The sequence below is a fragment of the Streptomyces antibioticus genome (assembly GCF_002019855.1).
Lineage (GTDB): Bacteria > Actinomycetota > Actinomycetes > Streptomycetales > Streptomycetaceae > Streptomyces > Streptomyces antibioticus_B.
In genome coordinates this window covers 2160860-2389064 of the sequence record NZ_CM007717.1, presented here as the reverse complement: position 1 = coordinate 2389064, position 228205 = coordinate 2160860, and the positions used below count along the sequence as shown (strand labels likewise).

General features: G+C 72.2%; 200 protein-coding genes, 1 tRNA gene, 1 pseudogene and 1 riboswitch. Of the genes and pseudogenes, 114 read left to right on the top strand and 88 right to left on the bottom strand.

Translation table 11 applies throughout. The annotated features are described in order from the left end of the window. Positions 1-67 precede the first annotated feature (67 nt). The 3 genes from gltB to AFM16_RS10625 all read left to right on the top strand — a co-directional run bounded on the left by gltB (position 68) and on the right by AFM16_RS10625 (position 9984). Entirely contained in the window at positions 68-4663 is a 4596-nt protein-coding gene (gene gltB / locus AFM16_RS10635; protein WP_078633152.1) for a glutamate synthase large subunit, read from the top strand. Then, on the top strand, positions 4656-6116 hold the full coding sequence (locus AFM16_RS10630) for a glutamate synthase subunit beta (protein WP_078633151.1): 1461 nt from the start codon (positions 4656-4658) through the stop codon (positions 6114-6116). Before gltB ends, AFM16_RS10630 begins: the two co-directional genes overlap by 8 nt. Positions 6117-6309: 193 nt before the next feature. Further along, positions 6310-9984, top strand: coding sequence for a CHAT domain-containing protein (locus tag AFM16_RS10625; protein WP_078633150.1), 3675 nt, complete (start codon positions 6310-6312; stop codon positions 9982-9984). A 17-nt stretch (positions 9985-10001) separates the two neighbouring features. On the opposite strand, the gene AFM16_RS10620 is transcribed toward AFM16_RS10625, so the two are convergent. Together AFM16_RS10620 and AFM16_RS10615 are read right to left on the bottom strand one after the other, a co-directional pair. Next, positions 10002-10907, bottom strand: coding sequence for a chitosanase (locus tag AFM16_RS10620; RefSeq protein ID WP_078633149.1), 906 nt, complete (start codon positions 10905-10907; stop codon positions 10002-10004). Next, on the bottom strand, positions 10904-11830 hold the full coding sequence (locus tag AFM16_RS10615) for a rhomboid family intramembrane serine protease (protein ID WP_030793963.1): 927 nt from the start codon (positions 11828-11830) through the stop codon (positions 10904-10906). The genes AFM16_RS10620 and AFM16_RS10615 overlap by 4 nt, the downstream gene beginning before the upstream one ends. Before the next feature lie 88 nt (positions 11831-11918). Here AFM16_RS10615 and AFM16_RS10610 point away from each other — a divergent pair, with 88 nt between their 5' ends. Together AFM16_RS10610 and qcrB are read left to right on the top strand one after the other, a co-directional pair. After that, entirely contained in the window at positions 11919-12641 is a 723-nt protein-coding gene (locus tag AFM16_RS10610) for a vWA domain-containing protein (protein ID WP_078633148.1), read from the top strand. Between the two features lie 73 nt (positions 12642-12714). After that, positions 12715-14373, top strand: a complete 1659-nt coding sequence (gene qcrB, locus AFM16_RS10605; protein ID WP_078633147.1) for a cytochrome bc1 complex cytochrome b subunit — start codon at positions 12715-12717, stop codon at positions 14371-14373. 6 nt (positions 14374-14379) lie between these two features. Here qcrB and AFM16_RS10600 read toward each other — a convergent pair whose 3' ends face one another. Continuing rightward, positions 14380-14949 carry a TetR/AcrR family transcriptional regulator gene (locus tag AFM16_RS10600; protein WP_078633146.1) on the bottom strand — a complete coding sequence of 190 codons (570 nt, stop codon included), beginning with the start codon at positions 14947-14949 and terminating at the stop codon, positions 14380-14382. A 74-nt stretch (positions 14950-15023) separates the two neighbouring features. On the opposite strand from AFM16_RS10600, the gene AFM16_RS10595 reads away from it, so the two are divergent. After that, positions 15024-15515, top strand: a complete 492-nt coding sequence (locus AFM16_RS10595; protein WP_078633145.1) for an FBP domain-containing protein — start codon at positions 15024-15026, stop codon at positions 15513-15515. On the opposite strand, the gene AFM16_RS10590 is transcribed toward AFM16_RS10595, so the two are convergent. Both AFM16_RS10590 and AFM16_RS10585 read right to left on the bottom strand, forming a co-directional pair. After that, on the bottom strand, positions 15505-16488 hold the full coding sequence (locus AFM16_RS10590; protein ID WP_078633144.1) for an acyl-CoA dehydrogenase family protein: 984 nt from the start codon (positions 16486-16488) through the stop codon (positions 15505-15507). The genes AFM16_RS10595 and AFM16_RS10590 overlap by 11 nt on opposite strands. Next, positions 16488-17627: an acyl-CoA dehydrogenase family protein gene (locus AFM16_RS10585; protein WP_078633143.1), complete on the bottom strand. Its 1140-nt coding sequence runs from the start codon at positions 17625-17627 to the stop codon at positions 16488-16490. The genes AFM16_RS10590 and AFM16_RS10585 overlap by 1 nt, the downstream gene beginning before the upstream one ends. Before the next feature lie 48 nt (positions 17628-17675). On the opposite strand from AFM16_RS10585, the gene AFM16_RS10580 reads away from it, so the two are divergent. Genes AFM16_RS10580 through AFM16_RS10570 form a run of 3 tightly spaced genes read left to right on the top strand, consistent with a single transcriptional unit; the run spans position 17676 to position 20306 of the window. Further along, positions 17676-18464 carry an SDR family oxidoreductase gene (locus AFM16_RS10580; protein ID WP_078633142.1) on the top strand — a complete coding sequence of 263 codons (789 nt, stop codon included), beginning with the start codon at positions 17676-17678 and terminating at the stop codon, positions 18462-18464. 36 nt (positions 18465-18500) lie between these two features. Next, positions 18501-19112, top strand: coding sequence for a TetR/AcrR family transcriptional regulator (locus tag AFM16_RS10575; RefSeq protein WP_030793942.1), 612 nt, complete (start codon positions 18501-18503; stop codon positions 19110-19112). A 36-nt stretch (positions 19113-19148) separates the two neighbouring features. Then, positions 19149-20306 (top strand): acetyl-CoA C-acetyltransferase, encoded by a 1158-nt coding sequence (locus AFM16_RS10570; RefSeq protein ID WP_078633141.1) that lies wholly within the window; start codon positions 19149-19151, stop codon positions 20304-20306. Positions 20307-20329: 23 nt separating this feature from the next. Here the strand turns inward: AFM16_RS10570 and AFM16_RS10565 are convergent, their stop codons facing one another. Genes AFM16_RS10565 through AFM16_RS10550 form a run of 4 tightly spaced genes read right to left on the bottom strand, consistent with a single transcriptional unit; the run spans position 20330 to position 23742 of the window. Next, on the bottom strand, positions 20330-21379 hold the full coding sequence (locus AFM16_RS10565) for an NAD(P)H-dependent flavin oxidoreductase (protein WP_078633140.1): 1050 nt from the start codon (positions 21377-21379) through the stop codon (positions 20330-20332). Next, positions 21379-22134: a CoA-transferase subunit beta gene (locus tag AFM16_RS10560; protein WP_078633139.1), complete on the bottom strand. Its 756-nt coding sequence runs from the start codon at positions 22132-22134 to the stop codon at positions 21379-21381. Before AFM16_RS10560 ends, AFM16_RS10565 begins: the two co-directional genes overlap by 1 nt. Next, a complete protein-coding gene (locus AFM16_RS10555; protein WP_030793933.1) occupies positions 22131-22967 on the bottom strand; it encodes a CoA transferase subunit A in 837 nt (278 codons plus the stop codon). Before AFM16_RS10555 ends, AFM16_RS10560 begins: the two co-directional genes overlap by 4 nt. Further along, on the bottom strand, positions 22960-23742 hold the full coding sequence (locus AFM16_RS10550; protein WP_078633138.1) for an enoyl-CoA hydratase family protein: 783 nt from the start codon (positions 23740-23742) through the stop codon (positions 22960-22962). The genes AFM16_RS10555 and AFM16_RS10550 overlap by 8 nt, the downstream gene beginning before the upstream one ends. A gap of 54 nt (positions 23743-23796) precedes the next feature. Between AFM16_RS10550 and AFM16_RS10545 the strand changes: the two genes are divergently transcribed. Together AFM16_RS10545 and AFM16_RS10540 are read left to right on the top strand one after the other, a co-directional pair. Continuing rightward, positions 23797-24546, top strand: coding sequence for an SDR family oxidoreductase (locus AFM16_RS10545; protein ID WP_078633137.1), 750 nt, complete (start codon positions 23797-23799; stop codon positions 24544-24546). Position 24547: 1 nt separating this feature from the next. Beyond that, positions 24548-25474 carry an SDR family oxidoreductase gene (locus tag AFM16_RS10540; RefSeq protein WP_078633136.1) on the top strand — a complete coding sequence of 309 codons (927 nt, stop codon included), beginning with the start codon at positions 24548-24550 and terminating at the stop codon, positions 25472-25474. 9 nt (positions 25475-25483) lie between these two features. Here the strand turns inward: AFM16_RS10540 and AFM16_RS10535 are convergent, their stop codons facing one another. Continuing rightward, complete coding sequence (locus tag AFM16_RS10535) at positions 25484-26401, bottom strand: hypothetical protein (protein WP_078633135.1); 918 nt, start codon at positions 26399-26401, stop codon at positions 25484-25486. A 111-nt stretch (positions 26402-26512) separates the two neighbouring features. Here AFM16_RS10535 and AFM16_RS10530 point away from each other — a divergent pair, with 111 nt between their 5' ends. From AFM16_RS10530 to AFM16_RS10515, 4 genes are all read left to right on the top strand, one after another. Beyond that, on the top strand, positions 26513-26866 hold the full coding sequence (locus AFM16_RS10530) for a chorismate mutase (RefSeq protein ID WP_030793920.1): 354 nt from the start codon (positions 26513-26515) through the stop codon (positions 26864-26866). 106 nt (positions 26867-26972) lie between these two features. Then, positions 26973-29462 (top strand): aminopeptidase N, encoded by a 2490-nt coding sequence (gene pepN, locus AFM16_RS10525; protein WP_078636901.1) that lies wholly within the window; start codon positions 26973-26975, stop codon positions 29460-29462. Between the two features lie 137 nt (positions 29463-29599). Further along, positions 29600-31003 (top strand): pyridoxal phosphate-dependent decarboxylase family protein, encoded by a 1404-nt coding sequence (locus AFM16_RS10520; RefSeq protein ID WP_078633134.1) that lies wholly within the window; start codon positions 29600-29602, stop codon positions 31001-31003. After that, entirely contained in the window at positions 31000-32475 is a 1476-nt protein-coding gene (locus tag AFM16_RS10515) for a lysine N(6)-hydroxylase/L-ornithine N(5)-oxygenase family protein (RefSeq protein ID WP_078633133.1), read from the top strand. The genes AFM16_RS10520 and AFM16_RS10515 overlap by 4 nt, the downstream gene beginning before the upstream one ends. A gap of 22 nt (positions 32476-32497) precedes the next feature. Here the strand turns inward: AFM16_RS10515 and AFM16_RS10510 are convergent, their stop codons facing one another. Further along, positions 32498-34303 (bottom strand): bifunctional metallophosphatase/5'-nucleotidase, encoded by a 1806-nt coding sequence (locus AFM16_RS10510; RefSeq protein ID WP_078633132.1) that lies wholly within the window; start codon positions 34301-34303, stop codon positions 32498-32500. A gap of 264 nt (positions 34304-34567) precedes the next feature. Here AFM16_RS10510 and pyk point away from each other — a divergent pair, with 264 nt between their 5' ends. Further along, entirely contained in the window at positions 34568-36004 is a 1437-nt protein-coding gene (gene pyk / locus AFM16_RS10505; RefSeq protein WP_078633131.1) for a pyruvate kinase, read from the top strand. A 5-nt stretch (positions 36005-36009) separates the two neighbouring features. Here pyk and AFM16_RS10500 read toward each other — a convergent pair whose 3' ends face one another. The 3 genes from AFM16_RS10500 to AFM16_RS39320 form a co-directional block, all read right to left on the bottom strand. Then, entirely contained in the window at positions 36010-36795 is a 786-nt protein-coding gene (locus AFM16_RS10500; protein ID WP_078633130.1) for a helix-turn-helix domain-containing protein, read from the bottom strand. A 24-nt stretch (positions 36796-36819) separates the two neighbouring features. Continuing rightward, the gene (locus AFM16_RS10495; protein WP_078633129.1) at positions 36820-37575 is read right to left on the bottom strand and encodes a helix-turn-helix domain-containing protein; all 756 of its coding nucleotides are present in this window, start codon (positions 37573-37575) and stop codon (positions 36820-36822) included. Between the two features lie 82 nt (positions 37576-37657). Next, positions 37658-37741: transfer RNA gene (locus AFM16_RS39320), tRNA-Leu, on the bottom strand. A 102-nt stretch (positions 37742-37843) separates the two neighbouring features. On the opposite strand from AFM16_RS39320, the gene AFM16_RS10490 reads away from it, so the two are divergent. Continuing rightward, complete coding sequence (locus AFM16_RS10490; RefSeq protein ID WP_030791532.1) at positions 37844-38500, top strand: ANTAR domain-containing response regulator; 657 nt, start codon at positions 37844-37846, stop codon at positions 38498-38500. A gap of 73 nt (positions 38501-38573) precedes the next feature. Here the strand turns inward: AFM16_RS10490 and AFM16_RS10485 are convergent, their stop codons facing one another. The 9 genes from AFM16_RS10485 to AFM16_RS10445 all read right to left on the bottom strand — a co-directional run bounded on the left by AFM16_RS10485 (position 38574) and on the right by AFM16_RS10445 (position 48514). After that, complete coding sequence (locus AFM16_RS10485) at positions 38574-39290, bottom strand: ABC transporter ATP-binding protein (RefSeq protein WP_030791529.1); 717 nt, start codon at positions 39288-39290, stop codon at positions 38574-38576. After that, positions 39287-40189: an ABC transporter ATP-binding protein gene (locus AFM16_RS10480; RefSeq protein WP_030791527.1), complete on the bottom strand. Its 903-nt coding sequence runs from the start codon at positions 40187-40189 to the stop codon at positions 39287-39289. The genes AFM16_RS10485 and AFM16_RS10480 overlap by 4 nt, the downstream gene beginning before the upstream one ends. 5 nt (positions 40190-40194) lie before the next feature. After that, positions 40195-42021, bottom strand: coding sequence for a branched-chain amino acid ABC transporter permease (locus AFM16_RS10475; protein WP_030791524.1), 1827 nt, complete (start codon positions 42019-42021; stop codon positions 40195-40197). A gap of 5 nt (positions 42022-42026) precedes the next feature. Further along, the gene (locus AFM16_RS10470; protein ID WP_030791521.1) at positions 42027-42959 is read right to left on the bottom strand and encodes a branched-chain amino acid ABC transporter permease; all 933 of its coding nucleotides are present in this window, start codon (positions 42957-42959) and stop codon (positions 42027-42029) included. Between the two features lie 107 nt (positions 42960-43066). Continuing rightward, entirely contained in the window at positions 43067-44296 is a 1230-nt protein-coding gene (locus AFM16_RS10465; protein ID WP_078633128.1) for a branched-chain amino acid ABC transporter substrate-binding protein, read from the bottom strand. A gap of 288 nt (positions 44297-44584) precedes the next feature. After that, positions 44585-45196: a Tat pathway signal sequence domain protein gene (locus AFM16_RS10460; protein ID WP_078633127.1), complete on the bottom strand. Its 612-nt coding sequence runs from the start codon at positions 45194-45196 to the stop codon at positions 44585-44587. Further along, a complete protein-coding gene (locus AFM16_RS39315; RefSeq protein ID WP_256861270.1) occupies positions 45193-45633 on the bottom strand; it encodes a hypothetical protein in 441 nt (146 codons plus the stop codon). The genes AFM16_RS10460 and AFM16_RS39315 overlap by 4 nt, the downstream gene beginning before the upstream one ends. Positions 45634-45692: 59 nt before the next feature. Beyond that, the gene (locus tag AFM16_RS10450; protein ID WP_078633125.1) at positions 45693-46184 is read right to left on the bottom strand and encodes a PaaI family thioesterase; all 492 of its coding nucleotides are present in this window, start codon (positions 46182-46184) and stop codon (positions 45693-45695) included. A gap of 50 nt (positions 46185-46234) precedes the next feature. Next, entirely contained in the window at positions 46235-48514 is a 2280-nt protein-coding gene (locus AFM16_RS10445) for an FdhF/YdeP family oxidoreductase (protein WP_078633124.1), read from the bottom strand. Positions 48515-48683: 169 nt separating this feature from the next. Between AFM16_RS10445 and polA the strand changes: the two genes are divergently transcribed. Then, positions 48684-51410, top strand: a complete 2727-nt coding sequence (gene polA / locus AFM16_RS10440; RefSeq protein WP_030791503.1) for a DNA polymerase I — start codon at positions 48684-48686, stop codon at positions 51408-51410. A gap of 799 nt (positions 51411-52209) precedes the next feature. On the opposite strand, the gene AFM16_RS10435 is transcribed toward polA, so the two are convergent. Continuing rightward, positions 52210-53073: a DUF4184 family protein gene (locus AFM16_RS10435; RefSeq protein WP_078636900.1), complete on the bottom strand. Its 864-nt coding sequence runs from the start codon at positions 53071-53073 to the stop codon at positions 52210-52212. 244 nt (positions 53074-53317) lie between these two features. Here AFM16_RS10435 and AFM16_RS10430 point away from each other — a divergent pair, with 244 nt between their 5' ends. The 3 genes from AFM16_RS10430 (at position 53318) to pgfA (ending at position 56362) form a co-directional block, all read left to right on the top strand. Beyond that, positions 53318-55066 (top strand): lytic transglycosylase domain-containing protein, encoded by a 1749-nt coding sequence (locus AFM16_RS10430; protein ID WP_030791497.1) that lies wholly within the window; start codon positions 53318-53320, stop codon positions 55064-55066. A 147-nt stretch (positions 55067-55213) separates the two neighbouring features. Then, on the top strand, positions 55214-55348 hold the full coding sequence (locus AFM16_RS38480; RefSeq protein WP_107419060.1) for an SPW_0924 family protein: 135 nt from the start codon (positions 55214-55216) through the stop codon (positions 55346-55348). Between the two features lie 21 nt (positions 55349-55369). Further along, the gene (gene pgfA / locus AFM16_RS10425; protein ID WP_078633123.1) at positions 55370-56362 is read left to right on the top strand and encodes a cell envelope lipid trafficking protein PgfA; all 993 of its coding nucleotides are present in this window, start codon (positions 55370-55372) and stop codon (positions 56360-56362) included. On the opposite strand, the gene hrpB is transcribed toward pgfA, so the two are convergent. Together hrpB and AFM16_RS10415 are read right to left on the bottom strand one after the other, a co-directional pair. Further along, positions 56352-58877: an ATP-dependent helicase HrpB gene (hrpB, locus tag AFM16_RS10420; protein ID WP_078633122.1), complete on the bottom strand. Its 2526-nt coding sequence runs from the start codon at positions 58875-58877 to the stop codon at positions 56352-56354. The genes pgfA and hrpB overlap by 11 nt on opposite strands. 105 nt (positions 58878-58982) lie before the next feature. Beyond that, positions 58983-59843: a class I SAM-dependent methyltransferase gene (locus tag AFM16_RS10415; protein WP_078633121.1), complete on the bottom strand. Its 861-nt coding sequence runs from the start codon at positions 59841-59843 to the stop codon at positions 58983-58985. 377 nt (positions 59844-60220) lie between these two features. Between AFM16_RS10415 and rpsA the strand changes: the two genes are divergently transcribed. The 4 genes from rpsA to AFM16_RS10395 all read left to right on the top strand — a co-directional run bounded on the left by rpsA (position 60221) and on the right by AFM16_RS10395 (position 63916). Next, positions 60221-61714, top strand: coding sequence for a 30S ribosomal protein S1 (rpsA, locus tag AFM16_RS10410; protein ID WP_030791486.1), 1494 nt, complete (start codon positions 60221-60223; stop codon positions 61712-61714). 162 nt (positions 61715-61876) lie between these two features. Then, complete coding sequence (locus tag AFM16_RS10405) at positions 61877-62815, top strand: PAC2 family protein (protein WP_030791483.1); 939 nt, start codon at positions 61877-61879, stop codon at positions 62813-62815. Between the two features lie 67 nt (positions 62816-62882). Continuing rightward, entirely contained in the window at positions 62883-63485 is a 603-nt protein-coding gene (gene coaE / locus AFM16_RS10400; RefSeq protein ID WP_078633120.1) for a dephospho-CoA kinase, read from the top strand. Positions 63486-63535: 50 nt separating this feature from the next. Continuing rightward, complete coding sequence (locus tag AFM16_RS10395; RefSeq protein WP_030791477.1) at positions 63536-63916, top strand: tetratricopeptide repeat protein; 381 nt, start codon at positions 63536-63538, stop codon at positions 63914-63916. Positions 63917-63931: 15 nt separating this feature from the next. Here AFM16_RS10395 and AFM16_RS10390 read toward each other — a convergent pair whose 3' ends face one another. Then, entirely contained in the window at positions 63932-64198 is a 267-nt protein-coding gene (locus AFM16_RS10390) for a DUF6343 family protein (RefSeq protein ID WP_030791475.1), read from the bottom strand. Between the two features lie 86 nt (positions 64199-64284). Here AFM16_RS10390 and AFM16_RS10385 point away from each other — a divergent pair, with 86 nt between their 5' ends. The 5 genes from AFM16_RS10385 to AFM16_RS39310 all read left to right on the top strand — a co-directional run bounded on the left by AFM16_RS10385 (position 64285) and on the right by AFM16_RS39310 (position 69274). Then, positions 64285-65187, top strand: a complete 903-nt coding sequence (locus AFM16_RS10385; RefSeq protein WP_030791472.1) for an acyltransferase domain-containing protein — start codon at positions 64285-64287, stop codon at positions 65185-65187. Between the two features lie 34 nt (positions 65188-65221). Then, the gene (locus tag AFM16_RS10380) at positions 65222-65965 is read left to right on the top strand and encodes a uracil-DNA glycosylase (protein ID WP_051780723.1); all 744 of its coding nucleotides are present in this window, start codon (positions 65222-65224) and stop codon (positions 65963-65965) included. Between the two features lie 86 nt (positions 65966-66051). Further along, a complete protein-coding gene (locus AFM16_RS10375; protein ID WP_078633119.1) occupies positions 66052-66837 on the top strand; it encodes a nucleotidyltransferase domain-containing protein in 786 nt (261 codons plus the stop codon). A 167-nt stretch (positions 66838-67004) separates the two neighbouring features. Further along, positions 67005-68927, top strand: coding sequence for an FUSC family protein (locus tag AFM16_RS10370; RefSeq protein WP_078633118.1), 1923 nt, complete (start codon positions 67005-67007; stop codon positions 68925-68927). A gap of 173 nt (positions 68928-69100) precedes the next feature. Further along, positions 69101-69274, top strand: coding sequence for a DUF8839 family protein (locus AFM16_RS39310; RefSeq protein ID WP_167797174.1), 174 nt, complete (start codon positions 69101-69103; stop codon positions 69272-69274). Positions 69275-69278: 4 nt separating this feature from the next. Here the strand turns inward: AFM16_RS39310 and AFM16_RS10365 are convergent, their stop codons facing one another. The 3 genes from AFM16_RS10365 to AFM16_RS40625 form a co-directional block, all read right to left on the bottom strand. Further along, the gene (locus AFM16_RS10365) at positions 69279-71141 is read right to left on the bottom strand and encodes an ABC transporter ATP-binding protein (RefSeq protein ID WP_245177961.1); all 1863 of its coding nucleotides are present in this window, start codon (positions 71139-71141) and stop codon (positions 69279-69281) included. Between the two features lie 228 nt (positions 71142-71369). Further along, positions 71370-71807: a hypothetical protein gene (locus AFM16_RS10360; RefSeq protein ID WP_030791460.1), complete on the bottom strand. Its 438-nt coding sequence runs from the start codon at positions 71805-71807 to the stop codon at positions 71370-71372. Further along, positions 71804-72865 carry an ATP-binding protein gene (locus AFM16_RS40625; RefSeq protein WP_370628028.1) on the bottom strand — a complete coding sequence of 354 codons (1062 nt, stop codon included), beginning with the start codon at positions 72863-72865 and terminating at the stop codon, positions 71804-71806. Before AFM16_RS40625 ends, AFM16_RS10360 begins: the two co-directional genes overlap by 4 nt. Before the next feature lie 219 nt (positions 72866-73084). Here AFM16_RS40625 and AFM16_RS10350 point away from each other — a divergent pair, with 219 nt between their 5' ends. The 3 genes from AFM16_RS10350 (at position 73085) to AFM16_RS10340 (ending at position 75110) form a co-directional block, all read left to right on the top strand. Then, entirely contained in the window at positions 73085-73945 is an 861-nt protein-coding gene (locus AFM16_RS10350; RefSeq protein WP_030791456.1) for a Sco1979 family transcriptional regulator, read from the top strand. Continuing rightward, complete coding sequence (locus tag AFM16_RS10345) at positions 73946-74200, top strand: DUF397 domain-containing protein (RefSeq protein WP_030791453.1); 255 nt, start codon at positions 73946-73948, stop codon at positions 74198-74200. Between the two features lie 97 nt (positions 74201-74297). Beyond that, positions 74298-75110: an SAM-dependent methyltransferase gene (locus tag AFM16_RS10340; protein ID WP_030791450.1), complete on the top strand. Its 813-nt coding sequence runs from the start codon at positions 74298-74300 to the stop codon at positions 75108-75110. Between the two features lie 51 nt (positions 75111-75161). Here AFM16_RS10340 and AFM16_RS10335 read toward each other — a convergent pair whose 3' ends face one another. From AFM16_RS10335 to pdxR, 4 genes are all read right to left on the bottom strand, one after another. Further along, positions 75162-75878: a protein-tyrosine phosphatase family protein gene (locus tag AFM16_RS10335; protein ID WP_078633116.1), complete on the bottom strand. Its 717-nt coding sequence runs from the start codon at positions 75876-75878 to the stop codon at positions 75162-75164. Positions 75879-76018: 140 nt separating this feature from the next. Then, positions 76019-76954, bottom strand: coding sequence for a hypothetical protein (locus AFM16_RS10330; protein WP_078633115.1), 936 nt, complete (start codon positions 76952-76954; stop codon positions 76019-76021). Beyond that, entirely contained in the window at positions 76951-79158 is a 2208-nt protein-coding gene (locus tag AFM16_RS10325; RefSeq protein ID WP_078633114.1) for a PEP/pyruvate-binding domain-containing protein, read from the bottom strand. The genes AFM16_RS10330 and AFM16_RS10325 overlap by 4 nt, the downstream gene beginning before the upstream one ends. Positions 79159-79484: 326 nt before the next feature. Beyond that, complete coding sequence (pdxR, locus tag AFM16_RS10320; protein ID WP_078633113.1) at positions 79485-80933, bottom strand: MocR-like pyridoxine biosynthesis transcription factor PdxR; 1449 nt, start codon at positions 80931-80933, stop codon at positions 79485-79487. A 47-nt stretch (positions 80934-80980) separates the two neighbouring features. On the opposite strand from pdxR, the gene AFM16_RS10315 reads away from it, so the two are divergent. Next, positions 80981-81523 carry a carboxymuconolactone decarboxylase family protein gene (locus AFM16_RS10315; RefSeq protein ID WP_030791434.1) on the top strand — a complete coding sequence of 181 codons (543 nt, stop codon included), beginning with the start codon at positions 80981-80983 and terminating at the stop codon, positions 81521-81523. 28 nt (positions 81524-81551) lie between these two features. On the opposite strand, the gene AFM16_RS10310 is transcribed toward AFM16_RS10315, so the two are convergent. The 3 genes from AFM16_RS10310 to AFM16_RS10300 form a co-directional block, all read right to left on the bottom strand. Beyond that, positions 81552-83039 carry a glutamate synthase subunit beta gene (locus AFM16_RS10310; RefSeq protein ID WP_078633112.1) on the bottom strand — a complete coding sequence of 496 codons (1488 nt, stop codon included), beginning with the start codon at positions 83037-83039 and terminating at the stop codon, positions 81552-81554. A 162-nt stretch (positions 83040-83201) separates the two neighbouring features. Beyond that, complete coding sequence (locus AFM16_RS10305) at positions 83202-83681, bottom strand: anthrone oxygenase family protein (protein WP_078636898.1); 480 nt, start codon at positions 83679-83681, stop codon at positions 83202-83204. Between the two features lie 126 nt (positions 83682-83807). After that, positions 83808-84527 (bottom strand): DUF2293 domain-containing protein, encoded by a 720-nt coding sequence (locus AFM16_RS10300; protein WP_078633111.1) that lies wholly within the window; start codon positions 84525-84527, stop codon positions 83808-83810. A 74-nt stretch (positions 84528-84601) separates the two neighbouring features. Between AFM16_RS10300 and AFM16_RS10295 the strand changes: the two genes are divergently transcribed. After that, positions 84602-85243 (top strand): nucleoside/nucleotide kinase family protein, encoded by a 642-nt coding sequence (locus AFM16_RS10295; protein WP_030791422.1) that lies wholly within the window; start codon positions 84602-84604, stop codon positions 85241-85243. Between the two features lie 155 nt (positions 85244-85398). After that, entirely contained in the window at positions 85399-85833 is a 435-nt protein-coding gene (locus AFM16_RS10290) for a CBS domain-containing protein (protein ID WP_030791419.1), read from the top strand. A gap of 25 nt (positions 85834-85858) precedes the next feature. Here the strand turns inward: AFM16_RS10290 and AFM16_RS10285 are convergent, their stop codons facing one another. Next, the gene (locus AFM16_RS10285) at positions 85859-86986 is read right to left on the bottom strand and encodes a magnesium and cobalt transport protein CorA (RefSeq protein ID WP_078633110.1); all 1128 of its coding nucleotides are present in this window, start codon (positions 86984-86986) and stop codon (positions 85859-85861) included. Between the two features lie 233 nt (positions 86987-87219). Here AFM16_RS10285 and AFM16_RS10280 point away from each other — a divergent pair, with 233 nt between their 5' ends. Further along, positions 87220-88014: a methyltransferase gene (locus AFM16_RS10280; RefSeq protein ID WP_030791412.1), complete on the top strand. Its 795-nt coding sequence runs from the start codon at positions 87220-87222 to the stop codon at positions 88012-88014. A gap of 30 nt (positions 88015-88044) precedes the next feature. Here the strand turns inward: AFM16_RS10280 and AFM16_RS10275 are convergent, their stop codons facing one another. From AFM16_RS10275 to AFM16_RS10255, 5 genes are all read right to left on the bottom strand, one after another. Further along, on the bottom strand, positions 88045-89151 hold the full coding sequence (locus tag AFM16_RS10275; protein WP_179123263.1) for a carbohydrate kinase family protein: 1107 nt from the start codon (positions 89149-89151) through the stop codon (positions 88045-88047). Next, positions 89148-90056: a pseudouridine-5'-phosphate glycosidase gene (locus tag AFM16_RS10270; protein ID WP_078633109.1), complete on the bottom strand. Its 909-nt coding sequence runs from the start codon at positions 90054-90056 to the stop codon at positions 89148-89150. The genes AFM16_RS10275 and AFM16_RS10270 overlap by 4 nt, the downstream gene beginning before the upstream one ends. 27 nt (positions 90057-90083) lie before the next feature. Beyond that, a complete protein-coding gene (locus AFM16_RS10265; RefSeq protein ID WP_078633108.1) occupies positions 90084-91376 on the bottom strand; it encodes an MFS transporter in 1293 nt (430 codons plus the stop codon). Between the two features lie 54 nt (positions 91377-91430). After that, on the bottom strand, positions 91431-91985 hold the full coding sequence (locus tag AFM16_RS10260; protein WP_078633107.1) for a methylated-DNA--[protein]-cysteine S-methyltransferase: 555 nt from the start codon (positions 91983-91985) through the stop codon (positions 91431-91433). Positions 91986-92069: 84 nt separating this feature from the next. Further along, on the bottom strand, positions 92070-92942 hold the full coding sequence (locus AFM16_RS10255; protein ID WP_078633106.1) for a glycerophosphodiester phosphodiesterase: 873 nt from the start codon (positions 92940-92942) through the stop codon (positions 92070-92072). Positions 92943-93234: 292 nt separating this feature from the next. On the opposite strand from AFM16_RS10255, the gene AFM16_RS10250 reads away from it, so the two are divergent. The 6 genes from AFM16_RS10250 to AFM16_RS10225 all read left to right on the top strand — a co-directional run bounded on the left by AFM16_RS10250 (position 93235) and on the right by AFM16_RS10225 (position 101629). Further along, a complete protein-coding gene (locus AFM16_RS10250) occupies positions 93235-94107 on the top strand; it encodes an MHYT domain-containing protein (RefSeq protein ID WP_078633105.1) in 873 nt (290 codons plus the stop codon). A 40-nt stretch (positions 94108-94147) separates the two neighbouring features. After that, on the top strand, positions 94148-96310 hold the full coding sequence (gene uvrB, locus AFM16_RS10245) for an excinuclease ABC subunit UvrB (RefSeq protein WP_078633104.1): 2163 nt from the start codon (positions 94148-94150) through the stop codon (positions 96308-96310). A 164-nt stretch (positions 96311-96474) separates the two neighbouring features. Then, positions 96475-97053 carry a TerD family protein gene (locus tag AFM16_RS10240; RefSeq protein WP_030791391.1) on the top strand — a complete coding sequence of 193 codons (579 nt, stop codon included), beginning with the start codon at positions 96475-96477 and terminating at the stop codon, positions 97051-97053. An 88-nt stretch (positions 97054-97141) separates the two neighbouring features. Beyond that, positions 97142-99160: a TerD family protein gene (locus AFM16_RS10235; RefSeq protein WP_078633103.1), complete on the top strand. Its 2019-nt coding sequence runs from the start codon at positions 97142-97144 to the stop codon at positions 99158-99160. Between the two features lie 224 nt (positions 99161-99384). Then, positions 99385-100386, top strand: a complete 1002-nt coding sequence (locus tag AFM16_RS10230; protein ID WP_107419059.1) for a TerC/Alx family metal homeostasis membrane protein — start codon at positions 99385-99387, stop codon at positions 100384-100386. Positions 100387-100528: 142 nt separating this feature from the next. Further along, positions 100529-101629, top strand: a complete 1101-nt coding sequence (locus tag AFM16_RS10225) for a calcium:cation antiporter (protein ID WP_030791382.1) — start codon at positions 100529-100531, stop codon at positions 101627-101629. On the opposite strand, the gene AFM16_RS10220 is transcribed toward AFM16_RS10225, so the two are convergent. Both AFM16_RS10220 and AFM16_RS10215 read right to left on the bottom strand, forming a co-directional pair. Next, positions 101619-102944, bottom strand: coding sequence for an MFS transporter (locus tag AFM16_RS10220; RefSeq protein WP_245177669.1), 1326 nt, complete (start codon positions 102942-102944; stop codon positions 101619-101621). The genes AFM16_RS10225 and AFM16_RS10220 overlap by 11 nt on opposite strands. Positions 102945-103024: 80 nt before the next feature. Next, complete coding sequence (locus tag AFM16_RS10215; RefSeq protein WP_078633101.1) at positions 103025-104071, bottom strand: S66 family peptidase; 1047 nt, start codon at positions 104069-104071, stop codon at positions 103025-103027. A gap of 97 nt (positions 104072-104168) precedes the next feature. Between AFM16_RS10215 and aroQ the strand changes: the two genes are divergently transcribed. Further along, on the top strand, positions 104169-104642 hold the full coding sequence (aroQ, locus tag AFM16_RS10210) for a type II 3-dehydroquinate dehydratase (protein ID WP_030791373.1): 474 nt from the start codon (positions 104169-104171) through the stop codon (positions 104640-104642). Positions 104643-104749: 107 nt separating this feature from the next. On the opposite strand, the gene AFM16_RS10205 is transcribed toward aroQ, so the two are convergent. The 5 genes from AFM16_RS10205 to AFM16_RS10185 form a co-directional block, all read right to left on the bottom strand. Beyond that, positions 104750-105502, bottom strand: a complete 753-nt coding sequence (locus tag AFM16_RS10205; RefSeq protein WP_030791370.1) for an amino acid ABC transporter ATP-binding protein — start codon at positions 105500-105502, stop codon at positions 104750-104752. Next, positions 105499-106398, bottom strand: coding sequence for an amino acid ABC transporter permease (locus tag AFM16_RS10200; RefSeq protein WP_030791367.1), 900 nt, complete (start codon positions 106396-106398; stop codon positions 105499-105501). The genes AFM16_RS10205 and AFM16_RS10200 overlap by 4 nt, the downstream gene beginning before the upstream one ends. Continuing rightward, positions 106395-107279 carry an ABC transporter substrate-binding protein gene (locus tag AFM16_RS10195; protein ID WP_030791364.1) on the bottom strand — a complete coding sequence of 295 codons (885 nt, stop codon included), beginning with the start codon at positions 107277-107279 and terminating at the stop codon, positions 106395-106397. The genes AFM16_RS10200 and AFM16_RS10195 overlap by 4 nt, the downstream gene beginning before the upstream one ends. Positions 107280-107629: 350 nt before the next feature. Continuing rightward, positions 107630-108286, bottom strand: a complete 657-nt coding sequence (locus AFM16_RS10190; RefSeq protein WP_030791361.1) for an MBL fold metallo-hydrolase — start codon at positions 108284-108286, stop codon at positions 107630-107632. Between the two features lie 10 nt (positions 108287-108296). Further along, positions 108297-108983: a maleylpyruvate isomerase family mycothiol-dependent enzyme gene (locus AFM16_RS10185; protein WP_030791358.1), complete on the bottom strand. Its 687-nt coding sequence runs from the start codon at positions 108981-108983 to the stop codon at positions 108297-108299. Between the two features lie 222 nt (positions 108984-109205). On the opposite strand from AFM16_RS10185, the gene uvrA reads away from it, so the two are divergent. Continuing rightward, the gene (gene uvrA / locus AFM16_RS10180; protein WP_078633100.1) at positions 109206-112256 is read left to right on the top strand and encodes an excinuclease ABC subunit UvrA; all 3051 of its coding nucleotides are present in this window, start codon (positions 109206-109208) and stop codon (positions 112254-112256) included. A 57-nt stretch (positions 112257-112313) separates the two neighbouring features. On the opposite strand, the gene AFM16_RS10175 is transcribed toward uvrA, so the two are convergent. Beyond that, positions 112314-113225: a carbohydrate kinase family protein gene (locus tag AFM16_RS10175; protein ID WP_078633099.1), complete on the bottom strand. Its 912-nt coding sequence runs from the start codon at positions 113223-113225 to the stop codon at positions 112314-112316. A gap of 72 nt (positions 113226-113297) precedes the next feature. Continuing rightward, entirely contained in the window at positions 113298-114362 is a 1065-nt protein-coding gene (locus tag AFM16_RS10170; protein ID WP_245177668.1) for a hypothetical protein, read from the bottom strand. Between the two features lie 278 nt (positions 114363-114640). Between AFM16_RS10170 and uvrC the strand changes: the two genes are divergently transcribed. The 12 genes from uvrC to AFM16_RS10110 all read left to right on the top strand — a co-directional run bounded on the left by uvrC (position 114641) and on the right by AFM16_RS10110 (position 130026). Then, positions 114641-116752, top strand: a complete 2112-nt coding sequence (gene uvrC / locus AFM16_RS10165; RefSeq protein WP_078633098.1) for an excinuclease ABC subunit UvrC — start codon at positions 114641-114643, stop codon at positions 116750-116752. Continuing rightward, positions 116749-117756: an RNase adapter RapZ gene (gene rapZ, locus AFM16_RS10160; protein WP_030791343.1), complete on the top strand. Its 1008-nt coding sequence runs from the start codon at positions 116749-116751 to the stop codon at positions 117754-117756. Before uvrC ends, rapZ begins: the two co-directional genes overlap by 4 nt. Beyond that, the gene (locus AFM16_RS10155; protein WP_030791340.1) at positions 117753-118820 is read left to right on the top strand and encodes a gluconeogenesis factor YvcK family protein; all 1068 of its coding nucleotides are present in this window, start codon (positions 117753-117755) and stop codon (positions 118818-118820) included. Before rapZ ends, AFM16_RS10155 begins: the two co-directional genes overlap by 4 nt. Continuing rightward, positions 118811-119800 (top strand): DNA-binding protein WhiA, encoded by a 990-nt coding sequence (gene whiA / locus AFM16_RS10150; RefSeq protein ID WP_030791337.1) that lies wholly within the window; start codon positions 118811-118813, stop codon positions 119798-119800. Before AFM16_RS10155 ends, whiA begins: the two co-directional genes overlap by 10 nt. 205 nt (positions 119801-120005) lie before the next feature. Then, positions 120006-122963 (top strand): M14 family metallopeptidase, encoded by a 2958-nt coding sequence (locus tag AFM16_RS10145; RefSeq protein WP_078633097.1) that lies wholly within the window; start codon positions 120006-120008, stop codon positions 122961-122963. 227 nt (positions 122964-123190) lie between these two features. After that, entirely contained in the window at positions 123191-124201 is a 1011-nt protein-coding gene (gene gap, locus AFM16_RS10140) for a type I glyceraldehyde-3-phosphate dehydrogenase (RefSeq protein WP_030791331.1), read from the top strand. Between the two features lie 133 nt (positions 124202-124334). Beyond that, a complete protein-coding gene (locus AFM16_RS10135) occupies positions 124335-125546 on the top strand; it encodes a phosphoglycerate kinase (RefSeq protein WP_030791328.1) in 1212 nt (403 codons plus the stop codon). Between the two features lie 6 nt (positions 125547-125552). Then, positions 125553-126329 (top strand): triose-phosphate isomerase, encoded by a 777-nt coding sequence (gene tpiA, locus AFM16_RS10130; RefSeq protein ID WP_078633096.1) that lies wholly within the window; start codon positions 125553-125555, stop codon positions 126327-126329. 107 nt (positions 126330-126436) lie between these two features. Continuing rightward, complete coding sequence (gene secG / locus AFM16_RS10125) at positions 126437-126673, top strand: preprotein translocase subunit SecG (RefSeq protein ID WP_107419058.1); 237 nt, start codon at positions 126437-126439, stop codon at positions 126671-126673. Positions 126674-126883: 210 nt separating this feature from the next. Next, positions 126884-127219 (top strand): RNA polymerase-binding protein RbpA, encoded by a 336-nt coding sequence (locus AFM16_RS10120; protein WP_003957010.1) that lies wholly within the window; start codon positions 126884-126886, stop codon positions 127217-127219. Positions 127220-127485: 266 nt separating this feature from the next. Further along, positions 127486-129138, top strand: a complete 1653-nt coding sequence (gene pgi, locus AFM16_RS10115; RefSeq protein ID WP_078633094.1) for a glucose-6-phosphate isomerase — start codon at positions 127486-127488, stop codon at positions 129136-129138. Positions 129139-129195: 57 nt separating this feature from the next. Beyond that, positions 129196-130026, top strand: a complete 831-nt coding sequence (locus AFM16_RS10110; protein WP_078633093.1) for a hypothetical protein — start codon at positions 129196-129198, stop codon at positions 130024-130026. A 350-nt stretch (positions 130027-130376) separates the two neighbouring features. Here the strand turns inward: AFM16_RS10110 and AFM16_RS10105 are convergent, their stop codons facing one another. From AFM16_RS10105 to AFM16_RS10090, 4 genes are read right to left on the bottom strand one after another with little or no spacing between them, the layout of a single operon-like run. Further along, on the bottom strand, positions 130377-132680 hold the full coding sequence (locus AFM16_RS10105) for an ABC transporter permease (protein ID WP_078633092.1): 2304 nt from the start codon (positions 132678-132680) through the stop codon (positions 130377-130379). A gap of 5 nt (positions 132681-132685) precedes the next feature. Further along, positions 132686-132898 (bottom strand): hypothetical protein, encoded by a 213-nt coding sequence (locus tag AFM16_RS10100; RefSeq protein WP_030791310.1) that lies wholly within the window; start codon positions 132896-132898, stop codon positions 132686-132688. A 1-nt stretch (position 132899) separates the two neighbouring features. Next, on the bottom strand, positions 132900-133697 hold the full coding sequence (locus tag AFM16_RS10095; protein ID WP_078633091.1) for an ABC transporter ATP-binding protein: 798 nt from the start codon (positions 133695-133697) through the stop codon (positions 132900-132902). Then, on the bottom strand, positions 133694-134209 hold the full coding sequence (locus AFM16_RS10090) for a PadR family transcriptional regulator (RefSeq protein WP_030791304.1): 516 nt from the start codon (positions 134207-134209) through the stop codon (positions 133694-133696). Before AFM16_RS10090 ends, AFM16_RS10095 begins: the two co-directional genes overlap by 4 nt. 125 nt (positions 134210-134334) lie before the next feature. Here AFM16_RS10090 and AFM16_RS10085 point away from each other — a divergent pair, with 125 nt between their 5' ends. From AFM16_RS10085 to AFM16_RS10065, 5 genes are all read left to right on the top strand, one after another. Further along, positions 134335-135612 (top strand): ABC transporter substrate-binding protein, encoded by a 1278-nt coding sequence (locus AFM16_RS10085; RefSeq protein ID WP_030791301.1) that lies wholly within the window; start codon positions 134335-134337, stop codon positions 135610-135612. Between the two features lie 156 nt (positions 135613-135768). Further along, a complete protein-coding gene (locus AFM16_RS10080; RefSeq protein ID WP_175523774.1) occupies positions 135769-137433 on the top strand; it encodes a glycoside hydrolase family 13 protein in 1665 nt (554 codons plus the stop codon). A 38-nt stretch (positions 137434-137471) separates the two neighbouring features. Then, positions 137472-138800, top strand: a complete 1329-nt coding sequence (locus AFM16_RS10075) for an ABC transporter substrate-binding protein (protein WP_078633089.1) — start codon at positions 137472-137474, stop codon at positions 138798-138800. 6 nt (positions 138801-138806) lie between these two features. Then, positions 138807-140168 carry a carbohydrate ABC transporter permease gene (locus AFM16_RS10070; protein ID WP_078633088.1) on the top strand — a complete coding sequence of 454 codons (1362 nt, stop codon included), beginning with the start codon at positions 138807-138809 and terminating at the stop codon, positions 140166-140168. Further along, positions 140165-141004 (top strand): carbohydrate ABC transporter permease, encoded by an 840-nt coding sequence (locus tag AFM16_RS10065; protein ID WP_030791292.1) that lies wholly within the window; start codon positions 140165-140167, stop codon positions 141002-141004. Before AFM16_RS10070 ends, AFM16_RS10065 begins: the two co-directional genes overlap by 4 nt. Positions 141005-141080: 76 nt before the next feature. On the opposite strand, the gene pgl is transcribed toward AFM16_RS10065, so the two are convergent. The 5 genes from pgl to tkt are packed head-to-tail and all read right to left on the bottom strand — an operon-like array spanning position 141081 to position 147755. Then, positions 141081-141863 carry a 6-phosphogluconolactonase gene (gene pgl / locus AFM16_RS10060; RefSeq protein ID WP_078633087.1) on the bottom strand — a complete coding sequence of 261 codons (783 nt, stop codon included), beginning with the start codon at positions 141861-141863 and terminating at the stop codon, positions 141081-141083. Further along, a complete protein-coding gene (gene opcA, locus AFM16_RS10055) occupies positions 141860-142990 on the bottom strand; it encodes a glucose-6-phosphate dehydrogenase assembly protein OpcA (RefSeq protein ID WP_078633086.1) in 1131 nt (376 codons plus the stop codon). The genes pgl and opcA overlap by 4 nt, the downstream gene beginning before the upstream one ends. Next, on the bottom strand, positions 142987-144513 hold the full coding sequence (zwf, locus tag AFM16_RS10050) for a glucose-6-phosphate dehydrogenase (RefSeq protein ID WP_370628136.1): 1527 nt from the start codon (positions 144511-144513) through the stop codon (positions 142987-142989). The genes opcA and zwf overlap by 4 nt, the downstream gene beginning before the upstream one ends. A 1-nt stretch (position 144514) precedes the next feature. Further along, positions 144515-145633 (bottom strand): transaldolase, encoded by a 1119-nt coding sequence (tal, locus tag AFM16_RS10045; protein ID WP_078633084.1) that lies wholly within the window; start codon positions 145631-145633, stop codon positions 144515-144517. 34 nt (positions 145634-145667) lie between these two features. Next, a complete protein-coding gene (gene tkt / locus AFM16_RS10040) occupies positions 145668-147755 on the bottom strand; it encodes a transketolase (protein WP_030791282.1) in 2088 nt (695 codons plus the stop codon). Positions 147756-148238: 483 nt separating this feature from the next. Between tkt and AFM16_RS10030 the strand changes: the two genes are divergently transcribed. The 4 genes from AFM16_RS10030 to AFM16_RS10015 all read left to right on the top strand — a co-directional run bounded on the left by AFM16_RS10030 (position 148239) and on the right by AFM16_RS10015 (position 151593). Then, positions 148239-149156, top strand: coding sequence for a heme o synthase (locus tag AFM16_RS10030; RefSeq protein WP_179123262.1), 918 nt, complete (start codon positions 148239-148241; stop codon positions 149154-149156). A gap of 94 nt (positions 149157-149250) precedes the next feature. Continuing rightward, complete coding sequence (locus tag AFM16_RS10025; RefSeq protein ID WP_078633083.1) at positions 149251-149595, top strand: hypothetical protein; 345 nt, start codon at positions 149251-149253, stop codon at positions 149593-149595. A 69-nt stretch (positions 149596-149664) separates the two neighbouring features. Further along, entirely contained in the window at positions 149665-150771 is a 1107-nt protein-coding gene (locus tag AFM16_RS10020; protein WP_078633082.1) for an amidohydrolase family protein, read from the top strand. An 18-nt stretch (positions 150772-150789) separates the two neighbouring features. Beyond that, positions 150790-151593 (top strand): nucleotidyltransferase domain-containing protein, encoded by an 804-nt coding sequence (locus AFM16_RS10015; protein ID WP_078633081.1) that lies wholly within the window; start codon positions 150790-150792, stop codon positions 151591-151593. A gap of 85 nt (positions 151594-151678) precedes the next feature. Here AFM16_RS10015 and AFM16_RS10010 read toward each other — a convergent pair whose 3' ends face one another. Genes AFM16_RS10010 through AFM16_RS10000 form a run of 3 tightly spaced genes read right to left on the bottom strand, consistent with a single transcriptional unit; the run spans position 151679 to position 154435 of the window. After that, positions 151679-152689 (bottom strand): COX15/CtaA family protein, encoded by a 1011-nt coding sequence (locus tag AFM16_RS10010; protein WP_078633080.1) that lies wholly within the window; start codon positions 152687-152689, stop codon positions 151679-151681. A 55-nt stretch (positions 152690-152744) separates the two neighbouring features. Next, entirely contained in the window at positions 152745-153515 is a 771-nt protein-coding gene (locus AFM16_RS10005) for an ABC transporter permease (protein WP_078633079.1), read from the bottom strand. Beyond that, positions 153512-154435, bottom strand: a complete 924-nt coding sequence (locus tag AFM16_RS10000; RefSeq protein ID WP_030791252.1) for an ABC transporter ATP-binding protein — start codon at positions 154433-154435, stop codon at positions 153512-153514. Before AFM16_RS10000 ends, AFM16_RS10005 begins: the two co-directional genes overlap by 4 nt. Before the next feature lie 303 nt (positions 154436-154738). Between AFM16_RS10000 and AFM16_RS09995 the strand changes: the two genes are divergently transcribed. The 8 genes from AFM16_RS09995 to AFM16_RS09960 are packed head-to-tail and all read left to right on the top strand — an operon-like array spanning position 154739 to position 161304. Beyond that, complete coding sequence (locus tag AFM16_RS09995; protein WP_030791249.1) at positions 154739-155491, top strand: helix-turn-helix transcriptional regulator; 753 nt, start codon at positions 154739-154741, stop codon at positions 155489-155491. After that, a complete protein-coding gene (gene sufB, locus AFM16_RS09990; RefSeq protein ID WP_030791245.1) occupies positions 155488-156909 on the top strand; it encodes a Fe-S cluster assembly protein SufB in 1422 nt (473 codons plus the stop codon). Before AFM16_RS09995 ends, sufB begins: the two co-directional genes overlap by 4 nt. A gap of 59 nt (positions 156910-156968) precedes the next feature. Further along, positions 156969-158147, top strand: coding sequence for a Fe-S cluster assembly protein SufD (gene sufD / locus AFM16_RS09985; RefSeq protein WP_030791241.1), 1179 nt, complete (start codon positions 156969-156971; stop codon positions 158145-158147). Then, positions 158147-158467 carry a non-heme iron oxygenase ferredoxin subunit gene (locus AFM16_RS09980; protein ID WP_030791239.1) on the top strand — a complete coding sequence of 107 codons (321 nt, stop codon included), beginning with the start codon at positions 158147-158149 and terminating at the stop codon, positions 158465-158467. The genes sufD and AFM16_RS09980 overlap by 1 nt, the downstream gene beginning before the upstream one ends. 7 nt (positions 158468-158474) lie before the next feature. Next, positions 158475-159239, top strand: coding sequence for a Fe-S cluster assembly ATPase SufC (sufC, locus tag AFM16_RS09975; protein WP_030791234.1), 765 nt, complete (start codon positions 158475-158477; stop codon positions 159237-159239). Continuing rightward, positions 159236-160492, top strand: coding sequence for a cysteine desulfurase (locus AFM16_RS09970; protein WP_030791230.1), 1257 nt, complete (start codon positions 159236-159238; stop codon positions 160490-160492). Before sufC ends, AFM16_RS09970 begins: the two co-directional genes overlap by 4 nt. Positions 160493-160507: 15 nt before the next feature. Then, on the top strand, positions 160508-160975 hold the full coding sequence (gene sufU, locus AFM16_RS09965) for a Fe-S cluster assembly sulfur transfer protein SufU (protein WP_030791224.1): 468 nt from the start codon (positions 160508-160510) through the stop codon (positions 160973-160975). After that, positions 160972-161304, top strand: a complete 333-nt coding sequence (locus AFM16_RS09960) for a metal-sulfur cluster assembly factor (RefSeq protein ID WP_030745090.1) — start codon at positions 160972-160974, stop codon at positions 161302-161304. The genes sufU and AFM16_RS09960 overlap by 4 nt, the downstream gene beginning before the upstream one ends. A gap of 98 nt (positions 161305-161402) precedes the next feature. Here AFM16_RS09960 and AFM16_RS09955 read toward each other — a convergent pair whose 3' ends face one another. Beyond that, entirely contained in the window at positions 161403-162242 is an 840-nt protein-coding gene (locus tag AFM16_RS09955) for an AbfB domain-containing protein (RefSeq protein ID WP_078633078.1), read from the bottom strand. A 195-nt stretch (positions 162243-162437) separates the two neighbouring features. On the opposite strand from AFM16_RS09955, the gene AFM16_RS09950 reads away from it, so the two are divergent. From AFM16_RS09950 to AFM16_RS09930, 5 genes are all read left to right on the top strand, one after another. Next, positions 162438-162758 (top strand): DMT family transporter, encoded by a 321-nt coding sequence (locus tag AFM16_RS09950; RefSeq protein WP_078633077.1) that lies wholly within the window; start codon positions 162438-162440, stop codon positions 162756-162758. Further along, positions 162758-163306: a TetR/AcrR family transcriptional regulator gene (locus tag AFM16_RS09945; protein ID WP_030791220.1), complete on the top strand. Its 549-nt coding sequence runs from the start codon at positions 162758-162760 to the stop codon at positions 163304-163306. Before AFM16_RS09950 ends, AFM16_RS09945 begins: the two co-directional genes overlap by 1 nt. A 225-nt stretch (positions 163307-163531) precedes the next feature. Then, entirely contained in the window at positions 163532-164521 is a 990-nt protein-coding gene (dapD, locus tag AFM16_RS09940) for a 2,3,4,5-tetrahydropyridine-2,6-dicarboxylate N-succinyltransferase (protein WP_030791219.1), read from the top strand. A gap of 167 nt (positions 164522-164688) precedes the next feature. Further along, on the top strand, positions 164689-165246 hold the full coding sequence (locus tag AFM16_RS09935; protein ID WP_078633076.1) for a SigE family RNA polymerase sigma factor: 558 nt from the start codon (positions 164689-164691) through the stop codon (positions 165244-165246). After that, positions 165243-166454, top strand: a complete 1212-nt coding sequence (locus AFM16_RS09930) for a WD40 repeat domain-containing protein (protein ID WP_030791216.1) — start codon at positions 165243-165245, stop codon at positions 166452-166454. Before AFM16_RS09935 ends, AFM16_RS09930 begins: the two co-directional genes overlap by 4 nt. Positions 166455-166459: 5 nt before the next feature. On the opposite strand, the gene dapA is transcribed toward AFM16_RS09930, so the two are convergent. After that, the gene (gene dapA, locus AFM16_RS09925) at positions 166460-167377 is read right to left on the bottom strand and encodes a 4-hydroxy-tetrahydrodipicolinate synthase (RefSeq protein ID WP_030791214.1); all 918 of its coding nucleotides are present in this window, start codon (positions 167375-167377) and stop codon (positions 166460-166462) included. Positions 167378-167523: 146 nt separating this feature from the next. Here dapA and AFM16_RS09920 point away from each other — a divergent pair, with 146 nt between their 5' ends. Both AFM16_RS09920 and AFM16_RS09915 read left to right on the top strand, forming a co-directional pair. Continuing rightward, on the top strand, positions 167524-168120 hold the full coding sequence (locus AFM16_RS09920) for an ArsR/SmtB family transcription factor (RefSeq protein WP_030791207.1): 597 nt from the start codon (positions 167524-167526) through the stop codon (positions 168118-168120). A 3-nt stretch (positions 168121-168123) separates the two neighbouring features. Continuing rightward, positions 168124-168855 (top strand): SRPBCC family protein, encoded by a 732-nt coding sequence (locus AFM16_RS09915; protein ID WP_078633075.1) that lies wholly within the window; start codon positions 168124-168126, stop codon positions 168853-168855. Positions 168856-168910: 55 nt separating this feature from the next. Here AFM16_RS09915 and AFM16_RS09910 read toward each other — a convergent pair whose 3' ends face one another. Beyond that, a complete protein-coding gene (locus tag AFM16_RS09910) occupies positions 168911-170737 on the bottom strand; it encodes a DUF8508 domain-containing protein (RefSeq protein WP_078633074.1) in 1827 nt (608 codons plus the stop codon). Between the two features lie 303 nt (positions 170738-171040). On the opposite strand from AFM16_RS09910, the gene AFM16_RS09905 reads away from it, so the two are divergent. The 5 genes from AFM16_RS09905 to AFM16_RS09885 all read left to right on the top strand — a co-directional run bounded on the left by AFM16_RS09905 (position 171041) and on the right by AFM16_RS09885 (position 176813). Then, positions 171041-172477, top strand: a complete 1437-nt coding sequence (locus AFM16_RS09905) for a hypothetical protein (protein ID WP_078633073.1) — start codon at positions 171041-171043, stop codon at positions 172475-172477. Positions 172478-172646: 169 nt separating this feature from the next. Beyond that, positions 172647-174104, top strand: a complete 1458-nt coding sequence (locus AFM16_RS09900) for an alkaline phosphatase PhoX (RefSeq protein ID WP_078633072.1) — start codon at positions 172647-172649, stop codon at positions 174102-174104. A gap of 310 nt (positions 174105-174414) precedes the next feature. Continuing rightward, the gene (locus tag AFM16_RS09895) at positions 174415-175071 is read left to right on the top strand and encodes a GntR family transcriptional regulator (RefSeq protein WP_078633071.1); all 657 of its coding nucleotides are present in this window, start codon (positions 174415-174417) and stop codon (positions 175069-175071) included. A 16-nt stretch (positions 175072-175087) separates the two neighbouring features. Further along, on the top strand, positions 175088-176113 hold the full coding sequence (locus AFM16_RS09890; RefSeq protein WP_078633070.1) for a 1-aminocyclopropane-1-carboxylate deaminase: 1026 nt from the start codon (positions 175088-175090) through the stop codon (positions 176111-176113). Between the two features lie 133 nt (positions 176114-176246). Next, a complete protein-coding gene (locus AFM16_RS09885) occupies positions 176247-176813 on the top strand; it encodes a TetR/AcrR family transcriptional regulator (RefSeq protein ID WP_030791187.1) in 567 nt (188 codons plus the stop codon). Between the two features lie 102 nt (positions 176814-176915). Here the strand turns inward: AFM16_RS09885 and AFM16_RS09880 are convergent, their stop codons facing one another. The 3 genes from AFM16_RS09880 to AFM16_RS09870 all read right to left on the bottom strand — a co-directional run bounded on the left by AFM16_RS09880 (position 176916) and on the right by AFM16_RS09870 (position 179933). Further along, the gene (locus AFM16_RS09880; protein WP_107419055.1) at positions 176916-178112 is read right to left on the bottom strand and encodes a TerD family protein; all 1197 of its coding nucleotides are present in this window, start codon (positions 178110-178112) and stop codon (positions 176916-176918) included. Between the two features lie 128 nt (positions 178113-178240). After that, positions 178241-179011 carry a DeoR/GlpR family DNA-binding transcription regulator gene (locus AFM16_RS09875; protein WP_030791182.1) on the bottom strand — a complete coding sequence of 257 codons (771 nt, stop codon included), beginning with the start codon at positions 179009-179011 and terminating at the stop codon, positions 178241-178243. Positions 179012-179123: 112 nt separating this feature from the next. Beyond that, positions 179124-179933 (bottom strand): NAD-dependent epimerase/dehydratase family protein, encoded by an 810-nt coding sequence (locus tag AFM16_RS09870; protein WP_078633068.1) that lies wholly within the window; start codon positions 179931-179933, stop codon positions 179124-179126. A 159-nt stretch (positions 179934-180092) separates the two neighbouring features. On the opposite strand from AFM16_RS09870, the gene AFM16_RS09865 reads away from it, so the two are divergent. From AFM16_RS09865 to AFM16_RS09785, 17 genes are all read left to right on the top strand, one after another. Next, positions 180093-181034, top strand: coding sequence for a 5-dehydro-4-deoxyglucarate dehydratase (locus AFM16_RS09865; protein ID WP_078633067.1), 942 nt, complete (start codon positions 180093-180095; stop codon positions 181032-181034). Further along, complete coding sequence (locus tag AFM16_RS09860) at positions 181031-182194, top strand: hypothetical protein (RefSeq protein ID WP_078633066.1); 1164 nt, start codon at positions 181031-181033, stop codon at positions 182192-182194. The genes AFM16_RS09865 and AFM16_RS09860 overlap by 4 nt, the downstream gene beginning before the upstream one ends. 58 nt (positions 182195-182252) lie before the next feature. After that, positions 182253-182894, top strand: a complete 642-nt coding sequence (locus tag AFM16_RS09855; RefSeq protein WP_078633065.1) for a TIGR03086 family metal-binding protein — start codon at positions 182253-182255, stop codon at positions 182892-182894. Between the two features lie 74 nt (positions 182895-182968). Then, complete coding sequence (locus AFM16_RS09850) at positions 182969-183730, top strand: MBL fold metallo-hydrolase (RefSeq protein ID WP_030791157.1); 762 nt, start codon at positions 182969-182971, stop codon at positions 183728-183730. Positions 183731-183901: 171 nt separating this feature from the next. Continuing rightward, complete coding sequence (locus tag AFM16_RS09845; RefSeq protein ID WP_030791154.1) at positions 183902-184558, top strand: GntR family transcriptional regulator; 657 nt, start codon at positions 183902-183904, stop codon at positions 184556-184558. Continuing rightward, on the top strand, positions 184555-185466 hold the full coding sequence (locus AFM16_RS09840; protein WP_078633064.1) for a dihydrodipicolinate synthase family protein: 912 nt from the start codon (positions 184555-184557) through the stop codon (positions 185464-185466). The genes AFM16_RS09845 and AFM16_RS09840 overlap by 4 nt, the downstream gene beginning before the upstream one ends. After that, positions 185463-187226 carry an L-arabinonate dehydratase gene (gene araD / locus AFM16_RS09835; protein WP_078633063.1) on the top strand — a complete coding sequence of 588 codons (1764 nt, stop codon included), beginning with the start codon at positions 185463-185465 and terminating at the stop codon, positions 187224-187226. Before AFM16_RS09840 ends, araD begins: the two co-directional genes overlap by 4 nt. Positions 187227-187332: 106 nt before the next feature. Next, positions 187333-188268 (top strand): carbohydrate ABC transporter permease, encoded by a 936-nt coding sequence (locus tag AFM16_RS09830; RefSeq protein WP_078633062.1) that lies wholly within the window; start codon positions 187333-187335, stop codon positions 188266-188268. Next, a complete protein-coding gene (locus tag AFM16_RS09825) occupies positions 188265-189164 on the top strand; it encodes a carbohydrate ABC transporter permease (RefSeq protein WP_030791144.1) in 900 nt (299 codons plus the stop codon). The genes AFM16_RS09830 and AFM16_RS09825 overlap by 4 nt, the downstream gene beginning before the upstream one ends. Next, on the top strand, positions 189161-190339 hold the full coding sequence (locus tag AFM16_RS09820) for a Gfo/Idh/MocA family protein (RefSeq protein WP_078633061.1): 1179 nt from the start codon (positions 189161-189163) through the stop codon (positions 190337-190339). Before AFM16_RS09825 ends, AFM16_RS09820 begins: the two co-directional genes overlap by 4 nt. Beyond that, entirely contained in the window at positions 190336-191184 is an 849-nt protein-coding gene (locus tag AFM16_RS09815) for a DUF6807 domain-containing protein (protein WP_078633060.1), read from the top strand. The genes AFM16_RS09820 and AFM16_RS09815 overlap by 4 nt, the downstream gene beginning before the upstream one ends. Further along, the gene (locus AFM16_RS09810) at positions 191181-192758 is read left to right on the top strand and encodes a glycoside hydrolase family 43 protein (RefSeq protein ID WP_245177667.1); all 1578 of its coding nucleotides are present in this window, start codon (positions 191181-191183) and stop codon (positions 192756-192758) included. The genes AFM16_RS09815 and AFM16_RS09810 overlap by 4 nt, the downstream gene beginning before the upstream one ends. Before the next feature lie 80 nt (positions 192759-192838). Then, positions 192839-194182: an ABC transporter substrate-binding protein gene (locus tag AFM16_RS09805; protein WP_030791133.1), complete on the top strand. Its 1344-nt coding sequence runs from the start codon at positions 192839-192841 to the stop codon at positions 194180-194182. Positions 194183-194211: 29 nt separating this feature from the next. Beyond that, the gene (locus AFM16_RS09800) at positions 194212-195543 is read left to right on the top strand and encodes a pectate lyase family protein (protein ID WP_078633059.1); all 1332 of its coding nucleotides are present in this window, start codon (positions 194212-194214) and stop codon (positions 195541-195543) included. A gap of 74 nt (positions 195544-195617) precedes the next feature. Continuing rightward, on the top strand, positions 195618-196763 hold the full coding sequence (locus AFM16_RS09795; protein WP_078633058.1) for a pectinesterase family protein: 1146 nt from the start codon (positions 195618-195620) through the stop codon (positions 196761-196763). Between the two features lie 60 nt (positions 196764-196823). Then, positions 196824-197621: an HAD family acid phosphatase gene (locus AFM16_RS09790; RefSeq protein ID WP_030791124.1), complete on the top strand. Its 798-nt coding sequence runs from the start codon at positions 196824-196826 to the stop codon at positions 197619-197621. 145 nt (positions 197622-197766) lie between these two features. Continuing rightward, the gene (locus AFM16_RS09785; protein ID WP_078633057.1) at positions 197767-199224 is read left to right on the top strand and encodes an NCS2 family permease; all 1458 of its coding nucleotides are present in this window, start codon (positions 197767-197769) and stop codon (positions 199222-199224) included. Positions 199225-199249: 25 nt separating this feature from the next. Here AFM16_RS09785 and AFM16_RS09780 read toward each other — a convergent pair whose 3' ends face one another. The 4 genes from AFM16_RS09780 to AFM16_RS09765 all read right to left on the bottom strand — a co-directional run bounded on the left by AFM16_RS09780 (position 199250) and on the right by AFM16_RS09765 (position 202698). Continuing rightward, the gene (locus AFM16_RS09780; protein WP_030791119.1) at positions 199250-199804 is read right to left on the bottom strand and encodes a GNAT family N-acetyltransferase; all 555 of its coding nucleotides are present in this window, start codon (positions 199802-199804) and stop codon (positions 199250-199252) included. 82 nt (positions 199805-199886) lie between these two features. Continuing rightward, a complete protein-coding gene (locus AFM16_RS09775) occupies positions 199887-201332 on the bottom strand; it encodes a peptidoglycan D,D-transpeptidase FtsI family protein (protein ID WP_078636894.1) in 1446 nt (481 codons plus the stop codon). Between the two features lie 98 nt (positions 201333-201430). Beyond that, positions 201431-201901, bottom strand: a complete 471-nt coding sequence (locus tag AFM16_RS09770) for a GNAT family N-acetyltransferase (RefSeq protein WP_078633056.1) — start codon at positions 201899-201901, stop codon at positions 201431-201433. Positions 201902-201924: 23 nt separating this feature from the next. After that, a complete protein-coding gene (locus tag AFM16_RS09765; protein WP_030791113.1) occupies positions 201925-202698 on the bottom strand; it encodes an IclR family transcriptional regulator in 774 nt (257 codons plus the stop codon). 141 nt (positions 202699-202839) lie between these two features. Here AFM16_RS09765 and AFM16_RS09760 point away from each other — a divergent pair, with 141 nt between their 5' ends. The 5 genes from AFM16_RS09760 (at position 202840) to AFM16_RS09740 (ending at position 207555) form a co-directional block, all read left to right on the top strand. Further along, a complete protein-coding gene (locus tag AFM16_RS09760) occupies positions 202840-204369 on the top strand; it encodes an aldehyde dehydrogenase (NADP(+)) (protein WP_078633055.1) in 1530 nt (509 codons plus the stop codon). A gap of 43 nt (positions 204370-204412) precedes the next feature. Beyond that, positions 204413-205021 carry a DUF1349 domain-containing protein gene (locus tag AFM16_RS09755; RefSeq protein ID WP_030791109.1) on the top strand — a complete coding sequence of 203 codons (609 nt, stop codon included), beginning with the start codon at positions 204413-204415 and terminating at the stop codon, positions 205019-205021. A 68-nt stretch (positions 205022-205089) separates the two neighbouring features. Beyond that, complete coding sequence (locus AFM16_RS09750; RefSeq protein ID WP_030791107.1) at positions 205090-205593, top strand: GNAT family N-acetyltransferase; 504 nt, start codon at positions 205090-205092, stop codon at positions 205591-205593. Positions 205594-205667: 74 nt separating this feature from the next. Next, entirely contained in the window at positions 205668-206384 is a 717-nt protein-coding gene (locus AFM16_RS09745) for a DsbA family oxidoreductase (protein ID WP_030791104.1), read from the top strand. Between the two features lie 97 nt (positions 206385-206481). Beyond that, positions 206482-207555: an aminotransferase class V-fold PLP-dependent enzyme gene (locus tag AFM16_RS09740; RefSeq protein ID WP_078633054.1), complete on the top strand. Its 1074-nt coding sequence runs from the start codon at positions 206482-206484 to the stop codon at positions 207553-207555. On the opposite strand, the gene thpD is transcribed toward AFM16_RS09740, so the two are convergent. From thpD to AFM16_RS09715, 5 genes are all read right to left on the bottom strand, one after another. After that, the gene (gene thpD / locus AFM16_RS09735; protein WP_078636893.1) at positions 207539-208429 is read right to left on the bottom strand and encodes an ectoine hydroxylase; all 891 of its coding nucleotides are present in this window, start codon (positions 208427-208429) and stop codon (positions 207539-207541) included. The genes AFM16_RS09740 and thpD overlap by 17 nt on opposite strands. A 5-nt stretch (positions 208430-208434) precedes the next feature. Beyond that, the gene (locus AFM16_RS09730; protein WP_030791097.1) at positions 208435-208839 is read right to left on the bottom strand and encodes an ectoine synthase; all 405 of its coding nucleotides are present in this window, start codon (positions 208837-208839) and stop codon (positions 208435-208437) included. Between the two features lie 55 nt (positions 208840-208894). Then, on the bottom strand, positions 208895-210166 hold the full coding sequence (gene ectB, locus AFM16_RS09725) for a diaminobutyrate--2-oxoglutarate transaminase (RefSeq protein ID WP_078633053.1): 1272 nt from the start codon (positions 210164-210166) through the stop codon (positions 208895-208897). An 11-nt stretch (positions 210167-210177) separates the two neighbouring features. After that, the gene (ectA, locus tag AFM16_RS09720) at positions 210178-210696 is read right to left on the bottom strand and encodes a diaminobutyrate acetyltransferase (RefSeq protein WP_078633052.1); all 519 of its coding nucleotides are present in this window, start codon (positions 210694-210696) and stop codon (positions 210178-210180) included. Positions 210697-210964: 268 nt separating this feature from the next. Next, positions 210965-212065, bottom strand: coding sequence for a pyridoxal-phosphate-dependent aminotransferase family protein (locus AFM16_RS09715; RefSeq protein WP_030791091.1), 1101 nt, complete (start codon positions 212063-212065; stop codon positions 210965-210967). 211 nt (positions 212066-212276) lie between these two features. Here AFM16_RS09715 and AFM16_RS09710 point away from each other — a divergent pair, with 211 nt between their 5' ends. From AFM16_RS09710 to AFM16_RS09690, 5 genes are all read left to right on the top strand, one after another. Further along, positions 212277-213140, top strand: a complete 864-nt coding sequence (locus tag AFM16_RS09710; RefSeq protein WP_078633051.1) for a transporter substrate-binding domain-containing protein — start codon at positions 212277-212279, stop codon at positions 213138-213140. Positions 213141-213144: 4 nt separating this feature from the next. Beyond that, complete coding sequence (locus AFM16_RS09705; RefSeq protein ID WP_030791087.1) at positions 213145-213993, top strand: amino acid ABC transporter permease; 849 nt, start codon at positions 213145-213147, stop codon at positions 213991-213993. After that, on the top strand, positions 213990-214787 hold the full coding sequence (locus AFM16_RS09700) for an amino acid ABC transporter ATP-binding protein (protein WP_078633050.1): 798 nt from the start codon (positions 213990-213992) through the stop codon (positions 214785-214787). Before AFM16_RS09705 ends, AFM16_RS09700 begins: the two co-directional genes overlap by 4 nt. Positions 214788-214801: 14 nt before the next feature. Further along, positions 214802-215893 carry an amidohydrolase family protein gene (locus AFM16_RS09695; RefSeq protein ID WP_030791083.1) on the top strand — a complete coding sequence of 364 codons (1092 nt, stop codon included), beginning with the start codon at positions 214802-214804 and terminating at the stop codon, positions 215891-215893. Between the two features lie 280 nt (positions 215894-216173). Next, positions 216174-217160 (top strand): SCO1860 family LAETG-anchored protein, encoded by a 987-nt coding sequence (locus tag AFM16_RS09690; protein ID WP_107419054.1) that lies wholly within the window; start codon positions 216174-216176, stop codon positions 217158-217160. 67 nt (positions 217161-217227) lie between these two features. Here the strand turns inward: AFM16_RS09690 and cobC are convergent, their stop codons facing one another. Beyond that, positions 217228-218292, bottom strand: coding sequence for an Rv2231c family histidinol phosphate aminotransferase CobC (cobC, locus tag AFM16_RS09685; RefSeq protein ID WP_078633048.1), 1065 nt, complete (start codon positions 218290-218292; stop codon positions 217228-217230). Positions 218293-218317: 25 nt separating this feature from the next. After that, positions 218318-218860, bottom strand: a pseudogene (locus tag AFM16_RS09680) (cobalamin biosynthesis protein); the annotation flags it as partial. On the opposite strand from AFM16_RS09680, the gene AFM16_RS09675 reads away from it, so the two are divergent. Continuing rightward, the gene (locus AFM16_RS09675) at positions 218777-219505 is read left to right on the top strand and encodes a ZIP family metal transporter (protein ID WP_030791075.1); all 729 of its coding nucleotides are present in this window, start codon (positions 218777-218779) and stop codon (positions 219503-219505) included. The pseudogene AFM16_RS09680 and the gene AFM16_RS09675 sit on opposite strands and share 84 nt — an antisense overlap. 29 nt (positions 219506-219534) lie before the next feature. On the opposite strand, the gene AFM16_RS09670 is transcribed toward AFM16_RS09675, so the two are convergent. The 7 genes from AFM16_RS09670 to AFM16_RS09640 form a co-directional block, all read right to left on the bottom strand. Next, positions 219535-220917 carry a cobyrinic acid a,c-diamide synthase CobB gene (locus AFM16_RS09670; RefSeq protein WP_051780715.1) on the bottom strand — a complete coding sequence of 461 codons (1383 nt, stop codon included), beginning with the start codon at positions 220915-220917 and terminating at the stop codon, positions 219535-219537. 4 nt (positions 220918-220921) lie between these two features. Further along, positions 220922-221521, bottom strand: a complete 600-nt coding sequence (cobO, locus tag AFM16_RS09665) for a cob(I)yrinic acid a,c-diamide adenosyltransferase (protein ID WP_078633047.1) — start codon at positions 221519-221521, stop codon at positions 220922-220924. Continuing rightward, positions 221521-223596 (bottom strand): putative cobaltochelatase, encoded by a 2076-nt coding sequence (locus tag AFM16_RS09660; protein WP_078633046.1) that lies wholly within the window; start codon positions 223594-223596, stop codon positions 221521-221523. The genes cobO and AFM16_RS09660 overlap by 1 nt, the downstream gene beginning before the upstream one ends. Positions 223597-223694: 98 nt before the next feature. Further along, on the bottom strand, positions 223695-225206 hold the full coding sequence (locus AFM16_RS09655; RefSeq protein ID WP_078633045.1) for a cobyric acid synthase: 1512 nt from the start codon (positions 225204-225206) through the stop codon (positions 223695-223697). Then, on the bottom strand, positions 225203-226153 hold the full coding sequence (locus AFM16_RS09650) for a cobalamin biosynthesis protein (RefSeq protein WP_078633044.1): 951 nt from the start codon (positions 226151-226153) through the stop codon (positions 225203-225205). The genes AFM16_RS09655 and AFM16_RS09650 overlap by 4 nt, the downstream gene beginning before the upstream one ends. A gap of 101 nt (positions 226154-226254) precedes the next feature. Continuing rightward, positions 226255-226394: riboswitch (cobalamin riboswitch) on the bottom strand. A gap of 147 nt (positions 226395-226541) precedes the next feature. Then, positions 226542-226763 carry a hypothetical protein gene (locus AFM16_RS09645; RefSeq protein WP_030791062.1) on the bottom strand — a complete coding sequence of 74 codons (222 nt, stop codon included), beginning with the start codon at positions 226761-226763 and terminating at the stop codon, positions 226542-226544. 46 nt (positions 226764-226809) lie between these two features. Next, entirely contained in the window at positions 226810-228072 is a 1263-nt protein-coding gene (locus AFM16_RS09640) for an inorganic phosphate transporter (protein WP_078633043.1), read from the bottom strand. Between the last annotated feature and the right edge of the window lie 133 nt (positions 228073-228205).

Below are 228205 nucleotides of genomic sequence, written 5' to 3'. Positions count from 1 at the left end.
ACGCAGAGGGCCAACGTCGTCCCTCGGCACGCATGACATGCCACTTGAGACGACGACGGGAGAGCCGATGCGTACGCCGCGCCAGCCGTCCCAGCATTCCGCGAATGGCCAGAACTGGTCCTTCATGGATGCTCGCCCTGCTGCGCAGGGTATGTACGACCCCCGCAACGAGCACGACGCGTGCGGCGTCGGATTCGTAGCCACCCTCACCGGCGAGGCGAGCCACACGCTGGTGGAGCAGGCGCTGACCGTGCTGCGCAACCTCGAACACCGCGGCGCCACCGGCTCCGAGCCGGACTCCGGCGACGGCGCGGGCATCCTCACCCAGGTCCCCGACGCGTTCCTGCGCGAGGTGGCCGGGTTCGAGCTGCCCGAGGCCGGCTCCTACGCCGTCGGCATCGCCTTCCTGCCCGAGGGCGCGGACGGCGAGGACGCCGTCTCACGGATCGAGACGATCGCCGGCGAGGAGAACCTCACCGTCCTCGGCTGGCGCGAGGTCCCCGTCGCCCCCGAGCTGCTCGGCGCCACCGCCCGCTCCACGATGCCGGCCTTCCGCCAGATCTTCGTCAGCGACGGCGAGAGCAGCGGCATCGCCCTGGACCGCAAGGCGTTCGTGCTGCGCAAGCGCGCCGAGCGCGAAGTCGGCGTGTACTTCCCCTCGCTGTCCGCGCGGACCGTCGTCTACAAGGGCATGCTGACCACCGGCCAGCTCGAACCCTTCTTCCCGGACCTGTCCGACCGCCGCTTCGCCTCGGCCGTGTCGCTCGTCCACTCCCGGTTCTCCACGAACACCTTCCCGTCGTGGCCGCTCGCCCACCCGTACCGCTTCGTCGCGCACAACGGTGAGATCAACACCGTCAAGGGCAACCGCAACTGGATGCGCGCCCGCGAGTCGCAGCTCACCTCCGGCCTCTTCGGCGCCGACGGCCTCGAGCGCGTCTTCCCGGTGTGTACGCCGGACGCCTCCGACTCGGCGTCCTTCGACGAGGTGCTCGAACTGCTCCACCTCGGCGGCCGCTCCCTGCCGCACTCCGTGCTGATGATGATCCCGGAGGCGTGGGAGAACCACGACTCCATGGACCCCGCCCGGCGCGCCTTCTACCAGTACCACTCCACGATGATGGAGCCCTGGGACGGCCCGGCCTGCGTCACCTTCACCGACGGCGTCCAGGTCGGCGCCGTGCTCGACCGCAACGGCCTGCGTCCCGGCCGCTACTGGGTCACCGACGAGGGCCTCGTCGTCCTCGGCTCCGAGGTCGGCGTCCTCGACATCGACCCCGCCAAGGTCGTCCGCAAGGGCCGCCTCCAGCCCGGCAGGATGTTCCTCGTCGACACCGCCGAGCACCGCATCATCGAGGACGACGAGATCAAGGCGCAGCTCGCCGCCGAGGCCCCCTACGCCGAATGGCTGGAGGCCGGCGAGATCGAGCTGGGCGACCTGCCCGAGCGTGAGCACATCGTGCACACCCACGCCTCGGTCACCCGCCGCCAGCAGACCTTCGGCTACACCGAGGAGGAGCTGCGCGTCATCCTGGCGCCGATGGCCAAGTCGGCCGCCGAGCCGATCGGTTCGATGGGCACCGACTCGCCGATCGCCGCGCTGTCCTCCCGCCCGCGCCTGCTCTTCGACTACTTCACCCAGCTCTTCGCGCAGGTCACCAACCCGCCGCTGGACGCGATCCGCGAGGAGCTGGTCACCTCCCTGCGCTCGTCCCTGGGCCCCGAGGGCAACCTCCTGGAGCCGACGGCCGCCGCCTGCCGCAGCGTCACCCTGCCCTTCCCGGTGATCGACAACGACGAGCTGGCCAAGCTCATCCACATCAACGCCGACGGCGACATGCCCGGCTTCAAGGCCGCCACCCTCTCCGGTCTCTACCGGGTGCACGGCGGCGGCGACACGCTGGCCGCGCGCATCGAGGAGATCTGCGCCGAGGCCGACGCCGCCATAGAGAACGGCGCCCGTCTCATCGTCCTGTCGGACCGCCACTCGGACGCCGAGCACGCGCCGATCCCGTCGCTGCTGCTCACCGCGGCCGTCCACCACCACCTCATCCGCACCAAGCAGCGCACCCAGGTGGGGCTGCTGGTCGAGGCCGGTGACGTCCGCGAGGTCCACCACGTCGCCCTGCTGATCGGCTTCGGCGCCGCCGCCGTCAACCCCTACCTGGCGATGGAGTCCGTCGAGGACCTGCTGCGCGCGGGCACCTTCATCAGCGGCCTGGAGCCCGAGCAGGCGATCCGCAACCTGATCTACGCGCTCGGCAAGGGCGTCCTGAAGGTCATGTCCAAGATGGGCATCTCGACCGTCGCCTCCTACCGCGGCGCCCAGGTCTTCGAGGCCGTCGGTCTCGAAGACGCCTTCGTCGAGAAGTACTTCAACGGCACCGCCACCAAGATCGGCGGCGTCGGCATCGACGTGATCGCCAAGGAGGTCGCCGCCCGGCACGCCAAGGCGTACCCCGCCTCCGGCATCGCGCCGGCGCACCGCGCCCTGGAGATCGGCGGCGAGTACCAGTGGCGCCGCGAGGGCGAGCCGCACCTGTTCGACCCGGACACGGTCTTCCGCCTCCAGCACTCCACGCGCGCCGGCCGCTACGACATCTTCAAGCAGTACACCGAGCGCGTGAACGAGCAGTCCGAGCGGCTGATGACCCTGCGCGGGCTCTTCGGCTTCACCTCGGACCGCCCCTCGATCCCCGTGGACGAGGTCGAGCCGGTCTCCGAGATCGTCAAGCGCTTCTCCACCGGCGCCATGTCGTACGGCTCCATCTCCAAGGAGGCGCACGAGACCCTCGCCATCGCCATGAACCAGCTCGGCGGCAAGTCGAACACCGGTGAGGGCGGCGAGGACCCGGACCGTCTGTACGACCCGGCGCGCCGCTCGGCGATCAAGCAGGTCGCCTCCGGCCGCTTCGGCGTCACCTCGGAGTACCTGGTCAACGCGGACGACATCCAGATCAAGATGGCCCAGGGCGCCAAGCCCGGCGAGGGCGGCCAGCTCCCCGGCCACAAGGTCTACCCGTGGGTCGCCAGGACCCGGCACTCCACCCCGGGCGTCGGCCTGATCTCCCCGCCGCCGCACCACGACATCTACTCCATCGAGGACCTCGCCCAGCTCATCCACGACCTGAAGAACGCCAACCCGAAGGCGCGCATTCACGTCAAGCTGGTCTCCGAGGTCGGCGTCGGCACCGTCGCCGCCGGTGTCTCCAAGGCGCACGCGGACGTCGTCCTGATCTCCGGCCACGACGGCGGCACCGGCGCCTCCCCGCTGACCTCGCTCAAGCACGCGGGCGGCCCCTGGGAGCTGGGCCTCGCCGAGACCCAGCAGACCCTGCTGCTCAACGGCCTGCGCGACCGGATCGTCGTCCAGACCGACGGCCAGCTCAAGACCGGCCGCGACGTCGTCATCGCCGCGCTGCTCGGCGCCGAGGAGTTCGGTTTCGCGACCGCGCCGCTCGTCGTCTCCGGCTGCGTCATGATGCGGGTCTGCCACCTGGACACCTGCCCGGTCGGCATCGCCACCCAGAACCCGGTGCTGCGCGACCGCTTCGCCGGCAAGGCCGAATACGTCGTGAACTTCTTCAAGTTCATCGCGGAGGAGGTCCGCGAACTCCTCGCCGAGCTGGGCTTCCGCTCGATCGAGGAGGCCGTCGGCCACGCCGAGGTCCTCGACGTGGCGCGCGCCGTCGACCACTGGAAGGCCCAGGGCCTCGACCTGGCCCCGCTGTTCCACGTGCCCGAGCTGCCCGAGGGCGCGGTCCTGCACCACGCCGTCGCCCAGGACCACGGTCTGGAGAAGGCGCTCGACAACGAGCTGATCAAGCTCGCCGCCGACGCGCTGGCCGCGGACTCCCAGGCCGACGCCCAGCCGGTGCGCGCCCAGGTCAAGGTCCGCAACATCAACCGCACGGTCGGCACCATGCTCGGCCACGAGGTGACGAAGAAGTTCGGCGGCGCGGGCCTGCCCGACGACACCATCGACATCACCTTCACGGGCTCCGCCGGCCAGTCCTTCGGCGCCTTCCTGCCGCGCGGTGTCACGCTGCGCCTGGAGGGCGACGCCAACGACTACGTCGGCAAGGGCCTCTCCGGCGGCCGCGTGATCGTCCGCCCCGACCGGGGCGCCGAGCACCTCGCCGAGTTCTCCACGATCGCCGGCAACACCATCGCCTACGGCGCCACCGGCGGCGAGCTGTTCCTGCGCGGCCGCACCGGTGAGCGGTTCTGCGTGCGCAACTCCGGCGCGCTGGTGGTCTCCGAGGGCGTGGGCGACCACGGCTGCGAGTACATGACCGGCGGCCACGCGGTCGTCCTCGGCGAGACGGGCCGCAACTTCGCGGCCGGCATGTCCGGCGGTGTCGCCTACGTGATCGACCTCGACCGCGACAACGTCAACGCCGGCAACCTCGGCGCCGTCGAGGCGCTGGACGACGCCGACAAGCGGTGGCTGCACGACGTGGTGCGCCGCCACGCCGAGGAGACCGGCTCCACGGTCGCCGAGAAGCTGCTCGCGGACTGGGACGCGTCCGCCGACCGCTTCAGCAAGATCATCCCCAGCACGTACAAGGCAGTGCTCGCCGCCAAGGACGCCGCCGAGCGAGCGGGACTCTCCGAGTCCGAGATCACCGAGAAGATGATGGAGGCGGCGAGCCATGGCTGACCCGAAGGGCTTTCTGAACCACGGCCGCGAGGTCGCCAAGTCCCGCCCCGTCGACGTCCGCCTCAAGGACTGGAACGAGGTCTACGTCCCCGGCTCCCTGCTGCCGATCATCGGCAAGCAGGCCAGCCGCTGCATGGACTGCGGCATCCCGTTCTGTCACAACGGCTGTCCGCTCGGGAACCTCATCCCCGAGTGGAACGACTACGCCTACCGCGAGAACTGGGGCGCCGCCTCCGAGCGGCTGCACGCGACCAACAACTTCCCGGAGTTCACCGGCCGCCTGTGCCCCGCCCCCTGCGAGTCGGCGTGCGTGCTGGGCATCAACCAGCCGGCCGTCACCATCAAGAACGTCGAGGTCTCGATCATCGACAAGGCGTGGGACGCGGGCACCGTCGCCCCGCAGATCCCCGAGCGCCTGTCCGGCAAGACCGTCGCCGTGATCGGCTCGGGCCCCGCGGGCCTGGCCGCCGCCCAGCAGCTCACCCGGGCCGGCCACACCGTCGCCGTCTACGAGCGCGCCGACCGCGTCGGCGGCCTGCTGCGGTACGGCATCCCCGAGTTCAAGATGGAGAAGCGGCACATCAACCGCCGTATCGAGCAGATGCGCGCGGAGGGCACCCGCTTCCGTACCGGTATCGAGATCGGCCGCGACCTCAAGGCGACCGACCTCAAGAAGCGCTACGACGCCGTCGTCATCGCCGCCGGTGCCACGACCGCCCGCGACCTCCCGGTCCCCGGCCGTGAGCTGAAGGGCGTCTACCAGGCGATGGAGTACCTGCCCCTGGCGAACAAGGTGCAGGAGGGCGACTACGTGACGTCCCCCGTCTCCGCCGAGGGCAAGCACGTCGTCGTCATCGGCGGCGGCGACACCGGTGCCGACTGCGTGGGCACCGCCCACCGCCAGGGCGCGGCCTCCGTCACCCAGTTGGAGATCATGCCCCGCCCGGGCGAGGAGCGCGCCCCGCACCAGCCGTGGCCGACCTTCCCGATGCTCTACAAGGTCACCTCCGCGCACGAGGAGGGCGGCGAGCGGGTCTACTCCGTCTCCACCACCCACTTCGAGGGCGACGAGGACGGCAACGTCCAGTGGCTGCACCTGACCGAGGTCGAGTTCGTCGAGGGCCGGCTGACCCCGAAGCCGGGCACGGAGCGCAAGATCCCCGCCCAGCTCGTCACCCTCGCCATGGGCTTCACCGGCACCGACCGCGAGAACGGCCTGGTCGAGCAGTTCGGCCTGGACCTCGACGAGCGCGGCAACATCGCCCGCGACGCCGACTTCCAGACCAATGTGCCGGGCGTCTTCGTCGCCGGTGACGCGGGCCGCGGCCAGTCGCTCATCGTCTGGGCGATCGCGGAGGGCCGCTCGGCCGCCCGCGGCTGCGACCGCTTCCTCACCGGCGCCAGCGACCTCCCGGCCCCGATCCGCCCGACGGACCGCTCCCTGACCGTCTGACCCGACGGCCGCCGGACGGCCCCCCGAGAAACGTCCCGTACAAAGGCGTACGGAACACAGACGGCGCCTGCCCCAGTCCCCGACCGGACCTTAGGGCAGGCGCCGCCGCCTTTGTCAAAGACGCCTGCGGCGCGGGCCGTTCGTGCTTGGCTGGCTGTCGGCCATGGGCGGGGGCCGAGGGGACGGGGGCGACGTGGACTGGGAAGCGATCGGCGCCGGCGGATGGCCGGACAACGCGGCCTTCGCGGCACTGCCGGCCGACCGACGTGCCGAGGTCGTCGAATCCGCCCTGGACTGGGCCTCGCCCCGCGTGGAGTCGGCACCGGCCGCGGCCCGACGGGTCGCCGAGACCGCCCTGCACCTCCTGGACAGCCACGGACTGGACGAACCGCTCCTGCGCGCCCGGTCGGGCCTGCTCGTCGGGGTCGCGGCGACACGGACGGGCGACAGCCACGAGGCCGTGCTGCACTTCGAGGAGATCCTGCACGCCCCACGCACCCCGGGAACCGAGTGGGTCCGGCTCGCCGCCCTGGTCAACTGCGGCGCGCAGCTCTCCGACTCCGATCCGGACCGCGCCTTCGCCCTCCTGGACGAGGCGTTCGACGAAGCCCTGTCGTCCGGCGCGGCCGCGGACGCCGCCAATGTCGCCGTCACCCTCGGCAGTCTCCACCGCCGCGAAGGACGCGTGGAGAAGGCCCGCCAGGTCTACGAGACCGGTCTGCGCATCCTCGCCGACGGGACCTGGACCGCGCCCGAGACCGGAACGCCGGACAACATGTCCGTCCTGGCCTGTCTGCACGGCAACCTCGGCAACCTCCTCACCGACGACCTGGAACAGCATCGCGAGGCGGCCCGGCACTACGCCCGGGCCGTGGTGTGCTTCCAGGCGGCCGGGGACACCGAGAAGGCCGACCAGCGGTACTTCCATCTGATCTGCGCGCTCCTGTGCGCGGAGGACTTCGACCGGGCGCTGACCCTGTTCGTCCAGGGGCACGGCCGCTCCGGGGACGACGCCTTTCGCCGGGTGCTGGACGAGGGCCGGTGGGCCCAGGCCCCCGCCGGCCAACTCCCTTCCTGGGAAGCAGCTTTCACCGCGACACCGGAGAGGAAGGACACGGCGGTCACCCCCGAGGGCCGGGCCCTGCTCCTCGCCGCCCGTGTCCACATCCGCGCCCGGTTGGACGATCCCGTCGCGGCCCTCGCCCTCCTGCGCGACGGTGACTTCACCGCGCTGCCGGACGGTGTGCTGCGCCGGCTCTTCCAGACGACGGTGATCGAGCTGGCGGAGTCCTCCGGCTGCGGAGGTGCCCAATGGGCCCTGTCCTGGCTGCACGACACGACCGACCTCGTCAACTGGGGCGGCGTCAAGGCCGCGTTCCTCGCCGAACGGGCGACCGCCGCGCTGCTGGAGCGGGCCCGGGACGCGGCGGCCGGCACACCCGGCGCGCCGGAACTCCCCGTGCCGCCGGGCGTGGGCGCGGCACCCGAGGACGTCCCCGCCTGGCTCGGTCCCGTCGAGCCCGGGGTGCGCGCACACTACCGCCGGCTGCGCCGCCGGCATCCCTCCCGCGAGGAGTTGAAGAAGGAGATCCGCGCGTCCTTCGGCCTGGGCCTGACCGCGACGGAGAGCGAGGCGCGCTCCTCGCAGGTCCGGCTGCGGACCGCGCTGCGCGCCGCCGACCTCCTGGGTGATCCGTGGTGGGCCGTCAGATGCCGGACCAACCTGGCGATCGTGGTGAGTGTGCAGGGAGGGAGCACTCCGGAAGACCGGCTGCGGGAGGCCCGGACCCTCCTCGACGAGGCCCGCGAGTGGGCCGACGGCCTTCCCAGGGAACAGCAGCGGGTGAGCCTCACGCTCGCGACCGTCCTGAAGGAGAACAGCGCCGGGAACGAGAGCGCGCTGATCGAGGAGGCGATCACCGTGGGCCGCGAGGCGATGGACCTGGCGGAGCGCCACGGCTTCCGGGACACGCTTCCCGACGCGGCCCTGACCCTGGGCAACGCCCTGTCGGAGTACACCGAAGCCGGTGTCGGGCAACTCCACGAGGCGCGCCGGGTCCTGGAGAGAGGGCTGGAGGTGATCGCCGAGGGGCCGGACGAGAGTGCCGAGGGGCCGGGAGCGCAGGAGGCATCCCTGCTCAACTCGCTGGGCAAGACTCTCGTCACCCTGGCCCGGCGGGAGCGACGGCCCGAGCGGGCCACCGAGGCGGCCGGGTGCTTCCGCCGTGCCCTCACGATCCGGGAACGGCTGGACGACCGGCGGCGCGAGCTGCTCACGGCCACCAATCTCCTGGGGACCGTCATCGGCTTCGCGAAGCGCCCCCTCGGCGAGGCGCCGGCCGCCGAGGTCCGTGCCCTGGTCGGCCGCGTTCGCCTGCTCGCCCCGCAGGTCGACGGCCCCGCGCTGGTGGGCGGCGCGCTCACCAACGCGGCGACGGCACTCGACGTCCTGGGCCTCGGCGAACAGGCCCTGCGCACCTCGCTGGAGGCCGTGGACATCCTCCGGGGCGCGGGGCAGCCACGCTGGCTGACGGACAGCCTGTTCAACGCGGCCGAGCGGTACGTCGGCCGTGAAGACCTGGCGGCCGCTCTGGAACTCCTGGACGAAGCCCTGGACGAGGTGGAGGCACTGCGCGTGAGACAGGCCCCCGCCCGGTACAAGGCCGAGGTGACGCGCGGCTCCCTGGAGATCCGCAGCCTGCACGCCACCGTGCTGCGCCGCCTTGGCAGAAGCCCGGAGGAACGCTGGTGGGCGTCCGACCGGCACACGGGCCGCGCCCTGACCGCGGCCCGTACGACCGCACCGCCGCCGCGCGCGGACCTGGTGCGCGAACTCGGCGCCCGCCTGCCCCACGACGTCCTGCTCCTCCACATCCACATCGACGACACCCGCCACCTGGCCTGCTTCGTCCTGCGCAACGGCCCCGACGGCGTCCGCGTCGAGGACGGCGCCCGGCGGATCCCCCTGGCCGAGGTCGCCCGCGCCACCGGGGGATCCGCGAGCGCCACCGAGATCCGGCTGCACCGGCTCACCTCCCACAGCCCGGACGAACTCCGCGCCCTGCTCACCTGGCTCGGCGACCGCTTCCTGGGGCCCGTCCTCGACGCCACGGACTCCCGCGGCCTCACCCGGATCGCCGTCACCGCCGCGGACCTGAACTGGGTGCCCTGGCACGCCGTTCCGCTGCCCGCCACCGGCATCCCCCTGGGCCGGACCTGGGAGGTGCTCCAGATCCCCAACGCCGAGTTCCTCGCGAGAGCGCTGCGCTCGGCCGACCCGCCGCTGCGCAAGGCCGCCTTCGTCGCCTGCGACCCGAGCCGCACCCTGCGCCGGCACATCGACGAGTGCCGCCGCGGTTTCGCCGCGCTGTCCGGGCCGGAGCGTCTCGTCCTGACGGACTCCTCCCGGCCGGTGACCAGGGACGCCGTGACCCGGCTGCTCGCCGAGGCGGACCTCTTCCACTTCGCGGGACACAGCGTCCTGGACGCCGACCGTCCCGACCGCTCCGGGCTGATCCTCTCCGACGGGCTGCTCACGCTGTCGGACCTGGAACGGGCCTGCGCGGGCGGGCGGGCCCCGTCCGTCGTCTTCCTCTCCTCGTGCGAGTCGGCCGCCGCCGATCCCCGGCTCGCCGACGCGCCCTCCCTGTCGACGGCGTTCCTGGGCGCCGGGGGCCGTGTGGCGATCGGCTCCCTGTGGGAGGTCCCCGACGGCGTGGCGGCCCGCACGGCCCGCGCGTTCTACGAGAACCTCCCCGGCCGCACCCCCGTCGAGGCCCTGAGCGCAGCCCGCACCCGCCTCCCCGAGAACCACTGGCCGGCCTTCACTCTCCACGGCTGGTCGACGGGACGACCACCACCGGCCTGAGCCCGCCCGCGCGGCGCTCAGGGCACCCGGTACGTCTCCCCGTACATCTGCCAGCGCAGCGGTGTGCTCAGGTCGAGGTTTCCGTCGTTCAGGAACCGTCGCTGGGCCGTGTCGACGCGGCTGGTGTCGGTGCCGGGGTTTTTCTCGCGCATGGCCTCGCGGCGGACGTCGAGGAAGATGTCCAGGTACGGCTTCTCGGAGCCGCCCTGGGCGGGGGAGTCCGCCTCGCGCTGGGCGCGCTCGCGCAGGACGTAGAAGCCGTCGGCGTCGACGCCGGGGCCGTGGAAGACCATCGCGTCGAAGTAGATGAACTGGCCCAGCGTGCCGAGGCCGTCGAGCTTGGCGAGGCGGACCGCCGGTTCGAAGTAGGCGCGGTCGCGCTCAGCGAGCTGGGCCCGCTGGAAGGCCGGCTGTTCGGCCTCCGCCTTCCAGGCGGCCGTGAAGCCGGGGTCGAGGCCCTCGTGCGAGTCGGTGCCGTCGACCGCGCGCAGGGCGGGCAGGTACGGGGCGAGCCCGTTGTCCGGGTGGTCGGCGGTGTAGTGCTCGACCAGGGTGAGCAGGTCGTTCGTGCCGGTACAGAAGCCGATGACGCCCGCCGTGTAGCCCTGCCCGTCGCCGAGGTCCTCGATACGGCCGAAGGTGTCGCGCCAGTCCAGGGTCGAGTTCTCGGCGCTGGACACGAGCTGCTGGGCCAGCGTCTTCTTCGCCGGGGCGGCCAGGCCGGGCGGCAGGCTCGCGATCACCTTGTCGTCGGCCGCCCGCTCCTGCTCGGCGCGGCTCTTGGCCTCCTCGCGGGGGTGCTGCGTGGTGCTGACGGAGGCCCCGGCCGGGCCGACGGCGGAGTCGGTGGGGCCGAGGAAGCAGGCGGTCGTGCCGAGGACGACGGGGACGACCGTGAACAGCAGGATGCGGGTACGTCTCACTGGGTCACGCCTCCACCGGTCAGCTCGGACACCTTGGCGAACGCGACCGCCGCCAGCAGCACCAGCATGCTCGCACAGGCGGCCGTCTGGATCAGGGCCTGCCGCGGACCGCGCGGGGCGTACGCGTAGGCCAGGGATATCGCTCCGCCGGTGAGGAGGCCGCCCAGGTGGCCCTGCCAGGAGGTGAAGGCCGCGGAGATCACGAGCCAGAGGACGAGGCCCGCCATGAAGCGGTTGACGGTGTTCATGTCGTCGCCGAGGCGGCGGGCGAGGACGTAGTAGGCGGCGCCGACGCCGAAGATCGCGCCGGACGCGCCGACCGTGGCGGCGGTGGGCGCGATCAGCAGGACCAGGACCGAGCCGCCGAGCGCGGAGAGCAGATAGAGGGCGAGGTAGCGGACCCGGCCGAGGCGGTACTCGACGAGCCGGCCGAGGTTCCACAGCGACACCATGTTCATCACGATGTGCAGGATCCCGAACGTGCCCTCGGTGGCCGGCAGATGGAGGAACGCGCCGGTCAGCAGGCGGTACCACTCGCCGTCCGCCACCCCCGTGGGGTGGTAGCCGTCGGGGTGGGCGGCGTCCCAGACGTACAGGCCGCCGTCCGGACCGGTGAGCGCGGCGCCGAGCATCTGGAAGCGGTCGACGAGCGCCGGGCGGATCAGCTCGCCCAGGTAGGCGAGGACGTTCAGCGCGATGAGGACGTAGGTCACCACCGGCACCGTCGAGACCCGGCCGCCGACGACGGTCCGGGGCCGGCGGATCGACCGCGCGCCCTCGCGCACGCACGCGGGGCACTGGTGGCCGACGGCGGCCTCGCGCATGCAGTCGGGGCAGATGAACCGCTCGCAGCGGGTGCAGCGGACGTACGACTCCACCTTGGGATGGCGGTAGCAGGTGGTGACGGCGGACTCGGGTTCCACGGCCGGTTCCTCGGGCTTTCTCGGCGAGGGCGAAACATGCGCGAGCGAACAAAATAGCGAACGCCGTCGATATGGGAAGGTGGGGGCCATGGTCGCGATCAGTCTCAGCAAGGTCCAGGAGACCGCACCCGCGCTGGTCGGTCTCTACCAGCGCGCCGGGGTCTCCCTCACGAAGCACGGGCTCGACGGTCAGCGGGCCGCCGTCTACCTGGTGGTCGACTACTCGGGGTCGATGAAGCCGTACTACCAGGACGGCAGTGTGCAGGCGCTCGCCGACCGGGTGCTGGGGCTGTCCGCGCACCTCGACGACGACGGCCGGGTGCCGGTGGTCTTCTTCTCCACCGACGTCGACGCCGTCACCGACATCGCGCTCGCCGACCACCAGGGCAAGGTGGAGCGGATCGTGGCCGGGCTCGGGCACATGGGGAAGACCAGCTACCACCTGGCGATGGACGCGGTCATCGACCACTACCTCGACAGCGGTACGCGGGAACCGGCGCTGGTCGTCTTCCAGACCGACGGCGGTCCGATCAACAAGCTCGCCGCCGAACGCTACCTGTGCAAGGCGTCACGGCTGCCGCTGTTCTGGCAGTTCGTCGGCTTCGGCGACCGCGGCAGCAGGCAGTTCGACTTCCTGCGCAAGCTCGACGACCTGCCCGTGCCGGCCAAGCGGGCCGTCGACAACGCCGGTTTCTTCCACGCCGGTTCCGATCCCCGCAAGATGTCGGACGCCGAGCTGTACGACCGGCTGGTGGGCGAGTTCCCCACGTGGCTGGTGGCGGCCCGGGCGGCGGGGATCGTCCGGCCCTGACCGCCGTACGCCCCATTGGCCCCGCCGGGCCGCCGTGCCACCCTGGGACGATCCGACGGGGAGGCGGCGGCGTATGGAAGACGGCGCGCGACCGGGGCACGAGGGGCGGCACGACGGACGGGGCGCGGAGCCCGCGCGGGGCGAGCGGATCGCCGACTGGGCCGACGGCCGGCTGGGCCTGTACGGGCTGGCCCGCGCGAACCTGCGCAAGGTGTTCCCCGACCACTGGTCCTTCATGCTGGGCGAGGTCTGCCTCTACAGCTTCCTCGTCCTGATCCTCACCGGCGTCTATCTGACCCTGTTCTTCGAGCCCAGCAGCGCCGAGGTCGTCTACGACGGCTCGTACGTCCCGCTCAACGGCATCCCGATGACCAAGGCGTACGAGTCGACGCTCGACATCAGCTTCGACGTGCGCGGCGGGCTGCTGATCCGGCAGATCCACCACTGGGCGGCGCTGGTCTTCGTCACCGGCATGCTGGTCCACATGATGCGGGTGTTCTTCACCGGCGCCTTCCGCAAGCCCCGCGAGGTCAACTGGCTGTTCGGCTGGACCCTGTTGATGCTCGGCATCCTCACCGGTCTGACCGGCTACTCGCTCCCCGACGACCTGCTGTCCGGCACCGGGATCCGCTTCGCCGACGGGGCGATCCTGTCGATCCCGGTCGTCGGCACGTATCTGTCGTTCTTCCTGTTCGGCGGGGAGTTCCCGGGCCACGACATCATCTCGCGGCTGTACCCGATCCATGTCCTGCTGCTGCCCGGCATCATGCTGGCGCTCGTGGTGGCCCATCTGATCCTGGTGTTCTTCCACAAGCACACCCAGTATCCGGGCCCAGGACGCGACCAGAAGTCGGTGACCGGCATGCCGTTCATGCCGGTCTACATGGCGAAGGCCGGCGGTTTCTTCTTCCTGGTCTTCGGTGTGCTGACCCTGATGGCCGGGATCGCCACCATCAACCCGGTGTGGGCCTTCGGCCCCTACCGGCCCGACCTGGTGACCACGGGCGCGCAGCCCGACTGGTATCTCGGGTTCTCCGAGGGGCTGATCCGGGTGATGCCGGGCTGGGAGATCAGCGCCTTCGGGCACACCCTGATCCCGGGCGTCCTCATCCCCTTCTCCCTCTTCCCGCTGATCCTGCTCGCCCTCGGGCTGTATCCGTTCGTCGAGGCGTGGATCACCGGGGACAAGCGGGAGCACCATGTCCTGGATCGGCCGCGGAACGTGCCGGTGCGCACCGGGCTCGGCGTGGCCTGGCTGACCCTGTACGGGGTGCTGCTGATCGGCGGCGGCAACGACATCGTCGCCACCCATCTGCATCTGTCCATCAACGCGATCACCTGGTTCGTGCGGATCGCCGTCTTCGTGGCGCCGGTCGTCGCCTTCATGGTGACCAAGCGGATCTGTCTGGGACTGCAACTCCGGGACCGGGACAAGGTGCTGCACGGCCGGGAGACCGGCACGATCAAGCGGCTGCCGCACGGGGAGTACGTCGAGGTCCACGAACCCCTGGGCCCGGCGGAGTTGTTCACCCTCACCCAGCACGAGCAGCCCCCGCCCTACGAGATCGGCCCCCGCGTCGACGCCAACGGTGTGCGCAGACCGGTCACCGTCTCGCAGCGGGTGCGGGCGCGGCTGGCGCGCGCCATGTTCGGGCCGGGCACCCGGATTCCGAAGCCGACCCCGCGGGAGTACCGCGAACTCACCGGCAGGCACGGGCCCGGCGGTCACTGAGCGGCGTCAGGCGGCCGGCCAGTTGCGCAGCAGCGCGTCGAGGGCGTCCAGGATCCGGCCCCAGGTCTCGTCGGAGTCCGGGGCGCTGTGGTCGAAGCCGCCGCCCAGCTCCAGGCCGACATAGCCGGAGAAGACGCTGCCGAGCAGCCGGACGGCGTGGGTGCTGTCGGGTTCCGCCAGGTCGTAGCCGCGCAGCAGCGCCCGGGTCATCCGGGCGTGCCGGACGCCCGCGCTCGCGGCCGCCGTCTCCGGGTCCAGGCGGAGCTGGGCTGCGGCGTAGCGGCCGGGGTGTTCACGGGCGTAGTCGCGGTAGACGTTCGCCAGCGCGGTCAGGGCGTCCTTGCCGGACCGCCCGGCCAGCGCGTCGGCGGCCCGGTCGGCCATCTCCTCCAGGGCGAGCAGGGCGATCCGGGTCCTGAGGTCCTGGGAGTTGCGCACATGCGAGTACAGGCTCGCGACCTTGACGTCGAAGCGGCGGGCCAGGGCCGAGACGGTCACCTCGTCGAAGCCCGCCTCGTCGGCCAGCTCCGCGCCCGCCCGCACCAGGCGTTCCGTGGTCAGTCCGACGCGCGCCATGCGATCCACCCTCTCCTCGGCCTTAAGCGATTATGCGTTTGCCTAAAAGGTTTAGGCAAATTAGCCTCGCTGTCATGAAGCCCGTGACCGAACAAGAGATCCGCGCCGCCTTCGTGAACTGCACCAAGGGCGAGGCCAAGCGCCTGTCCGTGCCCCGCGACCTGGCCGACCGGCCCTGGGCGCACCTGGACTACCTCGGCTGGCGCGACCCCCAGGCGCCCGACCGGGCCTATCTCGCCGTCGAGCTGGAGGGCCGTCTGACGGCGCTCGCCCTGCGGGCCGGCGCGGGTGCCGTCGGGCAGGCCCGGCGCAGCATGTGCTCGATGTGCCTGACCACCCACTCCGGCGGGGTCGCGCTGATGGTCGCGCCCAGGGCGGGCCGGGCCGGGCAGCAGGGCAACTCGGTGGGCGCCTACCTCTGCGCCGACCTCGCCTGCTCGCTGTACGTGCGCGGGCTGCGCGACGCGGGCGTCGGCGCCCGGCTGCACGAGACGATCAGCCTGGAGGAGAAGATCCGGCGGACCGTGACCAACCTGGCCGCCTTCATCGCCAAGGTCACCGGCTGACCGGCCGGGCACGGGCCGCGAGCACGGCCGCCCGGCACTCGTCCGGCGTGCCCCACGCCGTGCGCAGGGCGCGGGCCTTGGTCAGCCACAGCGACAGGTCGTACTCCGCCGTGTACCCGATCGCGCCGTGCGCCTGGAGCGCGGTGCGCGCCGCCCCGTACGCCGCCTCGCAGGCGCTCGCCTTCGCCGCCGCCACGTCCGCCGGCGCCATCGTCACGGCGGCGCCCAGCACCAGCGGCCGGGCGAACTCCAGCGCGATCCGCGTGTCCGCCAGCCGGTGCTTCACCGCCTGGAACGACCCCACCGGCACCCCGAACTGCGTGCGCCGTCCGACGTACGCCACCGTCCGCTCCAGCAGCGCCAGCCCGACGCCGAGCGCCTGCGCGGCCGTGGCCAGCCGTGCGGTCAGCAGGGCCCGCGGCGCGGGCGGACCGACGGAGAGCAGCTCACCGCCCGCCGAGAGCCGCGCCAGCCGCCGCGCCGGGTCCAGGGAGGGCCGTACGCCGTCGTACCCCGGGGCGAGCCGCAGACCGGCGGGCGTCACGGACAGCCGTACGTCCGCCGCGTCACCGTCCAGCGCGAACGCCCCCTCCTCGGACGACGCGTCCTCGTAGGCCACCGTCGCCATCGACGCGCCCGACGCCAGCGCGGGCAGCAGCCGCTTCGCCGGGCCCGGTTCGCGGAGCAGGGCCGCCGCCGTCACCGTCTCCACCAGCGGCCCCGGCACCGCGTGCCGGCCCAGCTCGACGAAGGCCACGGCGAGGTCCACCGGACGCGGCCCCAGCCCCTCGTACGCCTCCGGCACCGCCAGCGCGAACACCCCGGCGTCGGCGATCCGGGCCCACAGCGCGCGCCCGCGCGCGTGCTCGCCGCGGCCCCACTCCCGGGCCGTCCCCGGGGTGTCGGCGGCCGTCAGCATCGCGTCCAGGGAGGCGGCGAACGCCCGGTGCTCGGGGTCGAGGAGAAAACGCATCAGCGGCGCCCCTTCGGCAGGCCGAGCAGCCGCTCGGCGACGATGTCGCGCTGGATCTCGTTCGTCCCCGCGTAGATCGGACCGGCCAGCGCGAACACGTACCGCCGCGCCCACGCGGTGTCCGCCGCCTCGCCCCGCGCGCCCAGCAGGTCGAGCGCCGTCTCGTGCAGCGCGATGTCCAGCTCCGACCAGAAGACCTTGTTCATGCTCGACTCCGGGCCGAGCCGCTCGCCCGCGCGGGTGCGGGCCGCCGCCGCGTAGGTGAACAACTGGTAGGCGCGGGCGCCGATCAGGGCGTCGGCGACCCGGCCCGCCGTCTCCGGCGGACCGCCCTTCGCCCGCCACAGGGCGTGCAGCCGGTCGGCGGCGGCCAGGAAACGGCCGGGGGAGCGCAGGGTGAGCCCGCGTTCGTCGGCGGCCGTGGACATCGCGATCCGCCAGCCGTCGCCCGGTTCCCCGATCACGTCCTCGTCCGGCACGAACACCTCGTCCAGGAACAGTTCGGCGAACGTCGGCTCGCCGTCCAGACGGCCGACCGGGCGGACCGTGACCCCCGGGGCGCGCAGGCCGAACATGACGTACAGGAGCCCCTGATGGGGTTTCGGGGCCGTCGGGTCGCTGCGGAACAGGCCGAAGGCGCGGTCGGCGAAGGCCGCGCGCGAGGACCAGGTCTTCTGCCCGCTCAGCAGCCAGCCGCCTTCCGCGCGCACCGCGCGCGAGCGCAGCGACGCCAGGTCGGAGCCGGCCTCGGGCTCCGACCACGCCTGCGCCCAGACCACCTCGCCCGTCGCCATCGGCGGCAGCACCCGCGCGCGCTGCTCCTCCGTGCCGTGCGCGAGCAGGGTGGGTGCGAGCAGGCCGATGCCGTTCTGGCCGACGCGGCCGGGCGCGTCCGCCGCCCAGTACTCCTCCTCGAAGAGCAGCCAGCGCACCAGACCCGCGTCCCGGCCGCCGTAGCGCGCGGGCCAGTTCACCACCGACCAGCGGTCGGCGGCCAGTTCGGCCTCCCACGCGCGGTGCGCGGCGAAGCCCTCCGCCGTCTCCAGGGACGGCAGCGCGGTGCGCGGCACATGCGCGGCGAGCCAGGCGCGGGCCTCCTCGCGGAACGCCTCCTCTTCCCGGGTGAGGGTGAGATCCATGGGCTGCCGTCCTTCCCTAACAAGTGTTTGGTAGGTTAGCGTGGGCCCATGACAGACGTCGAGAGCCCGGCCTATGTGCCCGGGCACGGGCTGCTGAAGGGCCGCACCGCCGTCGTCACCGCCGCGGCCGGCGCGGGCATCGGCGGGGCGACCGCCCGCCGCCTCCTGGAGGAGGGCGCCCGCGTGTTGATCAGCGACGCCCACACCCGCCGCCTCAAGGCGTACGAGGCCGCCCTCGCCGAGGAGTTCGGCGCCGAGGCGGTCTCCGCGCACCCCTGCGACGTCACCGACGACACCCAGGTGCGCGCCCTGTTCGACGCCGCCGAGCACACCCACGGCCGCCTCGACGTCGTCGTCAACAACGCGGGCCTGGGCGGCACCGCGCCCCTCGTCGACATGACCGACGACCAGTGGTCCCGGGTGCTCGACGTGACCCTCGGCGGCACCTTCCGCTGCACCCGCGCCGCCCTGCGCCGGATGCGCGCGACCGGCGGCGGGGTCGTCGTCAACAACGCCTCCGTCGTCGGCTGGCGCGCCCAGGCCGGACAGGCGCACTACGCCGCCGCGAAGGCCGGCGTCATGGCCCTGACCCGCTGCGCGGCGATCGAGGCCGCCCCCTACGGCGTGCGGGTCAACGCGGTCGCGCCGAGCCTCGCCCTGCACCCCCACCTCGCCAAGGTCACCACGCCCGGACTGCTGGAGGAACTGACCGCGCGCGAGGCGTTCGGCCGCCCCGCCGAACCCTGGGAGGTCGCCAACGTCATCGTGTTTTTGGCGTCCGGCTACTCCTCCTACATGACGGGCGAGGTCGTCCCCGTCAGCAGCCAGCACGCGTAGCGCGACGGACGACGGCGGACGACGACAATGGACCCCGTGCCGACCAAGAAGAAGCCCCAGGTGACCGCCGCCCCCGCCCGTCGGCGCGAACTCCTCGGCACCGCCGCCGAGGTCTTCGCCGAACAGGGCTACAACGCCACCACCGTCCGCAAGATCGCCGACCACGCGGGCATGCTCGCGGGCAGCCTCTACTACCACTTCGACTCCAAGGAATCGATGCTGGAGGAGATCCTGCGCACCTTCCTCGACGAGCTGTGGGACGGCTACGACACCGTCCTCGCCGCCGGGAAGGGCCCCCGCGAGACCCTCGAAGCGCTGGTCACCGAGTCGTTCCGGGAGATCGACCGGCACCGCGCCGCCGTCGCGATCTACCAGAAGGAGAGCAAGCAGCTCGTCGCGCAGGAGCGGTTCGCGTTCCTCGCCGAGTCGCAGCGCCGCTTCGAGGAGGCGTGGCTGTCCACGCTGGAGCGCGGGGTCGCCGACCGGGTCTTCCGCGCCGACCTCGACGTCCGCCTCACCTACCGGTTCGTCCGCGACACCGTCTGGGTCGCCGCTTCCTGGTACCGGCCCGGCGGACAGCACAGCCCGGAGGAGATCGCCCGCCAGTACCTGTCGATGGTGCTCGACGGCATCGCCGTACGGGAGTAGTCACCCGAACAGTCCTTGACGCGCAGGGGAGTCGCCATGGCCGAGGCATTCATCGTCGAAGCGGTCCGTACGCCCGTCGGGCGGCGCGGGGGAGGGCTCGCCGGGGTGCATCCGGCGGACCTCGGCGCCCATGTGCTGCGGGCGCTGGTCGCGCGCGCGGGCATCGACCCGGCGGCCGTGGAGGACGTCGTGTTCGGCTGTCTGGACACGGTCGGACCCCAGGCCGGTGACATCGCCCGCACCTGCTGGCTGGCCGCCGGACTGCCCGAGGAGGTGCCCGGCGTGACCGTCGACCGGCAGTGCGGATCCTCCCAGCAGGCCGTGCACTTCGCCGCGCAGGCCGTGCTCTCCGGCACCCAGGACCTCGTCGTCGCCGGCGGCGTGCAGAACATGTCGCAGATCCCCATCGCCTACGCCACCCGCCAGGCCGCCGCACCGCTCGGTTTCACCGAGGGCCCCTTCGCGGGCAGCGAGGGCTGGCGCGCCCGCTACGGCGACCGGCCCGTCAACCAGTTCGCCGGCGCCGAGACGATCGCCGCCAGGTGGGGCATCGGCCGCGAGGACCAGGAGGAGTTCGCGCTGCGCTCGCACCGGCGGGCGGTGCGCGCCCTCGACGAGGGCCGGTTCACCCGCGAGACCGTCCCCTACGGCGAGGTGAGCGCGGACGAGGGGCCGCGCCGGGACACCTCCCTGGAGAAGATGGCCGCGCTGAAACCCGTCCTCGACGGCGGGACCGTCACCGCCGCCTGCTCCTCGCAGGTCTCCGACGGGGCCGCCGCGCTGCTCCTCGCCTCCGAGCGGGCGGTCCGCGACCACGGGCTGACACCCCGTGCGCGCGTGCACCACCTCTCCGTGCGCGGCGAGGACCCCATCCGCATGCTGACCGCGCCCATCCCGGCCACCGCCCACGCCCTGAAGAAGACCGGACTGACCCTCGACGACATCGACCTCGTCGAGATCAACGAAGCCTTCGCGCCCGTCGTCCTCGCCTGGCTGAAGGAGACCGGCGCCGACCCCGCGAAGGTCAACGTCAACGGCGGCGCGATCGCCCTCGGCCACCCCCTGGGCGCCACCGGCGCCAAGCTGATGACGACCCTGCTGCACGAACTGGAGCGCACGGGCGGGCGCTACGGTCTCCAGACGATGTGCGAGGGCGGCGGGCAGGCGAACGTGACGGTGATCGAGCGGCTGTGACGACCGAGCGGTTGTGACGGCGGTCAGCGCGGCGCCGTCAGACGGTCCCTGGTCGCCTCCGCCTCCCGCATGATCCGCTCCACCAGCTCCGCGCAGGACGGCAGGTCGTCGATCACCCCGGCGACCTGCCCGGCGGCCATCACCCCGAGGTCCGTGCGGCCGTCCACCATCGCCGAGCGCAGCAGCATCGGTGTGTTCGCGGCGAGCAGGACCTGACTCCAGGACAGCTCCTTGCCGTGCCGCAGCGCGAGGCCGTCGTGCACCAACTGCCGCCAGGTGAGCCCGGACAGCCTCCGGAAGCCCGCCGCCCTGCGCACCGCGTGCAGCAGCGCCCGCGCGCGGCCCGCGTCCTCCAGCGCCGCCACCAGGTCCGTGCGCAGCATCCGGTGCGGCAGCCCGTCCACCGCGCGCGTGACCGTGACGTCCCGGACCGTCGCCGCCAGATAGCGCGCCTTCACCGCGTCCGGCACGGTCGAGTCCGAGGTCAGCAGGAACCGGGTGCCCATCGCCACCCCCGCCGCCCCATAAGCCAGCGCCGCGACCAGGCCCCGCCCGTCGAAGAAGCCGCCCGCCGCCACCACCGGGACGTCCACCGCGTCCACCACCTGCGGCAGCAGCACGGTCGTCGCCACCTCCCCGGTGTGCCCGCCGCCCTCCCCGCCCTGCACGACGACCGCGTCCGCGCCCCACGCGGCGACCTTCTCGGCATGCCGCCGCGCCCCCACCGAGGGAATGACGACGACCCCCGCCTCCTTCAGCACGGCGATCAGCTCCCGGGACGGCGCGAGCGCGAACGACGCCACCCGCACCCCCTCGTCGATCAGGATCCGCACCCGGTCCCCGGCGTCCGCCGCGTCGGCCCGCAGATTCACCCCGAACGGCGCGTCCGTACGGGAGCGCACCTCGCGGACCGCCTCCCGCAGCCCGTCCACCGTCATGGTCGCCGAGCCGAGCACGCCCAGCGCCCCCGCGTTCGCCGCCGCCGACACCAGCCGGGGGCCCGCCACCCAGCCCATGCCGCTCTGCACGATCGGACAGCGCACCCCGACCAGCCGGGTCAGTGCGGTCTCCATCAGCCGGCGACCTCCCGCGCGCGGATCCCGTCCGGGTCGATCACCTCGCGGATCAACCGCAGCTCGGCCGCGGTCGGTTCACGGGTGTACGGCACCCGGTCGGGCACCACCAGGTCGAACCCGGTCGCCTCCCGCACCTGTTCCACACTCACCCCCGGATGCACCGAGACCAGCCGCATCGCATGGTCGGGCGTGGCGAAGTCGAGGACGCCCAGATCCGTGACGACCCGGGCGAGACGGTGATGGCGGGCCCCGGCGGCACGGTCGTACCCCACCCCGCACACCAGGTCGACCTTCTCCACGAACACCCGCCGCGAATGCCGGGGGATCCAGTAACTCGTCGGGTTGTTCAGCGTGTTGACCGGCGCACCGCGCACCCCGAGCAACTGCCGCGTCGGCCGCGCCCAGTCGCCGATGCAGGAGATGTTCTGGTTGCCGAACCGGTCGAGCTGGCTCGCGCCCATCATCACGTGCCGCCGCCCGCCGGTGACCAGCTCCAGATGCGCGCGGTACGGCAGCCAGCCCTCCACGGTCCCGTCCGGGCGGACGATCAGGGCCTCGCCGTCGGTCAGCAGCAGGTCGGGGGAGAAGGTCAGCCGCGCCAGCCGGGCGCCCACCGACGGGATCGGGCCCATCGGGCTCGCCAGGATCTCCCCCGCGTCCCGCCAGGTCTCGGCACAGGCGATCACGCAGTACTCGGCACGCGTGGCGCCGCCGTCGTCCGTCCTTGTGCCCTTGCCGGACTCGCTGCTCACGCGTCCTCCTCCGCCGCCGCCCGGTAGGCCCGTTCGTCCCCCGCCAGATACCGTTCCGCGAACCGCGGCCACGGCATGCTCGCGTACCGCCGCTGGAACTCCTCGTCCCGGCCGTAGTCGGGCGCGCAGGACGTGAAGTGCGCCCCGCCCGGCGCCTCCACCACCCCTGTCACCACCTGCCGGGTGATCAGCAGCGACTGCGGCGGCGCCTCCTTCGTCAGCTCGGCGGTGTCGACGATCCGCTCGCAGGAGACGTACGCCGCGTCCGCCGCCGCGCAGAACAGGTCGTCGAAGTACGGGTCGGGGCCCAGATACTGGCCGTTGCCCAGCCGGTCGGCCCGGTTGACGTGCACCAGCGCCGCGTCCAGCCGCAGGGCGGGCATCGCGACGAACGTCTCGCCGTCGTCGTAGGGCGAAGTCACCGTGCGCAGGCCGGGGTTGATCCGCATCACGTCCGAGCCGAGCCCCGCGCGCACCGGGAGGAACGGCAGCCGGTGGGCGGCGGCGCGCAGGCCCCACAGGAACATCGCCTCGTCGATCTCGGTCAGTTCGAGGGAGCCGCTCTCACGGGCCGCGCGGTAGTGCGGTTCGAGGGGGATCGAGTCCAGCGTGACGAACGCGGCGACCAGTCGGCGGATCCGGCCCGCCGCGGCCAGCATCCCGACGTCCGGACCGCCGTACGAGACGACCGTCAGGTCCGTGACCGGTGAGCGGAGCAGGGCCCGGACCAGCGCCATGGGCTTGCGGCGCGCGCCCCAGCCGCCGATGCCGAGGGTCATGCCGCTCTCCAGCCGGGACACGGCCTCCTCGGCGGTCATCGTCTTGTCAGCCATCCGCCCCGCCCTCCTCGCCGGACGTGTCCCGCCCGGACGTGTCCTGCCCGAACGTGTTCCGGACCCGGTCGGCCACCCCCAGGGCGCTCGCCTCGAAGGTGAACCCCTGCTCGAAGCGGTAGCTGCGGCGCACGTCGACCGGATCGATGCCGTTGATGGCCGCCTTGGCCAGCCGCAGCAGCTCGCCGTCCTTGGCGGCGATCTCGCGCGCCAACTCCAGTGCCGCCGAACGCAGTTCGGCGCTCGGCACCACGCGCCACACCGAGCCGTGCGCGTGCAGCTCGGCCGCCGTGACGGTGCGCGAGGTGTAGTACAGGGCGCGCATCAGATGACCGGGGACCAGCCGGGCCAGATGGGTGGCCGCGCCGAGCGCGCCGCGGTCCAGTTCGGGCAGGCCGAAGGTGGCGTCCTCGCTCGCCACGATCGCGTCCGCGTTGCCCACCAGGCCGATGCCGCCGCCCAGACAGAAGCCGTGCACCGCCGCCACCACCGGGACCTCGCACTCGTGGACGGCCGCGAACGCCTCGGAACAGCCCCGGTTGACGCCCACCAGCGCGCCGGGGCCGCCCGCCCGCAGCTCCTTGATGTCCACGCCCGCGTTGAACCCCCGCCCCTCGGCGGACAGCACCACACAGCGCGTCCGCGGATCCCGGCCGGCCGCCCGCACCGCGTCGGCCAGCGCGAACCAGCCGGCCACCGGCAGGGCGTTCACCGGAGGGAAGGACACCGAGACGGACGCGATCCCCTTTTCCGGGGACGAGGTGGAGACACCCATGGAAGCATCAGCTACCTTTCCACCAAACGTTTGTTAGGTGGAAGGTAGCAGCGAATGGAGCTGAACGGGAAGGTCGCCGTCGTCACCGGCGGCACCCGGGGCGTCGGCGCCGGTATAGCGCGGGCCCTCGCCGAGGCCGGCGCCCGGGTGACCGTCTGCGCCCGCCGACCGCCCCCGACCCCGGTGCCGTACGCCGCGTACCGGCCGCTCGACGTCCGCGACGGCGACGCCGTCCGCGCGTTCTTCGCCGGTCTCGACCGCCTCGACGTCCTGGTCAACAACGCGGGCGGCGCCCCCTACCGCCCGCTCGACCAGGCCGACGCCGAGCGCCACGCGCGCGTGATCGAACTCAACCTGCTCGCCCCGCTGACCGTGTCCCTCGCCGCCCACCCCCCTCTGCGGCGCACCGGCGGCTCGATCGTGATGATCGGCAGCGTCAGCGGCGACCGCCCCTCGCCCGGAACCGCCGCCTACGGCGCCGCCAAGGCCGGCCTCGCCCACCTCGCCCGCTCGATGGCCGTGGAGTGGGCGCCGCGGGTCCGCGTCAACACCCTCGTGGTCGGCATGGTCCGCACCGAGCTGTCGCACCTGCACTACGGCGACGCCGACGGCGTCGAGGCCGTCGCCCGCACCGTCCCGCTCGGCCGCCTGGCCGACCCCGCCGACGTGGGCGCCGCCGCCGTCTTCCTCGCCTCCGACGCGGCCTCCTACATCAGCGGGGCGAGCCTGCTCGTGCACGGGGGAGGGGAGCGGCCCGCGTTCCTCGACGCCGCGACCGCCGACCACCACGGACAGGAGACCTGAGATGAGCGGAATCTGCGAGGGCCGGGTCGTCGTCGTCACCGGCGCCGGACGCGGCCTCGGACGGGCGCACGCGCTCGCGTTCGCGGCCGAGGGAGCCCGGCTCGTGGTCAACGACCTCGGCGTGCGCCTGGACGGCGGCACACCAGGCCCCGAAAGCCCCGGCACGCCCGGCACCCCCGCCGCCCGCGTCGTCGCCGAGATCCGCGCCGCCGGCGGCACCGCCGTCGCCCACCACGGCGACATCGCCACCCCCGAGGGCGCCGCCTCCCTCGTCACCACCGCCCTGGACACGTACGGCCGGCTCGACACGCTCGTCAACAACGCCGGCTTCCTGCGCGACCGCATGCTCGTCAACCTCGACGAGGACGACTGGGACGCCGTCCTGCGCGTCCACCTCAAGGGCCACTTCCTCCCCCTGCGGCACGCCGCCGCGCACTGGCGCGCCGAGACCAAGGCCGGCCGCCCGCCCGCCGCCCGGATCGTCAACACCGCCAGCGGCGCCGGACTGCTGGGCTCGGTCGGACAGGCCGGTTACAGCGCCGCGAAGGCCGGGATCGTGGCCCTCACCCTGGTCGCGGCCGCCGAACTCGCCCGCTACGGCGTCCAGGTCAACGCCATCGCGCCCGCCGCCCGCACCCGGATGACCGAACGCGCCTTCGCCACGGCCATGGCCGCCCCCGCCACCGGCTTCGACGCCATGGCCCCGGAGAACGTCTCCCCGCTCGTCGTCTGGCTGGGCTCCGTCGCGAGCGACGGCGTCACCGGACGCGTCTTCGAGGCGGAGGGCGGACGGATCACCGTCATGGAGGGCTGGCGACCGGGCCCCACCGCCGACAAGGGCGCCCGCCGCAGCCCGGCGGAGGCGGGGGAGACCGTACTCGAGCTCCTCGCACGGGCGGAGCCACCGGGAGCGGTCTATGGGGCATAGCCGCCCGTCCTACGTGTCGCACTCCAGCACCGTCCGGCACAGACCGCACCGCGCCCGCACCCGCCCCTTCACCGGCACCCTGATCCGCTGATGGCAGGTCGGGCACGGGAACGTCACCCGCAGCGGCCCCGCCGGATCGGCCGCGAACGCGTACGGCGCGTCCGCCGCGTCCGTGCCCCCGGACGACCCGCCGGACCCCTCGGCGACATGCTGCGCATGCCGCCGGTCACGCGCGTACCGGCGCCGCCCCGCCCAGCCCGCCGCCGTCAGCGGCGGCTGCCGCTCGTCGTGCCGCGCCCGCTCGAGACCGCGCCCGTACGCCGTGTACGCCTGCGCGCTGGTGAACCACGCCGACGGATCCTCCCCGAACATCAGCGACCGCTTCGCCAGCACGTACCCGAACTCCTCCGGCGTCAGATACCCCAGCTTCTGCGAGGACACCCCGTCCTCGCGGAAGGCGTCGAGGAGCAGCCAGCCCGCCCCCAGATACGTCGTCGCCGTGTCCGTCAGGATCTCGTTGTCCCGCGTCCCGGGGAACGACAGATCCATCCGGTGCAGATACACATGCATGATCTCGTGCGCCAGCGCCGCCCCGATGTCCCGCCGATGCGTACGGAACCGGTCGTTCAGCTCGATGAAGTACTCCGGCCCCGCCGTCAGCTCCACATGCGCCGCGTGCTCCATCTCCCGGAACGCCACCACCATCCGCGCGTCCGGCAGCCGGTAGTGCCGCACCAGCTCCCGCGCCACCCGCTGCGCCCCCAGATGCAGATCGTCCACGTCGCAGAACGCCACGTCGGCCGGCGGCACACTCACCGCGAACTGATGGACCGTGCCGTACGACAGCCGCCGGTACAGGGCCGTGACGGCCGCCCGCACCGTCGCGAGATGCGGAAAACCGTGCTCGACCGGACCACCGTTGGCCACGCCCGCACCCCCAAGACGCCGTGCACCCGCCCACCGGTGCACCCGGTCTCCCACTGTACGAGCCACCACCGGGCAAGGCCCCCCGCACGCCACGCACTAGGGTGATCGCCCATGACCACCAGCGACACCCCGGGAAGCGGCGACGTCGACCAGACCGTGCGCGCCGAGCTGGCCCGGCTGCGCGAGAGCATCGACAACATCGACGCCGCCGTCGTCCACATGCTCGCCGAACGCTTCAAGGCCACCCAGCAGGTCGGCCACCTCAAGGCCCGCCACCAGCTCCCGCCCGCCGACCCGGCCCGCGAGGCCCGCCAGATCGCCCGGCTGCGCGCCCTCGCCGAGAGCGCCCACCTCGACCCCGCCTTCGCCGAGAAGTTCCTCAACTTCATCATCGCCGAGGTGATCCGCCACCACGAACGCATCGCGGAGGACAGCGGCCAGGACCCGGCGCCCGCACCCCGCTGACGGACGCGTTCCGGCAGCTCCGGCGGCTCCGGCGCGAGCACGGGACATAGGGCGCGTACCGAACCGCCCCTGTGCCCGGCCGGCGGCATCAGGCAGCATGTCGTCCATGTCCGTACTGACGCGCGACGAAGCGCAGAACCGTGCCCAGCTCCTCGACGTACACCGCTACACCATCGAGCTCGACCTGACCACCGGCGAGGAGACCTTCGAGTCCCGGACCGCCATCAGGTTCACCGCACGCGCCGATGGCACCACCTTCGTCGAGCTCAAGCCCGCCGAACTGCGCTCCGCCACCCTCGACGGACAACCCCTCGACCCCGCCGCCCTCACCGGCAACCGCCTCCCCCTCGCCGACCTGGCCGCCGGCGAACACGAACTGCGCGTCCACGCCACCATGCGCTACTCCCGCACCGGCGAGGGCATGCACCGCTTCACCGACCCCACCGACGGCGAGACCTACCTCTACACCCAGCTCTTCATGGACGACGTCCAGCGCGTCTTCACCGCCTTCGACCAGCCCGACCTCAAGGCCGTCTTCGAACTCACCGTCACCGCACCCGACGGCTGGAGCGTCCTCGCCAACGGCATCACCGAACACCTCGGCGACGGCCGCTGGAAGGCCGCCCCCACCCCCCTCATCTCCACCTACCTCGTCGCCGTCGCCGCCGGACCCTGGCACTCCGTCACCACCGAACACCGCGGCCTGCCCTTCGGCATCCACTGCCGCCGCTCCCTCGCCCCCCACCTCGACGCCGACGCCGACGAACTCCTCGAGATCACCCGGCAGTGCTTCGACCGCTACCACGAGAAGTTCGACGAGCCCTACCCCTTCGACTCCTACGACCAGGCGTTCGTCCCCGAGTTCAACGCCGGCGCCATGGAGAACCCCGGACTGGTCACCTTCCGCGACGAGTTCGTCTACCGCTCCGCCGTCACCGACACCGAACGCCAGACCCGCGCCATGGTCGTCGCCCACGAGATGGCCCACATGTGGTTCGGCGACCTCGTCACCCTGCGCTGGTGGGACGACATCTGGCTCAACGAGTCCTTCGCCGAGTACATGGGCTACCAGACCCTCACCGAGGCCACCCGCTTCACCGACACCTGGACCGACTTCGGCGTCGTCCGCAAGGCCTGGGGCTACGACGCCGACCAGCGCCCCTCCACCCACCCCGTCGCCCCCGAAGCCGTCCCCGACACCGCCTCCGCGCTCCTCAACTTCGACGGCATCTCCTACGCCAAGGGCGCCTCCGCACTCCGCCAGCTCGTCACCTGGCTCGGCGAGAAGGACTTCCTGGCCGGCATCAACACCCACTTCGCCCGCCACCGCTTCGGCAACGCCACCCTCGCCGACTTCATCGACTCCCTCGCCACCACCACCGAACGCGACGTCCACGCCTGGGCCGACACCTGGCTGCGCACCACCGGCGTCGACACCCTCATCCCCGTCGTCACCGGCACCGGCAGCGAGCACGCCCTCACCGTCGAACACCACGGCACCCGCCCCCACCGCATCGCCGTCGGCCTCTACGACACCGACCTCGCCGACGACGACAGCCCCGCCCGCCTCACCCCGCGCGAACGCCTCCACCTCGACGTCCCGCAGAGCGCCCCCCAGCCCCTCGGCAAGCGCCCCGCCCTGCTCCTCCTCAACGACGGCGACCTCACCTACGCCAAGATCCGCTTCGACAGCCGGTCCTTCGACACCGTCCGCGCCTGTCTGTCCGCCCTGCCCGACCCCCTCACCCGCGCCGTCGTCTGGAACGCCCTGCGCGACGCCGTCCGCGACGGCGAACTCGCCCCCGCCGACTACCTCGACATCGCCCGCGCCCACCTCCCGCGCGAGACCGACCTCGCCCTCGTCCAGGGCGTCCTCGCCTTCGCCGGCACCCAGATCGCCGGCCGCTACGTCGGCCCCGACCAGCGCCCCGCCGCCCTCGCCACCCTCGGCTCCCTGTGCCGCGACCTCATCCGCCGCACCGAGGACGGCGACCACCCCGGCCTGCGCCTGATCGCCGTACGCCACTTCATCGACGTCGCCGCCCACCCCGAGACCATCACCGCCTGGCTCACCGAGGGCACCGTCCCCGGCGGCCCCGAACTCGACCCCGACCTGCGCTGGCGCGTCCTCGCCCGGCTCGCCGTCCTCGGCGCCACCGACGAGGACGCCATCGCCGCCGAACTCGACCGCGACCCCTCCGCCACCGGCCAGGAAGGCGCCGCCCGCTGCCGCGCCGCCCTGCCCACCGAAGCGGCCAAGGAGAAGGCGTGGGCGGCCATGTTCGCCTCCGACGACCTCTCCAACTACCTCTTCACCGCCACCGCCCAGGGCTTCTGGCAGCCCGAACAGGCCGACCTCACCCGCCCCTACGTCGCCCGCTTCTACGAGGACGCCGTCGCCCTCGCCGCCCGCCGCGGGCCCGCCATCGCCGACGCCGCCGGCCGCTGGGCCTTCCCCGCCCACGCCGTCGACACCGACACCCTCCACCTCGGCGAGAACTGCCTGCGCGACGCCGACCTCACCCCCGCCCTGCGCCGCAAGCTCGTCGACCAGCTCGACGACCTCGCCCGCGCCCTCAAGGTGCGCTCCATCTAGCGTCCCTCGTCGCGCCGTTGACGATCGGTACCCCCTTTCGGGTGCCGATCGTCCGGCTTCCCGGACACGCCCACCCCCTCCCCGTACAAGCTGGAACCCCTCTGTTCCGCTCTGCGCCGCGTACGCCGGAGGACCCCATGAGCAGCCCGCCCCTCGCCTCCGGCCCCGACGGCACCGACGCGCTGCGGCCCCTGCTCGACACCGTCCTCGACGCCCTCGACACCGGCCGCCGGGCCCGCGGCGGCCCCCTGCCCGCCGGCGGACCCGCGGCCGTCACCGCACAGGTCCGCGCCGCCGTCGGCGACATCCTCCCCGCCCACGGCGACCCCGACGCGCTGCGCACCCTCGTCCACACCCTCGCCGCCGGTGCCGCCGACCCCGCCGACCCCCTGTGCGCGGCCCATCTGCACTGCCCGCCCCTCGCCGTCGCCACCGCCGCCGACCTCGCCGCCAGTGCCCTCAACCCCTCCCTCGACTCCTGGGACCAGGCCCCCGCCGCCTCCGCACTGGAAGCCCTCGTCACCCACGCCCTCGCCGCCGAGGTCTACGGCCACCGGGCCCCCGGCGCACCCCCCGACGCCCTCGTCACCACCGGCGGCACCGAATCCAACCAACTCGCCCTCCTCCTCGCCCGCGAAGCCCACGCCCACAGCCACACCCACGGCAGCACCCTGCGCCTGGTCTGCGGCGCCAACGCCCACCACTCACTGCCCCGCGCCGCCTGGCTCCTCGGCCTGCCCGACCCCGTCGTCCTGCCCACCCCCACCGGCCGCCTCGACCCCGACACCCTCGACACCGCCCTCCGCGGCCTCCCCGGCCCCGGCCCCGTCGTCGTGGCCGCCACCGCGGGCACCACCGACGCCGGCCTCATCGACCCCCTCCCCGAGATCGCCGCCCGCTGCGCCGCCCATGGCGCCCGCCTCCACATCGACGCCGCATACGGCGGCGGCCTCCTCTTCAGCGACCGCCACCGCCCCCTCCTCACCGGCCTCGACACCGCCCACACCGTCACCCTCGACCTGCACAAACTCGGCTGGCAGCCCGTCGCCGCCGGACTCCTCGCCGTCCGCGACCCCGCCGACCTCACCCCCCTCCACCAGCGCGCCGACTACCTCAACGCCGACGACGACACCGACGCCGGCCTCCCCGACCTCCTCGGCCGCTCCCTGCGCACCACCCGACGCCCCGACGTCCTCAAGATCGCCGCCACCCTGCGCACCCTCGGCCGCGACGGACTCGGCGCCCTCGTCGACCAGGTCCACGCCCACGCCCGGCACCTCGCCGCCCTCGTCGCCGCCCACCCCGACCTCACCCTCCACGCCCCGCCCACCCTCACCACCGTCCTCTTCCGCCCCACCCACGCCACCGACGACACCGTCGCCGCCGTCCGCCGCCGCCTCCTCGCCGACGGCCGCGCCGTCCTCGGCCGCGCCCGCCTCGACGGCCGCCTCTGGCTCAAAGCCACCCTCCTCAACCCCCACACCCGGCCCGACGACCTGGCCGCCCTCCTGCACCTGGTGGAAGGAAACACCCCCCGATGACCGCCCCGACCGATCCCCCCAACCCCCACGCCCATCCCCAGCCCCAGCCGCCGTACTCCGCCCCCGACACCCCCCGCGACCTCGTCGGCGTCGGCATCGGCCCCTGCAACCTCTCCCTCGCCGCCCTCGCCCACCCCCTCGCCGAACTCGACGCCGTCTTCTACGACCAGGCCCCCGCCTTCGCCTGGCACCCCGGCCTCCTCCTCGACGGCTCCCGCATCCAGGTCCCCTTCCTCGCCGACCTCGTCACCCTCGCCGACCCCACCAGCCCCTGGAGCTTCCTCAACTACCTCCGCACCCGCGAACGCCTCTACCCCTTCTACTTCGCCGAGCACTTCCACATCCAGCGCGCCGAATACGACGCCTACTGCCGCTGGGCCGCCGAACACCTCCCCGGCCTGCACTTCCGCCACCAGGTCGACGCCGTCCGCTGGAACCCCGAACGCGAGGTCTTCGAGGTCGACTTCACCCAGCTCGACACCGACGGCGAAGCCGAAGCCCTCGGCCGCACCTACACCCGCAACGTCGTCCTCGGCATCGGCACCGAGCCCCACGTCCCCGACCCGCTCCGCCCCCTCGCCGAAGCCCCCGGCATCCCCGTCGTCCACGCAGGCGACTACCTCACCCACCGCGACACCCTCCTCGCCGCGGACCACATCACCGTCGTCGGCTCAGGACAGTCCGGCGCCGAAGTCTTCCTCGACCTCCTCAGAGCCCGCCCCGCCGGACACGAACGCCTCCACTGGATCGGCCGCACCCACGCGTTCGCCCCCATGGAGTACTCCAAACTCGGCCTCGAACACTTCACCCCCGACTACACCCGCTACTTCCACCGCCTCGCCGAACCCGTCCGCGACCGCCTCGTCCACGCACAGTGGCAACTCCACAAGGCCGTCGACGCCGGCACCCTCGCCGCCATCCACGACGAGCTGTACCGCCGCACCCTGCACGGCGGCTGGCCCGACGCCGTCCTCACCCCCGGAGTCCACGTCCGCACCGCCGGCCGCATCGCCGGCACCCGCATCGAACTCCACCTCGAACACCTCCAGCAGAACACCCGCACCCGCCTCACCACCGACGCCGTCGTCCTCGCCACCGGCCACCGCGAACGCCCCCTCGACCGCATCCTCGCCGGACTCGACCCCCACCTCCGCCGCGATCAGGCCCGACGCCCCCGCATCGACGACCACTACCGCCTCGACCTCGACCCCCGCATCACCGACACCGGCTGCCACATCTACGTCCAGAACGCCGAACGCCACACCCACGGCGTCGGCGCCCCCGACCTCGGCCTCGCCGCCTGGCGCAGCGCCACCCTCCTCAACACCCTCACCGGCAAGGACAACTACCCCCTCCCCGCCCGCACCGCCTTCACCACCTTCGGCCTCGAACACGGCCACGAACACCGACAGCCCCAGATCCCGCCCGCACGCCAGTACCGCACCCTGACACCCCTGCGCGACGGAACCTGAGGCCGTCAGACCCACCGACCGGCTAGAACACCGGCACACCGTCCCGCGTGAGCCTCCAGTCCACCGACGCGAAGTCCTTCGGATCCAGCACACCCTTCGCGGTCACCCACTCCGCGATCCGCGTCCGGATCTCCGTCGACTCCGACCACACCTCAAGGGCGGAGGCCACATGCGGGAACGCACCGCCGCCGTTCGCCCGGTAGTTGTTCACCGCGAACACGAACTCCCGCGCGTCGTCAAGCGCCGCACCCTCGTACGTCAGATTCCGGATCCGCGAACCCGGCGCCTGCGCGATGTCGATGTCGTACGACAACCCCGACACATAGTCGTAGTTGTAGTCCGGACGGCCACCCGCGTTCGTCAGCTTCTCCACATCGACGACCGCGTCCGCCGCCGTCCGCACGAAATACTCTGCCGAGTACTCCAGGTACGCCCTGATCTGCGCACCCGTCATCACCTTCGCCACCAGCGTGTTGTCATACACGTACAGGCTCGACAGATCCCGGATCGTCACGTTCCCCGCCGGGATCTCCGAGGTGCGCGAGAACGGCGACGCCTGCGAGATCACCGGCAGCGACGCGTACGACGTCCCCACCAGCGCCGCCCGCACCACGTCCTCCTGCACCTTCGTGATCAGGTCGATGATCGGCGCGTCCTTGTACCGCGCCTCGACCGTCGTCAGCGTCGCCGTCGCCGTACCCACCACCTGATTGACGTACGACACCACCTTCGCGTGCTCGTCCGCCAGCAGCTTGGTGATCTTCTTGTCGTCGGCCACCGCGTTGGAGTTCAGCACCTTCGACGCCACCGACTCCACCGACCAGCGCCCCTTGGCGAACACCAGCTCGATGTCGAACACGGACAACCGCTCCGCGAACGCCAGCGGCTCCGACAGCACCACCGTCTTCCCCGTCTTCGCGTTCGTCACCTTCAGCTCGGGGATCTCCACATGCGCGTGCCCCACCAGGATCGCGTCGATCCCCGGCACCTGCTGCGCCACCAGCGCCGCCGAATTCTCCACGTACGGCAACTGGTCACCGTACGACGACGTACCCGACGACCCCGAGTGCGCCGACACCACGACCACGTCCGCGCCCATCGACCTCAGCTTGGGCACCCACTTCGCGGCCTGCTCCTCAAGGCCCGGGAACGCCAGCTTGCCCTGCACATACGCCTTGTCCCAGATCGCGATACCCGGGTTGGTCAGCCCCAGCACCGCCACCTTCACCGGCGGCGCCCCCTTCACATGGAACGACTTCATGAAGTACGGCGGGAACGCCGGCTTCAGCGTCTTCGCGTCCACCGCGTTCGCGCCCAGCAGCGGGAAACGGCACTGCCGCTCGAACGCGCGCAGCGTCTCGATGCCGTAGTTGAACTCGTGGTTGCCCAGCGCCACCGCGTCGTACCCGATCGCGTTCATCGCCTGCGCCATCGGATGCACCGGACCGCCCTTGGCGGTGATCGGGTCGACCTTGGCGTAGTAGTACGTCAGCGGCGTGCCCTGGATGGTGTCGCCCGCGTCCAGCAGCAGCGTGTTGCAGCGGCCCTTCTCCGCCCGCACCCGGTTCACCAGCGTCGAGATCCGCGCCAGGCCCTGCGCGTTGCCCGCCGCGTCCTGGTACTCGGCGTTCTTGAAGTAGTCCCAGTTGAAGACATGGCCGTGCAGGTCCGTCGTCCCCATCACGGTCAGCGCGTACCGCTTCTGCTTCTGCGCCGGCCTGCCCGCCTGGACGGCGTGCGCCGCCGGGGCCCCGGCCGCGCTCGCGACCGCCACCCCCGCCCCGGTCGCGGCGGACTTCTTCAGGAACTTCCGGCGGTTCAACGGCATGTCTCGTGCTCCTCGGCAAAGGCGAACAACGCGCGTGGGTAACGCGCGTAGATTCTGACTCGGACATGACTAACCGCAACAGACCCCGGAGGTTGCGATCTGATGACCGGCACGGTCGGATCGGATCATCCGATGGTCCACGAGGCGCTCATCGGAGCGGCACCCCGCACAATTCAACACTTGTCAACTGGGCTTCACGCAACGCTTGTTGGGCGGTCATGTCCTCCCAATTCGCTACCGATCGGTAAGCCATAGGCTCGACCCATGCGCCGAGCGAAAATCGTCTGCACCCTGGGCCCCGCCACCGACACCTTCGACCAGATCAAAGCCCTCGTCGAAGCCGGAATGGACGTCGCCCGACTGAACCTCAGCCACGGCGGCCACGCCGAACACGAGGAGCGCTACCGCCACGTGCGCAAGGCGTCCGACGAGACCGGCCACAGCGTCGGCGTCCTCGCAGACCTTCAAGGCCCGAAGATCCGCCTCGGCCACTTCGCCGAAGGCCCCGTACTCCTTGAACGCGACGACACCTTCACCATCACCGTCGAAGAAGGCGTCGCAGGCGACCGCCACCACTGCGGCACCACCTACGGCGGCCTCGCCGACGACGTCACCCCCGGCGAACGCATCCTCGTCGACGACGGCAAGGTCTGCCTCGAAGTCACCTCCGTCGACGGCCCACGCGTGCGCACCCGCGTCCTCGAAGGCGGCATCGTCTCCGACCACAAGGGCCTCAACCTCCCCGGCGTCGCCGTCTCCGTCCCCGCCCTCTCCAAGAAGGACGAGGAAGACCTCCGCTGGGCCCTGCGCACCGGCGTCGACGTCATCGCCCTGTCCTTCGTCCGCAGCGGCAAGGACATCACCGACGTCCACCGCATCATGGACGAGGAGGGACGCCGGCTCCCCGTCATCGCCAAGGTCGAGAAACCCCAGGCCGTCGAGAACATCGACGACATCGTCGCCGCGTTCGACGGCATCATGGTCGCCCGCGGCGACCTCGGCGTCGAGATGCCCCTCGAACTCGTGCCGATCGTCCAGAAACGCGCCATCAAACTCGCCAAGCGCAACGCCAAGCCGGTGATCGTCGCCACCCAGATGCTCGACTCCATGATCGAGAACTCCCGGCCGACCCGCGCGGAAGCCTCCGACGTGGCCAACGCGGTGATCGACGGCTCGGACGCGGTGATGCTCTCCGGCGAGACCAGCGTCGGCAAGTACGCCGTCCAGACCGTCCGCACCATGTCCAAGATCGTCGCCGCCGCGGAACAGGACATCCTCGCCAAGGGCCTCCCGCCGCTGACCGACAGCAACAAACCCCGCACCCAGGGCGGCGCCATGGCCCGCGCGGCGGCGGAGATCGGCGACTTCCTCGGCGCACGGTTCCTGGTCGCCTTCACCCAGAGCGGCGACACGGCCCGCCGCCTCTCCCGCTACCGCTCCCCGATCCCCCTCCTCGCCTTCACCCCCGAACCGGCGACCCGCTCCCAGCTCAACCTCACCTGGGGCGTGGAAACCTTCCTCGGCCCCCACGTCGACTCCACGGACGCGATGGTCGACCAGGTGGACGACCTCCTCCTCAAATACGGCCGCTGCGAAAAGGGCGACGTGGTCGTCATCACGGCCGGCTCACCCCCCGGCGTCTCCGGCTCCACCAACCTGGTCCGAGTCCACCACATCGGCGAGGACGACAGCCCGAAGTAGGGGGCTCAGTGCTTGGGCCCCACATGGGCGTCGAGCAAGGCGACATGAGCCTTCTTCGCGACAGAGATGTTGTACGGATCGCCGCCCCGCGTGCAGTGGGTCCACCCGACACCCAGCTTGTCGAGGGTGTCGGTGTAGAGCTTCCGGATGTCGTCGGACACATTGGTGAAGAAGAACCGCGGATACTCATACCGCTTCCGCACCCCACCAACGGTGCGGGTCGTCCAGTTGACGATCCGACACCCATCGGAGTGAATGAGCCCTCGGACGAACTCCCAGGGTCGGGCATCGACGATCTCCTGCTGCCAGGGTTCGAGCGCGATCTTGCGCTCGTGCTTCCTGCCGGGGCCATGCTGTGGAAACAGACACCAGAGGTGCTTGGAGTAGAGCTTCACCTCGTGGCAGCCCTTACGGCGGACTCGGCAGACCGAGTTTCCCGGGAAGACCGCCCGCATGGCCTTCTCGCACTCGTCCATGAGCCCCGGGTGGGCATCGGCACAGGAGACGGACAGGCTGGGCACCCGCATCGCACGGTTCTGGACGATGTGGCCATCACCGAGGTAGAGCCCCAAGAGGTAGGCATAGGCGGCAGAATCCAACTCGCCTTCGCAACGGGGACAGGGCGGTTGCACGCGTCCGGGACACCCCCCGCGCGCGGCGCGATCCATGTGCTTCCAGTAGCCGACGGTGCCCAGCGGGATGCCGAGCCGCCGCGCCACATCGGCGTTACGGACCCCGTCCCGCAACAACGTGACGGCCTTCTGTCGAACCTCGGTTCCATGAAAGTTCATGGGTGATCCTCCGTTCATCGGGGGTCAGTGCTTGGGGCCCACGTGCGCCTCCAGGCGGGCGACAGAGGCTTTGCGGGCGACGGAGATGTTGAACGCGCATCCGTTCCGCGCTGACTGCGTCCACTCGATGCCCAGCTTGTCGAGGGTGTCGGTGTAGAGCTTCCGGATGTCGTCGGAGACATTGGTGAAGAAGTACCGGGGGTACTCGTAGCGCTTCCGCTCCCCGCCGATCATTCGGGTCGTCCAGTTGGTGATGCGGCAGCCGTCCGAGTGGATGAGGCCCCTGACGAACTCCCAGGGATGGGCGTCGACGATCTCCTGCTGCCAGGGTTCGAGTGCGATCTTGCGCTCGTGCTTCCTGCCGGGGCCGTGCTGGGGGAAGAGGAGCGGCCAGTGCCGGGAGTAGGAGGTCACCATGACGCACCCCTGCTTCTTCGCGAGGTGGACGCCGATGCCGGGGTGCACGCGGGTGATGGCCTCCCGGCACTCCTGGATGAGTCCGGGCCATGCGTCGGCGCAGGCGATGCGTAGGTAGTAGCCGCTCCGGGGGTGCGCGCTGATGCAGCCGTCGCCCAGGTAGAGCCCCAGTAAGTAGGAGTACGCGGGCCGATCGGTGGGAGGGCCGGGAACCGGTGGCGCCATCTTGGGCGGCGGGTCCGGTCGGTGCTGCCACGAGCGGATCGCGGCACGGGAAATGCCCGTCTCTTTGCTTACCGCGTTGAGGCTGCGGCCTTGCGCCACCAACGCGAGTGCTCGCTTGCGGGTGCTGACGTCGTACATGTGAACACTCTGAGAGAGTGATCGCCACGCTGTGCAGCAAAAAGCGGATGTTCACGAGAACGTGAACATCCGCTTTTCGATGTGCCCGGTGTGGGATTCGAACCCACATGCCCGAAGGCACGGTGGTTTGAGCACCGCGAGTCTGACCAGATTCCTCCAACCGGGCAGGCCGTGGAACTCTGCGAAGTGTACCGGGTGACCGAGTGATGCTGCAGCTAGGTAGGCTCTAGGGGAGCAGTACCTGCCCGGCCCGCAACAAGGAGCCCCCGTGACCGCCCCCGAGTCGCCCCAGCCCGTGGACGCGCCCGATGATGACAAGTCGCACGTGCCTCCGCTGACGACCCGTGTCGTCATCGCCGAGGACGAGGCCCTGATCCGGCTCGATCTCAAAGAGATGCTGGAGGAGGAGGGCTACAGCGTCGTGGGTGAGGCCGGTGACGGCGAGCAGGCCGTCGAGCTGGCCCGTGAGCACAAGCCCGACCTCGTGATCCTCGACGTGAAGATGCCCAAGCTCGACGGCATCTCGGCCGCCGAGAAGATCGCCGAGGAGCGCATCGCCCCGGTGCTGATGCTCACCGCGTTCTCGCAGCGCGACCTCGTGGAGCGGGCCCGGGACGCGGGTGCGATGGCGTATCTCGTGAAGCCGTTCAGCAAGAGCGATGTCGTGCCGGCGATCGAGATGGCCGTCTCCCGGTTCACGGAGCTGAAGGAGCTGGAGAACGAGGTCGCCGATCTCACGCTCCGGCTGGAGACGCGCAAGCTCGTGGACCGGGCGAAGTCGATCCTTCAGACGGAGTACGGGCTGACGGAGCCCGCCGCGTTCCGGTGGATCCAGAAGACGTCGATGGACCGGCGGATGTCGATGCAGCAGGTCGCCGAGGCGGTCATTCAGGACGCCGAGGAGAAGAAGGCCGCGAAGGGCTGAGAGCCAGTACGCGTGACTGAGGCCCGCCTCCCTTGGTAGGGGGAGGCGGGCCTCAGTCGTGTCAGGGTCCGGGTCAGTCCTCGCCGAGGTACGCCTTGCGGACGGACTCGTCGTGGAGCAGGTCCTGGCCGGTGCCGGAGAGGACGATCTTGCCGATCTCCATGACGTGACCGTGGTCGGCCAGCGAGAGCGCGGCCTGGGCGTTCTGCTCGATGAGCAGGATGGTCATGCCCTGGGACTTCAGTTCGGCGATGGTCGCCATGATCTTCTGCATCATGATGGGGGAGAGGCCCATGGAGGGCTCGTCCAGCATGAGCAGCTTGGGCTGGGACATGAGGGCCCGGCCCATGGCGAGCATCTGCTGTTCACCGCCGGAGAGGGTTCCCGCGGCCTGCTTGCGGCGCTCTCCCAGGATGGGGAAGAGGTCGTAGGCGCGCTGGATGTCCTTCTCGATGCCGGCCTTGTCGCTGCGGAGGAAGGCGCCGAGGCGGAGGTTGTCCTCGATCGTCATGCGCGGGAAGATGTGCCGCCCCTCGGGGGAGTGGGCGAGTCCGAGCGCGACGATGTCGTGGGCGGGGGTCTTCTTCAGCGATTTGCCGTTGAACTTGATCTGGCCGCCGACCGGCTTGAGGAGGCCGGAGAGGGTGCGCAGGGTGGTGGTCTTGCCGGCGCCGTTGGTGCCGATCAGGGTGACGACCTCGCCGGCCTCGACCTTGAACGAGATGCCCTTGACGGCCTCGATCTTGCCGTAGGCGACCCGGAGGTCCTCGACTTCGAGCAGTGCGGTCATCGGTCGTTCTCCTTGCCGGGCGCGGCGTCCGTCGTGGTCTCGGCCTTCGCCTCGGCGGCCTCGACTTCGGCGACCTCTTCGTCGCCGGGGGCGTTCTCGAAGGGCTCGCCGAGGTAGGCGGCGACGACGCGTTCGTCGCCCTGGACGGTGGCGCTGTCGCCTTCGACGAGCTTCTCGCCCTGGACGAGTACGGCGACCCGGTCGCAGAGGTTGAAGATGAAGCGCATGTCGTGCTCGATGACGAGGACGGCGATGCCCTTGTCGCGGATGGCGAAGACGAGCTCTTCGGTGGCGCGGGTTTCCTGGGGGTTCATGCCGGCGGTGGGCTCGTCGAGGAGGAGCAGGCCGGGCTCGCTGGCGAGTGCGCGGGCGATTTCGAGCTTGCGCTGTTCGCCGTAGGGCAGGTTGCGGGCGAGGTGGTCGGCCTTCTTTTCGAGGCCGATGAACTCCAGGAGTTCCATGGCGCGTTCGCGGGAGGTGGCTTCGGCCTTGTGGAAGCCGGGTCCGCGCAGGACGGCCGACCAGAAGCCTTCCTTGGTGCGGGTGTGGCGTCCGACGAGGACGTTCTCCAGGACGGTCATGTTGGCGAAGAGCCGGATGTTCTGGAAGGTGCGGGCGACGCCTGCGGCCGTGACCTTGAAGGACTTGGGCGGCAGGACGGTGCCCTTGTAGCGGACCTCGCCCTCGGTGGGGATGTAGAGGCCGGTGAGGCAGTTGAAGAAGGTGGTCTTGCCGGCGCCGTTGGGGCCGATGAGGCCGACGATCTCTCCGGCGTTGACGTGGAGGTCGACGTTGCGGACGGCGGTGAGGCCGCCGAAGCGCATGGTGACGCCGCGGGCTTCGAGGACCTTTTCGCCGGTGGGGGCGGGGGCGGCCGTGGTGGTGGTGTCGGTGGTCATCGTGGTCAGGCCCCTGCCTTGGTCAGGACGGTGGGAGCTTCCGCGTCCTCGTGGAACTCGAGCTGGCGGCGTCGGTTGGGGATGAGGCCCTCGGGGCGGAAGCGCATCAGCAGGATGAGGGCGAGGCCGAAGGCGAGGAGCTGGTAGTCGCCGAGGAACTGGAGCTTGTTGGGGATGAGGAAGAGCAGTGCGGCGCCGATGAGGGGTCCGCTGATGGTGCCCATGCCGCCGAGGACGACCGCCGCGAGGAGGAAGGCCGAGTTGGGGGGGATGGGTCCGGCGAAGAGGTACTGCTCGGGGGTCACGGTGTAGGTGACGTGGGCCTGGACGGTGCCGGCGAGGCCGGCGAGGGAGGCGCCGACGGCGAAGGCGATGAGCTTGACGCGGAAGCCGTTGATGCCCATGGCGAGGGCGGCGGTCTCGTCCTCGCGGATGGCGACCCAGGCGCGGCCGATGCGGGAGTCACCGCTGCGTCGGAAGACCAGGACGACGACGGCGGTGATGAGGAGCATCAGGAAGAAGTAGTTGGCGAACCGGCCGATGGTGAAGCCGGCGATGACGTGTTCGGCTCCGAAGTCGAACCCGAGGATGTTGAGGTTCGGGATGGAGGAGATGCCGTTGGAGCCGTTGGTGACGTCGGGTCCTGAGATGCCGTCGAGGTTGTTGGCGGTGATGCGGAAGATCTCGCCGAAGCCGAGGGTGACGATGGCGAGGTAGTCGCCGCGCAGTCGCAGGGTCGGGGCGCCGATGAGGACGCCGAAGACGAGGGACGCGGCGGCTCCGACGAGGACGGCGGCCCAGAAGGGGAAGTGCACGTCGAAGGGGGAGCTGGGGGAGCCGGAGACCATGGCGGCGGCGTAGGCGCCGACGCCGAGGAAGGCGACGTAGCCGAGGTCGAGGAGTCCGGCGAGGCCGACGACGATGTTGAGGCCGAGGGCGACGGTGCCGAAGATCAGGATGTAGACGCCGACGGTGGCGTACTGGTCGTCGGTCTGGGTGAAGGGGAACATCGCGGCGGCGACGAAGGCGCCGCAGATGGTGATGTTCTGGTGGCGTGCGGTGATCTGGCTGGCCTGCTTGACGAGGCCGGACTTGTTGAGTGCGGCGAAGCCGAAGCCGGCGGTGATCAGGAAGCCGATGAAGAGTTCGTCGTACTCGGTGCCGATGCCGTAGGTGAAGACGGTGAGGCCGATGCCGAGGATGGCGACGATGATCAGGATCTCGGCGTACGAGGGGAGCTTGCCGACGGGGCGGGGGGTGCCGCCGGCGAAGGCGGCCTTGGTGGTCTCGAAGCCGGCGCGGAGGCGGTGGCGGACGAGGTCCCAGCCGGTGTCGTCGGGGTCGTGCGGGTCGGGTTCGGGCCGCTCGAAGGGGAGGGCGAGGGCGCCGAGGAGGGTGACCAGGGTGGCGAGGGCGGCGATGTAGCCGCCGGGCTCGAGGTTGACGACGCCGCCGAGGTCGACGGTGATGGCGATGACCGTGTACCAGACGGTGGCGAAGGCCGCGAGCGCCGCGAACTTGATGGCTCCGTCGCCGCCGGCGGGGGTGAGCCAGCGCAGGCCCTTGACGCCGTAGGAGGAGAGGCCGAAGAGGGTGGTGAGGGCGCCGCCGATGAGGGCGAGGACCTGGAGGCCGCCGGGGTAGCCGTAGACGGTGAGGTCGCCGGGGAAGGCGGACGTCCAGGTCCAGGCGAGGAAGGTGGAGACGACGGTGAGGGCGCCGCCGCCGGTGGCGAGTGCGCGGCCGATGTGCGGCGGGATGGCGACGAGGCCGGTGGCCGACCCGGAGGCGGGGGTGCTCGGGGTCTCGGGTGCGGTGGTCTGTGTGGTCATCGGTGTCACGCCCTGTCCGCGACGCGCTCGCCGAGCAGACCCTGGGGCCTGAACAGCAGTACGAGGATGAGAAGTACGAAGGCCCAGACGTCGGCCCAGGACTGGCTGCCGAACTTGTCCATGCCGGGGATGTCGGCGATGTAGGCGGTGGCCAGGGTTTCGGCGATGCCGAGGACGACGCCGCCGATCATGGCGCCGTAGATGTTGCCGATGCCGCCGAGGACGGCCGCGGTGAACGCCTTGAGGCCGAGGATGAAGCCCATGCGGTAGTCGATCTGGCCGTACTTGAGGCCGTAGGCGACACCGCCGACGGCGGCGAAGATCGCGCCGAGGGCGAAGGCGATCACGATGATGCGGTCGGTGTTGACGCCCATGAGCTTGGCGGTGTCGGGGTCCTGCGCGGTGGCCTGCATGCCGCGGCCGGTGCGGGTCTTCATGACGAAGTAGGCGAGGACGGCCATGCTGATGGGGGCGGCGGCGAGGAGGAAGATGTCACCGGTCTGGATGGTGACGTTCCCGATGTGGAAGGGGCCGCCCTCGATCTGGGGGAAGGTGCGGGCGGACTTCGCCTCGGGGTACCAGGCCCAGACCGCCTGCTGGAGGGCCAGGGAGAGGCCGATGGCGGTGATGAGGGGGGCCAGGCGGGGTGCGCCGCGCAGGGGGCGGTAAGCGAACCGTTCCGCTCCGATGGCGACGAGGGCGGCGACCAGCATGGCGCCGATGAGCATGAGCGGAAGGGCTATCCACATGGTCGTGCCGTTGGGCACTACCCAGAGGTAGACGGAGAGAGCCCCGAATGCGCCCGTCATGAAGATCTCGCCGTGGGCGAAGTTGATGAGCTGGACGATGCCGTAGACCATTGTGTAGCCAATGGCGACCAGCCCGTACATGGATCCCAGTAGCAGGCCGTTGACCAGCTGCTGCGGCAGTTCGTTCACCGCATGTCCTCCGAGACGTTCGGATGATTTCGACGGATGTGTCCGGATGTGGGTCCGCGCGGGGCGCCAGTGGAACAGCGCCCCGCGCGGCTCGTGATGCGGGAGGGTCAGCCGGAGTACGTGCCGGACTTGACGGCCTTCCAGTTACCGTTCTCGACGGCGTACACGGTGAGCTGCTTGTTGGTGGCGTCACCGAACTCGTCGAAGGAGACCTTGCCGGTCACACCGTCGAAGGAGACGTTCTGCATGGCCTCGGTGACCTTGGCGCGGGCGTCGTCGGGCAGCTTGCCGCCGTTGTCGTCGACGACCTTCTTGACGGCCTCGATGATCGCCCAGGCGGAGTCGTACGAGTAGCCGCCGTACGCCTCGTAGGCCTCCTTGTAGCCGCCGTTCTTGTAGTTGGCGACGAACTCCTTGGCGGAGGCGAGCTCCTCGACCGGCGCGCCGACCGAGGTGGCCAGGTCACCGGCGGCGGTGGCGCCGGCCAGCTTGATGAAGTCGGCGCTGTAGATGCCGTCACCGCCGACCACGGGGATCTTGGCGCCAGCGGCCTTGATCTGCTTGCTGAGGGGGCCGGCCTGCGGGTACTCGCCGCCGTAGTAGACGACGTCGGCGCCGGAGTTCTTGACCTTCGTGGCGATGGCCGAGAAGTCCTTGCTGTCCGGGTTGATGTGCTCGGTGCCCGCGACGGTGCCGCCGAGCTTCTTGAACTCCTCGGTGAAGGTGCCGGCGAGGCCCGCGCCGTAGGTCTTCTTGTCGTCGATGACGAAGACCTTCTTCTTCTTGGCGTCGTTGACCAGGTACTGCGCGGCGAACGGGCCCTGGATGGCGTCCGTGGTCGCGGTACGGAAGTACGACTTGTAGACGCGCTTCTTCGAGGTCGCCCAGTCGGTGCCCTGGGTGAGCGCCGGGTTGGTGTTGGCCGGGGAGACCTCGACCAGCTTGGCGTCGTCGAAGACCTTCTGCATCGACTCGGCGACGGAGGAGTTCAGCGGGCCGACCACGCCGAGGACGGACTTGTTGGCGACGAGCTTGGTGGCGTTCTGCTGGCCCGAGGACGGCTGGGCCTGGTCGTCGAGCGCCTCGATCTTGAAGGTGACGCCGTCGACGTACTTCTGCTTGTTGGCCGTCTTGGCGGCGAGGTCGACGGAGTTCTTGATGCCGAGGCCCAGCGCGGACAGGTCGCCGGTGAGCGGGGCGTCCACGCCGATGGTGACGACGGTGCCGCCGCTGTCGGAGCCCTTGTCGCCGCCGCTGTCGCGCGAACCGCAGGCGGTGAGGGTGAGAGCTCCGGCGGACAGCGCGGCGGTGATGGCGATGAGAGAACGTTGACGCACGTTCCAGTCCTTTCCCTGGGCGGCCCTCCCCCCTGGAAGAGCCCGAGTCGAGCGCTGTGGCCGAAGAGGTATTTCAGCCGTGCGGTGACTGGGCGTGACTCTAAGCGGGTGAAGGGAAGACGGAGGAGGGTCTGACCAAGGCTGTGACGCTCTTGTTATGACACGAGGTAATGCAGAGCGGTACTTGGCGGGTGGAACAGCGAATTTCAGGCCGATTCGCCCTGTCCACATAGTGAGAACGCCCAGGACGCCCACCGGGGAGTTCAGGTGTCTCGGTGGTTTTGGTGATTACGCGGAATCGTTGCTACAGGCGACTTGTAGGGCCTGGGAGAGGTCCTGCGCATAGCGTCGGCCCAGGATGAAACTGTGAACCTGTATTGCGCGCGCATTACGTAGAGTTACGTCCAGGAAAGGCAGTCCGGCGTTCTCCGGCACATTTCCGCATTCCGTGACGTGCAGTGTGATCACGATCGTGCGGGCGGAACCGGACTCCGTCCGGAACGGCGTCCGCGGCGCCGAGGTGAGCGAAAGCGCGGCATAGGGCTGGGAAACCCGGGTGACGGTGACCGGGGGTCCGGATTCCACGCCGATCAGCACGTCGAAAGCGAACGTCCGGGGCCGGGTCCCGGGCGGCACGGAATGCCCGCCGAGATAGGTGACGTCCACGACCTGCGAGGGGAACGGCGGTACGGGCGCCGCCTGTTGGGGAGCGTGCGGCCGGGTCGCGTAGAGACAGCCGCCCGCGAGGACGACGGCCGCGGCCGCGCCGGCGAGGAGGGGACGGCGGTGGGCGCCGTAGAAGCGGGCGAGACGTGAAGTGCGCTCGGGTGCCGGGTCGTTGTGGGTGTCCCGCGCGCGGGTGGTGCCTTCCCCGGGCTCGACCGGGCCGATACCGCTCACCGCCAGGCCCCCGCGCCGGGGCCGCCCGAGCGGTACCACGCGGCACAGCCCGTGCGGGCCTCGCGGCGGATCAACTCGTCGGCCGCGTCGGCTTCTCGGCGCTTGTGCTCCACCCGCGCCTCGTCCACGACCGAGCGCAGGATCTCGTACTGCCCGTTGGACAGCCCCATCGACTGGTAGTCGCCGTACGTGCCGCTGCCGAGGATCTCGCGCGCCCAGTGGACGACCAGGCGGGTGCACAGCGCCTCCGGTGGGGTGGGGGAGGGGGAGTTCTGGGCGGAGGGGGAGGATGAGGACGAGGAGGGGGAGGCGGGGGCGGGGGCGGCGCAGCCGGACAGCAGTCCTGCCGCCAGGACGGCCGCCACGGACGCCGCCGCGGCCGTCCGGCCCGCTCCGTCACGCGCTGTCCCCGCCCGCCCGGCCCCTCCCGTGGTCATGCTCCGACGCTAGGCCGCCGGGCGGTGCGGAGCAACGGCCCCGCCGGGGTCTTCGCGGTTCAGCCGGCCGTGCCGCCCGCCGGGGCCGCGTCGTCCGCCTTCAGGTCCCGCAGCAGACAGGTCAGCCGGGCGGTGCACACCCGGCGGTCCTGCTCGTCGCTGATCACGATCTCGTACGTCGCCGTGGTCCGCCCCCGGTGCACGGGCGTGGCGACCCCGGTGACCAGGCCGGAGCGGATGCCCCGGTGGTGGGTGCAGTTGAGGTCGACACCGACGGCGATCTTGGAGGTGCCGCCGTGCAGCATCGCGCCGACCGAGCCGAGGGTCTCGGCGAGCACCGCGGACGCGCCGCCGTGCAGCAGGCCGTAGGGCTGGGTGTTGCCCTCGACCGGCATGGTGCCGACCACCCGGTCCGCGGCGGCCTCGACGATCTGTACGCCCATCCGGTTGCCGAGGTGGCCCGCGGAGAACAGGGCCACCAGGTCGACACCGAGGGCGGTGTACTCGTCGAGGACCTCCTGCGGGAACTTCACGTGCTGCTGCTCGCCCATGGGGCCCGGCTCCGTTCGTCGATCATGTCCTGCCGTCACTGAGCAAACGCTCAGTCGGTGGCCGATTGTTCCAGACGGACCACGACGGACTTGCTGGCCGGGGTGTTGCTGGTGTCCGCCGTGGCGTCCAGCGGCACCAGCACATTGGTCTCCGGGTAGTACGCGGCCGCGCAGCCCCGCGCGGTCGGGTACACCACGACGCGGAAGCCGGGCGCCCGCCGCTCCACGCCGTCCCGCCACTCGCCGACCAGATCGACGTACGCGCCGTCGGCGAACCCGAGCGCGCGGGCGTCCTCGGCGTTCACCAGGACGACCCGCCGTCCGTTCCTGATCCCCCGGTAGCGGTCGTCGAGGCCGTAGACGGTGGTGTTGTACTGGTCGTGCGAGCGCAGCGTCTGGAGCAGCAGACGGCCCTCGGGCAGTTCCGGGTACTCGACGGGCGCGGCGGTGAAGTTGGCCTTGCCGGTGGCCGTGGGGAAGCGGCGTTCGTCGCGCGGGGCGTGCGGGAGCGTGAAGCCGCTGGGGCGGGCCACGCGCGTGTTGAAGTCCTCGAAGCCCGGGATCACGCGCGCGATGCGGTCACGGATCGTCGCGTAGTCCTTCTCGAACTCCTCCCACGGCGTCCTGCTGTGCTCGCCCAGGACCCGGCGGGCCAGCCGGCAGACGATGGCGGGCTCGGACAGCAGATGCGGGCTCGCGGGCGCCAGCCGGCCGCGCGAGGCGTGCACCATGCCCATCGAGTCCTCGACCGTCACGAACTGCTCGCCGCCGCCCTGCACATCACGCTCGGTGCGGCCCAGGGTGGGCAGGATCAGGGCCCGCGCGCCCGTGACGACGTGCGAGCGGTTGAGCTTGGTCGACACGTGCACGGTCAGCCGGGCGCGCCGCATGGCCGCCTCGGTGACGTCGGTGTCGGGGGAGGCCGACACGAAGTTGCCGCCCATGGCGAAGAACAGCTTGGCCTCGCCGTCGCGCAGCGCGCGGATGGCGCGGACCACGTCGAAGCCGTGCTCGCGCGGGGGCGCGAAGCCGAACTCCTTCTCCAGGGCGTCCAGGAAGGCCGGCGCGGGGCGCTCGAAGATGCCCATGGTGCGGTCGCCCTGCACGTTCGAGTGGCCGCGCACCGGGCACACGCCGGCGCCCGGGCGGCCGATGTTGCCGCGCAGCAGAAGGAAGTTGACGACCTCGCGGATGGTCGGCACGGAGTGCTTGTGCTGGGTCAGGCCCATCGCCCAGCACACGATGGTGCGTTCGGAGGCGAGCACCATGTCCAGGGCGCGCTCGATCTCCGCGCGCGTGAGGCCGGTCGCGGCGAGCGTCTCGTCCCAGTCGGCGGCCAGGGCGGCCGCGGCGAACTCCTCGTAGCCGTGGGTGTGCGCGTCGACGAACTCCCGGTCGACCGCGCCCTCGGTCTGGAGGATCAGCTTGTTCAGCAGCCGGAAGAGCGCCTGGTCGCCGCCGATGCGGATCTGGAGGAACAGATCGGTGAGCGCGGCGCCCGTCGTGAGGCCCTTGGGGGTCTGCGGGTTCTTGAACCGCTCCAGGCCCGCCTCGGGCAGCGGGTTGACGCTGATGATCCGGGCGCCGCCCGCCTTGGCGCGCTCCAGGGCGGAGAGCATGCGCGGGTGGTTGGTGCCCGGGTTCTGCCCGGCGACGATGATCAGGTCGGCCTGGTGCAGGTCGTCCAGCAGGACGCTGCCCTTGCCGATGCCGATGGTCTCCGACAGGGCCGAGCCCGACGACTCGTGGCACATGTTGGAGCAGTCCGGCAGGTTGTTCGTGCCCAGCTCGCGCGCGAAGAGCTGGTACAGGAACGCCGCCTCGTTGCTGGTGCGGCCCGAGGTGTAGAAGACGGCCTCGTCGGGCGAGGCGAGGGCGGCCGTCTCCTCGGCGACGATGTCGAAGGCGCGCTCCCAGGTGACGGGCTCGTAGTGGGTGCCGCCCTCGGGGAGGTACATGGGGTGGGTGAGCCGGCCCTGCTGGCCCAGCCAGTAGCCGCTGCGGCCCGCGAGGTCGGCGACCGGGTGGGCGGCGAAGAACTCCGGGGTGACCCGGCGCAGGGTCGCCTCCTCGGCCACGGCCTTCGCGCCGTTCTCGCAGAACTCCGCCGCGTGCCGGTGCTCCGGCTCGGGCCAGGCGCAGCCGGGGCAGTCGAAGCCGTCCTTCTGGTTCACCCGCAGCAGGGTCAGCGCGGTGCGCTTCACCCCCATCTGCTGCTGGGCGATCCGCAGGGTGTGTCCGATGGCGGTCAGTCCCGCCGCCGCGTGCTGCGGCTCGGTGACCTGTGGAGCGTCCTGGACCGGATCGGCCTTGGGCGGCTTCGTTGCCATCGCGCGCTCTCCTTCGACCAGCCGTCGCCGCGCCCACGCAAGCGCTCGCGTCCGTGTTCTGTCTGCCTCTGCCCGTCTGCGTCTTCGATCCTCGCACGGGTCACGGACATCGCCTCCGTCCGGTGGTCGGCGGGGCCGACTGTCAGTGGGGCGTGGCAGGATCGGGGGCGTGGCAGAGACAGCAGCGAAGAAGACCGACACCCCCACCGGCGGCAGCCGCCCACGCCTGATGCTCATGGACGGGCACTCGCTGGCCTACCGCGCGTTCTTCGCGCTGCCCGCGGAGAACTTCACCACCGCGACGGGCCAGCCGACGAACGCGATCTACGGCTTCGCGTCGATGCTCGCCAACACCTTGCGTGACGAGGCGCCCACGCACTTCGCGGTGGCCTTCGACGTCTCCCGCAAGACCTGGCGCTCGGAGGAGTTCACCGAGTACAAGGCGAACCGCTCCAAGACCCCCGACGAGTTCAAGGGCCAGGTCGAGCTGATTGGCGAGCTGCTCGACGCGATGCACGTCTCGCGGTTCGCGGTCGACGGCTTCGAGGCCGACGACGTCATCGCCACGCTCGCCACCCAGGCCGAGGCCGAGGGCTTCGAGGTGCTGATCGTCACCGGCGACCGCGACTCGTTCCAGCTCGTGTCCGAGCACACCACCGTGCTCTATCCGACGAAGGGCGTCTCGGAGCTGACCCGGTTCACCCCGGAGAAGGTCTTCGAGAAGTACGGGTTGACGCCTGCCCAGTACCCCGACTTCGCGGCGCTGCGCGGCGACCCGTCCGACAACCTCCCGGGCATTCCGGGCGTCGGTGAGAAGACGGCCGCGAAGTGGATCAACCAGTTCGGTTCGTTCGCGGAGCTGGTCGAGCGCGTCGAGGAGGTCAAGGGCAAGGCCGGCCAGAATCTCCGCGACCACCTGGAGGCCGTCAAGCTCAACCGCCGCCTCACCGAGATGGTCCGCACGGTCGAGCTGCCCAAGGCCGTCCCCGACCTGGAGCGCGCCCCGTACGACCGCACGGCCGTCGCGATGGTCCTGGACACCCTGGAGATCAGGAACCCCTCGCTGCGCGAGCGGCTCCTCGCCGTCGACCCCGGCGCCGAGGAGGCCGAGGCGGCCCCGCCCGTCACCGGCGGTGTCGCGGTGGACGGCACGGTCCTGGGCACCGGCGAGCTGACCGCGTGGCTCACCGAGCACGGCACCGGCACGCTCGGCGTGACCACGGTCGACACCTGGGCGCTGGGCAGCGGCTCGGTCGCCGAGGTCGCGCTCGCCGCCGCGGACGGCGCGGCCGCCTGGTTCGACCCCGCCGAGCTGGACGAGTCCGACGAGAACACCTGGGCGGCGTGGCTGGCCGCCGAGGACCGCCCCAAGGTGCTGCACGACGCCAAGGGCGCCATGCGCGTGTTCGCCGAGCACGGCTGGTCCGTCGCCGGTGTCGCCATGGACACCGCGCTCGCGGCCTACCTGGTCAAGCCGGGCCGCCGCTCCTTCGACCTGGACGCGCTGTCCCTGGAGTATCTGCACCGTGAGCTGGCCCCCGCCGCCACGGCCGACGGCCAGCTCGCCTTCGGCGCGGACGACGGCGCCGAGGCCGACGCCCTGATGGTGCAGGCCCGCGCGATCCTCGACCTCGGCGAGGCGTTCCGGGAGCGGCTGGAGGAGGTCGGCGCCACGGACCTGCTGCGGGACGTGGAGCTGCCCACCTCCGCACTCCTGGCCCGCATGGAGCGGCACGGCATCGCGGCCGACCGCGCCCATCTGGAGGCCATGGAGCAGATGTTCGCCGGTGCGGTCCAGCAGGCCGTGAAGGAGGCGCACGCGGCGGCCGGGCACGAGTTCAACCTGGGCTCGCCCAAGCAGCTCCAGGAGGTCCTTTTCGGTGAGCTGGGGCTGCCGAAGACCAAGAAGACGAAGACCGGCTACACCACCGACGCCGACGCGCTCGCCTGGCTGGCCGGCCAGACGGACAACGAACTGCCGGTGATCATGCTCCGGCACCGGGAGCAGGCCAAGCTCCGCGTCACCGTCGAGGGCCTGATCAAGACGATCGCCGCCGACGGCCGGATCCACACCACCTTCAACCAGACGGTCGCCGCGACCGGCCGGCTGTCGTCCACGGACCCCAACCTCCAGAACATCCCGGTCCGCACCGACGAGGGCCGGGCGATCCGCCGCGGCTTCGTCGTCGGCGAGGGCTTCGAGTCCCTGCTGACCGCCGACTACAGCCAGATCGAACTGCGTGTGATGGCGCACCTCTCCGAGGACGAGGGCCTGATCCGGGCGTTCACCTCCGGCGAGGACCTGCACACCACGGCCGCCGCGCAGGTCTTCGGCGTCGAACCGGCCGCCGTGGACGCCGAGATGCGCCGCAAGATCAAGGCCATGTCCTACGGCCTGGCGTACGGTCTGTCCGCGTTCGGTCTGTCCCAGCAGCTCAACATCGACGCGGGCGAGGCGCGCGCCTTGATGGACGCCTACTTCGAGCGCTTCGGCGGCGTCCGCGACTATCTGCGGCGCGCGGTGGACGAGGCGCGGGCGACGGGCTACACGGCGACGCTCTTCGGCCGCCGCCGCTACCTCCCCGACCTCAACAGCGACAACCGCCAGCGCCGCGAGGCCGCCGAGCGCATGGCCCTCAACGCACCGATCCAGGGCACGGCGGCGGACATCGTCAAGATCGCCATGCTCAAGGTGGACAGCGCGCTGCGCGCCGCCGACCTGCGCTCCCGGATGCTGCTCCAGGTGCACGACGAAATCGTGCTGGAGATCGCCCCCGGCGAGCGCGAGACGGTGGAGGAACTCCTCCGCCGCGAAATGTCCGACGCGGTCCACCTGAGGGCCCCACTGGACGTCTCGGTGGGCGCGGGCCCGGACTGGGAATCGGCAGCGCACTAGCCTCCGGCGGTTAGGCGGCAGAGTACGGGGGCCTTCCCGGCCCCCGGCCCCGGTCGGGCCCCGGCTCCGTCCGCCCTCGGCTCCGGTCGGGCCCCGGCCCCGGGCGGCCCCTGGCCCCGTTCGGGCCCCGGCCCGACCCCCGGCCTCGGGCCCGGAGCGGCTCCCGGGCCTCTGGTCCGGATCGGGGCTCCGGCCCCGGGCCTCGGGCCGCGGTGGCTTCGGGCCTCAGGTGGGGCTTCGGCCCCCGGCCTGGGGCGATCGGGTCGTTGCCCCCGGCCTCGGGTTCGGGTGGGGTCCCGGCCCCAGCGCCGGCTCGGGCCCCGGACCGGGGCGATCCGGTCTCCGCCGCCCCCGTCTCACTCGCGTGGCCCCGCTGATCCGTCGTTCGGGGGGCGGGGCCGGGAGGATGCCCGCATGGGTATACGCATGCTTCACCGCCGGACGGCACACGCACGCGTTCACGCCACGGCGGTCACCGATTCGTATCTCGACGCGGACTCGGCTCCGGTGTGGCGTCCGCTGTCCGCTCTCGCGCCCGGCGCTGCCACGCCCCGTGTCCCCAGGACGCCCGGTACGGTCCTGTGCGGCGCCTTGGTGCGGCTCCGGGACCGGGGGGTCGGCCTTCTCGCACCCGTCGGACGCCTGGGACGTCTCGTCCGTCGCGTCTCCCGGCTCGGGTTCGAGACGGCTCGGGGCCGCGCGGACCTCGCTCTCGGCGTGCTCCGCCGGGGCCGGCGGCGCCGTCGGACACGCCGGATCCGTGTCTTCGTCGTACCGATGCCTCTGCCGGTGCCGCCCGTTACGGACCGCCCCGCTCACCGGCCGTGACCTCCACCGGCCGCCCGGCGGCGACGCCGGTCCGGGCGGCCGGACGCCACAGCCGCACACCGACGGCGTACAGCAGCACGCCCAGCAGCAGTCCCGCGCCCGCCCCGAAGCACACCGTCGGGATCACCTCCCACGGCTTGGCCTCCCGCTGCCCCCAGTACTCCCACCAGCGCGTCACCCGCCGCACCGCCCCGACCAGCGCACAGCCGCCGATGACGGCCGCGGCCCACCACCGGTCCCGTACCGACAGCGCGGGGACCCCGTCCGGCGGCCCGTCCGGCGTGCCGCGCACCGCGCGCGTGAGGAACACGGCGATCACGACCGCCGCCACCGCCGAACCGCCGTACTGGAGGTACCAGTACAGCGGCGAGCCCGCGATCGTCTCGCCGAGGACCGGGAACAGCCGCATGCCCCAGCGGTCGAGGTGGGTGAAGGCGTCCCACACCACATGCGTCAGCGCGCCGAGCACGGCGGAGACGTACCACCACAGGGCCGTCGAAGGCCGCACCCGCGCGCGGGGCCGCCCGCAGCCGGTCAGCGCGGCCGTCCTGCCCTGGCGGGCGCGCGGCAGCAGCGCCACCAAGGGCTCCCGCACCAGCAGCCAGAGCCCCACCAGAGCCACGGCGAGGAGCACGTCGACGGTGAACACACCCGCGAAGGAGTGCGTGACGTCACCGAACCGCATCGCGTCGTCCAGGACGCTCGCCGCGTAGTAGGTCAGATCGGGCGCGAAGCTGCCCGCCACGAGAACGGCCGGCACCAGCCGGCCGCGGCCGGTCCCGTCGGTGCGCACGGCGGGCAGCACGGCCGCCGCATGACTGAGGGTGAACGGCACCACGGCTCCCGGGGCGAGGGTCGGCGGACCGGTCGGTCCCTTGATCACGACGCGGCGCGGGCGTGGGGCGGTTCCGTGAAATCGGAACCCGAACGGGTGCCGGGGCAAAAGAAGTTGCCGTAGGGTCGCCTGGGTTGCCGTGCGACACGCCGCCGGACGCAACCCACGAGGCGGGCTGATCGTCACAACAGCAGAAAGCTACAGCGGCAGGGGCGCCGGGCGTCCCACGGGAGGGGTTCACTTCATGTCGTCGGCGTATTTCGGCAGCAGGCTGCGCAAGGGGGCGGTCAACACCACCGTGGCAGCCCTGGCCGTCGCGGCACTCGCCGCGTCCCAGGCACCGGACGTCACGGCCGACAGCGCGGGCAGACAGACCACCACCGACGCCCCGGCCGCCGACCCCGCCACCGGCGACGGCGCGACCGGCAACTCGCCGTACTACACGGACCTGCCGCCCCTCAACAGCCCGAACCCCGCCCCGAGCGCGAGCACCGGCACCACGCCGGCCGGCACCGGCAGCGCCGAGGCCGGCATCCCCGCGACCGTCCTCGACGCCTACAAGAAGGCCGAGGCGAAGCTGGCGCAGTCCAAGCCCGGCTGCAACCTGCCCTGGCAACTCCTCGCCGCCATCGGCAAGGTGGAGTCCGGCCAGGCCCGCGGCGGCCGCGTCTCCGCCGACGGCACCACCTTCGCCCCGATCCTCGGCCCGGTCCTCAACGGCGTCGGCTTCGCGAACATCAGCGACACCGACAACGGCGCCTACGACGGCGACAGCACCTACGACCGCGCCGTCGGCCCCATGCAGTTCATCCCCTCCACCTGGGAGTGGGCGGGCCGCGACGGCAACGCCGACGGCCGCAAGGACCCCAACAACATCTACGACGCCGCGCTTGCCGCCGGCCACTACCTGTGCCGCTACAGCTGGGACATGTCCACCTCGTCCGGGCTGCGCAGCGCCATCCTCAGCTACAACAACTCGACGGACTACTACAACACCGTCATCTCGTGGCTGGAGTACTACCGCAAGGGCAGCCACGAGATCCCGGACGGCACCGGTTCCGTGCCGTCCAACCGCAGCGACGACGACGGCGGCACCACACCCCGCACCCCGGCCACCCCGGCGGCCCCGCACAAGCCCGGCACACCCGGCAAGCCGAACAAGCCGAACAAGCCCGGCACGCCGGCCGAGCCGAGCACCCCGCCGGTCACCCCGAAGCCGCCCGCGACGCCCACCGACACCGTCCACCACCTGGAGGACGCGGGCACGGCCACGCTCACCGCCATGGCGGGCGACGCGTTCACCACCCGGATCGGCACCCGCACCGAGACAGCGGCCGGGAAGGCCGTCGCCAAGGTCAGGGTCCGCTTCACCATCACCGGCGACACCGACGCCACCTTCGCCGGCGGCGAGAGCGTCGCCACCGTCGTCACCGACAGCAAGGGCGTCGCGTCCGCGCCCGCGCTCAAGGCAGGCGAGAAGACCGGCACCTTCACCGTCCGCGCCACCGTCGTGGGCCGCACGGTCACCGCCCTCACCTACCGGGCCACCGTCACCGAGCGCGCCGCCGACACCCTCACCCGCGCCGCCACCACGGACCTGACCTGCGAGGCGGGCGGCGAGTTCGCCGAAGAGATCGAGCTGAAGGCCACCTACCGGGGCGCCGCCGCGGACAAGGTCGCCGCCACCGCCACCCTGATCACCTCGGCCGACGAGCCCACCACCAACGACAAGGGCCCGTACTTCAAGGACGCCGACGGCAACCCGGTCCGCACCTGGACGCTCACCACCGACGCCGACGGCCTGCTGAAGCTGCCCAAGCTCTACGCGGACGACACCGCCGGCACCTACCTGCTGCGCATCACCACCGCAGGTGGCGCCACCCTCACGCTCGACCTCACCGTCACCGCCCCGGAGCCCACGACACCGACCCCGGACCCGGGCGAGTCGCAGGACCCCTCGCCGACTCCGAGCCCCGAGCCCAGCGCCTCGTAAGGCCGACCCCGTACGCCACGACGGCGCCCCTCCGCCGGGAGGGGCGCCGTCGTGCCGTCCGGCCTGTTCTCATCTCACCCGCCCGTTGCTACGGTGCCGCACCTGACGCCCTGTCAGGTGACGTTCCGTCGGCCCCGGGAGGTCCGTATGCGCGCCCTGATCGCCGCCGCCACCGGGCTCGCCGCCGCGCTCGCGCTCGTCCTCGCCCTCACCGCGCTCGGCACCCCCACCGGGAAGACCTCCCCGAAACCGCTGCTGACGACGGTGCCCGCACACCCGTAACCGCCCGGGAGGGAGGCCGAGATGCGCCGCAAGGCCGGCCTGGTCCTGCTCGCCCTCGCCGTGTTCTGCACGGCCCTGTCCCCACTGCTGCGCTGGTACGCCTTCCCGCGCCTGGCCAAGGTCCCGGCGAACGAGTACCAGACCATGGTCCTGGAGGCGAAGGACGCCACCCTCCTCGACTACGGCACCATGACCGCCCGCACCGTCCCCCGCATCACGATCGTGCAGACCCTCAAGGGGAACGTGGAGGCGTCCGAGCGCATCGAACGGACCGCGGGCCGCGACGTCGTCGTCTGGGACGGCCTCTCCCACGTCCTGGGCCCCGACGGCGCCATGGTCTCCAGCGTCCCCGAGCGCTACATCTTCGACGCCCACACCCAGGAACCCGTCCACGCCACCGGCGAGGCGGTCGACGGCGACCCCGTCCGCCGCGAGGGCATCGAGTTCAAATGGCCCTTCCTGACCGAGAAACGGGACTACCAGTACTTCGACGCCCAGGCCCGCAGCACCGCCCCCATCCACTACAAGGGCACCCGGGACTTCCGCGGCGTCCCCGTCTACTACTTCGAGCAGACCGTCCCCTGGACCAAGGTCCCCATGCCCCGCACCCTGCCCGTCCAGGGCATCACCCGCGAGACCGTCGCCGAGACCGGCACCACCCGCTGGTACACCACCGTCCGCAGATTCTGGGTCGAACCCCTCACCGGCGCCCCCGTCTACGGCGAGGAGATCCACCGCGAGGAACTGCGCGGCGGCACCCTCCTCGGCGACCGTGACAAGGTCACCGCGTTCGCCGGGCACGTGAAGATGCGCGAGGACTACATCGAGCACACCGTCGCCCTCGTCAAGCACAACCGCACCCTGGTCCTGCTGCTGACCTCCTACCTCCCGTGGGGCTTCCTCACCCTGGGCGGCCTGCTCCTCGCCCTCGCCCTCCGGCTGGAGGCGCGCGGCAGACGCCCGGCCGGTCCCGCGCCGGACACCGCCCGGCCCGCCGAGCCGGTCAGCGCCTGAGCGCGGCGTTGGTGCGCCGGGTCGGCTCCGCCGTCACCGGGTCCTCGGGCCACGGATGCTTCGGATAGCGGCCGCGCAGCTCCGCCCGCACGCCCTTGTAGCCGTCCCGCCAGAAGGAGGCCAGATCGGCCGTGACGGCGGCCGGACGCCCCGCGGGCGACAGCAGATGCACCAGCACCGGCACCCCGGCGAGCCGCGGCGACTCCCGCGAGCCGAACATCTCCTGGAGCTTCACCGCGAGCACCGGCCGTTCCGGATCGCCGTAGTCGACCCGGATCGCGGACCCGCTCGGCACGGTGATCCGCTCCGGGGCCAGCTCCTCCAGCCGGGCCGCGTCCCCCGAGGCCCACGGCAGCAGCCTGCCGAGCGCCTCCCCGGCGTCGAGACGGGCCAGGTCCGCCCGCCGCCGGGCCCGGCTCAGCTCCGGTTCCAGCCATTCGTCCACGCGCGCGTGCAGAGCGTCGTCCGAGACGTCCGGCCAGGGCTCGCCCAGGTGCAGCCGCAGGAACGCCAGCCGCTGCCGCAGCACCAGGGCACCGGCGGACCAGCGCAGCAGCCCGAACCCCTCCCGGCGCAGCCCGGTCAGCAGTGCCTCCCTGACCAGGGCCGGGTCGGGGTCCCGCAGCGGCCGCGCGGCCAGCTCGATCGCCCCCAGCCGTTCCACGCGGCGCGCCACGACGTCCCCGTCGGCCCAGTGGACCTCCTCGCGCGCGTCCAGGAGCGGGCCCGCCGCGCGCCGGGCGAGGTCCTCGTCGACGACGGCCCCGAGCCGCACACGCGCGTGGCCCCGGCCCACGGGACGGTCCGCCACGGCGACCGCGATCCACGGGGCGCCCCGCAAGGGCGAGGTCTCCGGCAGGTCGGCGCGGGTGCCGGAGGCCATGAGATACGAGCCGCCGTCGAGCCTGGCCACCCGCTCGGGGAAGGCGAGGGCGGCGACCAGCCCGGCCACCCGGTCGTCACCGCCGGGCCCTTCGGAAAGGGCTTTCCCCGCCACCTCCCCGGAGACTTCTCCGGAGACCTCCCCGGCGACGGCGGCGCTTTTCAGCCGCCGCACCTCACGCCGCCAGCGCTGCGCGTACGCGTCACCGCCGTGCCGGGCCGTCCGCAGCGCGGCCGCGAGATCGTCCCCGTACGCGCGCGGCGCCTCCTCGGACAGCAGGGCCACCACCTCGGCCGCCGGACCCGGCGCGTCCAGCAGCGCCCGCCCCAGCCGGGGATGCAGCCCCAGCCGCGCGAGCCGCCGCCCCCGCTCCGTGGCCCGGCCCGCGGCGTCCACCGCCCCCACCGCCGTCAACGCCGCCCGCGCCGCCGCCATCGCCCCGGCCGGCGGCGGATCGAGGAGCGCCAGCCCGGAGGCGTCCGGATCGCCCCAGCAGGCCGCCTGAAGGGCGAACGCCGTCAGATCGGCCACCTTGATCTCGGGGGAGGGGAACGACGGCAGCCGGCCGTCCTCCGCCTCCGCCCAGCACCGGTACACCGCGCCCGGCCCCTCGCGCCCCGCCCGTCCGGCCCGCTGCCGCCCCGCCGCCCGCGACGCCCGCACGGTCGTCAGCGCGCTCAGCCCGCGCGCGTGATCCACCCGCGGCTCCCGCGCGAGACCCGAGTCCACCACCACCCGCACCCCCGGCACCGTCAGCGACGACTCCGCGACCGACGTCGCCAGCACCACCCGGCGCGCCTCACCGGGCGCCAGCACCGCGTCCTGCACGGCGGCCGGCGCCCGCCCGTGCACCTGGAGCACCTCCACCCCGCCCAGGCCGCCCAGGAGCGCCGCGACCCGCGCGATCTCCCCGACCCCCGGCAGGAAACACAGCACGTCCCCCGACCGCTCGGCCAGCGCCCGCCGCACCACCGACGCCACGTGCGCCAGCAGCTCCGGATCCACGCGCGTGCCGTGCGGGGGCCGTACCGGCCGGACCGGCGGGGCCCACACCACCTCCACCTCGAACGACGTCCCGTGCGCGCGCACCACCGGCGCCCCGCCCAGCAGCCGCGCCCAGCCCTCGGTGTCGGTCGTCGCGGACGCTGCCACCAGCCGCAGCTCGGGGCGGAGCGCCTCCCGCACGTCCCACAGGAAGGCCGCCGACGTGTCCGCGTCCAGATGCCGCTCGTGGCACTCGTCGAGGATCACCGCGTCGACCCCCGCCAGCTCCTGGTCGCGCTGGAGCCGCTGGAGCAGCACACCCGTCGTCACGACCTCCACACGCGTGCGCCGCCCGACGACCCGCTCCCCGCGCACCGTGAAACCGACGCTGTCACCCGGGCGCTCGCCCAGCAGCCACGCCATCCGGCGGGCCGCAGCGCGGGCCGCGATCCGCCGCGGCTCGGCCACCACCACCCGCCGCGCGGGCCCCTCGCCCAGCAGCCCGGCCAGGGCCAGCGGCACCAGCGTGGTCTTGCCGGTGCCCGGCGGCGCGGCGAGCACGGCCGCGCCGTGTCCGTCCAGGGCGTCGTCCAGCGCGGGCAGGGCGACCCGTACGGGCAGCGCGCCCAGGGCGTCGTCACGGAGCATCACGCCCCCAGTGTCGTACGCCGCGGAAGGGGCCCACTACGCGCGCGTACGGGCTCGCACGCGCGCGCCACGGTGTTACGAGCGGTCAGTCGCGGTCACGAGCGGTCAGTCGCGTGCGCAGACGAAGATCGCCGTGCCCGGGACGAGGTTCCCGCGCAGCGGGGACCAGCCGCCCCACTCGGAGCTGTTCCAGGCCGGCCACTCCGGCTCGACCAGGTCCACCAGCCGGAACCCGGCGGCCACGATGTCGCGCACCCGGTCGCCCAGCGTGCGGTGGTGCTCGACGTACACCGCGCGGCCCGACTCGTCCTGCTCCACGTACGGCGTGCGGTCGAAGTAGGAGGAGGAGAGGGTCAGCCCCTCCGGGCCCGGCTCGTCCGGGAAGGCCCAGCGGATCGGATGCGTCACCGAGAACACGAACCGGCCACCGGGCCGCAGCACCCGCCGCACCTCCTTGAGCACCAGCACCGGATCGGCGACGAACGGCAGCGCCCCGTACGCCGAGCAGGCCAGGTCGAAGGAGCCGTCCGCGAACGGCAGCGCGCCCGCGTCCGCGCACACCAGCGGGAACCCGCCGCCGATGCGCAGCGCGTGCTGGAGCTGGCGGTGGGACAGGTCCAGGGCGACCGGGCGGGCGCCCTGCGCGGCCAGCCAGCGCGCGCACTGGGCGGCGCCGGCGCCGATCTCCAGGACCTCCTTGCCCTTGAGGTCCTCCGGCGGGCCGAGCAGCTCGGCCTCCACCTCGTCGAGGCCCTCGGGACCCCATACGAACCGGTCGTCCCCGAGGAAGGTGCCGTGCTCGGTCTGGTACTCGTCGGCGTTGCGGTCCCACCAGCCCCGGTTGGCGCGGGCGCTCTCCGTGACCCCGGCGTCGCGCCGGGTGGCCTCCGGCTCGGCGGCGGGCCCGGGGGCGTGCCCGGAGTGCGGCCCTGTGGTGAACGCGGACGATGCGGGCTCTTGGATGATGGGCTCCCTCGTCGTACTCTTCCGTGCAACCCGCCCGACGGCGCCGCACGGGTGTCGCCGGAGGGTGCTTCTGCGGCCTGCGTGGCCTCGGAAGACTGATTGTGTGCCGGGATTGCGGCGATCCGCCCCGGGTGTGCGCCTTCGCGCATTGACCCTGCCCGGCTGCCCCCGTATGCTACAAGTTGCGCTGCGGGCCTGCGCACCTCAGACGTAGCAGGCTGCGCTCGCATCTGTTGTATGTCCCCTCGGTTGTCGAGGTGCCATCACCGGATTCCCGGTGGGGTGCCTCCTTGGCTGTCCGGCTTCTTCAGAGCGATACGGGCTCCCGGCGTAGCAGTACCTACGACTTTCTGTCCGTAACCGGAGCCCTTTCCCACATGACGAGCAGCACCGAGACCACCGCCACCACCCCGCAGGTTGCGGTCAACGACATCGGTAACGAGGAAGCCTTCCTCGCCGCGATCGACGAGACGATCAAGTACTTCAACGACGGCGACATCGTCGACGGCGTCATCGTGAAGGTCGACCGGGACGAGGTCCTGCTCGACATCGGTTACAAGACCGAAGGTGTCATCCCGAGCCGCGAGCTCTCGATCAAGCACGACGTCGACCCCAACGAGGTCGTCGCCGTCGGCGACGAGATCGAGGCCCTCGTCCTCCAGAAGGAGGACAAGGAAGGCCGCCTGATCCTCTCGAAGAAGCGCGCCCAGTACGAGCGTGCCTGGGGCACCATCGAGAAGATCAAGGAAGAGGACGGCATCGTCACCGGTACCGTCATCGAGGTCGTCAAGGGTGGTCTCATCCTCGACATCGGCCTCCGCGGCTTCCTGCCCGCGTCTCTCGTCGAGATGCGCCGCGTCCGCGACCTCCAGCCCTACGTGGGCAAGGAGCTCGAGGCGAAGATCATCGAGCTGGACAAGAACCGCAACAACGTGGTCCTGTCCCGCCGTGCCTGGCTGGAGCAGACCCAGTCCGAGGTCCGCCAGACGTTCCTCACGACCCTCCAGAAGGGTCAGGTCCGCTCCGGTGTGGTCTCCTCGATCGTCAACTTCGGTGCCTTCGTGGACCTGGGTGGCGTCGACGGTCTGGTCCACGTCTCCGAGCTGTCCTGGAAGCACATCGACCACCCCTCCGAGGTCGTCGAGGTCGGCCAGGAGGTCACGGTCGAGGTCCTCGACGTCGACATGGACCGCGAGCGTGTCTCCCTGTCGCTGAAGGCGACCCAGGAAGACCCGTGGCAGCAGTTCGCCCGCACCCACCAGATCGGCCAGGTCGTGCCCGGCAAGGTCACGAAGCTGGTTCCGTTCGGTGCGTTCGTCCGCGTGGACGAGGGCATCGAGGGTCTGGTCCACATCTCCGAGCTGGCCGAGCGCCACGTGGAGATCCCGGAGCAGGTCGTCCAGGTCAACGACGAGATCTTCGTCAAGGTCATCGACATCGACCTCGAGCGTCGCCGCATCAGCCTCTCGCTGAAGCAGGCCAACGAGGCCTTCGGTGCCGACCCGGCCACGGTCGAGTTCGACCCGACCCTGTACGGCATGGCCGCGTCCTACGACGACCAGGGCAACTACATCTACCCCGAGGGCTTCGACCCCGAGACCAACGACTGGCTCGAGGGCTACGAGACCCAGCGCGAGGCGTGGGAGCACCAGTACGCCGAGGCGCAGACCCGCTTCGAGCAGCACCAGCAGCAGGTCATCAAGTCCCGCGAGGCCGACGCCGCTGCCGCGGCCGAGGGCGGCGAGGCTGCGGCTCCGGCCGCCTCGGGCGGCGGTTCGTACTCCTCCGAGGGTGCGGACACCTCCGGTGCCCTGGCTTCGGACGAGGCGCTCGCCGCGCTGCGCGAGAAGCTCGCCGGCGGCCAGAGCTGACGCTCGGCACACCGGCTGTCCGCTGAGGTCTGAGGGCCCCGGCTGACAGAACAGCATGAAGAAGAAGGGCCGTACCTTTCGGGGTGCGGCCCTTCTCCTGTGCGGGAATGCCGTCGCTCCCACGGGTGTTGTGAAGGAGGAACACGAGGAGGAGCGGTCCAGGTGCTTGATCCGCAGGGTTTGTACGCATGGGAGCCGAAGGGGCTGGCCGTCGTCGACATGGCGCTGGCCCAGGAGTCGGCCGGACTTGTGATGCTCTACCACTTCGACGGATACATCGACGCGGGGGAGACCGGTGACCAGATCGTCGACCGGCTGCTCGGCTCACTGCCCCACCAGCTCGTCGCCCGCTTCGACCACGACCGGCTCGTCGACTACCGCGCGCGGCGGCCGCTGCTGACCTTCAAGCGCGACCGCTGGACGGAGTACGAGGAGCCCTCCATCGAGGTGCGCCTCGTCCAGGACACCACCGGCGCCCCCTTCCTGCTGCTGTCCGGCCCCGAACCGGACGTGGAGTGGGAGCGGTTCGCCGTCGCCGTGAAGCAGATCGTCGAACGCCTCGGCGTCCGGCTCTCGGTGAACTTCCACGGCATCCCCATGGGTGTCCCGCACACCCGCCCCGTGGGCCTCACCCCGCACGGCAACCGTACGGACCTGGTCCCCGGCCACCGCAGCCCCTTCGACGAGGCACAGGTCCCCGGCAGCGCCGAGGCGCTCGTCGAGTACCGCCTCATGGAGGCCGGGCACGACGTGCTGGGCGTCGCCGCGCACGTCCCCCACTACATCGCCCGCTCCGCCTACCCGGACGCCGCCCTGACGGTCCTGGAGGCCATCACCGCGGCCACCGGGCTGGTCCTGCCGGGCATCGCGCACGCCCTGCGCACCGACGCCCACCGCACCCAGACCGAGATCGACCGCCAGATCCAGGAGGGCGACGAGGAACTCACCGCCCTCGTGCAGGGGTTGGAGCATCAGTACGACGCGGCGGCGGGCGCCGAGACCCGCGGCAACATGCTCGCCGAACCCGTCGACATCCCCTCCGCCGACGAGATCGGCCGCGAGTTCGAGAAGTTCCTGGCGGAACGCGAGGGCGAGGGCTGAGCCACCGCCTGGAAGCCCCCGGGGCCTGCCGGATGCGACAGCGCCGGCAGGCCCTAAGCTTCCGCTCATGCTGAAGGTGGGCCTGACCGGTGGAATCGGCGCCGGCAAGAGCGAAGTGTCCCGGCTGCTCGTCGCGTGCGGGGCCGTACTGATCGACGCCGACCGGATCGCCCGCGAGGTCGTCGCCCCCGGGACGCCGGGGCTCGCCGCGGTCGTGGAGGCGTTCGGCGCGGAGGTCCTCGCCGCGGACGGCAGCCTGGACCGGCCGAAGCTCGGCTCGATCGTGTTCGCCGACCCGGAGAAGCTGGCCGTCCTGAACGGCATCGTGCACCCCCTGGTCGGCGCCCGCTCCCGTGAGCTGGAGGAGACCGCCCCCGAGGACGCCGTCGTCGTCCACGACGTCCCGCTCCTCACCGAGAACGGCCTCGCCGGGCTCTACGACGTCGTCATCGTCGTCGACGCCGACCCCGGCACCCAGCTCGACCGGCTCGTCCGGCTGCGCGGCATGACCGAGGACGACGCCCGCGCGCGGATGGCCGCCCAGGCGACCCGTGAAGAGCGCCGGAAGATCGCCGACATCGTCGTCGACAACGACGTACCGCTCCCCGATCTCCAGGCGCGGGTGCGGGAGGTCTGGGCGGACCTCGCGCGCCGGGCGCGGACGGAATAGCGGTCCGCGCTCCGCGCGTTGAACCCTCCCAGCAAGGGAAGGATTTTTCCGTGCCCGATACCAGCGGTTCGACCGGACGTACTCCGGAGACGCATGTCATCGACTTCCGCGCCGCGGAGCAGTTGCTCGCCGCGCGGGATCCGCGGGGCGCGGTGAAACTGCTCGACCGGGTCATCGCCGCACACCCCGAGAACACCGCCGCCCGGCTGCTGCGCGCCCGTGCCTTCTTCGCGGCCGCCCAGCTCCGTCCCGCCGAACTGGAGTTCACGGTCGTCCTGGAGCGCGAACCGGACAACGCCTTCGCGCACTTCGCGCTGGCCCGCACCTACCAGCGGCAGGGACGCGCCGACATGGCGACCCGCCACTTCCGGCTCGCCGCCGCCCTGGACCCCAACCCGCGCTATCTGGAGGCGGCCCGCTTCGAGACCTGAGGGCCCGCCAGGCCGTCAGGACCGGCTGTCGTCCGGCGGCCGGTACGGCGGGACGTCGCGGCCCGGCTGGTAGTGCGGGCCCTGCCGCAGATGCCGCAGGATCCGCGCCAGGTCGACGGTGACCACCAGCCACAGCAGCCCGCAGGCCACCGCCCATCCGGGGCGCCCCGCCAGCAGGAACGCGATCGTCCCGAAGACCGCCCAGGCCAGACCCCACAGGCTCAGCCAGAAGCGCATCCGCAGCGCACTGCGCGCGGTCACCGGCTCACTGCCCGTACGCATCCAGATCACCACTTCCTCCCTGCAACGTACTGCGCGGCCCGGACGTTCTCCAAGGGAGCCCGAAGCAACCGGAGGGGGGCGGCGCCGTGCTGCCGGACGCCGACGAACTGGCCGAGGTACTCCTCGACCTCGCCGTACCGCACGAGGACATCGACGAGGCCGTACGGCTGAGCCGGCACCTGCGCCGGGACGCCGAGGCGCTCCGCTTCCTGGAGGAGGCGGTGGCCGGCCTGGTCGAGGGCATCGGTTCGGTCCGCGAGAAGGCAGCCGACATCCCGCCGCTCCCGGGCGCCACGGGTGCCCTCGCCCGCTACGCCCCGCTGTTCGTGTTCGCCGCCGCCCTGCCCCACGTACGCGCCCACCACCGCGCGCGGGGCGTCCCGGACCGGATCGGCCGGCACACCCTCGCCGACGTCGGCCGGTGCGTCGCCTGGCACCGGCGGTGGTACGGCACGGGCGGGGTGCTCAGCCCGCGCTGGCTGAGCCTGCACTTCCACGGCGAGCTGTACCAACTGGGGCGGCTCCAGTTCCAGCGCGGCCGGATCGGCTCCTGGACCGGCGGCTCGATCGCCGCGGCCGGACTGCCCCTCGCCCCCGGCGACCCCGCGCTCGCCCTGCACATTCCCGACTTCCTGGGCCCGCTCACGCCGGAGGCCGTGGACCGCTCCCTCGCGCTGGCCCGCGCCTTCTTCGCCCGCCACTACCCCGAGGAGCCCTACCAGGTGGCGATCTGCGGCTCCTGGCTGCTCGACCCGCAACTGAGGGACCGGCTGCCCGCCGACTCCAACATCGTCCGCTTCCAGGAGCGGTTCCGTCTCAGCCACCGCCTGCCGGAGCCGGAGGACACCGAGCCCGTTCGCTTCGTCTTCGGCACCACCGACGTCCCCCTCGACCGCCTCCCGCGCCGGACCCCTCTGCAGCGGGCGGTCCTCGACCATCTGGACGAGGGCGGGCACTGGTACGTGGGGCACGGCTGGTTCCGCCTGTGAACCGCCCGGCCCGGCGCGGCCGTACGGTGGAGTGATGGACGCCCCTCGTGATCCGGACGCCGCTCACGATCCGGACCCCGGGCCCGGCCGTGCCGCCGGGCTGGCCGAGCTGGACCGGCGGGTCGAGGGATGCCGGGCCTGCCCCCGGCTGGTGGCCTGGCGCGAGGAGGTGGCCCGCACCAAGCGGGCGGCGTTCGCCGACTGGACGTACTGGGGGCGGCCGGTGCCCGGGTTCGGGCCGTCCGACGCGCGGCTGCTGATCGTCGGACTGGCCCCGGCCGCGCACGGCGGCAACCGCACCGGCCGGATGTTCACGGGTGACCGCTCGGGAGACGTGCTCTACCAGGCGCTGTACGACGTGGGGCTCGCCTCGCAGCCCACCTCCGTCGCGGCCGACGACGGCCTGGAGCTGTACGGCGTGCGCGTCACCGCGCCCGTGCACTGCGCGCCGCCCGACAACAAGCCCACCCCCGGTGAACGGGACACCTGCCGCCCCTGGCTCGTGCAGGAACTGCGGCTGCTGCGGCCGACCCTGCGCGCGGTCGTCGTCCTCGGCGGCTTCGGCTGGCAGGCCGCGCTGCCCGCGTTCGCCGAGGCCGGCTGGACCGTGCCCCGGCCCCGGCCCGCGTTCGCGCACGGGGCGAGGGTCTCGCTGGACGGCCTCGCCCTGTTCGGCTGCTTCCACGTCAGCCAGCGCAACACCTTCACCGGGCGTCTCACCCCGGAGATGCTGAGAGACGTGCTGCGCACGGCGGCGGAGCGGGCGGGGCTCCCCTGACCGTCGACCCGCCCCCTTACCGCCGGTCCGCCCCCTTGCCGCTGACCCGCCTGTGACCCGCCTGCCGTTCGAGGAGTACAGACCCGATGCCCGCCCCCGAGCACAGCGACGCCGTCTTCCTCTCCGGCACCGCCGACGCCCTCGCCGCCCTCCCCACGGTCCGGGCCGTCGCCCTCGGCGGCTCGCGCGCCCAGGGCACGCACCGGGCCGACAGCGACTGGGACCTCGCCGTCTACTACCGGGGCGCCTTCGACCCCGCCGATCTGCGGGCGCTGGGCTGGGACGGTGAGGTGTCCGAGGTCGGCGGGTGGGGCGGCGGGGTGTTCAACGGGGGCGCCTGGCTGACCGTCGACGGGCGGCGCGTGGACGTCCACTACCGGGATCTGGACGCCGTCGAGCACGAGTGGGCGCAGGCCGAGGAGGGGCGGTTCCGGGTGGAGCCGCTGATGTTCCATCTCGCGGGGATCCCGAGCTATCTCGTCGTCGCCGAACTCGCCGTCAACCAGGTGCTGCGCGGCGAGCTGCGGCAGCCCGCGGTCTATCCTCCGCGTCTGCGCCGTACCGCCCCCGACCGCTGGTACGGCACCGCGCGCGCCACCCTCGCCTACGCCCGCGCGGGCCACGCGCCCGCCGCCCGGCGCACCGAGGCGGCCGGGGCGCTCGCCGTGGCGGCGGTCCAGGTGGGGCACGCGGTGCTGGCCGCGCGCGGGGAGTGGGTGACGAACGAGAAGCGGCTGCTGGAGCGGGCGGGCCTGCGGGCCGTGGACGACCTCGTCGCCCGGCTCGGGAGCGGCGGCCCCGACACGCTCGACACGGTCCTCGGGCAGGCCGAGACACTGTTCGCGCACACCGTGCGGGCCGCGCTCGACTGACCCCTCGCCCGGCCCGGCCGCCCGGAAGCCGTCACCCGGCCGAAACGCGGCCGTCCCACAGCCCCCACGCGCACCACGTACCGTGGAGGGAGCGGCCCACCGCTGACCGCCGCCCCGGCCACTGTCGCCCGAAGGCACATCCGAGCCCTCGCACCGACAGGAGCCCCGTGTCACCGCGCCCGCACCGTCCCGCTCGCGCCGCCCTGCCGCCCTGGATCGCCCACGCCCTGCGCGCCCAGCGCGGGCCCGTCCCCTGGAGCGCCGTCGCCCGCGGGGCGCTCTCCGCCGGGCCGCTGCTGCTCGCCGCGACGCTGGCGGACCGTACGTCCCTCGGTGTGGTGGCCGCGATCGCGGCGATGCTCGCCGGGATCAACGACCGGCCCGGCAGCCGCCGTTCCTCCGTCAGACGGCTCGGGGCGCCCGCGCTCGCCGGTGCGGCCGGACTGCTCGTCGGGACGTACGCCGGGGACCACGCCGGGCCGGTCGCGCTGACGGCCGTGCTCACCGGGCTCGGACTCGTCGCCGGTGGGATCAGCGCCGTCGGCCCGGTGGCCTCGGGCGCCGGGACCCAACTGCTGGTCGCCGCCGCGATCGGCGCCGGGATGCCGCTGCCCGAGGACGGTCCGACCCGCGCCCTCGCCTTCCTCGCCGGCGCCGGCTGGCTGCTCACCCTGCGGCTGGCCCTGCCCACACCGGGTGCGATGACCGGCGACTTCCGGTTCGACGGGGAACGGGACGCGGTGGCCGGCGTGTACGACGCGATCGCCGCCCTCCTGGACGCCGCCGGCACCGGGCACGCCACCGCCCGCCGCGCCGCCCTCACCGCCGCGCTCGACGACGCCCAGGACGCCCTCGACGGGCCCCGGCTGCGGCGCTTCGCCAGCAGCGCGGCCGAACGGCGGCTGCACGGCCAGTACGCCGCCGCGCTGCCCCTGGCCGAGGCCGCCACCGCCCTCGCCTGGGCCGGCGAACCCGTCGGCGCACGCGCGGGCGAGGGACCCCGGCGGCTCGCCGCCGCCGTCCGCGAGAACACGCCCACCGGACCGCTGCCCGCCCCGTCCCGGTCGGCGCCCGCGCTGCGCGCCCTCGACGACGCCCTGCTGCGTGCCGCCGAAGCCTTCGACCGGGGCGCCGGACGCGATCTGCACACCCGCCGTCGGGGTGTGCGGAACCTGCTGCGGACCGTCCTCGGTGCCGGTGGCCGCGAGTACGGGCTGCGGGTCGCGCTCTGCTTCGGAACCAGCGTCGCCCTCGCGCAGGCCCTGCACCACGCCCACTGGTACGGACGGCACGAGCACTGGTACTGGCTGCCCGCCACGGCCGTGTTCCTGGTCAAGCCCGACCTCGGGCCGCTGGTGTCCCGCGTGCTGTGCCGGGCGGCGGGGACCGTGCTGGGGGCGCTGCTCTTCGCCGGGTTCGCCGCCCTGCTGCCGCGCCCCGCCGGGCTCGTGGCGCTGGTCGCCGTCTGCGGCGCGCTGATCCCGGTCGCCACACGGCACTTCGCCGCGCTGACCGCCGTCGTCACCGTGCTCGTACTGTCCCTGGTGATGGTCGGCGGGGAGCCCCAGGCGTCGGTCGGACGGCTCGTGGAGACCCTGCTCGCCTGCGGGATCGTGCTCTTCGTCGGGCATCTGCCGATGCCGGGGGAGCGCGGTGGCCAGGTCCGGGCCCGCCTCGCCACGGCCGCCGACGCGGCGCACGCCTACCTCACCCATGTGCTGGCCGAGCGGGGCACCGCCGGTGCTCCGCTCGGCGAGGACGACGACCGGGCCGCCCGCTGGACGCTGCGCCGCGAGGCGTACCGCACGCTCGCCGAGGCCCGCGCCGCCATCGCGCGGGCCGCCGCCGAACTGCCCGCCCTCGCCCGGCACAGCGAGGGCGCGGACGAGGTCGCCGCCCTGCTGGAGCGGCTCGTGGACACCACCACCGCCTGCGCGGTCCACCGCGACGACACCGGACGGCTCGACGCGGCCCACCGGGAGCGGCTCGCCGAACTCCTCGACGAACTCGCCGTACGACGCGGCCGCGTGGGCCTGCCGACCCCGACGGGCCCGTCGGCCGCGCTGCCGGAGCCGTCCCCCGCCGGCTGACACGGCGCGTACGCCTTCCGACACGAACGGTGCGGGAAGTGTCCGGAAAGTGACCGGATCCTCACCGTCCGCGCCGACCCCGTGTCAGCTACGTCTCAGTACCGCAACCGACCGAGCCGTTCGGCCTCCGCAGGGCGTTAACTCCTACAAGTACGACGCTTCGGAGGTGCGAGATGGTGAACGGGCGGACCGTGCTCGAACGCTTTCCCGCAGGTGGGCCGCGCGGATCGTGGCCCGCGGAGGAGTTCGCGCACGCGCGGCGCATGGAGGGGCTGCCCGCCGAGGTCGTCATGGACCTCGCCACGGACACCTTCCTGGTGATCGTCCGCGCGGACGCGACCGACTGAGCCGTCAGCCCACCTGCGAGGTGGGCGCCGGCGCCGAGAACTGCTCCGCCTGCAGCGCGTACAGCTCGGCATACACCCCGCCGCCCGCCAGCAGCTCGTCCGGCGTCCCGGACTCCACCAGCCGGCCCTGGTCCAGCACATGCACCAGGTCCGCGTGCCGGACCGACGCCAGCCGGTGGGTGATCAGCACGACCGTCTGGCCGCTGTCGGCCAGCGCCCGGATCTTCTCGAAGACCTCCAGCTCGGCCCGCGCGTCCAGGGCGGCCGTCGGCTCGTCCACGATCAGGATGCGGCCCCGCCGGTACGCGGCCCGCGCGATGCCGAGCCGCTGCCACTGCCCGCCGGACAGCTCGTGCCCGCCGCTGAAATGCCGGGCCAGCAGGGTGTCCAGACCGCGCGGCAGATCCGCCACCACGTCCTCCGCGCCCGCCTCCGCGACCGACGTGGCCAGCCGCTCCTCCGTCAGCGCCGCCGACGACCGCCCGATCGCCACATTGACCCGCGCGGTGAACGGCCAGCGCTTGAAGTCCTGCGCCACCATCGCGATGCGCTCGGCGAGCCGGTGCCGGTCCGCGTCCGCCACGTCCACGTCGTCCCACAGGATCCGCCCCCGGTCCGGCCGGTACAGCCCCGCCAGCAGCTTCACCAGGGTCGTCTTGCCCGAGCCGTTCTCCCCGACGAGCGCGATGATCCGGCCCAGCGGAAGCGTGAGCGTGACGTCGTCCAGCGCGGGCCGGGCCGACTCACCCGGATAGCCGAAGGTGACGTTCTCGAACCGGATCTCCCGCGGATCGTCCGGCAGCGCCACCCCGCCCACCGGGATCGCCCGCTCGGCCGCCTCGACGTACAGCCGCTGGAGATCGCCGACGAACAGGGCCTCCTCGTGCAGCTCGTTGATCTCCAGGACCAGCGTGTTCAGGCTCGTCGAACCGGAGCGGATCGCGATGACGGCCGTGCCCGCCACCGCCAGCGCCATCGTCCCCGTCAGCAGCAGTCCGCCCAGCGTGGCGTACGTCGCCGCCGTCGCCAGGCCCGTCCAGGCCGCCGCGATCAGCCCGGTGCGGGCGGCCAGCCGGGCCAGCCGGGCCTGCTCCGCCTCCGCCGTCTCCGACATCGCCCGGAAGTGCCGCAGCAGGAACGGTCCGACCCCGTGCACCCGGATCTCCGGCGCGGCCGCCGGCTCGGTGAGCAGGCTCCCGATCAGATGACCCGCGCGCGCGTGCTGTACCCAGGTGTGGAAGGACTCGTAGCGGCGCCGCGCGTTCGTCAGCGCGCTCCACGCGCTGGGCAGCGTCATCGTCACCAGCAGCGGCAGCAGCAGGGGGTGCAGCACCGTGAGCACGCCCGCCGCCGCGGCCAGCGAGATCACCGCGTTCACCACCCGCGCCCCGTACATGATCATCCGGCGGGCCGACTGGGCGCCGTACTGCGCGGTGTCCAGCAGCTTGTGGAACGCGTGGTCCTCGATCGCCGACAGCTCGACCGCCGCCGCCCGCTCCAGGTACAGCTCGGTCGCCACCCGCTCCACCTTGGGTTCGAGCCGCCCGGTGGCGTACGTCGACGCGGCCCGCAGCAGCGCCCCGACCAGGAGGACGACGGCCATGACGGTCAGCGCCGGGGCGGCGTCGCGCAGCCGGTCCTCGATCGGGCCGGTGCCGATCAGCCGGGTCAGCACGGTGTTGACTGCGAGCAGACTGACCGCCTGCGCCGCGCCCTGGGCGATCTCCGCGCCCAGCACGATCCTGGCCGCGCGCGGGTCGGCCTGCCGGGCCAGCCGGAGGCTCAGGGCGAGCAGTGACGGCAGCCGGGCGACCATGGCCCGGAAGTCCAGCTCCAGGAACGCGTCCCGGTGCTGGTTCCAGCCCATGTCGTAGCGGAGCGGGCCGCCGAAGAGCAGCCGCTCCGACTCGGAGACGTCGCGCTCGTCGGGGCTGCGGCCCTTGCGTTCCTTCTGTTCCTTCGGGCGTTTGCTCTGTCGCTCCTTCGCCACCGATGACCTCCCCCGATCGTGGACGAACGGCCACTATCGCGGGAGGGGGTGAGGCAGGACAGGGCGCAGAGCGGGGGAGCGGGTGCGCGCGGGCGTGCGCGGGGGTTACGCGCTGATCGGCCGGGACCAGGCCGGCGCGGTGCCGGTCAGACGGCACAGGGCCAGATAGAGGGGGATCGGCGGAGTGTACGGAAGCGTGCCGTCCGGCCGGTGGAAGAGGTGGGGCGTGCGCGGGGTGTCCGGCACGATCGCGCCGGTGGCGTACCGCGAGGGGGCGGGCCACTCCAGGGCGTAGTCGGAGTCGGACGGGACGAGCCACCACCAGTGCGAGCTGTCGGCGTAGATACAGCCCACGCGCGGGAGACGCGGTACGAGGAGCGCGCCGAGGTCCGCGGGGACGGCGACGGCGTCGCAGCCGAGGGGGGCGGTCATGCCGTCCGGCACGACGAGCCGCCGAGGGGCTCGCGGCGCGATGCCCAGGCCGCTGCGCTTCAGCCGGACGAGGGTGTTCAGGCTGAGCGCCGGGGAGGTCAGGGTGCTCATGGCCGGCCCCGTTCCCGGCCGCGGTCGCCCGGCACGGTTCCGGCGGCCCGGACGTCGAGGCCGGGCGTGCGCTGCCACTGCGGAGCCACGCGCGGCGCCGGACCGGCCGACGACTGGTCGGGGGGTTTCGGCACGTAGGGCAGGGGGCCGTGGGGCGCGGGGCCGTGGGGCAGGGGTCGCACGGTGTGCGGGGCCGGTTCCGGTGCGCGGTGCGTCGGGTGGGCGCCCGGTTCCGGGGTGGCGCGGTGGGCGGGGTGCGTGGCTGTCTCCGGCGTGCGGTGGGCCGGGTGCGTGCCCGTCTCCGGCGTGCGGTGGGCCGGGTGTGTGCCCGGCTCCGGCGTGCGGTGGGCGGGGTGCGCGGGGTGTGTTGTCCCGGCCTGGGCCGTGCGGTGCGGGTGGCCGTCGTTCTGCCGGAGGACCCGCGGGTCGGGGGCGGCGCTCGCCTCGCCCCCCTCACCCGAGTGATCGGCGTGGTCGTCGTGCTCCGTGTCGTCCCCCGGTCCCGGAGCGGGCGGTGCGCCCCAGCCCAGGTCGTCGCGGGGTTCGTCGGCGTCGAGTTCTTCGGCGTGCGCGGGGCCCGCGCTGCGCGGGACGTCGGCCCAGACCAGCAGGCCCGCCCCGTGCTCCTGGGCGCCCCAGGCGTGACAGACGGCCGCGACGAGGAGCAATCCCCTCCCGTGCTCCTCCTCGGGACGCTGCGGCGACGGATGCGGCTCGCCGGGGGCGCATCCCTCGTCGCGCACGGAGATGCGCACCAGGTCGTCACCGTCGTACAGCTCGCACACGACGACATCGCTGTCGGTGTGCACGATCGCGTTGGTCACCAGTTCGGATATCACGAGGGCGGCCGTGTCGCAGGTGTCCTCGCACACCGCCCAGCCGCTCAGCCGCGTTCTGGCCAGGCGTCTGGCCTGGGCGGGAGAACCCGGATGGGCGGCCAGCTCGAACCGGAACCGGCGCTCGGCAGCGGCCTCGGAGGGCTTTGCTCCCGCGGCGGTACCGAGACCTCGGGGGTGGCCTGCGGCAGCGTCTGTTCCTAAGGGCGCGGACGGAATCACGCTTGCCACTATCGCCCCGCCGTGAACACTTGGCAAGTGTCACTCTGAAAAATGCAGAGTGCTGTGTGACGGTGTGGAACGCCGTGGCACACTGCACGCAACAACACGTTGAGCGGCGCCAGTTGGGATCACCGAAGATCCGTACTCATTCGTACAGATCTTCGATCGAGTCTTCGAATGGCGCCGCAAGGCTGTTCAGGTTCTTCATGGAGGTGGAGCGTGAGCGAACCGCGGTCCGCGCCGACCGTCGGACAGGTCGTCCTCGGCCGGCGCCTGCTGGACCTGCGGGAACGCGCCGGGCTCAAGCGCGAGGAGGCCGCTCGGATCCTCCGTGTCGCGCCCGCCACCGTCCGCCGGATGGAGATGGCCGAGGTCGGCCTCAAGATCCCCTACCTCCAGTTGCTGCTGAAGGCGTACGGCGTCACCGACGACGAGGCCGAGGGCTTCGTGCAACTGGCCGAGGAGGCCAACCGGCCCGGCTGGTGGCAGCGCTTCCACGACGTCCTGCCGGGCTGGTTCTCCATGCATGTCAGCCTGGAGGGCGCCGCCTCCCTGATCCGCCAGTACGAACCGCACTTCATCCCCGGTCTGCTCCAGACCGAGGAGTACGCGCGCGGGGTGCTGCGCTCCGGAGCCATCGGCCAGACCCGGCCGGAGGACATCGAGCGCCATGTCGACCTGCGCATGCAACGCCAGGAACTGCTCACTCGTCAGGACGCCCCCCGCCTGTGGGTCGTGATGGACGAGACCGTGCTGCGCCGCCCGGTGGGCGGTCCGGAGGTGATGCGCGCCCAGGTCGACAAACTGCTCGAAGCGACGAAGCTGCCCAATGTGACGCTCCAGGTCGCCCCGTTCACCGGCGGGCCGCACCCGGGGACGTACGGGCCCTTCGTGCTCTTCCGATTCGCCATGCCGGAGCTTCCGGACATGGTCTACAGCGAGTACCTGACCGGCGCCGTCTATCTCGACGCGCGCACCGAGGTGGCGACCCACCTCGAGGTCATGGACCGCATGGCGGCGCAGGCCGCTACTGCACATCGCACGAAGGACATCCTGAGGGATTTCCGCAAGGAGCTGTGAATGGATCGCATCAAGCCGCGCAAACGGGTCTACAACGGCATGCCCGCGCAGGACTTGGGCAGCGAAGGCTGGCACAAGCCGTGGAGCGGCGGGAACGGCGGCAACTGCCTGGAGGCGATGAAGCTCGCCGACGGCCGGATAGCCGTCCGCCAGTCCACCGACCCGGACGGTCCGGCACTCATCTATACGACCGACGAGATGACCGCGTTCATCGAGGGCGCGAAGGCGGGGAAGGCGGACTTCCTGCTGTCCTGACGATCTGCCCTGACGATTGTGTTTCTTCCGCTCAACTTCCTTATCTTGGTACTGAATTGATCATCGTTGACCGCGTCAGACGCTTACGGAGTGCCTCATGACCGGGCAGGACCCCACCCCCGTAGTCGAGATCGACACCAGCAAGCCCCATCCCGCACGCATGTACGACTGGTACCTCGGCGGCAAGGACAACTATCCCGTCGACGAGGCGCTGGGCCGCCAGATGCTCGCGCTCGACCCGCGTGTTCCGGTGATGGCACGAGTCAACCGTGCCTTCATGCACCGGGCCACGCGCTGGCTGGCCCGCAACGGCGTCCGCCAGTTCCTGGACGTCGGTACCGGCATCCCGACCGAGCCCAATCTGCACCAGGTCGCCCAGGAGGTCGCGCCGGACGCCAGGATCGTCTACTGCGACAACGACCCGATCGTGCTGGCCCACGCGGCCGCCCTGCTGCGCAGCACGCCCGGCGGTGTCACCGAGTACCTCCAGGCGGACGTCCGCGACCCGGCCACCATCGTCGAGGGGGCCAGGAAGATCCTGGACTTCGACCGGCCGGTGGCCCTGTCGCTGATCGCGCTGCTGCACTTCGTCTCCGACGAGGACGGGGCGCACGAACTCGTCAGCCGGCTGCTCGCCGAACTGCCCTCGGGCAGCTACCTGATGATGACCCACGCCACCGCCGACTTCACCCCGGAGGAGTCGGCGGCGGCGACCGCCAAGCTCAAGGGGGCGGGCATCACCCTCGCCCTGCGCTCCCGCGAGGAGTTCGCCCGCTTCTTCGACGGGCTCGACCTGGTCGAGCCGGGCGTCGCGGTCGTCCCCGACTGGCATCCCGAGCTGGGCGAACCCGTGCCCGGCCAGGAGGACGGCGTCATCCCCGGCTACGGGGCGGTGGCGCGCAAGCCGTAGCCTCCCGCCGCAGGGGCGGGGCTTGCGGGGCGGCGGGCGGGGCCTGCGGGCTCAGAACCAGGTCAGCATGCGCCGTGGGGCGTCCACCAGACGGCTCACGGCGACGACCGGGAGCGGCGGCTGCTCGGCCTCGCTCTTGCCGAGGTGCAGTCCGTAGTAGATCTGCTCGATCGACGGCGGCCCGACCGCGAGGTTGCGCCGGACCGCCGTCGACGGCGACTTCTCCCCGGTCTGCACCAGATACGCGGCCGCCATCGTGCCCGTACGGCCGACGCCCGCGCCGCAGTGCACGAACACCTTGCCCTCGGCCGCCGCGACGGTCGCGAGCAGGCGCTGCACCTGCGCGGGCCTCGGCGTCTGCCCGTCCCGGATCGGCAGGCGTACGACGTCGAGACCGGCCGTGCGCGGCCCGCCGAGCTGATGGGCGCTGAGGTCCTCGGCGCGCAGATCCACCACGGTGGTGAAGCCCAGGCCCGCCAGCGCCCGGTACCCGGCGGGGGAGGGCGCGGCGCCGCGCCACAGCCGTCCGTCGGAGTCGACGGGCTGGAAGTTGTGGATGCCCTGCACGGTGCGGGTGCCGGCCGGGGCGGGCGTCTCCTGCTTGGCCCAGTACGACAGGGCCAGGATGCCGCCGGCTCCGGCGGCCCACAGGACCGCGTAGCCGATGACGAGGGCGATCAGGACACGCATCGCGCGCCGGGGGAGGGGGCGCTTGCGGGGAGCGGGATTCGGGTGGGGGTGGGGCAGGGTGGCACTGAGGACAGCCATGAGCGACCAGAGGGACTAGGGGACGTGGGCGCCTTCGCATCGTAGCCCGCGCTCCCCTTGTCCGTCTTGTCCGTGTACGCATGCATATATGGACCGTATGTCGTACGGATCGGCCGGTTCGTACGGGCGAGTCGCCCCGGTCAGTCGTCGTCCGTGCCCGTGTCGCCGACGCCGACCACGGTGAGATGGGCGCGTTCGAGGGTCGTGTCCTCCAGGCAGCCGCGCAGCCGCAGCCGGTCGTGCTCGGTCAGGGCGGGCCGTACGACCCCGGCGAACAGCCCGTCCCCGAGGTCGCCCAGGGCCGTGTGCCGCAGCGGTACGGACGTGGAGTCCCGGCAGCGCTCCCACACCTGCTCCGCGGCCAGCGCCCGGCGCGCGGACGTCACGTCCGGGCCCCGCAGGTCGACCTGTACGAGCACGGAGGTCGCCGCGCTGCCGTTCGGCTCCTCCTCCCGGGTCTGGGTCAGCTCCGCGATCCCCGCGACCAGCGCGACGGTCAGCGCCCCCGCCACGACCACGACGACCGCCCCGCGCGCGGTACGGCCCCACGACATCCGGGGTCGCTCCGGCGGCAGCCCCGCCAGCTCGTCCGGTCCGCCCCGCTCGTCCTCGCCCTCCGGACCGGGGGCGCCGAGCACGGCGAGCCGTCCGGCCAGCCGCCGCTCGGCCGGTCTCGTCGTGGCCGACGCGATCCGCTGCACCACCCACGCCAGCCCCGACAGCAGCACCCCGGTGACCATGAGGACCGGCACGAAGACGTACGTACGGTCCGACGGGTCCTCCAGCCACCGGAACCGCGTGTCCTCCCGTGCCCGCGCGGGCTGCCGCAGCCGGGCGAGCACGTCCTCCTGGCGCGCCTCCGCCTCGCGCTGGCGCCGGTCGGTGTCCCGCAGCCGCTCCTCGATCCGGGTCAGCCGCCCCAGCAGCACGATGCCGAACAGCAGCACCTCGACCACAAGCAGCAGCACCCCGCAGATCAGCGCCCGCTGCCACTGCCACCGGTACAGGTAGATCACCAGGTACGAGCCGGCCCCGGCCGCCGCGAGGCCCGCGAACACGTACATGACCTTCTTCACGGCGCCTCCCCCGCGCGTACGTCGCCCGTGGTGCCGTCGAGCGAGAGCCGCGAACCGGGCGGGAAGCGGCGTACGGCGTGCGCGGCGCCGACCACCGCCGGGAGCCCGAACTCCCGGGCCAGGACCGCCAGGTGGGACAGCGGACTGCCGGTCTGCGCGACCAGCCCCGTCAGGTCCGGCAGCAGCGGGGCGAGCGCCGGGTCCAGGGTGCGGACGACGAGCACGGCGTCGGGCGGGCGGGGGCCCGTGCCGTCCCAGGCGGTGCCGACCGCGCGGCCGCGGGAGGCGCCCAGGCCGCGATTGCCGTTGCCGTCGCCTCGGCTGTCGTCACGGTGGTCGTCGTGGTGCTCGGCGACCACGACCTCGCCCTCCGCCAGCCGGAAGGCGTCCGGCAGCGCGGGCGACGCGGAGGGCGGCACACGCGTGTGCGCGTCGGCCGGCAGCGGGCCGCCCTCCAGCGCGGCGGCCACCTCCGTCCAGCGCAGCAGCGCCAGACGTTCCACGTCCAGCCCCGTCCGCCGGGCGGCCTCCCGGGCGAGCCGGACCTGAAGCTCCTGGACCCAGCGGATGCGCAGGCGGAGGGCTTCTCGGGGCGGGAGACCGGGGACAGGGGAGCGGGTGTGGGTGAGGGGGTGGTCGGCGTGTCGTGGATCCTGCTCGCTCGCCCTGTGGGGCCCTCCGCCTCCCGTGCCGCCGTCTCCCTGCTCCGGCACGTGCGCGTCCGGTGTCCGTGGCCGGTCGCGCAGGCTCGGTGCCGTCAGGGCGAGGACCACCGGTTCCGCGGCGATCACCCGGGCGTCGGGAACGCCCCGCGCGCGGGCCGCCGCCAGCGCGGTGAGCGCCGCGCCCGCCGCCGTTCGGCTGGTCGGCGGTTCGGGCAGCAGGGCGCCCGCGAGCGCCTCCTGGGCGTGCAGGGACACCAGGACCCGGCGCGTCCAGCGCAGCTCGGCCACCAGCGCGGGGGAGGGGGTTCCGGCGGGGGCCGGGACGCCGGCCAGCCTGCGGTCGACGTCCGCGACGAGGTCCGTCGCCAGGCCCGGCAGCGCCGTGCCGAGCCGTCCCACCCGCCACGCGGCGGCGAGCCGGCGGGCTCCCGGCGCGGGGTTGAGCAGCGCGAGCCACGGATGCCGGGGCCGGGCCGCGCCGAGCAGCCGCAGGTCGGCCGCCGCCCGCCCGCCGACCGTGCGGACCACCGGTACCGTCCGCAGCAGCCGGCGCGGCGCGGTGCCCCCGATGTCGAGCGCGGCGGCGAGACCGTGCGCCATGGGCGTGACCCACAGGTCCTCCTCCAGCGGGGTCAGTTGCGTCGGGAGCGTCTCGGCGACCGGGCCGGGTCCCAGCAGACGGGCGCCGCGCGCGGGCCGTGCCGCCATCGCCGTGATGGGACGGCTCTGGAACAGCCACAGCCGCCCGTCCGTGTCGAACCCGAACTCGATGTCCTGCGGTCCGCCGAACACCTTGCGGGCCCGTCGCGCGAGCCGGACCAGCCGGGCCAGCTCGGAGCGGGTGAGGGGCGGGCCCTTCTCCAGCGGGCCCTCCTCCGGGTGCTCCGGTTGCTCCGCCTGCTCTGTGCGCAGCAGTCGCCCGCGGGCGCTGAGCCAGTAGCCCGTGCCCGTCCGCTCCCCGCCGACGAGGCTGTCGGGGCCGCCGTGCACCGCGCTCACCAGCATCCGGTCGGACCGCCCCGCCACCGGGTCGGCCCCGAACATCACCCCGCCGGCCCGCGCCCCGAGCATCGGCTGCACGAGGACCGCCATGGGCGCCGTGGACCCGTCGGGCAGCCGCGCCGAGTCGAGCACGGTCCCCACGGCCGCACGGAAGGCCGGCCAGCCGCGTACGTCGAGCACCGAGGCGAACCGGCCCGCCAGCGAGGACCCCTCGGTGTCCTCCCGCGGCGACGAGGACCGTACGACGAGAGGCAGGGTTCCCCCGTCGGAGAGGTCGTCCCAGGCCCGCCGCAGGGCGACGGTGTCGCCGCCGCCTCCGTGCGGGATCACGAACCCGGGCAGCACCGGCAGTCCGGCGCGGGCCGCGCGGGCGAGGTTCGCGGCCTTGGAGCCGGTGAGTCCGGGGAGTGCGGCGCCGGGGTCGTCCAGCGGGACGGCGGCCGTGTCCCGGGCCCCGGCGAGAGCGAGGACGGCCTCGCCGCCCGGCACATCCCTGCCGCCGGCACCGTCTCCATGACGTTCGTCGAGCGTCGTCATCAACACCCTCCCGTACCGACCGCCAACAGGGGGGACGCGCGGGATGGGCCCTGCGCCTGACGGCGGAACGAAGGATGGGGGCGGCCGCTGCCTGCCCGGCGCCGGGCGCGACGACAGCACACCTCCTGTTCCGATGGTCCCACCGCCGTTCGGATCCATGTAGCCCGTAAGCCGCTTTTCGGACACCTAGGGGAAGATTTGGTGAGTGGGGCGGAGACCGCGCCCGGGGCGTCGTCCGGCGGGTGCAGGTCCCGGCTCCTCCCGGCTCCTCCTCGGGCAGGAGGGGCGCGCGGCGCCTCGTCCGCGGGAAGGATTGCCGCCGCGCCTCACCCCGGGTGGCGTGGACCCCGCTCGCGGCGCCGGTCCGGCGGCAGCACGCCGCACAGGGCGTCCAGCGCCGCGCCGTACGCGTGCTCCGACGGCGTCGCGTACCCGACGACCAGCCCGTCCGCCGCCGGGAGGTCCGTCTCCGGGTGCCGGAAGGACGCCAGGCCGTCCAGGGCGATGCCCTGCCAGGCGGCCGCCTTCACCGTGGAGCGCTCGGTGCCGGGCGGCAGCCGCAGCACCGCGTGCAGACCGGCCGCGACCCCGGTGACCCCGATGTGCGGCGCCTGGGCCGCCAGCGCCGCGACCAGCCGGTCCCGCCGCCCCCGGTAGCGCTGCCGCATCCGCCGTACATGACGGTCGTACGCCCCGGAGACGATGAAGTCGGCCAGACCGAGCTGGTCCGGGACGCTCGCCCACGCCTCCCGCTCGCCCTTGGCGGCGAGCGCCGCGTCCACGAACCGCCGCGGCAGCACCATCCAGCCCAGCCGCAGCGCGGGCGAGAGACTCTTGCTCACCGAGCCGATGTAGATCACCCGCTCCGGGTCGAGGCCCTGGACGGCGCCGACGGGCCTGCGGTCGTAGCGGAACTCGCCGTCGTAGTCGTCCTCCAGCACCACGGCGTCCCGCGCGCGTGCCCAGTCGACGACGGCGGTCCGACGGCTCGGGTGCAGCGGGCCGCCGGTGGGGAACTGATGCGCGGGAGTGAGCAGGACGGCCCGTTCGCGCCCCAGCGCCTCCACGCGCGCCCCGTCCTCGTCCAGCGGCAGCGGAACCGTCCGCACGCCCGCCGCCGCGAGCAGCTCCCGGTGGAAGCCCAGCCCGTACGCCTCCACGGCCAGCGGGCCGCGCAGCACCCCGCCGGGAGCGCACAGCAGCCGCAGCGCGTGGGCGAAGCCGGAGCAGATCACGATGCGCTCCGGCTCGGTGCGTACGCCACGCGCGCGTGCCAGATATTCGGTGAGGGCCTCGCGCAGCTCCCGGCGCCCGGCGGGGTCACCGGGCCCGAAGACCTCGTTGGGCGCCTGCTGGAGGGCCCGCCGGTAGGAGGCGAGCCAGGCCGCGCGCGGGAACGCCGACACGTCCGGGGTGCCCTGCCGCAGATCGTGCAGCGGGCCACGCGCGCGTGGCGGCGCGTCCACCGGTGTCCGTTCGGCGCGGCGCAGGGGTTCGGCCCGTTCGGCGACGCGGGTGCCGGAGCCCTGGCGGGCGGTCAGCCAGCCCTCCGCGACCAGTTCGGCGTAGGCGTCGGCCACCGTGTTGCGGGCGATCCCGAGGTCGGCGGCGAGCGAACGGTAGGGCGGCAGCCGGGTGCCCGGGGCGAGCCGCCCGTCACGCACGGCCTCGCGCAGCGCCCGGATGAGCGCGGCCCGCCGTCCGCCGGGACCGGACAGCTCCAGATGCAGGTCCGCACCGATCCGCTCCGCGGAATTGACCCACGAATCCCCCATGGAAATGCACCCTACAGGGGGTCTTTCCGGCTTCTAGGTTGGAGCACATGGATCACACGACGACGAACACCGCCACCGCTCTCATCGATGCAGAGTCCGCCCTCGACCCCGCCACTGCGATCGCCGCCGCCGAGGCCGCCCGCACCCGGCTGGACTTCGGCCGGTCCGCCCGCCCGGCGTTCCGCGCTCTCATCGGCTTCGACGCCGCCGCCCGCGAGGGCCTCGACCCCGCCCTCGTCGAACTGGTCCAGATCCGGGCGTCCCACCTCAACCACTGCGCGTACTGCCTGCACATGCACACCAACGACGCCCGCAAGGCCGGCGAGAGCGAGGACCGGCTGCACCTGGTCGCCGTCTGGCGCGAGGCCCGCCACTTCTACACCGAGCGGGAACAGGCCGCCCTGGCCCTGACCGAGGCGCTCACCCTGGTCGCCGACGGAGGTGTCCCGGACGACGTCTACGCCGAGGCCGCCGCGCACTTCGACGAGCCGGAGCTGGCCCAGGTGATCGCCCTGATCTGCGCGATCAACACCTGGAACCGGGTCGCCCTGGCGACGGCCAAGGTGGCGGGCACGGACGAACGCCGCTGACCCCGGCCGCCCGGCCGGTTCCTTCCGCTCACACGGTCATGGGGCGGTCGTACGGCGAGATCGGCGCCGGCAGCCGGGAGGCGCCGGTCAGATGGCGGTCGACGGCCGCCGCCACCGCCCGCCCCTCCGCGATCGCCCACACGATCAGCGACTGGCCGCGCGCCGCGTCCCCGGCGGCGAACACCCCGGGGACGTTCGTCGCGAAACCGCCGTCCCGCGCGATCGTGCCGCGCGGCTCCATCGCCAGGCCCAACTGGTCGGTCAGCCCGTCCGTCCGGTCGGGCCCGGAGAAGCCGAGGGCGAGCAGCACCAGGTCGGCGGGGATCGACCGCCCGGTGCCCGCCACCGGCGTGCGCCGCTCGTCGACCTCGACGACGTGCAGCGAACGGACATGACCGGCCTCGTCGCCGGAGAAGCGGAGCGTGGAGGCGGAGAACAGGCGCGCGTCGGCGTCGGCCGCCGGCGCGGTCCGCAGATCGCGCGCCTCCTCGTGCGCCGCCGACATCCGGTAGATCTTCGGATACGTCGGCCAGGGCTCCGTGTCCTCGTCGCGCTCGGCGCCGGGCTGCCGGTAGATGTCGAGCTGGGTCACGGACGCGGCCCCCTCCCGCACCGCCGTCCCCAGACAGTCCGCGCCGGTGTCGCCGCCGCCGACGATCACGACGTGCCGGCCGGCGGCCGACATCGGCGACACCTCCAGATCCCCCTCGCACACCCGGTTGGCCAGCGGCAGATACTCCATCGCCTGCTGGATCCCGGCCAACTCGCGCCCCGGCACCGGGAGTTCCCGCCACGCCGTCGCCCCGGTCGCGATCACCACGGCGTCGTGCCGGGTCCGCAGCTCGGCCGCCCCGATGTCCCGCCCGACCGCCGTCGACGTACGGAACCGGGTCCCCTCGGCGAGCATCTGCTCGATCCGCCGCTCCAGATGACGCTTCTCCATCTTGAACGCCGGGATGCCGTACCGCATCAGGCCGCCGATCCGGTCGTCCCGCTCGTACACCACGACCGTGTGCCCCGCGCGCGTGAGCTGCTGCGCGGCCGCCAGCCCGGTGGGGCCGGAACCGATCACCGCGACCGTCTTCCCGGAGAGCCGGTCCGGCGGGCGCGGCGGCGTGAAGCCGTCCGTCCACGCCCGGTCGGCGATCGCGACCTCGACGTTCTTGATGGTGACGGCCGGCTGGTTGATGGCGAGCACGCACCCCGCCTCGCACGGCGCCGGACACAACCGCCCGGTGAACTCCGGGAAGTTGTTCGTCGCGTGCAGCCGGTCGCTCGCCGCCCGCCAGTCCTCCCGCGACACCAGGTCGTTCCACTCCGGGATCAGATTGCCGAGCGGACACGCGTCGTGACAGAACGGGATCCCGCAGTCCATACAGCGGTCCGCCTGCTTGCTCACGATGGGCAGGAGCGCGCCGGGGACGTACACCTCGTCCCAGTCCCGGACCCGCTGCTCCACGGGCCGGCGGGGCCGGTCCTGGCGCGGAGTGGTCATGAATCCCTTGGGATCGGCCATGTCCGTAGTCCTCGCGTGCGTGTGCGCGACAGGCCGTGCGTCATCGGGCGGCACTCTTCCGGCCACGATACGTCCCACCGCGCGGCCCCGCAGAGCCGCGGGACACCGCTTTCCCCCGGTCCCTCCGCGGGAAGCGGGCGCGGGCCGGGCGCCCGCTTCGGATCAGGCCACGGCCAGCAGGTACGACACTGCCGCCGCGCCCGAGGCCACCGTGCGTATGTGGTTCCACGCCGTCCACTCGCGCACATACCGCGGCCAGTACGCCGCCGCCTCCGGAGCGCCCGGATCCAGCCGGGCCAGGGCGTCGTTGCGCGGCACGTTGGCGCTCATCGTCACCCCGAACGAACCGAACAGATGCAGCGCGCTGCCCAGCAGCAGTTCCACCGTCCCCTCGTCCGGCCACAGCACGAACGTCACCACGGCGATCACCACCGCCAACGCCGTCGACCCGAGGAACACGGCCATGAACGCCGGCCGCACCGCCGCCCTGTTGACCGCCTGCATCGCCGCCACCCCCTGCGCGGGCGGAAGCGCCGCCAGCCCGCGCATCACGAAGGTCGAGAACGCGCAGAACACCCCCGCCACCAGCCCGGTGCCGAGCACCCCCAGCACCGTCAGCACGAAATACGGCCCATCGATCATCTCGACGTCAACTCCCGCCTCGAACCGGATCGCACCCGCGACCATCCACCCTCCCCAGTCAATTCCCACCCGTACACCAGGGCCATGGCCGAACCGCGCCGGACCATAAGCGAGCGTCCACGCCCGTCACGCGCCCGTCGGGCCGAGCCCCGCCTCCCACCCCCACTCCCGCAGGATCCGCTCCACCTCCGCCGCGATCCGCCGCCGCGCCTCGCGCCGCGGCACCCCGCCCATCAGCAGCCGGTCGTACGGCGTCTCCAGATGCCGTACGGACGCCACGACCGCCGAGACCACGGCCCGCTCGCTCAGCGCCCGCCCGGCCGCGCTGCGCCCCACCCGGCCGCTGCCCCGCAGGGAGGCGTGCGCGGCGATCGCCCGCGCCCGGTCCTCGGGACACCCCGGCAGCAGCCGCAGGATCTCCGCCGCGAACGCCGCCGTGAACCGCACGTCCTCCTCCGCCCGCCGCCGCGCGTCCCGGACCCGGCGTCTTCGCCGCGCCTCCGCGTCCGCCAGACACCGCGCCTCCGCCCGGGCGAGGCCCGCCTCCTCGACCAGGACGCCCTGCCGCTCGTACCGACCCCGGCGCCGGTTGAACCGCACCACCACCGCCGACAGCGTGCTCTCCTCCCGCGATCTGCGGGTCAGTGCCGTGTCGCCGCGCGCCAGGAACACCAGGTGTCCCAGGTCGGCGCAGTCCAGACAGCGCGGCCCGTCGTCCTCCACGACCACCATCGGCATCGGACCGCGCCGGCATCCGACGCAGTGCCTGCGCCGCTGCGGCTGGACGACGAGAAGGCCGGGCCGGGGGAGGGGAGTTGGGGGTGCTGCGGGTGCTGCGGCCGTCATGGGGACCTCATTCCCGCCGGTGGCCGTCGCGGCACGTCACCGCGGCGCCGCGTTCGCCGGGCGGCTGACGCATCATGGGCCGTGTGCGACTCGAAGCGATCACCTGGGAACGGCTCGGCGACCTCCTCGCCGAGCGGCTGCTCGACCTGAAGCCGGCCGACGGCAGCCCCTGGCCGCGCATCGCCTTCGACGGCGCCCCTGCCGCCCGCCCCGGCGACCTCGCCGAACGCGTCGCCGAGGCACTCCGCGTCCGCGGCCGCCCCTCCCGGGTCGTGGACGCCCACGGCTTCCTGCGCCCCGCCTCGGTCCGCCTGGAGTACGGCCACCAGGACGTCGACGCCTACTACGACGGCTGGCTCGACACCGGCGCCCTGTGGCGCGAGGTGTTCGGCCCCCTCGAACCCGGCGGCGACGGACGGATCCTGCCCGACCTGTGGGACCCGGTCACCGACCGCGCCACCCGCACCCCCTATGTCCACCTCCCGCCCGGCGGCTTCCTGCTGCTGCACGGCCCTTTTCTCCTCCGCCACTGGTTCCCCCTCGACTTCAGCGTGCACGTCCTCCTCTCCCCGGGCGCCCTCCGCCGCCGCACCCCCGAACCCGACCACTGGACACTCCCCGCCTACGAGACCTACGAGCGGGAGACCGACCCGGCGGCCACGGCCGACGTCGTCGTCCGCGCGGACGACCCCCGCCATCCGGCGTGGAACGGCTGACGGGCAGCGGATCCACCGAACCGCCGTTGAACAGGTGCACGATCCGACGGCGCCCGGCTCCGGGTGCGACCGTCCGGCGGCACGGCGAGAATGAAGGGCGCCGGGACTAGCGGTGCCCCCGCGCCGCGCCGGCCGTCCGGCCACGGGAGGTACGCATGACCACCGCCGGAGACATCATGCACCGGGGCGCCCGGTGGATCCCCGCCCACGAGACCCTCGACCGCGCCGCCCAGTTGATGCGTGAACTGGGCGTCGGAGCGCTGCCCATCGGCGACGACAACGACCGGCTCTGCGGCATCCTCACCGACCGCGACATCGTCGTGGGCTGTGTGGCCATGGGCCACGATCCGTCCAAGGTCACCGCCGGGGAGATGGCCAACGGCACCCCGCGCTGGATCGAGGCGAGCGCCGACGTCGACGAGGTGCTCCGCGAGATGCAGGACCACCAGATCCGCCGGCTGCCCGTCATCGAGAACAAGCGCCTGGTCGGCATGATCAGCGAAGCCGACCTCGCCCGGCATCTGAACGACGATCAGATCGCGTCCTGGGTCGAGAACGTCTACGCGATGTCCGGGACCAGCCGCCAGTGACCCCCGGGCACGGCCCGCCTCCGCCTCACAGCCAGCCGTTGCGCCGGAAGCCCCGGTACAGCAGCAGACAGATTCCGGATATCACGCCGAGTATCAGCGGATAGCCGAACCTCCAGTGCAGCTCCGGCATGTGATCGAAGTTCATGCCGTAGACACCGCAGACCATGGTCGGAACGGCGATCACCGCGGCCCACGCGGTGATCTTCCGCATGTCCTCGTTCTGCGCGACCGTGACCTGGGCCAGATGCGCCTGGAGGATCGAGTTCAGCAGTTCGTCGAACGCGGCGATCTGCTCCGTGGCCCGCAGCAGATGGTCGGAGACGTCCCGGAAGTACGCCTGTATCTGCGGGTCCACCACCCGCACCGGGTGCTCGGCCAGATCCGTCAGCGGCCGCTTCAGCGGGACCACGGCCCGCTTCAGCTCCAGGAGCTCCCGCTTGAGCTGGTAGATCCGCCCCGGATCGGTCCGCGCGCCGTTCTCCGCGAAGACGTCCGCCTCGACCTGGTCGATGTCGGCCTGCACGGAGTCGATGACATGGAGGTAGTCGTCGACGACATGGTCCGCGATGGCGTGCAGCACCGACGAAGGCCCTATCGCGAGCTGCCCCGGATCGGACTCCAGCCCCTCCCGCAGCGGACCCAGCGAGCCGTGCCGCCCGTGCCGCACCGTGATGACGAAGTCGGGGCCCACGAACACCATGATCTCGCCGGTGTCGACCACCTCACTGGTGGCCGTCAGTTGCTCGTGCTCCACATAGCAGACCGTCTTGAACACCGCGAACAGCGTCTCGTCGTACCGCTCGACCTTTGGACGCTGATGCGCCTCGACCGCGTCCTCGACCGCCAGCGGATGCAGGTCGAACAGCTCGGCGACGCCCGCGAACTCGTCGTTCGTCGGTTCGTGCAGACCGAGCCAGACGAAACCACGCCGGTGCTTGCGCACCTCCTCCACCGCGCTGACCAGGTCACCCGCGGCCGGTGCCCGCACGCCGTCCAGATACGCCACGCAGTTCACCACCGAGGAGCCCAGCGGCGAGCGCGCGTGATGACTGAGGTCGACCCGGCTGCGCCGCCGGCCGAGCCGCGCCACCTTGCGCAGACCACCGACCCGGCCGAGGCCGGTGACCCTCCGCAGATTCCCCGCCATCGTCATCCTGGCCCCCCTTCGTGGATCTCCTCGCGCCGAACTCCTGCGCCCTGGCGCGCCAGTCTGCCAGGATCACGCCGACCGTGGGTGAGCCTGTGGGCAGCGAGGATTCCGCTTTGTTCCCGCCTGTGGACAACCGGTCGCCCAGCTCACCTCGGACGGCGTGTACCCGCCCCCGGCGTGACCGATCCGGCCGCGTCGCCCACCTGTACAAGCAGGTCAACTGGGATGATCACGGCATGACGCGCACCGACGGGTACCTCCTGGACAACCGGCAGGCCGAGGCGGCCGAACGCTTCGACGCCTTCGCCGCCCTCTTCGACCCCACGACGTTCCGCCACCTCGAAGGGCTCGGCGTCGGCCCCGGCTGGCGCTGCTGGGAAGTCGGGGCGGGCGGCACCTCCGTGGTGTCCTGGCTGGCCAAGAAGGTCGGGCCGACCGGCAAGGTCGTCGCGACCGACATCGACACGAGCCTGCTGACCACGGTCGGCCGCCCGCCGGTGGAGGTACGGGTCCACGACGTCGGCACCGAGGAGCCGCCCGGCGACGGCTTCGACCTGGTGCACGCCCGGCTCGTCCTCGTCCATGTCCCCGACCGGGAGCGGGCGTTGGCCTCGATGATCAAGTCCCTGCGGCCCGGCGGCCGGCTCCTCGTCGAGGACGGCGACCCCGCCCTCCAGCCCCTGATCTGCCCCGACGAGCACGGCCCCGAGCAGCAGCTCGCCAACCGCCTGCGGAACGGTTTCCGCACCCTGCTCGCCGACCGCGGCGCCGACCTCGCCTACGGCCGCAAGCTGCCCCGTCTGCTCCGCGAGGCCGGGCTGCGCCGGGTCGAGGCCGACGCCTACTTCCCGCTCAGCTCGGACGCCTGCGGGGCGCTGGAGTCCGCGACGGTCCGTCAGATCCGCGACCGGCTCGTCGGCGCCGGCCTCGCCACCGAGGACGACATCGAGCGACACCTCGCCAACGTGGCCACCGGCACCATGGACCTGGCGACGGCTCCGATGATCTCGGCGTGGGGGAGGAAGCCGTAACGCCGAGAACCGGGTACGGACTCCACCCCCTCACCCGGCGCGCGCCGGGTCGCCCGCCGCCTGCCCGTCATCGACCGAAGGCCCGGGAGGCCCGGAACAACCGGAAGGCCCGGAACAACCGGAAGGCTCGGAAGGCCCGGAAGGCTCGGGGGACTTGGGGCACTCGGCGGACCCGGCCGACTCGGAGGGCTCGGTGCCGCCCCCGCCCACCGGCGGTCTGCCGCCGACGCGTTCCACCGCCAGGGCCCCCGCCCGGCACCCCTCCGCCGCCGCGGCGCCGGGGTCCGCGCCCGTCAGCAGCGCGGCGAGGAAGGCGCCCGTGAAGGCGTCACCGGCGCCCGTGGTGTCCCGAGGCGTCGCGGGGGCCGCGGGGACCGATGCGAGCACGGCACCGTCCCGGGCCACCAGCGCGCCGTCCGCGCCCTGCTTCGCCACCACCAGCGGCACACGGCGGCTCAACGCGGCCGCCGCGTCCGCGCCGTCCGGCAGCCCGGTCAGCAGACACGCCTCGTCCCGGCTGGGCAGCAGCACGTCCACCCCCTCGACGAGGGCCATGAACCGCTCGACACCCAGCTCCACCAGAAAGCCCGCCGACGCCGGATCGAGGCTCACCGGGACTCCACGCGCGCGTGCCGATGCCACGGCCGTGCGGACCAGCGCCCGCCCGGTCCCGGAGAACAGCAGATAGCCCGACAGATGCAGCCGCCCCACCCCGTCCAGCAGGGCCTCCGACCAGTCCTCGGGGCCGAGCCGCAGGGACGCGCCGCTGTCGGTGAGGAACGTCCGCTCCGCCGCCGCACCGGTGTCCACCAGGCAGATCACCGTGCCGGTCGGGGCCTGAGGATCGACGACGAGCCGGGGCCGTACCCCCGAGGCGATCAGCTCGCGTTCGTGCCAGGCCGCCGCGTCCGCGCCCACCCGCCCGAGCAGCCGGACGTCCGCACACCCCCGATGGGCCGCCCAGCACGCCACGTTGGCGCCCGCGCCGCCCGGCAGGGTGCGGATCACGGCGACCGTGTCCGTCCCCGACGCCAGCGGACCCCGATGCCGTGCGACGACGTCCGTCACGACGTCACCGACCACCAGCAGCGCCCCGCCGCCCTCGCGCGCGGCGGCCCCGCCCGGCAGGCCGCTCACCCGGCGGCCCAGGCGGCCGCGATCCTCCCCGCGAGCCGGACATTGCCGCGCACCGCCGCCAGGTTGGCGCTCAGGGACGCCCCGTCGGTGTGCCGCACCAGGTAGTCGAGCAGGAAGGGGGTGACGCCCTGGCCGCTGACGCCCTCCGCCTCGCACGCGTGCAGCGCGTCGGCGAGCACCCGCGCGTGCAGCGCGGGATCCAACTGCTCCTCCTCCGGCACCGGGTTGGCCACGATCAGCGCCGACTCCGGCATGTCCAGCGCGTCCTGGGCCCGCATCACCGCGGCCACCTGCGCCGGGGAGGTGAGCGTCCAGTCCACCGGGTGTGCCGAGTCGGACAGATAGAAGCCGGGGAAGCGGTCCGTGCCGTATCCGGCGACGGTCACCCCCAGGGTCTCCAGCCGCTGGAGCGTCGCCGGCACGTCCAGGATCGACTTCACGCCCGCGCACACCACGGTGATCCGCGTGCGGGCCAGCAGACCGAGGTCCGCCGACTCGTCCTGGGTGACCGTCCACTCCCGGTGCACACCGCCGAGCCCGCCCGTCGCGAACACCCGCACCCCGGCCAGCGCGGCCAGCAGGGCCGTCGCCGACACGGTCGTCGCCCCGCTCGCGCCCGCGGCCACCGCGGGCGGCAGATCTCGATGGCCCAGCTTGCGTATCCCGTCCTCGTTGGCCACCCGCTCCAACTGCTGCTTGTCCAGGCCGACATGGGGCCGCCCGTCCAGCACCGCGATCGTCGCCGGCACGGCGCCCTGCTCCCGGACCACCGCCTCCAGCTCCAGCGCCACCTGGAGATTGCGCGGGCGAGGCAGCCCGTGCGCGATGATCGTGGACTCCAGGGCCACCACGGGGCGACGCGCGTCAAGCGCCTCGCGCACCTCTTCCGACACCACCAGCACCACGCCTGCCTCCTGTATGTCGCTCTCCCCTCATCCCTGGCGAGCCCCGCGCCGCGTCAAACCCCCGCGCGTGAAGAGCACCAGCGCGGCCAGCGGTACGAGCAGACAGGCGGCCGCGAGGTTGAGCCACGCGTAGCTCGCCTTCGCCACCACCAGCCCGGCGATCGCCCCGCCGACCCCGGCCGAGGTGTTCATCGTGAGGTCGGACAGCCCCTGCGCCGCCGCCCGCGCGGACTGCGGGACGGCGTCCGTCAGCAGCGTGGAGCCGGACACGAGCCCGGCCGACCAGCCCAGGCCGAGCACGAAGAGCCCGGCGGCGGTCTGCCCGTGGGAGCCGCCCGCCGTGCCGGCCAGGAACAGCGCGCAGGCCAGCAGACCCGCCGCGAGCCCGGTCACCGACAGCCGCCCCACCCGGTCCGCGAGCCGGCCCATCAGCGGCGCGAACGCGTACATGCCGGCGATGTGCCCGCTGATGACCAGCCCGATGAGATCGATGCCCGCCCCGTGATGTGCGAGGTCGAGCGGTGTCATCGCCATCACCGAGACCATCGCCGTGTGGGACACGGCGACCGTCACCAGCGCGAGCCGGGCGAGCGGCGAGGCGGCGACGGCCGACAGCCCGGCCCGCAGGGAACGCGCCTCGGGGGAACGCTCGTCCTCGGGCGCGAGCGCGCGGGCCGTCAGCAGCGGGTCGGGGCGCAGCAGCACGGCCACCACGACCGCGGAGACGACGAAGATGGCGGCCGCCCACAGGAAGGGTCCGGCCGCCTCGGGTATCCCGAGACCCGTGACGCTGCGGCCGGCGGGCGCGGAGATGTTCGGGCCAAGCACCGCGCCGACCGTCGTCGCCCACACCACGAGCGAGATCGCCCGGGCCCGCCGCTCGGGCTCGGCGAGATCGGCGGCCGCGAACCGGGCCTGGAGGTTCGCCGAGGAAGCCGCGCCGAAGGCCGCCATGCCGCAGAGCAGCAGCGGAAAGCTGCCGATCCGCGCGGCCACCACCACGACGGAGGCGCCGAGGGCGCCGATCAGATAGGCCAGGACCAGCCCCGGCCGGCGCCCGCGTGCCGCCATCAGCGCGGCCAGCGGCATCGACAGGACGGCCGTCCCCGCGACGGTCGCGGTGGGCGCGAGCCCGGACAGCGCCTCGGTGCCGCTGACCTGCCGGGCGAGGACGGCGGACAGCGCGATGCCGGTGGCCACCCCGAGCCCGCCGAGGATCTGCGCGGCGACCAGCACCGCGGTCGTACGCCGCCGCAGGGCGGGCACCTGCGCGGCGTCGACGGGCGGCACGCCCGCGCGTTTGACGATGAGGCCGGTCACCGGCGCGATCTCCCCCCCTGTCCGACCTGTGGGGCCGGCGGCACCCGTCGGACGTCAGAACAGCGGTTCGGGCAGGACCCCCTCCAGCGCGAGCAGCTTCCGCTTGGTCTCCAGGCCGCCCCCGAACCCTCCGATGCCGCCGTCGCTCTCGACGACCCGATGGCAGGGAACCACGATCGGCAGCGGATTGGCACCCATCGCCGCCCCCACCGCCTGGGCCGCGCCCGGCTGCCCGACCCGGCCGGCCAGATCGCCGTACCCCACGACCGCGCCGTACGGCACCCCGGAGGCCAGCTCGCGCAGCACCTGACGGTTGAAGCCCGAGATCAGCGACCAGTCCAACGGCAGCTCGAAGTCGCGCCGGTCACCCGCGAAGTACGCGTCGAGCTGCCGTATCGCCTCGGACAGCAGCGGGGAGCCGGGCGCCTCGACGGGCTCGGTGCCGAGCCGCTCGGCGAGCCGGGCGAGCGCCTGGTCCCGGACCGGGCCGGTGGCGTGGAACACGACGTTGACCACGCCCTCGGGGGTCGCGGCCAGCAGCAGCGGACCGATGTCGCTGCCGACGACGGCCCACACGACCCGCTGCTCGTTCTGCGCATGGCTGCTCATGCGCCCCACCGTACGGCCCGCCACCGACAACGCCCCCGGCCGCTCCACCGCCGGCGCCGGTCCGGCCGGGACACGGGCCCGGCGTCAGTACCAGTACACCGCCCGCCGCACCACGTCCGGCTTGTTGCTGATGATGCCGTCGACCCCGTACCCGGCGACCGTGCGGGCGGCCGGGGCGTCGTCGACGGTCCAGGCGAAGACCTCCATCCGCCGGCCGTGCGGCCCGGTGAGCGCGTGCACGGCGTCCACATAGGACCGCGACAGCGTGGTGTGGGACGGATTGACCAGATCGGCGAAGCCCGCGTACGAGGGCAGCTCCGCCACGGGCGGCGTCCCGAGCAGCCCGGTCCGCACCGCAGGCTTCAGATCGTGCACGGTCCGCAGGCTGTCCGCGCTGAAGCTCTGCACGATCAGCCGCCCGGACAGGTGCCGCGGGTCGAGCCAGCCCTCGTTGCTCAGCAGCTTGAGGGTCTGCGCCTCGACGCCCGGGTACAGGGCGGGGTTCTTGATCTCCAGGAGCAGCTTCTGGTGGTTGCGCTCCACCCGGTCCACGTACTCCTCGAGCGTCGGCACGCGCGTGTCCGCGTAGGCGGGACCGAACCAGCCGCCCGCGTCCAGCCGGGCGATCTCGGCCGCGGTGAAGTCCGCCACCTTCCACGGCGCACGGTCGGGGAAGACCTCCTCGACGTCGGTGGTGCGGCGCAGGGAGTCGTCGTGGATCACCACCAGCTCGCCGTCCTTGGTGCGCTGGACGTCGTTCTCCACCCAGACGACGCCCCGCGCGGCGGCCTCGTCGACCGCGGCCAGCGTGTTCTCGGGGGCGTACGCGGAGGCGCCCCGGTGGGCGATCACCGTGGGCCGGACCGCGCCGCCCGCGCGCGCGTCGTGGACGGGCAGCAGCAGGGCGGCGGTGCCCAGGAGCGCGGTGGTCGTGGCGGCAACTGCACGCGCGTGCATGTGCACTCCTTGTGTGGATCGATTTCACATACCGGTCACGTACGGCTCAACTGTGACAGCACAGAGTGAACGACGAGGGGGGTGCGGAAGGCGCGCGGAAGGAAAGACAGGATGAAAGATGGTGCCGCGGGCCCTCACGGATGCCGCACATGTGGGGCAGGACCGTGTTTCTTTGCCGGAAAATCGTTCGACCATTCCGGTGGCAGTCATACTCTCTCTCAGCCTTGACCGCTCGCGCGGTCCCGGGGAGGGGCGCGTCAGGACATCCAACAGGGCGGAAGGGCAGCCGCGCATGCACGGCACGGTCGACGGATTCAGCTACGGCCTCGTCACACCGCTGGTGGCCTACGTCATGGCCTGCCTCGGCGGCGCCCTCGGTCTGCGCTGCACGACCAGGGCGCTGCTCGTCTCGCACTCCTGGCGCCCCGGATGGCTCGCCCTCGGCTCGGCGGCGATCGGTTCCGGGATCTGGACGATGCACTTCATCGCCATGATGGGCTTCACCATCCAGGACGCCCCGATCCACTACGACAAGCCGATGACCTACGCGAGCCTCGCCGTCGCCGTCGTCATGGTCGGCGTCGGGATCTTCATCGTCGGCTACCGGGGCGCGACCGGTACCGCGCTGTTCACCGGGGGCACCATCACCGGACTGGGCATCGCGTCGATGCACTACCTGGGCATGGCCGGCATGAGCTTCAACGGCACGCTGGAGTACAACACCTTCACCGTGGGCGCCTCCGTCGCGATAGCCATGGTGGCCGCCACCGCCGCCCTGTGGGCCGCGGGACAGGTCAGGGGCTTCCTGTGGAGCGTGGGCGCCGCCCTCGTCATGGGGCTCGCCGTGACCGGCATGCACTACACGGGCATGGCCGCCATGAAGGTGCACCTGCACACCGGGGCCCCCGTCCCGGGCGACTCGCCCACCACCCTCCTCGCGCCGATGCTGATCGGCCCCCTCGCCTTCCTCTGCCTCGCCGGCGTCGTCATCCTCTTCGACCCGCTGATGATCATGGGCGGGCCCGAGCGGGCGCCCGTCGAGCACAAGCCCGGCGTCCCGGCCCGCCCCGGCTCCGCCCACCCGGCCCACACCCCGCGCCGCCTGCGCCTCCGCACCCGCGGAACGGCCGCCCACCACGAGACCCGCACCCCGCAGAACCGCTGACCCGGCCCCGTTGTCAGTGGGGGGTCGTACGGTGGATGCCATGCGGCCCGTATCCCAGATCGAACGCACGGTGGCGCCCTTCGAGGTCGTCAGCCCCTACCAGCCCAGCGGCGACCAGCCGGCGGCCATCGCCGAGCTGGCCCGGCGCGTGCAGGGCGGCGAGAAGGACGTCGTCCTGCTCGGCGCGACCGGCACCGGCAAGTCCGCCACCACCGCGTGGATGATCGAGAAGCTTCAGCGCCCCACCCTGGTGATGGCGCCGAACAAGACCCTGGCCGCCCAGTTGGCGAACGAATTCCGCGAACTCCTGCCGAACAACGCGGTCGAATACTTCGTCTCGTACTACGACTACTACCAGCCCGAGGCGTACGTCCCGCAGTCGGACACCTACATCGAGAAGGACTCCTCGATCAACGAGGAGGTCGAGCGGCTGCGCCACTCCGCCACCAACTCCCTCCTCACCCGGCGGGACGTCGTGGTGGTCGCCTCCGTCTCCTGCATCTACGGCCTGGGCACCCCGCAGGAGTACGTGGACCGCATGGTCTCCCTCAAGGTCGGCGACGAGATCGACCGGGACGCGCTGCTGCGCCGCTTCGTCGACATCCAGTACACGCGCAACGACCTGGCGTTCAGCCGCGGCACCTTCCGGGTGCGCGGCGACACCATCGAGATCTTCCCGGTCTACGAGGAGCTGGCCGTCCGCATCGAGATGTTCGGTGACGAGATCGAGGCCCTCTCCACCCTCCACCCCCTCACCGGCGAGATCATCAGCGACGACGACCATCTCTACGTCTTCCCGGCCACCCACTACGTCGCGGGGCCCGAGCGCCTTGAGCGGGCGGCCAACGACATCGAGAAGGAACTGGGCGAGCGCCTGGCCGACCTGGAGAAGCAGGGCAAGCACCTGGAGGTCCAGCGGCTGCGCCTGCGCACCAACTACGACCTGGAGATGCTCCGCCAGATCGGCTCCTGCTCCGGTGTCGAGAACTACTCGATGCACTTCGACGGCCGCTCGCCCGGCTCCCCGCCGAACACCCTGCTCGACTACTTCCCGGACGACTTCCTGCTCGTCATCGACGAGTCTCATGTCACGGTCCCGCAGATCGGCGCCATGTACGAGGGCGACGCCTCCCGCAAGCGCACCCTCGTCGACCACGGCTTCCGGCTGCCGTCCGCCCTGGACAACCGCCCGCTGAAGTGGGAGGAGTTCCAGGAGCGCATCGGACAGACCGTCTACCTGTCGGCGACACCCGGCAAGTACGAGCTGTCCCGCGGGGACGGCGTCGTGGAGCAGATCATCCGCCCCACCGGTCTGATCGACCCGGAGGTCGTCGTCAAGCCCACCGAGGGCCAGATCGACGACCTGGTGCACGAGATCCGCACGCGCGTGGAGAAGGACGAACGCGTCCTGGTCACCACGCTCACCAAGAAGATGGCCGAGGACCTCACCGACTACTTCCTGGAACTGGGCATCCAGGTGCGCTATCTCCACAGCGACGTCGACACGCTGCGCCGTATCGAGCTGCTGCGCGAGCTGCGCGCCGGTGAGTTCGACGTCCTGGTCGGCATCAACCTGCTGAGGGAGGGCCTCGACCTGCCCGAGGTCTCCCTGGTGGCGATCCTCGACGCCGACAAGGAGGGCTTCCTGCGCTCCGGCACCTCGCTGATCCAGACCATCGGGCGCGCGGCGCGCAATGTCTCCGGCCAGGTCCATATGTACGCCGACAAGATCACCCCGGGCATGGAGCGGGCGATCGAGGAGACCAACCGCCGCCGGGAGAAGCAGGTCGCGTACAACACGGCGAACGGCATCGACCCGCAGCCGCTCCGCAAGAAGATCAACGACATCGTGGCCCAGATCGCCCGCGAGGAGGTCGACACCGAGCAGTTGCTCGGCTCCGGCTACCGCGCGAAGAAGGACGGCGGGGGCACCAAGGCGCCGGTTCCCGCACTCGGCGGCAAGGCCGCCAAGGGAGCGAAATCCGCCACGGCCGCCTCGTCGGCGAAGTCCGCGAAGGGCAAGGCCGAGACCGTTCCGACCGACCGTCCCGCCGCCCAACTCGCCGAGCAGATCGAGGAGATGACCCAGCGCATGCGGGCCGCCGCCGCCGATCTCCACTTCGAGGTCGCCGCCCGGCTGCGTGACGAGGTCTCCGAGATGAAGAAGGAACTGCGTCAGATGAAGGAGGCGGGTCTGGCCTGACGGCCCGGCCCGCGAGGCCGCCGTGCCCGGGTTCCCACGCGCTGTGTTGCAAGACCGACACAAAGTGCGGGCCTGGGTACGGCACTGTCAGTGCCCTTGCGTAGGGTTTTGGACAACCGCGGGTGCCGCGGCAACAGGGGACAGTCCGAGAGGGGAATCAGCGCGTGACCGTCAACATGACCAAGGGTCAGGCCATCAGTCTTCAGAAGAACGACGGCGGCAGCCTGACCGCGGTGCGCATGGGTCTCGGCTGGCAGGCGGCTCCGCGGCGCGGCCTGTTCGGCTCCCGCACCCGCGAGATCGACCTCGACGCCTCCGCCGTCCTCTTCGCGGACAAGCAGCCGGTCGACGTCGTCTTCTTCCGTCACCTGGTGAGCGACGACGGCTCGGTCCGTCACACCGGTGACAACCTGGTCGGCGGTGTCGGCCAGGGCGGCGACGACGAGGCGATCCTCGTCGACCTGGCGCGCGTCCCGGTCCACATCGACCAGATCATCTTCACCGTGAACTCCTTCACGGGCCAGACCTTCCAGGAGGTGCAGAACGCGTTCTGCCGCCTGGTCGACGAGACCAACGGCCAGGAGCTGGCGCGCTACACGCTCGCCGGCGGCGGCGCCTACACCGCGCAGATCATGGCCAAGGTGCACCGGGTCGGCGGCGGTTGGAACATGACGGCCCTCGGCACCCCGGCCAACGGCCGTACCTTCCAGGACCTGCTGCCGGCGATCCTGCCGGCGCTGTAAGACGGCGGGCGGGGCCCGGCCGGGCGGACACCGGCCGGCCGGGCCCGCATCCGACACCACCACACGCGACACAGGGGGACGACAGGCGATGACGGCCGAGCTGGTGCGGGGACAGAACCACCCGCTCTCCCAGGCCCGCCTCGAGATCAGGGTCTCGGCCGGCACGCCGATCGTGGCCGCGGCGACCCTCGGCGACGAGGACGGCAGGGCGCACAGCGTCGAGTGGGTGGCCCATCCGGGCGCGCCCACACTGCCGGGCCTGGAGGTCTCCCGGCAGGCCGCCGCGGACCACCGTCTCGCGGTGGACCTCGACGCGCTGTCCGCGGAGGTGCACCGGGTCAGCGTTCTGCTCGCCCTGCCCGTGGGCGTCGGCGGGCCGGTCAGCTTCGGCTCCGCCGCCGTCCCCTTCGTCGCGGTCACCGGTCTCGACGGCACCGAGGTCGCCTCGTACACGATCACCGGTCTGGACGCCGAGTCGGCCGTGGTCGCCCTGGAGCTGTACCGCCGCCAGGGCGCCTGGAAGGTGCGGGCTGTCGGCCAGGGGTACGCGGGCGGTCTCGCGGAGCTGCTCACCGACCAGGGCCTGCCGCAGGCGCCCCAGCTCGCGACGAGCATCAATTCCGCGGTCGTCGACGGGGTGGCCCGTTCGCTCCAGGCTCCGCCGCCGCGCACCCCCGAGGGCGACCGCTCCCGGCAGACGGCCACCTCGGCCCTCGGCCCCGACCAGAGCGGTTCGCCGTACACCACCCAGGGCGCCACCGGGCCGTACCCGGGCGCGCAGGGCGCCACCGGCCCCTACAGCGGGGCGCCGGGCCGTCCGGACGGCGGCGCCTCGCCCACCGACCCGGCCGCCGCCCAGCCGACGCCCGCGGCCCCGTCCTCCGGCGGCCCGATCGACTACAGCCACCCCCGCCGGCAGAACGCCGCTCCGCCGCCGCCCCCGCCCACCGCTCCTCCCGCCGAGCCCGGTCAGCCGGCCCGGCCGGTCGCCGGGGACGCGACCGGCTGGTCCATGGACGAACGCCTCTACAACCAGGTCTGGGGCATGTTCGAGGACCTGGCGCGCACCACCGCCGCCTACCGCAGCGCGGTGGACTTCGCCGACACCCGGCTGGAGAAGGAGCTGGACCAGGTCCTGTCCGACCCGCGCAGCCGGATCGGCGGCCAGGGCGACGCCGCCCGGGAGACCGCCCAGGCCAAGCACGTCCAGCTCGTCGACCAGGCCCGTGAGGCCCTGGAGCGCGATCTCGTCCAGCTCACGGCCGAGGCCGAGGTCGTCGAGCCGGCGCTGCCCGTGGCGTACGCCCGCTGGGACAACCCGGCGTGGCACGCCTACCGGGTGCCGATGGAGATGCCGATGGCGTTCCGGCTCGGGGACCTCCAGTTGCCCGAGAGCGATCCGCTGCGCATCCCGATGCTGGTCCGGCTGCCGCTCGAACGCGGCCTGTGGATCGACGCCGGGCGCACCGCCGCGTCCGACGGCTCGTTCGCGGACTCCCACGAACTGCGGCAGCTCGCGATGGAGTCGGCCGTGGCGCACACGGCCCGCCTCCTTGCCGTGCATCCGGCGGACGAGTTCACCGTGCATGTCATCGACCCGGCGGGATCCGGCGCGCAGGCGCTCGCGCCGCTGGTGCGCGCCGGGGTGCTCGCCGCCCCGCCGGCGGTCGGCGCCGCCGGTGTGGCGGACGTCCTGGGGCGGCTCACCCAGCGGGTCGACCTGGTGCAGATGGCGGTGCGGGGCGGCGCGGCCGACTCGCTGCCGCCGGGCTTCGACACCTCCCAGCAGCTCTTGGTCGTCAACGACTTCCCGCACGGTTTCGACGACCGCGCGGTGAACCAGTTGCGCTATCTCGCCGACGAGGGCCCGGCCGTCGGCGTGCATCTGATGATGGTGGCCGACCGCGAGGAGTCCAGCGCCTACGGGCCGCTGCTCGACCCGCTGTGGCGCAGTCTGCTGCGGCTGACGCCGGTGCCCGACGACCACCTCGCGGACCCCTGGGTGGGCCACGCGTGGACGTACGAACCTTCCCTCGTGCCGCACGGCAGCCAGGTGCTGGAACAGGTGCTCGCACAGGTCGCGGCGGCCCGCGCCAAGTACAGGTAAAGGACCTCTGACCAGGCAATTTGATCTTTTCTTTGCCAATCCCTTTACCGTTCCTTGGTGATTGGGGTACTGTCTTCCGTGCGGAGGGGAGTACTCCCTGACTGCGGCGTTCCCGTCAATACGGATCGATCCTGATCCCGGGACGTCGGCCCATCGCATGGGTGGAAGAGACCTCCGGCAGCGCAACGACGCTGACCTTGCCGTTACGTACTGCCGGAGGCGCAGTGGATGTTTCCGTGACCCTGTGGGTCCTTACCATCGTGGGCCTGGCCGCCCTCATCGCGGTCGACTTCTTCATCGGCCGCAAGCCGCACGACGTGTCCATCAAGGAAGCCGGGATCTGGACCGTCGTCTGGATCGCCCTGGCCGGGCTCTTCGGCCTCGGCCTGCTCTTCTTCGGCGGCGGACAGCCCGCCGGGGAGTTCTTCGCCGGCTTCATCACCGAGAAGTCGCTGAGCGTCGACAACCTCTTCGTCTTCGTCCTGATCATGGCGAAGTTCGCGGTCCCCTCGCAGTACCAGCAGCGGGTCCTGCTCTTCGGTGTCCTCATAGCCCTGGTCCTGCGGGCGATCTTCATCGCCGCGGGCGCCGCGATCCTCGCCAACTTCGCCTGGGTCTTCTATCTCTTCGGCGCCTTCCTGATCTGGACCGCCTGGAAGCTCATCCAGGAGGCCCGGGCCGCCGAGGAGGACGAGGAGTTCGAGGAGAACAAGCTGCTCAAGGCCGCCGAGCGCAGGTTCGGTGTCGCCGACCGCTACCACGGCACCAAGCTGTGGATCGAGGAGAACGGCAAGCGGGTCATGACCCCGATGCTGGTCGTGATGCTCGCCATCGGCACCACCGACGTGCTCTTCGCCCTCGACTCCATCCCCGCGATCTTCGGTCTCACCCAGGACCCGTACATCGTCTTCACCGCCAACGCGTTCGCCCTGATGGGTCTGCGCCAGCTCTACTTCCTCATCGGCGGACTGCTGAAGAAGCTGATCCACCTCAGCTACGGCCTCTCGGTCATCCTGGGCTTCATCGGCGTCAAGCTGGTGCTGCACGCGCTGCACGAGTCGGGCGTCCATGTCCCCGAGATCAGCATCCCCGTCTCCCTCGGCGTGATCTGCTCCGTCCTGATCGTCACCACGGTCACCAGCCTGCTCGCCTCGAAGAAGCAGCAGGCGGCCGAGGCGGAGCGCTCCGAGGACGAGGGCGCCCCCAAGGACAGCATCGGGGCCTGACCTCGTGGGACGCGATGACAACCACCCCGGGAGCGGTGCGCGGCGCAGTGCCGGGCACCGCTCCCGGTGCTCCCGCTTCCGCCCCCGGCCGGAGTGCGAGAGCCGGAATGCGAAGCCCGGGCCGCTCTGCGACGATCGCTCCATGATCGCTCGGCTCAGGTCGCTCGCGACCCGGTGGACGTCCCTCGTGCCGGTGCTCGCGGTCGTCCTGCTGGTGCTGACCTGGGGCCGCGACCTGCCCGGAGGGATCGTCGCGCTGGTGACGCTGGTCCTCGCCGGAGCGGTCCTGGCCGCCGTGCACCACGCCGAGGTCGTCGCCCACCGTGTCGGCGAACCCTTCGGCTCCCTCGTCCTCGCGATCGCCGTGACGATCATCGAGGTCGCCCTGATCGTCACCCTGATGGTCGACGGCGGCGACAAGAGCTCGACCCTGGCCCGGGACACCGTCTTCGCCGCGGTGATGATCACCTGCAACGGCATCGTCGGCCTGTGCCTCCTGACCGCCTCCCTGCGGCACGGCACCGCCATCTTCAACCCCGAGGGCACCGGCGCCGCCCTCGCCACCGTCGCGACCCTGGCCACCCTCAGCCTGGTCCTGCCGACCTTCACCACCAGCAAACCCGGACCGGAGTTCTCCAGCGTCCAGCTCACCTTCGCCGCGGTGTCCTCACTGATCCTCTACGGGCTGTTCGTCGCGACCCAGACCATCCGGCACCGCGACTACTTCCTGCCGATCACCCGGCAGGGCGACGTCATCACCGCGGACACCCACGCCGACGCCCCCTCCTCCCGGACCGCCCTGATCAGCCTCGGCCTGCTCGGTCTCGCCCTGATCGGGGTCGTCGGCCTGGCCAAGGGGGTCTCGCCCACGATCGAGTCCGGCGTGGACGCGGCCGGGCTCAACCAGGCCGTCGTCGGTGTCGTCATCGCGCTGCTCGTGCTGCTGCCCGAGACCATCGCCGCCCTGCGCTCCGCCCGCCGCGACCGCGTGCAGACCAGCCTCAACCTCGCGCTCGGCTCCGCGATGGCCAGCATCGGCCTGACCATCCCCGCCGTCGCCCTCGCCTCCCTCTGGCTCACCGGCCCGCTCGTCCTCGGCCTCGGCCCCACCCATATGGTCCTGCTCGCCCTCACCGTCGTGGTCAGCTCCCTGACGGTGGTGCCGGGCCGGGCCACGCCGTTGCAGGGCGGCGTCCACCTGGTGCTGTTCGCGGCGTACCTGGAACTGGCGATCAACCCTTAGTGACCCCGACCGTCACCGGCCGCCCGGCCCCCACCGGCGCCGGGCGCGTCTCCGGCAGCAGCGCGAAGCAGCCCAGGCTGACCAGCGCGATCGCCGTCAGATACACGCCCACCCCCCACGGCACCCGCCCCGACCCCTCCGCGAGCGCCGTCGCCACGACCGGGGTGAGCGCGCCCCCGAGAACACCCCCGAGGTTGTAGCCGACCGAGGCGCCCGTGCAGCGCACCCGCGGTTCGTACAGCTCGGGCAGATAGGCCGCGATCACCCCGAACATCACCACGAACGCGATCAGCGCCCCCATCAGCCCCACGAACATCGGCAGCGGCGCCCCCGTCGACAGCAACGCGACCATCGGGCACATCCACAGCGCCGCCATGGCGCTCCCGGCGAGGCACAGGGGCCGTCGCCCGTAGCGGTCGCCGAGCATCGCCGTCAGGGGTGTCAGCGCGCCCTTCACCACCACCGCGGCCATGATGCAGGCCAGCATCACGGTCCGGCTCACGCCGAGCCGCTCGGTCGCGTACGCCAGGGACCAGGTCGTCGCCGTGTAGAAGACCGCGTACCCGGCGGCCAGCGCGCCGGCCGTCAGCAGGAGCAGCCGCCAGTGGTCGCGCACCACCTCGGCGAGCGGCACACGCGCGCGGTCGTCGATCTCCAGGAAGCGAGGGCTCTCCGGCAGCGAGGACCGCAGCCACAGCCCGAGCACGGCCAGCACCCCGGCCGCCCAGAACGGCACCCGCCACCCCCAGCCCGCGAACTGCGCCTCGGTCAGCACCGCGGACAGGACCAGCACCACCCCGTTGGCGAGCACGAAACCCACCGCGGGCCCGATCTGCGGAAAGCTCGACCACAGCCCGCGCCGCTCGGCCGGGGCGTGCTCGGCGGTGAGCAGCACCGCGCCGCCCCACTCCCCGCCGAGCCCCAGCCCCTGGAGGAAGCGCAGGACGAGCAGCAGCACGGGAGCGGCCGCCCCGATCGTGTCGTACGTCGGCACGCAGCCGACGGCGACCGTCGCCGCGCCGGTCAGCAGCAGCGAGGCGACGAGGACCGGCCGGCGCCCGTGCCGGTCCCCGATGTGCCCGAAGAGCATCGACCCGAGCGGCCGGGCCAGGAAGCCCACGCCGAAGGTCCCGAACGCGGCCAGCGTGCCCGCCAGCGGCGAGAACGTCGGGAAGAACAGCGGCCCCAGGATCAGCGCGGCCGCGGTCCCGTAGACGAAGAAGTCGTAGAACTCGATGGCCGTCCCGGCCAGGGAGGCGGCCGCGAGCCTCGGCATGGAGGGCGCGGCCGCCTTCACGGTGCGTACGTCGTGCATGCCGCGTCAACCACCCGCGGTGACGGACGGTTACGGGGGCGCGCGGAGTACAGGACGGGGGCGGGAGGTGCCAGGGGGCGTCAGTACGTGACCGTGATGCGCCGGGCGGGGCCGTCGACCCGGACCGTCCCGCCGTAGGGGATGACGAGCTGCGGGGTCGTGTGGCCGAGGTCCACGTCGAAGACGGCCAGCGTGTCGGGGGCGTACTCCGCCAGCGCGCGCTCCACCGCCGCACGCTGCTCGGCGGCGTACCGGGCGGACTCCTCCGGGCTGTTGGGCCGCTCGAAGGACCAGGTCTTGGCGCGGCCCATCAGCAGCGCCGGGAAACGCCGCAGCAGCCCGCGCTCACCCATGTTGCGCAGGATCCGGTAGACCTCCGTGCCGCTCGGCAGCTCCTCCGAGGTCTCCAGGAACAGCACGCCCCCGTCGTACACCGACGGGTCGTGCGCGATCTCGCGGTCGGCCATCAGCAGCCAGGCGAGGATCTCCAGGCAGCCGCCCCAGCTACGCCCCTCCACCACACGGTCGGGGTTGCGCCAGATCCAGCCGTCGCCGGGCCGGGTCTCCGGCTCCTCGTCGAAGGTCGCCGGGTCGGCCCAGTCGCGGTTGACGTCGTTCCAGCGCTCCGCCGGCCGCAGTTCGTAGGCGCCCGGCGTGAACAGCGCGGCCCGCAGGGAGTCGGCTGTGAGCCGGTCCATCGCCACGGGGCGTCCGAGCTGGGTCATCACGGTCGCGCCGTGGAAGCCGACGATCCCCGTGGTGTGCAGGAAGGCGAGCAGGTTGGTGTTGTCGCTCATGCCGAAGAACGGCTTCGGGTTGGCGCGGATCAACTCCCGGTCCAGCAGCGGCAGCACGGTGATCTGGTCGTCACCGCCGATCGACGCCATGATCACCTTGATGTCCGGGTCGGCGAAGGCGGCGTGGATGTCCTCCGCCCGCTCCTTGGGGGTCGTCCCCATCCTGCGGGTCGTCGGGTACTCGACGGGCTCCAGACCGAAGTCCTCACGCAGCCGTCTCAGCCCCAATTCGTAGGGGCGCGGGAACAGTTCGGGCAGTCCGGCGGCGGGCGAGAGGACGGCTATACGGTCGCCGGGTGCCGGCTTGGGCGGGTACACGGGCGGGATCATGCTCCCGGAGGGTACGCCCTCTCGGCCGCCGTTTCACCGTGATAAACCGGTTCGAGCAGCGGCCCGGTACGGGCCGCCCCGACGGACCGGAGGAACCGTGCCCCGCACCCTGGCCAACGCCCCGATCATGATCCTGAACGGCCCCAATCTGAACCTCCTGGGCCAGCGGCAGCCGGAGATCTACGGGTCCGACACGCTCGCCGACGTCGAGGCGATGTGTGTGAAGGCGGCGGCCGCGCACGGCGGCACGGTGGACTTCCGGCAGTCCAACCACGAGGGCGAGCTGGTCGACTGGATCCACGAGGCGCGACTGAACCACTGCGGCATCGTCATCAACCCGGGGGCCTACTCGCACACGTCGGTCGCGATCCTGGACGCGCTCAACACCTGCGACGGCCTGCCGGTCCTGGAGGTCCACATCTCCAACATCCACCGGCGCGAGTCCTTCCGGCACCACTCGTACGTCTCCCTGCGCGCCGACGGGGTGATCGCGGGCTGCGGGGTGCAGGGGTACGTGTTCGGCGTGGAGCGGGTGGCGGCGCTGGCGGGATCGGGGACGGCCGACACGTGAGCACCGCCCTCAGGGCCGACAGGTAAGCACCGGCCTCCAGGAGCACGCCCCTTACCCGGTCACGCCCCCTACACGGTCACGCCCCTTGCACGGTCACGAGCGGCGGGTCACAGCCGTCCCGCCTCCACGATCCGCCGCAGGAACCGCCGGGTGCGCTCCTGACGCGGGTCGCCGAAGACCTGCTCCGCGGTGCCGCGCTCCAGCACGACCCCTCCGTCCAGAAAACAGACCTGGTCGGCGACCTCGCGCGCGAAGCCCATCTCGTGCGTGGCCAGCACCATGGTCATCCCGTCGCCCTTCAAGTCGCGCACGACGTTCAGGACTTCGCCCACCAGCTCCGGGTCGAGGGCCGCGGTGACCTCGTCGAGCAGCAGCAGCCGGGGCCGTACGGCCAGGGCGCGCACGATCGCCACGCGCTGCTGCTGGCCGCCGCTCAGCCGGTCGGGGTACTCACCGGCCCTGCCGCCCAAACCGAGCCGCTCCAGCAGCTCCCTGGCCCGTTCCTCGGCCTCCGCGCGGGAGACGCCGTGCACCCGCCGCGGCGCGAGCGTGATGTTGTCCAGCACGGTCATGTGCGGGAACAGGTTGTACGACTGGAAGACCACGCCGATACGGCGCCGTACCGCGTCCTGGTCGACGCGCGGATCGGTGATCTCCTCGCCGTCCAGCCAGATCGCGCCGTCGTCGATGTCCTCCAGGAGGTTGGCGCAGCGCAGCAGGGTGGACTTGCCGGATCCGGAGGCGCCGATCAGCGCGGTCACGGTGTGCGGGGCGACCTCCAGATCGACGTCCCGCAGGACGACCGAGCCGCCGAAGGTCTTGCGGACGGACTCCATCCGCAGCACCGGCGCGTCGCTCATGTCGTACCCCCCTGGGCCCGCTGACGGTCCATCCGGGCGGTCACCCAGTCCGTGAAGCGGGTCATCGGAATCGTCAGCGCGACGAAGACCAGCCCCGCCACGATGTACGGCGTGTAGTTGAGGCTGCGGCCCACGATGATGTCGGCCGCGCGGACGGCGTCGATCGCGCCGCCGATCGACACCAGTCCGGTGTCCTTCTGGAGGGACACCAGGTCGTTCAGGAGCGGCGGCACCTGGCGGCGCACCGCCTGGGGCAGCACCACGTACCGCAGCGCCTGCCGGTTGGACAGGCCGAGCGAGCGGGCCGCGGCGCGCTGCGAGGGGTGCACGGACTCGATGCCCGCGCGGAACACCTCGGCGACGTACGCCGAGTACGTCAGCGTCAGCGCCGTACCGCCCAGCAGCACCGGATCCACCGTCACGCCCTGGAGCCGCAGCGCCGGGACGCCCAGCACCACGATCATCAGGTTGATGATCAGCGGCAGTCCCCGGAAGAAGTCCGTGTAGGCGGCCGCGAGCACCCGCAGCGGGAAGAAGACGGGGCCGCGCAGGGTGCGGGCCACGGCGATCAGCATGCCGAGGACGAGCACGGCCGCGCCGCAGACCAGCAGCAGCCTGACGTTCAGCCAGAGCCCTTCCAGCACCTTGGGGAGCGCCTCGCGCGCGTACCGTCCGTCGAAGAACGTCTCCTTGGTGCGCGGCCAGCCGGGCGCGCCGACCACGACCAGATAGAGGACGGCGGCCGTGACCAGGGTGGAGAGCGCGGCGATCGCCGTGGCGCGGCGGGCGCGCGTGCGCTTGTAGCGCTCGCGCTCCAGCCGCCGCGCGGACGGCACGTACGCGTCACCAGGGCCACTCGTGTCCTCCTGGCCCGACTCCTTCGCGGTGACGGTCACTTGAGCACGGGCGCGTCGACGGCGTCGGAGAGCCACTGCTGCTCGATCTTCGCCAGGGTGCCGTTCTTCCGGAGCGTGTCCACGGCGGCCGTCACGCACGGGGTGAGCGCGCTGCCCTTGTCGAGGACGAGCCCGAACTGCTCCGGCGTACCGCCCCGGTTCTCGAACTGGCCGACGATCCGGGCGTCGGTCACCTCGGCGGCGGTGATGTAGAACGCGGTCGGCAGGTCCACCACGATCGCGTCGACCTGGCCGTTCTTCAGCGCCGACTTGGCCTGGTCGTTCTTGGCGTAGACGGCCGGCTGCGCGGTCGGCTTCACCACGTCCTCGATGTAGCCGAGGCTCGTGGTGCCGACCTGGGCGCCCAGCTTGAGCCCCTTGAGGTCCGCGAGACTCTTCGCCTTGGCGGCCTTCGAGTCCTTCAGCGCGATGACGGCCTGGCGCACGTCGTAGTAGCCCGACGAGAAGTCCACGGCCTGCTTGCGCTCGTCGCTGATCGACACCTGGTTGATGTCGAAGTCGAACGTCTTCGCCCCCGGCGCGAACGCCTTGTTGAACGGCACGCTCTGCCAGACGACGGCGCTCTTGTCGTAACCGAGCTGCTCCGCCACCGCGTAGGCGACGGCCGACTCGAAGCCCTCGCCGTTGGACGGCTTGTCGTCCTTGAACCACGGTTCGTAGGCGGGCTGGTCGGTGGCGACGGTCAGCTTGCCGGCGGTCTCGGTGGCCAACGCGCCCCGGGCACAGGCGTCGGCGGTCGATCCGGACGGCTTCGCGGCCGCGTCGTCCTCGGGCTGCGGGGCGCAGCCGACGGCGGTCGCGAGAAGGGCGACGGTGGCGCCGGCGACGGCACGGCGCAGAACACGAGGGGCGAGGTGCATGGCGGGAGAGTGACAGCGGGATCCCCGTTTTGTCGAGGTCGCATCAGCAGATGTCCGCATGGTGGGAGCGGGTGTTGCAGTCTCGTGAACAGGGGCGCGAGGAACGCCTGTTCCGCCTGGGGCCGCCGGCCGAGGGCGGGGATCGAAAGGCCGGCGGCCCATGCCGCGCCGGAGCCGTCATCCCGCGCGGGGCATCCCCCAGTTGACCGCGCGGCCACGCACGTGTGCAGCGCGCGCGAGCCTCGGGAGCGTGCGCGCGATTCACACGGGGCGCGTGTACGCCGACACGCGCCCCGGTGTGCGGCGGAGCGTCACGCCGGCGACGAGGTCACCACCCACACGCGTGGACGTCACCACCCGCGCGCGTGCCACTCCGGAAGGTGCGGCCGCTCCGCGCCGAGGGTGGTGTCGTTGCCGTGGCCCGGGTAGACCCAGGTCTCGTCCGGCAGTTCGGCGAAGATCTTCGTCTCGACGTCGGCGATCAGCCGGGCGAACGCCTCGGGGTCGTTGCGGGTGTTGCCCACGCCGCCCGGGAAGAGGCAGTCGCCGGTGAAGACGTGCGGGTGGCCGTGCGGGTCGTCGTAGACGAGGGCGATCGAGCCCGGGGTGTGGCCGACCAGGTGGCGGGCCGTCAGTTCGACGTTGCCGACGCGGATCACGTCGCCGTCGTCGACCGGGACGTCGGTCGCCACGGGGATGCCCGGGGCGTCCTCCCGGCCGGCGTAGGTGCGCGCGCCCGTGGCGGCCACGACCTCGGCGAGGGCCTGCCAGTGATCGCCGTGCTGATGGGTGGTGACGACGGACGCGATGCCGTCGTCACCGATCGTGACGAGCAGCGCCTCGGCGTCGTTCGCCGCGTCGATCAGCAGTTGCTCGTCCGTGGCCCGGCAGCGCAGCAGATAGGCGTTGTTGTTCATGGGCCCGACCGCGAGCTTGGTGATCATCAGGTCCTTCAGCTCGTGCACGTCCGCCGGGCCGCCGACCGTCACGTCTCCGCTGTACGTCATGACGGCCAGCCTATAGCGGCGGAAGGGCCGGGAGCGGTCCGCCGGCGACGGTCAGGGCGGATCCGTCGCGGCGCCCGGCGAGCCAGCCCAGCAGGTCGGCGGGGGAGCCCGTGACGGTCACCTCGGGCGCGTCGGCCTCCCGGCCGGTGTGCCACACGCGTGTGCCGTCCGTCAGCCGGGTCGGCGGCACCTCGGGATGCCCGGTGAACCGCTCCGCGAGGAACGCGGTCTCCCGCTCGGTGAACTCCGCCGGCAGGTCCTCCAGCGTGTAGCCGATCCCGAGGTCCACGTGGTGCAGCTCGACCTCCACCCAGCGCCGGAACGGCACCCGGGCCGCCGTGTCCGTGACGCCGTTGCGCAGCTCGACCGTGCGGGACCAGTCGGCGGGCACGGCCGCCGCGCGCCGCAGGCGCTCCGCGCTCTCCCGGACGTCCGTGAGCTGCTCCGGCAGGGGGCGCGGGGCGTCCCGCTCGATGTCGGCCTCCCGCACACCGGCGTCGACGTACATCGGGCGGCCCTCGAAGACGTTCACGAGCGCGTCCGCGTTGCGGGCGAGATGGGCGAGGACGTGGCCGCGGCTCCAGCCGGGCAGGAGTGACGGCTCGGCCACCGACGCGTTGTCCAGTTTGCCGACTGCGACGAGCAGCCGCTCGGTCGCGTCCTGTAGGGACTCCAGGTCATGAGCGTGATCAATCATGGTGCTGACCCTAGCCCCACCACTCCTTCGGGTGAAGGTGGCGGAACGTGGCCCGAAATCGAATGCACGTGCTATATGGTCGGTGGCGGCGTCGGGCATGCTGGAAGGTCGGGGGTTGTTGTCACCCGGTGGATCCGACCGGCGTTGTCAGTGGCTCCCCCTAGTCTGAGGAAGACGGGGGCCCCGCCCCTGTCACTTCACTCAAGAAAGGTGCGGACCGGCGTGGCCGACCGTCTCATCGTCCGTGGCGCGCGCGAGCACAACCTCAAGAATGTCTCGCTCGATCTGCCACGCGACTCGCTCATCGTCTTCACGGGCCTGTCGGGGTCGGGCAAGTCCTCGCTGGCCTTCGACACGATCTTCGCCGAGGGCCAGCGGCGCTACGTGGAGTCGCTCTCCTCGTACGCCCGGCAGTTCCTCGGCCAGATGGACAAGCCGGACGTCGACTTCATCGAGGGTCTCTCCCCGGCCGTCTCGATCGACCAGAAGTCGACCTCGCGCAACCCGCGCTCCACGGTCGGCACCATCACCGAGGTCTACGACTACCTGCGCCTGCTCTTCGCGCGCATCGGCAAGCCGCACTGCCCCCAGTGCGGCCGGCCGATCTCGCGCCAGTCGCCGCAGGCCATCGTCGACCGCGTCCTGGAGCTGCCCGAGGGCAGCCGCTTCCAGGTGCTGTCGCCGCTCGTGCGCGGGCGCAAGGGCGAGTTCGTCGACCTGTTCGCCGACCTCCAGACCAAGGGCTACTCCCGCGCGCGGGTGGACGGCGAGACCGTCCAGCTCTCCAGCCCGCCCACCCTGAAGAAGCAGGAGAAGCACACCATCGAGGTGGTCGTCGACCGCCTCACGGTGAAGGAGTCCGCCAAGCGCCGGCTCACCGACTCCGTCGAGACGGCCCTCGGCCTGTCCGGCGGCATGGTCGTGCTCGACTTCGTCGACCTCCCCGAGGACGACCCCGAGCGCGAGCGCATGTACTCCGAGCACCTGTACTGCCCGTACGACGACCTGTCCTTCGAGGAGCTGGAGCCCCGCTCCTTCTCCTTCAACTCGCCCTTCGGCGCCTGCCCCGAATGCACCGGCATCGGCACGCGCATGGAGGTCGACCCCGAGCTGATCGTCCCCGACGAGGACAAGTCGCTCGACGAGGGCGCCATCCACCCCTGGTCGCACGGCCACACCAAGGACTACTTCGGCCGGCTCGTCGGCGCCCTCGCGGACGCGCTGGGCTTCCGTACGGACATCCCCTTCGCCGGGCTGCCGCAGCGCGCCAAGAAGGCCCTGCTGTACGGCCACAAGACGCAGATCGAGGTCCGCTACCGCAACCGCTACGGCCGCGAGCGGGTCTACACGACCCCCTTCGAGGGCGCCGTCCCGTTCGTGAAGCGCCGGCACAGCGAGGCCGAGAGCGACTCCAGCCGCGAGCGCTTCGAGGGCTATATGCGCGAGGTGCCCTGCCCCACCTGTGAGGGCACCCGCCTGAAGCCGATCGTCCTCGCGGTCACGGTCATGGACAAGTCCATCGCCGAGGTCTCCGCGATGTCCATCAGCGACTGCGCGGACTTCCTCGGCGAGCTGAAGCTCACCGCCCGCGACAAGAAGATCGCCGAGCGGGTGCTCAAGGAGGTCAACGAACGGCTGAAGTTCCTGGTCGACGTCGGCCTGGACTACCTCTCCCTCAACCGCGCTGCCGGCACCCTCTCCGGCGGCGAGGCCCAGCGCATCCGCCTGGCCACCCAGATCGGCTCCGGGCTCGTCGGCGTCCTGTACGTCCTCGACGAGCCGTCCATCGGTCTGCACCAGCGCGACAACCACCGGCTGATCGAGACCCTGGTCCGGCTGCGCGACATGGGCAACACGCTCATCGTCGTGGAGCACGACGAGGACACCATCAAGGTCGCCGACTGGGTCGTCGACATCGGCCCCGGCGCCGGCGAGCACGGCGGCAAGGTGGTGCACAGCGGCTCCCTCAAGGAGCTGCTCGCCAACACCGAGTCGCAGACCGGGCAGTACCTGTCGGGCAAGAAGGCCATCCCGGTGCCCGACATCCGCCGCCCGCTCGACCCGTCCCGCAAGCTCACGGTGCACGGCGCCCGCGAGAACAACCTCCAGGACATCGACGTGTCCTTCCCGCTGGGCGTCTTCACCGCGGTCACGGGCGTGTCAGGATCCGGCAAGTCCACGCTGGTCAACGACATCCTGTACACCCACCTGGCCCGCGAGCTGAACGGCGCGCGCAGCGTGCCCGGCCGGCACACGCGCGTGGACGGCGACGACCTGGTCGACAAGGTGGTGCACGTCGACCAGTCGCCGATCGGCCGCACCCCCCGCTCCAACCCGGCCACCTACACCGGTGTCTTCGACCACGTCCGCAAGCTGTTCGCCGAGACCACCGAGGCGAAGGTCCGCGGCTATCTGCCCGGCCGCTTCTCCTTCAACGTCAAGGGCGGCCGCTGCGAGAACTGCGCGGGCGACGGCACGATCAAGATCGAGATGAACTTCCTCCCGGACGTCTACGTCCCGTGCGAGGTCTGCCACGGCGCCCGCTACAACCGGGAGACCCTGGAGGTCCACTACAAGGGCAAGTCCATCGCCGATGTGCTGAACATGCCGATCGAGGAGGCGGTGGACTTCTTCGAGGCGGTCCCGGCGATCGCCCGGCACCTCAACACCCTCAAGGACGTCGGCCTCGGCTACGTCCGGCTCGGCCAGTCCGCGACCACCCTCTCCGGCGGTGAGGCCCAGCGGGTCAAGCTCGCCAGCGAACTCCAGCGCCGCTCCACCGGCCGCACGGTCTACGTCCTGGACGAGCCGACCACGGGTCTGCACTTCGAGGACATCAGCAAGCTGCTGAGGGTCCTCTCCGGCCTGGTCGACAAGGGCAACACGGTCATCGTCATCGAGCACAACCTCGATGTGATCAAGACCGCCGACTGGATCGTGGACATGGGCCCCGAGGGCGGTGCGGGCGGCGGCCTCGTGGTCGCCGAGGGCACCCCGGAGGAGATCGCCGCGGTACCGGCCAGCCACACCGGCAAGTTCCTGCGCGAGGTCCTCGGAGCCGACCGGATCAGCGACGCGGCTCCGGTGAAGGCGCCGCGCAAGACGGCCGCCAAGAAGACGGTCGCGGCCCGGACCCCGGCGAAGAAGACGGCGACGGCCCGGACGACCGCGGCCAAGGCGACGAGCACCGCCAAGGCGACGAGCACGGCCAAGGCGGCCAAGACCGCCAAGGCGACGCCCGCGAAGAAGGCGGCGCGCTCGCGCAAGGCCTGACCGTCGCCACGGAACGACAGGGCGCCCCGCCGGAACTCCCGGCGGGGCGCCGTGCGTTCACAGGGTGCCGAGCTCGGCCAGGTACGGCGGTTCGGCTCCCGCGCGGGAGCAGGTGATCGCGGCCGCGTGCGCGGCGAAGCGCAGCAGCGTCTGCCACTCGGCGGGCGTCATCGCCTCCAGGGCCCGCACCGACAGCGCGTCGCTCAGGGAAAGCCCGTGCAGAAGCGCGGCGTTGACGGTGTCGCCGGCGCCGATGGTGTCGACGACGTCCACCTTCTCGCCGGGCGTCACATGCACGCCTCCGTCGTGGGTGAAGGCGGTGAGTCCGTCGGCGCCCTGGGTGATGACGACGGCGGAGGGGCCTGCGGCGAGCCATTCCTGTGGGGTGCCGCCGAGCCAGGTGGCGTCCTCCCGGGAGAGCTTGAGGAGGGTGACGGAGGGCAGCCAGGTGCGGAAGCGGGTGCGGTAGGCGTCGGGGTCGGGGATCAGGCCGGGCCGGATGTTGGGGTCCAGGGCGGTGAACAGCCCCTGTGCGGCGCTGTGGTGCAGGAGTTCCTCGTAGGCGCTGGCGCCGGGTTCGAGGACGAGGGAGCAGGTGCCGAAGGAGACGGCGAGGGTGTCCTTCGGCAGGGTGGTGGGGGTGGTGAAGAGGCGGTCGGCGGTGCCTTCGACGTGGAAGGTGTAGGCGGCGGAGCCGTCGTCGTCGAGGGTGGCGAGGGCGAGGGGGGTGGGTTCGGGGCCGCGCTGGACGGTCGGGGTCTCGACGCCGGCGGTGTGGAGGCCGTCGAGGAGGGCCTGGCCGTAGGTGTCGGTGGACAGGCGGGAGCAGAAGGCGGTGCGGGAGCCGAGGCGGGCGAGGGCGACGGCGGTGTTGTAGGGGCCGCCGCCCCGGGCGGGCCGCAGGGGCGCGAGAGCCCCGGGTTCTTGTGGCACCAGATCGATGAGGGCCTCACCGGCGACGACGATCACGCGAACGATCCCTTCACAGACTGCGGGCACGGCACTGACGCCGTGGACAGGATGACAGGCGCCGGGGCGCCGTCACTCCCACTCCCACCCGATGCCCACCATCCCCGACCGCACCCGGGGCTCCACGAGATGGACCGAGCGGTGGTGGTCGCTGAGGGGGAGTTCCTGGCGGCCCCCGCGCGGGGCGGCCGGTGAGTGCTGGGTGAAGCGGTGGCAGCGCAACGGCAGCGCGCCCCCGTCGAAACGGACCTGGAGCGCGTACTGGCCGCCCGCCGCGCCGAAACCGCGGACGTACTCGCGGGAGGCACCGGCGGTGCCGTCCTCGACGGCGTAGCGGAACAGGAAGGTGTCACCGGCCCGCAGCCGGGTGTCGAAGAGCAGCTCGGCCACCAGGACGCCGGTGCCGTGATGGCGGCGGATCCGGCCCGTGCGGCAGTTCTCCAGCGCGTGCACCGTCATCCGTTCGGGTGTGCAGCCGGGGTCCCCGTGGTGGACGGCGACGAAACGGTCCACCCCGTCGCGGTGCGCGCGCACGATGTGCTGCGACTCGCGGTGCTTCAGCTCGCGGCGGCCCCCGATGCGGACCCGCTCGTGATGGCCGAGGGTGTGCAGCCCGTCGTCGGGTGGGCACTCCAGTTCGGCAAGCAGCCGTTCGAGGGCGTCGCCGGCCTCCAGGAGCGAGCGGTAGGAGCGGCTCGCGGGCTGTCCGGTGGTGTCCTGGTCCCGGGTGTCGGTGTCCGCGAGCAGCCGGATCAGGGACTCGTCCGGCAGATGCAGGATCTCCTCCAGCGCGCGGACCGCGCGCAGCGACTCCGGGCGCTGGGGCCGGCGGGCGCCCTGCTGCCAGTAGCTCAGACTCGTGACGCCGACTTTGACCCCGTACCGCGACAGATGGTGCTGGACCCGCTGGAGGGGCAGTCCACGGGCGGCTATCGCGGCACGCAGCGCGACATGGAACGGGCCGCTCCGCAGGACCGTGTCCAGTTCCGCGGTGAGCGCGGAGACGGCGGACACGGCGGTTCCGGCCGTGACCGCGGGGACAGCGGTGAGCACCGGGCCACCGGCGACGGTGTCGTCCGCGGTGTGGACGGTGCGGGTGGTGTCGGGGGCGTCCGCGTGCTGTGTGGCGTGCGGCATGCAGGGGCCTCTCTGTGAATGCGCGCGACGGCTGGTCGGACCGTTCGCGTCGGGAACGGGGCCTCCTCGGCGACGCCGGGCCTCCTTCACATCCGTACGGCGTCCTTCAGGGCCTCGAGTTCCCCCGCATTGAAGCGTGTTGACCAAGTCCCGACAACACCTGATGCCCGAGTGGCACATGCGCCCGGCCGGTGGGCCGGGCAGGCCCCTTCGCGGACACCCCGACGGTTGTCCACAGCCCCGCCGGAGTGTCACCCCGCGCCAGTAGGGTGTGAGACATGGCCGACCCCTCCAGTTACCGCCCCAAGCCGGGACAGATCCCGGACTCCCCCGGGGTGTACCGATTCCGCGACGAGCACCGCCGGGTGATCTACGTCGGAAAGGCGAAGAGCCTGCGCCAGCGCCTGGCGAACTACTTCCAGGACCTGGCCGGCCTGCACCCGCGCACCCGCTCGATGGTCACCACGGCCGCCTCCGTGGAGTGGACGGTCGTGTCCACGGAGGTCGAGGCACTCCAGCTCGAGTACTCCTGGATCAAGGAGTACGACCCGCGGTTCAACGTGAAGTACCGCGACGACAAGAGCTACCCGTACCTCGCGGTGACGATGAACGAGGAGTTCCCGCGCGTCCAGGTCATGCGCGGCCACAAGAAGAAGGGCGTGCGCTACTTCGGGCCGTACGCGCACGCGTGGGCGATCCGGGACACCGTCGACCTCCTGCTGCGCGTCTTCCCGGTCCGCACCTGCTCCGCCGGTGTCTTCAAGAACGCCGCGCGTACGGGCCGTCCGTGTCTGCTCGGGTACATCGGCAAGTGCGCGGCGCCCTGCGTCGGCCGGGTCTCCGCCGAGGACCACCGGGAACTGGCGGACGAGTTCTGCGACTTCATGACGGGCCGCACCGGCACCTACCTCCGCCGTCTGGAGAAGCAGATGACGGAGGCGGCTGAGGAGATGGAGTACGAGCGGGCGGCCCGGCTGCGTGACGACATCGGCGCGCTGAAGAAGGCCATGGAGAAAAACGCGGTCGTGCTCGCCGACGCGACCGACGCCGATCTGATCGCGGTCGCCGAGGACGAGCTGGAGGCGGCCGTCCAGATCTTCCACGTCCGGGGCGGCCGGGTGCGCGGCCAGCGCGGCTGGGTCACCGACAAGGTCGAGGAGATCACCACGGGCGCCCTCGTCGAGCACGCCCTCCAGCAGCTCTACGGCGAGGAGACCGGCGACGCCGTGCCCAAGGAGGTGCTGGTCCCCGCCCTGCCCGACCCGGTGGAGCCGGTGCAGGAGTGGCTCACCGGGCGCCGCGGCTCCGGCGTCTCGCTGCGCATACCGCAGCGCGGCGACAAGCGCGCCCTGATGGAGACGGTCGAGCGCAACGCGCAGCAGGCGCTCGTCCTGCACAAGACCAAGCGGGCCTCCGACCTCACCACGCGCTCGCGCGCGCTGGAGGAGATCGCCGACGCCCTCGACCTGGACAGCGCGCCGCTGCGGATCGAGTGCTACGACATCTCCCACCTCCAGGGCGACGACGTGGTGGCCTCCATGGTCGTCTTCGAGGACGGCTTGGCCCGCAAGAGCGAGTACCGCCGTTTCCAGATCAAGGGCTTCGAGGGCCAGGACGACGTCCGCTCGATGCACGAGGTGATCACCCGCCGCTTCCGGCGCTACCTGGCCGAGAAGGAGCGCACGGGGGAGTGGACCGACGAGGAGCCGGACGGCGAGACCGGCGACGGCACCGGCCCCGACCTGGACGACCGCGACCCCGAGGACCGCGACCCCAGGGACCGCGGTCTCAAGGACGAGGACGGCCGTCCCCGGCGCTTCGCCTACCCGCCGCAGCTCGTCGTCGTGGACGGCGGCAAGCCGCAGGTGGCGGCGGCCCGGCGCGCCCTGGACGAGCTGGGGATCGACGACATCGCCGTCTGTGGTCTCGCCAAGCGCCTGGAGGAGGTCTGGCTGCCGCAGGACGACGACCCGGTCGTGCTGCCCCGCAGCAGCGAGGGCCTCTACCTGCTCCAGCGGGTCCGGGACGAGGCGCACCGCTTCGCGATCACCTACCAGCGCAGCAAGCGGGCCAAGCGTTTCCGGGCCGGTCCGCTGGACGACGTGCCGGGTCTCGGCGAGACCCGCAAGCAGGCGTTGATCAAGCACTTCGGCTCGGTGAAGAAGCTGCGGGCCGCGACGATCGACCAGATCCGCGAGGTCCCCGGCATCGGCCGCAAGACGGCCGAGACCATCGCCGTGGCCCTCGCCCGGGCGGCACCGCCCGCCCCCGCCGTGAACACGGCGACCGGAGAGATCATTGAAGAAGGAGAACCCGACACGACGGCGGGTTCCCCCGGAGAGCCCGTCCCGGCGGGCGCTCCGGAAGAACGACGGGGGCAGGAGCCATGAGCGAGCACGACGTGGAACCCAGGACCGAGCGAGAACAGACGTCCGCGACGGTCGCGCAGTCCGCGAAGGCGGCGCGATCCGCGAACCACGAAGACGGAGCACAGGTGAGTACGGACAGCACGCCGCCCGGGATCCCCGACGCGGCCATCCCCGAGCTGGTGATCATCTCCGGTATGTCCGGGGCCGGCCGTTCCACGGCCGCGAAGTGCCTGGAGGACCTCGGCTGGTTCGTGGTCGACAACCTCCCGCCCGCCCTGATCCCCACCATGGTCGAGCTGGGCGCCCGCTCCCAGGGCAATGTGGCGCGGATCGCGGTCGTCGTCGACGTGCGTGGCCGGCGCTTCTTCGACAACCTCCGCGAGTCGCTCGCGGACCTGGAGTCCAAGCACGTCACGCGGCGGATCGTGTTCCTGGAGTCCTCCGACGACGCCCTGGTGCGCCGCTTCGAGTCGGTGCGCCGCCCGCACCCGCTCCAGGGCGACGGCCGGATCGTGGACGGCATCGACGCCGAGCGCGAGCTGCTGCGCGAGCTGCGCGGGGACGCCGACCTGGTGATCGACACCTCCAGCCTCAACGTGCACGAACTGCGCGCCAAGATGGACGCCCAGTTCGCCGGCGAGGAGGAGCCCGAGCTGCGGGCCACCGTCATGTCGTTCGGCTTCAAGTACGGCCTCCCGGTCGACGCCGACCTGGTCGTGGACATGCGGTTCCTGCCCAATCCGCACTGGGTCCCGGAGCTGCGCCCCTACACCGGCCTCAACGACGAGGTCTCGGCGTACGTCCTCAACCAGCCCGGGGCGAAGGAGTTCCTGGACCGGTACACCGAACTCCTCCAGTTGGTTGCCGCGGGCTACCGTCGGGAGGGTAAGCGGTATGTGACCATCGCGGTCGGCTGTACGGGCGGCAAGCACCGTTCGGTCGCGATGTCGGAGAAGCTCGCCGCGCGTCTCGCGGCCGAGGGCGTGGAGACGGTGGTCGTGCACCGGGACATGGGACGGGAATGACAGGACGTACTCCGCGGCTGGGCCGGCTGCGCAGAGTGCCGCCGGACCGGCGCGTCGGCCGACAGGCCGAGGCAAGGGGCGCCCGGGCGCGCCGCCGCGGCACCCAGCCGAAGGTCGTCGCCCTCGGCGGTGGCATGGGGCTGTCCGCCTCACTGACCGCGCTGCGGCGCATCACCGGTGACCTCACCGGTGTCGTCACCGTCGCCGACGACGGTGGCTCCAGCGGACGCCTCAGGGACGAGCTGGGGGTGCTGCCCCCCGGCGATCTGCGCAAGGCCCTGGCGGCGCTGTGCGGTGACGACGACTGGGGCCAGACCTGGGCCCGGGTCATCCAGCACCGCTTCCAGTCCCAGGGCGAGATCAACGGCCACGCGGTCGGCAATCTGCTGATCGTCGCCCTCTGGGAGCAGCTCGGCGACCATGTCCAGGCCCTGGACCTGGTCGGCAACCTGCTGGGCGCGCACGGCCGGGTGCTGCCCATGTCCGCCGTGCCGCTGGAGCTGCAGGCGCTGGTCAAGGGGCACGATCCACGGCGGCCGGAGGACGTGGACACCGTCCGCGGCCAGGCCACCGTGGCCCTCACCCCCGGTGAGGTGCAGTCCGTGCACCTGGTGCCGCACGACCCGCCGGCCGTGCCCGAGGCGGTGGCGGCCGTCCTCGACGCGGACTGGGTGGTGCTGGGCCCCGGCTCCTGGTTCTCCTCGGTCATCCCGCATCTGCTGGTGCCCGAACTCCTGGACGCCCTGATGGAGACCAAGGCGCGCCGGGTACTCTCGCTGAACCTCGCGCCGCAGCCGGGAGAAACCGACGGCTTCTCCCCGCAGCGTCATTTGGAGGTTTTGGGACGACACGCCCCTAAACTCGCCCTGGACGTGGTGCTGGCCGACGAGGCCGCCGTGCCCGACCGGGACTCCCTCACCGACGCCGCCCAGCGGTTCGGAGCCGCGGTCGAGCTGGCGACGGTGGCCCGGACCGACGGAACGCCCCGGCACGACCCGGAGCTCCTCGCCGCCGCGTACGACCGTATTTTTCGGATGCATGGAAGGATCGGCCCATGGCGATGACGGCAGCGGTGAAGGACGAGATCTCCCGGCTACCCGTCACCCGGACCTGCTGCAGAAAGGCGGAGGTCTCGGCCATCCTGCGGTTCGCCGGCGGCCTCCACCTGGTGAGCGGCCGCATCGTGATCGAGGCGGAGCTGGACACGGCGATGGCGGCCCGGCGCCTCAAGCGGGACATCCTGGAGATCTTCGGCCACAGCTCGGAACTGATCGTGATGGCGCCCGGCGGTCTGCGCCGCGGCTCCCGCTATGTGGTCCGGGTGGTCGCCGGCGGTGACCAGCTCGCCCGGCAGACCGGACTGGTCGACGGCCGCGGCCGCCCGATCCGCGGTCTGCCGCCGCAGGTGGTCTCCGGAGCGACCTGCGACGCCGAGGCCGCCTGGCGCGGTGCCTTCCTGGCGCACGGCTCGCTCACCGAGCCCGGCCGCTCCTCCTCCCTGGAGGTGACCTGCCCGGGCCCCGAGGCCGCGCTCGCGCTGGTCGGCGCCGCCCGCCGGCTGTCGATCGCCGCGAAGGCCCGCGAGGTCCGCGGCGTCGACCGGGTCGTCGTCCGCGACGGCGACGCGATCGGCGCGCTGCTCACCCGCCTCGGCGCCCATGAGTCGGTGCTGGCCTGGGAGGAGCGCCGGATGCGCCGCGAGGTGCGCGCCACGGCGAACCGCCTCGCCAACTTCGACGACGCCAACCTGCGCCGCTCCGCCCGCGCCGCAGTCGCCGCCGGGGCCCGCGTCCAGCGCGCTCTGGAGATCCTCGCCGACGAGGTCCCCGAGCACCTCGCGGCCGCCGGCCGGCTGCGCATGGAGCACAAGCAGGCGTCCCTGGAGGAGCTGGGCGCGCTCGCCGACCCGCCGCTCACCAAGGACGCCGTCGCCGGCCGGATCCGCCGGCTGCTCGCGATGGCCGACAAGCGCGCCTCCGACCTCGGCATCCCGGGCACGGAGGCCAACCTCTCCGAGGAGCTGGCCGACAACCTCGTGGGCTGACGGAACGGCCGACGGAAACGCCGGTACAACGGCCGCCGGATCGGCCGAAAGAATCACTGACGCAACGTCATTTACCCGCCGCGGTAGTCCGATTGGGCTACCGCGGCGGTGTGTGACGGCCCGTGAGGCACCCTTGACTCGATCATGAACTGACACGAGCCTGACATCTGTTCGCCGGTGTGGCGGACCACTGCTAGGGGGGTTCATGAGACACAGAGCGAGATCGATCCTCGCTGTCGGCGCGCTCCTGATCACCGGAGCGAGCCTCGCACCCATCGCCCAGGCACAGAACGGCACGCCGGACCCGGCCTCCGACACCGACGAGGTCAAGGTCTTCCGTGCCGAGGTCACCAAGAAGCAGGTACCCCTGCTGCTGGAGGCCGGCCAGGACGGACACGAACTCAGCGAGCAGGCGCCCGAGAAGGGCACGGCCACCGTCGAGGTCTACCTCACCGACCAGCAGGCGCGGAAGCTGGAGGAGAAGGGGGTCGAGCTCACCGAGCACTCCCTCACCGCCGGGGCCGAGAAGCGGGTGGCGGCCGCCGCCGACGGGGTGTTCCGCCCGTACAGCGGCAGCGGCGGCCTCAAGGAGGAGATCCTCCGCACCGGCCAGGAGAACCCCGGTCTCACCAAGGTCGTCTCCATCGGCAAGACGATCAAGGGCCAGGACATCCTCGCGGTCAAACTGACCAAGAACGCGAAGACCTCCAAGGACGGCTCCAAGCCCTCCGTGCTCTACGCGTCCAACCAGCACGCCCGTGAGTGGATCACCCCGGAGATGACCCGGCGGCTCCTCCACCACTACCTGGACGCCTACAAGACGGACCGGCGGATCAAGAACATCGTCGACTCCACCGAGCTGTGGTTCGTCCTGTCGGCCAACCCCGACGGCTACGACCACACCTTCGAGAACACCGCCAACCGCCTGTGGCGCAAGAACCTGCGGGACGTCAACGGCGACGGTGTGATCTCCACCGGCGACGGCGTCGACCTCAACCGCAACTTCGCCTACAAGTGGGGCTACGACGACGAGGGTTCGTCCCCCAACCCCACCAGCCAGACCTACCGCGGCGCGAGCCCCGGCTCCGAGCCCGAGACCAAGGCGCTCGACGCCCTGGAGAAGCGGATCGGCTTCACGTACGGCATCAACTACCACTCCGCCGCCGAACTCCTGCTCTACGGCGTCGGCTGGCAGGTCGCCACCGACACCCCGGACGACGTCCTCTACAAGGCGCTCGCCGGCACCCCCGGCAACTCCGCGATCCCGGGCTACCACCCGCAGGTCTCCTCGGAGCTGTACACCACCAACGGCGAGGCGGACGGCCACGCGGCGAACGTCAACGGCACCGCGATGTTCACCCCGGAGATGTCGACCTGCCAGACCGCGTCCAACGCCGACCCGGACGACGAGTGGAAGGCCGCCGACTGCCAGTCGGTCTTCAACTTCCCCGACGACGAGAAGCTGATCCAGGACGAGTTCGCCAAGAACGTCCCCTTCGCGCTCTCCGTCGCCGAGTCCGCGGCCCGGCCCGACCGGCCCAAGTCCTCGGTCGGTCTGACCGCCGCCGACTTCACCCCGGCGCCCTTCACCACGTCGTACTCGCGCGGCGCGGACCAGGAAGTCTCCGTCGTCGTCCGCAAGGCGGTCCGCGACAAGGAGCTGAAGTACCGCGTCAACGGCGGCCGCACCCTCGACCAGGCCCTCCGGCCCTGGAAGGGCGGCGAGACCTACGGCGGCGAGGACAACCTCTACTTCGACGAGTACCGCGCCAAGGTGCAGGACGGCGAACCGGGCGACAAGGTCGAGGTCTGGTTCAGCGGCGAGACCAAGGACGGCAAGAAGGTCACGAGCGAGCACTTCACCTACACCGTCGCCGAACGGCCCCGGGCCGACACCCTGGTGGTCGCCGAGGAGGGCGCGGCCGCGACGCAGGCGCAGACCTACGTCGACGCGCTGAAGGCCAACGGCCGCAGGGCGATCGTCTGGGACGTCGCCACCCAGGGCGCCCCCGACGCGCTCGGTGTGCTCGGCCACTTCGGCACCGTCGTCCACTACACGGGCGCGAGCGTCCCCGGCAACCCGACCCAGTTGGAGCTGCGCGCCTTCCTCAACGAGGGCGGCAAGCTGATCGAGGCGGGCGAACTCGCCGGCGGCAACGTCGACCTCGGCGACGGCACCCCGTCGAACGACTTCAGCCAGTACTACCTGGGCGCCTACTCCCGTACGTCGACCCCCGGCGCCACCGGGTTCACCGGCTCCGGAAGCCTCGCCGGATCCGGCGGCGCCCTCGGCGCGGCCCCCGGCAACCCGCTGGACCGGGCCGGCACCTACGGCGTCACCTCGGACGAACTGCCCGCGACCCGGTTCCCGCAGTTCGCCAGCGCAGGCGCCGGACAGTTCGCGGGCACCGTCAACCCGTACGGCCCGTACAGCGGTGCGTACATGGCCGCCGCGGTGCACACCGACGACGCCTACAAGCGCCTCACCCGCACCGTCGACCTCACCGGGGTCACCGCCGCCGACGCTCCCGCGCTGCGCACCCGGCTGCTGTGGGACACCGAACCCGGCTACGACAACGCGATCGTGGAGATCCACACCGTCGGCGGCGACGACTGGACCACGCTGCCCGAGGCGGGCGGCGCCACCGGCACCGCCGTACCCGAGGAGTGCGGGGCCGGCTTCTACATCGCCGAGCACCCGTGGCTGCGGCGCTATCTGACGCTGGGCGCCAACACCTGCACCGCCACCGGCACCAGCGGCTCCTGGAACGCCCTCACCGGCGCCTCCAGCGGCTGGCAGCAGGTGAGCTTCGACCTCAGCGCCTACGCCGGCAAGCAGGTCGAGATCTCCCTCGCCTATGTCACCGACCCCGGTTCGGGCGGGCACGGCGTCCTCGCCGACGACGCCTCGCTGGTCGTCGGCGGCACGGCCACCGAGACCGAGGGCTTCGAGACCTCCCTCGGCGCCTGGAGGGCGTCCGGCCCGCCCGCCGGCAGCCCCGCCGTACTGAAGGACTGGACGCGCACCGGAGCGCTCTTCCAGACCTACGGCGCGGTCACCACCGACGACACCGTGCTGCTCGGCTTCGGCCTGGAGCACGTGGCGTCGGCGGCCGACCGCAGAACGCTCATCGGTAAGGCCCTCGCATCACTTGATCAGTGACGCGCTGTCCCAAGTGCCTTGACGCACCGTAGTAAAAACGGCCGTCAAGGCCCTCCGACCAGGGCGGTCCGTACCCCTACTGGCGGGTACGGACCGCCATGCCGTGTATGGGCGAAGTCGATGTCACCACGGGGCCCACGGAGAGGTAGGGTCGTGGGTGGTCGGGGACATCCCAAATACAGCTCGCCGGCACCGCATGGCCGGCGTACCAACGAGGAGATCGGTTCGTGACGATCCGCGTAGGCATCAACGGCTTTGGCCGCATCGGTCGTAACTACTTCCGCGCGCTGCTGGAGCAGGGTGCTGACATCGAGATCGTGGCTGTCAACGACCTGGGTGACACCGCCACCACCGCGCACCTGCTGAAGTACGACACCATCCTGGGCCGCCTGAAGGCCGAGGTGTCGCACACCGCCGACACGATCACCGTCGACGGCCACACCATCAAAGTCCTGTCCGAGCGCAACCCCGCCGACATCCCGTGGGGCGACCTGGGCGTCGACATCGTCATCGAGTCGACCGGCATCTTCACGAAGAAGGCCGACGCCGCCAAGCACATCGCCGGCGGCGCCAAGAAGGTCCTCATCTCGGCTCCGGCCAAGGACGAGGACATCACCATCGTGATGGGCGTCAACCAGCACCAGTACGACCCCGCCGAGCACAACGTCATCTCCAACGCCTCCTGCACCACCAACTGTGTGGCGCCGATGGCCAAGGTCCTCGACGAGAACTTCGGCATCGTCAAGGGCCTGATGACGACGGTGCACGCGTACACCAACGACCAGCGCATCCTGGACTTCCCGCACTCGGACCTGCGTCGCGCCCGCGCCGCCGCCGAGAACATCATCCCGACCACGACCGGTGCCGCGAAGGCCACCGCCCTGGTCCTCCCGCAGCTCAAGGGCAAGCTGGACGGCATCGCGATGCGCGTCCCGGTCCCCACCGGCTCGGCCACCGACCTCGTCGTCACGCTCCAGCGCGAGGTCACCAAGGACGAGGTCAACGCCGCGTTCAAGAAGGCCTCCGAGGACGGCGACCTCAAGGGCTTCCTCGCCTACACCGAGGACGCGATCGTCTCCTCGGACATCGTCGGCGACCCGGCCTCCTGCACCTTCGACTCCTCCCTGACCATGGTCCAGGAGGGCAACACGGTGAAGATCCTCGGCTGGTACGACAACGAGTGGGGCTACTCCAACCGCCTCGTCGACCTGACGGTCTTCGTCGGCGACCAGCTCTGATCGCCGGATCAGGCACCTCGATGTGACAGCAGGGCTCGGGCAGCGCAAGGACGCGCCGCCCGGGCCCTGAGTCGCGTGCGCGACCGCCCTGTCTACGATCACGGAGCATCAACAGCCCTCGGGAGTCCCTTTCATGAAGACGATCGACGAACTTCTCGCCGCAGGCGTGGCCGGCCGGCGGGTCTTCGTCCGCGCCGACCTCAACGTGCCGCTGGACGGAACCACCATCACCGACGACGGCCGCATCCGCGCCGTCCTGCCGACCGTCAAGGCCCTCGCCGACGCGGGCGCCAAGGTGGTCGTCGCCTCCCACCTGGGCCGCCCCAAGGGCGCCCCGGACCCGGCGTTCTCCCTCGCCCCCGTCGCGGCCCGCCTCGGCGAACTGCTCGGCACCGGCGTGGCCTTCGCGACCGACACCGTCGGCGACTCCGCCCGGGAGACCGTCGCGGGCCTCCAGGACGGCCAGGTCGCCGTCGTGGAGAACCTCCGCTTCAACGCGGGCGAGACCGCCAAGGACGACGTCGAGCGCGGCGCCTTCGCCGACCAGCTCGCCGAACTCGCCGACGTCTACGTGGGCGACGGCTTCGGCGCCGTGCACCGCAAGCACGCCTCGGTCTTCGACCTCCCGGCCCGCCTGCCGCACTACGCCGGCTACCTCATCGCCACCGAGGTCGACGTCCTGAAGAAGCTCACCGAGGACGTCCGGCGCCCCTACGTCGTCGCGCTCGGCGGCGCCAAGGTCTCCGACAAGCTCGCCGTCATCGACGAACTGCTCGGCAAGGCCGACCGCATCCTCATCGGCGGCGGCATGGCCTACACCTTCCTCAAGGCCCAGGGCCACGAGGTCGGCATCTCGCTGCTCCAGGAGGACCAGGTCCCGGCCGTGCGCGAGTACATCGAGCGCGCGGAGAAGACCGGCGTCGAACTGGTCCTGCCGGTCGACGTCCTGGTCGCGGGCGAGTTCCCGGACCTGAAGACCAAGGCCCCCGCGCACCCCACCACCGTCGCCGCGGACGCGATCCCCGCCGACCAGGAGGGTCTGGACATCGGTCCCGAGACCCGCAAGCTGTACGCCTCGAAGCTCGCCGACGCCGCCACCGTCTTCTGGAACGGCCCCATGGGCGTCTTCGAGCACCCCGACTACGCCGAGGGCACCAAGGCGGTCGCCCAGGCCCTCGTCGACTCCCCGGCCTTCACGGTCGTCGGCGGTGGCGACTCCGCCGCCGCCGTCCGGATCCTGGGCTTCGACGAGAACGCATTCGGCCACATCTCGACCGGTGGCGGCGCCTCCCTCGAATACCTCGAGGGCAAGACGCTCCCCGGCCTCGCCGCACTGGAGGACTGACCCTCAATGACCACCCGTACGCCGCTGATGGCGGGCAACTGGAAGATGAACCTCAACCACCTCGAGGCCATCGCCCACACCCAGAAGCTCGCCTTCGCCCTGTCCGACAAGGACTACGAGGCCGTCGAGGTCGCCGTCCTGCCGCCCTTCACCGACCTGCGCTCCGTGCAGACCCTGGTCGAGGGCGACAAGCTGGCCATCAAGTACGGCGCCCAGGACCTCTCGGCCCATGAGTCCGGCGCCTACACCGGCGAGATCTCCGGCGCGATGCTGGCCAAGCTGAAGTGCACCTACGTGGCCGTCGGCCACTCCGAGCGCCGCCAGTACCACGGCGAGACCGACGAACTGGTCAACGCCAAGGTCAAGGCCGCCTACAAGCACGGCATCACCCCGATCCTGTGCGTCGGCGAGGAACTGGACGTCCGCGAGGCCGGCAACCACGTCGCGCACACCCTCGCCCAGGTCGAGGGCGGCCTCAAGGACCTCCCGGCCGAGCAGGCCGAGACCGTCGTGATCGCCTACGAGCCCGTGTGGGCCATCGGCACCGGCAAGGTCTGCGGCGCCGCCGACGCCCAGGAGGTCTGCGCCGCGATCCGGGGCAAGATCGCCGAGCTGTACTCGCAGGAGCTGGCCGACAAGGTCCGCATCCAGTACGGCGGCTCCGTCAAGGCCGGCAACGTCGCGGAGATCATGGCGCAGGCCGACATCGACGGCGCGCTGGTGGGCGGCGCCTCGCTGGACGCCGAGGAGTTCGTCAGGATCGTGCGCTTCCGCGATCAGTGATCCGGGCCGCGAGTATGCGGTAGGCCCGATCCGTCGTACCCTTGCGGGGGCACAGCCCTGGAGCTGTGCCCCCGTCGTTATCCGAATCCGAGGAAGTTGGTCCAGCCGTGGTTTTGGGGTTCTCGATCGCCCTGATCGTCTTCAGCCTGCTGCTGATGCTGCTGGTGCTGATGCACAAGGGGAAGGGCGGCGGTCTCTCCGACATGTTCGGTGGCGGCATGCAGTCGTCCGTCGGCGGCTCCTCGGTCGCCGAGCGCAACCTCGACCGCATCACCGTGGTGATCGGTCTGCTCTGGTTCGCGTGCATCGTCGTCCTCGGCATCCTGATGAAGACGAACAACTGATCAGCCTCTCACAGGCACGCACAATCCGTACGTAAGGCCCCATGTTCGGTACGCGCAGCGGAGCGCGGCCTATCATGGGGCTTGCGTCTAGGTGCGGGAGCTGTAACTCCAATCACTGGACGCGCGTTGGGCCTTACGTAGACTGAGGCGCTCGCGGCGAAGCGAAACGTCGACTCGCTTCGCGGCACCATCACGCAGGGAGTTACGACCGTGGCAAGTGGCAACGCGATCCGAGGAAGCCGGGTCGGGGCGGGGCCGATGGGCGAGGCCGAGCGGGGCGAGTCCGCGCCCCGTCTGCGCATCTCCTTCTGGTGCTCCAACGGGCACGAGACGCAGCCCAGCTTCGCCAGCGACGCGCAGGTTCCCGACACCTGGGACTGCCCGCGCTGCGGCTTCCCTGCCGGCCAGGACCGGGACAACCCCCCGGACCCGCCGCGCACCGAGCCCTACAAGACCCATCTCGCCTATGTGCGCGAGCGCCGCAGCGACGCGGACGGCGAGGCGATCCTCGCCGAGGCGCTCGCCAAACTGCGGGGCGAGATCTAGGAACCGAGACCGGCCGGGAGCCCCGAGGCGCCCGGCCGGAGCCGTCTCAGCCGTCTCATGCGCACGTCTTCTTGCCGATCGCTCTTGCCGATCGCTCTTTCCGATCGCCGCCGCGCTGATACCCGCGCCCCGCCGGAACGTACTTGTAGTCGCACCGCGCGACCGCGCCACAACAGGTCACTCAACACACTGATCAACTAGGTTGGGACCGGCAGCGGGGCAGGTACACAGCAGGACAGGCGCACGAAAGAAGGCTGAAGTCCGACATGAACGCAGACGTCCGTACGAGGCTCAACCAGACACCCGAGTGGACCGCTCTGGCCAAGCACCGCGAGGAACTCGGCGAGGTGCGGTTGCGCGAACTGTTCGCCGCCGAACCCGGGCGCGGCAGCGGATACACGGTGCGGGTCGGCGACCTGCACATCGACTACTCCAAGCACCTCGTCACCGACGAGACGCTGCGGCTGCTGCGTGAGCTGGCCGCCGCCACCGACGTCTTCGGCCTCCGGGACGCCATGTTCCGCGGCGAGAAGATCAACACCACCGAGGACCGCGCGGTCCTGCACACCGCCCTGCGCGCCCCGCGCGACGCGGTGATCGAGGTCGACGGCGAGAACGTGGTCCCCGCGGTGCACGCCGTCCTCGACAAGATGGCCGGCTTCGCCGACCGGGTCCGCTCCGGCGCCTGGACCGGACACACCGGCAAGCGCATCAAGAACGTCGTCAACATCGGCATCGGCGGCTCCGACCTCGGCCCCGCCATGGCCTACGAGGTGCTGCGCAGCTTCACCGACCGCGACCTCACGGTCCGCTTCGTGTCGAACGTCGACGGCGCCGACCTGCACGAGGCGGTCCGGGACCTGGACCCGGCCGAGACGCTGTTCATCATCGCGTCCAAGACCTTCACGACCATCGAGACGATCACCAACGCCACCTCGGCCCGCTCCTGGCTGCTGGACGCCCTCGGCGACGAGGCGGCCGTCGCGAAGCACTTCGTGGCCCTGTCGACCAACGCCGAGAAGGTCGCCGACTTCGGCATCGACACGGCCAACATGTTCGAGTTCTGGGACTGGGTCGGCGGCCGCTACTCCTACGACTCGGCGATCGGCCTCTCCCTGATGATCGCCATCGGCCCCGACCGCTTCCGCGAGATGCTGGACGGCTTCCGGACCGTCGACGAGCACTTCCGCACCGCTCCTGCCGAGTCCAACGTCCCGCTGCTGCTGGGCCTGCTGGGCATCTGGTACGGCAACTTCTTCGACGCGCAGTCGCACGCGGTGCTGCCGTACTCGCACTACCTGTCCAAGTTCGCCGCCTATCTCCAGCAGCTCGACATGGAGTCCAACGGCAAGTCGGTCGGCCGGGACGGCCAGGAGGTCGACTGGCAGACCGGGCCGATCGTCTGGGGCACGCCGGGCACCAACGGGCAGCACGCGTACTACCAGTTGATCCACCAGGGCACGAAGCTGATCCCGGCGGACTTCATCGGCTTCGCCCGGCCGGTGCCCGAGCTGAGCGGTGAACTCGCGGCGCAGCACGACCTGTTGATGGCGAACTTCTTCGCCCAGACGCAGGCGCTGGCCTTCGGCAAGACGCCCGACGAGGTCCGTGCCGAGGGGGTTCCGGAGGAGCTGGTCGCCCACAAGACCTTCAAGGGCGACCACCCGACCACGACCGTCCTGGCCCGTGAGCTGACCCCGTCGGTCCTCGGCCAGCTCATCGCCCTCTACGAGCACAAGGTGTTCGTCCAGGGCGCGGTGTGGAACATCGACTCCTTCGACCAGTGGGGCGTGGAACTCGGCAAGGTCCTCGCCAAGCGGATCGAGCCCGCCCTGACCGAGGGCGCCGAGGTGCCCGGCCTGGACACCTCCACCGAGGCGCTGGTGGCCACCTACCGGGAACTCCGCGGCCGGAAGTGAGCGCGTTCTTGTAGACTCCCGGGCGATCATCGAGAAGATCGCTCGGGGGAGCTCAAGGTGACACGTACGCACAGGAGTTGGACCGACGGCACGCTCACCGCCCGGTCGTTCCTGAAGCCCCATCAGGTGGCCAGGGCGGTGTTCCATCCGACGTGGATCCCGCACTCGCTGGACCCGACCGTGGACCAGCTCAAGCGGATCCGGGTCATCGCCGGGGCGGTCGCCGCCCTGGGCGTCTACTCGTTCGTCCAGGGCGGGTTCGCCTTCGAGGAGATGCTGGACAACGCGGCGACCGCCTCCGCCGTCCTGTTCTTCCTCACACCGGTCACGGTGGGCGTGATGCTCTTCGTCTGGCGGCGCGGCGGCACCGTACGGCAGTTGAAGGTGCCCCTGCTCAACTCCCTGAAGCTGCTGCTGGTGTTCATCGGCTCGGTCTTCACGACCGTGATGCTGTTCTCCGTCGGCGCCACGTTCGGCATGCTCCCGCAGCTCCTCCTCGGCCTGGCGGGCCTGTGGATGGCGGTCTTCGTGATGGCCGGGGCGTTCCGGCTCACCGGCAACTTCTTCGGCACGGCCGCCGTGCACCGCTGTCTGCCGCCGCTCCTCGCCACCGTGACGACCTGGCTGATGGCCCTGCCCGACCTGATCACCGGCGACCTGCACGGCCTGAGCCTCACCCTGGGCATCGTGTTCATCCTGGGCGCGCCGGTCACGGTCACGGCGATCTCCCTGCTGGAGACCCGCCGCCTCAAGCACCGCTACGGCATCCGCCTGACGGCCCACCCGGCGACCCTGCCCCCGCAGTTCCCCGCCCCTCCGCCGTACCCGCCGGCCACCCCCTACCACCGGGGCAACCCGTACGCCCCACGCCCGAACCCGTACGCCTAGGTCCGCCTTTCGGATCTGGTCGGCTCCGAGCGACGGCACGTCTCGGCGGGCCCGAGCGGGGTCTGATGCGCGCATCCGCAAGGCGGAGGACGGCGGCAACGCCTCTGGGGTCCCCCTCTGGGAGCGGGCGGGACAGGCCCTGCGGCCCCGGCAAGACCTGAAGGAGAGGCCCAGCCCTACGGCGCTCAGGTCACCGCGCCCCGAGGCGTCGGCCGCGTGCCGGCAGGCCGTGCGGGGTGTGGGCAGGGGCGGCCGGCGCGGCCGCTCCGGGTGTTGCCGTCGGGGCGGGCCGTGTCGGCCGTGGTGAGGGGCCGGGCGTTCGGGTCCAGCGGCGCTCAGGTCACCGGCACTCAGGTCACCGCGCTCAGGGTGTCCGCCAGGCGGCGGCGGGCCGCTCGGGCTGCTGGGAGGGCTGCGAGGGCGGCCGCTCCTGTCACCGCGGCCAGGGCGAACAGGGTCAGCAGGGCCGGGGACGGCACCGTCGCGATGCCGGCGCCGATGCCGCTCGACGCTCCCTGGGCGTCGATCAGCCAGCGGGCCAGGGGTGCCCCCAGCACGGTGGCGATCAGGGCCGCGGCCAGGGCGGTGCCGGCGGTCGCGGTCACGGTGATCGCGGTGATCTGGCGTGGGGAGAGTCCCACGGCCTTCAGGGCGAGCAGGTCCCGCTCGCCTTCGCGGACCGTGCCGCCGATCGCCGTCAGCAGCTCGATGAGGCCGATGAGGGCCAGGACCACGATCAGCCCGGCCACCACCGCGCGCAGCGGCGAGAGCCCGTCCGCCGGGTTGGTCACGGTGTGCACGTCCAGATGCCCCTGCCCGGCGGCGGTCAGCCGGGCGGCGACCTCGCCGGGGTCGGCGCCCGGCTCCAGCCGGACCTGGTAGAGGGTGGGGGCCAGCTCCGGGTCGTTCTCGCGCAGGGTGTCCAGCGAGGTGGAGATGACCCGGCCGGCGTTCTCCGGTTCGATGCTGCGGCCCACGATGTGCAGGATCTGCGGCTGGTCGCCGACGGTCATGCGCACCCAGTCGCCGACCCGCACGTCCAGCAGGTCGAGGAGCCCCTGTCCGGCCACCGCCTCGTCCTCGGCGCGGGCCGGGCGGCCCTCGGCCAGGGTGTACGGGTACGGGTCGCCGTCGACCCCGAGGCCGCGCAGCGCGATCGTCGCCGTCTGGCCGGGGACCAGGGCCGCCAGCTCGACGCCGGGGTGGGCGGCGACGACCTGCGGGTCGCGTTCCAGCAGGGCGCGGGCGTCCCGGTCGGCGAGCCCGGAGTCCGCGTGGACGGTGAGGGCCGCCGGGAGGCCGATCCGCTCGGGGCTGCGGTGGAAGCGGTCGATGGTGGTCCAGGCGCTCATCGCCACCACGATCAGCAGCAGCGGAAGCGCGAGCCGGGTGATCGTGGCGAGCGACCGCAGCCGCCGGGTGGAGGTCCGATGCCAGCCGAGCACCAGCGCGGGCGGCACCCGGGCCGCGAGCGCCCACCGCGCGGCACCGGACAGCGGACCCGCCGCACCGGGCGTTCGCGGCCGGGGTCCCGCCGCAGGCCGGGGTACCGGCACCGGGGGCACCCGCCCGGCCCGCCAGGCCGCGAGTCCGGTGGTCGCCCCGATGAACAGCACGGCCGCGACCGGTACCGCGACCAGCGCCGTCGTATGGCCGGGCAGTCCCTGCCACACGCCGATCGCGTCTCCGAGCCTGCCCGGGATCCGGCTGCCCAGCAGTTGCGCGAGGGTGGCGGCGGCCGCCGCGCCCAGCAGGGCGTAGGCGATGTGCTGGAGCAGGAAGACGCGGACCACCTGGCCGGGCGTGAAACCGATCGCCTTCAGCACCGAGATGTCCCGCAGATGGCCCCGGATCCGGGTGCCGATCGCCCCGTGCACGGCGAGCCCCGCGGCCACCAGCGCGCCGATCCCGAACAGCCCGAGCACCTGTCCCAGCAGCCGGTTGTCGCCCTGTGCCTCGGCCCGCGCCTGCTGCCAGGTGGAGACCTCGCTGACCGCGCCCGAGCCCAGCAGGGTGACGGCCCGCTGGACGGCGTAGTCGGTGTCGTCGGGGTCGGTCAGCCGCAGCCCGATCACCTGGCCGCCCGGGTCGGGGACGGCGGACGGCAGCGCCCAGACCAGGCCCGGCTGCTCGCCCGGCCGGTAGCGCGGCTCGGCGCTGTCGGCGACGCCGAGCACGGTCAGGGAGCGGCCGGTGCCGGGCAGGGTGAGCGTGTCGCCGGGGCCGGCCAGCAGGGCGCGGGCGAGACGGCTCTCCAGGACCACCCCGTCCGGGGCGGAGGCGTCCAGCCAGCGCCCGGAGGTGAGCAGCGGCCGGTCGACGGCGGGCCGTTCGGCGGTGCCGCGCAGTTCGACGGAGGCCCGGGTGCCGCGGGAGGCGAGGGCGGCGGAGGCGGTGGGGTAGGGGCCGGCGACGTACTCGACGCCGTCGAGCGAGGCCAGCTTTCCGGCGGGTGCGGAGGGGGCGGTGTGCAGCCAGACATGGGCGCCGCGCGCCTGGGTGAAGACGCGCTGCCAGGGGTTGGTGGCGTAGCCGAAGAGCGCCGTGGCCAGGAGCAGCGAGGCCACGATGCCGGCCGTGGCGAGCACCAGGAACAGCGCCTCGCCGCGGTGCGTGCGCAGATCGGAGTGGGCCCAGCGCAGGGTGGCTCGCACGGGCCTCAGCCTCTCGGCCGGCAGGGGAGCCGACCACCGTCGGCCACCAGCACGTGGGCCAGCCGCTCCGCCATCCGCACGTGGGCCACCCGCGCCGCCATCCGCAGGTGGGCCGCCCGCACGTCGGCCCCCCGCTCCGCCACCCGCACGTCGGCCATCCGCCCGGAGGCCCCCCGCACGTCGGCCACCCGCCCGGAGGCCACCCGCATGTAGGTCATCTCAGTCCCTCAGCTCCAGCACGCCGGATATCCCGGTGCCGCGCGCCGGTGTGCCGTCCAGAGCGGCGTCGTCGGCGATCCGGCCGTCGAAGAAGCTGATCACCCGGTCCGCGGCGCTCGCCAGCCGGGCGTCATGGGTGACCAGCACGATCGTCTGGCCGCGCTGGTGGAAGCGGGACAGCAGCCGCATCACCTCACGGGTGCCCTTGCTGTCCAGGCTGCCCGCGGGTTCGTCGGCCAGCAGCAGTGGCGGGTGGTTGACCAGCGCGCGGGCCAGCGCGACCCGCTGCTGCTCACCGCCGGACAGCTCGCCCGGCATGCTGCGCTCCTTGCCCGCGAGGCCCAGCTCGGCCAGCAGGTCCTCGCGCTCGGCGCGGGCCCGGCGCGGCGGCACCCCGGCGAGCAGGGCGGGCAGCTCGACGTTGTCGGCGACCGACAGGTTCGACACCAGGTTGAAGAACTGGAAGACGATCCCGATGCGCTTCCTGCGCTCCACGGCCCAGCGCGCCTCGCTGTACCCGTCCGTGCGGCGGCCGTCCAGCCAGAGGCTCCCGGCGTCCGGCCGCTGCAGCCCGCCCAGCAGATGCAGCAGGGTCGACTTGCCGGCGCCGGACGGGCCGGTGACGGCGACGAACTCGCCCTGCCGTACGCACAGGTCGACCCCGCGCACGGCGTGTGCGGGCGCGCCCTCGCCGTGGTGCGTCTTGACGAGCCCCTCGGCGCGCAGCAGGGGCGGGGTGCCGGTGTCCGGCCGGGGAGGCTCCGCGGCGCGCGGCCGCGGGGCGGTACGGTCGCTCACTCCAGCTCCTCCAGCTCTTCCTGGCACCGTTCCAGCCAGTCGAGGTCGGCCTGGAGGTGCAGCATCGCGCCCTCTATCAGCAGATGGGCGATGCGGTTGTCGCGGTTCTCGGCGGCGGCCAGCTTCGACAGACTGCGCATGGTGGTCAGGTACTGCCGCCGTTGCTTGTTGATGAGGGCGATCTGGTCCGCGAGTCCGGTGCGCGGGGCGAGGGCCAGTTTCATGAAGAACTCGTCCCGCACCCGTGGCTCGTCCTCGGGCTCCTCGAACCAGGCGCTCAGTGCCGTACGCCCGGCGTCGGTGAGGTGGTAGACCTTTTTGTTGGGCCGGCCGGCCTGCTCGACGTCCTCGCCCTCGATCAGTCCCGACTTCTCCAGACGGCCGAGGGTCACATAGATCTGGCCGACGTTCGGCTGAGGGTACGCGGAGCCCAGCATCTGCTCAAGGTCCTGCTTGAGTTCGTAGCCGTGGGCCGGGCCGCGTGCCAGCAGGGCCAGGAGGGGCAGCCGCACTCGTGCTCTCCTCCTCGCATCCTGGGTAATGTGCCGCGGGCCCTAGTATCGCGCATACCTAACGGGTATACATGGCCTCTGACTCCGGACGACGACGCCCGGCGCCGGTGTACAGGGAGGAACCTATGCGGTGGATACACGCCGCGGGTAGGGGCCTTCTCGTTCTGGTCGTGGTCATGACCGGCTACATAGCCTCCGGCGCCCGTGCCGACGACGGTCCGGCGGGCGGCCGCGGACCCCTGACCCTGGCCACCGCGGGGGACCTCACCGGCTATCTCGGCCCGCTCCTGGAGGGCTGGAACCGCGCCCACCCCGACGAACGGGTCACCCTCGTCGAGCTGCCGGACTCCGCCGACGAGACCCACGCCCAGATGATCACCGATCTGCGGGCCGACGGCGGCCGCTTCGACCTCCTCAACATCGATGTGAGCTGGACCTCGGAGTTCGCCGCGGCGGGCTGGATCAGACCCCTGCCGCGCGACCGCTTCCCGCTGGAGACCTTCCTGCCGCCGGTCGTCGGCACGGCGACCTACGACGGCCGGCTGTACGCCGTCCCGTACGTCACCAACGCCGGGCTGCTCCTCTACCGCAAGGACGTCCTCGCCCGCGAGGGCGTCCCGCCGCCGCGCACCTGGGCCGAGCTGGAGCGGCTCGCGAAGACCGTCGCGCCGAAGTACGGACTCGACGGCTACGCCGGTCAGTTCCTGCCGTACGAGGGCCTCACCGTCAACGCGGCGGAGGCCGTGTACTCGGCGGGCGGCACGATCCTCGGCGACGAGGGCGAACGCGTCACGGTGAACTCCACGGCCGCCCGCGAGGGCATCGACTTCCTCGCCCGCGGGGTGCGCGAGGGCTGGATCCCGCGCCGGGCGCTCACCTTCAAGGAGGAGGAGTCCAAACAGGCGTTCCAGGACGGCCGGCTGCTCTTCCTGCGCAACTGGCCCTACGCGTACGCCGTCGCGTCGGCGCCCGGATCGCCCGTCGCCGGAAAGATCGGCGCCGTACCGCTGCCGGGTCCGGACGGGCCCGGGACCAGTGTGCTCGGCGGCTCCAACCTGGCCGTCAGCACCCATGCCCGGCACCCGGACTCCGCCGCGCGGCTGATCGCGTATCTGACCAGCGAGCCCGTGCAGCGCCAGGTCCTCACCCGGGGCGCGCTGCCGCCCGTGCGCGCCGCGCTGTACGAGGATCCCGCGCTGGTGCGGGCGTTCCCGTATCTGCCGACCCTGCGCGCCAGTGTGCTGGCGGCCGCCCCGCGCCCCAAGAGCCCCTGCTACGACCAGGTCAGCCTGGTCGTGCAGGCCGTGGTGCGCGACGCGATGGCCGGGCACGGGACGTCCGCCGCGGCGGTGCGGCGGCTGGCGCGTGAGCTGGACGTCCTCGCCGACTGCCAGGGCCGCTGACCGCGGGCCGCCAGCCCTGTCCTAGTTACATGTTAGGTAACGCCGGGATCTCTTCCCGGCGTTTTTTGATGCGTTAAGTACCGATATAAAAGGCCAACTCCGCAGTAGCTTCCGTACTTTTCATTGACACCCTCGCGACACCGCTACCTAACATGCATGCATAACGGTTGCCCTCCGCAGAGACAGGTCAATGGGTTGAACAGGCATCACTGGTGGCGCGACGCGGTGATCTACCAGGTCTACGTGCGCAGCTTCCTGGACAGCACCGGGGACGGCGTCGGCGATCTCGCCGGGGTCAGGGCCGGGCTGCCGTACCTGCGGAAGCTGGGCGTCGACGGGATCTGGCTGAGCCCCTTCTACCCCTCGCCGCAGCACGACCACGGCTACGACGTCGCCGACTACCGCGACGTCGACCCGCTCTTCGGCGACCTCGCCGAGTTCGACCTGCTGATGACGGCCGCCCGCCGGCTCGGCATCAAGGTCCTCCTGGACATCGTCCCCAACCACTGCTCCAGCGAGCACCCCTGGTTCCGCGAGGCACTGGCCGCCGGACCCGGCAGCGCCGCCCGCGCCCGCTTCCACTTCGCCGACGGCCGCGGCCCCGACGGCGCCGAACCGCCCAACAACTGGCACGCCATGTTCGGCGGACCGGCCTGGAGCCGGGTCACCGAGGCGGACGGCCGGCCCGGCCAGTGGTACCTGCACATGTTCACGCCCCAGCAGCCCGACTGGAACTGGCGCACCCCCGAGGTCGCCGACGAGTTCGACGGCATCCTGCGCTTCTGGCTCGACCGGGGCGTCGACGGCTTCCGCATCGACGTCGCCGCCGGCCTCTACAAGCACCCGGAACTGCCCGACTCCGACGACCCCGAGGCCGACGCCCGCACCCGCGACTCCGTCAACCCGCTCGCCTGGAACCAGCCCGAGGTGCACGACGTGTGGCGGCACTGGCGGTCGGTGTGCGAGGAGTACACGGCCCGCGACGGCCGCGACCGCCTCCTGGTCGGCGAGGTCTCCGTGCCCACGGCCCGCGAACACGCCCGCTACGTCCGCCCCGACGAACTCCACCAGGCGTTCTTCTTCGACCTGCTCGGCGCCCCCTGGAACGCCGACGCCTTCCGCAAGGTCGTCTCCGAGGCCATGCAGGACATCGCGGGCACCGGCTCCACCGTCACCTGGGTCCTCAACAACCACGACCAGATCCGCACCGTCACCCGCTACGGCGAACCCGCCGAAGGCAGTGTCGGCGCCGCCCGCGCCCGCGCCGCCGCCCTGCTGATGCTGGCGCTGCCCGGGGCCGCCTACATCTACCAGGGCGAGGAGCTGGGGCTTCCCGAGGTCCTCGATCTGCCCGACGACGTGCTCACCGACCCGATCTTCCACCGCACCGGACGCCGCGACCGGGTCCGGGACGGCTGCCGGGTGCCGCTGCCCTGGTCGGGCCAGGCGTCGCCGTTCGGCTTCACCTCCGGCGCGGGGGCCGCCGCGCCCTGGCTGCCGCAGCCCGAGTACTTCGCCGAGTACGCCACCGACCGCGCCCTCGCCGACACCCGCTCCTTCTGGCACCTCTACCGCGAGGGACTCCAACTGCGCTCCGCCCTCGACCAGTTGGGCGAGGGCACCCTGCGCTGGCTGGACACCCCGCCCGGCGTCCTCGCCTTCGTGCGCGGCGACGACCTCGTCTGCGCCGTCAACTTCGGTACGGCGCCCACCCCCGCGCCCGTCCCCGGCACCCCGCTGCTGTCCAGCGGCCCGTGCCCGCCCGGTGTGCTGCCCGGCTCGACCGCCGCCTGGTGGACCGACGACCGGCACACCCCCTGAACCTCCGTCAACTCCCCATCCCCGAAGGGACATCAACGATGATGCGACGACGTACCGCCCTGCTCTCCGGCTGCACCGCCCTCGTCATGGCGCTCGGCGCGACCGCCTGCGGCGACAGCGACCCGGTCTCCGCCGGCGGCGGCGACAAGAGCCTCGACGGCCAGACCGTCACCGTGGCCGGCGTATGGTCCGGCAGCGAGCAGAAGAACTTCCAGAAGGTCCTCGACGCGTTCTCCGAGAAGACCGGCGCCGACACCCGTTTCGTGTCGACCGGCGACAACGTCTCCACCGTCGTCGGCAGCAAGATCGAGGGCGGCAACGCCCCCGACGTGGTGATGGTCCCGCAGGTCGGCGTGCTCCAGCAGTTCGCGGAGCAGGGCTGGCTCAAGCCGCTGTCCGCCGGCACCGAGAAGGCTGTCGACGCGGGCTACGCACCCGTGTGGAAGACGTACGGCAGCGTCGACGGCACCCTCTACGGCCTCTACTTCAAGGCCGCCCACAAGTCCACCGTCTGGTACAGCCCCGACGCCCTCGCCCAGGCCGGGGTCGAGCCGCCGAAGACCTTCGACGAGCTGCTCCAGGCCGGCCGCACCGTCTCCGACTCGGGCCTCGCCGCGTTCTCGGTGGCCGGACAGGACGGCTGGACCCTCACCGACTGGTTCGAGAACGTCTACCTCTCCCAGGCCGGACCCGAGAAGTACGACGCCCTCGCCGCGCACGAACTCAAGTGGACCGACGCCTCCGTGGTCGACGCGCTCACCACTCTCGGCAAGGTCTTCTCCGACGACCAGCTCACCGCGGGCGGCGCGAAGGGCGCCCTCAACACCGACTTCCCCGGCTCCGTGGAGAAGGTGTTCGGACCGAAGCCCGAGGCCGGCATGGTCTACGAGGGCGACTTCGTCGCCGGTGTCGCCAAGGACCAGTTCGGCAAGGCGATCGGCGAGGACGCCGACTTCTTCCCCTTCCCGCCGGTCGGCAGCGGCGTGGCACCCGTGGTCAGCGGCGGTGACGCCGCCGTCGTCCTCAAGGACGGCAAGAACGCCGACGCCGGCATGAAGCTGCTGGAGTACCTGGCCACCCCCGAGGCCGCCGCCGTGTGGGCCGAGGCCGGCGGCTTCCTCTCCCCGAACAAGAAGCTCGACCTCGCCTCCTACGGCGACGACGTCACCCGCGCGACCGCCAAGTCCCTCGTCGAGGCCGGGGACTCGGTCCGCTTCGACATGTCCGACCAGGCCCCGGCGGCCTTCGGCGGCACCAAGGGCGCCGGCGAGTGGAAGATCCTCCAGGACTTCCTGCGCGACCCGTCCGACCCGAAGGCCACCGCCGCCCGCCTGGAGGCCGCGGCCGCCAAGGCCTACAAGGGCTGACGGACCATGTCCTCGACCCTGCTGAAAGAGGCGCCCGCGCCCCCGGCCGGCCCCGCCGGCCGGGCTCGGAGCAGACGACGGCGCGGCCGTGCCGTCGCCGTGCTCTTCGCCCTCCCCGCGCTCCTCCTGCTCGGCGCGCTCGTCGTCTACCCCGTGCTGTTCTCCGTCGGCCGCAGCTTCTTCGACGCGTCCGGCTCCCGCTTCGTCGGCGGCGACAACTACACCGAGATGTTCCGCGACCCGGCGACCCTGAAAGCGGTGCGCAACACCGCGATCTGGGTCGTCGTGGCCCCGGCCCTGCTGACCGGCCTCGGACTGATCCTCGCGGTGCTGGTGGAGAAGATCCGCTGGGCCACCGCCTTCAAGCTGCTGCTGTTCATGCCGATGGCCGTCTCCTTCCTCGCCGCCGGCATCGTCTTCCGCCTCGCCTACGACGAGGACCCGGACAAGGGCGTCCTGAACGCCGCCGTGGTCTCCGTGCACGACGCCTTCACCGGCACCTCCGCCTACCCGACCGCACGGGCCCGCGAAGGACAGGGGATCACCGCGGCCCCCGACGGCTCGTACCGGACCGACACGGCCGTGACGCCGGGGGAGACGGTGACACTCGGCCTGGTCGGCGTGCTGCCCAAGGACCTGCCGGACGGCGCCGAACCCGCCTCCCGGGCGGCGGGCGCCGAGGCCGCCGCCGACGAGCTGCGCGGCGTCGTCTACCTGGACTTCACCCCCGGCGGCGGAGGCCGCCAGGGCCAGGTCGACGCCCGCGAGAGCGGCCTGCCGGAGATGACGGTCGAGGCGGTGCGCGACGGGAAGACGGCCGCCTCCGCCACCACGGCCGCCGACGGCTCCTTCCGCCTCACCGGACTCGACGCGGACGCCTCGTACACCGTACGGCTGCCCGCCGCGAACTTCGCCGCGCCCTACGACGGGATCTCCTGGCTCGGCCCCGCGCTCGTCACCCCGGCGATCATCGGCGCCTATCTGTGGATCTGGACCGGGTTCGCGATGGTGCTGATCGGCGCCGGCCTCGCGACCCTGCCCCGGGACGCGCTGGAGGCGGCGCGGATGGACGGCGCGAACGAGTGGCAGATCTTCCGGCGGATCACCGTGCCGCTGCTGGCACCCGTCCTCACGGTCGTCTTCGTGACCCTCGTGATCAACGTGATGAAGGTCTTCGACCTCGTCTACATCATCGCGCCCGGCCCGGTGCAGGAGGACGCCACCGTGCTAGCCACCCAGATGTGGCTGGTGTCCTTCGGCGGCGGCAACGACCAGGGCCTCGGCAGCGCGCTCGGCGTGCTGCTCCTGCTCCTGGTGGTCCCCGCCATGGTCTTCAACGTCCGTCGATTCCGGAGGAGTCAGCGATGAACGCCGTCAGGCGCGGCCTGGGCAGCGCCCTGGTGCAGGGCTTCCTCGTGGTGATCGGCCTGGTCTGGCTGACCCCGCTGGCCGGACTGCTGATGTCCTCGCTGCGGTCGGCCGAGGACACCGCGAAGGGCGGCTGGTGGACGGTGTTCACCAGCCCCGCGCAGCTCTCCTTCGACAACTACTCGGCGCTGCTGGGGAACGCGGGTATCACCCGGGCCTTCTGGAACACCGTGCTGATCTCGGTGCCGACGACCGTCCTGGTCGTCGTCCTCGCGGCGCTCGCCGGATACGCCTTCGCCTGGCTGGACTTCCCCGGCCGGGACGCCGTCTTCCTGGTGGTGGTGGCGCTGTTGGTGGTGCCGGTGCAGATCGGTCTGCTGCCCGTGGCCAAACTCTTCGGCCAGCTCGGCCTGTTCGGCACGATCCCCGGAGTCGTCCTCTTCCATGTGGCGTACGGTCTGCCGTTCGCCGTGTTCCTGCTGCGCAACTACTTCGCCGAGATGCCGAAGGAGATGCTGGAGGCGGCGCGGATGGACGGCGGCACCGAGTGGCGGATCTTCACCCGCCTCGTCCTGCCGGTGGGCCGGCCGGCGCTGGCCAGCCTCGCCATCTTCCAGTTCCTGTGGGTGTGGAACGACATGCTGGTGGCCCTGCTGTTCGCGGACAGCTCGGCCCAGCCGCTGACCGTCGAACTCCAGTCGCAGATCCGGCAGTTCGGCAGCAACATCGACGTCCTGGCGCCGGGCGCGTTCGTCTCGCTGGTGGTGCCGGTGGCCGTGTTCTTCGCCTTCCAGCGGCACTTCGTGCAGGGGGTGATGGCGGGATCGGTGAAGTGAGCGCGAAGGGCCGGAGGGCGGTGGGGAACCTGACCCCCACCGCCCTCCGGCCCTCGGACGCCTCAGACGGGCGGCCTCACGGCGACGCCGGCGGATACAGCGACCGCGGCAGCCGGGAGGCCGCCGCGCTGTCCAGCAGCCACAGGGTGCGGGCACGGCCGCGCGCGCCCGCCGCCGGGGCCTGGATCTCGCCCGCGCCGGACAGGGCGATCGCCGCGGCCTCGGCCTTGTCCTCGCCGGCCGCCAGCAGCCACACCTCACGGGCCGCCCGGATCGCCGGGAGGGTGAGGGTGACCCGGGTGGGCGGCGGCTTGGGCGCGCCCCGCACCCCGACCACCGTGCGCTCGGTCTCCCGTACGGCCGGCAACTCCGGGAAGAGCGAGGCCACATGGGTGTCTGGGCCGACGCCCAGCATCAGCACGTCGAAGCTCGGCACGGCCGCGTGGTCCTCGGGGCCGGCCGCGCTGGCCAGCTCCTCGGCGTACGCCTCCGCGGCCGCCTCCACGTCGCTGCCGTACGGGCCGTCGGACGCGGGCATGGCGTGCATGCGCTTCGGGTCCAGCGGCACCGCGTCGAGCAGGGCCTCGCGGGCCTGCGTGACATTGCGCTCCGGGTCGCCCTCGGGCAGGAAGCGTTCGTCGCCCCACCACAGGTCGAGCCGGCTCCAGTCGACGGCGTCCCGGGCCGGGGCGGCGGCCAGGGCGGCCAGCAGGCCGTTGCCGTTGCGGCCGCCGGTGAGGACCACGGACGCGGTACCGCGGGACGCCTGGGCGTCCACGATCTTCGTGATGAGGCGGGCCGCGGCGGCCTGCGCCATCAGTTCCTTGTCGTGGTGCACGACGAGCTGGGGAGCACTCACTTCGCCGCCGCCTTCTTGACGGGAGCCGGAGCCGGGGCTGAGGCCGGAGTCACCGGTGCCGACGGCGCCGCTTCCCGTGCGGCACCTTCCGCAGGTCCTTCGCCGGTGCCGGGCCCTTCTCCTTTGGCGACGGCACCCTCCCCCTTCTCGTCCGGGGCGGCGGGCGCCGGCTTCTGCACCCGGGCCTCCGCCACCGCCGTCGACGCGTTCAGCCGCGCCACCCCGAACCGCAGGGCCGACGCGTACGTGTCGTCCGGGTCCAGCCGCCGCAGTTCCTCCGCGATCAGCTCGGCCGTGTCGCGGCGCTTGAGCGCCACCGCCCGGTCGGGCTGGCCCTGGATGGAGAGCGTGGCCAGCGAGCCGTCGGCCCGGTCCAGCACGATCGGACCGGCGTCGGTCGCCATCCGCACCGCCGTGAGCCCCGGACCGCCGGACAGCGACCGCTTGACGGGCACCGCGAGCCGGTCCGCGAGCCACATCGCCAACAGCTCGCAGCTCGGGTTGAACTCCTCGCCCTCCACCTCGACCGAGTTCACCGTGCAGGTGACCTGGTCCAGGGCGGCCGCCAGCATCGAACGCCAGGGCGTGATCCGGGTCCACGACAGATCCGTGTCGCCGGGCGCGTAGGTGTCGGCGCGGGCGCCGAGTTCCCGCACCGGCTGCTCGGAGGCGTAGGTGTCGGTGACCCGGCGCTGGGCGAGCGCGCCGAGCGGGTCGGCGGCCGGGTCCAGCGGCGCGTTCACCGGCCACCACACGACGACCGGGGCGTCCGGCAGCAGCAGCGGCAGCACGACCGACTGGGCGTGGTCGGCGACCTCGCCGTACAGCCGCAGCACGACCGTCTCGCCGGTGCCCGCGTCCGCGCCCACCCGCACCTCGGCGTCCAGGCGGGACTGGGTGCGGTCGCGGGGGGAGCGGGAGACGCGCTTGATGACGACGAGCGTGCGCGAGGGGTGCTCGCGCGAGGCGTCGCCGGCCGCCTTGAGGGCGTCGTACGCGTTCTCCTCGTCGGTGACGATGACCAGCGTCAGCACCATGCCCACGGCCGGGGTGCCGATCGCCCGGCGGCCCTGGACCAGCGCCTTGTTGATCTTGCTGGCGGTGGTGTCCGTCAGGTCTATCTTCATGGCCGGCGCCAGCTCCGTCCGTCTCGTTCGAGCATCTCGTCCGCCTCGACGGGCCCCCAGGTACCGGCCGGGTACTGCGCGGGCCTGCCGTGGGCGTCCCAGTACCGCTCGATCGGGTCGAGGATCTTCCAGGACAGCTCGACCTCCTCGGTGCGCGGGAAGAGGTTCGAGTCGCCGAGCAGCACATCGAGGATGAGGCGCTCGTACGCCTCGGGCGAGGACTCCGTGAAGGACTCGCCGTAGGCGAAGTCCATGGACACGTCCCGGATCTCCATCGAGGTGCCCGGCACCTTGGAGCCGAAGCGGACCGTCACGCCCTCGTCGGGCTGGACCCGGATGACGATGGCGTTCTTGCCCAGCTCCTCCGTCGCCGTGTGGTCGAAGGGGGAGTGCGGGGCCCGCTGGAAGACCACCGCGATCTCGGTGACCCGGCGGCCCAGCCGCTTGCCGGTGCGCAGATAGAAGGGGACGCCCGCCCAGCGGCGGTTGTCGACCTCCACCTTGATGGCCGCGTAGGTGTCGGTCTTGGACTGCGGGTCGATGCCGTCCTCTTCGAGGTAGCCGACGGCCTTCTCGCCGCCCTGCCAGCCGGCCGCGTACTGGGCGCGCACGGTGTCGCGGCCCAGGTCCTTCGGCAGCCGGACCGCGCCGAGCACCTTGGTCTTCTCGGCGGCCAGCGCGTCCGCGTCGAAGGAGGCGGGCTCCTCCATGGCGGTGAGCGCCATGAGCTGGAGCAGGTGGTTCTGGATGACGTCACGGGCGGCGCCGATGCCGTCGTAGTAGCCGGCGCGGCCGCCGATGCCGATGTCCTCGGCCATGGTGATCTGCACGTGGTCCACGAAGGACCGGTTCCAGATCGGCTCGAACATGGTGTTGGCGAAGCGCAGCGCCAGGATGTTCTGGACCGTCTCCTTGCCCAGATAGTGGTCGATGCGGAAGACCTGGTCCGGGGCGAAGACCTCGTGGACCACCTGGTTCAGCTCCTTGGCCGACTCCAGGTCGTGGCCGAAGGGCTTCTCGATGACGGCGCGGCGCCAGGAGTCCTTCGTCTGGTCGGCCAGGCCGTGCTTCTTGAGCTGCTGGATGACGACGGGGAAGGACCGCGGCGGCACCGACAGGTAGAAGGCGAAGTTGCCGCCCGTGCCCTGCGCCTTGTCCAGTTCCTGGATCGTGGAGCGCAGCCGCTCGAACGCCTCGTCGTCGTCGAAGGTGCCCTGCACGAAGCGCATGCCCTGGATGAGCTGCTGCCAGACCTCCTCGCGGAAGGGCGTGCGCGCGTGCTCCTTGACCGCGTCGTGGACCTCCTGCGCGAAGTCCTCGTGCGCCCATTCGCGGCGGGCGAAGCCGACCAGTGAGAAGCCCGGCGGCAGCAGACCCCGGTTGGCGAGGTCGTAGACGGCGGGCATGAGCTTCTTCCGGGACAAATCGCCCGTGACGCCGAAGATGACCAGGCCCGACGGCCCCGCGATACGCGGGAGCCGTCGGTCTGCGGGGTCACGCAGCGGATTGCTGCTTGACAAGATCTCAGCCCTCCGAGGGGGCGAGGCGCTCCAGCTCCGCCTCGGTCGACTTGAGCAGGTCGTTCCAGGACGCCTCGAACTTCTCGACGCCCTCGTCCTCCAGGAGCTGCACCACGTCGTCGTACGAGATGCCGAGCTTCTCGACCGCGTCGAGTTCGGCGCGGGCCTGCTCGTACGTCCCGGCGACGGTGTTGCCGGTGATCTGCCCGTGGTCCTCGGTGGCGAACAGGGTCGCCTCCGGCATGGTGTTCACCGTGTTCGGGGCGACCAGGTCGTCCACGTACAGGGTGTCCTTGTACGCCGGGTCCTTCACACCGGTGGAGGCCCACAGCGGACGCTGCCGGTTGGCGCCGGCCTTCTCCAGCGCGGTCCAGCGGGGACCCGAGAAGACCTCCTCGTACGCCTGGTAGGCGAGCCGGGCGTTGGCGAGGGCGGCCTTGCCGCGCGCCGCCTTGGCCTCGTCGGTGCCCAGCGCGTCGAGGCGCTTGTCGATCTCGGTGTCCACGCGGGACACGAAGAAGGACGCGACCGAGTGGATCAGCGAGAGGTCGAGGCCCTTCTCCTTGGCCTTCTCCAGGCCCGCCAGGTAGGCGTCCATGACCTCGCGGTAGCGCTCCAGCGAGAAGATCAGCGTGACGTTGACGCTGATGCCGTTGCCGATGACCTCGGTGATCGCCGGCAGACCCGCCTTGGTGGCCGGGATCTTGATCAGGGTGTTGGGGCGGTCGACCAGCCAGGCGAGCTGCTTGGCCTCGGCGACCGTGGCCCGGGTGTTGTGGGCGAGCCGCGGGTCGACCTCGATCGACACCCGGCCGTCCTGGCCGTCGGTGGCGTCGAAGACCGGGCGCAGGATGTCGGCGGCGTCCCGGACGTCCGCCGTCGTGATCATGCGGATGGCCTCTTCGACGGTCACCTTGCGGGCGGCGAGGTCCGCGAGCTGCCGGTCGTAGCCGTCGCCCTGGGAGATCGCCTTCTGGAAGATCGACGGGTTGGTGGTGACGCCCACGACGTGCTGCTGGTCGATCAGCTCGGCGAGGTTGCCCGAGGTGATCCGCTTGCGCGACAGGTCGTCCAGCCAGATCGCGACGCCTTCTTCGGAGAGGCGCTTCAGTGCGTCTGTCATGGAAATTGCATCTCCTACGTGTCGTGTGTGAGCGTCAGCGCCGAGCCGCGGCGAGGGATTCCCGGGCCTGCGCGGCCACGTTCTCCGCGGTGAAGCCGTACTCCTGGAACAGGACCTTGCCGTCCGCGGAGGCACCGAAGTGCTCCAGGGAAACGATGCGTCCGGCGTCCCCGACGTACTTGTGCCAGGTCAGACCGATACCGGCCTCGACCGAGACCCGGGCCCGCACCGACGGCGGCAGGACGCTGTCCCGGTACCCCTGGTCCTGCTCCTCGAACCACTCCACCGACGGCATGGACACGACGCGCGTCGGCACCCCGTCGGCCTCCAGCAGCTCACGCGCCTCGACGGCGACGTGCACCTCGGAGCCGGTCGCGATCAGGATGACCTCGGGCGTGCCCGTGGACGCCTCGAACAGCACATAGCCGCCCTTGGCCGCGTCCTCGTTGGGCTCGTACGTCGGCACGCCCTGGCGGGTCAGCGCCAGACCGTGCGGGGCGCCCTCGCCGAAGACCTTGGTGTAGCGGCGCAGGATCTCGCGCCAGGCGATCGCGGTCTCGTTGGCGTCCGCCGGGCGGACCACGTTGAGGCCGGGGATCGCGCGCAGCGACGCGAGGTGCTCGACCGGCTGGTGCGTCGGGCCGTCCTCGCCGAGGCCGATGGAGTCGTGCGTCCACACGTACGTCACCGGCAGGTGCATCAGCGCCGACAGCCGCACGGAGTTGCGCATGTAGTCGGAGAACACGAGGAACGTGCCGCCGTAGATACGGGTGTTGCCGTGCAGCGCGATGCCGTTCATCTCCGCGGCCATGGAGTGCTCGCGGATGCCGAAGTGGATCGTGCGGCCGTACGGGTCCGCCTCCGGCAGCGGGTTGTCCGCCGGGAGGAACGACGACGTCTTGTCGATCGTCGTGTTGTTGGAACCGGCCAGGTCGGCCGAGCCGCCCCACAGCTCCGGGATGACCGCGCCGAGCGCCTGGAGCACCTTGCCGGACGCGGCGCGGGTGGCGACACCCTTGCCGGGCTCGAAGACCGGGAGCTTCTCCTCCCAGCCGGCCGGCAGCTCGGTCGCGGCGATGCGGTCGTACTCGGCGGCGCGCTCGGGGTTGTTGTCCCGCCAGAGCTGGTAGGACTTCTCCCACTCGGCCTTCGCCTGCGCGCCGCGCTCCAGGGCGCCGCGGGTGTGGTTGATGACCTCGTCGGTGACCTCGAAGGTCAGCTCCGGGTCGAAGCCGAGGACGCGCTTGGTGGCGGCCACCTCGTCGTCGCCGAGCGCCGAGCCGTGGGCGGCCTCGGTGTTCTGCGCGTTCGGGGCGGGCCAGGCGATGATCGAGCGCATCGCGATGAAGGACGGCTTGTCCGTCACCAGCTTCGCGGCCTCGATCGCGTCGTACAGCGCGTGCGGGTCGAGGTCGCCGTCCGGCTTCGGGGCGACCCGCTGCACATGCCAGCCGTACGCCTCGTACCGCTTGACGGTGTCCTCGGAGACGGCCGTCTCCGTGTCGCCCTCGATCGAGATGTGGTTGTCGTCCCACAGCAGGATGAGGTTGCCCAGCTCCTGGTGGCCGGCCATCGAGGACGCCTCCGCGGAGATGCCCTCCTGGAGGCAGCCGTCACCGGCGATGACGTAGATGAAGTGGTCGAAGGGCGACTCGCCCTGCGGGGCCTCCGGGTCGAACAGACCGCGCTCGTAGCGGGCGGCCATCGCCATGCCGACGGCGTTGGCGACACCCTGGCCCAGCGGGCCGGTCGTCGTCTCCACGCCCACGGTGTGCCCGTACTCGGGGTGGCCCGGGGTCTTCGAACCCCAGGTGCGGAACGACTTCAGGTCGTCCAGCTCCAGGCCGAAGCCGGCCAGGTAGAGCTGGGTGTAAAGAGTGAGGGACGAATGGCCCGCGGACAGCACGAAGCGGTCGCGGCCCACCCAGTCGGCGTCGGCCGGGTCGTGCCGCATCACCTTCTGGAAGAGGGTGTACGCGGCGGGGGCCAGGCTCATCGCCGTACCGGGATGGCCGTTGCCGACCTTCTGTACGGCGTCGGCGGCCAGAACGCGTGCGGTGTCCACGGCCCGCTGGTCCAACTCGGTCCACTCGAGGTCTGTGGTGGTCGGCTTGGTGCTCACCCTGGGTCAGGGCTCCTCTCCACATGTCGAATACCGGCTGCTGAGGGCGCGCGCCCACCGGCTGCCGATGCACTGGATGTCCACCGGCCGCTGTCGAGCCTACCCCTGCGAAGACGTGCGTTTTTTCGAGTCATTCCAGACTGCCGGGCCGGGCTGGGATCCGCCTCCCGACTGGCACGTTCCGCATTCGGCACATGAATACGGAGCCGCTCATCTGACTGCTCAATCGAGTTTCTGTACGACCTTTGAGCGGCCCCCTGAGCGGACATCTGAGCGGGCCTCCGACCACCTGTCGATCATGGCTCGAAGGGGCCGCCGGACACCCCCTTCCAACACGACCCCACCCCCGCGAAGGCCGGGGTGTGGGCAACGTCTACAGTGGCGTGGTACGCGCGGGCCTTTACCCCCTATTCACATGGGGAGGCTCGCTGGGAGTCTCTGTCAGGGGTGTGCGTGACGGCCGTTGAATCCCGTCCAGTAGGGATGATCGGGACGAGCCAGAGCCCGAGCCGGCGGCCGTTCGGGGCCCGGGTCAAGGCGTTCGTGGCGCTGACCAAGCCGCGGATCATCGAGCTGCTGCTGATCACCACCGTTCCGGTGATGTTCCTGGCGCAGCAGGGTGTCCCCGACCTCGGCCTGGTCCTCCTGACCTGCCTCGGCGGCTATCTCTCCGCGGGCGGCGCCAACGCGCTGAACATGTACATCGACCGCGACATCGACGCGCTGATGGACCGCACCTCGCAGCGCCCGCTGGTGACCGGGATGGTGAGCCCGCGTGAATGTCTCGCCTTCGGCATCACCCTCGCGGTGGTCTCCACACTGCTGTTCGGACTGACCGTCAACTGGCTGTCCGCCTGGCTCGCCCTCGGCGCGCTGCTCTTCTACGTCGTCGTCTACACGATGATCCTCAAGCGCCGTACCTCGCAGAACATCGTGTGGGGCGGGATCGCCGGCTGCATGCCGGTCCTCATCGGCTGGTCCGCGGTGACGAACTCCCTGTCCTGGGCCCCGGTCGTCCTCTTCCTCGTCATGTTCTTCTGGACGCCGCCGCACTACTGGCCGCTGTCCATGAAGGTCAAGGACGACTACGCGCGCGTGGGCGTGCCGATGCTGCCGGTCATCGCCTCCAACAAGACGGTCGCCAAGCAGATCGTCCTTTATAGCTGGGTGATGGTCGCCGTCTCGCTGCTGCTCACCCCGCTGGGCTACACCGGCTGGTTCTACACGGCGGTCGCGCTGGTGGCGGGCGGCTGGTGGCTGTGGGAGGCGCACGCGCTGCACGGCCGGGCGAAGGCCGAGGTCACGGGCGGCAAGCTGAAGGAGATGCGGCTGTTCCACTGGTCCATCACCTATGTGTCGCTGCTGTTCGTGGCGGTCGCGGTGGACCCCTTCCTGCGGTAGCCCTTCCCGGATCCGTGCGACGGCCGGGGTGCGTGGGCAAGGCCACGCACCCCGGCCGTCGCCGTTCGATCTACCCGTCGGTAGCATCCTGACCATGGCAGACACGCAGCAGGTTGACGCGAAGGACGAGCGCCGGGTCGCCCGGCTCGCCAAGCAGATCAGCGCCTTCTCCCGCGAGCACGGCGGGGCCGAGGGCCAGGTCGCGTACATCGGGGAGCGCGGCGCCCGGATCGTGCTCGTCGGCGAGGACGGCGGCTGGGGCGACCTGGTGGCCCCTTCCGTCGAGATCGCGAACCGGGCCGTGGAGAAGGCCGGGATCACGGTCCACGACGAGTTCGACGGCGAGTTCGCGGCCAAGGTGACCACGGGACCGTACGAGTGGAGCCGGATGGCCGGGATCCAGGTCGGCGGCCCGAAGAACCCCCCGAGCGACACCTGAGCAACACCTGACACCCGGTTCACCCGTTAGGACCTTCAGGAGTACGCGGTCCGCCTCACGGGAGTGCCGATGATCGAAACGCCGTCCCTGGTGGACCAGTACTGCCACGGCGTCCTGCGAACGGAGCTGGGTCTCGGCACCTTCGAGGCCCAGCTCGCCCGTACCGAGGGCCCGCCCGCCCCGGGCACCACCCTCTTCGACACCCAGACCGGTTTCGCGGTACGCCGTTGGTGCCCCCCGCTGCTCGGCCTGGAACCGCACTGCCCGCCCGCCGGTTATCTCGCCCGCCGCCGTGAACTCGGCGTACTGGAATCGGGCCGCCGGCTGCTGCGCGGCAGCGGCATCACCACCTACCTCGTCGACACCGGGCTGCCCGGCGACCTCACCGGGCCCGGCGAACTGGCGTCCGCCGGGGACGCCGAGGCCCGCGAGATCGTCCGCCTGGAACTCCTCGCCGAGCAGGTCGCCGACACCTCCGGCACCGTCGAGTCCTTCCTCGCCAACCTCGCCGAGTCGGTCCACGGGGCCGCCGCGAGCGCGGTCGCCTTCACCTCGGTGGCGGGGGTGCGCCACGGCCTCGCCCTCGCGCCCGAACCGCCGGGCCCGGGGGAGGTGCGGGGCGCGGCGGGCCGCTGGCTGGCCGCCCGCCGGGTCGGCGACGAGCTGACCGACCCGGTGCTGCTACGGCATCTGTTGTGGATCGCCGTCGCCTCCGGGCTGCCGCTCCAACTGCACGCGGGGCTCGGCGAGACCGGCGCGCGCATCGACCGCACCGACCCCGTGCTGCTGACGGACTTCGTCCGGGCCACGGCCGGCCTCGGCACGGACCTCGTGCTGCTGCACGCCTACCCCTACCACCGGCACGCCGCCCATCTCGCGGGCGTCTTCCCGCATGTGTACGCCGACTCGGGCGCCGCCCTGGTGCGCACCGGCGCCCGGGCCGCGACCGTCCTCGCGGAGACCCTGGAACTGGCCCCCTTCGGCAAGATCCTCTTCTCCAGCGGCGGCCAGCGCCTGCCCGAACTCCACGTGGTCGGCGCCCGTCTCTTCCGCGAGGCCCTGACCCAGGTCCTGGGCGCCTGGGTCACCGAGGGCGCCTGGTCCCGCCCGGACGCCCAGCGCGTGGCGACCCTGATCGCCTCGGGGAACGCGCGGCGGGTGTACGGGCTGGAGTGAGGTCGCGAGACTGGGCGCATGACACGCCGTACGGACGCCTTGCTCGACCGGTTCCTCGCCGGACTCGCGGAGCTGGACCCCGCCGCCGTCTGGGCCCACGGGTCGCTCGCCGGGGGCGACTACCGGGAGGGCCGCAGCGATCTGGACCTGGTCGCGGTCCTGCCGGGGCCCGTCACCCCAGGCACGGTGTGGTCCCTGGCCCGGCTGCACGCCCGCCTCCGCGGCGAACCGCTCGCCCCGCTGCTGCACTGCACCTACCTCACCCCCGACAGGGCGGCCGGTCCGGAGCGGCGCCACCTCACCTGGGCGCACGGCGAACTGTTCCGGCGGCCGGTCACCCCCGTGACCCGACGCGAACTGCACGACTTCGGCCGGGTGCTGCACGGCAGGTCGCCGCGTGCCGTTCTGCCGCCGGTGCCGGACGGTGAACTCCGCGCCTTCGTCGTCCGCGACCAGCGGGAGTTCTGGCGGCCCCATGTGGGCCGGCCGGCGCTGTGGCGGCAGGACGTCTGGGTCGACCTGGGCCTGCTCACCTTCGCCCGCGCCACCGCCACCCTGCGGGACGGCCGGCTGATCTCCAAGCGCGAGGCACTGGACCTGCTGCCGGGCCTAGGCGCGCCCACCGAACTGGTCGAGGACATCACCCGGCGCCGCTACCACGACAGGCACGCGGCGCCCGAGGCGAACTGGACCGAACGCAGGGCCGGGCTGGCCCGGGGCTATCTCGGTCCGGCGATCGACGGGCTCGTCGCGGCCTTCGGCCAGGCGGGGGAGCCGGTCGTCGCCTCGGGGGACGCGCGGCGGGTGTACGGGTTGGAGTGACCGGGGGCCGCCTGCGGGGGTGGGCCGTGGACGCAGCCGAGCACGCCGTGGGCGAGGTCGTTCCCCGCCCGTGCGGCGCGCGTCGTCACGCGATGCCGGCGCGGCCCCGTTCGGGTGCGGGCAGCGGGATGACCGGTTCGACGGCGGGGCGTTCGCGCAGCGACAGCAGGACCCGCAGCACCCAGATCCACATGACGGTGGAGCCGAGCATGTGCGCGGCCACCAGGACCTCGGGGAGGTGGGTGAAGTACTGCACGTAGCCCACCGCTCCCTGAGCCAGCAGCACGACGAACAGCTCGCGGGTCCGGTCCAGCGGGCCCTTCGGCGCGTCCACCGCCTTCAGGACGAACCACAGCGCGAAGGTCAGTGTCACCACGATCCACGCCAGTACGGCGTGCAGTTTGGCGACCGTCTCCCAGTCGACCGGGATGCGCTCCACCTCGCTGGAGTCGCCCGCGTGCGGACCCGCGCCGGTGACCACCGTGCCGACCGCGATGACAAGAACCGACGCGGCGACCAGGAACCACACCAACTGCTGGACGGCCTTGCCGACCAGCGGGCGCGGCTCCCCGCCGCCCTCCCGGGTGCGCTGCCACATGACCGTGGCGACGGCGATGAGCGCGGACGACAGCAGGAAGTGCGCCGCGACCGTGTACGGGTTGAGGCCCACGAGGACCACGATCCCGCCGAGGATCGCGTTGCTCATCACGACCCAGAACTGGGCCCAGCCCAGCCGGGTGAGGTCCCGGCGGTGCGGCTTGGCGGATCGTGCGGCGACGATGGCCCAGCCGACGGCGGCGCACAGCACGTAGGTCAGCATGCGGTTGCCGAACTCGATGGCGCCGTGCAGACCCATCGCATGGGTCGTGGTGAGCGAGTCCTCGGTGCACTTGGGCCAGGTCGGGCAGCCGAGACCGGAGCCGGTGAGCCGTACGGCACCGCCGGTGACCACGATGAGCACCGACATCACGAGGGCGCTGAGGGCCGCGCGCTCGACCGTCCGGGGGTCCGGGGTCCAGCGGGAGGCGATGAAGGCGAGCGGGTTGCGCAGGGCCGCCAGGGCGTCGGCGCGGGTCACGTTTGGCACGCCGTCCATCGTAGGGGGCCGCTTGTGCACGCGTTCACGAGGGTCCCCCCGCGCCGGGCGCCGGTCATTCCCAGCGGAAGAACCGGCCGGCCGCCGCCAGCCCCGCCACCGCCCACACCGCCAGGATCCCCAGGTCGCCCCAGGGCGTTCCGGCGCCGTGCTGGAGGACGTCCCGCAGCCCGTCGGAGAGCGCCGAGATCGGCAGCAGGCCCAGGACGTCCTGGGCGCCGGACGGGAACTTCTCCAGCGGCACGATCACCCCGCCGCCCACGAGCAGCAGCAGGAAGACCAGGTTGGCGGCGGCCAGCGTCGCCTCCGCCTTCAGCGTGCCGGCCATCAGCAGCCCGAGGCCCGAGAACGCGGCGGTGCCCAGCACCAGGAGCAGCAGCACCGAGAGCGGGTTTCCCTTCGGGTCCCAGCCCAGCGCGAAGGCGATCACCGTCAGCAGGATCACCTGGAACACCTCGGTGACCAGCACGGACACCGTCTTCGCCGTCATCAGCGCCCAGCGCGGCAGCGGCGAGGTCGCCAGCCGCTTCAGGACGCCGTACCGCCGCTCGAAGCCGGTCGCGATGGCCTGGCCGGTGAAGGCCGTCGACATGACGGCGAGCGCCAGGACGCCGGGGGCGAGGAAGTCCACCGCCTCGCCCGCGCCGGTGTCGACGATGTCCACGCTGCTGAACAGCACCAGCAGCAGCGCCGGGATCACGACGGTGAGCAGGAGCTGCTCGCCGTTGCGCAGGAGCATCCTGGTCTCCAGCGCCGCCTGCGCCGCGATCATCCGGGGCAGCGGGGCCGCGCCCGGCCTGGGGGAGTAGGTCCCGAGGGCGCTCATCCGCGCAGCTCCTTGCCGGTCAGTTCCAGAAAGACGTCTTCGAGGGTGTGCCGTTCGACGGAGATCCGGTCCGGCATCACCCCGTGCTGGGCGCACCAGGAGGTGACCGTCGCCAGCAGTTGCGGGTCGACCTTGCCGGCCACCCGGTAGGAGCCCGGGGTCGGCTCGGTGGCGGCGCTGTCCACGGGCAGCGCCTTGAGCAGGGAGTTCACGTCGAGCCCGGGGCGGCCGGTGAAGCGCAGGGTGTTCTCGGCGCCGCCGCGGCACAGCTCCTCGGGGGAGCCCTGTGCGATGACCCGGCCCGCGTCGATGATCGCCACGTCGTCGGCGAGCTGCTCGGCCTCGTCCATGTGGTGGGTGGTGAGGATGGCCGAGACGCCGTCCGCGCGCAGATCGCGGACCAGGTCCCAGGTGGCGCGGCGGGCCTGTGGGTCGAGGCCGGCCGTCGGCTCGTCCAGGAACACCAGTTCGGGCCTGCCGACCACGGCCATCGCCAGCGCGAGCCGCTGCTGCTGCCCGCCGGACAGCCGCCGGTACGTCGTCCGGCCGCAGGAGCCGAGGCCGAGCCGTTCGATCAGCGCGTCGACGTCCAGCGGGTGCGCGTGCAGCTTCGCCATGTGCCGCAGCATCTCGTCGGCCCGCGCGCCGGAGTAGACGCCCCCGGACTGGAGCATCACGCCGATGCGGGGGCGCAGCAGGGCGGCCTGCCGGACGGGGTCGAGGCCGAGGACGCGCACGGTGCCGGAGTCCGGCCTGCGGTACCCCTCGCAGGCCTCGATCGTGGTCGTCTTGCCGGCGCCGTTGGGTCCGAGTACGGCGGTGACGCCCGCCCGGGCCGTCAGGTCCAGGCCGTCCACCGCGGTCTTCGTCCCGTACCGCTTCACCAGGGCCTGGATCCGGACGACAGGCTCAGTTCGCATGGCACAGGAGTCTAGGTTCGCGGACGGGGTCTCCGACGGCCGGGTACGGGAACCGGCCACGGGAGGGACGGCAGGTGCGGGAGAGGGTGACTCGGCCCGGCGCGTCACCCGTCCGGCACCGGTAAGTGGGCCGGTGGGAGGGGGTGCGGGCCGGGTCGCGCGGACCCCTCGGCGGACCCCCGCCGTGATCGATCAGTGATCGTTTCCGCAGGTCAGATTAGGTATGCCTAAGTGACGCAGGGCACCGTCCACCGGTCCGGGCGCGGGTTGCCTGCCCCTGAGGAATTACGCAACAATGGCGTTGTGAAAAACGTCGGCGAGGCTCGGGCGACCCCTCAGGGGGCACCCCAGGAAGAGCTCGCGACCGGGGAGCGCTCCACGCGCAACCGCGTCGCGCGCTCCATCCTGGACCACGGGCCGTCGACCGTGACCGAGCTGGCCGGGCGCCTCGGGCTCACCCCCGCCGCCGTCCGCCGCCATCTCGACGCTCTGGTCGCCGATGACGTCGTACAGGCCCGTGAGCAGCGGGTGTACGGAGCGCGGACCCGCGGCCGACCCGCCAAGGTCTTCGCCCTCACCGACTGCGGCCGGGACGCCTTCGACCAGTCCTACGACACACTCGCCGCCGACGCCCTGCGCTGGATCCAGGAGCGCTTCGGCGGGGACGAGGCGGTCGTCGCCTTCGCCCGCGCCCGGATCGCCGAACAGGCCGCCGCGTACCGCGCGGCGATCGAGGCCGCGGCCCCCGAGCGGCGCACCGAGGCCCTGGCGAAGGCCCTCAGCGCGGACGGGTACGCTGCGACGGCGCGCAGCGCGCCCCTCCCCCGAAAAGGCGAGCAGCTCTGCCAGCACCACTGTCCCGTCGCCCATGTGGCCGAGAAGTTCCCGCAGCTCTGCGAGGCGGAGACCGAGATCTTCTCCCAGCTTCTCGGCACGCACGTCCAGCGGCTGGCGACCATCGCCCACGGCGACGGTGTGTGCACGACGTTCATCCCCGAGATTTCCCAGACCACCCACAACGCATCCGCCAGCACGGCCGGGAGGAACCCCGCATGACTCTCCCCACGGAGACTGCCCACCCCGAACTCGAGGGCCTGGGCACCTACGAATACGGCTGGGCCGACTCCGACGAGGCCGGCGCCTCCGCGAAGCGTGGCCTGAACGAGGACGTGGTCCGGGACATCTCGGCGAAGAAGTCCGAGCCGGAGTGGATGACCAAGCTCCGCCTCAAGGGCCTGCGCCTCTTCGAGAAGAAGCCCATGCCGAACTGGGGCTCCGACCTCTCCGGCATCGACTTCGACAACATCAAGTACTTCGTGCGGTCGACGGAGAAGCAGGCGGAGTCCTGGGAGGACCTGCCCGAGGACATCAAGAACACGTACGACAAGCTCGGCATCCCCGAGGCGGAGAAGCAGCGCCTCGTCGCCGGTGTCGCGGCCCAGTACGAGTCCGAGGTCGTCTACCACCAGATCCGTGAGGACCTGGAGGAGCAGGGCGTCATCTTCCTCGACACCGACACCGCGCTGAAGGAGCACCCGGAGCTCTTCAAGGAGTACTTCGGCACCGTCATCCCGGTCGGCGACAACAAGTTCGCGTCGCTGAACACGGCCGTGTGGTCCGGCGGCTCCTTCATCTACGTCCCGCCGGGCGTCCACGTGGAGATCCCGCTCCAGGCCTACTTCCGTATCAACACGGAGAACATGGGCCAGTTCGAGCGGACCCTGATCATCGTCGACGAGGGTGCCTACGTGCACTACGTCGAGGGTTGTACGGCCCCGATCTACAAGTCGGACTCGCTGCACAGCGCCGTGGTCGAGATCATCGTCAAGAAGAACGCCCGCTGCCGCTACACGACCATCCAGAACTGGTCGAACAACGTCTACAACCTGGTCACCAAGCGCGCCGTCGCCTACGAGGGCGCCACCATGGAGTGGATCGACGGCAACATCGGCTCCAAGGTGACGATGAAGTACCCGGCCGTCTACCTGATGGGCGAGCACGCCAAGGGCGAGACGCTCTCCATCGCCTTCGCGGGCGAGGGGCAGCACCAGGACGCCGGCTCCAAGATGGTCCACATGGCGCCGAACACCTCCTCCAACATCGTCTCCAAGTCGGTGGCGCGCGGCGGCGGCCGCACCTCGTACCGCGGTCTGGTCGAGATCGGCGAGGGCGCGCACGGCTCCAAGTCCAACGTGCTGTGCGACGCGCTGCTGGTCGACACCATCTCCCGCTCGGACACCTACCCCTACGTGGACGTCCGCGAGGACGACGTGTCCATGGGCCACGAGGCGACCGTCTCCAAGGTCTCCGAGGACCAGCTCTTCTACCTGATGAGCCGCGGCCTCAGCGAGTTCGAGGCGATGGCGATGATCGTGCGCGGCTTCGTCGAGCCCATCGCGAAGGAGCTGCCGATGGAGTACGCGCTGGAGCTGAACCGGCTGATCGAGCTTCAGATGGAGGGCGCGGTCGGCTGAGCACCGCCCCGCACCCCGTCCAGCCCCTTACGTAACGGAAAGCGAGCATTACGACAGCCATGGCTGAGGCTCAGAGTATCCCGGTGGGCTCCACCACCGCCGGCGCGATCGCGGTCGCCGCCGAGTCGACCGTCGCCACGCGCATGAGCGCGCCCCCCTCCTTCGACGTCGCGGACTTCCCGGTCCCGCACGGCCGTGAGGAGGAGTGGCGGTTCACCCCGCTGGAGCGCCTGCGCGGCCTCCACGACGGCACCGCGGTCGCCACCGGCGGCGTGAAGGTCGACGTCCAGGCCCCCGAGGGCGTCACCGTCGAGACCGTCGGCCGCGACGACGCCCGCCTCGGCCGGGCCGGCACCCCGGTGGACCGGATCGCCGCCCAGGCGTACTCCGCGTTCGAGCAGGCCGGTGTGATCACCGTCCCCAAGGACACGGTCCTCACCGAGCCCGTCCGGATCGCCGTGCACGGCGAGGGCGGCACCGCCTTCGCCCACCAGGTGATCGAACTGGGGGCCTTCGCCGAGGCCGTCGTCGTCATCGACCACACCGGTGACGCCGTGCTCGCCGCCAATGTCGACTACCTCCTGGGCGACGGCGCCAAGCTGACCGTCGTCTCCGTCCAGGACTGGGACGACAAGGCCGTGCACGCGGCCCAGCACAACGCCCTGATCGGCCGCGACGCCTCCTTCAAGTCCGTCGTCGTCACCTTCGGCGGCGATGTCGTCCGGCTGCACCCGCGCGTGACGTACGCCGGCACCGGCGGCGAGGCCGAGCTGTTCGGCCTGTACTTCACGGACGCCGGCCAGCACCAGGAGCACCGTCTGCTGGTCGACCACAACGTCCCGCACTGCAAGTCCAACGTCGTCTACAAGGGCGCGCTCCAGGGCGACGACGCGCACGCCGTGTGGATCGGCGACGTGCTGATCGAGGCCAGGGCCGAGGGCACGGACACCTACGAGATGAACCGCAACCTCGTCCTCACGGACGGCGCGCGCGTGGACTCGGTGCCCAACCTGGAGATCGAGACCGGCGAGATCGTGGGCGCCGGCCACGCCTCCGCCACCGGCCGCTTCGACGACGAGCAGCTCTTCTACCTGATGGCCCGCGGCATCCCGGCCGACGAGGCCCGCCGTCTGGTGGTCCGCGGCTTCTTCGCCGAACTGGTCCAGCAGATCGGTGTCCCGGACATCGAGGAGCGGCTGCTCGCCCGGATCGAGACCGAGCTGGAGGCCACGGTCTGATGGCCGCCTTCGTACGCGCCTGCGGACTGAGCGAGCTGGAGGAGGACACCCCGAAGCGGGTGGAACTCGACGGCACGCCGGTCTCGCTGGTGCAGACCGAGGGCGAGGTGTTCGCCATCCACGACATCTGTTCCCACGCGAACGTCTCGCTCTCCGAGGGCGAGGTGGAGGACTGCCAGATCGAGTGCTGGCTGCACGGCTCCGCGTTCGACCTCCGCACCGGCAAGCCGTCCGGCCTTCCCGCGACGCGCCCCGTCCCCGTATACCCCGTCAAGATCGAAGGGGACGACGTGCTCGTCTCCCTCACCCAGGAGTCCTGAGGCCACCATGGCAACGCTTGAAATCCGAGACCTGCACGTCACCGTCGAGGCCGACAACGCCACGAAGGAGATCCTCAAGGGCGTCGACCTCACCGTGAAGCAGGGCGAGACGCACGCCATCATGGGCCCCAACGGCTCCGGCAAGTCCACCCTCGCCTACTCCCTCGCCGGGCACCCCAAGTACACGATCACCGGCGGCACCGTGCTGCTCGACGGCGAGGACGTCCTGGAGATGTCCGTCGACGAGCGCGCCCGCGCCGGCCTCTTCCTGGCCATGCAGTACCCGGTCGAGGTCCCCGGCGTCTCGGTCTCCAACTTCCTGCGCACCTCCGCCACCGCCGTCCGCGGCGAGGCCCCCAAGCTGCGCACCTGGGTCAAGGAGGTCAAGGAGGCCATGCAGCGCCTCAACATGGACCCCTCCTTCGCCGAGCGCAACGTCAACGAGGGCTTCTCCGGCGGTGAGAAGAAGCGCCACGAGATCCTCCAGCTCGAACTGCTCAAGCCGAAGGTCGCGATCCTCGACGAGACGGACTCCGGTCTGGACGTCGACGCCCTTCGCATCGTCTCCGAGGGCGTCAACCGCGTCCGCGAGACCGGCGAGGTCGGCACCCTGCTGATCACGCACTACACGCGCATCCTGCGCTACATCAAGCCCGACTACGTCCACGTCTTCTCCGGCGGCCGCATCGTCGAGTCCGGCGGCGCGGAGCTGGCGGACAAGCTGGAGAACGAGGGCTACGAGGCATACGTGAAGGGTGGCGCATCCGCGTGACACAGCTGCCGGGCCTCCTCGACACCGAGGCGCTCCGCAAGGACTTCCCGATCCTGGACCGGGTGATCCACGACGGCAAGAAGCTCGTGTACCTGGACAACGCGGCGACCAGCCAGAAGCCGCGCCAGGTGCTCGACGCGCTCAGCGAGTACTACGAGCGCTACAACGCCAACGTCCACCGCGGCGTGCACGTCCTCGCCGAGGAGGCCACGGCGCTGTACGAGGGCGCCCGGGACAAGGTCGCCGGGTTCATCAACGCGCCCAGCCGCGACGAGGTGATCTTCACCAAGAACGCCTCGGAGTCGCTGAACCTCGTGGCGAACATGCTGGGCTGGGCCGACGAGCCCTACCGCGTGGACGCCGAGACCGAGATCGTCATCACGGAGATGGAGCACCACTCCAACATCGTGCCGTGGCAGCTCCTGTCGCAGCGCACCGGTGCGAAGCTGAAGTGGTTCGGCCTCACCGACGACGGCCGGCTCGACCTCTCCAACATCGACGAGATCATCACCGAGAAGACGAAGATCGTCTCCTTCGTGCTGGTGTCGAACATCCTCGGCACGGTCAACCCGGTCGAGGCGATAGTCCGCCGTGCCCAGCAGGTCGGCGCGCTGGTCTGCATCGACGCCTCGCAGGCCGCCCCGCACATGCCGCTGGACGTCCAGGCCCTCCAGGCCGACTTCGTGGCCTTCACCGGCCACAAGATGTGCGGCCCGACCGGCATCGGCGTCCTGTGGGGCCGCCAGGAACTCCTGGAGGACCTGCCCCCGTTCCTCGGCGGCGGCGAGATGATCGAGACGGTGTCCATGCACTCCTCGACCTACGCGCCCGCCCCCCACAAGTTCGAGGCGGGCACGCCCCCGATCGCCCAGGCGGTCGGCCTCGGCGCGGCGATCGACTACCTCGACGCGATCGGCATGGACAAGATCCTCGCCCATGAGCACGCCCTCACCGAGTACGCGGTGAAGAAGCTCGGCGAGGTCCCGGACCTGCGGATCATCGGCCCGACCACGGCCGAGGACCGCGGCGCGGCGATCTCCTTCACGCTCGGCGACATCCACCCGCACGACGTGGGCCAGGTCCTCGACGAGCAGGGCATCGCGGTCCGTGTCGGTCACCACTGCGCGCGGCCCGTCTGCCTGCGGTACGGAATTCCCGCGACCACACGAGCGTCGTTCTACCTGTACTCCACGCCGTCCGAGATCGACGCACTGGTCGAGGGCCTGGAGCACGTACGGAACTTCTTCGGCTGAGGGACGAGCGATCGCATGAAGCTGGACTCGATGTACCAGGAAGTCATCCTGGACCACTACAAGAACCCCCACGGGCGGGGCTTGCGGGACGGCGACGCCGAGGTGCACCACGTCAACCCCACCTGCGGTGACGAGATCACCCTGCGGGTGAAGTACGACGGCACGAGGATCGCGGACGTCTCGTACGAGGGCCAGGGCTGCTCCATCAGCCAGGCCAGCGCGTCCGTGCTGAACGAACTCCTGGTCGGCAAGGACCTGCCGGAGGCGCGGAAGATCCAGGAGACCTTCCTGGAGCTGATGCAGTCCAAGGGCAGGATCGAGCCCGACGACACCATGGAGGAGGTGCTGGAGGACGCGGTGGCGTTCGCCGGTGTCTCCAAGTACCCGGCCCGGGTCAAGTGCGCCCTCCTGAGCTGGATGGCGTGGAAGGACGCGACGGCCCAGGCCCTGGGCGGAGCCGACGCCGAAAGGAAGACGGCATGAGCGACACCGTGGAGATGAAGCCGGCCTCGGAGGAGGAGCTCCGCGAGGCCCTGATGGACGTCGTCGACCCCGAGCTGGGCATCGACGTCGTCAACCTCGGCCTGATCTACGGCATCCATGTCGACGACGCGAACATCGCCACCGTCGACATGACCCTGACGTCGGCGGCCTGCCCGCTGACGGACGTCATCGAGGACCAGGCCAAGTCCGCCACGGACGGCCTCGTCAACGAACTGCGCATCAACTGGGTCTGGATGCCGCCGTGGGGCCCCGACAAGATCACGGACGACGGGCGGGAGCAGCTCCGCGCGCTGGGCTTCAACGTCTGAGCGTCTTTGTGGAGAGCGGCGGCACCTCAGGGAAGGTGCCGCCGCTCTTCGGTGTTCCCGGGTGTTCTGCGGTGTTCTGCGGTGTTCTCGGGGGGTGTTCAGTCCAGCCCGGCCACCAGGAAGAACGACGCGTCCATCCGGAAGAGATCGCTGTCCTGGTACGGGTCCAGCCGGATCCGGAAGTTCTGGTGGCGCAGATAGCGGCCCGGGTAGTTCACCGACTCCAGCATGACCGCGCCGGAGTAGGGGGAGGAGCGGGCGCAGAAGGTGGCGTCCTGCCGGAACAGCGAGGAGCCGTCGCTGCGTTCGGAGCGCAGCACGAAGTCGCGGTGGCGCAGATAGGTCCCGTCGGCCGTCGCGAAGGAGTAACAGGCGCTGTCCGCCAGCCCCTTGACCACGGTGAAGGTGGAGTCCTGACGGGACTCCGAGCCCCGCACCGGGTCGAGCCGCACCAGGCCGTCGCCGATGTGCCAGTACCGGTCGGGGTAGTTGACCGAACTGACCGAGCGGTCCGCGCTCGCGGGCACGGAGGCCGACGGCTTCCCGGCCGGGGACGGGGCCGAGGCCGAGGCGCGGGCGGAGGGGCTGCCCTGCGGCCGCGGTGAGGCGCTATGGCCCCCGGCGGACGGGGAAGCGGTTTCTGAGGGCTTCGGGCCCTTCCCGTCGCCGTCGGAGGGGCTCGCGTCGGCGGAGGGCGTGGCGAAGGAGATCAGCCCGCCCGTCTCGTCGTCCGAGAGCGCCTTGCCCCCACGGGCGTCGGTCGCCTCGCCGGCCGGTTCGTCGTTCAGGGCGATCGCGGTCACGCACGCCGCGACCGTGGCCACGGCGAGGGCGCCGGCGAGCCAGAGCCGACGGGTTCCGGGGGCCCGGGAGGTGTCCGGGGCCCAGCCGTTCTCCCAGGGCTCTTCCCGGGGAGGCCGGGACGTCTCTCTTGGCATGCGCGGTTCCTCCGGCGGCGCCTCCGTGTAAATGAACGGTGAAACAGTAGTGGAAGCCGTGTGGCACGCTCATCCGTTTCGGTGAGCGGTTTCTATAACGCTTTCGCAGCTCCGGGGGCCTCAACTGCCGCTCGTACAAGGCGAGTCCGTACCAGCGGTACCCAAAACGGACCGCCGGTATGTACGCTCGTACACATGGGTTACCTGACGCTCGCCGGCGCCATCGCCGCCGAGGTGGCCGCGACGACCGCCATGAAGTACAGCCACGGCTTCAGCAGGCTCTGGCCCAGCCTGCTGACGGCCGTCGGCTATGTCGTCTCCTTCGCCCTCCTCGCCCAGACCCTCAAGTCGGTGGGCATCGGCACGGCCTACGCGATCTGGGCCGGCGTCGGCACGGCGGCGATCGCCGTCATCGGCCTCGTCCTCTTCGGCGAGGCCCTCACCCTCACCAAGGTCGCCGGGATCGCGCTGATCGTCGGGGGAGTGGTGGTGCTGAACCTGGGAGGCGCGCACTGATGGCCCGCCGCCACGATCCCGAGCGCCGTCAGCGGATCATCGACGCCGCCATCCGGGTCGTCGGCCGCGCGGGCCTGGCCGGCCTCAGCCATCGCACGGTGGCCGCGGAGGCGGACGTACCCCTGGGCTCCACGACGTACCACTTCGCGACGCTGGACGACCTTCTCGTGGCGGCCCTGCGCCAGGCCAACGAGGGCTTCGCCAAGGTCCTGGCGTCCCACGGCGACCTCGCCTCCCCCGACGCGGACCTGCCCGCCGGACTGGCCGCCCTCCTCGGCGAGTGGCTGGCCGGCGACCGGACCGGCGTGGAACTGGAGTACGAGCTGTACCTGGCCGCCCTGCGCCGCCCCGCGCTGCGCCCGGTGGCCGCGGAATGGGCGGACGAGGTCACCGCCCTCCTCGCCCCCCACACGGACCCCGCCACGGCGAAGGCACTGGTCGCCCTCATGGACGGCATCTGTCTCCAGGTACTCCTGACGGACACGCCGTACGACGAGACGCACACGCGGGAGACACTGACCCGGCTGCTGGCTCCGCCGGGTGCGTAGGGGCGACTGCGCACCGGCGGGAGCGGGTCGTCGCGGCGCGGCCCCGCGCGTAGCTCTTCGCCGTGCTCTTCGCCGTCCCGTCGGACGCGGCAGCGGGCAGCCTTCCGCCCCGCAGCAGGCGCCACCGTTCCCACCCCGCGAGTTCGCGCAGCGGCCCCGCCCGGGACCTGAGACGGCCGCGCCGCTGGTTAGCCTCCGCGTGCCCGGTCCGGTTAGGTTTCCCTCATGACCGACACGACTGCTCCCCGCACCACCGGCGCCGCGGCCGCCGGCCTCGCCACCCTCGCCGCCGACGGCACCGTTCTCGACACCTGGTTCCCCGCGCCCGCGCTCACCGCCGAGCCCGGCCCGGCCGGCACCGAGCGGCTGTCCGCCGAGAAGGCCGTGGAGCTGCTCGGCGAGGGCGCGGCGAAGTCGATCGGCCCCGACGCCCGCCGCGGCGTCGAGGTCGTGGCGGTCCGCACGGTCATCGCCTCCCTCGACGAGAAGCCGATCGACGCCCACGACGCCTACCTCCGGCTGCACCTGCTCTCCCACCGCCTGGTGAAGCCGCACGGCCAGAGCCTGGACGGCATCTTCGGCCACCTCGCCAACGTCGCCTGGACCTCCCTCGGCCCGGTCGCCGTGGACGACGTCGAGAAGGTCCGCCTCAACGCCCGCGCCGAGGGCCTGCACCTCCAGGTGACGTCCATCGACAAGTTCCCGCGCATGACGGACTACGTGGCCCCCAAGGGCGTCCGGATCGCCGACGCCGACCGGGTCCGCCTGGGCGCGCACCTCGCCGAGGGCACGACCGTGATGCACGAGGGCTTCGTCAACTTCAACGCCGGCACGCTCGGCACGTCGATGGTCGAGGGCCGTATCTCGGCCGGCGTGGTCGTCGGTGACGGCTCGGACATCGGCGGCGGCGCCTCCACGATGGGCACGCTGTCCGGCGGCGGCAACGTGATCATCTCCATCGGCGAGCGCTGCCTGGTCGGCGCCGAGGCGGGCGTCGGCATCGCGCTCGGCGACGAGTGCGTGGTCGAGGCCGGCCTGTACGTCACCGCGGGCACCCGCGTGACGATGCCCGACGGCGAGATCGTCAAGGCCCGCGAACTCTCCGGCGCCTCCAACATCCTCTTCCGCCGCAACTCGGTCACCGGCACGGTCGAGGCCCGCCCGAACAACGCGGTCTGGGGCGGCCTGAACGAGATCCTCCACAGCCACAACTGACACCCGCGAGGCCGACCGGAGCGCCCTTCCGACCCGTGTGGAGGGGCGCTCCGCCATGTCCTCTCACGCATATCGACGGCGAAGGCATAGCGGCGGCGTCCCGCACGCGTCACACCGGACACAGGAGCCGGACACACGGTCCGCTCCCGGGGGAAGAGAAGGTGACGATGGATGCCGAAGGGCTGGAAGGTTTCCGGGACTTCGTGGACAGCAGGTCGTCCGCGCTGCTGAGGACGGCCGTCCTGCTCAGCGGCGGCGACCGGCACGCCGGTGAGGACCTCCTCCAGAACGCCCTGGCCAAGGCGGCGGGCCGCTGGCACCGCATCGACGAACCGGAGGCGTACGTACGGCAGGTGCTCTACCGTCAGCAGATCAGCCGCTGGCGGCTGAAGTGGCCCCGCCGGGAGGTGAGCGTCGCCGAGCCCCCGGAACAGGGCGCGGCCCCCGACGCCTCCGCCGCCGCCGAACTGCGCGTCGTGATGCGCGCGGCGCTGTCCCGGCTGACCTCCCGCCAGCGCACGGTGCTGGTGCTGCGCTACTTCGAGGACCTGCCGGAGGCCGACGTGGCCCGGCTCCTCGGCTGCTCCGTGGGCACCGTACGGTCCACCACCCACCGCTCGCTGGCCCGGCTGCGCACGCTCGCGCCGGAACTCGCCGCCCTCGGCCCGGCGGCCGTCGAGCAGCGGCCGTCCCGTGACTACTCGCCCGTGGAGGTGCGTCCGTGAACGTCGACGAACTCGTGCGTGACTCCCTGCGCGAGCAGGCCGACACCCAGGAACCGGTCCGGCCGGGACTCGCCGACCGGGTGCTGGCCCTGCGCCGGCGCCGCCGTACCCGCAGGTTCGCGTCGATCGCGGCCGCGACCGCCGCCGTGGTGGCCGTCGCCCTGGCGGTGCCGCTGCTGGAGTCCGGCGGCGGGACCGACGTACGCCCCGCGGACGTCACCCCGCCGAACCGGACCGTCGCACACCCGGACCAGTCCCCGCCGACCGATCTGATCGCGGCCGGCCGGACGGCGCTGGCCGCCTACCACACGACGACGGTCGTCCCGCGGTCGGCGAAGCAGGAGGTGTCGGTGCGCACCTGGTGGCTGCTGAACCCGACGACGAAGAAGTACGTGAAGACCACGAAGTGGTCGTGGGTCGCCGTCGCCCCGGGCCTGCGGACGGCGGCGGTCCTCGAACAGGATCTGCCGGTCCGCCGGATCGGCCTGCTCGACCTGGCGAGCGGCGACGTCAAGCGGTGGATCCCGGTGGACCACACGGTCGGCGGCCTGGCGTTCTCGCGCGACGGACGCGAGCTGGTCGCGACGACCTATGACGAGAACCCCGACCAGCGGTTCAGGAGCGTCGAATCCGACCACGAGGAGCCGGTCCCGGAGAACGAGTCGTCCCGCACCGGCTTCTACGTCCTGGACGTCGCCTCGGGGAAGGGCTCCTGGACCGAGGCCCGCCGCTCCGCCGACGAGGACGGGTTCGGCAACAGCCGCCAGGACTTCGCGTTCAGCCGCGACGGCAGCCTCGTCTGGGCGGGTTCGCCGATGGCGCCGGGCCATGTGTACTACGACCGGCAGGGCAGGCAGGTCGAGCCGCCGCCCGGCGAGAAGCACGTGGTGTGGTACGTCGAGGCAGGGCTCTCGCCCGACGGGAAGCGGCTCGCGGGCGATTTCGCGGGCGTGAAGCACAAGACGTCCTCCTGGATCCTCGACCCCCGCACCGGCGAGAAGCTCACCGAGACGCGCGGTCAGCAACTGCTCGCCTGGGCGGACGACTCCTCGCTGATCGCCTGGGACATCGGCAAGGACGGCAACGAGTTCCACCAGCGGCTGGTGCTGGTGACGCCCGGCAGTGAGAAGACCGTGGTCCTCTCCGGCTTCCGTGGCACCGGGGACAACACCCCGGGCCGTTGGGAGCCGGTCTTCGCGGACCGCTGACCGGCTCACGCCCGAGGCCGCCCCGGGGCCGTACTCGCCAGGAGGCGTTCGTAGGACGCCCGCAGCCCGTCGACCGTGTCCCGGTCGGCGGGCCGCAGCGGTGCCCGGACCGGGCCGGCCGGCAGGCCCAGGGTGTTGAGCAGGCCCTTGGCGGTGACCGTGCCGGGCAGGCCGGCGGACATCAGCAACTCGATGAGTTCCGTGGCCTGTTGCTGGAGGGTGGCCGCGGCGCCGGTGTCGCCCGCGTCGAACAGGTCCAGTACGGCGCGGAGTTGGCCGGGGATCACGTTGGCGACCGTGCTGACGTATCCCGCGCCGCCGACCGCGTACAGGGCGAGGTTGTGCTCGTCGCAGCCCGCGTAGTACGCCAGCGAGGTGCGCGCGAGGACCTTCTGGGCGGCGAGGAAGTCGTAGGAGCAGTCCTTGACCGCGACGATCCGGGGGTGTTCGGCGAGCCGGATCAGGGTCTCCGGCTCGATGCGGGTGCCGGTGCGGCCCGGGATGTCGTACAGCATCACCGGCAGCCCGGACGCGTCCGCCACGTCCCGGAAGTGGGCCTCCAGGGCGTCCTGCGGGGGGCGGCTGTAGTACGGGCTCACCACCAGCACCCCGTCCGCGCCCGCCTTCTCGGCCGCGCGGGCGAGTTCCACGGTGTGCCGGGTGTCGAAGGTGCCCACCCCCGCGACGACCGTCGCCCGGCCGCCCACCGCGTCCCGTACCGCCGCGATGAGTTCCGCCTTCTCGGTGTCCGAGGTGGTCGGCGACTCGCCCGTGGTCCCGGAGAGCACCAGGCCGTCGCAGCCGCCGTCCACCAGCCGGACGGCGAGCCGCCGCGCCCCGTCGAGGTCCAGCGCCCCCGTCCCGGTGAAGGGGGTGACCATCGCGCACAGGGCGCGGCCGAAGGGGGTGGATGCGTTCGTCATGGGAGCAAGTCTCGGCAACCAGACCGTGTAGCTCCACTTAAATTTTCTACCGAGTATTGGTAAGTGCCGCTGAGAGATTTCGTCGGCGGTCCACCGAACACTTCAGCCTCCTGGACAAAAAAAGTTTTCGGTGAGACGGTGGATCCATGCTGGACGTGACCGTCATCGAGGACCCCGAGGCCGCCGCCGTCTCCCTGGATCCCATCAGGGCGCGGCTGCTCGCCGAGCTGGCCGCCGGGCCAGCGTCGGCCGCCATGCTGGCCGGGAAGGTCGGGCTGCCGCGGCAGAAGGTGAACTACCACCTGAAGACGCTGGAGCGGCACGGCCTGGTCGAACTGGCCGGTGAGCGCCGCAAGGGCAATGTCACCGAGCGGCTGATGCGGGCGACCGCCGCGTCGTACGTCATCTCGCCGCTCGCCCTCGCCGAGGTGCAGCCGGACCCGGACCGCTTCCGTGACCAGCTCTCCGCCCGCTGGCTGCTGGCGCTCGGCGCCCGGCTGGTCCGGGACGTCGGCTCGCTGATCACCGGCGCCACCAAGGCCCGCAAGCGGCTCGCCACCTTTGCGCTGGACGGCGAGGTCCGCTTCGCCTCGGCCGCCGAACGCGCCGCGTTCATACAGGAGTTGACGGCCGGTGTCAGCGCGCTCGTGCGCAAGTACGACGCGCCCGACGCCGAGGGCGGCCGCGATCACCGGATTGTCGTCGCCGTCCATCCCACGCTCAAGAAGACCGAGTTGGAGTAGACCATGTCCAAAGAGTTCGAGATCGCCCGCGAGTTCGAGGTCGACGCCTCTCCGGAGGAGGTGTGGGAGGCGGTCACCCGGGCCACTGGCGCCTATCTGTGGCCGATGGACCCGCCGGAGCCCCGGGTGGGCGGTGCCGCCGCCTTCGGGTCCACCGTCACCGCCTGGGACCCGCCGCACCACCTCACCGTCCGCAGTGAGGACGTCGGCTTCTCCGTGCAGAGCGTGAACCAGGTGGAGCACGTCATCGAGGCCCGCGACGGCGGCCGCCGCGCCTGGGTGCGGTACGTGCACAGCGGGATCTTCACCGACGACTGGGACAACCAGTACGACGGCGCCGCCAAGCACACCGACTTCTATCTGCACACCCTGCGCGCGTACTTGACGCACTTCGCGCCCCGCCCGGTGACCTTCTCCTCGGCGGACGGCCCCGAGGCGTCCGCCACGCGCGAGGGACTCGCCGCCGTCGGCGCGGCGCTCGGGCTCACGGACGGCGACGCCCAGGGCGCCCGGGTGACCGCGCGCGGACCGCGGGAGTTCGACGCCGAACTCGACTACCGCGACCCGTACTTCATCGGGCTGCGCACCGACACCGCCCTCGTCCGGATCTTCGGGCGCGGGGTGTGGGGCGCCCCGGTCGGCATCAGCGTCCACGACTTCGCGCCGGACGCCGACGCCAAGGAGACCGGGGCCGCCTGGCAGGACTGGCTGAACGGCGTGTTCGACCAGCCCTGACGCAGCCCTGACGGCGGCTGCCGTTACGGCTGTACGGCGTTACGGCTTCACGGCTCTACGGCTCGAAGCGCAGCACCTGCGGGTCGTGGTCGCTGATCTGGTCGTGGAACTCCGAGTTGATGTGCACGCTGTCGTACTCGAAGCCGCACGACCGCCGGATCGACGGGCTCACCAGGATCTGGTCCAGGACCTGCTGGTTGCCCTGGTAGTCGTAGCTGTACCGCTCGCTCCTGGGCAGCGACTTGATCGCCGACCACAGCTCGCCGTCGCCCTCCAGGGCCTTCGCCGTGCCGGAGAACTCGAAGTCGTTGATGTCGCCGAGGGCGACCACGGCCGCGTTCTTCTGCACGTGGAGGATGTCCTTGACGAACGCGTTCACCAGCGTCGCCTGCTGGTGGCGCTGGACCTCCGAGCTGCGCACCACCGGCTGGTACTGCGCGTGCAGCGCCTGGTCGCCGCCCTTGGAGTTGAAGTGGTTCGCGATCACGAAGACCGTGCGGCCGCGGAAGACGAACTCGCCGACCAGCGGCTTGCGGCTGGCGTTCCAGGCCGCGTTCGCCGGGTCGATCCGGCCGGGGGAGACGGTCAGGGCGGCCTTGCCGCGCGCCTTGGTCACCCCGGCGGCCGTGGTCGCGTCGCCGCCGGCCCGGTCGGTGAAGGAGACCCGCTCCGGGTTGAAGAGGAACACCTGGCGGATGTTGCCGCCCGGCTCACCGCCGTCGGTGTTGTCGGCCGGGTCGATCGAGCGCCAGTCGTAACGGGGGCCGCCCGCCGCGACGATCGCGTCGATCAGCTTGGTGACCGTGGCGTCGGCGGCCGTCGTCCCGTCGTTCGTCGCGCCGTTGTTGTCCTGGATCTCCTCCAGGGACACGATGTCGGGCGACTTGAGATGGTCCACGATCGCGGCGGCGTGCTCCTCGAACGTGGCGTCGGACGGGTCGAGGTTCTCGACGTTGTACGTCGCGACCGCCAGCTCGCCCTTCTTCTGCCGCTCGGTCGACTCGCGCTTCAGACCGCCGCTCTTCAGCGTGCCGAGCCGGTCGGCGACCAGGGTGTAGCCGCCGAACTGGGTGTAGTCCAGCGGGCCGGCCGTGGTGCCGCGCAGCACGTCACCGACGTTCGCGGCCGGGAAGTCGGCGGCCGCGCCGAGCGACTGTATCTGGAGCCGGCCGGTGTTCTGCGAGGTGTAGGAGCCGTACACCGTGCCACCGCGGCGGCTCGGGTTCTCCTGCGGCTTCACCGTGACCCACAGCTCGGCGTACGCGTCGGTGGCGGTCACCACCCGGGCGTCGGCGACCTGGACGTTCATGCCCTCCAGGGACTCGTAGAAGTCCAGGGCGTACTTCTTCGGGCGCAGCGTGAGCGCGTTGACCGAGTTGTTCGCGGCCGGGTCGCCGGCCGGGGCGTACGCGTCCGGCACCGAGCGGGCGTTCACGACGGCCGGCGCGGGGACCGCGTTGCCACTGGAGACCACGGTCACGGTCGGCTTGGTGATCTCGGTGACCGACTGGTTGCCGGAGGCGGCGCCGCCCGGGACGAACTCGGTGACCGTGCCGGAGACGGTGACCGCGTCACCGACCGCGACCTTCGGCGCGGAGCTGGTGAAGACGAAGACGCCCTCACTGGTGGCCGGGTCGGCGTCCGGGTTCGGGTCCTGTATCCAGAAACCCCGGGAGGAGCCGTAGGTGCGTACGCCGGTGACGATTCCGGCCACATCGGTGACCGCCTGGCCGGCGTACGGGGACGTCCGGGTCGTGCCCTGGATGTCGTGGACGGCCACCGCGGCCGCGTGCGCGGGCGCGGTCAGGACGACGGTGGACGCCGCGGAACACACGGCGGCGACGGTGAGCGCGGCGAGGCGCGCGGACTTCTTGCTCGGCAACGGGATCCCTCCGGGGACATGCATGGGTGCCGGGACGAGGCTGATACGTGGAACGGGCGGCCGCGACCTGTGGCGAGGGCGACGCGCGTAGAAGAGTCGGTGGCCAAATTACAGTGAACAGATGTCCATCGAGTTTCTACGCGCGTCAATCTCCTGCCTGCTCAGGCCAGTTGTCAAGGTTTCGGCCATGTACGACTCCTGACCGGTACATGAACCGGGCGGCATGGGTGGATATCCGTCTAGGCTGAGTGGCCCAGTGCCCCAGTGGGACACGGGCACGACGCGCCCTAGGAGAACCCGCCGATGTCAGACAGCTCCCCCCTGCCGCCCGTACGGCTGCACCCCGAAGCGGAGCTGGCGCGCGACGCGCTGTCCACACCGTTGCTCTCCCGCGCCGCACGGCTGGCCCGCTGGGCCGGACCCGGCACCCGGGTCGACGCCGGCGGCGGACTGGTCGAGGAGCAACTGCCCGCCGCCGCCGAGACACTCGGGCTCACCGGCGACGACGCGGCCGCCTACGCGAGCGAGGCATGGCGGATCGCCGTGGACGCCGGGCTGGTCGAGATCACCGACGAGGAGACCGGCACCGTCGCCGCCGCCGAGGACCTCGCCCTGCTCACCGGCGGCACCCCGCACGACGTCCTCGCGGTCTGGCTCGCCGCCCTGGAGACGGTCGTCGCCGACGCGGCCGTGCCCGACCTGGACGAACTGATGGACGCCATGGACGAGGGCGGCCAGGTCGACTTCTCCCGGCTGGACTGGGACCCCGAGGGCGAGGCCGAGTTCCTCGACGGCGTCCTCGGCAACCTCTATCTGCTCGCCGTCAGCGAGGACGGCCCCGGCGACGGCCCCGTCCCGCTGCCCGCGCTCGCCGCCTCCATGATCGTCCCCGGTGACATGGGTGAGCCCAGCAACGACATGCTGGAGCAGGTCTCCGACGCGATGATGCGGCTGGACGACCAGTTCCGGCTGCTGGAGCCGATCGGGCTCGTCGTCTACCAGCCGGTCGACGAGGCGCTGATGGCCGACCCCGACGAGGAGCCCGCCGCCCCGGCCGACGCGGTGGACGAGACCGACGTCTCCCGCTACGGCATGGTCCGCCTCACCCCGCTCGGCCTCTACGGGCTGCGCGCCCGGCTGCTGGAGGCCGGCTTCCAGGCCCCCGCCGTCGGTGAACTCTCCGACAAGGGCGCCGACGTCCTCCTCGACGGCAGCGCCGGCTACGGCCCGCGCGCCGCCCGCGCCGAGACCGAGCAGTGGCTCGACCGCCGCGAACCCCTCGACGCCGCCCGCGAGTTGCTCGCCGCCGCCCGCGGCTCGGACCCCGGGGCGCCGCTGCGCCGGCTGCGCTGCCAGGAGGCGCTCTCCCTGGTCGGCGCCGCCGCCGAACCCGCCGTGCGCGAGGTCCTCGACGACCCCGAACTCGGCGGACTCGCCCGGGTCTGGCTGACCGAGCTGGGCGCCCCGGACGTCCCCGCCCCCTCCGAGGACCTCGTCTTCTGGCTCACCATCGACACCCTCGCCGCGCAGCTCACCGCCGAGGGCAACTCCGAGGAACTGCAGGCGCTCGTGGAGGGGCTGGCCCGGCAGCACGGCGGCTTCTTCGCGGCGGCCTGGCGCGTCGACCACCCGGCGACCCCGGAGGTCCTGGAGGCGATGGGTCGGCTGCACCCGGACAAGAAGGTCGCCAAGGAGGCCCGCAAGGCGGCCTTCAAGGCGCGCTCGCAGCAGGGCGGGTGAGCGCTCGCGGGTGAGTGGGGCGGCGTAGGGATCCATGGAACGCGGGTTCACGGAACCGGGCCCCCGTGGGCCGCCGCCCGTTCAACTCCCGTTCAGGCATGGGCGGGACGGTGTCGCCGGACCGGAGCACGTCACCCTCCACGGCACACCCACCGTCTCAGGAGACACCATGTCGCTCACCCGCAGGGACTTCGCCACCCGCACCGCGCTCACCGGCGCGGGCGTCGCGCTGACGGGCAGCGTGGGAGACCTCGCCAGCGCGCCGCACGCCCTCGCGTCCACGGACACGGAGACCGGCACGGACACCGGCGGCGCCGCGGCGGCCGGGCACGGCGGCGTCGGATACGGACCGCTGCTCCCCGACCCCCGGGGCATCCTCGCGCTGCCCGCCGGCTTCCGCTACCGGATCATCACCCACAGCGGGAAGACCCGCCTGGAGACGGGCGAGTTCACCCCCTCCAACCACGACGGCACGGCCACCTTCGACGGCCCCCGCGGCACCACCCTCCTCGTCAACAACCACGAGCTGAAGGGCCCGCGCGCCAACTGGGCCCACCCCGTGCCGCTCACCGAGGGCCTGGTCTACGACCCCGCCGCGGCCGGCGGCTGCACCGTCGTCGAGGTGCGCCCCGACGGCCGGGTCGCCGAGTGGGTCGGCATCGCGGGCACCTCCACCAACTGCGCGGGCGGCCGCACCCCTTGGGGCACCTGGCTCACCTGCGAGGAGAACTCCGACCGGGCCGGCGTCAACGGCATGACCAGGGACCACGGTTACGTCTTCGAGGTCGACCCGGCCGACCGGCGCGCCAACCGGAACCCCAAACCCCTGAAGTTCTTCGGGCGTTACGACCACGAGGCCGTCGTCATCGACCCGCAGCGCGGCCACGCCTACCTCACCGAGGACGCCGCGTCCCCCAACGGCCTGCTCTTCCGCTGGACCCCGCCCAAGGGATTCCGGCACGGCCACGGGACGTTCCGCACCCTCGCCGACGACGCCGGACTCCTCCAGGCGCCCCGCTGCTTCGACTCCGGCGGCCGGTTCGTCGACGACCTCTCCCGCGCCACCAGGACCGGCACGGTCTACGGCGTGGACTGGATCGACGTACCCGACCGCGACGCCCGCACCACCCCGGTCCGGGCCCAGTTCGCGGCCGGCGAGATCACCCGCGCCCGCAAGCTGGAGGGCATGTGGTGGGGCGACGGCGGCGCCTATGTCGTCTCCTCCTACGCTCGCGAGGAAAGCCCGGGGCGGCACGACGGCCAGGTCTGGTTCTACGACCCCCGCCGCCGGACCCTCACCCTCAAGGTGCTGCTCGGCGTCAACCCCGACCCGTCCGCCGACGGCGCCTACGACGGCCCCGACAACATCACCGTCTCGCCCTACGGCGGACTCGTCATCGCCGAGGACGGCGAGGGCGTCCAGCATCTGTTCGGCGCCACCGACAGCGGCCGCACCTATCCCATCGCCCGCAACGACCTGAACATCGGCACCGCGGAGGAGCCGGAATTCAGCGAGTTCACCGGCGTCACCTTCTCGCAGGACGGCCGCACCCTCTACGCCAACATCCAGGAGCCGGGCATCATGGTGGCGATCACCGGCCCCTGGAAGCGCCAGAAGCGCCGCTGATCACCACCGATCGTCGCTGATCACCCCCGATTAATTCACTCGCCGCCCACTGCCGCGCCTTCTAGAGTTGAGATCTCGGGAGGCGCAGCAAAACGGCGGGGGCCCGGTGCGCGGGCATATTCCCCTCCTTTCGCTGTGCCGCTCCTTTCGGCAGTGACAGTGAATTCGGGGGAATTCAAAATGGCGCTTCTCTTTTCGCTCTTCGCACCGTCATGTCCACTTTCCGACGACACCCGCTGGCCGGGCGCGGCCTGACGGCGACCGGCCGGTCCCTTGTGGCCGGCCGCACTGACATCTAACATTTCAGTTCATGGAAGCCGTGCCCCGCACCCTGCTCAGGGACCGCGCCCACGCCGCGATCCGGGACGCCATCGTCACCGGGGCCATCGAGCCCGGTGCCGTGGTGCGGGACGCCGATCTCGCCGAGCGGCTCGGGCTGTCCCGGGCGCCGGTGCGGGAGGCGTTCGCCCGGCTCGTGGACGAGGGGCTGCTGGAGACCAAGCCGCAGAGTCACACCCGGGTGACCCCGGTCGTCGCCTCCGACGTACGGGACGCGGCGGCCGTGGTCGGCGCCCTGCACGAACTGGTCACCCGCGTCGCCGTGCCCCGGCTGTCCCCAGGGGACGTCGAGGCGATGCGCACGGCCAACGAGCGGTTCGCCGCCGCGGTCGCCGCCGGGGACGTGGACGCGGCCCTCGACGCCGACGACGCCCTGCACGACGTGCTCGTCCGGGCCGCCGCCAACCGCGCGGCGGCCGCCACCATCGCCCGCTACACCCCGCTGATCCGGCGCCTGGAGCGACGGCGCTTCGGCGAGGGCGGCACCTGCCGTTCGGCCGGACTGCACGGCCGGCTGATCGACGCGTGCGCCGACGGCGACGGCGACGAGGCGGTCCGGATCACCGCGGAGATCTGGCACACGCTGGCGGACCTGGCCGACGAGACCGACGCGGCCGACACCGACTGATCCAGGAGGCAGCGCCATGGCCCCGAAGTCCCTCTCCTCGTACGAGCGTTACCCCCTGCTCTTCGGCCCCTCCCCGGTCCATCCGCTGGAACGGCTCACCGCGCACCTCGGCGGCGCCGCCCTCTGGGCCAAGCGGGAGGACTGCAACTCGGGGATCGCGTACGGCGGCAACAAGACCCGCAAGCTGGAGTACCTGGTCGCCGACGCGCTCGCCCAGGGCTGCGACACGCTCGTCTCGATCGGCGGCGTCCAGTCCAACCACACCCGCCAGGTCGCCGCCGTCGCCGCCCGCGCCGGGCTGAAGTGCGTGCTGGTGCAGGAGAGTTGGGTGGAGTGGCCGGACTCCGTGTACGACAAGGTCGGCAACATCCTGATCAGCCGGCTCGCCGGGGCCGACGTACGGCTGGTGCGGGCCGGGTTCGGGATCGGGTTCAAGGAGAGCTGGGAGCGGGCGCTGCGCGAGGTCGAGGAGTCCGGCGGCCGTCCGTACCCCGTCCCGGCCGGGGCCTCCGACCATCCGCTGGGCGGGCTCGGGTTCGCCGGCTGGGCGTACGAGGTCGCCGAGCAGGAACGGGAGCTGGGCGTCTTCTTCGACACGGTCGTCGTCTGCTCGGTGACCGGCTCGACGCAGGCCGGCATGGTCGCCGGGTTCGCGGCCCTGGAGGAGGCGGGCGGCCGGCCCCGGCGGGTGATCGGCATCGACGCCTCCGCCAAGCCCGCCGAGACGCGTGAGCAGATCGCCCGTATCGCCCACCGCACCGGCCGGCTCATCGGCGTCGAGAGCGAACTCACCGTCGACGACATCGAGTTGGACGAGCGGTACCACGCCGGGATCTACGGCGTCCCGGACGAGGCCACCCTGGAGGCGATGCGGCTCGCCGCCCGGACCGAGGGCATGGTCACCGACCCGGTCTACGAGGGGAAGTCGATGGCCGGGCTGGTCGATCTGGTGGCGCGCGGCGAGATCGACACCGCGTCCACGGTGCTCTACGCCCATCTCGGCGGCCAGCCGGCGCTCAACGCCTACAGCGCGGTGATCTGACCCGGGGTCCGCATCCGGAGGCCGTGATCCCCGCCGGTGTCTGGCGTCCACGGGGTCGACTGGTGGACCATGCGGGCAGCACAGCCCGCAGGGACGAGCGTCCCCGGTCCGTTCGTCGGCAAGGAGTGTCCGGATGACGCAGCTCAGGCCCATGCGCGCGGACGCCCGCCGTAATTACGAGCGGCTGCTGACGGCCGCGGCGGAGGCGTTCGCCGCGCACGGGGAGAACGCCTCGCTCGACGACATCGCCAAACGGGCGGGGGTCGGTTCCGGCACCCTGTACCGGCACTTCCCGACGCGGCGGGCGCTGCTGGAGGCGGCCTACGTCGACCGGATCGAGGCGCTGGCCGCGCGGGCCGATGTGCTCGGGGCCCAACTGCCGCCGGGGGAGGCGCTGGTGGCGTGGCTCGACGAGCTGTGCGTCGGCACGATCGAGGTGCGGGGCATGAAGGCGCTGCTGGGCTCCGCCGTGACGGACGGCAGCGGGGTGCCGGCGACGACGTGCGGGACGCGGATGAAGGGCGCCGCCTCCCGGCTGGTGACGGCGGCGCAGCGCGCCGGTGCGCTGCGGGACGACGTCGACGCCGTGGACGTGCTGCGGCTGGCGCACGGCATGGCCACCGCGTCCGAACTGGGCCGGGGGGACGCGCGGGTGATCCGGCGGTACGTGGGGCTGCTGATGGAGGGACTGCGGGCGTGACGGCGGCCCGCGGCCACGGAGCCGGGATGCTCCGGGCCGCGAGGCCGTGACGCCGTGACACCGTGACGCCGTGAGGCGAGGACGCGGCGTGCCGCCGTGCGGTCAGAGCGCCTGGGCCGCCGGCTTCACCATGTTGCGGACGGTCCGGGCCTTCACGAAGTCGCCCATCGCGGTCATCTCCCACTCGCCCGAGTACTGGCGGATGAGCTTGGCCATCATCACGCCGGTCTGCGGTTCGGCGCCGGTGAGGTCGAAGCGGACCAGCTCCTCGCCGGTGGTGGCGTCGACGAGCCGGCAGTACGCCTTGGCGACCTCGGTGAACTTCTGGCCGGAGAAGGAGTTCACGGTGAAGACCAGCCCGGAGACCTCCTGGGGGAGCCGGCCGAGGTCCACCACGATCACCTCGTCGTCCCCGCCGCCCTCTCCGGTGAGGTTGTCCCCGGAGTGCTTGATGGCGCCGCCCACGATGGACAGCTTGCCGAAGTAGCAACTGTCGATGTGGTTGCGCTGGGGGCCGTACGCGATGACCGACGCGTCCAGGTCGATGTCCTTGCCGCGGTAGGCGGGCTCCCAGCCGAGGCCCATCTTGACCTGGGAGAGCAGCGGGCGGCCGCCCTTCATCAGGGACACGGTCTGGTTCTTCTGGAGGCTGACGCGGCCCTTGTCGAGGTTGATCTTGCCGGCGCCCGGGGCGGGCGGTGCCGGCGGGGGCGGCGACTGCGGCATCGGCGGGGCGGTCGAGGCGGCGGCCCGGACCGGGGCGGGTGCCGGCGCCGGTGCCGCGGCGGGAGTGGCGGGCGCGGCGGGCTCCTCCACCGACACACCGAAGTCGGTCGCGATGCCGGCCAGGCCGTTCGCATACCCCTGGCCGACCGCGCGGGCCTTCCAGGCGCCGTTGCGCAGATAGATCTCCACGACCACCAGGGCCGTCTCGGCGCCGAGGCGCGGGGGTGTGAAGGTGGCCAGGACGCTGTTGTCGTCGGCGCCGCGGATCGTGGCCGTCGGTTCGATGCCCTGGAAGGACTGACCCGCGGCGTCCGGGCTGGCGGTGACCACGATCTTCTCGATGCCCGGGGGGAGGGCGGCCGTGTCGACGGTGATCGCGTCCGGTGCCGTACCGCCGCCGGAGCGGTAGACCACGCCGGGGCCGGTCGGCTGGTTGTAGAAGATGAAGTCGTCGTCGGAGCGCACCTTGCCGTCGGCGGTGAGCAGCAGGCCCGAAACGTCGAGCCGCACGGGAGCGGAGACGTCCACCGTCACGCGCGTGACGGGGAGAGGGATGTTCGAGCCGGGGGTCATAGCTGTCATGCCGGGTGAACGAACGAGACCACTTTGCCGTTCCCTTACCCACGGGCGGACCCCCGAACGGCTTACGGACGGTCCACGGCCACGCCACGGCCGGCCCACCGCGGCACCCCGGAGGGGGGTCAGACGCGGACGACCTGCGGCCCCAGCAGCGAGTAGCGGTGGGCCTCGGCGGAGGGCAGCAGGGTGCTGGTCACGATCGTCTCCAGCGCGCCGATCTCGGCGAACCGGCAGAAGCTGACCGCGCCGAACTTGGTGTGCACGCCCGCGAAGACGACCCGCCGGGCGGCCCGCACGGCCTGCGCCTTCACCTCGCCGACGGCCGGGTCCGGGGTGGTCAGCCCGTGTTCGCGGGAGATGCCGTTGGCGCCGAGATAGGCGAGGTCGACCACGAACCCGGCCAGCATCTTCGTCGTCCAGTGGTCGACGGTGGCCAGGGTGCCCGACCGGACCCGGCCACCGAGCAGCAGCACGGAGACGTTCTCGGCCCCGGCGAGCGCGCCCGCCACCGGCAGGGAGGCGGTCACCACGGTCAGCGCCCGGTCCCCGGGCAGCGCCTCGGCGATGAGCTGGGGCGTGAAGCCCTCGTCCACGAAGACCGTCTCGGCGTCCCCGAGCAGTCCGGCCGCCGCGGCGGCGATCCGGCGCTTCTCGGGCACATGGCTGGTGGCGCGGAAGGCGAGCGTGGTCTCGAACCCGGCGCTCTCCACCGGGTAGGCGCCGCCGTGCGTACGGCGGACCAGTCCGTGGTCCTCCAGGGCGCGCAGATCCCGTCGTACGGTCTCGCGGGCCACGCCCAGTTCGGTGGCGAGCGCGGCGACGTCGACCGCGCCGGTGGCACGGGCCGCGCGCACGATCGCGCGCTGGCGTTCCTCCGCCGTCCTCGGTGTCATGTCCGCACCTCGCTCCCTCGCCCGTGCGGGCCCGGTGGGGCCCCTGGGGGCAGTATCGCAGCGGGTGCGGGGGCGATGACCAGGTCCGTTGCGGATCCGGCGGCGCGCGGGCTCAGTACGGCCAGATCGGCGGGTCGCTGACGAAGTGGCCGCCCAGGCACGCGTGCGCGGCGTTGTCCGGGTCCAGCTCGCCCTGTTCGGCGATCAGTTTCCCGGCGTACGGCTCGGAGTCGTCCCGCGGCTCGTAGCCGAGCGCCCGCGCGGTCGACAGGTCCCACCACAGACGCGTGTTGGCGGAGGAGCCGTAGCAGACGGTGTGGCCGACGTCCTCGGCGGTGAGGGCCGCGTGGAGGAGGCGGGCGCCGTCGGCGGGGCTCAGCCACACCGACAGCATCCGCACGCTGGTCGGCTCGGCGAAGCAGGAGCCGATGCGCACCGACACCGTCTCCAGGCCGTGCTTGTCCCAGTAGAGCTGGGCGAGGTCCTCGCCGAACGCCTTGGACAGGCCGTAGAAGGTGTCCGGGCGGTGCGGGGTGCCGACCGGGATCAGGGGGTCCCCGGCGCCGGGGCGGGGGGTGAAGCCGACCGCGTGGTTGGAGGAGGCGAAGACGATCCGGGGGACGCCCTCCTCGCGCGCGGCCTCGTACAGGTGGTACGTGCCCTCGATGTTGGCCTTGAGGATCTTCTCGAACGGGGCTTCCAGGGAGATGCCCGCGAGGTGGATGATCGCGTCGACGCCCCGGACCGCCTCCCGGACGGCCCGCGGGTCGGCGAGGTCCGCGGTGATCGCGTCCGGCGCGCCCTCGACCGGGTGCAGATCGAGCAGGCGCAGGTCGTAGCCGTACGCGGGGAGCAGCTCCCGCATCAGGGTGCCGACGCCGCCGGCGGCTCCGGTGAGCAGGACGGTGCGGGGAGCGGGCATCCTCGGATCTCCAGAGTCATGAGCAGTCGTAACCATGGACGCTATTCACATGCGTGGACAAGCTAAGGATTCCTCCGTGATCCCGTCAAGTGTAGGCTGAGGGTGTTCAGAAATGTGGACATCGGTCAGAAGAACGCACGCGTCGTCCTAGGGAGAGCCGTGACCCCAGCCCCCCTCGCCGCCCGCCTCCGCGACCCCGGCGGGCCGCTGTTCTTCCCCGTCACCGCCTTCGGACCCGACGGCTCCCTCGACCTCGGCGTCTACCGCGCGCACGTCCGCCGCGGGGTCGAGGCCGGCGCGGCGGCCGTCTTCGCCTGCTGCGGCACCGGGGAGTTCCACGCGCTGACGCCCGAGGAGTTCGAGGCGTGCGTACGGGCCGCCGTGGCCGAGACCGCCGGCCGGGTCCCGGTCGTCGCGGGCGCCGGGTACGGGACCGCGCTCGCCGTGCGCTACGCGCGGCTCGCCGAGGCCGCCGGGGCGGACGGACTGCTCGCCATGCCGCCCTACCTCGTCGTCCCCGCCCAGGAGGGACTGCTGCGGCACTACCGGGAACTGGCCGCCGCCACCGCCCTCCCCGTGATCGTCTACCAGCGCGACAACGCCGTCCTCACCCCGGAGACGGCCGTCGGACTCGCCCGCACCGAGGGGATCGCCGGCCTCAAGGACGGCCTCGGCGACCTCGACCTGATGCAGCGGATCATCAGCGCCGTGCGCACCGAGGCACCCGGCGACTTCCTCTACTTCAACGGCCTGCCCACCGCCGAACAGACCCAGCTCGCCTACCGCGCCCTCGGCGTCACCCTCTACTCCTCCGCCGTGTTCTGCTTCGCCCCCGGGATCGCCCTCGCCTTCCACCGGGCGCTCGCCGAGGGGGACGACGGCACCGTCCGGCGCCTCCTCGACGGGTTCTACCGGCCCTTCGTCGAACTGCGCGCCGAGGGCCGCGGATACGCCGTCGCCCTCGTCAAGGCCGGCGTCCGGCTGGGCGGCCTCGACGTCGGCGAGGTACGCCCGCCGCTGCACGAACCGGCCGAGGACCACGTCAAACGGCTCGCCCGGCTGATCGAGCGCGGACACGAACTCCTGGAGGAGACCCGGTGAAGGCGTCGGCGTTCGTCTACCCCTGGGACGTCGACGGCGACCCCGCCGCCCCGGACCGCATCGCCGCCCTCGGCGTGGAACAGGTGACACTCGCCGCCGCCTACCACTCCACCCGCGCCCTCACCCCCCGCCACCCCCGCCACCGCGTCGTCACCGCCGAGCACGCCGCCGTGCTCTACCCGCCGGACGACCGCTGGCGGGGACGCGCCCTGCGCCCCCACCCGGCCGGCGACTGGGCCCCGGGCGACGCCTACGGCACGGCCGCCGCCGCCCTCGCCCGGGCCGGTCTGGAGGTCCACAGCTGGGTGGTCCTCGCGCACAACTCCCGCCTGGGCGCCGAGCATCCGGACACCTCCGTCGTCAACGCGTACGGCGACCGCTACCCCTGGGCCCCGTGCATCGCCCAGCCCGCCACGCGCGCGTACCTCGTCGACCTCGCCGCCGAGGCCGCCGTACGCCCCGGCGCGCACGGCACCGAACTGGAGTCCCTCGGCTGGTACGGCCTCCAGCACCTGCACGCCCACGACAAGACCGGCGGGGTCGCGCTGGGCGAGGCCGGGACGTACCTGATGGCGCTCTGCTTCTGCCCGGCCTGCCGCACCGGGTACGGCGAGCACGGCGCCGACCCCGACGAGCTGGCCGCCGCCGTCCGCGACGCCCTGGAGCCGCTGTGGCGGGGGACCGCGCGGGACGAGGGCTGGGCCGGGGTCGAGAAGCTGCTCGGACCCGCCCGGACGGCCGCCACACGCGCGTGGCGCGACGGCACCGCCCGTACGCTCCAGGAGGCGGCGGTCCGCGCGGTGCGGGCCGCCGCCCCGGACGGCTTTCAGGTGCTGCTGCACGCCGACCCCGTCACCCACCACGTCGGCGCCAACCCGGGCGTCGACCCGGCGCACGTCCTGTCCGTCGCGGACGGGGTCGTGGTGCCCTGCGCGGGCGGCCCCGGGCCGCTCGCCCCCTTCGCCGCCCAGGGCCGCGAGGGCGCGGTCCTCGCCGCCAACCTGGGCGTGGTGTCGGGGATGGGCGGCAGCCCCGGGACCCTCGGCGTCGACATGGCCCGCGCGCGGGGCCTGGGGGCCACGGAGATCCGCCTCTACCACGCGGGACTGGCCTCCGACGACGACCTCGACGCCGTACGGGAGGCGCTGGCCGCGCGCTGAACCGGGGCGGACCGTGCGGCGGGCGATGAGTTTCGCGCCCGCCGGCGGTCCACCCCTCATGACCCCTACGACCGACACCACGACCGACACCACGACCCACACCGAGACCGACACCGCGACCGCCACCCTCGACCTCGGCCCGCAGGCCCTGGTCGTGGCCCGCCTCGTGGCCGGTGTGCCGGACGAGCGGCTCACCGGCCGTACGCCCTGCCCCGGCTACCCCGTCCGTAATCTGCTCGGCCACCTGGCGGGGCTCGCCGTCGCCTTCCGGGACGCCGGCCGCAAGGACCTGGGCGCCACCACCGACACCAGCCCCGAGGCCGCCCTGCCGGACATCGGCCCCGGCTGGCGCGAGGAGCTGCCCCGGGTCCTCGACGAACTCGCCGCCGCCTGGCGCGACCCGGCCGCCTGGACCGGCAAGACCCGGGCCGGCGGCATCGACCTGCCCGGCGAGGTCGCCGGTGCCGTCGTCGCCGACGAACTGGTGATCCACGGCTGGGACCTGGCCCGGGCCACCGGACAGCCGTACACCCCCGACCCGGCCGCGCTGCACGCGTCGTACACCTTCCTGCGCGCCGCCGCCGACGACTCCGACCGCGGCGTCGGCATCTTCGGCCCCGTCGTGGCCGTGCCCGGGGACGCCCCGCTGCTCGACCGGGCGGTCGGCCTGAGCGGGCGGGATCCGGGCTGGACGCCGTAGCCGAGCCGGGCGCGGGGGCGTAGACGGGGGCGAACGGGGCGCGTCCGACCGGGGCGAAACGTACGCTCGCCCCCATGCCCCTCAGCCTCACGATCCTCGGTACCGCCTCCCCGCACCCCGGGCCCGGCCGGCCCTGCTCCGGCTATCTGCTGCGCGGCGCGGGCGCCGAGATATGGGTGGACGCGGGGCCCGGAACGTTCGCGGAGTTGCAGCGGCACACGGATCCCGAGCGGCTCACCGCCATCTGGATCTCCCACCTGCACGCCGACCACAGCGCCGATCTGCTGTCCGCCGCCTACGCGTTCGCCTACGGCGGGCTGGTCCCGCCCGTCCCTGTCCCGGTGTACGCCCCGCTGGACTGCGCCCGGCGTCTCGCGGGCTTCTTCGGGCGCCCCGACGTCCGCTTCCTGAGCGGTGTCTTCGACTTCCGCGCCCTGTACGACGGCCACACCGTCCGGCACTGGAACATCCGGCTCACCTCCCGCGCGGTGGCCCACGACACCGAGGCGTACGCGCTGCGCGCCGAGTGCCAGGGGAGCGTCCTGGCGTACTCCGGGGACAGCGGGCCGTGCGAGGCGCTCACCGAACTCGCCTCCGGCGCCGACCTGTTCCTCTGCGAGGCCGACATCGACCGGCATCGCGGGAGCGAAGGGTCGCCCCAGGTGCATCTGACCCCCGAGGACGCGGGGGACGCGGCCCGCAAGGCGGGGGTGCGCGAGCTGTACATCACCCATGTCGGACCCACCCTGACCCGGCAGACGGCGACCGCCCGCGCCGCGGCGGCCTTCGGCGGCCCGACCCGCACGGCACGCGAGGGCGAGACCATCCCGTTCTGACGTCCCGTCGCCGTTCGATCCGTCGGATCCGTCAGAAGCATTGACGAAACACAGAGGCGCTCCTACCTTCGACCGCGTCGTACTTCGTACGTCATATATGAGACGCGATACGTGAGATCCCATACGTGAGATCCCCTACGTGATCCGACACGCGAGATCCGAGAGGCGCGCATGACCTCTGTGCCCACGCCGATCCCCTCCCGCACGCAGTACGTGCTGGAGGAGATCAAACGCCGCATCCTCACCGGTCGGTTGACGCCGGGTCAGGCCCTGGTCGAGACCGAGCTGGCCGCGCAGTTCGGGGTGTCCAAGACCCCGGTGCGCGAGGCGCTCAAGACCCTGGCCGGCACCGGACTGGTCGTCATGAGCCAGTACAAGGGCGTCACGGTGCGCATGGTGGACGCGGACATGGCGCGCGAGGTCTACGACGTCCGGCTGCTCCTCGAACCCGAGGCGCTGCGCCGGGCCGTGGTCCGGGGCGCCTCCCTGGACGCGGCCCGGGACGCGCTGACCCGCGCCGACGAGGCGACCGACACCGCCGAACGGTCCCTGGCCAACCGGGAGTTCCACCGCGCCCTGTATCTGCCCTGCGGCAACCCGCTGCTCGGCCGGATGCTCGACGAGGTGCGGGACCAGGCCGCCCTGGTCTCCGCCGTCGCCTGGGCCGCCTCGCCGTCCTGGGAGCGTGAGGCCGGCGAGCACCGGGAGATCCTCCGGCTCGCCCTGGCCGGTGACGCGGACGGCGCGGGCCGGGCCCTGCACGCCCACATCGCGTCGTTCGTCGAGCGGGCGTTCCCCGAGGCCGCGACCGAGGAAGGCCGGCGATGAGCGGCGTGGCGTTCGAGACCCGGCGTGCGGCCCTGGCCGAGGTGGTGGCGATCCCGGTGACCCCGTTCGCCGAGGACGGCACCGTCGACACGGCCGCCCACCGGGCCCTGCTGCGCCGGCTGCTCGACGGCGGGATCACCACGCTCACCCCGAACGGCAACACGGGCGAGTTCTACGCCCTCACGCCCGAGGAGCGGCGCCTGGTCACGGAACTGACGGTCGACGAGGCGAGGGGCCGGGCGGCGATCCTCGTGGGCGTCGGCCACGACGTCCCCACCGCCGTCGCGTCCGCCCGGCACGCCCGGGAGCTGGGCGCCCAGATGGTGATGGTCCACCAGCCCGTCCACCCGTACGTCTCGCAGAGCGGCTGGGTCGACTACCACCGGGCGATCGCGGAGGCGGTCCCCGAGCTGGGGGTCGTCCCCTACATCCGCAACGCGCAGCTCCGGGGTGTACGGCTCGCCGAACTGGCCGACGCCTGCCCCAATGTCATCGGTGTGAAGTACGCCGTGCCGGACGCGGCCCGCTTCGCCGCCTTCGCGCGGGACGCCGGGCCGGAGCGCTTCGTCTGGGTCGCGGGACTCGCCGAGCCGTACGCCCCGTCCTACTTCTCGGCCGGTGCCACCGGCTTCACCTCGGGGCTCGTGAACGTCGCGCCCGCCGTTTCGCTGAACATGATCGAAGCGCTTCGAGCCGGAGACTATCCCGCGGCCATGAAGGTCTGGGAGCAGATCCGCCGCTTCGAGGAGCTGCGGGCCGCGAACGGCTCTGCCGACAATGTCACCGTGGTCAAGGAAGCCCTGTCGTCCCTCGGCCTGTGCCGCCCCGAGGTCCGCCCGCCGAGCCGCCGGCTGCCCGCGGACGAGCGGGCCGAGGTCGCCGCGATAGCCGCCGGGTGGTCCCTGTGAAGCGCTTCGACGAACACCCCGAAGAGCCCGGCCGGCCCCGCAGGCGCCCGGAGGAGCTGCGGAGCCATCAGTGGTACGGCACCGAGGGCCTGCGCTCCTTCAGCCATCGCGCCCGCACCCGGCAGCTCGGCTACCTCCCCGAGGAACACCTCGGCAAGCCGGTCATCGCGATCCTCAACACCTGGTCGGACATCAATCCCTGTCATGTACACCTCCGTGAGCGCGCGCAGGCGGTCAAGCGGGGCGTGTGGCAGGCGGGCGGTTTCCCGCTGGAGTTCCCGGTCTCCACGCTCAGCGAGACCTTCCAGAAGCCGACCCCCATGCTCTACCGCAACCTCCTCGCCATGGAGACCGAGGAACTGCTGCGCTCCTACCCGGTCGACGGGGCCGTGCTGATGGGCGGCTGCGACAAGACCACCCCGGCGCTGCTCATGGGCGCGGCCAGCGTCGACCTGCCCACCGTCTTCGTGCCCGCCGGGCCCATGCTGCCGGGTCACTGGCGCAACGAGGTCCTCGGCTCCGGCACCGACATGTGGAAGTACTGGGACGACAAGCGGGCCGGTCTCATCGGCGACTGCGAGATGGCCGAACTGGAGAACGGCCTCGCCCGCTCGCCGGGCCACTGCATGACGATGGGGACGGCGTCCACGCTGACCGCCGCCGCCGAGGCGCTCGGCGTCACGGTCCCGGGCGCCTCCAGCATTCCGGCCGTGGACTCCGGGCACGACCGGATGGCGGCCGCGGCGGGCCTGCGCGTCGTGGAACTGGTCCACCGGGACCGCAAGTTGTCCGACATCCTCACCCGCGACGCCTTCGAGGACGCCGTCACCACCGTGCTCGGCCTCGGCGGCTCGACCAACGCCGTGATCCATCTGATCGCCATGGCCGGCCGCGCGGGCGTCACGCTCACCCTGGACGACTTCGACCGCGTCGCCCGCACGGTCCCGGTCCTCGCCGACGTCCGCCCCGGCGGCCGGACGTACCTCATGGAGGACTTCCACTTCGCCGGCGGACTGCCCGGCTTCCTCTCCCGGATCCCGGACCTGCTCCACCTGGACCGGCCGACCGTCTCCCACGACACCCTGCGCGAACAGCTCGCGGGGGCCCGGGTGCACCACGACGACGTCATCCGGCCCCGGGACAACCCGGTCGCGAGCGAGGGCGGCGTCGCCGTCCTGCGCGGCAACCTCTGCCCGGACGGCGCGGTCATCAAGCACATCGCCGCCGAGCCGCACCTGCTCAAGCACACCGGCCCCGCCGTCGTCTTCGACGACTACCGCACCATGCAGCGCACCATCGACGACCCGGAGCTGGACATCACCGCCGACAGCGTGCTGGTGCTGCGCGGCTCCGGCCCCAAGGGCGGCCCCGGCATGCCCGAGTACGGCATGCTCCCCATCCCCGACCGGCTGCTGCGGCAGGGCGTGCGGGACATGGTCCGGATCTCCGACGCCCGGATGAGCGGCACGAGTTACGGCGCCTGCGTGCTGCACGTGGCGCCGGAGTCGTACGTCGGCGGACCGCTCGCCCTGGTCCGCACCGGTGACCCGATCACCCTCGACGTCGAGGCGCGCACCCTCCATCTCCACGTGGACGACGAGGAGTTGGAGCGGCGCCGGGCCGCCTGGACACCGCCGCCCGCCCGCTACGAGCGGGGCTACGGCGCGCTCTACACCGAACAGATCACCCAGGCCGACACCGGCTGCGACTTCGCGTTCCTCGCCCGCCCGGGAAAGGTGCAGGACCCCTACGCGGGCTGACCGCGGCCGCACGGCCCGGCAGGCACAGCCCTGCCCGGATAGAAAGCGCTTCCTGTACGCAGCTCCCCGCACGCACGCACGACGCGACCCAGAACGGAGAACAGTCATGGCCCAAGCCGCAGCCGTGGCGAAACCGCCCGCGCCACCCCGGCGGCGCCGTGCCTCCACCGCGCCCCACAGGCTCCCGTACCTGCTGATCGCGCCGGCGGCCCTGCTGATGCTGGGCTTCATCGCCTACCCGGTGATCAGCGTCTTCTACTACAGCCTCCAGGACTACAACCCCACCAAGCCGTGGCGGAACGGCTTCGCGGGCTTCGACAACTTCGTCCACGCCTTCACCGAGGACCCGCAGTTCTGGGACACGCTGACCTTCAGCGCCCAATGGGTGGTCGTCGAGGTCGGGTTGCAGCTCCTGTTCGGGCTCGCGCTGGCGCTGATCGTCAACCAGACCTTCGTGGGACGGGCGTTGGGCCGCGCCCTCGTCTTCTCCCCGTGGGCCGTCTCCGGCGTGCTCACCTCGGTGATCTGGGTGCTGCTCTACAACTCCCAGACCGGCATCACCCGTTACCTCGCGGACATGGGCATCGGCTCCTACGGCACGAGCTGGCTGTCGGACCCCTCCACCGTCTTCCCGGCGGCGATCGTCGCCGACCTGTGGCGGGGTGTGCCGTTCTTCGCGATCCTCATCCTCGCCGATCTCCAGTCCGTGTCGAAGGACCTGTACGAGGCCGCCGAGGTCGACGGGGCGAGCAGGATCAAGCAGTTCTGGCACATCACCCTGCCCCATCTCAAGGACGCCATCGTCCTGTCCACGCTGCTGCGCGCGGTGTGGGAGTTCAACAACGTCGACCTGCTCTACACGCTGACCAACGGCGGCCCGGCGGGGGAGACCACCACCCTGCCGCTCTACATCGCCAACACCTCGGTCGACGCCCACAACTTCGGCTACGCGTCCGCCCTGACGACGGTCGCGTTCCTGATCCTGCTCGTCTGCTCGATGGTCTATCTGCGGCTCAGCAAGTTCGGAGGGGGAGGCAAGTGATCACCGAGGAGGCCACCCGGGTCGCGCCCGTCCCCGCGCCCCCGCACCCTGCCCCCGACCGGCCGCGGCGCCGCAGGTCCCGCGCCTGGGACGAGGCGCCCCGCTGGCAGATCTACGTGCCGCTGTCGGTGTACCTGCTCTTCACCCTGGTCCCGTTCTACTGGATCCTGCTCTTCGCGCTCCGCCGGCCGGGCTCGACCTCGCTCGTGCCGTGGCCGGTCACCTTCGAGCACTTCGAAAAGGTCTGGAACGAGCGCGAGTTCGGCGTCTACTTCCAGAACAGCGTGCTCACCGGTGTCGCCACGCTGCTGCTCACCACCCTCGTCGCGCTGGCCGGCGGCTACGCCCTCGCCCGCTTCGAGTTCCGGATCAAGCGCGGCTTCATGATCGCCCTGCTGTGCACCCAGTTCGTGCCGGGCGCGCTGCTGCTGGTGCCGCTGTTCCAGATCTTCGCCGAACTGCGGATGATCAACTCGCTGGCGAGCGTCATCATCGCCGAGACGGTCTTCCAGCTCCCCCTGTCGATGATCCTGATCAGCGGTTTCATCCGGAACGTGCCCTACTCGCTGGAGGAGGCCGCCTGGGTCGACGGCTGCAACCGCTTCACGGGCTTCCGGATCGTGGTCCTGCCCCTGCTGCGGCCCGGACTGATCGCGGTCGGCTCCTTCGCCTTCGTGCACGCCTGGAACCACTTCCTGTTCGCCCTGATGTTCCTGTCCGACCAGAGCAAGCAGACCATCCCGGTCGGTCTCAACACCCTGATGAGCGCGGACAGCGTCGACCTCGGCGCCCTCGCCGCGGGCGGCATCATCGCCGCCGTGCCCGTGGTGATCGTCTTCGCCTTCATCCAGAAGTGGCTGATCACCGGCTTCAGCGCGGGGGCGGTGAAGGGATGACCTCACCGACGGAGCCGCAGGCCCTCCCCGTCGTCCTCGCCGGGGCCCGCGGCCACGGCCGCTGGCACCTCGACAACATCCGCAGGCTCCAGGACCGCGGGATCGTGCGGCTGGCGGGCGTCTGCGAGCTGACCCCCCTGGCCCCCGACGAGATCCCCGAGGGGCTCGGCGTACCCGCCCAGTCCGCCGACCTCGGCGCGCTCCTCGACGCCACCGGCGCCCGGATCGCCGTGCTCTGCACCCCGATCCCCACCCACACCGACCTGGCGCTGACGGCCGCCGCACGCGGTGCGCACCTGCTCCTGGAGAAGCCGCCCGCCCCGTCCTGGGCGGAGTTCCGCCGGATGGCCGACGGTGTGGCGACGGCCGGGGTCGGCTGCCAGATCGGCTTCCAGTCGCTGGGCTCGCACGCCCTCCCGGCGATCCGCGAACTGCTCGGCGACGGCGCGATCGGCGAGGTCACCGGGGTCGGCGGCGCCGGCGCCTGGGCGCGCCCGGAGTTCTACTACCGACGGGCGCCCTGGGCGGGCCGACGGCGGCTGAACGGCGTCGACGTGATCGACGGCGCCCTCACCAACCCGCTCGCGCACGCCGTCGCCACCGCGCTCACCCTGGCCGGCGCCACCCGCGCCGAGGACGTCACCGCCATCGAGACCGAACTGGCGCACGCCAACGCCATCGAGTCCGACGACACCTCCTGCGTCCGGATCACCACCGCCGACGGCCTCCCGGTCGTGGTCGCCGCGACCCTGTGCGCCGAGGACCCCGACGAGCCGTACGTCGTCGTGCACGGCAGCCGGGGCCGGATCACCCTCTGGTACAAGCGGGACCGCGTCCTTCTCCAGCGCGCCGGACACGGCCCCGAGGAGCGGGAGTACGGCCGCACCGACCTGCTGGAGAACCTGGCCGCCCATCTCACCGACGGCGGGGATCTCCTGGTCCCGCCCGCCGCGACCGAGGCGTTCATGCGGGTCGTCGAGGCGGTCCGGGTGGCCCCCGACCCGGTCCGGCTGCCCGGCACCGCCTGGCACCCGGCCGACGGCGGGGCCCGCAGGGTCGTCCCCGGCATCGACGGCCTGGTCGCGGCGGCCGCCGACGGCCTCGCCCTCTACTCCGAACTGGGCGCCCCCTGGGCATCCACGACCGTGCACCCGGAAGAGGTGAGCACCCGATGACGGCACCCGGGGCACCGCTCGTCCTGCGCGTCGCGGGCCGCCCGGTCGGCCGGTACGTCGTCCGGCCCGAGCTGCCCGCCCGGCTCTCCCCCCGCCCCTATCTGCACCCCGTCACCACGCTGTCCGGCACGGCGGTCACCGAGCTGGCCCCGGCCGACCACCCCCACCACCTCGGCGTCGGTGTCGCCGTTCCCGACGTCGAGGGGCACAACTTCTGGGGCGGACGCACCTACGTCCGCGGCCGGGGCCCGACCGAGCTGGACAACCACGGCGCCCAGCGGCACGGTTCCTTCCCCCTGCGCGACCCCGGCGGCTTCGTGCAGGAGCTGCGCTGGGAGGCCGCGGGCGGCGGGCTGCTGCGCGAGCGCCGTACCGTCGCGGCCGCCGGACTCACCGACACCGCCTGGGCGCTGGACTTCACCTTCTCCCTCACCAACGTCACCCCGGGCCCGCTGTCGATCGGCAGCCCGGCGACGAACGGCCGCCCCGGCGCGGCCTACGGCGGCTTCTTCTGGCGGGCGCCCAAGGAGAGCGCGGCCCCGCGGGTGTTCACCGCCGGGGCCCAGGGCGAGACCGGGGTGCACGGCCGCCCCGCCGACTGGCTGGCCCTCGTGGGCACCGGCTGGACGCTCGTCTTCGCGGCCGCCACCGACACCACCCGCGGCGACCCCTGGTTCGTGCGCACCGCCGAGTACCCGGGCGTCGGCTCCTCGCTGGCCTCGGCCGAACGGCTGCCGATCCCGCCCGGCGAGACGGTCGTACGCCGGATCGTCACCGTCGTCGCCGACGGCCGGCTCGGCCGGGACGAGGCGGCGGCGCTGGTCCGGAAGGCGGTCGGCCGGTGACGTACCGCAATCCGGTGACGTACCCCGATCCGGTGGCGCACCCCGATCCGGCGACGTACCGCAATCCGGTGCTCGACGCCGACTGGTCCGACCCGGACGTGATCCGGGTGGGCGACGACTTCTACCTCACCGCCTCCAGCTTCTCCCGCATCCCCGGCCTGCCGCTGCTGCACTCCCGCGACCTGGTCAACTGGACCCTGGTCGGCCATGCCCTCGAACGCCTGGAACCGGCCGCCGAGTTCGCCGTCCCGCGCCACGACCACGGCGTCTGGGCACCCTCCCTGCGCCGGCACGACGACCGGTTCTGGATCTTCTGGGGCGACCCCGACCGAGGCATCTTCCAGGTCAACGCCCCGGAGATCAGGGGCCCTTGGACCCGGCCGACACTCGTGAAGGAGGGCCGGGGGCTCATCGACCCGTGCCCCCTGTGGGACGCCGAGACCGGCGAGGCGTATCTCGTGCACGCCTGGGCGAAGTCCCGCGCGGGCGTCAAGAACCGGATCACCGGCCACCGTATGCATCCTGACGGCACGTCACTTCTCGACGAGGGCAAGGTGATCGTCGACGGCGACCGGCTGCCCGGCTGGTTCACCCTCGAAGGCCCCAAGCTCTACCGGCACGACGGACGGTTCTGGATCCTCGCCCCCGCCGGCGGGGTGGCGACCGGCTGGCAGGGCGCCTTCCGCGCCCGGGACTTCTTCGGCCCCTACGAGGAGCGGATCGTCCTCGACCAGGGGGACACCGACGTCAACGGCCCGCACCAGGGCGGCTGGGTGCGCACCCCGTCCGGCGAGGACTGGTTCCTGCACTTCCAGCAGCGCGGCGCCTACGGCAGGGTCGTCCACCTCCAGCCGATGCGCTGGGGCGCCGACGGCTGGCCGGTGATCGGCGACGCGGGCACCCCGGTCCGCGCCCACCGGCTGCCGGATCTGCCCGTCCAGCCGCCCGCCGCGCCCGCCACCGACGACGACTTCCCCGGCGGACGCTTCGGCCGCCAGTGGCAGTGGACGGCCAACCCCCGCGACGGCTGGGCCACCCACCACTTCGGCGACGGCCTGCGGCTGACCTGCGTCCGCACCGGGGCCGCGACCGAGTCCGCGACCGAGGCCGCGCACGATCTGCGCCGGGTGCCGAACGTCCTCACCCAGCGGCTCCCCGGCACCCCCTGCGCCGTCGAGACCGAACTGACCCTGCACGGCACCCGCCCGGGCGCCCGCGCCGGACTCGCGGTCCTCGGCGACGCCTACTGCTGGATCGGGCTGGAACGCGACGCCGACGGAGGCGTCCACGTCGTGCACCGGTTCGCCGAGACGGGCGCCGACCGCGAACGCGACGCCGGACACCCCAGGCCCGCCCCCGGGGGCCGGGTCCGGCTGCGCGTCGAGATCGGCCCGGCCGCGCGCTGCCGTTTCAGCTACGACACCGGCGACGGCCCGCGCCCCTCGGGCCCCGTCTTCACCGCCACCCCCTGGCGCTGGGTCGGCGCCCTGCTCGGCCTGTTCGCCCTCGCCCCCGCCGGTCCGGACCACGCGGGCTCGGCCGCGTTCACCGCGTTCCGCGTCACACCGCTCTGAACTCCGAACTCCGAACTCCCCCCACAGCTCCAGATGTCCACGCGTCTCCGCCGTATCCGGAAGAAGAAGAGAGCCGACACATGAAGAGCAGCAGCAACCGCAGAAACAGGCGGGCCGTCCTGGCCGTCGCCCTGGGCTCCGTGCTCGCGCTGACCGCCACCGCCTGCGGTGACGACGGCGGCGGCAGCGCGGGGGACAAGGGGGGCGAGGGCTCGGGCAAGGGCGAGATCACCTTCTGGGACAACAACGGAGGCGTACGCACCGACATCTGGAAGGAGATCATCGCCGACTTCGAGAAGGCCCACCCCGACATCAAGGTCAAGTACGTCGGGATCCCCGCCGCGAGCGCCCAGTCCAAGTACGACACCGCCATCCAGGGCGGCGGTCTCCCCGACGTCGGCGGCGTCGGCACCGCCATGCTCGCCGAGGTCGCCGTGCAGGGCGCCCTGGAACCGCTGGACGACCGCCTGGAGAAGAGCGCGCTCGACGGCAAGCTGAGCGAGAACCTGCTGGCGGTCAGCCGCGCGGCGGGCGGCGGCGAGGAGCTGTACCAGATCCCGACCTCGTCCAACAACGGCACCCTGTGGTACCGCACGGACCTGTTCGAGAAGGCCGGTCTGGACGCCCCCACCACCTGGACCAAGTTCTACGAGGCCGCCGAGAAGCTCACCGACAAGGACAAGAACGCCTTCGGCTTCACCATCCGCGGCGGCGAGGGCTCCATCGCGCCGGCCCTGGACGCCGCGTACGGCCAGACCGGCATCGACACCTTCTGGAACGGCGACACGACCACCGTCAACGACCCGAAGATCGTCGCGGCGCTGGAGAAGTACGTCGGCCTCTACAAGAAGGCCACCCCGTCCGCCGACGTCAACAACGACTTCACCAAGATGGTCGCCCAGTGGGACAGCGGCACCATCGGCATGCTGAGCCACAACCTCGGCTCCTACCAGGACCACTTCAAGGCGCTGGGCCCGGACAAGTTCCGCGGCATCCCGAGCCCCACCCTGGACGACGGCAGCCGGGTGCAGATCTCCAACCCGGTCGACGGGCTGAGCGTCTTCAAGTCGAGCAAGAACAAGACGGCCGCCTGGACGTTCGTCGAGTTCGCCGTCTCGCACGCGGAGAACTCCAAGTACAACGAGTCCGCGGGCCAGATCCCGGCCAACACCGAGGCCGCGAAGGACGCGTGGATCCAGGGGGCGGAGCCGACGAAGCTGGCCGCCGAGGCGCTGAACGGGACCGGCACGAAGATCGTGCAGCTTCCCTACTACCTGCCCGACTGGAACACCATCTCCAAGGCCGACAACGAGCCGAACTTCCAGAAGGTGCTGCTCGGAAAGATGAGCGCGAAGGACTTCCTGGACACGCTGGCCGAGCAGTTGAACGCGGCGCAGGCGGACTGGAAGAAGAACAACGGCTAGCACCCGGGCATCGGAAGGAGACCCGCACCATGCGTACACCGAAGAGTCATGCACGGGCCGTCGCCGCCCTCGCGGGATGCACCGCCCTGGTGCTGTCCGCCACCGGCACCGCGTCGGCCGGCCCCCACGCCCCGGCCCACACCACCGCCCGCGACCTCGGCCGTCAGGTCCTGCCCGCGAACGACGGATGGGCCGCGTACGGGACCGGGACGACGGGCGGGGCGGCGGCGGACGCCGCACACGTCCACACCGTCACCACCTGGGCCCAGTTCAAGGCCGCCCTCGCCGCCGGCGGCTCCGCGCCGAAGATCATCAAGGTGAAGGGCGTGATCGACGCCGTCGCCGAGGGCTGCGACTCCTTCGCCGCGCCCGGCTACGACTTCGACGCCTACCTCGCCGCCTACGCCCCCGAGACCTGGGGCCTGGACACCGATCTGACCGCCGAGCCCGACGACAGCCCCGAGGGTCTGCGGCGTGCCTCCGCCGCCGCGCAGGACCGGGCCATCAAGGCCGACATCCCCGCCAACACCACCATCGTGGGTGTGGGCCGCGGAGCCGGCTTCAAGGGCGTCAGCCTCCAGATCAAGGGCGTCGACAACGTGATCGTCCGCAACCTCACCCTCGAGTCGCCGGTCGACTGCTTCCCGCAGTGGGACCCCACCGACGGCGCCACCGGCAACTGGAACTCCGAGTACGACACCGCCGTGGTGTACGGCTCCACCCATGTCTGGCTGGACCACAACACGTTCACCGACGGCTCCCACCCCGACAGCGCGGCCCCGACGTACTTCGGGATGCTCTACCAGCAGCACGACGGCCAACTCGACATCGTGCGCGGCGCCAACCACGTCACCGCCTCCTGGAACGTCTTCACCGAGCACGACAAGACGATCCTGATCGGCAACAGCGACAGCGAGTCGACGGCCGTCGGCGACCGCGGCCGGCTGAAGGCCACCTTCCACCACAACCTGTTCTCCGGTCTGGTCGAGCGCGCGCCCCGGGTCCGCTTCGGACAGGTCGACTCCTACAACAACCACTTCGTCGCGCACGACGACTACTCCTACAGCTTCGGCATCGGCAAGGAGTCCCGACTCGTCGCCGAACACAACGCGTTCACCCTGCCCCCGGGGGTCAGCGCGGCCAAGGTGCTCAAGCGGTGGAGCGTCGCCCCGGTCACCGCCGCGCACAATCTCGTCAACGGCCGGATCACCGACCTGATCGCCGTGCACAACGCGGAGATCCCCGCCGAGACCCTGGAGTCCGGCGCCGGCTGGACACCCACCCTGCGCACCCGGGTCGACCCGGTGCGGTCCGTCGCCCGGATCGTCGACCGCGGCGCGGGCGCGGGACGCCTGGGCTGAACCAACCCCCTCCACACGGCGGCCGGGCCGGTGTTCCCGCTCCGTCCCGGCCGCCCCTCCCAAGGAGCACCCGCATGCACCTGCCCTCCCGACGGTGGTTCCTCGCCACGGCCGCGGGCGCGGCCGCGGGCGCGGCCGCGGGCACCGCCGCCCTCGCCTACCCCGCCCCCGCGCACGCGGGCCCCGGCGGACACCGCCGACCGTTCGGCCGCTTCGGCTCCCCGGCCGCCCGCCGCACCCCGCGCACCCTGTACGTCGACCCGCTCGGCCGGGGCGACTTCACCACCGTCCAGGACGCCGTCACCGCCGCCACCGGCAGCGGCTGGACCCTCGTCCTGGCCCCCGGCGTCTACCGGGAGACGGTCCTCCTCGACCCCACCCGCACCGAGGCCACGTGGATCGGCGCCACCGAGAACGCCCGGGACACCGTCATCGTGTACGACAACGCGGCCGGCACCCCCAAACCCGGCGGCGGCACCTACGGCACCACCGGATCGGCCACAACGACCCTGCAGGCAGCCGGTTTCACCGCCCGCTGGATCACCTTCGCCAACGACTGGCTGCGCGCCGACCACCCCGGGATCACCGGCACCCAGGCCGTCGCCCTCAAGGTGCAGGGCGACCGCTCTGCCTTCCACCACTGCCGCTTCCTCGGCCACCAGGACACCCTGTACGCCGACTCGATCGCCGTGACCGCCGTCGCCCGGCAGTACTACGCCCACTGCTATACCGAAGGGGACGTCGACTTCGTCTTCGGGCGGGCCACCGCGGTCCATGAGCACGGCCACTTCCGCACCCTGCGCCGCACGGACCTGGCCGGGCCGCCGCACGGCTTCGTCTTCGCCCCCTCGACGGCGGGCGCCAACCCGTACGGCCTCCTGGTGATCCGGAGCCGGATCAGCAGCGCGGCCCCGGACGGCTTCTACAAGCTGGCCCGCCCCTGGGTGCCCAGCTCCGACCCCACGGCCCGCCCGAGCCTCGTCGTCCGCGACACCCGCCTCGGGCCCGGCATCGACGCGGTCGCGCCCTACGCCGACATGTCGGCCGCGTTCCCCTGGCAGGAGCAGCGGTTCGCCGAGTACCGCAACACCGGGCCGGGCGCCGCGATCACCGTCCCCGCCAACCGGCCCCAACTGACCGCCGAACAGGCGGAGTCGGCCACCCGTGCCGCGTACCTCGGCGACTGGGAGCCGTGGAAGCCATGGAAGAAGGTTGCTTGACCCGGTTTTTGCCTGTCGGGGCTCGTGCCGTTGGGGGTGACGCGCGTAGAAAGCTGTGTCATGCAAAAGTCACTGCGTTTCGCGGCCGCCACCGCCGCCGCTGTCGTCACCGGCGCCGCCCTCTACGGTGCCGGCGCGGCCACCGCCGGGCAGTCCACGGCGAACTCGACCCACGAGCCGTACAACATCGGCCTGCTGGTCAAGGACCTCGACACCTACTACGGCACCACGGCCGACGCGAACGGCGTCTACCAGGCGTCGCCGGTCAGTCCGTACGCCAAGGACCTCGCGGCGATCGACAAGGCCGCGAAGAAGTACATCGACCAGGCGGCCCGCAAGGCCCTGCACAAGGGGAAGAAGCCCGCGGTCGTCTTCGACATCGACGACACGCTGCTGCTCAGCCTGGACTACGAGAAGCGCTACAACTACACCTACAACTCGGCCACTTGGGCCGCCTACGTCGACCGGGCGGACCGTCCCGAGGTCTTCGGCAGCCCCGGCCTCGTGCGGTACGCCGCGCAGCGGGGCGTCACGGTCTTCTACAACTCGGGCCTGAGCGAGGCGCAGCGCTCGGCGGCCGTCGCCAACCTGAAGAAGGTCGGCGCGGACGTGAACCTCGACGCCGGGCACATGTTCCTCAAGAACGCCGCCAACCCGCCGTCCTATCTGAGTGGTTGCGCCACGCCCGGCACCTGGACCTGCACGACCGTGCAGTACAAGGCGGGTACCCGCCGGCACATCGAGCGCGACCTCGGCTACGACATCGTCGCCAACTTCGGCGACCAGTACTCCGATCTCGACGGCGGCTACGCCGACCGTACGTACAAGCTGCCGAACCCCACGTACTTCGTCGGCTAGCCGTACCTCCCCGCGCGGCCCCACGGTCGCGCGGGGCGGCAGCGGGCCCGATCCGTAACACGGCGAAAACCTGAACCGGGTTTGACGCGTACACAATCCAGCCAGCATCCGCACACGATCACCTGGCAGCGAGGAGCGACGCGTCATGTCCGAGACGAAGCAGGCGGCCGACCGGGGGAGCGCACCCCCTCCGCCGGTGAACGGTGTCGACCGGTTCTTCAGGATCTCCGCACGGGGGTCCACCTTCGGCCGGGAGATACGCGGCGGCTTCGCCACGTTCTTCACCATGGCTTACATCCTCGTCCTCAACCCCCTCATCCTCGGCAGCGCGAAGGACAAGTACGGCCACTCGCTCGACTTCGTCCAGCTCACCACCGCCACCGCCCTGGTGGCCGCCGTGATGACGATCATCATGGGCGTCGGCGGCAACCTTCCGCTCGCGCTCGCCGCCGGACTCGGCCTGAACGCGGTGGTCGCCTTCCAGATCGCCCCGCTGATGAGCTGGGACGACGCGATGGGCCTCGTCGTCCTGGAGGGGCTGCTGATCTGCGCGCTGGTGGTGACCGGTCTGCGCGAGGCCGTCATGCACGCGATCCCGCAGCCGCTCAAGCAGGCGATCAGTGTCGGTATCGGCCTGTTCATCGCGTTCATCGGCCTGGTCGACGCCGGCTTCGTCAGCCGGGTCCCGGACGCCGGCGGCACCACCGTGCCCGTCCAGCTCGGCGGCGCGGGCACCCTGTCCGGCTGGCCCGTCCTGGTCTTCTGCCTCGGGGTGCTGCTGACCTTCGGACTGCTCGCCCGCAAGGTCAAGGGCGCCATCCTGATCAGCATCGTGACCATGACCGTGCTCGCGATCGTCATCGACTCGCTCGCCGACATCGAGTCCTGGGGCCTCACCACCCCGTCCTGGCCCGACAAGATCGTCGACACCCCCGACTTCGGACTGCTCGGCGACTTCAGCCTGTTCGGCGCGTTCGGCGCCCCCGGCGTCGGGATCGTCACCGTCGTCCTGCTGATCTTCACCCTGATCCTGTCGGACTTCTTCGACACCATGGGCACGGTCGTCGGCATCAGCGCGGAGGCCGGGCTGCTCGACGAGGAGGGCAAGGTCCCGAACCTCGGCCGGGTGCTGTTCATCGACGGTGTGGCGGCGGCCGCGGGCGGCGCGGCCTCGTCGTCCTCCGCGACCTCCTACATCGAGTCCGCGGCCGGTGTCGGCGAGGGCTCGCGCACCGGCTTCTCCAACCTGGTCACCGGCTCCCTGTTCGCGCTGGCGCTGTTCCTGACGCCGGTCCTGACGATCGTCCCGCTCCAGGCGGCCGCGCCCGCCCTGGTCGCCGTCGGCTTCCTGATGATGACCCAGGTCAAGAACATCGACTGGAACCGGTACGAGATCGCCGTCCCCGCCTTCCTCACCATCGCCGTGATGCCGTTCACCTACTCGATCACCAACGGCATCGGCGCCGGCTTCCTGGCCTACGTCGTGATCAAGACGGTTTTGGGCAAGGCGAGGGAGGTCCACTGGCTGCTGTGGCTGACCTCGGCGCTGTTCCTGGTGTACTTCGCGATCGACCCCGTCGAACAGGTGCTCGGCGTGAAGTGAGGCCCCCGGCACCGAGCGGCACTCCCTAAGGAGTGCCCGGCCGAGGGGTGCCCGGCTTCCAGTCCTGGGCGAGGAGCCCGAGCAGCACCTCGTCCAGGAACTCACCCATCACCCAGGCCGAGGAGCGCAGCACGCCCTCGCGGACGAAGCCGTTGCGTTCGGCGGAGCGCAGCATCGCCGGGTTGTCCGACAGCGTCTCGATCTGCAGCCGGTGCAGGCCGCGCACGACGAAACCGTAGTGGCACAGCACCGCGACCACATCGGTGCCGTAGCCCTTGCCGCGGGCGCCCGGCAGCAGTCCGAGGCCGATGTGCGCGGACCGGTTGTGGTTGTCGATGCCCCACAGCGCCGCCGTGCCGGCCAGGGCGCCGCCGTCCAACTCCACCACGGAGAACGGCACGTGCGCCTGCTCGGTGTCGTCCACCATGAGCCGCGAGTCCTGCGCACCGGGCGTGACCGGCCGCCACGGCCGGCTCTCGGAACGCGAGGAGTTGACCACGTCGTCGTACAGCTCGGCCCGCAGGATCGGGATGTCGTCCTCGTGCCGGGCCCTGAGCCCGATCTTGTCGCCCCTCAGCATGCGAGCTTCCTATCCGACCGGGCCCGCCGACGGCAAACACATAAAGGGGTGCACGAGACGAACCGCGCTCGCCCCGCGTCTCCTAGTTCAGCGCCGCCTTCATCATGGCCCGGGCGACCGGGGCCGCCAGGCCGTTGCCGCTGACCTCCGAGCGGGCCGCGTCCGACTGCTCGACGACCACCGACACGGCGACGCTCTTGCCGTCGGCCGACCCGTACGAGGTGAACCAGGCGTACGGCGCCTTGCTGTTGTTCTCGCCGTTCTGCGCGGTGCCCGTCTTGCCGCCGACGGTGACGCCGTCGATCCGCGCGTTGGTGCCGGTGCCCTTCTCCACGACCGTCTCCATCGCCGACCGGAGCTGCTCGGCGGTGTCCGAGCTGATCACGCGGGTGCTCGACGCGTCGTCGTAGTCCTTGAGCACGTCTCCGCCGCCGTCGGTGACCTGGGAGACCATGTGCGGCGAGACCAGCTCGCCGTCGTTCGCGATCACGGCCGACACCATGGCCATCTGGAGCGGGGTCGCCGTCACGTCGAACTGGCCGATGCCGGTCAGCGCGGTGGACGACGCGTCCATCCCGGTCGGGTACACGCTCGGGTACGCCCGCACCGGCACGTCGAGGCTGTCGTCGTTGAAGCCGAACTTCTCGGCCATGGCCCGCAGCTTGTCCTGCCCGAGCTGCACGGCCAGATGCGCGAAGACGTTGTTGCAGGAGTACTGGAGCGCCACCCGGATCGTGGCGTCCTCGCAGGGCGCGGAGGCGTTCTCGTTGCGCAGGACCGTCCGGGTGCCCGGCAGGGTGTAGGGGTCCTCGCTGTCGGTCCGCTCGTCCACCGAGGAGTACAGCCCCTCCTCCAGCGCGGCGGCCGCCACCACCAGCTTGAACGTCGAGCCCGGCGCCAGCGGCTGGCGCAGCGCCCGGTTGGTGAGCGGCTTGTCGGGGTCCGCGGTCAGCTTCTTCCAGGCCGCCCCCGCGGTGTTGGCGTCGGTCAGCGCCGACGGGTCGTACGAGGGGGTCGACACGACCGCGAGGATCCTGCCGGTCGCCGGGTCGATCGCGACGGCCGCGCCCTTCTTGTCGCCCAGCGCTTCGTACGCCGCCTTCTGCACGTCCGGCTCGACGGTGGTGACCACGTCACCGGGGTCGGCCCGCTTGCCGGTGACGGTGTCCGTGACGGTCTTCAGCCGGGTGTCCGTGCCGTTGAGCAGGCTCTGGTAGATGCCTTCGAGCTGGGTGGGGGCGTAGCTCTGCGAGGCATAGCCCGTCACCGCCGCGTACAGCTCGCCGTCGGTGTAGGTGCGCTTGTATCTGAGGTCGCCGCCCGAGGTGGGGGCCGAGCCGGTGACCGCCTTCCCGGCCACGACGATGTTCCCGAGCGGTGCCGCGTACGTCGCGATCGCGGTGCGCCGGTTGTCCTTGTCGTCCGCGAGCGCCCGGCCTTCGTAGAACTGCACCCAGGTCGCCCGGACCAGCAGGGCGAGCACCAGCAGCAGCGCGAAGACCGAGGCGCGCCTGATCGTCTTGTTCATTGCGAACAGGAAGACGAGCGGAGAGCGGCGCATCGTTCCGTCCGCCCGATTTTCTCATCGTCTGTTCATCGAGGCCGTCTGTTCGTCGGGAGGCGCGCTCACCCCTCCAGCCGCAGCACGACCTCCTCGATCTCCGCGCCACGCGCCTGCGCGAACCCGGAGGTCCGCTCCGTCGGGCGGAACCCGCACTTCTCCAGGACCCGCAGCGACCCGGTGTTGTCGGCGGCGGCCCGCGCGAACAGCGGCCGCTCCGGGACCTCGGCCAGCAGCGCCCGCAGTGCGGCCGTCGCGATGCCGCGGCCCCAGTACGCCCGGTCGATCCAGTACGTCACCTCGCGCTCGCCCGGCTCCCCGTACACCGCCGCGCTGCCGACCACGTCCCCGTCGGCCAGGACCGCGCGGTTCACGGCCGTCGAGGCGCGGATCCGCTCCCAGTGGGCGTCGAAGGCGTCCCGGTCCTGCGGGTCCTTCGGGGTGAACGCGGCCATCAGCAGGGCCTCGGGGTCGTTCAACTGCCGGTAGAACACGGGCAGATCACTGTCGTGCACGGGGCGCAGCGCGATTTCCATGCCGAGAGCCTACGTCCGTCGGCTCAGAGCCGGCGGGTCGCCAGCGTCAGCCGGTCGCGCGCGTCGAACAGCGCGTCCTTCACCATCTGTTCGTGCGCGGGCGTCAGCCGGGCCACCGGCACCGAACAGCTAATTGCGTCCCGGGCCGGGGTGCGGTACGGGATCGCCACGCCGAAGCAGCGCAGCCCGAGGGTGTTCTCCTCGCGGTCCACCGCGAACCCCTGCTCGCGCACCTGGCGCAGCTCCTCGATGAGCTTCTCCCGGTCGGTGATGGTGTGCTCGGTGAGCGCAGGGAGGGTCTCCGGGAGCAGCTTGCGCACCTGCTCGTCGCTGTAGGTGCTCAGCAGGGCCTTGCCCAGCGAGGTGGAGTGCGCGGGCAGCCGGCGGCCGACCCGGGTGAAGGGGCGCAGATAGTGCTGGGACTGGCGGGTGGCGAGGTAGACGACGTTCGTGCCGTCGAGCCGGGCCAGGTGGATGGTCTCGGTGGTGTCGTCCGAGAGCCGGTCCAGGGTGGGCCGGGCGGCCGCGACCACCTCGTCGCCGTCGATGTAGGAGGTGCCGACCAGCAGCGCCCGCACGCCGATGCCGTACCGCGTGCCGGTCGCGTCCGTCTCCACCCAGCCCAGCTCCACCAGGGTGCGCAGCAGCATGTAGAGGCTGGACTTGGGGTAGCCGACGGCCTCCTGGACCGACGCGAGGGAGTGCATTCCGGGGCGGCCGGCGAAGTATTCGAGCAGCTCAACCGTCCGCACCGCGGACTTGACCTGCGCTCCGCCCCCCGTCTCGACAGCCGACATCGCCCTTGACCCCTTCGTTCGACGGGAAATAGTCTCCAGCGTATTCACCATCAGAGACAGCGTTCAGTATATCGAACGACCTGGTGGCGGACGAGCCTGAGGGCGAACGATCCTGATCCCCAGCACGTGGAGGGACCCGCGGTGGCAGCAGCACCAGTCTGGAGTGTCGACCCCCGAACCGGGAAGCAGCGGGAACAGGTTGCGGTGGAGGCGACGGCCCAGGAGGTGGACACCGTCGTCCGCGCGGCGCACGCCACCCGCGCCTCCCTCGCCGACCGCGGTGTCCGCGCCGCGTTCCTGCGGGCCGCGGCCGCCCGTCTGGAGGCGGCCAGGGAACTCCTGGTCGAGGTGGCCGACGCCGAGACCGCGCTCGGCCCGGTCCGGCTGAACGGCGAACTCGCCCGCACCTGCTACCAGCTCCGCGCGTTCGCCGGCCTCGTCGACGAGGGCGCCTTCCTGGACGTCGTCATCGACCACCCCGACGACACCGCCACCCCGCCGGTCCCGGACCTGCGCCGCTACAAGGTGCCGCTCGGAGTCGTCGCCGTGTACGCGGCCTCCAACTTCCCCTTCGCCTTCTCCGTCGCCGGCGGGGACACCGCGAGCGCGCTGGCGGCCGGCAACCCGGTCGTCGTCAAGGCCCACCCCGACCACCCGGGCCTGTCCGAGCTGGTCGCCAAGGTGCTGCGCACCGCCGCCGCCGAGCAGGGCGTCCCCGAGGGCGTGCTCGGCCTGGTGCACGGCTTCGAGGCGGGCGTCGAGCTGATCGGGCACCCGCTGGTGGCCGCGGCCGGGTTCACCGGGTCCGTGCGGGGCGGCCGGGCGCTGTTCGACGCGGCGGCGGCCCGTCCGGTGCCGATCCCGTTCCACGGCGAGCTGGGCTCGCTCAACCCGGTCGTGGTGACCGAGGCGGCGGCCGCGGAGCGCGCGGAGGCCATCGGCGCCGGGCTCGCCGGGTCCATGACGCTGGGCGTCGGCCAGTTCTGTGTGAAGCCGGGCCTGGTCCTCGTCCCGTCCGGCGCGGCCGGCGACGGGCTGCTCAAGTCGCTCACGGACGCGGTCAGCGCCACCGAGGCGGGCGTCCTGCTCGACCACCGGATGCGGGACAACTTCGTCGCCGGGGTCGCCGAGCGGGCCGCGCTGCCCGACGTGGAGTCGCCGGTGACGCCCGGCGCGGGCGGCGAGCACACCGTCAGCGCGGGCTTCCTGACCGTGCCGGCGGCCCGGCTGACCACCGGCGGTGACCACGATCTGCTCCTGGAGGAGTGCTTCGGCCCGGTCACCGTAATCGCGCGCTACGAGGACGACGACGAGGTCAGGGCGGTCCTGTCACGGCTGCCCGGCAACCTCACGGCGACCGTCCAGCTCTCCGAGGCGGAGGCCGCGGGCGCCGGACGGGGCGGTGAGATCCTCGCCGAACTGACCCCGCTCGCCGGACGCGTGCTGGTCAACGGCTGGCCGACCGGGGTCGCCGTGGCACCGGCCCAGCACCACGGCGGCCCGTACCCGGCCACCACGTCCACCTCGACCTCGGTCGGCGGCACGGCGATCGAGCGCTGGCTGCGGCCGGTCGTCTACCAGAACACCCCGGCGGCGCTGCTGCCGGTGGAACTGCGCGACGAGAACGAGCTGGGACTGCCCCGGCGGTACGACGGACGGCTCGAACGCTGACCTCGTGGCCCGGTGCCCGGCCCCCGGCTGGATAATCGGGCCCATGGACGTCGAGCTTCCCGAACTGCCCTTCCCCCTGCGGACCTACGGGCCCGACGGGCACTGGTCCTACGAGGACGGTGTGCTCACCGGATGGGCGGGGCCGCGGCAGGACCGTTTCGTGCCGCCCACCGGGGAGGCCCTGGAGCCCGCCGGGGACGCGCCGCGGCTGCTGGGGGCGCCCGAGGGCGACTTCCAGCTCATTGCCCGGGTCACCGTCGGCTTCAACTTCGCCTTCGACGCGGGGGTGTTGTACGTCCACGTCGGCGAACGCGCCTGGGCCAAGCTCTGCCTGGAGTACTCCCCGGACGTGCCCACCGTCTGCACGGTCGTCACCCGGGGACACTCCGACGACGCCAACTCCTTCACCGTGGAGGGCAGTTCCGTCTGGCTGCGGATCAGTCGCACCGGCCGGGCCTTCGCCTTCCACGCCTCCCGCGACGGCCTGCGCTGGACCTTCGTCCGGCTGTTCACGCTGGGCGACGAGAAGGAGACCGACGCCGCGCTGGTCGGCTTCATGACCCAGTCGCCGCTGGGCCAGGGCTGCGTGGTGACGTACGACCACCTCGCCTACCGCCCGTCCTGGCCGGACGACCTCCGCGACGGCGGCTGACACCCGCCCGCGCGGCACCGCGCCGCACCGCACGGAACCGGACAGGCGGCCGGAACGTCCTCCGTTGCATGATCGGAGAACGCCCCGGCACGGGCACCGTCATCCGCACCGTGGTGCCCGCCGAGACCGGGACCGTCGTCGCGCTGCACGCCCGGGCCCGCGCCACCTACTACCCGGACGGGATCCCGCAGGACGGCACGGACTGGGCCGCCGTCTGGCACGCGGCGATCACCCGTCCCGACGGACAGGTCCTGTGCGCCGTCCGCGGGGGCCGGATCGCCGGCCTCGCCTCCTTCCGGGTGCCGGAGGGGGCGGACGCGGACACCGTCAAGCTGTTCCAGTTCCACGTCGACCCCGACCACTGGCGCACCGGCGTCGGCACGGCCCTGCACACCGCGTGCGTGGAGCAGTGGCGCGCGGACGGACACCGGGCGGCCGTGCTCGACGTCCACGTCGACAACCACCGCGCCCAGGCGTTCTACGCCCGTCAGGGCTGGACCCCCGACCCGGCCCACCCGCCGGCCGAGGGTGACCACCATCTCTTCCTGCGGTTCCCGGTGCGCGGGGAATGAAAGCGACCGGTTGAAGGTTCACACACCGGGCGGAGAGCGTCTCCGCACCCCTGTGAACCGGAGAGAGCCGAGACATGCGCGTCGAGATCTGGAGCGACATCGCCTGCCCCTGGTGCTACGTGGGCAAGGCCCGCTTCGAGAAGGCGCTCGCGGCCTTCCCGCACCGCGACCAGGTCGAGGTGGTGCACCGCTCCTTCGAGCTGGACCCCGGCCGGGCCAAGGGCGACGTCCAGCCCGTGATCACGATGCTCACCAAGAAGTACGGCATGAGCGAGGCGCAGGCCCGGTCCGGCGAGGAGAACCTCGGCGCGCAGGCCGCCGCCGAGGGCCTCGACTACCGCACCGAGGGCCGCGACCACGGCAACACCTTCGACCTGCACCGGCTGCTGCACCTCGCCAAGGAGCACGGCCGCCAGGACGAGCTGATCCAGATCCTCTACCGGGCGAACTTCGCCGAGGAGCGCTCCCTGTTCACCGAGGGCGACGAGCGGCTCGTCGAGCTGGCCGTGGAGGCCGGACTGGACGCCGACACCGTCCGCGCGGTGCTCGCCGACCCCACGGCCTACGCCGACGACGTCCGGGCCGACGCCCGCGAGGCCGCCCAGCTCGGCGCCAACGGCGTCCCCTTCTTCGTCCTCGACCGCGCCTACGGCGTCTCCGGCGCCCAGCCCGCCGAGGTCTTCACCCAGGCGCTCACCCAGGCATGGGGCGACCGCTCCCCGCTGAAGATCGTCGACGACGGCGGCGCGGAAGCCTGCGGCCCGGACGGCTGCGCGGTCCCGCAGGCCTGAGAAGCAGCAGGCCGGAGCGTACGTATAAGCGGCGCTTGGAGATATCGCGCAGAAATCGGCAATGGACGGGGACATCCATCGGCCCCACAGTGGAGCCATGGAGACCTTCGAGACCCTCGTCCGCGCCGAGTTCGCCCCGAAGAACACCTTCCTCAACACCGCGAGCAACGGACTGCTCCCGGCCCGCGCCGTCGCGGCCCTGCACGAGGCCGTACGGCTGCGGGCCGAGGGCCGGCCGCTGACCCCGCTCTACGCCGACGTGGAGGCGGCCCGCGCCTCCTTCGCCCGGCTGGCCGGGGTGTCCGTGGACCGGGTGGCGGCCGGGGCCTCGGTCGCCGCGCACACCGGGGTGATCGCCGCCTCGCTGCCCGCGGGCGCCGAGGTCCTCACCGCCGAGGACGACTTCACCTCCGTCCTCAACCCGTTCCACGTCCGCGGCGACCTCAAGGTGCGCGCCGTGCCCCTGGAGCGGCTCGCCGAGTCCGTGCGGCCCGGCACCGCGCTCGTCGCGGTCAGCGCGGCGCAGTCGGCCGACGGGCGGCTCGCCGACCTGGCCGCGCTGCGCGAGGCGGCCCGCGAGCACGGCGCCCGGACCTACGTCGACTGCTCGCAGTCCGCGGGCTGGCTGCCGACCGACGCCGCCGCCCACGACTACACCGCCACCGTCGGCTTCAAGTGGCTGCTCGGCCCGCACGGCGCGGCCTTCCTCGTCGTACCCGAGGACCTCGGCGGGCTCAGCCCGGTCCTGGCCGGCTGGGTCGCGGGCGAGCGGCCCTGGGAGAGCTGCTACGGCCCCGTCACCGAACTCGCCCGCTCCGCCCGCCGGTTCGACATCAGCCACTCCCTCTTCAGCTACGCCGGACTGCGCCGCTCCCTCGAACTCGTCGAGGAACTCGGCGTGGACGCCGTGCACGCTCACGACGTACGGCTCGCCGACCGCTTCCGCGAGGGCCTCGCCTCCCTCGGCCACGAGGCCGTGCCCGCCCCCGGCTCCGCGATCGTGTCCGTCCCCGGACTCGGCCGCCGTCAGGCGGAGTTGAGCGCGGCGGGCATCGAGGTCTCCGACCGCGCCGGGCATCTGCGCGCCTCGTTCCACCTCTACAACACCGACGCCGACGTCGACCGTCTGCTGGACGTCCTCGGCGGCCGGCCGCTCAGCGCACCGGAGTGAAGTCCCGGGCGCCGATGTACTCCGGACGGCGCACGGGCGCCGCGAACGGCTCCACCGCCGCGTTCTCCACGCTGTTGAACACGATGAAGACATTGCTGCGCGGGAACGGCGTGATGTTGTCCCCGGAGCCGTGCATGCAGTTGCAGTCGAACCAGGTCGCCGACCCGGCGGGCCCGGTGAACAGCCGGATGCCGTACTCACCGGCCAGCTCGGTCAGCGCCTCGTCCGACGGGGTGCCCGCGTCCTGCATCTGGAGCGACTTCTTGTAGTTGTCCTCCGGCGTCGCCCCGGCGCACCCGAGGAACGTCCGGTGCGAGCCCGGCATGATCATCAGGCCGCCGTTGGTGTCGAGGTTCTCGGTCAGCGCGATCGACACGGACACCGTCCGCATGTTCGGCAGCCCGTCCTCCGCGTGCCAGGTCTCGAAGTCGGAGTGCCAGTAGAAGCCCCCGGCGCCGAAGCCCGGCTTGACGTTGATCCGCGACTGGTGGACGTACACGTCCGAGCCGAGGATCTGCCGGGCCCGCCCGACGATCCGCTCGTCCCGCACCAGGGAGGCGAACACCGGACTCAGCCGGTGCACCTCGAACACGGACCGGATCTCCTGCGAGCGCGGCTCCACGATCGACCGCGGGTCCGCCCTGACCCGCGGGTCGGAGACCAGCCGCTCCAGCTCGCGCCGGCAGACGGCCACCTCGTCGTCGCTGATCAGCCGGTCGACGGTGAGGAAACCGTCGCGTTCGTACGCCGCGAGACCGGCCGCGGGAACCGGGCCAGGGGTGTCGGGCGAGCCCCAGACGACCGGGTCCTGCCGGGGCACGGACACCTCGGTGGTGCCGCGGGTGGGGTAGAGATCGGTGACGGTGGTGGTCATGACGGTCACACCTCCTCGGGTTCGGTGAGCAGCGGGTAGACGCCGTTCTCGTCGTGGTCCTCCCGCCCGGTCACCGGGGGGTTGAACACGCAGAGGCAGCGGAAGTCCTCCTGGACGCGCAGCGTGTGCCGCTCGTGTCCGTCGAGGAGGTACATGGTCCCGGGAGTGATCGTGTGGGTTCTCCCGGTCTCGTGGTCGGTGAGTTCGGCGGCTCCCTCGACGCAGACCACGGCCTCGACATGGTTGGCGTACCACATCGACGTCTCGGTGCCCGCGTACAGGACCGTCTCGTGCAGGGAGAATCCGACCCGCTCCCGGGCGAGCACGATCCGCTTGCTCTCCCAGGTGCCGGACGCGGACCGCACATGGCGGTCGGTGCCCTCGATGTCCTTGAACGAACGGACGATCACGGTCTCTCCTTTCGCTTTCGCTCTCGTGTCGGTCAGGCGGTCGAACGGCCGGAGGTCAGGTGGTCTCGCGGACGGCGCGGGCGACGACGCTCAGCCCCTCGTCCAGCTCCTCCGGCGTGATGGTCAGGGCCGGCAGCAGTTTGACGACCTCGCTCTCCGGCCCCGACGTCTCGATCAGCAGCCCGAGTTCGAAGGCCCGCCCGGCGACCCGCCCGGCGCGCTCCTTGTCGTGGAACTCCAGGCCCCACACCAGCCCCCGCCCGCGGTACTCCTTCACATCGGCGAGGTTCTCCTCGGTGATCGAGATGAGCCCCTCCTCGATCTGCTCGCCGCGCGCCCGGGTCTGCTTCTCCATGGCCGCCCCGTCGGTCCAGTACGCCTCCAGCGCGGCGGTGGCGGTGACGAACGCCGGGTTGTTGCCACGAAAGGTGCCGTTGTGCTCGCCCGGCTCCCAGACGTCCAGCTCCGGCCGGAACAGGCACAGGGACATGGGCAGTCCGTAGCCGCTGATGGACTTGGACACCGTGACGATGTCGGGCACGATCCCGGACTCCTCGAAGGAGAAGAACGCCCCGGTGCGCCCGCAGCCCATCTGGATGTCGTCGACGATCAGCAGCATGTCCTGCCGCTCGCACAACTCCTTGAGCGCGCGCAGCCATTCGGGCCGGGCCACATTGATGCCGCCCTCGCCCTGCACGGTCTCCACGATCACCGCGGCCGGCTTGTTGAGCCCCGACCCCTGGTCCTCCAGCAGCCGTTCGAACCACAGGAAGTCGGGGACCGTGCCCTCGAAGTAGTTGTCGAACGGCATCGGCGTCCCGTGCACCAGCGGTATCCCGGCGCCCGCCCGCTTGAAGGCGTTGCCGGTCACCGCGAGCGACCCGAGGGACATGCCGTGGAAGGCGTTGGTGAACGACACGATCGCCTCACGCCCCTTCACCTTCCGGGCCAGCTTCAGCGCGGCCTCCACCGCGTTGGTCCCGGTCGGCCCCGGGAACATCACCTTGTACGGCAGATCGCGCGGCCGCAGCACCAGGTCCTGGAAGGTGCTCAGGAACGTCCGCTTGGCGACGGTCGACATGTCGAGCCCGTGCGTGACACCGTCGCGCAGCAGATAGTCGATCAACGCCCGTTTCAGCACCGGGTTGTTGTGGCCGTAGTTGAGCGATCCGGCACCGGCGAAGAAGTCCAGGTGACGGCGGCCGTCCTCGTCGTACATGACGCTGCCCTGCGCGCGGTCGAACACGGCGGGCCAGCTCCGGCAGTAGCTGCGCACCTCGGATTCGAGGGTCTCGAAGACACTGAGGTCGGGCTGGGTGATGGTCATGGTGTCGCTCCTCAACTCGAAAACGGGCCGATGCGGTACAGGACTTCGGGGTCGTGCGGACCGTCCGGGAACAGCCCCGCGCCGAACAGGACCTCGCGGCGGACGGTCGCCCCGTGCCGGGCGGCGTACGAGGTGAACAGCCGCTCGGAGGCGGTGTTGCCCGGGGTGATCGTGGTCTCGACGGTGGAGAGCGGGGCGGTGCGCCCACGCTCGGCGGCGATCCGCGCGGTGAGCCCGTCGAGCAGCGCGGCGGCGAGACCGCGGCCCCGGTGCGCCCGGTCCACGGCCACCTGCCAGACCAGCAGGGTCCCCGGGGCGTCCGGCCGTACGTACCCGGTGACGAAACCGACCGCTTCGCCGTCCTCGTCGCGGGCCACCGCGGAGGTGGCGGCGAAGTCACGGCACCACAGCAGATAGCTGTAGGAGGAGTTCAGATCGAGCGTTCCGGATTCCTTGGCGATACGCCAGATGGCGGCCCCGTCCGCCACCGACGGGAGGTCGATTCGCAGGTCTGCTTGTGCGGCAGTCATGCGGAAGGAACTTACCCAGCGAAATTCAATGACGCATGGAGGGTCGGTGGGGATTCCGTGATGCGAGGGAGAGGGGAGGGGGATATGGGACGATTCATGCCCCGCATAAGGTATATAAAGGAACGCCTGTGGAATGGATCACGTACGCGAAATCGCCCTGAAAATCCCCGGGTTTAGCCCCGGGGAATCAGGGCAGAAGCACTAGGGAAATCTATCCGAAGTGATCCGAAGTGAATTTCGGTGAATTGGATATTCGGGCGCCTTGAATTCAGCGCCACGCGCCGTCCGCCGCCTTCAGCGCCGCCGGCAGGTCGGTCGTCAGACCCCGTTCCGTGAGGGCCGCCGCGAGGGCCGTCAGGGCGGCGCGGACCGTGGCAAGGGTGGCGGCCGGGCCGTAGTGGTTGACGCGGATCATCTCCGCGGCCAGCGCGCCACCGCCCGCGGCCAGCGGAAGCGCGGGATCGGCGGCCAGGGCGTGGGCCACCAGCTCCGAGGCCGGCGCCCCCGCGGGCGCCCGCAGGGTCGTGGCGACCGGCGCCGCGTCCCGCGCCTCGTACACGTACGGTTCGAGGCCGCCGCCCAGTGCCGCCGCGCCCGCGCGGGTCGCCGCCGCGGCGGACGCGTGGCGGGCCATCACCGTCTCCAGACCGTCCGCCTCGATCCGCTCGACGCACGCCTCCAGACCGAGCATCTCCAACTGCGCCGGCGCGTGCGGCAGGGCCGTGCGGCCGCCGTCCAGCCAGCGCTCCTTCCAGTCCAGCAGCGAGAGGTACGAGCGGCGCGGCGCCCTCGGGTTCGCGGCCATCCGCGCCCAGGCCCGCTCGCTCACCGACACCGCCGACACCCCGGCGGGACCGCCCATCGCCTTCTGCGCGCCGATCACGCACAGGTCCACGCCCCACGCGTCCGGCAGCACCGGCTCGGCCCCGACCGAGGCCACGGCGTCCAGATAGAACAACGCACCCTGCTCCCGCACCACCGCGCCGATCTCCGCGACCGGGTTGGTGTTGCCCGTGGCCGCCTCCGCGTGCACCAGCGAGACGAAGTCGATCTCCGGGTGCGCGGCGAACGCCTCCCGGATCTGCGCGGCCGTCACCGCCGTGTGGAAGGGCACCGCCAGATCGATCACCGTGGCGCCGCAGTCGCGCAGCCAGTCCCCGAAGGTCTGCCCGTAGGGGCCGGTGATCACGTTCAGGGCCGTGGTGCCGGGGCCCGCGGTCGCCCGGATCGCCCCCTCCAGCGGCAGCAGCGCCTCGCCCTGCATGATCACGACGTCCTGCTCGGTGCGCAGCAGCCGGGCCACCCGGTCCTCGATCGACGCGAAGCGCGCGGCGCCGAGCGGGGCCAGGTCCAGGAACGGGTGTGTCACGACGGTGCTCTCTTCGACGTACGGGGTAGAGGTGACGAGAGTATCCGCCCCCACCCGCACCCCCGCGCAGCCGCCGACCGATGACTTCGCAGGTCCGTCGGCTCCTTGACCATCGGATTGGTTTGAGACACTCAAACTTCTCCTTATAATCGGATCCTCAGGTCCCCAGGACCTCACTCACCCCCCACCTCCCCCCACAGGAAGGCCCGCCGTGAAGACCCTCCCCGGGCGACGGACCCGCGTCCTGGCCGCCGGCACCGCCGCGGCCGCACTGATGCTCGTGGCCGCCTGCACCTCCAGCGACGACGGAGGCAGCGGCTCCAAGACCGCCGCCGGTGGAGTGGAGCTGGCCAAGGCCGGCCAGCTCACCACCTGCACCCATCTGCCCTACCCGCCCTTCCAGTCGGAGATCGACGGCGAGGTGCAGGGCTTCGACGTGGCCCTGATCGACCTGGTCGCCGAGGACCTCGGGGTGAAGCAGGTGATCCTCGACACCCCGTTCGAGAACTTCAAGACGGGCGCCTTCCTCAACTCCGGCCAGTGCGACGTCGCCGCGGCCGGTATGACCATCACCGAGGAACGCAAGAAGAACGTCGACTTCTCCGACCCGTACTTCGAGGCCACCCAGGCCCTCCTGGTCGACCGGGGCAGCGGGATCACCTCCCTCGCCGACGCCAAGGCCAAGAAGGTCAAGCTCGGCGCCCAGGCGCAGACCACCGGCGAGGACTACGCCAAGCAGCAGGGCTTCGACCCGGTCTCCTTCGAGTCCTCCGACGCCGTCCTCAACGGCCTGCGCTCCGGCCAGGTCAAGGCCGTGATCATCGACTTCCCGGTGGTCCAGGGCTGGCTGAAGGACAAGGCCAACGCCGACGCCTTCGAGGTCGCCGACAACATCAACACCGGTGAGCAGTACGGCTTCACGGTGAAGAAGGGCAACACCGAGCTGCTCGCCGCCATCAACAAGGCGCTGGCCGGGGCCAAGGCGGACGGCACGTACAAGGAGATCTACGAGAAGTGGATCGGCCCCTACGACGAGTCCGCGGCCTCCCCGGCCGCGACCGCCTCGGCCTCCTGACCCGATGGCCGGGACCGGGACGGACACACCCCTGGAGCCGCTTCAGCCCAAGCGGAAGGGCCTGAGCCGACGGCAGCGGCGCAGCCTCTCGCGGGGCGTCCAGTACGTGCTCTTCGTCGCGGCCGTGATCGCCGTCGCGGTCTCGGCCGACTGGGGCCGGCTGAAGAACCAGTTCGCCCAGGGGAGCATCGCCAAGGAGATGTTCCCGGACGTCATCACGCTGGCGCTCAAGAACACCGTGCTCTACACGCTGTCCGGCTTCGCCGTCGGACTCGTGCTGGGCATGGTGATCGCGCTGATGCGGCTGTCGTCGGTGGGCCCCTACCGCTGGTTCGCCGGCGTCTACATCGAGATCTTCCGCGGACTGCCCGCCCTGCTGATCTTCATCTTCATCGGGGTGGCCGTCCCGCTCGCCTTCCCGGGCACGGAGATCGTCGGCGGCACCTACGGCAAGGTCGCCCTCGCGCTCGGCCTGGTGGCCGCCGCCTATATGGCGGAGACCATCCGCGCCGGCATCCAGGCCGTCCCCAAGGGACAGATGGAGGCGGCCCGTTCCCTGGGCTTCTCACCGGCCAGGGCGATGGTCTCGATCATCATCCCGCAGGCGTTCCGGATCATCCTGCCGCCGCTCACCAACGAACTGGTCCTGCTGTTCAAGGACTCCTCGCTGGTGCTGTTCCTCGGCGTCACCCTGGAGGAACGCGAACTGTCCAAGTACGGGCGCGACCTGGCCAGCCAGACCGCCAACTCCACGCCGATCCTGGTCGCCGGCCTGTGCTATCTGCTGGTGACCATCCCGCTCGGCTTCGTCGTGCGCCGTATGGAGGCCAAGGCCCAGGAGGCCGTGAAATGAGCCGACCGGAGATCCAGGTCAAGGACCTGCACAAGTCCTTCGGCGCCAACGAGGTGCTGCGCGGCATCGACCTGGAGATCGGCCAGGGCGAGGTCGTCTGTGTGATCGGCCCGTCCGGCTCGGGCAAGTCGACCCTGCTGCGGTGCGTGAACCTGCTGGAGGAGCCGACGAAGGGCCAGGTGTTCGTCGGCGGCACCGAGATCACCGACCCGGACGTCGACATCGACGCCGTACGCCGCAGGATCGGCATGGTCTTCCAGCAGTTCAACCTCTTCCCGCATCTGTCGGTGACCGAGAACCTCACGCTGCCGCAGCGCCGGGTGCTGCGCCGGGGCAAGACGGAGGCCGCCCGGGTCGCCGCCGAGAACCTGGCCCGGGTGGGCCTGTCGGAGAAGGCGGACGCCTACCCCGCCTCCCTCTCCGGCGGCCAGCAGCAGCGCGTCGCGATCGCCCGCGCGCTCGCCATGGGCCCCGAGGTGATGCTCTTCGACGAGCCGACCTCGGCGCTCGACCCGGAGCTGGTCGGCGACGTCCTCGCCGTCATGCGCATGCTCGCGGACGAGGGCATGACGATGATGGTCGTCACCCACGAGATGACCTTCGCCCGCGAGGTCGCCGACCGGGTCGTCTTCATGGACGGCGGCGTGATCGTCGAGGACGGCACCCCGGAACAGGTCATCGGCGCCCCCTCCCACGAACGCACCCGCCACTTCCTCTCCCGCCTCCTCGACCCGGCGATGGCCCAGGTCGAGAAGGACAACCCGGCCGACCGGGTGGAGAAGAGCGACAAGTAGCTAGGGTGCATCGCATGAGCGATCACCCGGTGCTGCACGTGAAGGGGCGGGTCCTGGCCGGGCCCGACGACGTCCGCGACGAGCTGTGGGTCGTCGACGGCCGGATCAGCTACGACCGTCCCGCCGACGCCCGCGACGTGCGGACGGTGACGGGCTGGGCGCTGCCCGGCCTCGTCGACGCCCACTGCCATGTGGGTCTCGGCGCGCACGGGCCGGTCGACGCCGACGAGGCGGAGAAGCAGGCGCTGACCGACCGCGAGGCCGGCACCCTGCTGATCCGCGACGCGGGATCGCCGTCCGACACCCGCTGGGTGGACGACCGCGACGACCTCCCGAAGATCATCCGGGCCGGCCGGCACATCGCCCGCACCCGCCGCTACATCCGCGGCTACGCCCACGAGATCGAGCCCGACGACCTGGTCGCCTACGTCGCGCAAGAGGCCCGGCGCGGCGACGGCTGGGTCAAGCTGGTCGGCGACTGGATCGACCGCGAGGTGGGCGACCTGGCCCCGAGCTGGCCCCGGGACGCGGCCGAGGCGGCCATCGCCGAAGCCCACCGGCTGGGCGCCCGGGTCACCGCGCACTGCTTCGCCGAGAACTCCCTGCGCGACCTCGTCGAGGCGGGCATCGACTGCATCGAGCACGCCACGGGCCTGACCGAGGACCTGATCCCGCTCTTCGCCGAGCGCGGCGTCGCGATCGTCCCGACCCTCGTCAACATCGCGACCTTCCCGAGGCTCGCGGAAGGCGGCGAGAGCAAGTTCCCGCGCTGGTCGGCCCATATGCGCCGGCTCCACGAACGCCGCTACGACACCGTCAGGTCCGCCTACGACGCCGGGATCCCGGTCTTCGTCGGCACCGACGCCGGCGGCACCCTCCCGCACGGCCTGGTGGCCGCCGAGGTCGCCGAACTGGTCACCGCAGGCATCCCGCCCCTGGACGCCCTCGCGGCCACCACCTGGACCGCCCGCGCCTGGCTCGGCCGGCCCGGCCTGGAGGAGGGCGCCCCCGCCGACCTCGTCGTCTACGACACAGACCCCCGCACCGACGTCCGCGTCCTCGCGGACCCCCGGCGGGTGGTCGTCAACGGGCGCGTCACGGCCTGACCCCCGGTCCGGCGGCCCGCCGTGACGTGCGCCCCGCACGGGTCGTTGTGCACCCCCGTCCACGCGCCGGTGCGGCGGGGCTCCGGTCGCCGCATCGGGTGACACGGCGGTGACGGCGGGGAACACCCGTGCCGCGAGATTCGAACAAGTCCACGGAAACCCCCCTTTGGGGTGAAGTCCCGTGAGATCGCTGACTGTTCACCCGTCATGCGTAATTCTTTCCGGGTCCCAAGCATGTCTCTCTGGGGGTCCCACCACCTTGAACGGCCATCACTTCCGCATGCCCGCACGCCGTCTCGCCTCCGTCGCGGCGGCCACCGCCCTGGCCGCCGGTCCCACCGCCCTGGCCTGCGCGAGCCCCGCCCACGCGACCTCCGACCACGGCCGCGCGAGCGCCGTCGTCCTGCGCACCGCGCTCGACGTGAACCTGCTCAACAAGACCGTCGACGTCCCGCTCGCCCTCAGCCTCAACGAGGTGACCGCGCCGCAGAGCGCCGAGAAGACCGCCCTCACCGCCGAGCTGGACGGCGTCGCCGGCGGACGGCCCTTCACCGTCCTGCGGGCCAAGGTCGCCGAGGCCAAGGCCACCGTCGACGACACCAAGGCCGAGGCGTCCACCCGCCTCGCCCACGCCAGGCTGCACGTCCCCGGCCTGCCGCTGCTCTCCGTCATCGAGGTCGGCGCGGTCAGCTCGCGGGCCACCTGCGAGACCGGCAAGTCCCCGGTCGCCGAGTCCAGCCTGCCCGGCTCGGTGACGGTCCTCGGCAAGAAGGTCTCGGTGAGCGCGGGCGGCACCACCGACGTCAAGGTCCCCGGCGTCGGCGAGGTCCGGCTCGATCTGTCCCAGCGCGAGACCACCTCCCGCACGGCCGCCGCCACCGCGCTCGAACTCACCGTCTCCGTCAACCCGTTGAAGCTCAACGTCGCCGAGGTCACCGGCAAGCTCACCCTCGCCCAGGCCACCTGCGAGACCCCGAAGGCGCCCGAGGAGGAGGCCGCGGAGGAGAACGGGGAGGAGAACGGCACCGGCACCGAGGAGGAGACCGGCACCGAGGAGAACAGCGGCACGGAGGAGAGCGAGGCGCCGGCCGCCGACGACAGCGGCGCCGAACCCGCCACCGACGTCAAGGCGCAGGGCGCCCACGCCGAGGCCGGGCTCGCCGAGACCGGCGGCAGCTCCACGACGCCGTACATCGCGGGCGGCGCCGTGGCCCTGCTGGCCGCCGGCGGGGGAGCGGTGGCCCTGGCCCGGCGCAACCGCGGCTGACCCACCGGTCCGACACAGCCCCGCCGTACGGGAGTTCACGCGTCCCGTACGGCGGGGCCGCGCGGTTTCAGCGGCTCGCCAGCACCATCGCCCGGTCCAGCGCCTGGAGGAACGCGTTGACCGTCGGCCGGTCCCGCACCGCCAGCCGCAGCCACTCCTCGTCCAGCCCCGGGAAGGTGTCCCCGCGCCGCACCGCGAACCCCAGGTCCCGCAGATGCCGGCGCACCGCGGCCGCGCGCTCCACCCGCACCAGCACGAAGGGGCCCTCCGCCGGTTCCGCGACCCGCAGCCCGTCCGGGGCGAACTCCCGCAGCCCCGCCACGAGATGGGCCCGGTCCACGGCGATCCGGTACGCCGCGTGCGCCGCCTCCGCCAGCGCGCGCGGCGACACACACGCCTCCGCCGCGGCCAGCGCCGGCGTGGACACCGGCCACAGCGGCTGCGCCCGCTCCAGCTCCGTGACCGTCTCCGGCGCGGCCAGCACGTACCCGATGCGCAGCCCCGCCAGACCCCACGTCTTCGTCAGACTGCGCAGCACCACCAGACCCGGTACGTCGGTCCGCCCGGCGAGGGCCTCGCGCTCGCCCGGCACCGCGTCCATGAACGCCTCGTCCACCACCAGCGTCCGCCCCGGCCGCGCGAGAGCGGCGAGCGCCGCCGCCGGATGCAGCACCGAGGTGGGGTTCGTGGGATTGCCGATCACCACCAGGTCGGCGTCCTCCGGGACGGCCGCCGGATCCAGCCGGAACCCGTCCTCGGCGCGCAGCAGCACCCGCTCCACGCGGTGCCCGGCGTCCCGCAGCGCCGCCTCCGGCTCGGTGAACTGCGGATGCACCACGACCGGCCGGCGCGCGGTGAGCGCCCGCGCCAGCAGTACGAACGCCTCCGCCGCGCCCGCCGTCAGCAGCACCCGCTCCACCGGCAGCCCGTGCCGCGCCGCCACCGCCGCCCGCGCGGCCCGCCCGTCCGGGTAGGCCGCGAGTCCGGTCAGCGACGCCGCGATGTGCTCGCGCAGCCAGCGCGGGGGCGTGTCGGCGCGGACGTTCACCGCGAGGTCGACGAGCGCGGCGCCGTCGTCGCGCACCTCGGCGTCGCCGTGGTGGCGCAGGTCGTGCCGGTCAGTCGTGGGCATGGGAGTCCGCCAACCCGTCGATGTCCATGTCGATGCCGTCGGTCGCCGTCGCCGTCGTCGCGAGCCGCCCGCGCCCGGGGCGCCGTACGACCGCGCAGGTCGCCCTGGCGGGCACCCCGGCCGATCGGCGCTTGGGGACGAGGAGTTCGCCGCCGCGCGCCAGGGCCGCCGCCTCCGCGACCGAGGGGGCACCGACGGCGGCGAGCGGCGCGTCCGAGGGGTTCGGCACCTCGACGGCCGCCAGCTCCGCCGCGGAGTACGTCACCAGCGGCACCCCGAGGCCGGCCGCGGCCGCCACGATCCCGGGCTCCGCCGCCTTGCCGTCGACGGTGGCCAGCTCGGCGACGCCCCGGGCGGAGAGACCCGCGTCGCGCAGGGCGCCCTCGATCATGTCGAGCACCTCCCCGGCCGGGACGCCCCGGGACGCCCCCACCCCGACGACCAGGATGTGCGCGACCGGGGCCGGATCGGATACCAAGGGGCCATGGCCGTCCTCGTCGCGCTCGGCGCGTTCCTCATGACGCTCGCCGGCGGCTGGACCGCCCAGCGTGTCACCGACCGCCGCCATCTGGTCCTCGGCCTGGCCGGCGGCCTGATGCTCGGCGTCGTCGGACTGGACCTGCTGCCGGAGGCCCTGGCGGCGGCCGGCACCGAGGTGTTCGGCGTCCCGGCCGCGCTGCTGCTGTTCGTGGCCGGCTTTCTGCTGGCCCATCTGGTGGAACGCCTGCTCGCGGTCCGCCAGGCCGCGCACGGTGCCGAGGAGGCCACGGGCCGCGCCCCCGAGGTGGGCCTCACGGCGGCCGCCGCGATGGTCGGCCACAGCGCCATGGACGGGGTGGCCATCGGTGCCGCCTTCCAGATCGACGACGGCATGGGCGTGGCCGTGGCCCTCGCGGTGATCGCCCACGACTTCGCGGACGGCTTCAACACGTACACGATCGCCAGTGTCTACGGCAACGCCCGCCGCAAGGCCCTCGCGATGCTGTTCGCGGACGCGGCCGCACCGGTGCTCGGCGCGGCCTCGACGACGTTCGTCACCATCCCGGAGCCCCTGCTCGGCGGCTACCTCGGCTTCTTCGCGGGCGCGTTGCTCTACCTCGCCGCCGCCGAGATCCTCCCCGAGGCCCACCACGAACACCCGGCCCGCTCGACGGTCCTGTGCACGATCGCGGGCGCGGCCTTCATCTGGCTGGTGGTGGGCCTGGCGGGCTGACGTGCCACCACCCACCGCCTGCCTGCCCGTCATGACGTCCCGCACCTCTCCACGAACCGTTGGGCCACGCTCGGGGCGGCCGCCCAGTGGGTGTGCAGATAGCTGGCGTGGACGCCGCCGGTCACGAAGCCCTCGACGCGTGGCTGTGGGGTCCGCAGGCCCCAGGCGGGGGTGCCGCCCGCGCCCGGTTCCACCACGGTCCGGTGGAACTCGTGGCCGCGCAGCCGGGTTCCGGCGGTGGCCAGCACGCTGTCGGTGAGGGCGACGGCGTCCCGGTAGCCGAGTGTCAGCCGCTCCGTCATCCGGGCGCTCGCGTCCAGGACCCCGCACATCGGCCGGCCGTCCAGCTCCCGGCACAGGTACAGCAGCCCGGCGCACTCCGCGGCGACCGGCGCGCCGGACTCCGCGAGCGCGGCGACGGCCTTGCGCAGCGGCTCGTTGGCGGACAGTTCGGCGGCGTACATCTCGGGGAAGCCGCCGCCCACGACCAGCCCCGCGGTCCCCTCGGGCAGCGCCTCGTCGCGCAGCGGGTCGAAGGTGACGACCTCGGCCCCGGCGGCGGTGAGCAGTTCGGTGTGCTCGGCGTAGGAGAAGGTGAACGCGGGCCCGCCGGCGACCGCGACCACCGGACGCCGCCCCGTCACCGGCGGGCCGGACGGCGGCGCCCAGGCCGCGTCCGGCAGCGGCCCCGCCGTCCGGGCCAGCGCCATCAGCCCCTCCAGATCGCAGCCCCGCTCGACCTGCGCCGCCATCGCCGCGACCGCGTCGACCGCCGCCGCCCGCCGCTCGGCGACCGGCACCAGCCCCAGATGCCGGGACGGCGTGTCCACCTGCGGGGCCCGCCGCAGCACCCCGAACACCGGTACCCCGGCCTCGTCCAGCGCGTCCCGCAGCAGCTCCTCGTGCCGGTCCGAGGCGACCTTGTTCAGGATCACGCCCGCGAGCCGCGCCTGCGGATCCCAGGACGCGAAACCGTGCACCAGCGCCGCCACCGACCGCGACTGCGACGAGGCGTCCACCACCAGCACCACCGGCGCCCGCAGCAGCTTCGCCACATGCGCGGTGGACGCCAGCTCCCCCTGCCCCGCCGCCCCGTCGAACATCCCCATCACGCCCTCGACCACGGCGAGTTCGCACCCGGCCGCGCCGTGCGCGAACAGCGGGCCGATCAGCTCGGGCCCGCACAGATACGCGTCGAGATTGCGCCCCACCCGCCCGGTGGCGAGCGCGTGGTACCCGGGGTCGATGTAGTCGGGCCCGACCTTGTGCGGGGACACGGCGAGCCCCCGCGCGGCGAACGCGGCCATCAGCCCGGTGGCGACGGTCGTCTTGCCGCTGCCGGAGGACGGCGCGGCGACGACCAGCCGGGGCACGGAGGACGAGGAGGACGGAGAAGACGGGGCGGTCAGCACGGCGTCACCACTCGATGCCTCGCTGGCCCTTCTGCCCGGCGTCCATCGGGTGCTTGACCTTGGACATGTCGGTGACGAGGTCGGCGAGGTCGACGATCTGCCCGGGGGCGTTCCGCCCGGTGATCACCACGTGCTGGGTGCCGGGCCGGTCCCGCAGCACGGACACCACCTCGTCCGGGTCCACCCACCCCCAGTGCATCGGGTACGCGAACTCGTCGAGCACGTACAGCTTGTACGTCTCGGCCGCCAGGTCGCGCTTGACCTGCTCCCAGCCCTCGCGGGCCTTCTCCTCGTTGTCCATCTGGCCGTCGCGCTGCACCCACGACCAGCCCTCGCCCATCTTGTGCCAGTCGACGGTGCCGCCCTCGCCGCTGGCGCCCAGCACCCGCAGCGCGTTCTCCTCGCCGACCTTCCACTTCGCCGACTTGACGAACTGGAACACCCCGATCGGCCAGCCCTGGTTCCAGGCCCGCAGCGCGAGCCCGAACGCGGCGGTCGACTTGCCCTTGCCGATCCCCGTGTGCACCAACACCAGTGCACGGTTACGGCGCTGACGGGTCGTCAGCCCGTCGTCCGGCACGACACTCGGCTGTCCCTGCGGCACTACGCGGCCCTCCTCGAAGTCGAAGCAGACGGAGCCACGGAGGCTCCCTGTACGTTCCGGACCAGCCCGGCGATCGACTCCGCCCGCAGCTCGTCCAGTGTCACCGCCGTCCCGCCCAGCTCACCCGCGAGCCGCCCCGCGAGCCCGAGCCGCACCGGCCCCGACTCGCAGTCCACGACGACGGAGGCGACGCCCTCGGCGGCGAACAGCCGGGCCGCCCGCCCGGCGAGCGCGACCGGATCGGGACCGCCGGTCGCCCGCCCGTCGGTCACGACCACCAGCAGCGCCCGGCGCGCCGGATCCCGGAGCCGCTCCACCCGCAGCACGTCGTGCGCCCGCAGCAGCCCGGCGGCCAGCGGGGTGCGCCCCCCGGTGGGCAGCGACTCCAGCCGTACGGCGGCGGCGTCCACCGAGGACGTGGGCGGCAGCGCCACCTCGGCCGCCGACCCCCGGAAGGTCACCAGGCCCACCTTGTCCCGCCGTTGGTAGGCGTCCAGCAGCAGCGAGAGGACGGCGCCCTTCACGGCGCTCATCCGCTGCCGGGCCGCCATCGACCCGGAGGCGTCCACGGCGAACAGCACGAGGTTGCCCTCGCGCCCCTCCCGGGTCGCCTGCCGCAGATCGTCCCGGCGCACCACCAGGCCCCGCCCGGACCGCCCCCGCGCCCGCTGGTGCGGCGCGGCCGCCAGCACGGTCGCCGCCAGATGCAGCTTGGTCAGGGCACCCCGCGGCCGGCGCGCGCCGGTGGTGCGCCCGTGCTCGGTCCGCGCCCGCGAGCGCCGCCCGGCGGCACCCTCACCGATCCCGGGCACGCTGAGCACCTTCGTACGGAACGGTTCGGCGGCCCGTACGGCGGACCGCTCGCCAGAGCCCGCACCGGCACCGGGGGAGTCCTCGGGCTGCCCGCCCGCACCGGCCTCGGGCGGCGCCCCGGCGTCGGCCCCGGCCGCGTCGTCGGGCCCCCCGGCGTCCGGGGCCGGACCCCCGCCCCCGCCACCGTCGTCGGGCCCACCGGGATCCGTGTCGGGATCCGTGTCCGGGTCGGGCTCGGGATCCTCGTCGTCGCCCGCGAACTCCTCCAGCGTCCGGTCCAGCCGGTCCTCGTCGAGCCCCGGCGCGTCGAACGGATTGCGCCGGCGCCGGTGCGGCAGCGCGAGCAGCGCCGCCTGCCGCACGTCCTCGGCGAGCACGTCCGTGCGCCCGGCCCAGGCGGCCAGCGCGGTCGCCGTACGGGCCATCACGATGTCGGCGCGCATGCCGTCCACCTCGAAGGCGGCACAGGTCGCCGCGATCTGCCGCAGCGCCCCGTCGCCCAGCCGCACCGACGGCAGCAGCTCCCGCGCGGCCGTGATCCGCTCCCGTACGGCGGCCTCCTCGTCCGCCCACCGGGCCGAGAAACCGGCCGGATAGTCGTCGTAGGCCAGCCGGCGCCGCACGACCTCCACCCGCTGGTCGGGTTCGCGCGAGGCGGCCACCTCCACCGTCAGCCCGAACCGGTCGAGCAACTGCGGCCGCAGCTCGCCCTCTTCGGGGTTCATGGTCCCGACGAGCAGGAACCGGGCGGCGTGCCGTACGGAGACGCCCTCGCGCTCCACGTACGAGGCACCCATCGCCGCCGCGTCCAGCAGCAGGTCGACCAGATGGTCGTGGAGCAGGTTGACCTCGTCGACGTAGAGGATCCCGCGGTGCGCGTCGGCCAGCAGGCCCGGCTCGAACGCCTTCACGCCCTCGGCCAGCGCCCGTTCGATGTCCAGGGCGCCGACCAGCCGGTCCTCCGAGGCGCCCACCGGCAGCTCCACCATCCGCGCCGGACGGGTCTCGGACACCCCCGTCTCGTGCGGCCCGTCCGGGCAGCCGGGGTCGGGGGCGGCGGGGTCGCAGGAGAAGCGGCAGCCGGAGACCACGTCGAGGGCGGGCATCAGCGCCGAGAGCGCCCGCACGGCGGTGCTCTTCGCGGTGCCCTTCTCCCCGCGCACCAGCACCCCGCCGACCGCCGGTGACACGGCGTTCAGCAGCAGCGCGAGCCGCAGATCGTCCTGGCCGACGACGGCCGTGAATGGGAAGGGGGTGGTCACTGGTTCTCCTCCAGGTCGCCGGCCGGCTCCGGACGCGGGACGGGCGGACGGGACGGGCGGACGGGACGGCACGGTGTTCCCGTGGGACGGCACGGTGTTCACGCGGGCGCCCCCGGTGGCACGAAGGGAAGTCCCGGCGGCGCGCCCGACTCGACGAGCCGCCACAACGCGTCCGTGTCCGCGTGCTGTTCGATCAGATCGCCGAGCCGGTCGAGCTGTTCCTCGCGCAGCGCGGCGAAGGAGGTGTCGGCGGCCGGCACGAACCGGCGGCCCGCGGCGGCGGCCACCTCGCGCAGAAAGGCCCGCCGGAAGCCGTCCGACTCCAGCGAACCGTGCCAGTGCGTGCCCCACACCGAGCCCGCCCGGCACCCGTCGAGGAAGGGCTCCCCGCCGGTCACGGTGGCGACCCCGTGATGGATCTCGTACCCCTCGACCCGCTCGCCGAGGGCCTCGCCGACCGGCCGGGTGAGGGTCTTCTCCGGGGCGAACCGCACCCGGACCGGCAGCAGTCCGAGCCCGTCGACCCGCCCGCGGCGGCTCTCGACGTCGTCCTCGATGTGCTCGCCGAGGATCTGGAAGCCGCCGCAGATCCCGAGCACGGGCCGCCCCTCGGCCGCCCGCCGGGCGAGGGCGTCGGCGAGCCCGCGCTCGCGCAGCCACTCCAGCGCCCGCACGGTCCCCCGGGTGCCGGGGACGACGACGAGATCGGCGTCGGCCAGCTCCTCGGGCCGGTCCACGAACCGCACGACGACACCGGGCTCGGCGGCCAGCGCGTCCACGTCCGTGAAGTTGGACATCAGCGGGATCGCGCACACGGCGACCCGCAGCACGTCCTCGCCGACCGGCGGCGCGACGGTGGACTCGCGCACGGTGCCGCGCAGCGACACCCGCAGACCGTCCTCCTCGTCGATCCCGAGCCCGTGCCGGAAGGGCAGCACCCCGTAGGTGCGGCGCCCGGTGAGCCCGTGCAGCATGTCGAGCCCCGGCTCCAGCAGGCTGACGTCCCCGCGGAACTTGTTGACGAGGAACCCGGCCACCAGCTCCTGGTCCTCCGGCGACAGCAGCGCGACGGTGCCGAAGAAGGAGGCGAAGACGCCGCCGCGGTCGATGTCGCCGACCACCAGCACCGGCAGCCGGGCGCTGCGCGCGATGCCCATGTTCACGATGTCGGTGCGCCGCAGGTTGATCTCGGCGGGGCTGCCCGCCCCCTCGCAGATCACCGCGTCGTAGGTGCTGCGCAGCTCGGCCAGACAGTCGACGACCGTCCCGAGGAGCCGCTGCTGACGGCCCCCGTGGTAGCCGCGCGCGCTCATCTCGCCGACCGGCTTGCCGAGCAGCACGACCTGACTGCTGCGCTCCCCGCCGGGCTTGAGCAGCACCGGGTTCATCAGCGCGCTCGGCTCGATCCGGCACGCCTGCGCCTGCATGGCCTGGGCCCGCCCGATCTCGGCGCCCTCCTTCGTCACGAAGGAGTTCAGGGACATGTTCTGCGCCTTGAAGGGCGCGACCTTCACCCCCTGCCGCACCAGCCACCGGCAGATCCCGGCCGTGACGACGCTCTTGCCCGCGTCGGACGTGGTCCCGGCGACGAGCAGCCCCCCGCCCGTCATGACGCCCGCCCCCGCACCCGCGCGGCGGCGGCCCGCCCGGCGACGGTGACGCCGAGCGCGAGCAGCGCGACCCGGCGGGACAGCCGTACCGCCCGCTCGATGTCCTTGACCTCCACGGAACGCCCCTTCTGGTTCAGCACCGGCCGGTGTTCGACCCGGCCCCCGTACGACAGCGTCCCGCCGAGCCGCACCCCGAGCGCCCCCGCGAAGGACGCCTCCACGGGCCCGGCGTTGGGACTGGGATGCCGGTGGGCGTCGTCGCGCCAGGCCCGCACGGCCCCCCGCGGATCGTCCCCCGCGAGGACGGCGAGGACGGCGGTGAGCCGCGCCCCCGGCCAGCCGGCGAGGTCGTCCAGGCGCGCGGACGTCCACCCGAAGCGCAGATGGCGCGGTGAGCGGTGCCCGACCATGGCGTCCAGCGTGTTGACGGCCCGGAACCCGAGCAGCCCGGGCACCCCGGCGGCCGCCCCCCACACCAGGGCCCCGGTGACGGCGTCGGAGGTGTTCTCGGCGACGGACTCGACCACGGCGCGGACGATCCCGTCGGCGTCCAGGGCCTGCGGGTCGCGCCCGCACAGATGCGGCAGCCGGGCCCGCGCCGCGTCGACGTCCCCGGTCTCCAGGGCGTGGCCGACGGCCCGCGCCTCGCGCGCGAGGGAGGTGCCGCCGACGACGGCCCAGGTGGCGGCGGCGGTGAGGGCGACGGACCCGGCGGGGGAGGAGCGGACGGCGCGCGAGGCGGCGGCCCCGAGCGCTACGGCGCCCCCGGCGCACACCAGGGTGTGCAGGGCGCCCCAGCCCCGGTGGTCGCGCCACAGCACGCGCTCGACGGCACCGGCGGCCCGCCCGAATCCGGCGACCGGATGGCCCCGGCGGGGATCGCCGAGCAGCAGGTCGCCGAGGAGGCCGAGAGCGGCGCCGTACGCGTGGACGCGGTCGGCACGCACCGGCTCAGCCGGCCGTGCGGCCGGGCAGGGGCCTGGTGCGGTACCTCAACGACCGAGCGCGCATGGCGATATGTCCTCACTCAGGGTGTCCGCGCCCTGGTTCGACGAGACCGGCGGTGAGAGTTCCTGGCTCCCGGGGGTTACTACCCCGGTGACAGTGGCGGGACCGCGCCGGATTCGCACCGGCTTCCTCTTCTGCCGCCGTAGCTGGCCCCGGCAGTCCACCACGGGCCCCGAAGGGCCGTCAACTTGCCGTTGACCTGCGGGGGGAGAGTGTGCAGAACCCCACACCGCCCGTACGCGGACCGGGCCGCACACGAAGGCGCGCCCGGTCCGGGACCCCGGGAAGGGGCCGGACCGGGCGCACCCGGGGACGGTCGTCGTGGCCTCAGGCCACGATCAGCGAGATCCCGTAGGCCACCGCGGCCGTGCACGCCGCGAAGCAGGCGTACGCGCCGGTCAGGGCGAGGGTGGCGGAGCCGCCCTGCGCGGTGGCCCGTTCGCGGTGGGAGAGGGCCATGATGCCGAGGGTGAAGAGGCCCACGAGGGCCACGGTGACCACGAGGCTGACGCCGAAGACGGAGCCCAGGGCTGCCCAGTCGATCTTCATAGGGATGCTGTTCCTTCGCGTTCCTGCGTATCCGGGCGGATGGCGCTCAGGCCGTGGGGGCGGGCGAGGCCGCCGGCTCGGCCGCCGGGGAGGCGATCGTGGCGGTCAGGGTCTCGGAGACCGGCTCGGGCACCGTCTCGGTCATCGCGGCGGTGGGCGGCGGAGTCACCGCGGCGATGGCGGTGGTGACGACACCGGCCGGCTCGTCCGGATGGTCGTTGACGTTGGTGTGGTCGACGTGCTCGCGGCGGGAGATCTTCCAGATGGCGGCGCTGGAGGCGACCAGGAAGACCGCGACCACCGCCGTGCCCCAGGCGCCGAAGCCGGTGACGTACTCGGCGAGCGCGCCCACCAGGGCGGCGGCCGGGAGCGTGAGGCCCCAGGCGACGAACATCCGGGTCGCGGTGGACCAGCGGACCACCCCGCCCTTGCGGCCGAGGCCCGCGCCCATCACGGAACCGGAGACCGAGTGCGTGGTGGAGAGGGAGAAGCCCAGGTGGGAGGAGGCCAGGATGACCGTCGCGGCGCTGGTCTGGGCGGCGAAGCCCTGCTGCGGCTGGAGGTCGGTGAGGCCCTTGCCCATGGTGCGGATGATGCGCCAGCCGCCGAGGTAGGTGCCGAGCGCGATGGCCAGACCGGCGGTGAGGATGACCCACAGCGGCGGGTCGGAGTCGGGGGCGACGGCACCGCCGGCCACCAGGGCCAGGGTGATGATGCCCATCGTCTTCTGGGCGTCGTTGGTGCCGTGGGCCAGGGAGACCAGGCCCGCGGAGGCGATCTGGCCGGCGCGGTAGCCCTTCTCGGCGGCCTTGCCGTCGGCCTTCCTGCCCAGGCGGTAGGAGAGCCGGGTGGCGAGCATCGCCGCGACGCCCGCGACCAGCGGGGCCGCGATCGCCGGGATCAGGACCTTGGTGACCAGGACGTCACCGTGGACCGCGCCCATGTCGGCGGAGGCGATGGTGGCGCCGATCAGACCGCCCATGAGGGCGTGGGAGGAGCTGGAGGGCAGGCCCACCAGCCAGGTCAGCAGGTTCCAGAGGATCGCGCCGACCAGGGCGGCGAAGATGACCTCGGGACGGATGCCGGTCTCGTCGACGAGACCCTTGGAGATCGTGTTGGCGACCTCCACGGAGAGGAAAGCGCCCACAAGGTTCAGCACGGCGGACATGGCCACCGCGACCTTGGGCTTGAGCGCACCGGTCGAGATGGTGGTGGCCATCGCGTTGGCGGTGTCGTGAAAACCATTCGTGAAATCGAACGCGAGTGCGGTGACCACCACAATCGCGAGGATCAGCGAGAAGTTTTCCATTTACCCAGGCAATCTTTCGAAGTCATTGGTCGGCTGACCGTAGGCAACCTGGGTGAACGGAAGGTGAACTGAGGCGGTCACTGCGGTGTCCACATCCGGGGGTCGTCACCCCCTGTCGCGGCGGCCCGTAGCG

Bases quoted from the DNA above. Each gene is read 5' to 3' on its own strand.
- AFM16_RS09880 (WP_107419055.1), bottom strand. From the start codon at position 178,112: ATGACCCCCGGCTCGAACATCCCTCTCCCCGTCACGCGCGTGACGGTG.
- AFM16_RS09800 (WP_078633059.1), top strand. From the start codon at position 194,212: ATGCGTACACCGAAGAGTCATGCACGGGCCGTCGCCGCCCTCGCGGGA.
- AFM16_RS10565 (WP_078633140.1), bottom strand. From the start codon at position 21,379: ATGGAGACCGCACTGACCCGGCTGGTCGGGGTGCGCTGTCCGATCGTG.
- AFM16_RS10445 (WP_078633124.1), bottom strand. From the start codon at position 48,514: ATGGCAACGAAGCCGCCCAAGGCCGATCCGGTCCAGGACGCTCCACAG.
- AFM16_RS09750 (WP_030791107.1), top strand. From the start codon at position 205,090: ATGATCGGAGAACGCCCCGGCACGGGCACCGTCATCCGCACCGTGGTG.
- AFM16_RS10280 (WP_030791412.1), top strand. From the start codon at position 87,220: ATGACGCGCACCGACGGGTACCTCCTGGACAACCGGCAGGCCGAGGCG.
- AFM16_RS09875 (WP_030791182.1), bottom strand. From the start codon at position 179,011: ATGACACCGAGGACGGCGGAGGAACGCCAGCGCGCGATCGTGCGCGCG.
- AFM16_RS10205 (WP_030791370.1), bottom strand. From the start codon at position 105,502: ATGAGCGACGCGCCGGTGCTGCGGATGGAGTCCGTCCGCAAGACCTTC.
- whiA (WP_030791337.1), top strand. From the start codon at position 118,811: ATGGCGATGACGGCAGCGGTGAAGGACGAGATCTCCCGGCTACCCGTC.
- AFM16_RS09830 (WP_078633062.1), top strand. From the start codon at position 187,333: ATGGCCCAAGCCGCAGCCGTGGCGAAACCGCCCGCGCCACCCCGGCGG.
- AFM16_RS09785 (WP_078633057.1), top strand. From the start codon at position 197,767: ATGTCCGAGACGAAGCAGGCGGCCGACCGGGGGAGCGCACCCCCTCCG.
- AFM16_RS10290 (WP_030791419.1), top strand. From the start codon at position 85,399: ATGACCACCGCCGGAGACATCATGCACCGGGGCGCCCGGTGGATCCCC.
- AFM16_RS10135 (WP_030791328.1), top strand. From the start codon at position 124,335: ATGAAGACGATCGACGAACTTCTCGCCGCAGGCGTGGCCGGCCGGCGG.
- AFM16_RS09770 (WP_078633056.1), bottom strand. From the start codon at position 201,901: ATGGAAATCGCGCTGCGCCCCGTGCACGACAGTGATCTGCCCGTGTTC.
- tal (WP_078633084.1), bottom strand. From the start codon at position 145,633: ATGACAGACGCACTGAAGCGCCTCTCCGAAGAAGGCGTCGCGATCTGG.
- AFM16_RS09790 (WP_030791124.1), top strand. From the start codon at position 196,824: ATGCAAAAGTCACTGCGTTTCGCGGCCGCCACCGCCGCCGCTGTCGTC.
- AFM16_RS10360 (WP_030791460.1), bottom strand. From the start codon at position 71,807: ATGAGCACCCTGACCTCCCCGGCGCTCAGCCTGAACACCCTCGTCCGG.
- AFM16_RS39310 (WP_167797174.1), top strand. From the start codon at position 69,101: ATGGTGAACGGGCGGACCGTGCTCGAACGCTTTCCCGCAGGTGGGCCG.
- pdxR (WP_078633113.1), bottom strand. From the start codon at position 80,933: ATGGGGGATTCGTGGGTCAATTCCGCGGAGCGGATCGGTGCGGACCTG.
- dapA (WP_030791214.1), bottom strand. From the start codon at position 167,377: ATGACGAACGCATCCACCCCCTTCGGCCGCGCCCTGTGCGCGATGGTC.
- sufU (WP_030791224.1), top strand. From the start codon at position 160,508: ATGAAGCTGGACTCGATGTACCAGGAAGTCATCCTGGACCACTACAAG.
- AFM16_RS10300 (WP_078633111.1), bottom strand. From the start codon at position 84,527: ATGACGGCCGCAGCACCCGCAGCACCCCCAACTCCCCTCCCCCGGCCC.
- AFM16_RS10540 (WP_078633136.1), top strand. From the start codon at position 24,548: ATGAGCGGAATCTGCGAGGGCCGGGTCGTCGTCGTCACCGGCGCCGGA.
- AFM16_RS09915 (WP_078633075.1), top strand. From the start codon at position 168,124: ATGTCCAAAGAGTTCGAGATCGCCCGCGAGTTCGAGGTCGACGCCTCT.
- uvrC (WP_078633098.1), top strand. From the start codon at position 114,641: ATGGCCGACCCCTCCAGTTACCGCCCCAAGCCGGGACAGATCCCGGAC.
- AFM16_RS09955 (WP_078633078.1), bottom strand. From the start codon at position 162,242: ATGCCAAGAGAGACGTCCCGGCCTCCCCGGGAAGAGCCCTGGGAGAAC.
- sufB (WP_030791245.1), top strand. From the start codon at position 155,488: ATGACTCTCCCCACGGAGACTGCCCACCCCGAACTCGAGGGCCTGGGC.
- AFM16_RS09870 (WP_078633068.1), bottom strand. From the start codon at position 179,933: ATGCCCGCTCCCCGCACCGTCCTGCTCACCGGAGCCGCCGGCGGCGTC.
- AFM16_RS09700 (WP_078633050.1), top strand. From the start codon at position 213,990: ATGAGCCGACCGGAGATCCAGGTCAAGGACCTGCACAAGTCCTTCGGC.
- AFM16_RS10100 (WP_030791310.1), bottom strand. From the start codon at position 132,898: ATGACCTACATGCGGGTGGCCTCCGGGCGGGTGGCCGACGTGCGGGGG.
- AFM16_RS09740 (WP_078633054.1), top strand. From the start codon at position 206,482: ATGGAGACCTTCGAGACCCTCGTCCGCGCCGAGTTCGCCCCGAAGAAC.
- AFM16_RS10375 (WP_078633119.1), top strand. From the start codon at position 66,052: ATGCCCGCCCCCGAGCACAGCGACGCCGTCTTCCTCTCCGGCACCGCC.
- AFM16_RS09690 (WP_107419054.1), top strand. From the start codon at position 216,174: ATGCCCGCACGCCGTCTCGCCTCCGTCGCGGCGGCCACCGCCCTGGCC.
- AFM16_RS10190 (WP_030791361.1), bottom strand. From the start codon at position 108,286: ATGACGTACAGCGGAGACGTGACGGTCGGCGGCCCGGCGGACGTGCAC.
- AFM16_RS09960 (WP_030745090.1), top strand. From the start codon at position 160,972: ATGAGCGACACCGTGGAGATGAAGCCGGCCTCGGAGGAGGAGCTCCGC.
- AFM16_RS10520 (WP_078633134.1), top strand. From the start codon at position 29,600: ATGAGCAGCCCGCCCCTCGCCTCCGGCCCCGACGGCACCGACGCGCTG.
- AFM16_RS09980 (WP_030791239.1), top strand. From the start codon at position 158,147: ATGGCCGCCTTCGTACGCGCCTGCGGACTGAGCGAGCTGGAGGAGGAC.
- AFM16_RS39315 (WP_256861270.1), bottom strand. From the start codon at position 45,633: ATGACCACGGGAGGGGCCGGGCGGGCGGGGACAGCGCGTGACGGAGCG.
- AFM16_RS10080 (WP_175523774.1), top strand. From the start codon at position 135,769: ATGCATAACGGTTGCCCTCCGCAGAGACAGGTCAATGGGTTGAACAGG.
- AFM16_RS10325 (WP_078633114.1), bottom strand. From the start codon at position 79,158: ATGACGACGCTCGACGAACGTCATGGAGACGGTGCCGGCGGCAGGGAT.
- AFM16_RS10065 (WP_030791292.1), top strand. From the start codon at position 140,165: ATGAACGCCGTCAGGCGCGGCCTGGGCAGCGCCCTGGTGCAGGGCTTC.
- AFM16_RS10555 (WP_030793933.1), bottom strand. From the start codon at position 22,967: ATGGCTGACAAGACGATGACCGCCGAGGAGGCCGTGTCCCGGCTGGAG.
- AFM16_RS10155 (WP_030791340.1), top strand. From the start codon at position 117,753: ATGACAGGACGTACTCCGCGGCTGGGCCGGCTGCGCAGAGTGCCGCCG.
- AFM16_RS09820 (WP_078633061.1), top strand. From the start codon at position 189,161: ATGACCTCACCGACGGAGCCGCAGGCCCTCCCCGTCGTCCTCGCCGGG.
- AFM16_RS10315 (WP_030791434.1), top strand. From the start codon at position 80,981: ATGGATCACACGACGACGAACACCGCCACCGCTCTCATCGATGCAGAG.
- AFM16_RS09840 (WP_078633064.1), top strand. From the start codon at position 184,555: ATGAGCGGCGTGGCGTTCGAGACCCGGCGTGCGGCCCTGGCCGAGGTG.
- AFM16_RS10310 (WP_078633112.1), bottom strand. From the start codon at position 83,039: ATGGCCGATCCCAAGGGATTCATGACCACTCCGCGCCAGGACCGGCCC.
- AFM16_RS10340 (WP_030791450.1), top strand. From the start codon at position 74,298: ATGACCGGGCAGGACCCCACCCCCGTAGTCGAGATCGACACCAGCAAG.
- AFM16_RS10450 (WP_078633125.1), bottom strand. From the start codon at position 46,184: ATGGGCGAGCAGCAGCACGTGAAGTTCCCGCAGGAGGTCCTCGACGAG.
- AFM16_RS10475 (WP_030791524.1), bottom strand. From the start codon at position 42,021: ATGACCACACAGACCACCGCACCCGAGACCCCGAGCACCCCCGCCTCC.
- AFM16_RS10195 (WP_030791364.1), bottom strand. From the start codon at position 107,279: ATGCACCTCGCCCCTCGTGTTCTGCGCCGTGCCGTCGCCGGCGCCACC.
- AFM16_RS38480 (WP_107419060.1), top strand. From the start codon at position 55,214: ATGCGCGCCCTGATCGCCGCCGCCACCGGGCTCGCCGCCGCGCTCGCG.
- AFM16_RS10025 (WP_078633083.1), top strand. From the start codon at position 149,251: ATGGCAGACACGCAGCAGGTTGACGCGAAGGACGAGCGCCGGGTCGCC.
- AFM16_RS10570 (WP_078633141.1), top strand. From the start codon at position 19,149: ATGGCCGAGGCATTCATCGTCGAAGCGGTCCGTACGCCCGTCGGGCGG.
- AFM16_RS10085 (WP_030791301.1), top strand. From the start codon at position 134,335: ATGCGGTGGATACACGCCGCGGGTAGGGGCCTTCTCGTTCTGGTCGTG.
- AFM16_RS10295 (WP_030791422.1), top strand. From the start codon at position 84,602: ATGGGCCGTGTGCGACTCGAAGCGATCACCTGGGAACGGCTCGGCGAC.
- AFM16_RS09695 (WP_030791083.1), top strand. From the start codon at position 214,802: ATGAGCGATCACCCGGTGCTGCACGTGAAGGGGCGGGTCCTGGCCGGG.
- AFM16_RS10000 (WP_030791252.1), bottom strand. From the start codon at position 154,435: ATGCGAACTGAGCCTGTCGTCCGGATCCAGGCCCTGGTGAAGCGGTAC.
- AFM16_RS09935 (WP_078633076.1), top strand. From the start codon at position 164,689: ATGGATGCCGAAGGGCTGGAAGGTTTCCGGGACTTCGTGGACAGCAGG.
- AFM16_RS10010 (WP_078633080.1), bottom strand. From the start codon at position 152,689: ATGGACGGCGTGCCAAACGTGACCCGCGCCGACGCCCTGGCGGCCCTG.
- AFM16_RS09890 (WP_078633070.1), top strand. From the start codon at position 175,088: ATGGCCCCGAAGTCCCTCTCCTCGTACGAGCGTTACCCCCTGCTCTTC.
- pyk (WP_078633131.1), top strand. From the start codon at position 34,568: ATGCGCCGAGCGAAAATCGTCTGCACCCTGGGCCCCGCCACCGACACC.
- AFM16_RS09645 (WP_030791062.1), bottom strand. From the start codon at position 226,763: ATGAAGATCGACTGGGCAGCCCTGGGCTCCGTCTTCGGCGTCAGCCTC.
- sufC (WP_030791234.1), top strand. From the start codon at position 158,475: ATGGCAACGCTTGAAATCCGAGACCTGCACGTCACCGTCGAGGCCGAC.
- AFM16_RS10365 (WP_245177961.1), bottom strand. From the start codon at position 71,141: ATGGGCTGGAACCAGCACCGGGACGCGTTCCTGGAGCTGGACTTCCGG.
- AFM16_RS09745 (WP_030791104.1), top strand. From the start codon at position 205,668: ATGCGCGTCGAGATCTGGAGCGACATCGCCTGCCCCTGGTGCTACGTG.
- AFM16_RS09945 (WP_030791220.1), top strand. From the start codon at position 162,758: ATGGCCCGCCGCCACGATCCCGAGCGCCGTCAGCGGATCATCGACGCC.
- AFM16_RS09855 (WP_078633065.1), top strand. From the start codon at position 182,253: ATGACCCCTACGACCGACACCACGACCGACACCACGACCCACACCGAG.
- AFM16_RS10515 (WP_078633133.1), top strand. From the start codon at position 31,000: ATGACCGCCCCGACCGATCCCCCCAACCCCCACGCCCATCCCCAGCCC.
- AFM16_RS10345 (WP_030791453.1), top strand. From the start codon at position 73,946: ATGGATCGCATCAAGCCGCGCAAACGGGTCTACAACGGCATGCCCGCG.
- AFM16_RS10220 (WP_245177669.1), bottom strand. From the start codon at position 102,944: ATGCACGACGTACGCACCGTGAAGGCGGCCGCGCCCTCCATGCCGAGG.
- AFM16_RS09775 (WP_078636894.1), bottom strand. From the start codon at position 201,332: ATGAACAAGACGATCAGGCGCGCCTCGGTCTTCGCGCTGCTGCTGGTG.
- AFM16_RS09805 (WP_030791133.1), top strand. From the start codon at position 192,839: ATGAAGAGCAGCAGCAACCGCAGAAACAGGCGGGCCGTCCTGGCCGTC.
- AFM16_RS10600 (WP_078633146.1), bottom strand. From the start codon at position 14,949: ATGGCGCGCGTCGGACTGACCACGGAACGCCTGGTGCGGGCGGGCGCG.
- opcA (WP_078633086.1), bottom strand. From the start codon at position 142,990: ATGAAGATAGACCTGACGGACACCACCGCCAGCAAGATCAACAAGGCG.
- rapZ (WP_030791343.1), top strand. From the start codon at position 116,749: ATGAGCGAGCACGACGTGGAACCCAGGACCGAGCGAGAACAGACGTCC.
- AFM16_RS09920 (WP_030791207.1), top strand. From the start codon at position 167,524: ATGCTGGACGTGACCGTCATCGAGGACCCCGAGGCCGCCGCCGTCTCC.
- AFM16_RS09780 (WP_030791119.1), bottom strand. From the start codon at position 199,804: ATGCTGAGGGGCGACAAGATCGGGCTCAGGGCCCGGCACGAGGACGAC.
- AFM16_RS10485 (WP_030791529.1), bottom strand. From the start codon at position 39,290: ATGACCGCACTGCTCGAAGTCGAGGACCTCCGGGTCGCCTACGGCAAG.
- AFM16_RS10185 (WP_030791358.1), bottom strand. From the start codon at position 108,983: ATGATTGATCACGCTCATGACCTGGAGTCCCTACAGGACGCGACCGAG.
- AFM16_RS09900 (WP_078633072.1), top strand. From the start codon at position 172,647: ATGTCGCTCACCCGCAGGGACTTCGCCACCCGCACCGCGCTCACCGGC.
- AFM16_RS10480 (WP_030791527.1), bottom strand. From the start codon at position 40,189: ATGACCACCGACACCACCACCACGGCCGCCCCCGCCCCCACCGGCGAA.
- AFM16_RS10380 (WP_051780723.1), top strand. From the start codon at position 65,222: ATGGACGCCCCTCGTGATCCGGACGCCGCTCACGATCCGGACCCCGGG.
- AFM16_RS09795 (WP_078633058.1), top strand. From the start codon at position 195,618: ATGCACCTGCCCTCCCGACGGTGGTTCCTCGCCACGGCCGCGGGCGCG.
- AFM16_RS09845 (WP_030791154.1), top strand. From the start codon at position 183,902: ATGACCTCTGTGCCCACGCCGATCCCCTCCCGCACGCAGTACGTGCTG.
- AFM16_RS10225 (WP_030791382.1), top strand. From the start codon at position 100,529: ATGATCGCTCGGCTCAGGTCGCTCGCGACCCGGTGGACGTCCCTCGTG.
- AFM16_RS10510 (WP_078633132.1), bottom strand. From the start codon at position 34,303: ATGCCGTTGAACCGCCGGAAGTTCCTGAAGAAGTCCGCCGCGACCGGG.
- AFM16_RS10630 (WP_078633151.1), top strand. From the start codon at position 4,656: ATGGCTGACCCGAAGGGCTTTCTGAACCACGGCCGCGAGGTCGCCAAG.
- AFM16_RS09705 (WP_030791087.1), top strand. From the start codon at position 213,145: ATGGCCGGGACCGGGACGGACACACCCCTGGAGCCGCTTCAGCCCAAG.
- AFM16_RS10305 (WP_078636898.1), bottom strand. From the start codon at position 83,681: ATGATCGATGGGCCGTATTTCGTGCTGACGGTGCTGGGGGTGCTCGGC.
- AFM16_RS10545 (WP_078633137.1), top strand. From the start codon at position 23,797: ATGGAGCTGAACGGGAAGGTCGCCGTCGTCACCGGCGGCACCCGGGGC.
- AFM16_RS10145 (WP_078633097.1), top strand. From the start codon at position 120,006: ATGAGACACAGAGCGAGATCGATCCTCGCTGTCGGCGCGCTCCTGATC.
- AFM16_RS10285 (WP_078633110.1), bottom strand. From the start codon at position 86,986: ATGACGATGGCGGGGAATCTGCGGAGGGTCACCGGCCTCGGCCGGGTC.
- AFM16_RS10580 (WP_078633142.1), top strand. From the start codon at position 17,676: ATGACAGACGTCGAGAGCCCGGCCTATGTGCCCGGGCACGGGCTGCTG.
- AFM16_RS09815 (WP_078633060.1), top strand. From the start codon at position 190,336: ATGACGGCACCCGGGGCACCGCTCGTCCTGCGCGTCGCGGGCCGCCCG.
- AFM16_RS10255 (WP_078633106.1), bottom strand. From the start codon at position 92,942: ATGCACGCGCGTGCAGTTGCCGCCACGACCACCGCGCTCCTGGGCACC.
- AFM16_RS10005 (WP_078633079.1), bottom strand. From the start codon at position 153,515: ATGAGCGCCCTCGGGACCTACTCCCCCAGGCCGGGCGCGGCCCCGCTG.
- AFM16_RS09675 (WP_030791075.1), top strand. From the start codon at position 218,777: ATGGCCGTCCTCGTCGCGCTCGGCGCGTTCCTCATGACGCTCGCCGGC.
- pgi (WP_078633094.1), top strand. From the start codon at position 127,486: ATGAACGCAGACGTCCGTACGAGGCTCAACCAGACACCCGAGTGGACC.
- AFM16_RS09885 (WP_030791187.1), top strand. From the start codon at position 176,247: ATGACGCAGCTCAGGCCCATGCGCGCGGACGCCCGCCGTAATTACGAG.
- AFM16_RS10585 (WP_078633143.1), bottom strand. From the start codon at position 17,627: ATGGATCTCACCCTCACCCGGGAAGAGGAGGCGTTCCGCGAGGAGGCC.
- AFM16_RS10170 (WP_245177668.1), bottom strand. From the start codon at position 114,362: ATGCCGCACGCCACACAGCACGCGGACGCCCCCGACACCACCCGCACC.
- AFM16_RS09905 (WP_078633073.1), top strand. From the start codon at position 171,041: ATGTCAGACAGCTCCCCCCTGCCGCCCGTACGGCTGCACCCCGAAGCG.
- AFM16_RS10530 (WP_030793920.1), top strand. From the start codon at position 26,513: ATGACCACCAGCGACACCCCGGGAAGCGGCGACGTCGACCAGACCGTG.
- AFM16_RS09950 (WP_078633077.1), top strand. From the start codon at position 162,438: ATGGGTTACCTGACGCTCGCCGGCGCCATCGCCGCCGAGGTGGCCGCG.
- pepN (WP_078636901.1), top strand. From the start codon at position 26,973: ATGTCCGTACTGACGCGCGACGAAGCGCAGAACCGTGCCCAGCTCCTC.
- AFM16_RS10590 (WP_078633144.1), bottom strand. From the start codon at position 16,488: ATGCGTTTTCTCCTCGACCCCGAGCACCGGGCGTTCGCCGCCTCCCTG.
- AFM16_RS10075 (WP_078633089.1), top strand. From the start codon at position 137,472: ATGATGCGACGACGTACCGCCCTGCTCTCCGGCTGCACCGCCCTCGTC.
- sufD (WP_030791241.1), top strand. From the start codon at position 156,969: ATGGCTGAGGCTCAGAGTATCCCGGTGGGCTCCACCACCGCCGGCGCG.
- rpsA (WP_030791486.1), top strand. From the start codon at position 60,221: ATGACGAGCAGCACCGAGACCACCGCCACCACCCCGCAGGTTGCGGTC.
- AFM16_RS10235 (WP_078633103.1), top strand. From the start codon at position 97,142: ATGACGGCCGAGCTGGTGCGGGGACAGAACCACCCGCTCTCCCAGGCC.
- ectA (WP_078633052.1), bottom strand. From the start codon at position 210,696: ATGACTGCCGCACAAGCAGACCTGCGAATCGACCTCCCGTCGGTGGCG.
- AFM16_RS09755 (WP_030791109.1), top strand. From the start codon at position 204,413: ATGGACGTCGAGCTTCCCGAACTGCCCTTCCCCCTGCGGACCTACGGG.
- AFM16_RS10390 (WP_030791475.1), bottom strand. From the start codon at position 64,198: ATGCGTACGGGCAGTGAGCCGGTGACCGCGCGCAGTGCGCTGCGGATG.
- AFM16_RS10500 (WP_078633130.1), bottom strand. From the start codon at position 36,795: ATGAACTTTCATGGAACCGAGGTTCGACAGAAGGCCGTCACGTTGTTG.
- hrpB (WP_078633122.1), bottom strand. From the start codon at position 58,877: ATGCTCCGTGACGACGCCCTGGGCGCGCTGCCCGTACGGGTCGCCCTG.
- AFM16_RS10610 (WP_078633148.1), top strand. From the start codon at position 11,919: ATGGTCGCGATCAGTCTCAGCAAGGTCCAGGAGACCGCACCCGCGCTG.
- dapD (WP_030791219.1), top strand. From the start codon at position 163,532: ATGACCGACACGACTGCTCCCCGCACCACCGGCGCCGCGGCCGCCGGC.
- AFM16_RS10595 (WP_078633145.1), top strand. From the start codon at position 15,024: ATGAAGCCCGTGACCGAACAAGAGATCCGCGCCGCCTTCGTGAACTGC.
- qcrB (WP_078633147.1), top strand. From the start codon at position 12,715: ATGGAAGACGGCGCGCGACCGGGGCACGAGGGGCGGCACGACGGACGG.
- AFM16_RS10015 (WP_078633081.1), top strand. From the start codon at position 150,790: ATGACACGCCGTACGGACGCCTTGCTCGACCGGTTCCTCGCCGGACTC.
- AFM16_RS10030 (WP_179123262.1), top strand. From the start codon at position 148,239: ATGATCGGGACGAGCCAGAGCCCGAGCCGGCGGCCGTTCGGGGCCCGG.
- AFM16_RS10070 (WP_078633088.1), top strand. From the start codon at position 138,807: ATGTCCTCGACCCTGCTGAAAGAGGCGCCCGCGCCCCCGGCCGGCCCC.
- AFM16_RS09655 (WP_078633045.1), bottom strand. From the start codon at position 225,206: ATGACGGGCGGGGGGCTGCTCGTCGCCGGGACCACGTCCGACGCGGGC.
- AFM16_RS09850 (WP_030791157.1), top strand. From the start codon at position 182,969: ATGCCCCTCAGCCTCACGATCCTCGGTACCGCCTCCCCGCACCCCGGG.
- uvrB (WP_078633104.1), top strand. From the start codon at position 94,148: ATGCGGCCCGTATCCCAGATCGAACGCACGGTGGCGCCCTTCGAGGTC.
- AFM16_RS10250 (WP_078633105.1), top strand. From the start codon at position 93,235: ATGCACGGCACGGTCGACGGATTCAGCTACGGCCTCGTCACACCGCTG.
- thpD (WP_078636893.1), bottom strand. From the start codon at position 208,429: ATGACCACCACCGTCACCGATCTCTACCCCACCCGCGGCACCACCGAG.
- ectB (WP_078633053.1), bottom strand. From the start codon at position 210,166: ATGACCATCACCCAGCCCGACCTCAGTGTCTTCGAGACCCTCGAATCC.
- coaE (WP_078633120.1), top strand. From the start codon at position 62,883: ATGCTGAAGGTGGGCCTGACCGGTGGAATCGGCGCCGGCAAGAGCGAA.
- AFM16_RS09895 (WP_078633071.1), top strand. From the start codon at position 174,415: ATGGAAGCCGTGCCCCGCACCCTGCTCAGGGACCGCGCCCACGCCGCG.
- pgfA (WP_078633123.1), top strand. From the start codon at position 55,370: ATGCGCCGCAAGGCCGGCCTGGTCCTGCTCGCCCTCGCCGTGTTCTGC.
- tpiA (WP_078633096.1), top strand. From the start codon at position 125,553: ATGACCACCCGTACGCCGCTGATGGCGGGCAACTGGAAGATGAACCTC.
- gltB (WP_078633152.1), top strand. From the start codon at position 68: ATGCGTACGCCGCGCCAGCCGTCCCAGCATTCCGCGAATGGCCAGAAC.
- AFM16_RS10260 (WP_078633107.1), bottom strand. From the start codon at position 91,985: ATGAGCAGCCATGCGCAGAACGAGCAGCGGGTCGTGTGGGCCGTCGTC.
- AFM16_RS10495 (WP_078633129.1), bottom strand. From the start codon at position 37,575: ATGTACGACGTCAGCACCCGCAAGCGAGCACTCGCGTTGGTGGCGCAA.
- AFM16_RS10215 (WP_078633101.1), bottom strand. From the start codon at position 104,071: ATGATCCCGCCCGTGTACCCGCCCAAGCCGGCACCCGGCGACCGTATA.
- AFM16_RS10430 (WP_030791497.1), top strand. From the start codon at position 53,318: ATGTCGTCGGCGTATTTCGGCAGCAGGCTGCGCAAGGGGGCGGTCAAC.
- AFM16_RS09765 (WP_030791113.1), bottom strand. From the start codon at position 202,698: ATGTCGGCTGTCGAGACGGGGGGCGGAGCGCAGGTCAAGTCCGCGGTG.
- AFM16_RS10020 (WP_078633082.1), top strand. From the start codon at position 149,665: ATGATCGAAACGCCGTCCCTGGTGGACCAGTACTGCCACGGCGTCCTG.
- AFM16_RS10550 (WP_078633138.1), bottom strand. From the start codon at position 23,742: ATGGGTGTCTCCACCTCGTCCCCGGAAAAGGGGATCGCGTCCGTCTCG.
- AFM16_RS09640 (WP_078633043.1), bottom strand. From the start codon at position 228,072: ATGGAAAACTTCTCGCTGATCCTCGCGATTGTGGTGGTCACCGCACTC.
- cobC (WP_078633048.1), bottom strand. From the start codon at position 218,292: ATGCCCACGACTGACCGGCACGACCTGCGCCACCACGGCGACGCCGAG.
- AFM16_RS10335 (WP_078633116.1), bottom strand. From the start codon at position 75,878: ATGGCTGTCCTCAGTGCCACCCTGCCCCACCCCCACCCGAATCCCGCT.